At 68.8% G+C, this 230,686-nt stretch carries 209 protein-coding genes, 1 tRNA gene, 2 pseudogenes and 3 riboswitches (1 of these 215 cut by a window edge); of the genes and pseudogenes, 108 read left to right on the top strand and 104 right to left on the bottom strand.

All coding sequences use genetic code 11. From position 1 onward, the window contains the following. From scpB to TU34_RS11170, 5 genes are all read left to right on the top strand, one after another. On the top strand, positions 1–276 hold the 3' end of the coding sequence (gene scpB / locus TU34_RS11190; RefSeq protein WP_045822925.1) for an SMC-Scp complex subunit ScpB. The gene continues 390 nt to the left of window position 1, outside the view; the window shows 276 of its 666 coding nt (coding positions 391–666); the start codon falls outside the window, past its left edge; its stop codon occupies positions 274–276. Between the two features lie 2 nt (positions 277–278). Then, positions 279–1,241: a pseudouridine synthase gene (locus tag TU34_RS11185; RefSeq protein ID WP_045822924.1), complete on the top strand. Its 963-nt coding sequence runs from the start codon at positions 279–281 to the stop codon at positions 1,239–1,241. Next, on the top strand, positions 1,238–1,924 hold the full coding sequence (gene cmk / locus TU34_RS11180) for a (d)CMP kinase (protein ID WP_238981246.1): 687 nt from the start codon (positions 1,238–1,240) through the stop codon (positions 1,922–1,924). Before TU34_RS11185 ends, cmk begins: the two co-directional genes overlap by 4 nt. After that, entirely contained in the window at positions 1,921–3,348 is a 1,428-nt protein-coding gene (gene der, locus TU34_RS11175; protein WP_045822923.1) for a ribosome biogenesis GTPase Der, read from the top strand. The genes cmk and der overlap by 4 nt, the downstream gene beginning before the upstream one ends. 93 nt (positions 3,349–3,441) lie before the next feature. Beyond that, positions 3,442–3,515 (top strand) — tRNA-Pro (locus TU34_RS11170). A 77-nt stretch (positions 3,516–3,592) separates the two neighbouring features. Here TU34_RS11170 and TU34_RS11165 read toward each other — a convergent pair. Further along, positions 3,593–4,408 carry a DUF1684 domain-containing protein gene (locus TU34_RS11165; RefSeq protein WP_045822991.1) on the bottom strand — a complete coding sequence of 272 codons (816 nt, stop codon included), beginning with the start codon at positions 4,406–4,408 and terminating at the stop codon, positions 3,593–3,595. A gap of 155 nt (positions 4,409–4,563) precedes the next feature. On the opposite strand from TU34_RS11165, the gene TU34_RS11160 reads away from it, so the two are divergent. Beyond that, positions 4,564–5,889 (top strand): PQQ-dependent sugar dehydrogenase, encoded by a 1,326-nt coding sequence (locus TU34_RS11160; RefSeq protein ID WP_238981245.1) that lies wholly within the window; start codon positions 4,564–4,566, stop codon positions 5,887–5,889. Between the two features lie 41 nt (positions 5,890–5,930). Continuing rightward, a complete protein-coding gene (locus tag TU34_RS11155; protein ID WP_045822922.1) occupies positions 5,931–7,412 on the top strand; it encodes a flavin-containing monooxygenase in 1,482 nt (493 codons plus the stop codon). On the opposite strand, the gene TU34_RS11150 is transcribed toward TU34_RS11155, so the two are convergent. From TU34_RS11150 to TU34_RS11135, 4 genes are all read right to left on the bottom strand, one after another. After that, the gene (locus TU34_RS11150; protein ID WP_045822921.1) at positions 7,409–8,863 is read right to left on the bottom strand and encodes an amino acid permease; all 1,455 of its coding nucleotides are present in this window, start codon (positions 8,861–8,863) and stop codon (positions 7,409–7,411) included. The genes TU34_RS11155 and TU34_RS11150 overlap by 4 nt on opposite strands. Before the next feature lie 187 nt (positions 8,864–9,050). Beyond that, positions 9,051–9,869, bottom strand: coding sequence for an Fpg/Nei family DNA glycosylase (locus TU34_RS11145; RefSeq protein ID WP_045822920.1), 819 nt, complete (start codon positions 9,867–9,869; stop codon positions 9,051–9,053). 1 nt (position 9,870) lies between these two features. Then, positions 9,871–10,548, bottom strand: coding sequence for a DedA family protein (locus TU34_RS11140; RefSeq protein ID WP_203225445.1), 678 nt, complete (start codon positions 10,546–10,548; stop codon positions 9,871–9,873). A 106-nt stretch (positions 10,549–10,654) separates the two neighbouring features. Continuing rightward, on the bottom strand, positions 10,655–11,236 hold the full coding sequence (locus TU34_RS11135; RefSeq protein ID WP_045822919.1) for a TetR/AcrR family transcriptional regulator: 582 nt from the start codon (positions 11,234–11,236) through the stop codon (positions 10,655–10,657). Positions 11,237–11,264: 28 nt separating this feature from the next. On the opposite strand from TU34_RS11135, the gene TU34_RS11130 reads away from it, so the two are divergent. The 3 genes from TU34_RS11130 to TU34_RS11120 are packed head-to-tail and all read left to right on the top strand — an operon-like array spanning position 11,265 to position 14,988. Further along, positions 11,265–11,807 (top strand): hypothetical protein, encoded by a 543-nt coding sequence (locus tag TU34_RS11130; protein WP_150116492.1) that lies wholly within the window; start codon positions 11,265–11,267, stop codon positions 11,805–11,807. Then, positions 11,804–12,631: a shikimate 5-dehydrogenase gene (locus TU34_RS11125; protein WP_045822918.1), complete on the top strand. Its 828-nt coding sequence runs from the start codon at positions 11,804–11,806 to the stop codon at positions 12,629–12,631. Before TU34_RS11130 ends, TU34_RS11125 begins: the two co-directional genes overlap by 4 nt. Further along, positions 12,628–14,988, top strand: coding sequence for a Tex family protein (locus TU34_RS11120; protein ID WP_045822917.1), 2,361 nt, complete (start codon positions 12,628–12,630; stop codon positions 14,986–14,988). Before TU34_RS11125 ends, TU34_RS11120 begins: the two co-directional genes overlap by 4 nt. A gap of 96 nt (positions 14,989–15,084) precedes the next feature. On the opposite strand, the gene TU34_RS11115 is transcribed toward TU34_RS11120, so the two are convergent. Then, positions 15,085–15,462, bottom strand: a complete 378-nt coding sequence (locus TU34_RS11115) for a winged helix-turn-helix transcriptional regulator (protein WP_045822916.1) — start codon at positions 15,460–15,462, stop codon at positions 15,085–15,087. An 80-nt stretch (positions 15,463–15,542) separates the two neighbouring features. Here TU34_RS11115 and TU34_RS11110 point away from each other — a divergent pair, with 80 nt between their 5' ends. Then, entirely contained in the window at positions 15,543–15,953 is a 411-nt protein-coding gene (locus tag TU34_RS11110) for a RidA family protein (RefSeq protein WP_045822915.1), read from the top strand. Positions 15,954–15,972: 19 nt separating this feature from the next. On the opposite strand, the gene TU34_RS23905 is transcribed toward TU34_RS11110, so the two are convergent. The 6 genes from TU34_RS23905 to TU34_RS11090 all read right to left on the bottom strand — a co-directional run bounded on the left by TU34_RS23905 (position 15,973) and on the right by TU34_RS11090 (position 20,885). Continuing rightward, positions 15,973–16,140: a hypothetical protein gene (locus TU34_RS23905; protein WP_160298522.1), complete on the bottom strand. Its 168-nt coding sequence runs from the start codon at positions 16,138–16,140 to the stop codon at positions 15,973–15,975. Between the two features lie 150 nt (positions 16,141–16,290). Next, complete coding sequence (locus tag TU34_RS11105) at positions 16,291–17,307, bottom strand: ABC transporter substrate-binding protein (protein WP_045822914.1); 1,017 nt, start codon at positions 17,305–17,307, stop codon at positions 16,291–16,293. Beyond that, positions 17,304–17,603 (bottom strand): ATP-binding cassette domain-containing protein, encoded by a 300-nt coding sequence (locus TU34_RS24310; protein WP_238981253.1) that lies wholly within the window; start codon positions 17,601–17,603, stop codon positions 17,304–17,306. The genes TU34_RS11105 and TU34_RS24310 overlap by 4 nt, the downstream gene beginning before the upstream one ends. Positions 17,604–17,649: 46 nt before the next feature. Next, complete coding sequence (locus tag TU34_RS24305) at positions 17,650–18,108, bottom strand: ABC transporter ATP-binding protein (protein ID WP_275041749.1); 459 nt, start codon at positions 18,106–18,108, stop codon at positions 17,650–17,652. Further along, positions 18,105–19,145 carry a FecCD family ABC transporter permease gene (locus TU34_RS11095; RefSeq protein WP_045822913.1) on the bottom strand — a complete coding sequence of 347 codons (1,041 nt, stop codon included), beginning with the start codon at positions 19,143–19,145 and terminating at the stop codon, positions 18,105–18,107. Before TU34_RS11095 ends, TU34_RS24305 begins: the two co-directional genes overlap by 4 nt. Positions 19,146–19,250: 105 nt before the next feature. Further along, a riboswitch (cobalamin riboswitch) is annotated at positions 19,251–19,469 on the bottom strand. A 24-nt stretch (positions 19,470–19,493) separates the two neighbouring features. Next, a complete protein-coding gene (locus TU34_RS11090; protein WP_420835175.1) occupies positions 19,494–20,885 on the bottom strand; it encodes an ABC1 kinase family protein in 1,392 nt (463 codons plus the stop codon). Between the two features lie 159 nt (positions 20,886–21,044). Between TU34_RS11090 and TU34_RS11085 the strand changes: the two genes are divergently transcribed. The 12 genes from TU34_RS11085 (at position 21,045) to TU34_RS11030 (ending at position 36,262) form a co-directional block, all read left to right on the top strand. After that, a complete protein-coding gene (locus TU34_RS11085; protein ID WP_045822912.1) occupies positions 21,045–22,064 on the top strand; it encodes an LLM class flavin-dependent oxidoreductase in 1,020 nt (339 codons plus the stop codon). Further along, positions 22,061–22,507 (top strand): helix-turn-helix transcriptional regulator, encoded by a 447-nt coding sequence (locus tag TU34_RS11080; protein WP_045822986.1) that lies wholly within the window; start codon positions 22,061–22,063, stop codon positions 22,505–22,507. The genes TU34_RS11085 and TU34_RS11080 overlap by 4 nt, the downstream gene beginning before the upstream one ends. Positions 22,508–22,512: 5 nt before the next feature. After that, entirely contained in the window at positions 22,513–22,923 is a 411-nt protein-coding gene (locus TU34_RS11075) for a VOC family protein (RefSeq protein ID WP_045822911.1), read from the top strand. 38 nt (positions 22,924–22,961) lie between these two features. Continuing rightward, positions 22,962–25,331, top strand: coding sequence for an ATP-binding cassette domain-containing protein (locus TU34_RS11070; RefSeq protein ID WP_045822910.1), 2,370 nt, complete (start codon positions 22,962–22,964; stop codon positions 25,329–25,331). Positions 25,332–25,379: 48 nt separating this feature from the next. After that, a complete protein-coding gene (locus TU34_RS11065; RefSeq protein ID WP_045822909.1) occupies positions 25,380–27,110 on the top strand; it encodes a DUF3556 domain-containing protein in 1,731 nt (576 codons plus the stop codon). 5 nt (positions 27,111–27,115) lie between these two features. Continuing rightward, positions 27,116–27,589, top strand: a complete 474-nt coding sequence (locus TU34_RS11060) for an OsmC family protein (protein ID WP_045822908.1) — start codon at positions 27,116–27,118, stop codon at positions 27,587–27,589. A 62-nt stretch (positions 27,590–27,651) separates the two neighbouring features. Beyond that, positions 27,652–31,167: an ATP-binding cassette domain-containing protein gene (locus TU34_RS11055; RefSeq protein ID WP_045822907.1), complete on the top strand. Its 3,516-nt coding sequence runs from the start codon at positions 27,652–27,654 to the stop codon at positions 31,165–31,167. 36 nt (positions 31,168–31,203) lie between these two features. Then, positions 31,204–32,772, top strand: coding sequence for a carboxylesterase/lipase family protein (locus TU34_RS11050; RefSeq protein WP_045822985.1), 1,569 nt, complete (start codon positions 31,204–31,206; stop codon positions 32,770–32,772). Positions 32,773–32,788: 16 nt separating this feature from the next. After that, positions 32,789–33,814, top strand: a complete 1,026-nt coding sequence (locus tag TU34_RS11045) for an alcohol dehydrogenase catalytic domain-containing protein (RefSeq protein ID WP_045822984.1) — start codon at positions 32,789–32,791, stop codon at positions 33,812–33,814. After that, complete coding sequence (locus tag TU34_RS11040) at positions 33,811–34,128, top strand: Dabb family protein (RefSeq protein WP_045822906.1); 318 nt, start codon at positions 33,811–33,813, stop codon at positions 34,126–34,128. The genes TU34_RS11045 and TU34_RS11040 overlap by 4 nt, the downstream gene beginning before the upstream one ends. After that, a complete protein-coding gene (locus tag TU34_RS11035; protein WP_045822905.1) occupies positions 34,125–35,279 on the top strand; it encodes an endonuclease/exonuclease/phosphatase family protein in 1,155 nt (384 codons plus the stop codon). Before TU34_RS11040 ends, TU34_RS11035 begins: the two co-directional genes overlap by 4 nt. A gap of 11 nt (positions 35,280–35,290) precedes the next feature. Beyond that, positions 35,291–36,262 carry an aldo/keto reductase gene (locus tag TU34_RS11030; protein WP_045822904.1) on the top strand — a complete coding sequence of 324 codons (972 nt, stop codon included), beginning with the start codon at positions 35,291–35,293 and terminating at the stop codon, positions 36,260–36,262. A gap of 81 nt (positions 36,263–36,343) precedes the next feature. On the opposite strand, the gene TU34_RS11025 is transcribed toward TU34_RS11030, so the two are convergent. Further along, entirely contained in the window at positions 36,344–37,168 is an 825-nt protein-coding gene (locus TU34_RS11025; protein WP_045822903.1) for an SDR family oxidoreductase, read from the bottom strand. A 159-nt stretch (positions 37,169–37,327) separates the two neighbouring features. On the opposite strand from TU34_RS11025, the gene TU34_RS22350 reads away from it, so the two are divergent. Beyond that, positions 37,328–37,819, top strand: a complete 492-nt coding sequence (locus tag TU34_RS22350) for a phospholipase A2 (RefSeq protein ID WP_052688868.1) — start codon at positions 37,328–37,330, stop codon at positions 37,817–37,819. A gap of 10 nt (positions 37,820–37,829) precedes the next feature. Here TU34_RS22350 and TU34_RS11015 read toward each other — a convergent pair whose 3' ends face one another. Then, on the bottom strand, positions 37,830–38,261 hold the full coding sequence (locus tag TU34_RS11015; protein WP_045822902.1) for a VOC family protein: 432 nt from the start codon (positions 38,259–38,261) through the stop codon (positions 37,830–37,832). 77 nt (positions 38,262–38,338) lie between these two features. Here TU34_RS11015 and TU34_RS11010 point away from each other — a divergent pair, with 77 nt between their 5' ends. The 11 genes from TU34_RS11010 (at position 38,339) to gcvP (ending at position 50,237) form a co-directional block, all read left to right on the top strand. Further along, positions 38,339–38,968 carry a mismatch-specific DNA-glycosylase gene (locus tag TU34_RS11010; protein ID WP_082080142.1) on the top strand — a complete coding sequence of 210 codons (630 nt, stop codon included), beginning with the start codon at positions 38,339–38,341 and terminating at the stop codon, positions 38,966–38,968. Further along, a complete protein-coding gene (locus tag TU34_RS11005; RefSeq protein WP_045822901.1) occupies positions 38,965–39,519 on the top strand; it encodes a DUF1990 family protein in 555 nt (184 codons plus the stop codon). The genes TU34_RS11010 and TU34_RS11005 overlap by 4 nt, the downstream gene beginning before the upstream one ends. Before the next feature lie 49 nt (positions 39,520–39,568). Next, positions 39,569–40,474: an alpha/beta hydrolase gene (locus TU34_RS11000; protein WP_045822900.1), complete on the top strand. Its 906-nt coding sequence runs from the start codon at positions 39,569–39,571 to the stop codon at positions 40,472–40,474. A 106-nt stretch (positions 40,475–40,580) separates the two neighbouring features. After that, on the top strand, positions 40,581–43,010 hold the full coding sequence (gene secA2, locus TU34_RS10995) for an accessory Sec system translocase SecA2 (RefSeq protein ID WP_045822899.1): 2,430 nt from the start codon (positions 40,581–40,583) through the stop codon (positions 43,008–43,010). 36 nt (positions 43,011–43,046) lie between these two features. Further along, the gene (locus tag TU34_RS10990; protein ID WP_045822898.1) at positions 43,047–43,676 is read left to right on the top strand and encodes a CDP-alcohol phosphatidyltransferase family protein; all 630 of its coding nucleotides are present in this window, start codon (positions 43,047–43,049) and stop codon (positions 43,674–43,676) included. 30 nt (positions 43,677–43,706) lie between these two features. Then, a complete protein-coding gene (gene gcvH, locus TU34_RS10985; protein WP_045822897.1) occupies positions 43,707–44,111 on the top strand; it encodes a glycine cleavage system protein GcvH in 405 nt (134 codons plus the stop codon). 142 nt (positions 44,112–44,253) lie between these two features. After that, positions 44,254–44,712 (top strand): glycogen accumulation regulator GarA, encoded by a 459-nt coding sequence (gene garA / locus TU34_RS10980; RefSeq protein ID WP_338062996.1) that lies wholly within the window; start codon positions 44,254–44,256, stop codon positions 44,710–44,712. Positions 44,713–44,787: 75 nt separating this feature from the next. After that, positions 44,788–45,471 carry a transcriptional regulator FtsR gene (gene ftsR, locus TU34_RS10975; protein WP_045822895.1) on the top strand — a complete coding sequence of 228 codons (684 nt, stop codon included), beginning with the start codon at positions 44,788–44,790 and terminating at the stop codon, positions 45,469–45,471. Positions 45,472–45,622: 151 nt separating this feature from the next. Then, positions 45,623–46,123, top strand: coding sequence for a bifunctional nuclease family protein (locus tag TU34_RS10970; protein ID WP_045822894.1), 501 nt, complete (start codon positions 45,623–45,625; stop codon positions 46,121–46,123). A gap of 373 nt (positions 46,124–46,496) precedes the next feature. Continuing rightward, complete coding sequence (locus TU34_RS10965) at positions 46,497–47,093, top strand: MerR family transcriptional regulator (protein WP_045822981.1); 597 nt, start codon at positions 46,497–46,499, stop codon at positions 47,091–47,093. Between the two features lie 13 nt (positions 47,094–47,106). After that, positions 47,107–47,207: riboswitch (glycine riboswitch) on the top strand. Beyond that, a riboswitch (glycine riboswitch) is annotated at positions 47,208–47,331 on the top strand. It begins immediately after the preceding riboswitch. 47 nt (positions 47,332–47,378) lie between these two features. Continuing rightward, positions 47,379–50,237 (top strand): aminomethyl-transferring glycine dehydrogenase, encoded by a 2,859-nt coding sequence (gene gcvP / locus TU34_RS10960; protein ID WP_045822893.1) that lies wholly within the window; start codon positions 47,379–47,381, stop codon positions 50,235–50,237. 30 nt (positions 50,238–50,267) lie between these two features. Here gcvP and TU34_RS10955 read toward each other — a convergent pair whose 3' ends face one another. The 9 genes from TU34_RS10955 to TU34_RS10915 all read right to left on the bottom strand — a co-directional run bounded on the left by TU34_RS10955 (position 50,268) and on the right by TU34_RS10915 (position 61,545). After that, positions 50,268–51,440, bottom strand: coding sequence for a type 2 periplasmic-binding domain-containing protein (locus TU34_RS10955; protein WP_045822892.1), 1,173 nt, complete (start codon positions 51,438–51,440; stop codon positions 50,268–50,270). A gap of 24 nt (positions 51,441–51,464) precedes the next feature. After that, a complete protein-coding gene (locus TU34_RS10950) occupies positions 51,465–53,639 on the bottom strand; it encodes a malate synthase G (RefSeq protein WP_045822891.1) in 2,175 nt (724 codons plus the stop codon). Positions 53,640–53,712: 73 nt separating this feature from the next. Then, positions 53,713–54,588 (bottom strand): 3-methyladenine DNA glycosylase, encoded by an 876-nt coding sequence (locus tag TU34_RS10945; protein ID WP_150116490.1) that lies wholly within the window; start codon positions 54,586–54,588, stop codon positions 53,713–53,715. A gap of 2 nt (positions 54,589–54,590) precedes the next feature. Next, positions 54,591–55,667 carry a hemolysin family protein gene (locus TU34_RS10940; RefSeq protein ID WP_045822890.1) on the bottom strand — a complete coding sequence of 359 codons (1,077 nt, stop codon included), beginning with the start codon at positions 55,665–55,667 and terminating at the stop codon, positions 54,591–54,593. Continuing rightward, on the bottom strand, positions 55,664–57,046 hold the full coding sequence (locus TU34_RS10935; RefSeq protein WP_045822889.1) for a hemolysin family protein: 1,383 nt from the start codon (positions 57,044–57,046) through the stop codon (positions 55,664–55,666). Before TU34_RS10935 ends, TU34_RS10940 begins: the two co-directional genes overlap by 4 nt. A gap of 114 nt (positions 57,047–57,160) precedes the next feature. After that, positions 57,161–58,600: a GMP reductase gene (gene guaB1 / locus TU34_RS10930; protein ID WP_045822888.1), complete on the bottom strand. Its 1,440-nt coding sequence runs from the start codon at positions 58,598–58,600 to the stop codon at positions 57,161–57,163. Positions 58,601–58,604: 4 nt separating this feature from the next. Continuing rightward, entirely contained in the window at positions 58,605–60,071 is a 1,467-nt protein-coding gene (gndA, locus tag TU34_RS10925; protein WP_045822887.1) for an NADP-dependent phosphogluconate dehydrogenase, read from the bottom strand. 45 nt (positions 60,072–60,116) lie between these two features. Next, complete coding sequence (locus TU34_RS10920) at positions 60,117–61,064, bottom strand: M56 family metallopeptidase (RefSeq protein WP_045822886.1); 948 nt, start codon at positions 61,062–61,064, stop codon at positions 60,117–60,119. Positions 61,065–61,155: 91 nt separating this feature from the next. Further along, positions 61,156–61,545, bottom strand: a complete 390-nt coding sequence (locus tag TU34_RS10915) for a BlaI/MecI/CopY family transcriptional regulator (RefSeq protein WP_045822885.1) — start codon at positions 61,543–61,545, stop codon at positions 61,156–61,158. A 286-nt stretch (positions 61,546–61,831) separates the two neighbouring features. On the opposite strand from TU34_RS10915, the gene TU34_RS10910 reads away from it, so the two are divergent. From TU34_RS10910 to TU34_RS10875, 8 genes are all read left to right on the top strand, one after another. Further along, positions 61,832–62,251: a PaaI family thioesterase gene (locus TU34_RS10910; RefSeq protein ID WP_420835174.1), complete on the top strand. Its 420-nt coding sequence runs from the start codon at positions 61,832–61,834 to the stop codon at positions 62,249–62,251. Positions 62,252–62,261: 10 nt separating this feature from the next. Further along, positions 62,262–63,521 carry a DUF6986 family protein gene (locus TU34_RS10905; RefSeq protein ID WP_045822978.1) on the top strand — a complete coding sequence of 420 codons (1,260 nt, stop codon included), beginning with the start codon at positions 62,262–62,264 and terminating at the stop codon, positions 63,519–63,521. Between the two features lie 124 nt (positions 63,522–63,645). Continuing rightward, complete coding sequence (locus TU34_RS10900) at positions 63,646–63,948, top strand: urease subunit gamma (RefSeq protein WP_045822884.1); 303 nt, start codon at positions 63,646–63,648, stop codon at positions 63,946–63,948. Continuing rightward, on the top strand, positions 63,945–64,283 hold the full coding sequence (locus tag TU34_RS10895) for an urease subunit beta (protein WP_045822883.1): 339 nt from the start codon (positions 63,945–63,947) through the stop codon (positions 64,281–64,283). The genes TU34_RS10900 and TU34_RS10895 overlap by 4 nt, the downstream gene beginning before the upstream one ends. Before the next feature lies 1 nt (position 64,284). Next, the gene (locus TU34_RS10890) at positions 64,285–66,006 is read left to right on the top strand and encodes an urease subunit alpha (RefSeq protein WP_045822882.1); all 1,722 of its coding nucleotides are present in this window, start codon (positions 64,285–64,287) and stop codon (positions 66,004–66,006) included. Continuing rightward, the gene (locus TU34_RS10885) at positions 66,006–66,650 is read left to right on the top strand and encodes an urease accessory protein UreF (protein ID WP_045822881.1); all 645 of its coding nucleotides are present in this window, start codon (positions 66,006–66,008) and stop codon (positions 66,648–66,650) included. Before TU34_RS10890 ends, TU34_RS10885 begins: the two co-directional genes overlap by 1 nt. 99 nt (positions 66,651–66,749) lie before the next feature. Continuing rightward, positions 66,750–67,436, top strand: coding sequence for an urease accessory protein UreG (gene ureG / locus TU34_RS10880; protein ID WP_045822977.1), 687 nt, complete (start codon positions 66,750–66,752; stop codon positions 67,434–67,436). Further along, complete coding sequence (locus TU34_RS10875; protein ID WP_045822880.1) at positions 67,436–68,086, top strand: urease accessory protein UreD; 651 nt, start codon at positions 67,436–67,438, stop codon at positions 68,084–68,086. The genes ureG and TU34_RS10875 overlap by 1 nt, the downstream gene beginning before the upstream one ends. Here TU34_RS10875 and TU34_RS10870 read toward each other — a convergent pair. Beyond that, positions 68,083–69,621 (bottom strand): NAD(P)/FAD-dependent oxidoreductase, encoded by a 1,539-nt coding sequence (locus tag TU34_RS10870; protein WP_045822879.1) that lies wholly within the window; start codon positions 69,619–69,621, stop codon positions 68,083–68,085. The two genes, TU34_RS10875 and TU34_RS10870, sit on opposite strands and share 4 nt — an antisense overlap. Positions 69,622–69,828: 207 nt before the next feature. Further along, complete coding sequence (locus TU34_RS10865; protein WP_045822878.1) at positions 69,829–70,380, bottom strand: CGNR zinc finger domain-containing protein; 552 nt, start codon at positions 70,378–70,380, stop codon at positions 69,829–69,831. A 98-nt stretch (positions 70,381–70,478) separates the two neighbouring features. Between TU34_RS10865 and TU34_RS10860 the strand changes: the two genes are divergently transcribed. Continuing rightward, complete coding sequence (locus tag TU34_RS10860; protein WP_082080141.1) at positions 70,479–71,564, top strand: EamA family transporter; 1,086 nt, start codon at positions 70,479–70,481, stop codon at positions 71,562–71,564. Here TU34_RS10860 and TU34_RS23005 read toward each other — a convergent pair. Together TU34_RS23005 and TU34_RS10850 are read right to left on the bottom strand one after the other, a co-directional pair. Then, positions 71,462–72,055: a GNAT family N-acetyltransferase gene (locus tag TU34_RS23005; protein WP_045822877.1), complete on the bottom strand. Its 594-nt coding sequence runs from the start codon at positions 72,053–72,055 to the stop codon at positions 71,462–71,464. The genes TU34_RS10860 and TU34_RS23005 overlap by 103 nt on opposite strands. 118 nt (positions 72,056–72,173) lie before the next feature. Continuing rightward, a complete protein-coding gene (locus TU34_RS10850) occupies positions 72,174–73,517 on the bottom strand; it encodes a TIGR01777 family oxidoreductase (protein WP_045822876.1) in 1,344 nt (447 codons plus the stop codon). A 221-nt stretch (positions 73,518–73,738) separates the two neighbouring features. On the opposite strand from TU34_RS10850, the gene TU34_RS10845 reads away from it, so the two are divergent. From TU34_RS10845 to recD, 7 genes are read left to right on the top strand one after another with little or no spacing between them, the layout of a single operon-like run. After that, the gene (locus tag TU34_RS10845; RefSeq protein WP_150116489.1) at positions 73,739–75,037 is read left to right on the top strand and encodes an NAD(P)/FAD-dependent oxidoreductase; all 1,299 of its coding nucleotides are present in this window, start codon (positions 73,739–73,741) and stop codon (positions 75,035–75,037) included. 19 nt (positions 75,038–75,056) lie between these two features. Further along, a complete protein-coding gene (locus TU34_RS10840; protein WP_045822875.1) occupies positions 75,057–75,818 on the top strand; it encodes a DUF1365 domain-containing protein in 762 nt (253 codons plus the stop codon). A gap of 1 nt (position 75,819) precedes the next feature. Further along, positions 75,820–77,064 carry an SAM-dependent methyltransferase gene (locus tag TU34_RS10835; RefSeq protein ID WP_045822874.1) on the top strand — a complete coding sequence of 415 codons (1,245 nt, stop codon included), beginning with the start codon at positions 75,820–75,822 and terminating at the stop codon, positions 77,062–77,064. 57 nt (positions 77,065–77,121) lie between these two features. After that, entirely contained in the window at positions 77,122–77,580 is a 459-nt protein-coding gene (locus TU34_RS10830) for an acyl-CoA thioesterase (RefSeq protein ID WP_045822974.1), read from the top strand. Between the two features lie 30 nt (positions 77,581–77,610). Beyond that, positions 77,611–80,937, top strand: a complete 3,327-nt coding sequence (recC, locus tag TU34_RS10825) for an exodeoxyribonuclease V subunit gamma (RefSeq protein WP_045822873.1) — start codon at positions 77,611–77,613, stop codon at positions 80,935–80,937. Further along, the gene (locus TU34_RS10820; protein WP_045822872.1) at positions 80,934–84,296 is read left to right on the top strand and encodes a UvrD-helicase domain-containing protein; all 3,363 of its coding nucleotides are present in this window, start codon (positions 80,934–80,936) and stop codon (positions 84,294–84,296) included. The genes recC and TU34_RS10820 overlap by 4 nt, the downstream gene beginning before the upstream one ends. Beyond that, complete coding sequence (gene recD / locus TU34_RS10815) at positions 84,296–86,173, top strand: exodeoxyribonuclease V subunit alpha (protein WP_045822871.1); 1,878 nt, start codon at positions 84,296–84,298, stop codon at positions 86,171–86,173. Before TU34_RS10820 ends, recD begins: the two co-directional genes overlap by 1 nt. Before the next feature lie 30 nt (positions 86,174–86,203). Here the strand turns inward: recD and TU34_RS10810 are convergent. The 4 genes and pseudogenes from TU34_RS10810 to gad all read right to left on the bottom strand — a co-directional run. After that, positions 86,204–86,824: pseudogene (locus tag TU34_RS10810) on the bottom strand (hypothetical protein); the annotation flags it as partial. After that, positions 86,812–86,985, bottom strand: coding sequence for a glycosyltransferase family 2 protein (locus TU34_RS24625; protein ID WP_420835177.1), 174 nt, complete (start codon positions 86,983–86,985; stop codon positions 86,812–86,814). The gene TU34_RS24625 and the pseudogene TU34_RS10810, both read right to left, overlap by 13 nt. 58 nt (positions 86,986–87,043) lie before the next feature. Further along, a complete protein-coding gene (locus tag TU34_RS10800; protein WP_150116487.1) occupies positions 87,044–87,835 on the bottom strand; it encodes a PIG-L family deacetylase in 792 nt (263 codons plus the stop codon). A gap of 40 nt (positions 87,836–87,875) precedes the next feature. Continuing rightward, the gene (gene gad, locus TU34_RS10795; RefSeq protein WP_045822867.1) at positions 87,876–89,282 is read right to left on the bottom strand and encodes a glutamate decarboxylase; all 1,407 of its coding nucleotides are present in this window, start codon (positions 89,280–89,282) and stop codon (positions 87,876–87,878) included. 93 nt (positions 89,283–89,375) lie between these two features. On the opposite strand from gad, the gene htpG reads away from it, so the two are divergent. The 4 genes from htpG (at position 89,376) to TU34_RS10775 (ending at position 94,551) form a co-directional block, all read left to right on the top strand. Continuing rightward, positions 89,376–91,349: a molecular chaperone HtpG gene (htpG, locus tag TU34_RS10790; protein ID WP_045822866.1), complete on the top strand. Its 1,974-nt coding sequence runs from the start codon at positions 89,376–89,378 to the stop codon at positions 91,347–91,349. An 81-nt stretch (positions 91,350–91,430) separates the two neighbouring features. Next, on the top strand, positions 91,431–92,759 hold the full coding sequence (locus TU34_RS10785; protein WP_275041747.1) for an ammonium transporter: 1,329 nt from the start codon (positions 91,431–91,433) through the stop codon (positions 92,757–92,759). A 335-nt stretch (positions 92,760–93,094) separates the two neighbouring features. After that, positions 93,095–93,799 (top strand): MspA family porin, encoded by a 705-nt coding sequence (locus TU34_RS10780; protein ID WP_045822865.1) that lies wholly within the window; start codon positions 93,095–93,097, stop codon positions 93,797–93,799. Positions 93,800–93,843: 44 nt separating this feature from the next. Continuing rightward, complete coding sequence (locus TU34_RS10775; protein WP_045822864.1) at positions 93,844–94,551, top strand: MspA family porin; 708 nt, start codon at positions 93,844–93,846, stop codon at positions 94,549–94,551. Between the two features lie 86 nt (positions 94,552–94,637). On the opposite strand, the gene TU34_RS10770 is transcribed toward TU34_RS10775, so the two are convergent. Beyond that, the gene (locus tag TU34_RS10770) at positions 94,638–95,678 is read right to left on the bottom strand and encodes a YncE family protein (RefSeq protein ID WP_045822863.1); all 1,041 of its coding nucleotides are present in this window, start codon (positions 95,676–95,678) and stop codon (positions 94,638–94,640) included. 86 nt (positions 95,679–95,764) lie between these two features. On the opposite strand from TU34_RS10770, the gene TU34_RS10765 reads away from it, so the two are divergent. Beyond that, positions 95,765–96,193 (top strand): VOC family protein, encoded by a 429-nt coding sequence (locus TU34_RS10765; protein ID WP_045822862.1) that lies wholly within the window; start codon positions 95,765–95,767, stop codon positions 96,191–96,193. 29 nt (positions 96,194–96,222) lie between these two features. Here TU34_RS10765 and TU34_RS10760 read toward each other — a convergent pair whose 3' ends face one another. Next, positions 96,223–97,191: an AMP-binding protein gene (locus TU34_RS10760; RefSeq protein ID WP_160298521.1), complete on the bottom strand. Its 969-nt coding sequence runs from the start codon at positions 97,189–97,191 to the stop codon at positions 96,223–96,225. A 254-nt stretch (positions 97,192–97,445) separates the two neighbouring features. Between TU34_RS10760 and TU34_RS10755 the strand changes: the two genes are divergently transcribed. Continuing rightward, positions 97,446–98,585, top strand: a complete 1,140-nt coding sequence (locus TU34_RS10755; RefSeq protein WP_045822860.1) for an acyl-CoA dehydrogenase family protein — start codon at positions 97,446–97,448, stop codon at positions 98,583–98,585. A gap of 17 nt (positions 98,586–98,602) precedes the next feature. On the opposite strand, the gene TU34_RS10750 is transcribed toward TU34_RS10755, so the two are convergent. From TU34_RS10750 to TU34_RS10735, 4 genes are read right to left on the bottom strand one after another with little or no spacing between them, the layout of a single operon-like run. Next, positions 98,603–99,463 carry an alpha/beta fold hydrolase gene (locus TU34_RS10750; RefSeq protein WP_238981244.1) on the bottom strand — a complete coding sequence of 287 codons (861 nt, stop codon included), beginning with the start codon at positions 99,461–99,463 and terminating at the stop codon, positions 98,603–98,605. Beyond that, a complete protein-coding gene (locus tag TU34_RS10745) occupies positions 99,460–100,593 on the bottom strand; it encodes an FAD-dependent oxidoreductase (protein ID WP_045822858.1) in 1,134 nt (377 codons plus the stop codon). The genes TU34_RS10750 and TU34_RS10745 overlap by 4 nt, the downstream gene beginning before the upstream one ends. Then, the gene (locus TU34_RS10740; RefSeq protein ID WP_045822857.1) at positions 100,590–101,471 is read right to left on the bottom strand and encodes a DUF1295 domain-containing protein; all 882 of its coding nucleotides are present in this window, start codon (positions 101,469–101,471) and stop codon (positions 100,590–100,592) included. Before TU34_RS10740 ends, TU34_RS10745 begins: the two co-directional genes overlap by 4 nt. 45 nt (positions 101,472–101,516) lie before the next feature. Further along, positions 101,517–102,728, bottom strand: a complete 1,212-nt coding sequence (locus tag TU34_RS10735) for an NAD(P)/FAD-dependent oxidoreductase (RefSeq protein WP_045822856.1) — start codon at positions 102,726–102,728, stop codon at positions 101,517–101,519. Between the two features lie 71 nt (positions 102,729–102,799). Between TU34_RS10735 and TU34_RS10730 the strand changes: the two genes are divergently transcribed. After that, positions 102,800–103,627 (top strand): sulfurtransferase, encoded by an 828-nt coding sequence (locus tag TU34_RS10730; RefSeq protein ID WP_045822855.1) that lies wholly within the window; start codon positions 102,800–102,802, stop codon positions 103,625–103,627. 41 nt (positions 103,628–103,668) lie between these two features. Here the strand turns inward: TU34_RS10730 and TU34_RS10725 are convergent, their stop codons facing one another. The 3 genes from TU34_RS10725 to TU34_RS10715 all read right to left on the bottom strand — a co-directional run bounded on the left by TU34_RS10725 (position 103,669) and on the right by TU34_RS10715 (position 105,859). After that, positions 103,669–104,028 (bottom strand): UBP-type zinc finger domain-containing protein, encoded by a 360-nt coding sequence (locus TU34_RS10725; RefSeq protein ID WP_045822972.1) that lies wholly within the window; start codon positions 104,026–104,028, stop codon positions 103,669–103,671. Between the two features lie 77 nt (positions 104,029–104,105). Continuing rightward, positions 104,106–104,519, bottom strand: coding sequence for a hypothetical protein (locus tag TU34_RS10720; protein WP_052688865.1), 414 nt, complete (start codon positions 104,517–104,519; stop codon positions 104,106–104,108). A 479-nt stretch (positions 104,520–104,998) separates the two neighbouring features. After that, a complete protein-coding gene (locus TU34_RS10715; protein WP_045822854.1) occupies positions 104,999–105,859 on the bottom strand; it encodes a class I SAM-dependent methyltransferase in 861 nt (286 codons plus the stop codon). Positions 105,860–105,930: 71 nt separating this feature from the next. Between TU34_RS10715 and TU34_RS10710 the strand changes: the two genes are divergently transcribed. Beyond that, entirely contained in the window at positions 105,931–106,743 is an 813-nt protein-coding gene (locus TU34_RS10710; protein WP_150116486.1) for a class I SAM-dependent methyltransferase, read from the top strand. Then, positions 106,734–107,720, top strand: coding sequence for a phytanoyl-CoA dioxygenase family protein (locus TU34_RS10705; RefSeq protein WP_052688864.1), 987 nt, complete (start codon positions 106,734–106,736; stop codon positions 107,718–107,720). Before TU34_RS10710 ends, TU34_RS10705 begins: the two co-directional genes overlap by 10 nt. A gap of 14 nt (positions 107,721–107,734) precedes the next feature. Here the strand turns inward: TU34_RS10705 and TU34_RS10700 are convergent, their stop codons facing one another. Beyond that, positions 107,735–108,274 carry a YceI family protein gene (locus tag TU34_RS10700; RefSeq protein WP_045822852.1) on the bottom strand — a complete coding sequence of 180 codons (540 nt, stop codon included), beginning with the start codon at positions 108,272–108,274 and terminating at the stop codon, positions 107,735–107,737. 70 nt (positions 108,275–108,344) lie between these two features. Then, on the bottom strand, positions 108,345–109,178 hold the full coding sequence (locus tag TU34_RS10695) for a helix-turn-helix transcriptional regulator (protein WP_045822851.1): 834 nt from the start codon (positions 109,176–109,178) through the stop codon (positions 108,345–108,347). A 174-nt stretch (positions 109,179–109,352) separates the two neighbouring features. Between TU34_RS10695 and TU34_RS10690 the strand changes: the two genes are divergently transcribed. From TU34_RS10690 to TU34_RS10675, 4 genes are all read left to right on the top strand, one after another. After that, positions 109,353–110,303 carry an SDR family oxidoreductase gene (locus TU34_RS10690; protein ID WP_045822970.1) on the top strand — a complete coding sequence of 317 codons (951 nt, stop codon included), beginning with the start codon at positions 109,353–109,355 and terminating at the stop codon, positions 110,301–110,303. A gap of 1,048 nt (positions 110,304–111,351) precedes the next feature. Continuing rightward, positions 111,352–111,747 (top strand): hypothetical protein, encoded by a 396-nt coding sequence (locus TU34_RS23565; RefSeq protein ID WP_150116485.1) that lies wholly within the window; start codon positions 111,352–111,354, stop codon positions 111,745–111,747. A gap of 59 nt (positions 111,748–111,806) precedes the next feature. Further along, the gene (locus TU34_RS10680) at positions 111,807–112,121 is read left to right on the top strand and encodes a hypothetical protein (protein WP_045822849.1); all 315 of its coding nucleotides are present in this window, start codon (positions 111,807–111,809) and stop codon (positions 112,119–112,121) included. 417 nt (positions 112,122–112,538) lie between these two features. Beyond that, entirely contained in the window at positions 112,539–113,447 is a 909-nt protein-coding gene (locus TU34_RS10675) for a manganese catalase (protein ID WP_045822848.1), read from the top strand. 901 nt (positions 113,448–114,348) lie between these two features. Here the strand turns inward: TU34_RS10675 and TU34_RS10670 are convergent. Further along, entirely contained in the window at positions 114,349–114,960 is a 612-nt protein-coding gene (locus TU34_RS10670) for a GAF and ANTAR domain-containing protein (RefSeq protein ID WP_275041751.1), read from the bottom strand. Positions 114,961–115,219: 259 nt separating this feature from the next. On the opposite strand from TU34_RS10670, the gene TU34_RS10665 reads away from it, so the two are divergent. Both TU34_RS10665 and TU34_RS23560 read left to right on the top strand, forming a co-directional pair. Continuing rightward, positions 115,220–115,543, top strand: a complete 324-nt coding sequence (locus TU34_RS10665) for a transposase (protein WP_052688862.1) — start codon at positions 115,220–115,222, stop codon at positions 115,541–115,543. Between the two features lie 217 nt (positions 115,544–115,760). Continuing rightward, on the top strand, positions 115,761–116,177 hold the full coding sequence (locus tag TU34_RS23560; RefSeq protein WP_150116484.1) for a hypothetical protein: 417 nt from the start codon (positions 115,761–115,763) through the stop codon (positions 116,175–116,177). On the opposite strand, the gene TU34_RS10660 is transcribed toward TU34_RS23560, so the two are convergent. From TU34_RS10660 to TU34_RS24565, 3 genes and pseudogenes are all read right to left on the bottom strand, one after another. After that, a complete protein-coding gene (locus TU34_RS10660; protein WP_052688861.1) occupies positions 116,147–116,389 on the bottom strand; it encodes a hypothetical protein in 243 nt (80 codons plus the stop codon). The genes TU34_RS23560 and TU34_RS10660 overlap by 31 nt on opposite strands. Before the next feature lie 17 nt (positions 116,390–116,406). Next, positions 116,407–116,856 (bottom strand): oxygenase MpaB family protein, encoded by a 450-nt coding sequence (locus tag TU34_RS24570; protein ID WP_338062997.1) that lies wholly within the window; start codon positions 116,854–116,856, stop codon positions 116,407–116,409. A gap of 122 nt (positions 116,857–116,978) precedes the next feature. Continuing rightward, positions 116,979–117,119, bottom strand: a pseudogene (locus TU34_RS24565) (oxygenase MpaB family protein); the annotation flags it as partial. Positions 117,120–117,451: 332 nt separating this feature from the next. On the opposite strand from TU34_RS24565, the gene TU34_RS10650 reads away from it, so the two are divergent. Continuing rightward, positions 117,452–118,642 (top strand): PQQ-dependent sugar dehydrogenase, encoded by a 1,191-nt coding sequence (locus TU34_RS10650; RefSeq protein WP_052688860.1) that lies wholly within the window; start codon positions 117,452–117,454, stop codon positions 118,640–118,642. A 24-nt stretch (positions 118,643–118,666) separates the two neighbouring features. Here the strand turns inward: TU34_RS10650 and TU34_RS10645 are convergent, their stop codons facing one another. Then, positions 118,667–119,752 (bottom strand): NAD(P)H-dependent amine dehydrogenase family protein, encoded by a 1,086-nt coding sequence (locus TU34_RS10645; protein WP_045822847.1) that lies wholly within the window; start codon positions 119,750–119,752, stop codon positions 118,667–118,669. Between the two features lie 27 nt (positions 119,753–119,779). Then, the gene (locus TU34_RS10640) at positions 119,780–120,799 is read right to left on the bottom strand and encodes a Rieske 2Fe-2S domain-containing protein (RefSeq protein WP_045822965.1); all 1,020 of its coding nucleotides are present in this window, start codon (positions 120,797–120,799) and stop codon (positions 119,780–119,782) included. A gap of 103 nt (positions 120,800–120,902) precedes the next feature. Here TU34_RS10640 and TU34_RS10635 point away from each other — a divergent pair, with 103 nt between their 5' ends. From TU34_RS10635 to TU34_RS10600, 7 genes are all read left to right on the top strand, one after another. Next, positions 120,903–121,526, top strand: coding sequence for a TetR/AcrR family transcriptional regulator (locus TU34_RS10635; RefSeq protein WP_045822846.1), 624 nt, complete (start codon positions 120,903–120,905; stop codon positions 121,524–121,526). A gap of 104 nt (positions 121,527–121,630) precedes the next feature. After that, on the top strand, positions 121,631–122,887 hold the full coding sequence (locus TU34_RS10630) for an MFS transporter (protein WP_045822845.1): 1,257 nt from the start codon (positions 121,631–121,633) through the stop codon (positions 122,885–122,887). Between the two features lie 147 nt (positions 122,888–123,034). Beyond that, positions 123,035–126,937 carry an amino acid adenylation domain-containing protein gene (locus TU34_RS10625; RefSeq protein WP_045822844.1) on the top strand — a complete coding sequence of 1,301 codons (3,903 nt, stop codon included), beginning with the start codon at positions 123,035–123,037 and terminating at the stop codon, positions 126,935–126,937. Continuing rightward, on the top strand, positions 126,934–127,539 hold the full coding sequence (gene epsC, locus TU34_RS10620) for a serine O-acetyltransferase EpsC (protein ID WP_203225443.1): 606 nt from the start codon (positions 126,934–126,936) through the stop codon (positions 127,537–127,539). The genes TU34_RS10625 and epsC overlap by 4 nt, the downstream gene beginning before the upstream one ends. Continuing rightward, positions 127,536–129,806 carry a pyridoxal-phosphate dependent enzyme gene (locus TU34_RS24300; RefSeq protein WP_238981243.1) on the top strand — a complete coding sequence of 757 codons (2,271 nt, stop codon included), beginning with the start codon at positions 127,536–127,538 and terminating at the stop codon, positions 129,804–129,806. Before epsC ends, TU34_RS24300 begins: the two co-directional genes overlap by 4 nt. Positions 129,807–129,853: 47 nt before the next feature. After that, complete coding sequence (locus TU34_RS10605; protein WP_160298519.1) at positions 129,854–131,113, top strand: ATP-grasp domain-containing protein; 1,260 nt, start codon at positions 129,854–129,856, stop codon at positions 131,111–131,113. Next, the gene (locus TU34_RS10600) at positions 131,110–132,114 is read left to right on the top strand and encodes an ArsR/SmtB family transcription factor (RefSeq protein WP_045822843.1); all 1,005 of its coding nucleotides are present in this window, start codon (positions 131,110–131,112) and stop codon (positions 132,112–132,114) included. Before TU34_RS10605 ends, TU34_RS10600 begins: the two co-directional genes overlap by 4 nt. Positions 132,115–132,133: 19 nt before the next feature. Here TU34_RS10600 and TU34_RS10595 read toward each other — a convergent pair whose 3' ends face one another. The 3 genes from TU34_RS10595 to TU34_RS10585 are packed head-to-tail and all read right to left on the bottom strand — an operon-like array spanning position 132,134 to position 136,643. Beyond that, a complete protein-coding gene (locus TU34_RS10595; protein ID WP_045822842.1) occupies positions 132,134–134,515 on the bottom strand; it encodes a PEP/pyruvate-binding domain-containing protein in 2,382 nt (793 codons plus the stop codon). Next, positions 134,512–135,516 (bottom strand): TIGR03617 family F420-dependent LLM class oxidoreductase, encoded by a 1,005-nt coding sequence (locus TU34_RS10590; protein ID WP_045822841.1) that lies wholly within the window; start codon positions 135,514–135,516, stop codon positions 134,512–134,514. The genes TU34_RS10595 and TU34_RS10590 overlap by 4 nt, the downstream gene beginning before the upstream one ends. Continuing rightward, positions 135,513–136,643, bottom strand: coding sequence for an Rv3169 family protein (locus tag TU34_RS10585; RefSeq protein ID WP_045822840.1), 1,131 nt, complete (start codon positions 136,641–136,643; stop codon positions 135,513–135,515). Before TU34_RS10585 ends, TU34_RS10590 begins: the two co-directional genes overlap by 4 nt. A 51-nt stretch (positions 136,644–136,694) precedes the next feature. On the opposite strand from TU34_RS10585, the gene TU34_RS10580 reads away from it, so the two are divergent. Further along, entirely contained in the window at positions 136,695–137,315 is a 621-nt protein-coding gene (locus TU34_RS10580) for a TetR-like C-terminal domain-containing protein (protein WP_045822839.1), read from the top strand. Here the strand turns inward: TU34_RS10580 and TU34_RS10575 are convergent. From TU34_RS10575 to TU34_RS10550, 6 genes are all read right to left on the bottom strand, one after another. Beyond that, a complete protein-coding gene (locus TU34_RS10575; protein WP_045822838.1) occupies positions 137,306–137,920 on the bottom strand; it encodes a class I SAM-dependent methyltransferase in 615 nt (204 codons plus the stop codon). The genes TU34_RS10580 and TU34_RS10575 overlap by 10 nt on opposite strands. A gap of 86 nt (positions 137,921–138,006) precedes the next feature. Continuing rightward, a complete protein-coding gene (locus TU34_RS10570; RefSeq protein ID WP_045822837.1) occupies positions 138,007–138,621 on the bottom strand; it encodes a dihydrofolate reductase family protein in 615 nt (204 codons plus the stop codon). Continuing rightward, positions 138,618–139,205, bottom strand: coding sequence for a TIGR03086 family metal-binding protein (locus TU34_RS10565; protein ID WP_045822836.1), 588 nt, complete (start codon positions 139,203–139,205; stop codon positions 138,618–138,620). The genes TU34_RS10570 and TU34_RS10565 overlap by 4 nt, the downstream gene beginning before the upstream one ends. 71 nt (positions 139,206–139,276) lie before the next feature. Further along, positions 139,277–139,948, bottom strand: coding sequence for an SDR family oxidoreductase (locus TU34_RS10560; RefSeq protein WP_045822835.1), 672 nt, complete (start codon positions 139,946–139,948; stop codon positions 139,277–139,279). Next, positions 139,945–141,651 carry a dihydroxy-acid dehydratase gene (gene ilvD / locus TU34_RS10555; RefSeq protein ID WP_045822834.1) on the bottom strand — a complete coding sequence of 569 codons (1,707 nt, stop codon included), beginning with the start codon at positions 141,649–141,651 and terminating at the stop codon, positions 139,945–139,947. The genes TU34_RS10560 and ilvD overlap by 4 nt, the downstream gene beginning before the upstream one ends. A gap of 92 nt (positions 141,652–141,743) precedes the next feature. Further along, positions 141,744–142,367 (bottom strand): dihydrofolate reductase family protein, encoded by a 624-nt coding sequence (locus TU34_RS10550; protein WP_045822833.1) that lies wholly within the window; start codon positions 142,365–142,367, stop codon positions 141,744–141,746. Positions 142,368–142,529: 162 nt separating this feature from the next. Between TU34_RS10550 and TU34_RS10545 the strand changes: the two genes are divergently transcribed. The 6 genes from TU34_RS10545 to TU34_RS10520 all read left to right on the top strand — a co-directional run bounded on the left by TU34_RS10545 (position 142,530) and on the right by TU34_RS10520 (position 147,009). Further along, entirely contained in the window at positions 142,530–142,835 is a 306-nt protein-coding gene (locus TU34_RS10545; RefSeq protein ID WP_150116482.1) for a hypothetical protein, read from the top strand. A 55-nt stretch (positions 142,836–142,890) separates the two neighbouring features. Continuing rightward, a complete protein-coding gene (locus TU34_RS10540; RefSeq protein ID WP_045822960.1) occupies positions 142,891–143,634 on the top strand; it encodes a dienelactone hydrolase family protein in 744 nt (247 codons plus the stop codon). Positions 143,635–143,711: 77 nt separating this feature from the next. Next, the gene (locus TU34_RS10535; RefSeq protein ID WP_045822831.1) at positions 143,712–144,638 is read left to right on the top strand and encodes an AurF N-oxygenase family protein; all 927 of its coding nucleotides are present in this window, start codon (positions 143,712–143,714) and stop codon (positions 144,636–144,638) included. Positions 144,639–144,684: 46 nt separating this feature from the next. Then, the gene (locus TU34_RS10530) at positions 144,685–144,942 is read left to right on the top strand and encodes a DUF3072 domain-containing protein (RefSeq protein WP_045822830.1); all 258 of its coding nucleotides are present in this window, start codon (positions 144,685–144,687) and stop codon (positions 144,940–144,942) included. A 62-nt stretch (positions 144,943–145,004) separates the two neighbouring features. Further along, entirely contained in the window at positions 145,005–145,871 is an 867-nt protein-coding gene (locus TU34_RS10525) for an oxidoreductase (RefSeq protein WP_045822829.1), read from the top strand. A gap of 145 nt (positions 145,872–146,016) precedes the next feature. After that, entirely contained in the window at positions 146,017–147,009 is a 993-nt protein-coding gene (locus TU34_RS10520; protein WP_045822828.1) for a fumarylacetoacetate hydrolase family protein, read from the top strand. Between the two features lie 24 nt (positions 147,010–147,033). On the opposite strand, the gene TU34_RS22345 is transcribed toward TU34_RS10520, so the two are convergent. Next, on the bottom strand, positions 147,034–147,642 hold the full coding sequence (locus TU34_RS22345) for a luciferase domain-containing protein (RefSeq protein ID WP_052688856.1): 609 nt from the start codon (positions 147,640–147,642) through the stop codon (positions 147,034–147,036). A gap of 149 nt (positions 147,643–147,791) precedes the next feature. Here TU34_RS22345 and TU34_RS10510 point away from each other — a divergent pair, with 149 nt between their 5' ends. Further along, positions 147,792–149,105: a cytochrome P450 gene (locus TU34_RS10510; RefSeq protein WP_045822827.1), complete on the top strand. Its 1,314-nt coding sequence runs from the start codon at positions 147,792–147,794 to the stop codon at positions 149,103–149,105. A 24-nt stretch (positions 149,106–149,129) separates the two neighbouring features. Here the strand turns inward: TU34_RS10510 and car are convergent, their stop codons facing one another. The 5 genes from car to TU34_RS10485 form a co-directional block, all read right to left on the bottom strand. Beyond that, on the bottom strand, positions 149,130–152,696 hold the full coding sequence (car, locus tag TU34_RS10505) for a carboxylic acid reductase (RefSeq protein ID WP_082080135.1): 3,567 nt from the start codon (positions 152,694–152,696) through the stop codon (positions 149,130–149,132). Positions 152,697–152,815: 119 nt separating this feature from the next. Next, positions 152,816–153,349, bottom strand: a complete 534-nt coding sequence (locus TU34_RS10500) for a hypothetical protein (RefSeq protein ID WP_150116481.1) — start codon at positions 153,347–153,349, stop codon at positions 152,816–152,818. A gap of 58 nt (positions 153,350–153,407) precedes the next feature. Then, positions 153,408–154,376, bottom strand: a complete 969-nt coding sequence (locus TU34_RS10495; RefSeq protein ID WP_045822826.1) for a GGDEF domain-containing protein — start codon at positions 154,374–154,376, stop codon at positions 153,408–153,410. A gap of 138 nt (positions 154,377–154,514) precedes the next feature. Further along, the gene (locus TU34_RS10490; RefSeq protein ID WP_045822825.1) at positions 154,515–154,943 is read right to left on the bottom strand and encodes a hypothetical protein; all 429 of its coding nucleotides are present in this window, start codon (positions 154,941–154,943) and stop codon (positions 154,515–154,517) included. 15 nt (positions 154,944–154,958) lie between these two features. Then, positions 154,959–159,056 carry a bifunctional nitrate reductase/sulfite reductase flavoprotein subunit alpha gene (locus tag TU34_RS10485; RefSeq protein ID WP_045822824.1) on the bottom strand — a complete coding sequence of 1,366 codons (4,098 nt, stop codon included), beginning with the start codon at positions 159,054–159,056 and terminating at the stop codon, positions 154,959–154,961. Between the two features lie 233 nt (positions 159,057–159,289). Between TU34_RS10485 and TU34_RS10480 the strand changes: the two genes are divergently transcribed. The 5 genes from TU34_RS10480 to cynS all read left to right on the top strand — a co-directional run bounded on the left by TU34_RS10480 (position 159,290) and on the right by cynS (position 164,059). Next, positions 159,290–159,802, top strand: coding sequence for an OsmC family protein (locus TU34_RS10480; RefSeq protein ID WP_045822823.1), 513 nt, complete (start codon positions 159,290–159,292; stop codon positions 159,800–159,802). 43 nt (positions 159,803–159,845) lie between these two features. Next, complete coding sequence (locus TU34_RS10475; RefSeq protein WP_045822822.1) at positions 159,846–161,159, top strand: O-acetylhomoserine aminocarboxypropyltransferase/cysteine synthase family protein; 1,314 nt, start codon at positions 159,846–159,848, stop codon at positions 161,157–161,159. Then, on the top strand, positions 161,152–161,643 hold the full coding sequence (locus tag TU34_RS10470) for a CoA-binding protein (protein WP_045822821.1): 492 nt from the start codon (positions 161,152–161,154) through the stop codon (positions 161,641–161,643). Before TU34_RS10475 ends, TU34_RS10470 begins: the two co-directional genes overlap by 8 nt. Before the next feature lie 27 nt (positions 161,644–161,670). Beyond that, complete coding sequence (locus TU34_RS10465) at positions 161,671–163,524, top strand: glycoside hydrolase family 15 protein (RefSeq protein ID WP_045822820.1); 1,854 nt, start codon at positions 161,671–161,673, stop codon at positions 163,522–163,524. Positions 163,525–163,606: 82 nt separating this feature from the next. Further along, complete coding sequence (gene cynS, locus TU34_RS10460; RefSeq protein WP_045822819.1) at positions 163,607–164,059, top strand: cyanase; 453 nt, start codon at positions 163,607–163,609, stop codon at positions 164,057–164,059. On the opposite strand, the gene TU34_RS10455 is transcribed toward cynS, so the two are convergent. From TU34_RS10455 to TU34_RS10440, 4 genes are read right to left on the bottom strand one after another with little or no spacing between them, the layout of a single operon-like run. Beyond that, positions 164,046–165,488 carry a glucose-6-phosphate dehydrogenase gene (locus TU34_RS10455; protein ID WP_045822818.1) on the bottom strand — a complete coding sequence of 481 codons (1,443 nt, stop codon included), beginning with the start codon at positions 165,486–165,488 and terminating at the stop codon, positions 164,046–164,048. The genes cynS and TU34_RS10455 overlap by 14 nt on opposite strands. Positions 165,489–165,544: 56 nt before the next feature. Continuing rightward, the gene (locus TU34_RS10450) at positions 165,545–166,012 is read right to left on the bottom strand and encodes a nitroreductase/quinone reductase family protein (RefSeq protein WP_045822817.1); all 468 of its coding nucleotides are present in this window, start codon (positions 166,010–166,012) and stop codon (positions 165,545–165,547) included. Between the two features lie 46 nt (positions 166,013–166,058). Further along, positions 166,059–166,937, bottom strand: coding sequence for an alpha/beta fold hydrolase (locus tag TU34_RS10445; protein WP_045822816.1), 879 nt, complete (start codon positions 166,935–166,937; stop codon positions 166,059–166,061). Continuing rightward, on the bottom strand, positions 166,934–167,365 hold the full coding sequence (locus TU34_RS10440) for a type II toxin-antitoxin system Rv0910 family toxin (protein ID WP_045822815.1): 432 nt from the start codon (positions 167,363–167,365) through the stop codon (positions 166,934–166,936). Before TU34_RS10440 ends, TU34_RS10445 begins: the two co-directional genes overlap by 4 nt. Before the next feature lie 255 nt (positions 167,366–167,620). Here TU34_RS10440 and TU34_RS10435 point away from each other — a divergent pair, with 255 nt between their 5' ends. Continuing rightward, complete coding sequence (locus tag TU34_RS10435; RefSeq protein WP_082080153.1) at positions 167,621–168,484, top strand: cyclopropane mycolic acid synthase family methyltransferase; 864 nt, start codon at positions 167,621–167,623, stop codon at positions 168,482–168,484. A 34-nt stretch (positions 168,485–168,518) separates the two neighbouring features. Here the strand turns inward: TU34_RS10435 and TU34_RS10430 are convergent, their stop codons facing one another. Next, positions 168,519–169,625, bottom strand: coding sequence for a glycosyltransferase (locus TU34_RS10430; protein WP_045822813.1), 1,107 nt, complete (start codon positions 169,623–169,625; stop codon positions 168,519–168,521). 154 nt (positions 169,626–169,779) lie between these two features. Here TU34_RS10430 and TU34_RS10425 point away from each other — a divergent pair, with 154 nt between their 5' ends. Continuing rightward, a complete protein-coding gene (locus tag TU34_RS10425; protein ID WP_045822812.1) occupies positions 169,780–170,457 on the top strand; it encodes a YoaK family protein in 678 nt (225 codons plus the stop codon). 28 nt (positions 170,458–170,485) lie between these two features. Here TU34_RS10425 and TU34_RS10420 read toward each other — a convergent pair whose 3' ends face one another. The 4 genes from TU34_RS10420 to TU34_RS10405 form a co-directional block, all read right to left on the bottom strand. Then, positions 170,486–171,295 carry an adenylate/guanylate cyclase domain-containing protein gene (locus tag TU34_RS10420; RefSeq protein WP_238981241.1) on the bottom strand — a complete coding sequence of 270 codons (810 nt, stop codon included), beginning with the start codon at positions 171,293–171,295 and terminating at the stop codon, positions 170,486–170,488. Next, on the bottom strand, positions 171,292–172,404 hold the full coding sequence (locus TU34_RS10415) for a ferredoxin reductase (RefSeq protein WP_045822955.1): 1,113 nt from the start codon (positions 172,402–172,404) through the stop codon (positions 171,292–171,294). The genes TU34_RS10420 and TU34_RS10415 overlap by 4 nt, the downstream gene beginning before the upstream one ends. A 114-nt stretch (positions 172,405–172,518) precedes the next feature. Continuing rightward, entirely contained in the window at positions 172,519–173,673 is a 1,155-nt protein-coding gene (locus TU34_RS10410; RefSeq protein ID WP_045822811.1) for a DUF475 domain-containing protein, read from the bottom strand. Positions 173,674–173,704: 31 nt separating this feature from the next. Then, entirely contained in the window at positions 173,705–174,280 is a 576-nt protein-coding gene (locus TU34_RS10405) for a TerD family protein (protein WP_045822810.1), read from the bottom strand. A gap of 166 nt (positions 174,281–174,446) precedes the next feature. Here TU34_RS10405 and TU34_RS10400 point away from each other — a divergent pair, with 166 nt between their 5' ends. Genes TU34_RS10400 through TU34_RS10375 form a run of 6 tightly spaced genes read left to right on the top strand, consistent with a single transcriptional unit; the run spans position 174,447 to position 181,391 of the window. Next, positions 174,447–175,679, top strand: coding sequence for a hypothetical protein (locus tag TU34_RS10400; protein WP_052688854.1), 1,233 nt, complete (start codon positions 174,447–174,449; stop codon positions 175,677–175,679). Positions 175,680–175,714: 35 nt separating this feature from the next. Then, positions 175,715–176,941 carry an HpcH/HpaI aldolase/citrate lyase family protein gene (locus tag TU34_RS10395; protein WP_045822953.1) on the top strand — a complete coding sequence of 409 codons (1,227 nt, stop codon included), beginning with the start codon at positions 175,715–175,717 and terminating at the stop codon, positions 176,939–176,941. Beyond that, entirely contained in the window at positions 176,938–178,221 is a 1,284-nt protein-coding gene (locus TU34_RS23545) for a phosphoribosyltransferase family protein (RefSeq protein WP_045822809.1), read from the top strand. Before TU34_RS10395 ends, TU34_RS23545 begins: the two co-directional genes overlap by 4 nt. Further along, positions 178,218–179,333: a cysteine protease StiP family protein gene (locus TU34_RS10385; protein ID WP_045822808.1), complete on the top strand. Its 1,116-nt coding sequence runs from the start codon at positions 178,218–178,220 to the stop codon at positions 179,331–179,333. Before TU34_RS23545 ends, TU34_RS10385 begins: the two co-directional genes overlap by 4 nt. Continuing rightward, positions 179,330–180,190, top strand: a complete 861-nt coding sequence (locus TU34_RS10380; protein WP_045822807.1) for a hypothetical protein — start codon at positions 179,330–179,332, stop codon at positions 180,188–180,190. The genes TU34_RS10385 and TU34_RS10380 overlap by 4 nt, the downstream gene beginning before the upstream one ends. A gap of 46 nt (positions 180,191–180,236) precedes the next feature. After that, positions 180,237–181,391, top strand: coding sequence for a TerD family protein (locus TU34_RS10375; RefSeq protein WP_203225440.1), 1,155 nt, complete (start codon positions 180,237–180,239; stop codon positions 181,389–181,391). Between the two features lie 10 nt (positions 181,392–181,401). Here the strand turns inward: TU34_RS10375 and TU34_RS10370 are convergent, their stop codons facing one another. Further along, positions 181,402–181,737, bottom strand: coding sequence for a hypothetical protein (locus tag TU34_RS10370; RefSeq protein ID WP_045822806.1), 336 nt, complete (start codon positions 181,735–181,737; stop codon positions 181,402–181,404). A gap of 228 nt (positions 181,738–181,965) precedes the next feature. Here TU34_RS10370 and TU34_RS10365 point away from each other — a divergent pair, with 228 nt between their 5' ends. After that, positions 181,966–182,310 (top strand): RNA polymerase-binding protein RbpA, encoded by a 345-nt coding sequence (locus tag TU34_RS10365; RefSeq protein WP_045822805.1) that lies wholly within the window; start codon positions 181,966–181,968, stop codon positions 182,308–182,310. 28 nt (positions 182,311–182,338) lie between these two features. On the opposite strand, the gene TU34_RS10360 is transcribed toward TU34_RS10365, so the two are convergent. From TU34_RS10360 to cobN, 5 genes are all read right to left on the bottom strand, one after another. Further along, on the bottom strand, positions 182,339–183,169 hold the full coding sequence (locus tag TU34_RS10360; RefSeq protein ID WP_082080133.1) for a polyprenol monophosphomannose synthase: 831 nt from the start codon (positions 183,167–183,169) through the stop codon (positions 182,339–182,341). A gap of 14 nt (positions 183,170–183,183) precedes the next feature. After that, positions 183,184–184,827: an apolipoprotein N-acyltransferase gene (gene lnt, locus TU34_RS10355; RefSeq protein ID WP_045822950.1), complete on the bottom strand. Its 1,644-nt coding sequence runs from the start codon at positions 184,825–184,827 to the stop codon at positions 183,184–183,186. Continuing rightward, positions 184,827–186,434 carry an amidohydrolase gene (locus TU34_RS10350; protein WP_045822804.1) on the bottom strand — a complete coding sequence of 536 codons (1,608 nt, stop codon included), beginning with the start codon at positions 186,432–186,434 and terminating at the stop codon, positions 184,827–184,829. The genes lnt and TU34_RS10350 overlap by 1 nt, the downstream gene beginning before the upstream one ends. A 48-nt stretch (positions 186,435–186,482) precedes the next feature. After that, positions 186,483–186,956 (bottom strand): FxsA family protein, encoded by a 474-nt coding sequence (locus TU34_RS10345; protein ID WP_045822803.1) that lies wholly within the window; start codon positions 186,954–186,956, stop codon positions 186,483–186,485. 94 nt (positions 186,957–187,050) lie between these two features. Further along, positions 187,051–190,674 (bottom strand): cobaltochelatase subunit CobN, encoded by a 3,624-nt coding sequence (gene cobN / locus TU34_RS10340; protein WP_045822802.1) that lies wholly within the window; start codon positions 190,672–190,674, stop codon positions 187,051–187,053. A 189-nt stretch (positions 190,675–190,863) separates the two neighbouring features. Between cobN and cobG the strand changes: the two genes are divergently transcribed. From cobG to cobJ, 3 genes are read left to right on the top strand one after another with little or no spacing between them, the layout of a single operon-like run. After that, the gene (cobG, locus tag TU34_RS10335; RefSeq protein WP_045822949.1) at positions 190,864–192,048 is read left to right on the top strand and encodes a precorrin-3B synthase; all 1,185 of its coding nucleotides are present in this window, start codon (positions 190,864–190,866) and stop codon (positions 192,046–192,048) included. 8 nt (positions 192,049–192,056) lie between these two features. After that, positions 192,057–192,680, top strand: a complete 624-nt coding sequence (locus tag TU34_RS10330; RefSeq protein WP_045822948.1) for a precorrin-8X methylmutase — start codon at positions 192,057–192,059, stop codon at positions 192,678–192,680. After that, positions 192,677–194,221 carry a precorrin-3B C(17)-methyltransferase gene (gene cobJ, locus TU34_RS10325; protein WP_045822801.1) on the top strand — a complete coding sequence of 515 codons (1,545 nt, stop codon included), beginning with the start codon at positions 192,677–192,679 and terminating at the stop codon, positions 194,219–194,221. The genes TU34_RS10330 and cobJ overlap by 4 nt, the downstream gene beginning before the upstream one ends. 7 nt (positions 194,222–194,228) lie before the next feature. Here the strand turns inward: cobJ and TU34_RS10320 are convergent, their stop codons facing one another. From TU34_RS10320 to TU34_RS10305, 4 genes are read right to left on the bottom strand one after another with little or no spacing between them, the layout of a single operon-like run. After that, positions 194,229–194,993: a cobalt-precorrin-6A reductase gene (locus tag TU34_RS10320; RefSeq protein ID WP_045822800.1), complete on the bottom strand. Its 765-nt coding sequence runs from the start codon at positions 194,991–194,993 to the stop codon at positions 194,229–194,231. Beyond that, positions 194,980–195,741 carry a precorrin-4 C(11)-methyltransferase gene (cobM, locus tag TU34_RS10315; RefSeq protein WP_045822799.1) on the bottom strand — a complete coding sequence of 254 codons (762 nt, stop codon included), beginning with the start codon at positions 195,739–195,741 and terminating at the stop codon, positions 194,980–194,982. Before cobM ends, TU34_RS10320 begins: the two co-directional genes overlap by 14 nt. Further along, on the bottom strand, positions 195,738–196,961 hold the full coding sequence (locus TU34_RS10310) for a bifunctional cobalt-precorrin-7 (C(5))-methyltransferase/cobalt-precorrin-6B (C(15))-methyltransferase (RefSeq protein WP_045822798.1): 1,224 nt from the start codon (positions 196,959–196,961) through the stop codon (positions 195,738–195,740). The genes cobM and TU34_RS10310 overlap by 4 nt, the downstream gene beginning before the upstream one ends. Beyond that, a complete protein-coding gene (locus TU34_RS10305) occupies positions 196,958–197,746 on the bottom strand; it encodes a decaprenylphospho-beta-D-erythro-pentofuranosid-2-ulose 2-reductase (protein ID WP_045822797.1) in 789 nt (262 codons plus the stop codon). Before TU34_RS10305 ends, TU34_RS10310 begins: the two co-directional genes overlap by 4 nt. 31 nt (positions 197,747–197,777) lie before the next feature. Here TU34_RS10305 and TU34_RS10300 point away from each other — a divergent pair, with 31 nt between their 5' ends. Beyond that, positions 197,778–198,194, top strand: coding sequence for a pyridoxamine 5'-phosphate oxidase family protein (locus TU34_RS10300; protein WP_045822796.1), 417 nt, complete (start codon positions 197,778–197,780; stop codon positions 198,192–198,194). Next, complete coding sequence (locus TU34_RS24295; protein WP_052688853.1) at positions 198,191–198,571, top strand: ribosomal protein L7/L12; 381 nt, start codon at positions 198,191–198,193, stop codon at positions 198,569–198,571. Before TU34_RS10300 ends, TU34_RS24295 begins: the two co-directional genes overlap by 4 nt. 23 nt (positions 198,572–198,594) lie before the next feature. Here TU34_RS24295 and TU34_RS10290 read toward each other — a convergent pair whose 3' ends face one another. Continuing rightward, a complete protein-coding gene (locus TU34_RS10290; protein WP_045822946.1) occupies positions 198,595–199,710 on the bottom strand; it encodes a M24 family metallopeptidase in 1,116 nt (371 codons plus the stop codon). A 79-nt stretch (positions 199,711–199,789) separates the two neighbouring features. Between TU34_RS10290 and TU34_RS10285 the strand changes: the two genes are divergently transcribed. Then, positions 199,790–200,752, top strand: coding sequence for a 5'-3' exonuclease (locus tag TU34_RS10285; RefSeq protein ID WP_045822945.1), 963 nt, complete (start codon positions 199,790–199,792; stop codon positions 200,750–200,752). Between the two features lie 29 nt (positions 200,753–200,781). Here the strand turns inward: TU34_RS10285 and TU34_RS24490 are convergent, their stop codons facing one another. From TU34_RS24490 to TU34_RS10220, 13 genes are all read right to left on the bottom strand, one after another. Continuing rightward, positions 200,782–201,507, bottom strand: coding sequence for a DUF4333 domain-containing protein (locus TU34_RS24490; protein ID WP_082080131.1), 726 nt, complete (start codon positions 201,505–201,507; stop codon positions 200,782–200,784). Positions 201,508–201,629: 122 nt separating this feature from the next. Then, positions 201,630–204,518: a DEAD/DEAH box helicase gene (locus TU34_RS10275; RefSeq protein WP_082080148.1), complete on the bottom strand. Its 2,889-nt coding sequence runs from the start codon at positions 204,516–204,518 to the stop codon at positions 201,630–201,632. Beyond that, positions 204,505–205,455, bottom strand: a complete 951-nt coding sequence (gene tatC, locus TU34_RS10270; protein ID WP_045822795.1) for a twin-arginine translocase subunit TatC — start codon at positions 205,453–205,455, stop codon at positions 204,505–204,507. The genes TU34_RS10275 and tatC overlap by 14 nt, the downstream gene beginning before the upstream one ends. A gap of 134 nt (positions 205,456–205,589) precedes the next feature. Further along, positions 205,590–205,862 carry a Sec-independent protein translocase subunit TatA gene (gene tatA / locus TU34_RS10265; protein WP_045822794.1) on the bottom strand — a complete coding sequence of 91 codons (273 nt, stop codon included), beginning with the start codon at positions 205,860–205,862 and terminating at the stop codon, positions 205,590–205,592. Between the two features lie 81 nt (positions 205,863–205,943). Continuing rightward, entirely contained in the window at positions 205,944–206,945 is a 1,002-nt protein-coding gene (locus TU34_RS10260; protein ID WP_045822793.1) for a helix-turn-helix transcriptional regulator, read from the bottom strand. Further along, positions 206,942–207,934 carry a helix-turn-helix transcriptional regulator gene (locus TU34_RS10255; protein WP_045822792.1) on the bottom strand — a complete coding sequence of 331 codons (993 nt, stop codon included), beginning with the start codon at positions 207,932–207,934 and terminating at the stop codon, positions 206,942–206,944. Before TU34_RS10255 ends, TU34_RS10260 begins: the two co-directional genes overlap by 4 nt. Before the next feature lie 27 nt (positions 207,935–207,961). Then, positions 207,962–209,320 (bottom strand): Pup--protein ligase, encoded by a 1,359-nt coding sequence (gene pafA / locus TU34_RS10250; protein ID WP_150116479.1) that lies wholly within the window; start codon positions 209,318–209,320, stop codon positions 207,962–207,964. 82 nt (positions 209,321–209,402) lie between these two features. Further along, a complete protein-coding gene (prcA, locus tag TU34_RS10245) occupies positions 209,403–210,173 on the bottom strand; it encodes a proteasome subunit alpha (protein ID WP_045822790.1) in 771 nt (256 codons plus the stop codon). Continuing rightward, on the bottom strand, positions 210,170–211,021 hold the full coding sequence (prcB, locus tag TU34_RS10240; protein ID WP_045822789.1) for a proteasome subunit beta: 852 nt from the start codon (positions 211,019–211,021) through the stop codon (positions 210,170–210,172). Before prcB ends, prcA begins: the two co-directional genes overlap by 4 nt. Next, positions 211,018–211,212, bottom strand: a complete 195-nt coding sequence (locus TU34_RS10235) for a ubiquitin-like protein Pup (RefSeq protein WP_045822788.1) — start codon at positions 211,210–211,212, stop codon at positions 211,018–211,020. The genes prcB and TU34_RS10235 overlap by 4 nt, the downstream gene beginning before the upstream one ends. Positions 211,213–211,351: 139 nt before the next feature. After that, positions 211,352–212,851, bottom strand: a complete 1,500-nt coding sequence (gene dop / locus TU34_RS10230; RefSeq protein WP_045822787.1) for a depupylase/deamidase Dop — start codon at positions 212,849–212,851, stop codon at positions 211,352–211,354. 28 nt (positions 212,852–212,879) lie between these two features. Continuing rightward, positions 212,880–214,646, bottom strand: a complete 1,767-nt coding sequence (gene arc, locus TU34_RS10225) for a proteasome ATPase (RefSeq protein WP_045822786.1) — start codon at positions 214,644–214,646, stop codon at positions 212,880–212,882. 144 nt (positions 214,647–214,790) lie between these two features. After that, positions 214,791–215,684 carry a tRNA (adenine-N1)-methyltransferase gene (locus TU34_RS10220; RefSeq protein WP_045822785.1) on the bottom strand — a complete coding sequence of 298 codons (894 nt, stop codon included), beginning with the start codon at positions 215,682–215,684 and terminating at the stop codon, positions 214,791–214,793. Positions 215,685–215,703: 19 nt separating this feature from the next. Here TU34_RS10220 and TU34_RS10215 point away from each other — a divergent pair, with 19 nt between their 5' ends. Together TU34_RS10215 and TU34_RS10210 are read left to right on the top strand one after the other, a co-directional pair. After that, positions 215,704–216,606: a RecB family exonuclease gene (locus TU34_RS10215; protein WP_082080130.1), complete on the top strand. Its 903-nt coding sequence runs from the start codon at positions 215,704–215,706 to the stop codon at positions 216,604–216,606. Further along, a complete protein-coding gene (locus TU34_RS10210; RefSeq protein ID WP_052688852.1) occupies positions 216,603–217,436 on the top strand; it encodes a thioesterase family protein in 834 nt (277 codons plus the stop codon). The genes TU34_RS10215 and TU34_RS10210 overlap by 4 nt, the downstream gene beginning before the upstream one ends. Before the next feature lie 15 nt (positions 217,437–217,451). Here the strand turns inward: TU34_RS10210 and hisG are convergent, their stop codons facing one another. Genes hisG through metH form a run of 4 tightly spaced genes read right to left on the bottom strand, consistent with a single transcriptional unit; the run spans position 217,452 to position 222,964 of the window. Further along, complete coding sequence (gene hisG, locus TU34_RS10205) at positions 217,452–218,297, bottom strand: ATP phosphoribosyltransferase (RefSeq protein ID WP_045822784.1); 846 nt, start codon at positions 218,295–218,297, stop codon at positions 217,452–217,454. 55 nt (positions 218,298–218,352) lie between these two features. After that, positions 218,353–218,616 (bottom strand): phosphoribosyl-ATP diphosphatase, encoded by a 264-nt coding sequence (locus TU34_RS10200; protein WP_045822783.1) that lies wholly within the window; start codon positions 218,614–218,616, stop codon positions 218,353–218,355. A 6-nt stretch (positions 218,617–218,622) separates the two neighbouring features. Continuing rightward, positions 218,623–219,339 carry an HAD family hydrolase gene (locus TU34_RS10195; RefSeq protein ID WP_275041746.1) on the bottom strand — a complete coding sequence of 239 codons (717 nt, stop codon included), beginning with the start codon at positions 219,337–219,339 and terminating at the stop codon, positions 218,623–218,625. A gap of 16 nt (positions 219,340–219,355) precedes the next feature. Beyond that, entirely contained in the window at positions 219,356–222,964 is a 3,609-nt protein-coding gene (gene metH / locus TU34_RS10190; RefSeq protein WP_045822782.1) for a methionine synthase, read from the bottom strand. Positions 222,965–223,015: 51 nt separating this feature from the next. Between metH and TU34_RS10185 the strand changes: the two genes are divergently transcribed. The 4 genes from TU34_RS10185 (at position 223,016) to TU34_RS10170 (ending at position 227,255) form a co-directional block, all read left to right on the top strand. Continuing rightward, positions 223,016–223,894 carry a PAC2 family protein gene (locus TU34_RS10185; protein WP_045822781.1) on the top strand — a complete coding sequence of 293 codons (879 nt, stop codon included), beginning with the start codon at positions 223,016–223,018 and terminating at the stop codon, positions 223,892–223,894. Positions 223,895–224,014: 120 nt separating this feature from the next. Continuing rightward, complete coding sequence (locus TU34_RS10180) at positions 224,015–224,362, top strand: hypothetical protein (RefSeq protein ID WP_045822780.1); 348 nt, start codon at positions 224,015–224,017, stop codon at positions 224,360–224,362. Positions 224,363–224,367: 5 nt separating this feature from the next. Continuing rightward, positions 224,368–226,911: a nitrite reductase large subunit NirB gene (gene nirB / locus TU34_RS10175; protein WP_275041750.1), complete on the top strand. Its 2,544-nt coding sequence runs from the start codon at positions 224,368–224,370 to the stop codon at positions 226,909–226,911. Next, a complete protein-coding gene (locus TU34_RS10170; protein WP_045822779.1) occupies positions 226,908–227,255 on the top strand; it encodes a Rieske (2Fe-2S) protein in 348 nt (115 codons plus the stop codon). Before nirB ends, TU34_RS10170 begins: the two co-directional genes overlap by 4 nt. A gap of 25 nt (positions 227,256–227,280) precedes the next feature. On the opposite strand, the gene TU34_RS10165 is transcribed toward TU34_RS10170, so the two are convergent. From TU34_RS10165 to TU34_RS10150, 4 genes are all read right to left on the bottom strand, one after another. Further along, entirely contained in the window at positions 227,281–227,589 is a 309-nt protein-coding gene (locus TU34_RS10165) for a hypothetical protein (RefSeq protein WP_045822778.1), read from the bottom strand. Positions 227,590–227,635: 46 nt separating this feature from the next. Further along, entirely contained in the window at positions 227,636–228,880 is a 1,245-nt protein-coding gene (mshC, locus tag TU34_RS10160) for a cysteine--1-D-myo-inosityl 2-amino-2-deoxy-alpha-D-glucopyranoside ligase (protein WP_045822777.1), read from the bottom strand. A gap of 71 nt (positions 228,881–228,951) precedes the next feature. Beyond that, on the bottom strand, positions 228,952–229,791 hold the full coding sequence (locus tag TU34_RS10155; RefSeq protein WP_045822776.1) for an SCO1664 family protein: 840 nt from the start codon (positions 229,789–229,791) through the stop codon (positions 228,952–228,954). Beyond that, entirely contained in the window at positions 229,791–230,474 is a 684-nt protein-coding gene (locus tag TU34_RS10150) for a DUF3090 domain-containing protein (protein WP_045822775.1), read from the bottom strand. The genes TU34_RS10155 and TU34_RS10150 overlap by 1 nt, the downstream gene beginning before the upstream one ends. Positions 230,475–230,686: the final 212 nt, after the last annotated feature.

The following is a 230,686-nucleotide window of genomic DNA, read 5'->3' as shown; positions in this document are numbered from 1 at the left end:
GACGGCGTGATGCGCACGCTGCTCGCCCGCGGGTTGATCCGCGAGGCTGGCAGTGACCCCGAGACCAGCGGGACCATGTACGCCACCACCGAGTTGTTCCTGGAACGACTCGGTCTCGCGTCGCTCGCGGAGCTGCCCGATCTGGCGCCGCTGCTGCCCGATGTCGACATCATCGACGACATCGACGACGAGATCATCAACGATCCCCGATTCGCCAAGATGGACTCCCGACAGGCAGACTCGAGGATTGACCTCACCACCTCAGAACTGGATTAGACATGACACCCGCTAGCCGAGACGGCAGACCGGACCGAAGCAAGACCACCTCGAACGCCGCGCGTACCGGCAATTCCCCGGGCCGGCCGAAGAAGCCGCACCGCAAGGGAACGGCCCACGTCGCCAAGGGCGCCGCGCCGAGCGTGCGCCGCGGCCAGGAGCGCATCAACAACGCCAAGCCCGCCAAGATCCAGAACGTCACGCCCGAGGGCGACGGCGCCAACTACGTCGCCGACGGCGTGCGACTGCAGAAGGTGCTCGCACAGGCCGGCGTCGCATCGCGTCGCGGCGCCGAGGAGCTGATCGCTGCCGGCCGCGTCGACGTCGACGGCGAGATCGTCACCGAGCAGGGCATGCGGATCGACCCGACCACCGCGGTGGTCCGTGTCGACGGCGCCCGCGTGGTGATGGACGAGACCCTGCAGTACCTCGCGCTGAACAAGCCGAAGGGCTGGCAGTCGACGATGTCCGACGACCAGAACCGACCGTGCGTCGGCGACGTGGTCGCCGAACGCGTGATGGCCGGACAGCGTCTGTTCCACGTCGGTCGCCTCGACGCCGACACCGAGGGGCTCCTGCTGCTCACCAACGACGGCGAGCTCGCGCATCGACTCATGCACCCCTCCTTCGAGGTGCCGAAGACCTACCTCGCGACGGTCAAGGGCATCCCGCCCCGCGGCCTCGGACGCACCCTGAAGGCCGGTGTCGAACTCGACGACGGTCCGGTGTCGGTCGACGGCTTCGCCGTGCTGGAGATCCTCGAGGGCCAGGCCCTCGTGAAACTTGTTCTGCACGAGGGACGTAAGCGGATCGTGCGACGCATGCTCGACCACGCCGGGTTCCCCGTGCTCAACCTCGTGCGCACCGAGATCGGTGCCGTGCACCTCGGCAACCAGCGTCCGGGCAGCCTGCGGGTGCTCGGACGCGACGAGGTCGGCGCGCTGTACAAGGCGGTGGGAATGTGACCGCGACACCTGCGATCATCACGATCGACGGCCCCGCCGGCACCGGCAAATCGAGTGTGTCGCGTCGTGTCGCCGACCGACTCGGCGCCCGGTACCTCGACACCGGCGCCATGTACCGCGTGGCGACCCTGGCCGCCCTGCGTGCCGACGCCGATCTCGAGAACCCCGACGCCATCGCCGATTCCGTCGCCGACGTCGAGATGACGCTGTCGAACGACCCCGACTCGCACGCGGTCACCCTCGCCGGTGAGGACGTCTCGAACGAGATCCGCACCGACGCGGTGACGTCCGCGGTCTCCGCGGTGTCGGCGGTCGGTGCCGTCCGCGAGAAGATGGTTGCGCTGCAACGCCACATCGTCGCCGGCGAGTTCGCCGTCGTCGAGGGACGCGACATCGGCACCGTCGTGTTCCCCGACGCCGAACTGAAGATCTATCTCACCGCGAGCGCGGCCGCCCGCGCACAGCGACGTCACGACCAGAACCTCTCGCAGGGGCGCCCCAGCGACTTCGACGAGGTGCTGGCCGCGGTGGAACGTCGCGACCACCTCGATTCGACGCGCGCGCTGTCGCCGCTGCGTCCAGCCGACGACGCGATCACCGTCGACACCAGTGACATGACCATCGAGCAGGTGATCGACCACCTCGTCGAGTTGGCGACCGACCGTATCGGAGCACGCGCATGACCGACCAACAGGATTTCGATCTCCACGGTGTCGACGGTGTGTGGTCGGACGAAGCCGATTGGCAGATCGGTGAATTCGGCGATGACGGTGAGGGTGGCGACGCGGTCGCCATGCCGACCGTCGCGATCGTCGGACGACCGAACGTGGGCAAGTCGACGCTCGTCAACCGCATCCTCGGTCGGCGTGAGGCAGTGGTGGAGGACATCCCCGGCGTGACACGCGACCGGGTGTCGTACGCCGCGGTGTGGTCGGGTCGACGGTTCCTGGTGCAGGACACCGGCGGCTGGGAGCCCGACGCGAAAGGCATGGGTCAGGCGATCGCCCGTCAGGCCGAGTTCGCGATGAACACCGCTGATGCCGTGGTGCTGGTGGTCGACGCGACCGTCGGCGCCACCGCGACCGACGAGGCCGTCGCACGCGTGCTGCGCCGCTCGAAGACGCCGGTGCTGTTGGCGGCGAACAAGGTCGACGACGAGCGTGTCGAGTCCGAGGCCGCCGCGCTGTGGTCATTGGGTCTTGGCGAACCGCGCTCGGTCTCGGCCGCGCACGGTCGGGGAGCGGGCGATCTGCTCGACGCCATCCTCGAGGTTCTGCCCGAGACTCCGCGTGACTTCGGCCAGCCCGCCGGTCCGCGTCGCGTCGCGTTGGTCGGCAAGCCGAACGTGGGCAAGAGCTCGCTGCTGAACAAGTTGACCGACTCCGATCGGGCCGTGGTCGACAACGTCGCCGGCACCACCGTCGACCCCGTCGACGAGCTGGTGGAACTCGGTGGGCGACTGTGGAACTTCGTCGACACCGCCGGCTTGCGCAAGCGCGTGAACACCGCCAGCGGCCATGAGTACTACGCCTCGCTGCGTACGCGCGCGGCCATCGACGCCGCCGAGGTGGCGGTGCTGTTGATCGACGCCTCGGAGCCCATCACCGAGCAGGACCAGCGGGTGCTGACGATGATCGTGGAGGCCGGCCGGTCGCTGGTGATCGCGTTCAACAAGTGGGACCTCGTCGACGAGGACCGGCGCCTGCAGCTCGACAAGGAGATCGACCGCGACCTGGCCCGGGTGCCCTGGGCGCGTCGGGTCAACATCTCGGCCTCGACGGGTCGTTCGGTGCAGAAGCTCGTCCCGCAGCTCGACACCGCGCTGGACTCGTGGGACAAGCGCATCTCCACCGGTCAGCTCAACGGTTGGCTCAAGGACATCATCGCGGGCACCCCGCCTCCCGTTCGAGGCGGTCGCCAGCCCAAGGTCATGTTCGCGACCCAGGCCGCGACCCGTCCGCCGACGTTCGTGCTGTTCACGACCGGTTTTCTCGAGGCCGGCTACCGCCGGTTCCTCGAGCGCAAGCTGCGTGAGCAGTTCGGCTTCGACGGTTCGCCCGTGCGCATCAACGTGCGCGTGCGAGAGAAGCGCGAGCGACGCAAGTAGACGGCTGAGGCGATTGGCCCCCGCGTGGGCCGGTCGGCTAATCTGTTCAACGCTGCTCCTCACGGAGCGGCGATGCCCCTCACGGGGCAGCCACGGGCTGTGGCGCAGCTTGGTAGCGCACTTGACTGGGGGTCAAGTGGTCGCAGGTTCAAATCCTGTCAGCCCGACGCGCAAAAACACCCACCGAAGCCGGTGGGTGTTTTTGTTATACGAGCGAAGGCCCGAGGATTGTTTTGCCGTTGCGTCAACCACGCCCGTAGGGCGTTTTCTCGCCCGCCTCGACGCCGAACGGCAGGTGGTTGCCGGCCGGGGGGAGTGGGCAGGTCGCGAAATCGATGAAGGCGCAGGGCAGATTGACCGCCCGGTTGAAGTCGAGGACCACTGCACCTCCGTCGCGGATGGTCTGGTCGGACGCGTCGATCGCGAGGCTGCGGTTGGCTGCGTAGGTGGTCACTCCGGACGTCTCGTCGGTGAAGAGCACGCTCAGGCCGCCTTCCTTGCCGTTGAATGCGACCAGGCGGTGTTCATTGCCGTCGTGCTCGATGAAAAGCACTCCCGGGGAGACGTACACGTGCGCGAGTCCCTCGGCGACCGCCCCGACGGTGACGGGCTCGGGCTCGGGGTGGGGCTCGAAGCGGGCGTCGATGGCCCACGCCGGGTCGGCGGGATAGGCAGGGACACCGCGGAAGTCACGAATCGTCGGGGCGGAGTCGTCGTGGACGCGGATCAGGTACCCGTCGCCGCGGCGGGCGACCTCGATGTGGTGACCGTCGACGTCGATGACCTCACCCGGACCCGTGGGGTGCAGGTCGAACGTGCGCGGTGAGAACGTCTCGTCGTGGCCGGGAGCGAGGTGCGCAACCGGGCCCTCGTACCACCATGACCCGGGCAGACCGTTGAATCGACCGGGCTCGGTGTCGAGCCACTCCAGACGATTGATCGACAACCATCCGCCGGGCGCTCCGAGGGCCTGTTCGCGGGCGTGGTGCCACTGCTCCCAGTCGGCGGCGAAGCTGTCCACCGCGGCAGTGCCGCCGTCAGTCGTGATTGTCGTGGTCATGGCGATCTCCTCGTGTCGGTTCACCATTCCAACGCGCGCCGAGGCCGCGATGATCGCATTGCCGTCGTCACGCACGAAAGTGTTGACCTGTTCGTCGGGGAAGGGGTGGCTCACCTACGTGGTCGGCACCGGACACCCGACCTACCGTGGATGCAATGACTCCCTCCCTGCGGTGGATGCGTCCCGGACTGGTGCCGGTGGTCGCGGTGCTGTGCGCCGGACTCGTCGCCTGCTCCTCCGGTGACGGTCCGTCGGGCACCTCATCGACCTCCACGCTGCCTGCCGGACTCGGCGCCGACCAGCTCGTCTCCACCCGTTTGACCGCTGTGAACGGTGTCGACGCCGGTGCCGCGTCAGGAAATTCGCTGAACGTCCCGAAGGGGTGGACAGCGCAGGTGTGGGCTGATGTGCCCGACGCCCGGATGGCGGTGTGGACGCCTGACGGTCGGCTCATCGTGTCCACCGGCAAGGGTGGGTCGCTGTCGATCGTCACGCCGGGCAGCGGCGACCGGGGGCCCCGCGTCGCGCAGTTGGCGAGTGGTCTCAGCGATCCGCAAGGAGTGGCCATGACCCGCCAGGGCGGGCGCGACATCCTCGTCGTGGGCGAGGACTCGCGGATCACGACGTGGACATACGCGAACGGCGCCATCTCCGACCGTCGAGTGGTCATCGACAATCTGCCCACGGGCGGCCACGACAGCAAGATGGTTGCCGTCGACGGCGACCGCATCGTCTACAACGTGGGATCGACGGCGAACCGCAGCGTGGCCGACCGCACCGCCACCCCGGTGCGCGCGACCATCGCACAGATCGGGCTCGACGGAACCGGGAACACCACACTCGCCGTCGGGGTGCGCAACGGTGAGGGACTGTCCGTGGCGCCCGACGGAACGGTGTTCACCGCCATCAACGAAGACGACAACCAGCCCTACCCGTTTCGCGACGGCGACCGATTCGGCACGGCGGTGCGTTCCTATATCAACGACCATCCCAACGATCAGATCTCCCGCATCACCCCCGGCACAGACATGGGATGGCCACGGTGCGTTCCGGACTCCCGCGGCAATGCCGACCTGCGCGACCTGGGATACGTGAACGACCCGCAGTTCAACGCCGACGGACAGGCCCTGGACTGCTCGCGTATCGGCACGACGATGCTCGGGTTGCCCGCGCATAGTGCCCCGGTCGGGTTCGTGTTCACGCGGGGGTCACGACTTCCCGCCTCGCTGGCCGATGGTGCGATCGTCACCGCGCACGGCTCGTGGAACCGCCAGCCGCCACGCGAGCCGTATGTCGCCTACACGCCGTGGGACAGCGCGACGAGATCTCTCGGTCCTGCGCGACTGGTGGCCACCGGCTTCCAGAACTCGGCCGGGAAGCGCTGGGGGAGAAGCGTCGACGCGATACCCGGTCCGGACGGATCGCTGTACGTCACCGACGACACAGCCGGCCTGGTGTATCGGCTCACGCCCGGACGGTGAGATCGGGCCCACGGCGCGATGCGGCGTGGGACAGTACGTCGATGAGTGAGAGCGTCGCCGTCATCGGCGCGGGACCCGGCGGGGTGATCGTCGCCCGTTGGCTGCTCGCGCAGGGATTCGATGTCACGGTTTTCGAGGCGGGGCCGACGCTGGGTGGACAGTGGTCCGGGCGACCGGGATCCAGCGGTGTGTGGCCGGCCATGCACACCAACACCAGCCGCGTCCTCACCGCGTTCAGCGACCTCGACCCGGACAGCGACGTCGTCTTCCCGTCGAATCAGGACGTCCTCGACTACCTCCGCCGGTTCGCCGACACCTTCGACATCACACCCCGTATACGACTGCACACCCGCGTCGACCTCGTGGACCGCGAGGGAGACTCCTGGCGGGTCGAGCACGCAGGCACGGTGGAGATCTTCGACCGGGTGGTCATCGCCACCGGGCGGTTCCGAGCCCCCGCCATACCGCCGGTCCGAGGCCTGGATGCGTTCACCGGATCGGGTGGGGTGTCGTCGACTTTCCAGTACCGCGGTGCCGACGACCATCGCGGCACGCGCGTACTGGTGGCCGGATGTGCCGTCAGCGCACTGGAGATTGCCGCCGAACTCGCCCACTCCGGTGCTGCGAGGGTGGTCGTCACCCAACGTCGCCAGCGCTATGTGCTCCCGAAGTTCGCCGCCGGGGTCCCGTCGGATCACCGGATCTTCACCCGGTTCGGAGCCCTCGCCGCCGCCGCACTGCCGCCTGTCGAGATCGACCGGCAGCTGCGCGAGATCGTCGTCGAGGCGGGTGGGAGCCCCGAGCAATACGGTGCCCCTCCCGCGGACCCGTCATTGTTCGCCGCGGGTGTCACCCTGAACCAGACGTACCTGCCCCTGGTCGCCGAAGGGCGGATCGGGGTGCGCCCCTGGATCGAGTCGGTCGACGGGAGCGAGGTGACGTTCGCCGACGGAACCCACGACGAGTTCGACACAATCCTGTTCGGCACCGGTTTCGGGGTCGACATCCCGTGTCTGAGCGACGAGGTACGAGCGGTTCTCGACCTCGACGACGCGCACATCGACGCCGACCGGTACACCTTCCATCCCGACCTGCCCGGGCTGGCCCTGGTGGGGATGTGGGATCAATCCGGTGGCTATTTCGTTCCGCTGGAACTGCAGGCCCGGTGGATCGCCTACGCGTGGGGCGGTGCCATCCCGATGCCCTCCGACGCCGAGCAGCGGGACGCTGTGGCCGCCTACCGCTCCCGACGCGGACAGTCGCAGAAGACGCGGATGAATCTGGCGGCGATCATGTTCGCGCGGGCCGCCGGCGTGGAACCGTCCATCGACAAGTGGCCGGAACTCCAACGGGCCCTGCTCTTCGGCCCACTCGCGCCCAGTTGTTTCCGGCTCGAGGGACAGGATGCGTCACCGGATGCGGCACAACGGTTCACGCGAGACGCCGCAGCCTTCGGCGCAATCTCCGACCCCGAGTTCACGGAACGGGAACAGTCCTACCGGTCGATGGTCGAGTCGACCTAAAGTGCGGTGGCCGAGGGTTCATGCGTCAACACTGACCGACGAAACGCGAGCATGGACACGAGATACGCGGCGCCGATGGCGATGAGGCCGACCACGATGACGATCGGGGTGGCGGTCGACATCGGCGACACCAGGACCACCACGGCGAAGATCGTCCATGCCAGTGCGGCGACGGCGACGGGGACGTCGAACCGGCCGAGGCTGAACGCGCCCTCGGTGTGGCTCAGCCGCCGGCGTACGGCGAGGTAGAGGACCACGATCAATCCGTAGGTGATGGCGGGGAACAGCGTTCCCGCCGTGATCAGTTCGAGGAGGGCGTCGCCAGGTATCACGACCATCGTGACGATGCCGATCACCAGCGGCAGGACGGTGGCGCCGATGGGTGTCTGCGTCTGCGGGTTCACCTTCCCGAGCACGCGGTGGCCGGGGAAGCGGGCGTCGCGCGACATCGCGAACACCGTTCGGGCGCAGGAGGTCATGGTGACCATCCCGCCGCCGAAGAAGGCGATACCCACGCACACGAGGAGAATCCGCTCCATCGGTGCACCGAGCTGGGCGCGGAGGATGTCGGCAACGGGGGAGCCCGATTTGCTGACCGTGTCGACGTCGCCGATGGCTACGGTCAGGGCGATGAGGAACAGCATGCCAAGGACACCGGCCGCGACAACCGATCCCACGATCGCCCTCGGCACGGTGCGGTGCGGATCCTTCGCCTCCTCGGCCATGTTCGCCGCCGAGTCGAAGCCGACGAGGGTGGCCAGCCCCACGATCATGGTGGCCATCAGGCCACCGCCGAATGCCCAGTAGTCACCGGACCCTGCCGTCACGCCGCGCGAGGTGAGGTTGTCCACCGACCCGTCGCCGGTCAGCGCGACGGCGATCAGCAACCCGACGACCAGCACGATCACGATCGCCACCTCGACACCCACCGCCAACGAGTTGATCAGGCCCACCAGGCGCGTCGATGCGATGGCGAGCACGGCCTGCACCAGCAGGATCACGACGGTGATCACCCGCGCGGTGGTCTCGTCGGGTGCCATGCCGAACAGCGGCATGAGGCACTGGCTGGCCATCGCGTTGTCGATCGCGGTGAGTCCGGTGATGAGATAGCAGAACGTGAGCCACCCGAAGATCCAGCCGATGCGGGGGTTCGCCAGTCGCGACGCCCACTGATACGACGACCCGCTCAGCGGTATGCGCGCGGCGAACTGCGCGATCACCAACGCCACCAGCAGCTGGCCCGCCATCGCGACCGGCCACGTCCAGATGCCCACCGGCCCACCGTTGGCCAGCAGATCGTCGTAGGTGGCGAAGATGCCCACCGCCACCGAGATGAACGCGAACGACACCGCGAACACCTGGAACGAGCTGAGGGTGCGCTTCAGCTCAGGGCGGTATCCGTATGCGGCGGGGTCGTCGACAGTGTCCGACGGCAGATCTGGTGCGGTCATCGTGTGCCCTTCGCCCCGACGCGGCTGGTCTCCGACAGTGTTCCTCGCAGACGCCGGTCGCGGGCGCGTTCCACGGAACGCGACGGAACGGATTATTTTGCGCGCAGCTAACTTTCAGACGACATGAGCGCATCGCACGGTGACGACCGCGTTTCGCGGACCGCGACAGGGCGCATCGAGAGCTGACTCAGACCTGCTCTTTCGAGCACCACCACGTGGTGCGGCCGCCGACGGTGCCGCGTTTCATCGGTGCACCGCACCGGGGACACGACGAGTCGGCGTTGCGGTAGGGGATGATCTCGCCGGTGTGGACGCCGCCCTTGCGGATGGCCGCCCGTGTGCAGCGGCGCAAGACACGGCGCAGCTCATCGACCTCCTCGGTCGACAGGGTCTTCGCGCGCCTCGACGGCGAGATCGACGACTGCCACAGCACCTCGTCGGCGAGGAGGTTGCCGATGCCGGCGATGGCGTGCTGGTCCAGCAGGCGCGCCTTGAGCGGGGCGGCGCTGCGCGAGATCATGTCCCGGAATTCGTCGCGGGTTATCTCGGCGGCGTCGGGGCCGAGGGCGTCGATGTCGGGTTCGAGCCGCACCCGCCCGAGGCGCCGCTTGTCGAACAGGCGCATCTGGCCACCGTCGTCGAACGACATCGAGAAGCGCGTCCACTCCGGCTTGTCGGACTTCCGCACGCCGACCTTCGCGTTGCCGCCGCCGTAGTTCGACGACTCCTCACCCTCCGGTGCGGTGACGATGACCCGGCCACCCATCCCGAGATGGATTCCGAGCGTGGGTCCCTCGTCGCCGTCGGCGGTCTCGGTCTCACACCACATCGCCTTGCCGCGGCGCAGCGCCTTGGTGAGACGCCCGCCGACGAGAGCGTCGGCGATCTCCCCGGGTTTGTGCGGTCGGCACTCGTACTGGTCGTGGTCGTCGATCTCGGTGATGGTGCGATGCAACGCCTTCTCGACGACCTGCCGGGCGTTCTCGACTTCGGGTAGTTCAGGCACCCTACCGGTTTACAGGCTCGCGCTGCTCCGCGCTGTCCTCTCGCACATGGCGGCGGCGGCGGACGATCAACACCACGATCGCGACCGCGAGAACCGAGTAGACGACGTAGTCGAAGTACCCGAGGTAGTCCTGGAAGCGGTCGTTCTGGGTGCCCAGCGCGACACCCACTCCGAGCAGCAGGCCGTTCCACAGCGCTGAGCCGGCGATGGTCAGTGCGCTGAACACCGCGAGGTTCATCGCACCGGCACCGGCGGGCAGCGAGATGATCGATCGCACGCCGGGGATCATCCGACCCAGGAACACCGACCAGGTACCGAATCGCTGGAACCAGTGCGCGCCGCGTTCGGCGTCACGCCGGCTCACGATGCGGGTCCACACCGCGAAGGCGACGGTGCGATCGAGGCCGACCCAGCGTCCGAGCCCGTAGAGCACCAGGGCTCCGAGCCAGGCGCCGATGGTGCTCCACAGCAACAGCCCTACGAAGGACAGGTCGCCGCTGCGGCTGAGATACCCCGCGAACGGCAGCACCACCTCACTGGGGATGGGCGGGAAGATGGTCTCGACGAAGATCAACAGTCCGATGCCGATGTCGCCCATGCGCTCGAGGACGTCGGCCGCGAGTCCTGTGAGCCCGGTGAATCCGTGCTGATCGGCTGCCGCTGCCGCCAGGGTGCTCACTCGGCCCAACCTCCCCGATTCAGGCGGCTGCTGCGCCGCGATTGCCACCATTGTCCAGAAAACGGGCGAAACGGCCGCCGGACGTGGTCGAGACCACACGTACGGGTCAATCGCCGAGGGCGAGGATGCCCTCGGCCGAGGCGACGCAGATCGCGTCGTAGTCGGCGGGGATGGTGTCGCCGACCAGAGGGCGGATGAGTCCGTACGGTCCCTGGCGGGTCGCGAGCAGAGCCAACCGGACGCGGCGATCGGTGAGGCGCCCGTATCGGCGTCGCACCACGTCGCGCAGTGCAGCGTCGACCGCGTCGTTCACGGTGGCGACATCGTCTCGCATCGACTCGGGTACGAGCTCGATGAGATCGGTCCGCCGATACAGCGACATCGCCTTCGCGTCGGCCGGGTTGTCGCGACAGAAGCGGGGCACGTGACGCGCGAGCGCCGCCAACGACTCGCGCGGATCGTCGATCTTCGACGCCACGAGCAGACCTTCGTGGAATCGCCGGATCGACCGCACCCACAGCGCGCCCAACAACGCGTCGCGCGAGGCGAAGCGGTGATAGATCGACCCGGTCGGGGCGCCTGCGGCCTGGGCGACGTGGGTGATCGTGGTGTCGCGCCAATGTTCACGGCATGCCTCGGCGGCCGCGTCGAGGATCGCCTCCACGTCATACTTCTGGCTTCTTGCCACGATCGTTCACCTGCCTTACATTCAGAACATGAATACTAGAACGACAATTCTAATTGAGCGCAGCCGGGTCCCCCTGTGGGCGAGGCGACTGTCGTGGGCCGCGTTCTGGGTCACGGTCCCCTCGGCGGTGTGGCGGGTGTTGATGATCGTCGGACTGATGCCCGGTACGGCCGGGCTGCGGGAGTTCGAGCTCGCCGACGATGCGGTGGTCGGCTACGTCTATGTGTTCGGACTCAGCATCGTGCAGCTCGGTGCCGCGTTCCTGACCGTCGGTCTCGTCCAGCCCTGGGGTGAGGTGTTCCTGGGGCGGCGGGTGCCTCGAGTGCCGGTCGTCGCGGCGGGCATCCTCGGCGGCCTTGCGGTGACCTGGCTGTTCACCATCTCGATGGTGTCCCAGGTGCTGACCGGTCATCGCCCCGACGCCGGTCATGTCCACGGCGTGCCGCTGGCCGTGATGGTCGCGTGCTACCTCCCAATCGTGTTCTGGGGCCCGCTCGAACTCGCCGCGACCTACGCGTTCTGGCGCCGAGGGCGGACCGTCGATGTGCCCGGAGCACAATCGCGGGCATGACCTCGCTGAACAAGGACACGACCGTCTGCATCTCGTTGTCGGGACGGCCGTCGAACATCGGGACCCGGTTCCACAACTTCCTCTACCGGGAGCTCGATCTGGATTTCCTCTACAAGGCGTTCTCGACCGATGACATCGAGGGTGCGATCGCGGGGGTGCGCGCACTCGGTATCGGTGGCTGCTCGGTGTCGATGCCGTTCAAGGAAGCCGTCATCCCGCTCGTCGACGTGATGGAGACCTCGGCCGCATCGATCGAGTCGGTCAACACCATCGTCAACGACAACGGCACGCTGACCGCGTCGAACACCGACATGGAAGCGGTCGCCGCACTCATCGACAGCCACGGCCTCGACGCCGCCGCGCCGGTGGTCGTCCGCGGCTCGGGTGGCATGGCGAAGGCAGTCGTGGCCGCGTTCCGGTCGGCGGGCTTCGACGATCTGACGGTCGTCGCACGCAACGAGGCCGCCGGGACGGCTCTGGCCGACAAGTACGGCTACCGCTGGGCCACCGAGACGCCCGATCTCGACGGGCCGATCCTCGTCAACGTGACCCCGCTGGGCATGGACGGCGCCGACGCCGACACCCTCGCGTTCGACACCGCGCAGATCGCTGCCGCGCGGACCGCGTTCGACGTGGTGGCGTTCCCCGCCGAGACGCCGTTCATCCGCGCCGCGCGACACGCCGACGTCCCCGTGGTCACCGGCGCCGAGGTCATCGCCCTGCAGGCCGCGCGGCAGTTCGAGCGGTACACCGGCGTCGCGGTGACACCCGACCAGGTGGCTCGGGCATCGGAGTTCTCCCGACAGGTAGTGTCCGGCGGGTGAATTCGACCCCCGTTGTGCTGTCCGTGAACGCCCGTCTCGCCGCCGAACTGGCGGTGGCCGAGCACCAGGTCGCCGCCGCGGTGGGGTTGCTCGACGAGGGGTCGACGGTCCCGTTCATCGCCCGGTACCGCAAGGAGGTGACCGGCAGCCTCGACGACGCACAGCTTCGACTCCTCGAGGAGCGCCTGCGGTACCTGCGTGAACTCGACGAGCGCCGCGCCGCGGTGCTCGCGGCCATCGACGAGCAGGGCAAGCTCACCGACGACCTGCGCGCCGCGCTGAACGCCGCCGACACCAAGTCGCGGGTGGAGGACATCTACCTGCCGTACAAGACCAAGCGTCGCACCAAGGCGCAGATCGCGCGCGAGGCCGGTCTCGAACCCCTCGCCGATCGACTCCTCGCCGACCCGTCACTGAACCCCGAGGCCGTCGCGGCCGAGTACCTCGGCGACGACGTCGCCGACAGCGCCGCCGCTCTCGACGGTGCGCGGTTCATCCTCATCGAACGTGCCGCCGAGGACGCCGACCTCGTGGGTGCCACCCGCGAGAAGTTCTGGACCGACGGGGTCCTGCGTACCGCTCCGCGCACCGAGGAGGCGGCGAAAACCCCTGCCGGGCAGAAGTTCCGTGACTACTTCGACTACTCCGAGCCGCTCGAGCGGATGCCGTCGCACCGCGTTCTCGCCGCTCTGCGCGGCGACAAGGAGGAGGTGCTGTCGCTCACGTTCGACGGCGGCGACGATGACGCCTACCAGGCGATGGTGGCCCGGTCCCTCGGCGTCGACTTGTCGCACCCGGGACCGGCGACCACGTGGCTCGCGACCACGGTGCGGTGGGCCTGGCGGGTCAAGTTGATGCTGACCGCCGAGAGCGACGCCCGCATGCGGCTGCGCAAGAAGGCCGAGGACGACGCCGTCGCGGTGTTCGCCCGCAACCTCAACGACCTACTGCTGGCGGCGCCGGCCGGCGCGCGCACCACCCTCGGCCTCGATCCGGGATTCCGCACCGGCGTGAAGGTCGCCGTCGTCGACGGCACCGGCAAGGTGGTCGACACCTGCGCGATCTTCCCGCATCAACCGCACAAGCAGTGGGACACCGCCAAGGCGACGCTCGCCGCGCTCGTGACGCGCCACGGCGTGGACCTGATCGCCATCGGCAACGGCACGGCCTCCCGCGAGACCGACGCACTGGCAACCGAACTCATCGCCGAGATCGGCGAGGCCGGCGGCCCAGCACCCGCTAAGGCGATCGTCAGTGAGGCGGGCGCGTCGGTCTACTCGGCATCGGAGTACGCGAGTCGTGAACTCCCGCAGCTCGATGTCACGCTGCGCGGAGCGGTGTCCATCGCGCGACGCCTGCAGGACCCGTTGGCCGAACTGGTGAAGATCGACCCGAAGTCGATCGGTGTCGGCCAGTACCAACACGACGTGAACCCGGCCACCCTCGCCCGCAGCCTCGACGCCGTGGTGGAGGACGCCGTGAACGCCGTCGGTGTCGACCTCAACACCGCGTCGGTGCCGTTGCTGTCGCGCGTCTCCGGTGTCTCGACCACGCTCGCCGAGTCGATCGTGGCGCACCGCGATGCGACGGGGCCGTTCCCCACCCGCACGGCGTTGCTCGACGTGCCGCGACTGGGGCCCAAGGCCTTCGAGCAGTGCGCGGGATTCCTGCGCATCAGCGACGGTGACGACCCGCTCGACGCGTCGGGCGTGCACCCCGAGTCGTATCCGGTGGTACGCAGCATCCTCGACCGCTCGGGCGTGCAGTTGGCCGAACTCATCGGTGACACGAGAACACTGCGCGCACTGCGCCCCTCGGAGTTCGCCGACGACCGCTTCGGTGTCCCGACGGTCACCGACATCATCGCCGAGCTCGAGAAGCCCGGTCGGGATCCGCGACCGGCGTTCGCCACAGCCACCTTCGCCGCCGGGGTCGAGAAGGTCGCCGACCTGAAGCCGGGCATGGTGCTCGAGGGGGTGGTCACCAACGTCGCCGCATTCGGTGCCTTCGTCGACGTGGGTGTGCACCAGGACGGGCTGGTGCACGTGTCCGCGATGTCGAAGACGTTCGTCTCGGATCCGCACGAGGTGGTGAAATCCGGTCAGGTGGTGAAGGTGAAGGTCCTCGAGGTCGACACCGACCGCCAGCGCATCGGCCTCACCCTGCGACTCGACGACGAGGTCGGTGCCCCGAAGCAGTCGACGCAGCGACCCCCGCGCGACCGGGGATCGAACAAGAGTCCGCAGAAGGGGCAGGGCCGCTCCGACAAGGGCGGTCGCGGTGGCGACCGACGTGCCGCGCCCGCACCGACCGGTTCGATGGCCGACGCGTTGCGCAACGCCGGCTTCGGTCGCTGAGATCGTCCGTCTGGAGCTCTGCCTCCGGCATGGTGCCGGAACCGGCGCTCAGAACGGACGATGTCGGTCGGTGGCAGCCGTCGGGGCCTGCGCGAGTCAGTTCTGTGCGTCGAAATCTGATCGTGCACGCTCGATCTCGTCGAAGTGCTGCGCGGCCCAGGCAAGCAGAACGTCGACGGGCTCACGCAAGGTCTTGCCGAGCGGGGTGATGCGGTACTCGACGGCGACAGGTCGGGAGCTGACCACCACCCGCTCGACGATGCCGCTTCTCTCCAGCCGGCGAAGCGTGGCGGTGAGACTCTTCTGCGTCACCGTGGGTATGGCGCGTCGCAACTCGTTGAACCGGCAGGGTCGTTCGCAGAGTTCGTTCAGCACGTGCAATGACCACTTGTCGAGGACGTGATCGAGCAGTTCTCGGTGGGGTGACGAGATGGTCAGATCGTCGCTGTGGTGGCGGGCGGAGGTATCGGTCATGAAACCTGGTCTCGTTGAAGTGTCCTGGCTGTACTAGGTATCAAGAACATACCTAGTACGTCGACATCAGGAGAAGCAGCATGAGCGTTCGCCTTTTGAGTCCTACCGGTCTGATGACGCCGGTGCCGTATCACCACGTTGCGAGCGGTACCGGCAGTCGCCACATCCATGTCGCGGGCCAGATCGCACGCACGGCCGACGGGATCCCGGTGGCACCCGGCGACCTCGCTGCGCAAGTGGCGCAAGCGCTGCGCAACACTGCGATCGCACTGGCCGCGGCCGACGCCTCGTTCCGCGACGTACTCCGCCTCACGTTCTACGTCGTCGGGTGGGACCCGTCGATGATGGACGAGTTCATGGCCGGCGTGGAAGGGGTTGCGGCCGAGATCGCGCTGCCGCAGCCGATGCCGCCGTCGTCCCTGATCGGCGTCGCGATGCTGTTCGAGCCAGAGGTGCTCGTGGAGGTCGAGGCCACTGCGATCGCCGAATGATCGTCGTGGGCGTGCGGCTTCAACGATCGTCGCGATGTCGCCGGGCCTCATCGATCACGTCGTCGGCCGAGCGGCGACCCGCGTAGGCCTGCTCCACCGGCGACAGGCGGTAGCCCCACCGTTCGAGTTGGCCCAGGTAGGCGACGACCCCTGGGTCGGCCGTGTCCTCCCACGATTTCTGGGTCATGGTCCATTCCAGACCTCCTCATGGGTGCTGACGTCGTCGCCCATTGCGACCGATGCGCGGTCGATGTGCACGGTCACGGTGTCGTCCATCTCGCCTCCGGGTCGACATGGATCACACCACGCGTGCGGTCCTCACGGCGCGGCCGTCGAATCAACGTCCCCGACTCCGCAGATAGGTGGCCAGGGCGGTGATGGTCGCCGGATTGCGCGGACTCTCGACCAGAGCGGCGTAGGGGAACGACACGATGTTGTTCTCGCGGACCGCTGTGGTCCCGGCCATGAGGGGTTGGGCGCGCAGCTGGGCGGTCTTGGCCGCGACCGTGTTCGCCTGCCCCGCGCCGTAGTCGACGATGACGATCACCTGCGGATCGTCCTGTGCGGCGGCCTCCCACGACACCGACGTCCACGAGTCGTCGAGCCCGGAGAAGACGTTCGTGCCACCCGCCTCGGCGATGATCTCATCGGGCGCGGCGTTGCGGCCGGAGGTGAACGGGGCGGGATCGGCGCTGTCGAACAGCAGCACTCGGGCCCGGCGATCGGCCGTCGGTGCGGTGGCGGCGGCCTGGGCAACCTCTCGCCTGTACCCGGCGATGAGGGCCGAGGCGCGATCTTCGACGCCGAAGATCCGGCCGAGGTTGGTGAGGTCGTCGTAGAGCGCGTCGAGCGGACGGGTGATCCCGCGTCGGGTCGATCCGGGCTGTCGGCACGCCTCGGTCAACTGATACGGCGTCGCACCGATCGTCGAGATCCATGCCGGCGTCACGCCGGTCGACTCCTTGAAGCCGTAGTTCCATCCGGCGAACACGAAGTCGGGCGCCGCCTTCTGGATCACCTCGCGCGTGAACGCCGTGCCGAGCGAGGGCGTCGATGCGAACTCCGATCGCCACGGCGAGGATGCGATGTCACGCTCCTTGCCCTCGTAGGTGGTGTAGCCGACCATCCGTTCCTGCAGACCCAACGCGAACATCATCTCGGTGATGCCGGTGTCGTTGGTGAGCACCTTGTTCGGGCGCGACGGAACCGTGAGCGGTGCACCGCAATTGGTGACCGTGACCGCCGCGCCGGACGACGTCGGCGCGGCGGGGTCGGACACCGTGGCGCCACACCCGCCGACCGCGAGTGTCGCGCTGAGCGCCAGTGCGGCGCGAGCCAGGAAGCGTCGTGTCATCGGGTGGTCCCTTCGTCGAAGATGATCTGTGGAACGCGCAGGCGTGGATGGGTGACGATGTGGCACCCGATACCGAAGAAGCGGGTGATGGTGTCGGCGGTGAGGACGTCGGCCGGTGTCCCGCGCCGCACGATGCGCCCGTCGGAGACGACGACGAGTTCGGTGCAGAACTGGGCGGCGATGTTCAGGTCGTGCAGTGCGGCGATCACGGTGATGCCCCGCGCACGGGCCGCCTTGAGCACCGCGAACTGGTGACGGACGTCGAGGTGGTTGGTGGGTTCGTCGAGGACCAACACGCGGGTCTGCTGGGCGAAGGCGCGCGCGATGAGGACCCGCTGCGACTCACCGCCGGAGCTCGGCGAATCGTCGGTGCCCGAAACCGCCTATACCGGCATCGATCATGGCGCGTTCGCAGATCTCGCGATCGGCGGCGGTGGCCGACCGGAGAAGGCGGATGTGGGGTAGTCGACCGGTGGCGACCACCTCGGCGACCGTGAAATCGAGGGTGAGCGCCGAGGACTGGGTGAGTGCGGCGACCTGACGTGCGTTGTCGCGCAGCGAGGTCGCGACGATGTCGGTGCCGTGCACGGTGACCTGGCCACTCGACGGTGACAGGGCTCGGAACAGGCAGCGCAGTATCGTCGATTTCCCGCTGCCGTTGGGTCCGATGACGCCGAGGAACCCGCCGTCGGGCACCGACAGCGACAGGTCGTGGACGATCTCGGTGTCGCCCAGGCGGATCGACACGTCGCAGTAGGCGACGGCCGGCGTCGCCGTGGTGGCGTCCGGGTCGGGGGTCATGTGGTCACTCGTTCGCGGCGGCGCATCAGTGCCACGAACACCGGCACCCCGACCGCGGCGGTGATGGCGCCGATCGGCAACTCGTACGGCGGCACCAGGGTGCGGGAGACGATGTCGGCGACCACCACGAACACCGCACCGAGCACCGGGCTGAGCAGGAGCACGCGGCGGTGGTCGGCGCCGACGAGCAACCGTGTCACGTGCGGCATGATCAGGCCGACGAACCCGATGGCGCCGCAGACGGACACGATCACACCGACGATGACGGCCGACACCACGAACAGTGCCAGACGGAATCGGCCGGGATGGACGCCGACGCTGGCCGCGACATCATCGCCCATCGACAGGGCGTTGAGGTGACGTGCGCACGCGCTCGCGAGCACCACGCCGACCACCGACACCGTACCGACCAACCACACCGAGTGCCACGTGGCCGCGGCGAGACTGCCCAACAGCCAGAACATCACGCTGCGCGCGGCGTCGCCGGCGGGCGCGAGGAAGACGAGAAGCGTCGTGATGGCCGAGAACCCGTAGCCCAGTGCGGTTCCCATGAGTACCAGCCGGGTCGGTTCGAGTCCGCCCGCGCTGCGGGCCAGCACGAGCACGATGACCGTGGCGCCCAACGCGCCGAGGAACGCCGCCGAGGGCAGCGCATAGAGGCCGAGGCCGCCGAGGGCGCCGAACAACACCACGGCGGTGGCGCCCACCGACGCGCCCGAGGAGATGCCCAGGATGTACGGGTCGGCCAGGGCGTTACGGACCAGTGCCTGCACCACGACACCGACGACGCTGAGCCCGGCGCCGACGAAGATCGACGTGAGGACCCGGGGGAGTCGGGAATCGGTCACGATCCGGTAGCCCGGGACGTCCTGCGGGGCGATGGTGCCGCCGACGACATCGGCCCACAGATAGCGCACCGCCTCGGACGCGGGGATGTGCACGCTGCCGACGATCATCCCGACCACGGAGACGGCGACCAGCACGAGCAGGGACAGCGCGACCGCCGTGCCGACACCGGGGCGGCCGCGTACCTGCATCCGATCCCTTTCCGTCTGTGCGGAAAAGGGGTGCAGACAGCCACGACAGGTTCACGAGGCGCCGCACCGGCCATATCCCACGAGGCCGATGAGCGGTCGCATCGTCCGACGCGACCAACGGCGGCAGGTCTTCGGACTCTCGGGCACGGCATCTGTCTCGATGCCACCTACCGGCGACTGCTTCCCGGCCGGGGCCAGTGCATTGCTGTCGCGTCGTTCCCGATCACCGCTGCGGGGCAGTTCCGGACTCGCACCGGATTCCCTCTTGCGGTGCTCCCGGAGAAACCAGACGACCGGGAGCACACCGACGTCGGGGCAGAACTTACCCGAGCCCGTGGCCGCCCCGGGTCAGCGCCTCGGCTCGTCCTCGGTGAGCAGGGCCTTCATGTAGGTGAAGAGTTCCTTGTCGGTGAGCGCCCGCCACTGCGGGGCCAGCAGCTTCATGTACTTCTCGACGTAGAGGAGCTGCTTGCCGACCAGCACCAGCTCACGCGGTAGCCGCAGGTCGTAGGCCTTGGCCAGCGTGGCGAGCTGGGTGCCCAGCGCCGTGTACGACATCCCCGCGAGGTCTTTGCCCGCGATGGGTGCGGTGAACCGTCGCATGTCCTTCGCGCCCTCACGGGTGCTGCCCGGGTTGCGGACCGCGCCCAGGGTGAACAGGGCTCGGCCGGCGGCCTCGTAGTCGTTGCGCACCATCAGGTCACCGACCAGGCGCCGCATGATGCGACGGGTGCGAGGGGTGAAGCGTCCGACGATGCCGAAGTCGAGCAGGACCAAGCGGCCGTCGGAGTCGACGAGGACGTTGCCGGCGTGCAGGTCGCCGTGGAAGAGGCCGCCGTGGAAGGCCGACTCGAGGAAGACGAGCAGCAGATTGCGCACCAGCGCTGTGCCGTCGTGGCCCGCAGCGCGTACGGCGCGCGCGTCGTCGATGCGGATGGCGTCGACGTACTCCATCGTGAGTACCTCGCCGGTGGTGAACTCGTGGTGCACGGTCGGTACCCGCACGCGATCGGCGAACGGTGTGTCGGTGAGACCTGCGACGAACTCGTCCATCGCCTGCGCCTCGTTGCGGAAGTCGAGTTCGGCGTCGAGGCCGGTTGCGAAGTCGTCGACCACGTTGCGCGCGCTGAGCATCCGGCCGTACGGCGACAGTTCGAGCAGATCGGCGAGCCTCTCCAGGATCGCGACGTCGGCGGCGAGTCGGGTGGCGATGCCGGGCCGCTGCACCTTGACCACGACCCGTTCGCCGCTGTGCAGCGTCGCGGTGTGGACCTGCGCGATCGACGCCGACGCGATCGGCACGGCGTCGAACTGTGCGAACACCTGCGACGGCGGGGCGCCGAACGCATCGGTGAGCACCTTCTCGATCACGGCGATCGGTGCGGGGGCCACCCTGTCGAGCAGGGTCTCGAACTCCCGCGACAACGCCGGGGTGAACACACCCGGGCTCGAGGCGATCAGCTGCCCGAGCTTCACATACGTGGGTCCCAGTCGCTCGAAGACGTCGCGGACCTCTCGGGCCGCACGCTCGGGCAGTGGCTTGCGGGACCGGAAACCGACGGCCACCTCGCCGACGCCGCGCGCCAGTTGGAAGGCGGTGATGCCGACACGGCGCGCCTCGGCGATCGGCGACACATGCGGGAGGTGGACGTGTACGTGCGCTGAGCCGGCGGCCACGGGGGCCAGCTCGGTACCGGGTTCACGAGTCATGGTCTTCGCAGTATGCAGTGGTGAGGTCATGGGTGGGTCGAGGTCGGGGACACGAACAAGGCGAGAGAACTCGCCGTCGGCGATGGTGCCGAACCCGAGGGCATCAGTCAAAGCGAACCGATGCGGGCGCCCGGGGTCGTGACCGGGCACACTGGTTCCCCTGAACCGCGTGAGAACAGGGGGTCGGCCATGCCCGGCGAGGGAACCGCACTGACCAAGCTCGGATTCCTGACGATCGGGCGGTTCGCGGAGTCGTCGCCGCGCGACGGCCACATGGAGACGATCGACACGATCCGACGTGCCGAGGACCTGGGCTTCGACTCGGTGTGGCTGCGCGACCGGCACCTGCAGTACGGCATCTCCTCGCCGGTCGCGGTGATGGCCGCCGCGGCGATGGTCACCTCACGGATCGAACTCGGTACCGCCGTGATCCCGCTCGGACTCGAGAACCCGTTCCGTCTCGCCGAAGACCTCGCCACGGTCGACGTGCTGTCGAACGGACGCATCAATCCCGGTGTGTCGGTGGGCACCCCCATGCGCTACGACGACTACCGGCACGTGCTCTATCCCGACACACACGACGTCGAGGACTTCTCGAAGGAGCGCGTGCTGCGCCTGCTGCGTTGCCTCCGCGGCGATCCGGTGAGCGACTTCGAGGGCACCGTGGGCATCGAGTCGTTCTCCCGACGCGTGCAACCGCACTCGCCCGGCCTCGCCGACCGCGTCTGGTACGGCGGCGGTCTGGGTTCGGCCACCTGGGCCGGTGAGCAGCAACTCAACTACCTGACCTCGTCGGTGGTGTTCACCGAAGGCGGTCCGGCGCGGGATTTCGCGACCATCCAGGCCGAGCACATCGACGCCTACCGCGCCGCGCATCCCGATCCGTCGCGTGCGCGGGTGTCGCAGGGGCTCGTGGTGATCCCCACCGACACCGCGACCCCTGATCAGATCCGACGCTACGAGGCCTACGCGGAGAGTCGTTTCGCGCGAACGCTCGAACCGCAGGGACCCCGGGGGATGGTGTTCGCGCCCGATCTCGTCGGACGGTCCGACGACCTCGCCGCCCGCCTCTACGAGCACGCGGGCTTCCAGCGCGCCACCGAGGTCGCCTTCGCACTCCCGTTCTCGTTCGAGCCGGACGACTACGTCCAGATCATCACCGACATGGCGACGCGTCTCGGCCCGGCGCTGGGGTGGACACCGGCATGAGCGACGCGCTCTCGCCGGCGCGGACAGCCGATCTCGTCCGTCTCCGCCGCATCAGGGATCGCATCGACCGCGAGTTCGCCGCGCCGCTCGATGTGGAGGAACTCGCGCGCGGCGAACACATGTCGGCGGGACACCTCAGCCGACAGTTCCGCGCCGCGTACGGCGAATCGCCCTACAGCTATCTGATGACCCGGCGCGTCGAGCGGGCGATGGCGTTGTTGCGCCGCGACGAGATGAGCGTGACCGAGGTGTGTTTCGCGGTCGGGTGTTCCTCGCTCGGGACGTTCAGCACCCGTTTCCGCGAGTTGGTCGGGGTGTCGCCGAGCGCGTACCGACGCGACCACGGTCAGTCCGTCGCGGGAATGCCGGCGTGCGTCGCCAAACAGGTGACCAGACCGGTCAGGAATCGAGAAGCGCGGGCGGCCGGCACCGTCTTAGCCTGAGCGCCATGACGATCAGCATCCATTCGAGCTTCCTCCCGCACACCGATCACGAGGCCGCGATCGGCTTCTACCGCGACATCCTCGGCTTCGAGATCCGCAACGACGTGGGCTACAACGGCCTGCACTGGCTCACCGTCGGTCCGGCCGACCAGCCCGACACCTCGATCGTGCTGTACCCGCCCACCGCCGACCCGGGGGTCACCGAGACCGAGCAGGCGATGATCGCCGAGATGATGGCGAAGGGCACGTTCGCGCGGCTGCTGCTCGCGGCGACCGACCTCGCGGCCACGTTCGACTCGATCGTCGCGGCCGGCGGCGAGATCGTGCAGGAGCCGGCCGATCAGCCCTATGGTGTGCGCGACTGCGCGGTGCGGGACCCGTTCGGCAACCTCATCCGCATCCAGCAGTCGTCTTGACCCTGTCCGTCCCGAAGCATTCTCGAGGTAGGAGCACCATGGCCCCCGCGTCCACCGCGCACGTCGCCGACAGCCACGACCTGATCTGGGTGCAGGGGGCGCGGGAGAACAATCTGCGCGACGTCGATGTCGTGATCCCCAAGCGCCGCCTCACCGTGTTCACCGGCGTGTCCGGCTCGGGCAAGAGTTCGCTGGTGTTCGCGACCATCGCCGCGGAATCGCAGCGCATGATCAACGAGACCTACAGCGCGTTCCTGCAGGGGTTCATGCCGACCCTGGCCCGCCCCGATGTGGATCTCCTCGACGGACTGACCACCGCCATCATCGTCGACCAACAGAGGATGGGCGCCGACCCGCGGTCGACGGTCGGCACCGCGACCGACGCCAACGCCATGCTGCGGATCCTGTTCAGCCGACTCGGAAAACCGTATATCGGTTCCTCGCAGGCGTTCTCGTTCAACGTCGCGTCGGTGAGCGGCGCCGGGGCCGTGAACGTCACCCGCGGCGGGCGTGAGGTGAAGAAGCGTGCCAGCTTCACCATCACCGGCGGCATGTGTCCCCGCTGCGAGGGACGCGGCTCGGTCAACGACATCGACCTCACCGCCCTCTACGACGACGCGAAGTCGTTGCAGGACGGCGCGCTGACCATCCCCGGCTACACGATGGACGGGTGGTACGGACGGATCTTCGCCGGCTGTGGCTTCTTTCCCTTCGACAAGCCGATCGCGACCTTCACGAAGCGACAACTCGACGACCTGCTCTACAAGGAGCCGACGAAGATCAAGGTCGAGGGCATCAACCTCACCTACGAGGGGATCATCCCCAAGATCCAGAAGTCGATGCTCTCCAAGGACGTAGACGCCATGCAGCCGCACATCCGCGCCTTCGTCGAACGCGCCGTCACCTTCGCCACCTGCCCCGACTGCGACGGCACCCGCCTCAACGAGGGCGCGCGTTCGTCGACGATCGCGGGGAAGTCCATCGCCGACGCGTGCACCATGCAGATCAGCGACCTCGCGGTCTGGGTCCGCGGGATCAGCGACGCCGCCGTCGCGCCGCTGATCGAGTCACTGGGGGAGACCCTCGACTCGTTCGTCGAGATCGGACTCGGTTATCTCAGCCTCGACCGCCCGGCGGGGACGCTGTCCGGCGGTGAAGCGCAGCGCACCAAGATGATCCGGCACCTCGGGTCGTCGTTGACCGACGTGACCTACGTGTTCGACGAGCCGACCACCGGTCTGCACCCACACGACATCGCCAACATGAACGACCTCCTGATCCGCCTGCGGGACAAGGGCAACACCGTGTTGGTGGTGGAGCACAAACCCGAGACCATCGCCATCGCCGATCACATCGTCGACCTCGGTCCCGGTGCCGGATCAGGCGGCGGCACGGTGTGTTTCGAGGGCACCGTCGACGGGTTGCGCTCGAGCGACACCGTCACGGGACGGCATTTCGACGACCGTGCGTCGCTGAAGGACGCCGTGCGCGAGCACACCGAGGTGATCGAGATCCGGGGCGCCGATTCCCACAACCTGCAGTCGGTCGACGTCGACGTTCCGCTGGGCGTGCTGGTGGTGGTGACCGGTGTCGCCGGTTCGGGCAAGAGTTCGCTGATCCACGGTTCGCTGTCGGGACTCGACGACGTGGTGTCGGTCGACCAGAGCCCCATCCGCGGTTCGCGACGGTCCAATCCCGCCACGTACACCGGTCTGCTCGACCCCATCCGCAAGGCCTTCGCGAAGGCCAACGGCGTGAAACCCGCTCTGTTCAGCGCGAATTCCGAGGGTGCCTGCCCGACGTGCAACGGCAACGGGGTGATCTACAGCGACCTCGCCATGATGGCGGGCGTCGCCACCACCTGCGAACTGTGCGAGGGCCGCCGGTTCATGGCCGAGGTGCTCGAGTACCACCTCGGTGACCGCGACATCAGCGAGGTGCTCGCGATGTCGGTGACCGAGGCGACCGAGTTCTTCCGGTCCGGACCGGCCGCGACACCGGCGGCGCACAAGATCCTCGAACGCCTCTCGGACGTCGGCCTGGGCTACATCAAGCTCGGTCAACCACTGACCACCTTGTCCGGCGGGGAGCGGCAGCGACTGAAGCTCGCCACCAACATGGCGGGCAAGGGCGGGATCTACGTCCTCGACGAGCCGACCACCGGGCTGCATCTCGCCGACGTCGAACAGTTGCTCGGTCTGCTCGACCGGCTGGTCGAGTCGGGGAAGTCGGTGATCGTGATCGAGCACCATCAGGCGGTGATGGCGCACGCCGACTGGATCATCGACCTCGGGCCGGGGGCCGGCCACGACGGTGGTCGCATCGTGTTCGAGGGGACACCCGCCGATCTCGTCGCCGACCGGTCGACGCTCACCGGCGAGCATCTCGCCGCGTACGTCGGGGTCTGACCGGTCGATAGTGAACCAAGCGAGCGCTTGGTTTGTTAGCGTCGCCGGGTGGGATTCCTGACGCAGACCACCCCCGACGTCGACCTGGCCACCTGGAAGACGGGCACCCGCGCGGAGAAGATCGTGCCCATGGCGCGGCACTGGGCCGAGGTGGGGTTCGGCACGCCGGTGGCACTGCACCTGTTCTACGTGGTCAAAGTGCTCGCCTACGTGGTCGCCGCGTGGCTGCTGTCGGTCGGCACCTCCGACGTGGGAGGGCTGACCGACGTCCGCGGGTGGTACGACGAGCCGGTCGTGTTCGCCAAGGTCGTGCTGTTCACGATGCTGTTCGAGGTCGTCGGTCTCGGGTGTGGTTTCGGACCGCTGAACAATCGCTTCTACCCACCGATCGGGTCGATCCTCTACTGGCTGCGTCCGGGCACCATCCGGCTGCCTCCCTGGCCTCGCCGGATCCCGCTCACCCGGGGCGACGAGCGCCGCCCCGTCGACGTCGCGCTCTACGCGGCGCTGCTGGTGTCGTTGGTGGCGGCGTTGATCGTGACCGAGCCGCCGCGCTGGCTGATCGCGGTGATCCTGGTGGTGCTGGGAGCTGCCGCGCTGCGCGACAAGACGATCTTTCTCGCCGCGCGCGGAGAGGTCTACGCCGCGCTGACGGTCACGTTGCTGTTCGCGACGGTCGACGCCATCGTCGCGGCGAAGATCGTGTTCCTCATCATCTGGGTCGGGGCGGCGACCTCGAAACTCAACCGCCACTTCCCGTTCGTGGTGTCGACGATGATGTCGAACAACCCGATCCTGCGGCCCCGGTGCATCAAGCGAGCGTTCTTCGAGCACTTCCCCGACGATCTGCGCCCGGGTCGGCCGGCACGCACGATCGCGCACCTGAGCACGGTGATCGAGATGGCGGTCCCTCTGGTGCTGTTCTTCTCCGGCGGCGGTTGGCCGACAGCGGTGGCCGCGGTGGTGATGCTGGTGTTCCACTTCGGGATCCTCTCGGCGATCCCGATGGGGGTTCCCCTGGAGTGGAACGTCTTCATGATGTTCGGCGTCCTCGCTCTGTTCGTCGGCCACGCCGACGTCGGGCTCGGCGACCTCGGGTCCCCGTGGTGGGTGATCGCTCTCGCGGTCGTCTCGGCGGGCACTGTGGTGATCGGCAACCTGTTCCCGCGCAAGGTGTCGTTCCTGCCGGGGATGCGGTACTACGCCGGGAACTGGGACACCGGGATGTGGTGCATGACGCCGTCGGCGGCGGCGAAGATGGAGGCCAACCTGGTCGCCATCGCGGCGATGCCCGCCTCCCAACTCGAGCGGGTCTACGGCGCCGGCGACGCCATGCAGATCCCGCTGTACATGGGATATGCGTTCCGCGCCTTCAACACCCACGGCCGTGCCCTGTTCACCCTCGCGCATCGCGCCATGGCGGGATTCGACGAGAGCGACTACGTGCTCACCGACGGTGAGCGCATCTGCAGCACCGCCATCGGGTGGAACTTCGGAGACGGCCACATGCACAGCGAGCAGCTGATCGCCGCACTGCAGGCCCGCTGTGCGTTCGAGCCGGGAGAGGTACGCATCGTCCTGCTCGACGCCCAGCCCATCCACCGTCAGCGGCAGGAGTACCGGCTGGTGGATCCGGCGGTGGGCGAGTTCGAGCGCGGGTTCGTCCGCGTGGCCGACATGGCGACCGCGCAGCCGTGGGACGACACGATTCCCGTACATCCTTATTTCGATCCTGAGGATCGCAAATCTGGACAGGTCAGCGGTCCGCGACGACGGTGACAACCATGACTTCCACCATCCGCGCCAGTGTTGTGCCGTTCGTGATCGAGGCCGAGGGGACCGGCGTCGCGCAGACGCTCACCTCCCAGGGCGACAACAAGCACGTCTTCGAGACCGACGCGTACCCCGCGTTCGGCGGCAAGGACGAGGCGCCCAGCCCGCTGTTCTACGCCCTCGGCTCGCTCACCTCGTGCAACCAGGTGACCGCCGCTCTCGTCGCCAAGGACCTCGGCATCACGCTGGGCAGGTTCTCCTTCACGGTGCAGGGCGACCTCGACACCCTCGTGCTCGTCAAGGGCGAGGAGGGCAACGCCAACTTCGACAAGGTGTCGGTGCGCGCCACCGTCGAGACCGACGCCACCGACGAGCAGTTCTCGACCTTCGTCTCCGAGATCGAACGTCGTTGCCCCGTCACCCAGCTCTTCGTGCGCAGCGGGCTCGAGTTCGACAACCAGTGGACGCGTGCAGATCTGAGCTGACGGCTCTCCGGCGCCGAAAATGAGGTGCCGACCGTCGGTGGCGGTGCGTAGCGTTTCTAACGATGACCGCCACCACGACTCCCCAGCCCACCCGCGCCGCGCAGGCGCGGGTGGGTTCTGTCGTGGCCGCGGCGCGCCCGGTCTCGTGGCGTCGGTTGGCGCGCCCCGCGACCGGGGCCGCGCTCGTCGCGCTGACCGTCGCCGCGATCCTGCAGGCATCGGGCACCGTCGTGATCGGACGCGTTGCCGCCGATCCCGGGTGGACGCTCGTCATGGCCCTGGCCGGATGTCTCCTCGGATACGCCCTTCTCGACACCGCCGGCCGCACCGTGTGGGCCGGGTGCGCCGATCGGGCCGAGGGTGAGCTGCGCGGCGACCTGCTGAGCGCGGCGCTGCGCCAACCACTCGACCGGCTCTCCGAGCAGGCGGTGGGCGAGGTGCTCGACCGCGTCGACGACGACACCCACGAGGTGGGCACGCTGGTGCGCCTGCAGGTGTGGGACGCCCTGCGCACCGTGGTCGGGACGGTTCCGATGCTGATCGTCGCCGGGCTCACCTGGTGGCCGGCGTTCATCATCTTCCCGGTGATGGGTCCACTCATCCTGTTCTCGATCCGACCGTTGCTGACCGAGCTGCGCGCACGGAAGGTGTCCGAGGAGATCGCCTGGACCGATCACGCCGCGGCCATGGAGGAGGGTCTCGCCGCCGCCGACGACCTCCGCACCAGCGGCGGGCAGGCCTACCTCGTCCGGCGCTGTGCCGAACTCTCCGCCGAGATCAGCCGCAGGTTCCGGCGCGTCATCGTCGCCGAGACGCGCATCACCATGCGTGCCGGCGGGCTGCTGTACGTACTGCTCGGCGGCGTGGTGGTCGCCGGGGTCGCGCTCGTCGCCGACGGCGATCTCGACGTCGCCCGCCTCATCACGCTGTACCTCGTCAGCTCCGGACTCATCGGCCAGATCAACCAGCTCGCCCGGCACCTGCCCGAACTCCAGGCCGGGATGGGCGCGGTGGTGCGTCTGCGCCAGGTCCTCGACGCGACCCCGGAGCCGACCGGTGGCGCGACGCTGCCCGACGGTCCGGTCGACATCGCCGTGCGCGGACTGTCGTTCGCCTACTCCGACGGACCGACCGTGCTCTCGGACGTCGATCTCGTGGTGGACGCGGGACAGACCTGCGCGCTGGTGGGCCGCACGGGATCGGGCAAGTCGACACTGGCCTCGCTGGTCTCCCGAGCGGTCGACCCGCCGCGGGGAACACTGTTCGTCGGCGGCGTCGACGTCTGCGAGCTCGACCTCCACGACCTGCCGTCGTCGGTCGGTGTCGTCACCCAGCGCACCGAGATCATCGCCGGCACGCTGGCCGAGAACATCGCCCTGTTCGCCGACACCTCACGCGATCGCGTGCGCGACGCTCTGGCCGACCTCGAACTCGACGACTGGGTGGCCGGATTGCCCGCCGGGATCGACACCGTGCTCGGGCCCGGCGGGACCCGGCTGTCCGCGGGTGAGGAACAGCTCGTCGCCTTCGCGCGGCTCCTGGTCCGTGACGTACGCGTGGTGGTGCTCGACGAGGCCACCGCCCGGATGGATCCCGTCACCGAGGCGCGAGTCGTGCACGCCGCCGACCGACTGCTCGCCGAGCGGACCGGCATCCTCATCGCGCACCGACTCACCACCGTGGCCCGCGCGGACACCGTCGCCGTCCTCGACGGCGGGCGGGTCATCGAGTACGGGTCACGCGTGGCCCTGCAGTCGGGGAGCGGCCCGTTCCGACGGCTCCTCGATGCCGCCGATCTCGATCCGCGCGCCGCTGACGGCACTGCGGACCAGGGTTCGCCCGGTGTCGGCGGGGTGCGCCGCACCGGCACACCCCCGACACCCCGTCCGACCGCAGGAGGATCGAGCCTCACGCGCGGCATCCGACGGATGCTGGTGACCCACCCCCGGTGGGGCGTGGTCGGGACCGCGCTGTTCGCCTTCGCCGCGATCGTCGGCGCCGGCGGCGCGCTCACCGGCTTCGTGTGGGGCCATCTCGTCGCGGACCTCCAACGCGGTCATACCCCGATCGGTCTCACCGTCGCGATGCTCGGTGTGCTGCTGAGCGCTCCGTTCGTGCTCCCCGCCGCGCTGCGCGGATTCCTCCCGTGGTGGACCGCCGTGTCGCTGCGGATCCGCATGACGGTGCTCGAGGCGCAGACGCGGTCGCACCGCCTGCCCCGTACCCCGCCCGGCGAGGTGATGTCGCGTGTCCTCGACTCCGACCGCTTCCTGCGCTACGGCGACCGGTGGATCGATGTCATCAACGGCCTGTTCGTGGTCGTCGTGACCGCGGTCCTCGGTGGGAGCGTGCTCGCCGGCGGGATCCTGCTCGCGGTCATGCTCGCCGCCGCCGCGGCGTCGGTGGTCGGACGGCCCATCGCGGGGCGGTCGGCGGCCGCCGCCTCGGCGACGCGGGCGGGGTTCGGCCGCGCCCTCGTCTCGTCGCTCGAAGGCGTGCGCACGGTCAAACTGGCTGCGGCCACCGAGGACGTGCACGCCCACCTGACCCGCGTCGACGACGGTCGCGTCGACGCCGCGGTGCGCGAACACCGCGTCCAGTCGGTGCTCATCGGGGTCCCGGTCGTGATGGTGCAGGTCGGGGTGGTGGCCGCCTGGACGATCTACCTCCTCGGCGGATGGGGTCTGGCGACAGCACTTCTCGTCTCCGGTGCGGTCGCGGGTTTCGACTACTTCGGTCGCGTGGCCGGTGCGGTCATCACCGAGGCGCCGGGCACCCGAGCGTGGCAACGCGCCACCGCCGGATTCGCCGGCGGCGCCGACCTGATGGACATCCCCGGCGGCGTCGACCTCATCGCCGGGACCGCACCCGCGGCGCCGGCCGAGCCCCGGGACCCGCTGCGGAGCCTCGAACTGCGGGGCCTCACCGCGGTCCACGACGACGGCACCCGGGGCGTGATCCGGGTCGACCTGACGTTGACGGCGGGGGAGTTGGTCCTGCTCGTCGGTCAGGTCGGGTCGGGCAAGTCGAGCCTGCTGTCGAGCCTGTGCGGACTCGTCGCGCACACCGGGTCGATCCGCTGGAACGGCACCGAGGTGGACGACGTCGAGACGTTCCTGCGGCCGGGTCGGGTCGCCCACATCGCCCAGGTGCCGCGCGTGTTGTCGGGCACCTTCGCCGACAACATCGCCCTCGACCACGACCGTCCCCTCGCCGACGCCGTGGCCGCAGCCCGACTCGAACCCGACGTCACCGCGGCCGGCGGGATCGACGCCGTGATCGGGCATCGGGGCGTGCGACTGTCGGGAGGGCAGGTCCAACGCCTGGCGCTGGCGCGTGCGCTCGCCGTGCGTCCGGAACTGCTTCTCGCCGATGACGTGTCGAGTGCGCTCGATGCCACAACCGAGGTGGAGCTGTGGGCGGGCTTACGAGAACGCGGCATGACGATCCTCGGGGCGAGCTCGAAGCGGGCGGCATTGGCGCAGGCCGACCGCGTTGTCGTGCTCGTCGACGGCACGGCCGTCGCCACCGGCGCGTGGCGGGAACTCGAGACGCGCTGGGGGCACCTCGCCGGCTGAGTGCTCGGTGACGTCGGCGTTCGGCACACTGGACCGATGAGCGACGACACCGTGGTGATGACCGACAGCGGACCCGTCCGCGGGTCGGTCACCCACACCGAACCCACCGACACCGAGCCGACGGCGACCATCCGGTCGTGGAAGGGCGTGCGCTACGCCGCGCCGCCCGTCGGCGACCTGCGATGGCGAGCACCGCAACCGCCGACCCCCTGGACCGAACCCGCCGACGCGACGCGGTTCGGTGCGGCGGCGCCCCAGCCGACGCTGCCGTTCTTCGATCTCGGCGACGGCGTCACCCTCGACGAGGACTGCCTGTTCCTCAACATCTGGGCCGCCGACACCGACACCGACACGCCGCGGCCGGTGATGGTGTGGGTGCACGGCGGTGCCTATGTCCTCGGTGCCGCGAGCCAGCCGATGTACGACGGCACCTCGCTCGCCGCAAGCGGCGAGGTCATCGTCGTGACCGTGAACTATCGGCTGGGAGCGTTGGGGTTCCTGGATCTGACGTCCTTCGATGCCGCCGATCACCGGTTCGAGTCGAACCTGGCGCTCCGGGACGTGATCGCCGCGCTGCGCTGGGTGCGCGAGAACATCGCCGCCTTCGGTGGCGACCCGGGCCAGGTCACCCTCTTCGGAGAGTCCGCGGGCGGTGGGATGGTCACCACCCTGATGACCGTCCCCGCCGCCGAGGGCCTCTTCCACCGCGCCATCGCCCAGAGCTCACCGGCCACCTCGGTCTACGACAGCACCCGCGCCCGCGGCATCGCCGAGAAGTTCCTCGAGAACATCGAGGTGTCACCCGACGCCCTCACGGACCTGTTGTCGATCCCCGCCGACCGGATCGCGCAGGTGGGCAACGCCCTGTTCGACGCCACACCGAAGAGTTCGCCGGGCACCCTCGCCTTCGCTCCCGTCGTCGACCGCGATCTCGTCCCCGACTATCCGGTGACGGCGTTCCGGGATCACCGTGCCCATCCGGTGCCCCTGATGATCGGCACCAACAAGGACGAGGCCGCACTGTTCCGGTTGATGCGCTCGCCGCTCATCCCGATCACCCGCGACTCCATCCGCTCGATGTTCGCCCAGATCGCGCGGGAGCGACCCGATCTGCCGCTCCCCACCGAGGAGGTCGTGCTCGAGGCCTACGCCGACGTGCGTGCGAAGGGGCGCGGCGAGGCCATGGCCCGAGACATCGGGTTCCGGATGCCGACGGTGTGGCTCGCCGACGGCCACAGTCAGATCGCGCCGGTGTTCCTCTACCGGTTCGACTGGGCGACCACCATCCTCCGGTTGTTCCGCATCGGCGCCACCCACGCCACCGAACTGCCCTACGTCTTCGGCACCCTCACCAGCGGCTGGAAGGACATCACCTTCAAGCTCGGGGGGCGCGCGACCGGGGAGGCGGTGTCGCGGCGGATGCAACGCCGTTGGATCGGCTTCGCCGTCTCCGGCACGCCCGACGGTCTCGACGGCGACCCGGCGTGGCCGTCCTACGGCGACGACCGCGCCACCCTGGTCATCGACAGCACCGACGACGTGGTCGTCGATCTCGACCGGGCTATCCGCTCGGCCTGGGGCGACGAGGTGCTGAGCTTCACCTGACCGGCACACTGGGGTGGTGCGCGCAGCGATCTACCGCAGTTTCGGGGGACCGGTCTCGATCGAGGAGATCGACGACCCGCCCTGTCCGCCCCACGGGGTGATCGTCGCGGTCGGCTCGACCGGCCTGTGCCGCAGCGACTGGCACGGCTGGCAGGGCCACGATCCCGACATCCCCCTGCCGAACGTCCCCGGCCACGAACTCGCGGGGACCGTCGTCGAGGTCGGCCCCGACGTGCGGAACTGGGCCGTCGGCGCGCGCGTGACCGTTCCGTTCGTGTGCGCGTGCGGCGAGTGTGCCGCCTGTGCCCGCGGCGACCAGCAGGTGTGTGAGCGACAGACGCAACCGGGATTCACCCACCACGGATCGTTCGCCGAACGCGTCGCCCTCGACCACGCCGACGTCAACCTCGTCGCCGTTCCCGACGCCGTCGATCTCGACACCGCGGCGTCGCTGGGATGCCGCTTCGCGACGGCCTACCGCGCCGTGGTCCAGGTGGCCGACGTCCGCGCCGGAGAACGGGTCGCGGTCCACGGATGCGGGGGAGTGGGCCTGTCGGCGGTGATGATCGCCGCCGCCCGCGGTGCCCACGTGGTCGCCGTCGACCCGTCGGAACGCAGTCGTGCGCGGGCGGTCGAACTCGGTGCGGCGCAGACCTGTTCGGACGCGGACGGTGTGACCGAGATGGACGTGTCGATCGATGCGTTCGGCGCGCCGACGACCATGCGCGCCTCGCTCGGGTGCCTTCGACGGCGTGGCCGCCACGTGCAGGTCGGTCTGCTCGGTGCGGACGACACCCCGCCGGTGCCGATGGGCGCGGTGATCGCGCGAGAACTGCAGATCCTCGGCAGCCACGGCATGGCCGCCCACACCTACCCCGCGATGCTCGCCGAGATCGCCGACGGCACCCTGCGACCGCAGGATCTGGTGCGCGAGACGATCGGCCTCGACGAGGCACCGGCCCGCCTCATGGCGCTCGGGGAGCCGTCGGCGGGTGTCGGTGGCGTGACCGTGGTGCGTGTGGCCGCCATAATCGGGTCATGATCCGCAACGTGGTGGTGGGCCGACTCCGGGTGACCGACGACGACGGGCAGGCGCGGGCCGACCGACGGCAGCTCAGGGCGGGCCTCGACGGCATCGCCGCGTTGCGTCTGCCGGGCGTGTTGGCCAACCACTGTGGCCTCGACGCCGAACTACGCGCCGGTGGTTGGGATTTCGCCATCACCAACGACTGGATCGACGCCGCCGCCTACGAAGCGTACGACACCGACCCTGTGCACAACGTGTTCCGTGCGCAGATCGTCGAGGTGTGCGACCAGGTCGCCCGCGTGCAGTTCGAGATCGCCCCCGGCCTGTGACGCTCACCGCCGACGTCGCCGTCCACACGATCCGGCGTATCCCGAGATCGCCGGACCCGAGACTCCCGCGCATCGACGTCGACGACCACCGTCCGGGGCTCATCGACGTCGTCGGCACCAGCATCCGTGACCGCGGTTGGTGGGTGATCGTCGGCGTCGCCGTGGGGATCGTGATCGCGGTCCTCGCCTCCGGGGGTGTGGTGTCCGCGGCGATCGCGGGTGCCGTCGGCGGATTCGCGCTGGCGTTCGCGGTCTCGCAGTTCCTCGGACTGCGCCTCGGCCCGCATCGCACCGACACCCCGATCGTCGACGTGGTCCCCGAGACGCTGCGGGTGATGGAGTTCAACGTTCACGGCGGGATGGGTGGGCCCGGGAAGTTCTTCGCGACCCGGACCACACTCGACCACCTCGCGGCGACGATCGCCACGCACCGTCCCGACATCGTCCTCCTGCAGGAACTCGCCGACTTCGCCGCGCGGTCCAACGGGACTGACACCCTCGCCCGATTGGCCCGTCGACTGACGCCCACGGGTGCGGTGATGGCGCCCGCCGCGGAGAAGATCTACGGTCGCCGCGAAGGAACGGGGATCCTCACCTTCGGTGGGATCACCGTCGGCGACGCCCGCGGACTCAGGATCTCCGACCCGTTCGGCGACGGCACCGGCCGGCGCCTGCGGTCGGCCGCCGACATGTGGATCGGGGTGATCGGCGGATGGATCGGCCGTCGGCCGCGACCGTTCGGGGCGGTCACCGAGTACCAGCCGCGCGGGGCGTGCGATGCCATGATCCGCACCGCGGCCGGCAACGAGATCCGCCTCGTGTCGGGACATTTCAGTTCCCCCCACGACGGCGTCGACGAACCCGCCCGACAGGTCGCACCCGTCGCGGAGATCCTCGGCCGGTGGCAGGGGCCCACCATCATCGGCGCCGATTTCAACGTCCGCGACGGCTCACCTGAGTTCGCCGCCGAACACGAACGCTTCGCCGCCGCCGGGCTGACCGAGGCCACAGCCGGCGCACCCGCCAACAGCGACCGCATCTACGCGTCGGCGCATTTCGCCGCGACCGACGCCCGCAAACACGACACCCCGCCCGGGGAGTCACCGGCGAGCGACCACTCGCCGGTCACCGTCGACCTGCACCTGCGCTAGAAGGAGATCCGATGGACTACGTCAACCTGGGGACCAGCGGACTGCGTGTGTCGCGGATCAGCCTGGGCTGCATGACGTTCGGCGAACCCGGTCGGGGAACGCACGAGTGGACCCTGCCCGAGGAGCAGTCGCGCCCCATCATCGCCCACGCCCTGGAGGCGGGCATCAACTTCTTCGACACCGCCAACTCGTACTCGGCCGGGTCGAGTGAGGAGATCGTGGGACGTGCGCTGCGTGACGTCGCCGACCGCGACGACGTCGTGATCGCGACCAAGGTGTTCCACAACGGTCGGAAGGCGCCGTACGAACGTGGGCTCTCCCGCAAGGCGATCATGACCGAGATCGACGGCAGCCTCCGACGACTCGGCACCGACCACGTCGACCTCTATCAGATCCATCGGTGGGATCCGCTCACCCCGATCGAGGAGACCCTCGAGGCGCTCCACGACGTGGTGAAGGCCGGCAAGGCCCGCTACATCGGGGCGTCGTCGATGTACGCGTGGCAGTTCGCCAAGGCGCTGCACGTCTCCGAGCGCAACGGATGGACGCGCTTCATCTCGATGCAGGACCACTACAACCTGCTCCACCGCGAGGAGGAGCGGGAGATGCATCCGCTGTGCCTCGACGAGGGCGTCGGGGTGATCCCGTGGAGCCCGCTCGCCCGCGGTCGACTCACGCGCGACTGGGACAGCACCACCGAACGCAGCTCCACCGACGCCTTCGGCTCGACGCTGTACACCGACGACGACCGCACCATCGTCGACGCCGTCGCTGCGATCGCCGACCGCCGTGGGGTCCCGCGCGCGCAGGTCGCGCTTGCGTGGGTCCTGCACCAGGCGGCGGTCACCGCACCGATCATCGGTGCGCGCACCATCTCCCACCTCGACGACGCCGTCGCCGCCACCACACTGCGTCTCGACGACGACGAGATCGCGGCCCTCGAAGCGCCCTACCGGCCGCGACCCGTCGTCGGATTCGGCTAGAGCAGGTCAGCCCTGCGCTGGAAGCGCTGAATCAGCCCTGCGCTTCCAGCGCTGAATCAGCCCTGCGCTTCCAGCGCTGAATCAGCCCTGCGCTTCCAGCGCGACGTCCTGCCACTGCTCCCAGTTCGCGATCCGGCTCTCGTAGTCGGCCTTCGCGATACCCAGCGGCGCCTCGCCGAAGAACACCCGCAGCGGCGGGGTCTCGGCGTCGATCACCTTGAGCAGCGCACGCGCCGATGCCGCCGGGTCGCCCGGGGTGCCGCTGCGCTTCGCGCGCGCCTGCTGAGCCTTCTCGTGGGCGTCGGCGTAGGCGTCGAGTTCGGTCGCGTGCTTGGCCGAGGGTCCGCTCCAGTCGGTGGAGAAGCCGCCGGGCTCTATGAGCGTGACATGGATCCCGAAATCGGCGACCTCCTGGGCCAGCGACTGCGAGAAGCCCTCTAGCGCCCACTTCGACGCGTGGTAGAGGCCGACCAGTGGGAACGCGCTGATGCCGCCGATCGACGAGACCTGCAGGATGTGGCCGCTGCGCTGCTCGCGCATGTAGGGGAGCGCGGCCTGCGTGATCCACAGTGCGCCGAAGACGTTCGTCTCGAGCTGCGCGCGCGCCTCCGCCTCACTGACCTCCTCGACGAACCCGAAGAGGCCGTAGCCGGCGTTGTTGATGACGATGTCGAGACGCCCGAAGGTGTCGTGCGCCTTCGCGACGGCGGCGAAATCGGCGTCACGGTCGGTGACGTCGAGCGCGATGGGCAGGATCGCGTCCCCGTACTTGTCGACCAGATCGTCGAGCGACGAGGTGTCGCGCGCGGTGGCGGCGACCTTGTCGCCCCGATCGAGAGCCGCGATCGCCCACTCGCGTCCGAAACCTCGTGACGTGCCGGTGATGAACCAGACCTTGCCGCTCATGACTGCCGCCTCTCTCGCTGTGTGCGTACGGACCGCACGATCGACCGATGCCGACCGCGGTCTCTCGTGGCAACGTCGTTACTCCTGCGCACCATTCCCGTCGCCGATGGTTTGCGCGATCGACCACCGCCCGACACACCGATCTGCTTAGTTCAGGCAATGAACAAAACTCGTGCCGCGGTCATCGCCGCCCTCCTGATGTTCTTCGCGATCATCGGCGACGGCGCCGTCGCAAATGCCACTCCGACCGAGCAGTACCCCGTGGACCCGGCCGCGCAGTCCGCGTCGCAGGTCTACCCGGGTCCGCCGTTGAGCGCCCAGGCCCGCTCGGCGCAGCGCGCCGCTTTCGTGAGCGTGCCCAGCAACTACGTCTACAACGTGAACCTCGCACCGGTCGCGCGTCACGACTACTGCACGTCGTCACCGGACAGCTACTTCAGCGCCGACTTCCGCGGACCCTGCGCCCGTCACGACCTCTGCTACGACGCAGCCGACCGCGCGGGCACCAACTACTCGGCCTGCAACTCGGCGCTGCGGACCGACCTGATCACCAACTGCGCGTACGCATACGGCGGCAGCGGCGCGTCGTACCAGACGTGCGTCGCCACCGCCGACGTCTACTACGCCGCGGTCACGGTCGCCCACCTGTAGCGACGACCACCTAGTCGAAGGCCACGGTCCCGTCGTCGCCGACCCGCCATCCGGGGTTGTGCGCGATCTCCCAGACCAGCCCGTTCGGGTCTCGCACATGGGCGTGGAAGATGCCGCCGAACGCACCGTCGGAGGGTGGGACCAGGACCGTGGCCCCGGCCGCGACCATCTCGTCGACGACCGCGATGACCTCGTCGCGGTCGTCGACGTTGGAGGCGAGGGTGACGCCGCTGATCCCGGTGGTCGAGGTCGTGCCGCCGAGGTCGGCGTCGTACTTCCCCGCGTCGAAGAGACCGAGCAGCAGACCGGGAGCGACCTGGAAGAAGAGGATCTCGCCCGGGACGTCCATGAGGGCATCCCACCCCAGACGCGCGCAGTAGAACTCGCGTGCGGCGTCGAGATCGTGCGTCGCGACGGTGATGAAGTGCGTCTGCATTCGCATCGGTCCACGGTAGGACGATCGTCGACCTCGGCGCACGCGGTCGCCGACGGCTGCCTACCGGGGTGTACAAGTCAGGTATGGGATTCACGCGGGAACAGCTCGAGTCATATCGCGACGACGTCATCGACGACCTGATCGGACCCGACTGCCGACTGCTCATCGTGGGCATCAACCCCGGGCTGTGGACCGCGGCGACCGGAGCCCATTTCGCCCGGCCGGGCAACCGTTTCTACCCCGCGTTGCACTGTGCGGGCATCGTCCCGCGCATCATCGACGCCGCCGACGGATTCACCGACGCCGACCGCGCGACCCTCCTCGACGCCGGGATCGGCATCACGAATCTGGTGCCCCGGGCGACCGCCCGCGCCGACGATCTGACCACCGCGGAACTGAGGGCCGGCGCCCTCGTGCTCATCGAGACCATCGAACGCGTGCAGCCGGCCCTGGTCGCGTTCGCCGGGATCACCGCCTATCGCACGGCATTTCAGCGTCCGAAGGCGAACACCGGTCGTCAGCCCGACGACATCGCCGGCTGCCCGGTGTGGGTGATGCCCAACCCGAGTGGTCTCAACGCCCACGACACCGTCGACTCCCTCGCCGCCGCCTACCGTGAGGCCGCCACCGCGGCGGGTCTCACCGTGGGCGCCACCGTCGCCGCCGCGGTGCCGCCACCCCGACCACCGATCAAGAAGGTTCGTCGACGATGAGTCGATCGACCACCCGGCTACCCGACGCGACGATCGAGGCGTTGCGCCATGCCCCCTTCACCTACGCCGAGGTGGGCGCCACCGCCGACGATCCACTGCCCTCGGGGTACGCACATCAACGACGAGAGGTCGTCGTCGGCCGCGGGGCGCAACGGTTCGTCCGGTGCGCGCAGGCGGTCATGGGGTGGCAGGTCCAGCTGCGGTCGGGGATCGCGGTGGCCACCTCCGACGACCCGATCGTCGACGGTGCGATCGCGCGGATCGCGATCGGCGTGGGTCCACTGCGACTGCACGCACCCACACGGGTGGTCTACGTCGTCGACGAGGACCGCCGGACCGGTTTCGCCTACGGCACGCTCGCCGGACACCCGGAATCCGGAGAGGAGTCGTTCGTGGTCGAGCACCGCCCCGACGACTCCGTCGTCTTCGTGGTCCGCGCTTTCTCGCGGCCGGGAAGTCTCCTCACCCGTGCGGCCGGTCCGCTGGGCCCCGTCGCCCAACACCTCGTCGCCGGGCGTTACCTGCGCGCCGTCGCCGGTCTGCCCGACTGATCGACAGGCATCCTCGCGCCGCGGCCGTACCACTGCATAGGGTCTGCGCATGACCTTCACGCGAACCGATGTCGGCTTCAGCTCCGCGGGCGAGCGATGCGCGGGCTGGCTCTACCGGCCCGAGGTCGACGACAACGCGTCGGGGCCCGTACCGATCGTCGTGCTCGGGCACGGGCTGGGCGCGGTGAAGGAGATGCGCCTCGACGCCTTCGCCGAACGCTTCGTCGCCGCGGGATATGCCGCGCTGGTCTTCGACTACCGCCACTTCGGTGGGAGCGAGGGCACCCCGCGCCAACTACTGGACATCGGCAGACAGCGCGCCGACTGGCACGCCGCGATCGCCTACGCCCGCGGGCTCGACGGCATCGACCCCGATCGCGTCGCCCTGTTCGGCACGTCGTTCGGCGGCGGGCACGTGCTGGCCGTCGCCGCGCAGGACCCGCGCGTGGCCGCGGTGATCTCCCAGTGCCCCTTCACCTCCGGTCTCGCCTCGGCCCTCACACTCGGGGTCGGGCCGTCGATCCGCGTGACCGCCCTGGGGTTGCGTGACGCCGTCGCCCACCTCGCGCGCCGGTCGCGGGTGATGGTGCCCCTGGCCGGGCGCCCCGGTGAGGCCGCACTGATGAACGCCCACGACGCGCTCGGCGGCTACCTCGGCATCGTCCCCGACGGCGACGACGACTTCGCCAACGCCGTCGCCGCGACCATCGGGTTGCAGATCCCCATGCAACGGCCCGGGAAGTACGCCGCCGACATCGAGGTCCCGGTGCTGTTCGGGGTCTGCGAGTCCGACACCGTCGCACCGATGGGACCGACCCTGCGGTTCGCCGCCAAGGCCCCCAAGGGCGTGATCAAGCGCTATCCCGTCGGCCATTTCGACATCTACGTCGGCGAACCCTTCGAGATCGCCGTCGCCGACTACGTGCAGTTCCTGCGCGAGGCCCTCCCCGTCTGAGGCGGTGGCCCGCGTACCGTGGACCGCGCCGAGGGGCGTCACGCCGACTCGGCCCGGTAGCACTCGGCACCACGCGGTGTCGACACACAGGTAGGAGTTCGACGCGGTGGGAAAGCTCTCGAACAGGATGTGGCGGGCACTGGGCGCGCAGTCGTCGCGGAACCAGTCGAAGTCGGTCGCGCTGATCAAGCGGTCGACCGAGCACGATTCGTGGGCGGCCGGTCTCGACGACGCCGAGTTCGCCGCCGCCGCCGAGAAGCTCGACATCACCGACCCCGCGGGCACCGATCGCGCGAAGTTCCTCGCCCTGGCCCGTGAGGCCGGCGACCGGGCCCTCGATCTGCGTCCCTTCGACGTCCAGCTGCAGGGGGCCCTGCGTCTGCTCGAGGGCGACGTCGTCGAGATGGCCACCGGTGAGGGCAAGACCCTCGCCGGCGCGATCGCCGCGGTCGGCTACGTCCTCCAGGGTCGGCGCGTGCACGTCATCTCGGTCAACGACTACCTCGCCACCCGCGATGCGGAGTGGATGAAGCCGCTGTTCACCCTCTTCGACATCACCTCCGGTGCCGTGTCGGAGTCCTCCACCCGCGCCGAGCGCACCACCGCCTACGACGCCGACATCACCTACGGCTCGGTGAACGAGGTCGGCTTCGACGTGCTGCGCGATCAGCTCGTCACCCACGCCGACGAGCTCGTCTCGCCGCGACCCGACGTCGCGATCATCGACGAGGCCGACTCGGTGCTCGTCGACGAGGCGCTCGTCCCGCTGATCCTCGCCGGCGCGACCACCGGTGAGGTCCCCGACCGCGTCATCCACGACGTCGTCGGCAAGCTCAAGAAGAACCACTACGAGATCGACACCGAGGGACGCAACGTGTTCCTCACCGACGAGGGCGCACAGTTCGTCGAGGCCGAGCTCGGCGACATCAACCTCTACGACGAGGAACACGTCGGCACCACGCTGGTGCACGTCAACATCGCGATGCACGCCCACATCCTGGTCGAGCGCGACGTCCACTACATCGTGCGCAACGGCGAGGTCCACCTGATCAACGCCTCGCGGGGCCGCGTGGCACAGCTGCAGCGGTGGCCCGACGGCCTGCAGGCCGCGGTGGAGATGAAAGAGGGCCTGGCGCAGACGGATTCGGGTGAGGTCATCGACACGATGACCGTGCAGGCCCTCATCGGTCGCTACCCCACGGTGTGCGGCATGACCGGCACCGCGCTCGCGGCGGGCGAGCAGTTCCGCCAGTTCTACGACCTCGCCGTCTCCCAGATCCCACCGAACGCCGACAACATCCGTGTCGACGAGCCCGACCGTGTCTTCGACAGCAAGCACAACAAGTCCGAGGCCGTCGTCGCCTTCGTCAAGGAGATCCACGAGACCGGCCAGCCCGTCCTCATCGGCACCCACGACGTCGCCGAGTCCGAGGAGCTGGTCTACCTGCTGGAGCGGGCGGGCGTGACCAGCGTCGTGCTCAACGCCAAGAACGACGCGCAGGAGGCGGCGATCATCGCCGAGGCCGGCGCCCTCAACGCGGTCACCGTCTCGACGCAGATGGCCGGTCGCGGCACCGACATCAAGCTCGGAGGATCCCGCGGCGAGAAGGACGGACGGTCCACCGGCGCCCGTGACCAGATCGTCGAGCTCGGCGGCCTGTGCGTCATCGGCACCGGTCGGCACGACACCGAACGCCTCGACAACCAGCTGCGCGGTCGCGCCGGCCGTCAGGGCGACCCCGGACGGTCGGTGTTCTTCTCCAGCCTGCAGGACCCGGTGGTCACCAAGAACCTCTCGTTCAAGCGCGACCCCGAGTCCGAGGAAGAGGACGGCTCGATGGGGGAGAAGGGGATCGAGCTCATCGAGCAGGCCCAGCGTGTCGCCGAGGGCATCATGCTCGAACTGCACGCCAACACCTGGCGCTACAACAAGTTGGTCAACCAGCAGCGCGACATCGTCGTCAAACGGCGCATGGAACTGCTGACGACCGAGGTGGCCCTCGATGAGTTCACCGAGTCCGAGCCCGATCGGGTCGCGGAGCTGACCGGCTCGGCCGCCCCGGGGAGCACCGGGCGCCACGGCGCCGCATCGGACGACGCCGAGGACCCGGCCGACGACGAGGCGGGGGAGAAGGCGGCGGGAACGGTCGCCGTGCGGACCGAGCCGGTGCCGCACGATGTCCTGGTGCAGGCGGCACGGGAGATCGCCCTGTTCCACCTCGACCGCGCGTGGGCCGATCACCTCGCGTTCGTCGCCGACGTCCGCGCCAGCATCCACCTGCGCTCGATCGGACGGGAGAGCCCGCTCGACGAGTTCCACAAGCTGATCCTCGACGAGTTCTCGCGACTCCCCGGTGAGGCGGTCGAGAAGTCACGCACCACGTTCCGGGAGGCGACGATCACCGCCGACGGTGTCGATCTCGACGCCGCCGATCTCCGTCGGTCGACCACGACGTGGACCTACATGGTCCACGACAACCCGTTCGCGGGCGGCGGGGCGAAGACGCTGCAGGGCATCATCGGCATCTTCCGGTGACCGGTGTCGCCGCTGTCTCTGTGACAGTCTGAGCGCATGGATCCCGACGGGCCTCCCGCCACCACCGACGCCCCGTCGGACCGCGTCCTCACCGTCCCCAACCTGCTGAGCTTCCTGCGCCTGCTGTTGGTGCCGGTGTTCGTGTGGTTGCTGTTGTTCGTCGAGGCCGACGGATGGGCCTTCGTCGTCCTGCTGGTCTCGGGGTTCTCCGACTGGGCCGACGGCAAACTCGCGCGCCTGCTCAACCAGTCGTCGCGGCTGGGCGCGCTGCTCGATCCGGCCGCCGACCGGCTGTACATGATCGTGATCCCCATCGGCCTGGGCATCCGCGACATCGTGCCGTGGTGGATGATCGCGATCCTGCTGGCCCGCGACCTGTTGTTGCTGGCCAGCGTCCCGTTGCTGCGCAGCCGCGGGATGACCGCCCTGCCGGTCACCTACGTCGGCAAGGCGGCGACGTTCTCCCTGATGTACGGCTTCCCGTTCGTGCTCGGCGGACAGCTCGACGGACTGTTCGGCGACATCATGCACCCCATCGGCTGGGCGTTCCTGGTGTGGGGGATAGGCATGTACCTGTGGTCGTTCGTGCAGTACTGGTGGCAAACCGTGCTCGTGCTCAGACAAATGCCACGGGTGGGGAGTCAGATGCCACGGGTGGGCGGATGACCGACCGCGATCCACGCTAAGGTTCTCCGCGTGAGTGAGACAGAGGTTCCCGAAAACCTGCGCTACACCGTGGAACACGAGTGGATCGAGCAGGTCCGTCCCGGCGTCGTGCGTGTGGGCATCACCGCCTACGCCCAGGACCAGCTCGGCGATGTCGTCTTCGTGCAGCTCCCCGCCGTCGACGATGCCGTCGACTCGGGTGAGTCGTTCGCCGAGGTCGAGTCGACCAAGAGCGTGTCCGACATCTACGGCCCGCTCGCGGGCACCATCGCCGCGGTCAACGACGACCTCGACGCCACCCCCGAACTGGTCAACTCCGACCCGTACGGCGCGGGCTGGCTCGTCGAGATCGCGGTCGCCGAGGACACCGATCTGAGCGTGATCCTCGAGGATCTGCTCGACGCCGACGGGTACCGCACAGCCATCGAGGACTGACCTCGGCGCATCGTCGCCGGTGTCGATCCGAGGCACCCCGGTGCGGTTAGGATCGACCCGACGGGCGGGCCTCATCCGGCGTGACAACAGCGTTGTCCGGACCCCACCGGGTCCGGACACCAGAAGAGCTTAAGGAGAAGTGGTGAGCGACAACGAGAAGGACCTCGACGCCCCCGTCGAGACGACGTCGGTCTTCCGCGCCGATTTCATCAAGGAACTCGACGCGAACAGCGGGTCCACCACCGAGTCCGCCGAGACCGCGGTCGAGCGGCTGTCGGCCGGCACCGCGCTGCTGGTCGTCAAGCGCGGCCCCAACGCCGGGTCGCGATTCCTGCTCGACCAGACCACCACGTCGGCCGGACGCCATCCCGACAGCGACATCTTCCTCGACGACGTGACGGTCAGCCGCCGTCACGCCGAATTCCGCTTGGGCGACAACGAGTTCCAGGTGGTCGACGTCGGCAGCCTCAACGGCACCTACGTCAACCGCGAGCCGGTGGACTCCGCGGTGCTGGCCAACGGGGACGAGGTGCAGATCGGCAAGTTCCGACTCGTCTTCCTCAGCGGCCCGCACGCCGACGGGTCCCCGGCCAACGGGTAACGCGTGACCTCGCCGTCCACGGGTCCGGGCCCGGGACCGAAGAACTCAGCAGATCGATCACCGGCCGATGGCTCCATGTCCATCGGTTCGGTGCTCGATCAGCTGCGTGGCGACTTCCCGGACGTCACCATCTCCAAGATCCGGTTCCTCGAGTCCGAGGGTCTGATCACCCCGCAGCGCTCGCCGTCGGGATACCGACGCTTCAGCACCGGCGACTGCGAGCGGCTGCGTTTCGTCCTCACCGCCCAGCGTGACCGTTACCTGCCGCTGAAGGTCATCAAGGAACAGCTCGAGGCGATCGATCGTGGCGAGCGGATCGACCCGGGCACCCCGCGGTTGCTCTCCTCGGCCCGGTCGTGGGTGGCCCCCGCGGTCGATTTCGAACGCTCCGGCGGTCGCATCTCCCGCGAGACCCTGCTCGAACGCACCGGCGCCGACACCGCGTTCGTCGCCGAACTCCAACGCAGCGGTCTGCTGACACCCGGCGCCGGCGGCTTCTTCGACGAGGACGCCGTGCGCCTCGTCGAGGCCGCCTCGGCGCTCGCCGACTACGGCCTCGAGGCCCGACACCTGCGGGCGTTCAAGGTCTCGGCCGACCGTGAGGCCGGTCTGGTGGCCCAGATCGCCAACCCGATCGCCAAGGGCAAGGGCGCCGGTGCACGTGACCGCGCCGAGGAACTGATCCGCGAGGTCGCCGCCCTCTCGGTCACCCTGCACACCCAGTTGGTGAAGGCGGCCGTCCGCGACGCGCTGGACTGAACCGCCGTCGGGGTGCGGCCACCCTCGAACTGCGCACGCGCGCACGAGCATTGTCACCGTCCCGGCCTGCGCAAGGTGGGCGCGTGGACGCCGGTGAGGTGTAGCGTCGAATGCGATGTCAGGCGACATTCGATGCCGTTGGGAGAATCGCATGGGTCAGATGCAGGTGGTGGGGATCCGGGTGGAGCCGCCCCAGGGACAACCCGTGCTGCTGCTGCGCGAGGTCGACGGCGAGCGCTACCTCCCGATCTGGATCGGACAGAGCGAGGCGGCGTCGATCGCCCTCAAGCAGAAGGGTGTCGAGCCCCCGCGTCCGCTCACCCATGACCTGATCGTCAACCTGGTCGCGGCGTTCGGGCAGGAACTCGTCGAGGTCCGGATCGTGGACATGCAGGAGGGCACCTTCTACGCCGAGCTGGTCTTCACCGGCGATCTCCGGGTGTCGGCCCGGCCGTCGGACTCGGTCGCGGTCGCCATGCGCGCCGAGGTCCCGATCATCGCCGACGAGGGGGTGCTCGCCGAGGCGGGACTGTTGATCCCCGACGAGGAGTCCGCCGACGGCGACGAGGTGAAAGAGGACGAGGTCGAGAAGTTCAAGGAGTTCCTCGACACCATCTCGCCGGACGACTTCAAGGCCTCAGGCGGAGCCTGATCTGTGTGACAGGCGGAGCCTGATCTGTGTGACAGGGCGGAGCCTGATCTGTGTGACAGGGCGGAGCCTGATCTTGGCGGTGTTCGAGGTCACGGTTGGGCCTCTGCCGGATCACAGTTGACCCTCAAGCTGACGTTGAGGTTGAGCCGCCCGCGAGTCGCGTTGAAACACGCTGGCGGCGCACCTACCGTTCACCACGACGCCCGCGACGAGCGGGACGGCACCCAGGGTCGGGTAGACGGCGTAATCTGAGTGACATCGATGGTGTTCGCACCATCATTCCTCGGGTTGCCGGGGACTCCCCCGAGCATTCGAGGAGAACTCAGTGGGCGACGAGCCGACCACCCGCGATGACGCGGACACCGCCGCGGACGTGACCGACACCGGGCCGGTGGCCTCGGTCCAGCAGGCCCGACAGGGCACACTCGACGACATCGCGCCGGGACTGTTCCCGAACGACACCGTGCCCGACGAACTCGTCGGCTACCGCGTGCCGAGCGCCTGCCAGATCGCCGGCATCACCTACCGCCAGCTCGACTACTGGGCACGCACCTCGCTGGTCGTGCCGTCGATCCGCGGAGCCGCGGGCAGTGGCAGCCAACGGCTGTACTCCTTCAAGGACATCCTGGTCCTGAAGATCGTGAAGCGACTCCTCGACACCGGGATCTCGCTGCAGAACATCCGCGTCGCCGTCGACCACCTGCGCAAACGCGGTGTCGAGGACCTCGCCCGCATCACCCTGTTCTCCGACGGCACCACCGTTTACGAGTGCACCTCGGCCGAAGAGGTCGTCGACCTGCTGCAGGGCGGTCAGGGTGTGTTCGGCATCGCCGTCGCAGGCGCGATGCGCGAGCTGTCGGGCACCATCGCCGATTTCCCGGGCGAGCGCGCCGACGGTGCGATCGCCGAGACCGCCCCCGAGGACGAGCTCGCGGCTCGCCGCAAGACCCGCGCGCGCCGCACCGGCTAGACTCTTCCTACGTCGCCGCGACACGGGAGAGCGTCGTGACCCGCGAGGGTCTCGGCCGCCGAAGGAGCAACACCTCTCCGCCAATCTCTCAGGCCCCAGGACCGTGTCGTACGCCGGCGTCTCTGGAAAGTGGTGACCGAGTCACCCGCCCACGGTGAAAGGCCGCTCCGAGCGGCTGAATCTCTCAGGCGCCCGAGCCGACCCATCGCGTCGGTGACGGCAGGACAGAGGGGGAGGACCCACCTCAGTCCGGCGTGCCGCCGGACTCGGCGCAAAGGTTCTCCCGTGACCGAGCTGTTCTCCGATGTCTTCGCAGACCGCCATGTCGGACCCGATTCCGACGACCTCGCCCGCATCCTGTCGGTGCTGGAGATCTCCTCTCTCGACGACCTCGCCGATCGGGTGGTGCCCGCCTCGATCGCCGACCCGGCCGACGCCAACGGTCTGCAGACGCTGCCGCCGGCGGCCACCGAGGTCGAGGCCCTCGCCGAGCTGGCCGAACTGGCCTCGCAGAACACCGTCGCCACCTCGATGATCGGCCTGGGCTACTACGGCACCCACACCCCGGCGGTGCTGCGGCGCTCCATCATCGAGAACCCCGCCTGGTACACCGCCTACACCCCGTACCAGCCCGAGATCAGCCAGGGCCGACTTGAGGCACTCCTCAACTTCCAGACGATGGTGTCCGACCTGACCGGCATGGACGTCGCGAACGCGTCGATGCTCGACGAGTCGACCGCCGCGGCCGAGGCCATGACGCTGCTGCGCCGCGCGAACAAGAGCAAGTCGCCGCGTTTCCTCGTCGACACCGACGTGTTCCCGCAGACCGCCGCGGTGATCACCACCCGCGCCGAGCCGCTCGGCATCGAGGTGGTCCGTGCCGATCTCACCGCCGGCCTGCCCGACGGCGAGTTCTTCGGCGTGCTGCTCCAGGTGCCCGCCGCCTCGGGCGCGGTCATCGACGCCGCCCCCATCATCGCCGCCGCCCACGAGCGCGGCGCGCTGGTCGCCGTCGGTGCCGATCTGTTGGCCCTGACCCTCATCACCGCGCCCGGCGACCAGGGTGCCGACGCCTGCTTCGGCACCACGCAGCGCTTCGGCGTGCCGATGGGCTTCGGTGGACCCCACGCCGGGTACCTGTCGGTGCACACCGCCCACGCCCGCCAGCTGCCCGGCCGTCTGGTCGGGGTGTCGAAGGACGCCGACGGCAACCTCGCCTACCGGCTGTCGCTGCAGACCCGTGAGCAGCACATCCGCCGCGACAAGGCGACCAGCAACATCTGCACCGCCCAGGTCCTGCTCGCCGTCCTCGCCGCCATGTACGCGAGCTACCACGGCCCGAAGGGACTCACCGGCATCGCCGAGCGCGTGCACGCCCGCGCGACGTCGATCGCGAACTCGTTGACCGCCGGTGGCGTCGACGTCGTGACCGACACCTACTTCGACACCCTGTTGGTGACGGTGCCCGGCCGTGCCGCCGACGTCGTGGCGGCCGCCAAGAACGACGCGAACATCAACCTGCGTCTCGTCGACGCCGACCACGTCGGCGTCGCCTGCGACGAGACGACCACCGCCGAGCACGTCGCCGCGGTCGCCGCCGCCTTCGGGGTCGACCTCGCCGACGCGTCGGCTCCGGCGCCGATCAGCCCCGCACGTACCTCGGAGTTCCTGACCCACCCCGCGTTCAGCCGGTACCACACCGAGACGGCCATGCTGCGCTACCTGCGGCGACTGTCCGACAAGGACATCGCCCTCGACCGCAGCATGATCCCGCTCGGCTCGTGCACGATGAAGCTCAACGCGGCCGCGGAGATGGAGCCGATCACCTGGCCCGAGATCGCCGGCCTGCACCCGTTCGCCCCGAAGGCCGACGTCGCCGGGATGCGGACCATGATCACCCGCCTCGAGAAGTGGCTGTCGGACATCACCGGATACGACCGGATCAGCCTGCAGCCCAACGCCGGTTCGCAGGGTGAGTACGCGGGTCTGCTCGCGATCCGCAAGTACCACCTCAGCCGCGGCGACGAGACCCGCGACATCTGCCTCATCCCGTCGAGCGCGCACGGCACCAACGCCGCCTCGGCGGTGATGGCGGGCATGCGCGTCGTGGTCGTCGCGTGCCGTGCGAACGGTGACGTCGACACCGCCGACCTCAAGGAGAAGATCGCGACCCACGCCGAGACGCTGGCCGCGATCATGATCACCTACCCCTCGACCCACGGTGTCTTCGAGCACGAGGTCCGCGAGATCTGCTCGGCCGTCCACGACGCCGGCGGTCAGGTCTACGTCGACGGCGCGAACCTCAACGCTCTCGTCGGTGTCGCCCGACCGGGCCAGTTCGGCGGCGACGTCAGTCACCTGAACCTGCACAAGACGTTCTGCATCCCGCACGGCGGCGGCGGACCCGGTGTCGGACCGATCGGCGTCCGCGAGCACCTCGCGGAGTTCCTGCCCGGACACCCGCTCGACGACGACCTGCCCGGCGACATCACCATCTCGGGCGCACCGTACGGCTCGGCGTCGATCCTGCCGATCACCTACGCCTACATCCTGATGATGGGGGCCGAGGGGCTGCGACGGGCCACGCTCACCGCCATCGCGTCGGCCAACTACATCGCCAAGCGACTGGCCGACCACTACCCGGTGCTCTACACCGGGGCGAACGGCACCGTCGCGCACGAGTGCATCCTCGACCTCCGCCCGATCACCAAGGCGACCGGCGTCACCGTCGACGATGTCGCGAAACGACTCGCCGACTACGGTTTCCACGCGCCGACGATGAGCTTCCCGGTGTCGGGGACCCTGATGGTCGAGCCCACCGAGAGCGAGAACCTCGACGAGATCGACGCCTTCATCGACGCGATGGTCGCCATCAAGGCCGAGATCGACAAGGTGGGCGACGGCACCTGGGCCGTCGACGACAACCCGCTGCGGGGCGCACCGCACACCTCCGAGTGTCTGGTGGCGCAGTGGGATCACCCCTACACCCGCGAGGAGGCCGCGTTCCCGAACGGACGACCCAGCGCCGGTGCGCGCGACAAGGTGTGGCCCTCGGTGCGCCGGATCGACGGCGTCTACGGCGACCGCAACCTGGTGTGCAGCTGCCCGCCCATCGAGGCCTTCAGCGAGCCCGTCGAGGCCTGAGCGGGTCAGCCGACCCGAGTCGAGGTTCGGCTACCCGCCGAGCACGAGTTGCGCGATCGCGGCGCCGGCGGCCGGTTCGGGCGCCGGCATCGGGGTCGCGGTGACGTCGAACGACACCGCCGCGGTCCGGGTGGGAAGCGATGCGCCGCCCCGGAATCCGAGCGTGGTGATGGTCCGCAACTGGTCCGGTGTCCGCGCGAACCGGAAGAACGCAGCGACGGCCTCGGCCTGGGTGGCGCTCACCTGCGGGCCGGTCAGGTCGACGACCGGGTGATCGGCCGTGGGTGTCGTGCCCTGGGGCCGTAGCTCGACCACCGATGGTTGTGCGGTGTCCTTGGTGGCGGCGTAGAGGGCCTGTTCGGTGATCGGGACGGCGTGGACGGCCGCCCCCGCCGGGTCACCGTTGCCCGCGATCGTCGTCAAGGTCCGCTGCGCGCTGCCGTCGGTCGCGACGGGGGAGCGTCGGCGCAGATCGAGCAGTGTCGAGGTCACCTGCCGCGACTGCGCATCGGCCACGGTGAGGCCGTTCGCCGTCGCCCGACCCACCTCGGTCGCCACGGCCTGCGATGCGAGCACGGTCGCGTCGCTGCCCGGGCCCGACGCGCGGGCCATCTGCAACGAGCCCCAGCCCCGCAACCCGAACTCGGCGAGGCTGTTGTCGTTGCGCTGCAGGGTGGGCAGTTCGATCCACGACACCCGCCCCGCCGCGGCCCGCGCGAACTCCGGTGCCACCGCCAGCACCACGGGCGACGACACCAACGACTCCGGGTCGCCGTCGACGATCGCTGAACGGGCAGCCAGCAGCTGTGCACTCCACACCGACGACGCCGGCACCCACGCCGCGGGGTAGGCGCCCATCGATGCGGTGTCCCAGGTACCGGTCAGTCCCTCGAGCGTGGTCTTCGGGTCCGACGGTCGCACCGTCACCGTCACGCACGCATCGCGCACGACGGGCCGGGTCGCCGAGTAGGCCTGCGCGATCGTGGCCAGTGGTGTGGCGATGTCGGCGTCGGCGAGAACGGTGACCGTCTGCTCGCCTTCCACGCAGGTACGCGCGGCAGCGTCACCGTCGTCGGACAGGCTGGTGCCCAGCAGGTTCCAGCCCACTACGAGCGCCACCACCACGATCACCGCGAGGATCGTCAGCGACAACCCCCGGCTGACGCCGCGGCGGCGCGTCTCGTCGGTGCGGTGCTGACCCATAGGCGACGAGGATAGCCTCGCCGATCAGCCCTGCGCGGCCTTGTACTCCCGGCGACGGCGATGCAGGATCGGCTCGGTGTAGCCGCTGGGCTGCGTGGTCCCGGACAGGATCAGCTCCTTCGCCGCCTGGAAGGCGATGTTGGAGTCGAAGTCGGGGGCCAGCGGCCGGTAGGTCGCGTCGCCCTCGTTCTGTCGGTCGACGACCGGCGCCATCCGCTCCAGCGAGGCGACGACGTCGGCCTCGGAGACGATGCCGTGGCGCAGCCAGTTCGCGAGGAGCTGGCTGGAGATCCGCAGCGTCGCGCGGTCCTCCATGAGCGCGACGTCGTGGATGTCGGGGACCTTCGAGCAACCGACGCCCGCATCGATCCACCGGACCACGTAACCGAGGATCGACTGGCAGTTGTTGTCGAGCTCCTGCTGCTTCTCCTCGTCGCTCCAGTCGGTGTTCGGGGCGAGCGGGATGGTCAGGATGTCGTCGACCGAGGCCGGGTCGCGCTTGGCGATCTCGTCCTGACGCTCGAACACGTCGACCTGGTGGTAGTGCAGCGCGTGCAGCGTCGCAGCCGTCGGCGAGGGCACCCACGCGGTGTTGGCGCCGGCCTTCGGGTGACCGATCTTCTGCTCGAGCATGTCGGCCATCAGATCGGGCATCGCCCACATGCCCTTGCCGATCTGTGCGTGGTGCTGCAGACCCGCGTGCAGGCCGGTGTCGACGTTGAAGTCCTCGTACGCCTTGATCCACGCCTGCGACTTCATCTCGGCCTTGCGGACGACGGCGCCGGCCTCCATCGAGGTGTGGATCTCGTCGCCGGTGCGGTCGAGGAAGCCGGTGTTGATGAAGACGACCCGCTCGGATGCCGCGGCGATACAGGCCTTGAGGTTGACCGTGGTACGGCGTTCCTCGTCCATGATGCCGACCTTGAGGGTGTTCTCGGGCAGCCCGAGCAGCTTCTCGACACGACCGAACAGCTCGACGGTGAAGGCGACCTCGTCGGGACCGTGCATCTTCGGCTTGACGATGTAGATCGAACCGGTGCGCGAGTTCTGCAGGCCGTCGGCGCTCATGCCGTGGACGCCGATGAGCGAGGTGAAGATCGCGTCGAGGATGCCCTCGGGCGCCTCGGCGCCGTCGGCGGTGACGACCGCGTCGTTGGTCATGAGGTGGCCGACGTTGCGGACGAACAGCAGCGACCGACCCGGCAGGGTGAGCTCACCGCCACCGGGCGCGGTGTAGACGCGATCGGGGTTGAGCACACGGGTGAAGGTCTTGCCGCCCTTGCTGACCTCTTCGGCCAGATCACCCTTGTTGAGTCCCAACCAGTTCCGGTATCCGAGCACCTTGTCGTCGGCGTCGACCGCGGCGACGGAGTCCTCGAAGTCCATGATCGTGGTGATCGCCGACTCGACGAGGACATCCTTGATGCCCGCGGGGTCGGTGGAGCCGATGGGGGAGTCGGCGTCGATCTGCACCTCGAGGTGCAGTCCGTTGTGGCGCAGCAGGACACCGGTCGGGGCCGAGGCCTCGCCGGTGAACCCGACGAACGCGGCCGGATCGGCAAGAGCGGTGGTCGAGCCGTCGTCGAGGGTGACCGTGAGGACGGTGCCGTCGACGGCCAGGCCGGTCACCGACGCCCACGAACCGCCCTCGAGCGCGACCGCGCCGTCGAGGACGTTCTTGGCGTAGGCGATGACCTTGTCGCCACGGACCTTGTTGTACGAGCTGCCCTTCTCGGCGCCGTCGGTCTCGGGGATCGCGTCGGTGCCGTAGAGCGCGTCGTACAGCGAACCCCAGCGCGCGTTGGAGGCGTTGAGCGCGAAGCGTGCGTTGAGGACCGGGACGACGAGCTGCGGGCCGGCGGTGCTGGTGATCTCGGTGTCGACGCCGGCGGTGGTGATCTGGAAGTCCGCGGGCACCTCGACGAGGTAGCCGATGTCCTGCAGGAACGCCTTGTAGGCGCCGGCCTCGAAGGTGTTGTCGCGGTGCCATGCGTCGATCTGCTGCTGCAGCTCATCGCGGACGCCGAGCAGCTCGCCGTTGCGGGGCGCGAGATCGGTGATGATCTCTGCGACACCGTTCCAGAACGCGTCGGTGTCCACACCGGTGCCGGGCAGGGCCTCGGAGGTGATGAAGTCGTGCAGAACGGACGCGACCTGCACGCTGTTCCCGCCTTCTCCGACTGTGACCCGCTCGGTCATGACTGCCTCGCTTCTCCTGGTGTGGACGTGTGTTCGGCGTTCAGGTTACTCGGCGGTAAGCGGGCGTCGTCGCTCAGGTTGCGCTGATCAGGGCCGCGCAACGATCGATGAGACGGCGACGCAGCACCGCCGCCCGCCGAGCCGACGCCGCCTGCAGCCGAACGTATTCGGCACGACCACGGGCCGATTCGATCTCGATCGGCGCGAAGCCGAGCCCGGCGAGGTCGTAGGGGCTCGCGCGCATGTCGAGCGCCCGGAGGTCGAAGGCGAGTTCGAGGGCGTCGACGACGGTCTCGGAGTCGATGAGGGGCACCAGCTTGTGCGCCCATTTGTAGAGATCCATCCCGGCGTGCACGCATCCGGGTTGCTCCCGGTCTACCTGGGTCGACCGCGACAGCGGCTCGACGTTGCGCCCGGTCGCGTCGTCGGTGAAGAAGCGGAACGCGTCGAAATGGGTGCAACGCAGATCCGCCGCCTCCACGACGGCGTCGGTGTCGGTCTCGGACAGGCGCAGCGGCGCGGGGTGCCGCCGCGTGTCCGGGGCGCGGTAGACCATCGCCCACTCGTGCAGGCCGAAGCAGTTCAGACGCGGCGCGCGGGATTCGGTCGCCGACAGGAGGCGGTGCACGAACGCGACGGTGGTGAGCCGGTCGGCGAGGTGGTCGGGATCGACCGTCAGGTGCCCGTCATCGGTGACCGCGTAGTGCGGGAACTGCCGATGCGGTGGTTCGCCGCCGAGCGCCACGCCGAAACCGGGGTGCCACCGACGCAGCTGTGCCGGCTTGTGGCTGTAGTAGCGGAACAGGAACTGCCACACCGGGTGTGCCTCACCCGACGCCGTCTGCTGCGGGTGTGCCGTCAGCAGTGTGTCGACGCGGTCGCGATGCGTCGATGCGCGCTGCGCCCACTCATCCGGCGCGAGCACCCGGCCGGTGGTGGTGATGGACACGCTCACACCCGGTGGGTCTCGTCGCGCACGGTGCCGACGAACTCCTCCACGAGATCCTCGAGCGCGACGACCCCGATGGTGCGGCCGTTGCCGTCGACGACCGCGCCGAGATGGGCGCTGGTGCGGCGCAGGTGGGCGGTGGCCTCGTCGAGCGAGGTGTCGCCGGAGATCACCGGCAGGGGTCGGATCTTGTCGACACCGATCACCGAGTCCTGGCCCACCAGATCGTCGAGGATCTCGTCGAGAACGTCCTTGAGGTGCAGATAGCCGGTGTAGACGCCGTCGACACCGCGGACAGGGAACCGGGAGAACCCGGTGTCGGACACCGCCTTCTCGATCGATCCGAGGGTGGGTCCGGACCGTCCGGTGCCCGGTTCGACGGTCACCTGGACGCTGCGGAGTTCGTCGAGTCCGATCGCCACCTCCGACACCGTTCGACCGGTCGTGCGCAGGGCGCGGGTCAGTCGGTCGTGCTCCTCGGCGTCGATGAGCCCCTCCTCGCGGGACTCGCCGATCATCTCGGCGAGCTCGCCGGCCGAGACCGTCGCGTCGAGTTCGTCCTTCGGCTCCACCCGCATCGCCCGCAGCGACAGGTTCGCCGCGAGGTTGTAGAAGGCGATCAGCGGGTGGGCGACGCGGATGAAGGCGAGGTGGGCGGGCACCAGCAACATCGCCGAGCGTTCCGGCCCGGCCAGCGCGATGTTCTTCGGCACCATCTCACCGAGCAGGATGTGCAGGATCACCACGAGGATCAGCGCGATGGTGAACCCGATCGGGTGCAGGAAGGCGTCGGGGACACCGGCGAGGTCCATCGGTTTCTCGATGAGATGCGCGACGGCGGGTTCACCGACGCGGCCGAGCAGGATCGAGCAGATCGTGATGCCGAGCTGTGCGCCGGCGAGCATGAGCGACAGCTCCTGGCCCGCCCGGATGACCGTCGTCGCGCGACGCTTGCCCTGATCGGCCAGCGCCTCGAGCCGGTCGCGGCGGGCGGAGATCAGCGAGAACTCGGCGCCGACGAAGAACGCGTTGCCCGCCAGCAGTGCGACGGCGAACAGCACACCGAGGATGTCGTTCACGACGGCGCCTCCCCGGACTCGGGGATCGGGGTCAGCGACACGACGTCGATGCGTCGACCGTCCATGCGGACGACACGGGCGCGCCACCGCGGGGCGACCGGCATCGGGTCCCCGCCGGAGTCCTCGTCGTCGGCTCCGTCGCGTTCGGGCAGGTCGACCTCGTCGCCCTCGGTCGCGAGACGGCCCAGGGTCTGCATGACCAGACCGCCCAGGGTGTCGTAGTCGCCTTCGGGGGCGCGGTAGCCGGTCGCCTCGGCGAGTTCGTCGATGCGCAGCAGCCCGGCGCAGGTGTAGCCGGTGCCGTCCGGGGCGACGTCGGCCTGCTCGTCGTCGTGCTCGTCGGTGACGTCGCCGACGATCTCCTCGATGAGGTCCTCGGTCGTCACGATCCCCGCGGTGCCCCCGTACTCGTCGACGACGATGGCGACCTGCATCCCGTCGGCGCGGATGCGCCCCATGAGAGCGTCGCCGTCGAGGCTGGCGGGCACCACCGGCACCGCGCGCGCCAACACCCCGAGGGTGGTGGACTCGCGCTCGGCGAGCGGCACCGTGAACGCCTGCTTGATGTGGACGAAGCCGCGGATGTTGTCGAGATCGCCCTCGACCACGATCGGGAACCGCGAGAAGCCCGTCTCCGACGCGGCGACGATGAGGTCGCGCACGTTGGCATCCTGATCGAGCGCGTCGACGGTGACCCGAGGGGTCATCAGTTCCTCAGCGGTGCGCTCGCCGAACTGCAACGACCGGCTGACCAGCAGCGCGGTGCCCTTGTCGAGCGCGCCCTCACGGGCCGAGTTGCGGACCAGCGACCCGAGTTCCTGCGGCGACCGCGCCGAGCGCAGTTCCTCGGCGGGCTCGATGCCCAGCCGGCGCACGAGCATGTTCGCGCTGCCGTTGAGTCCGTTGATGGCCCATTTGAACGCCGTCGAGAACGCGGTCATCGGGCCCGCGGTGCCCCGGGCGGTGGGCAGCGGTCGCGCGATGGCGTAGTTCTTCGGGATCAGCTCGCCGAGGATCATCGACAGCGACGTCGCGATCACCAGGGCGAGGACGATGGAGACGATGGAACTCACCTCGTCCGACGCCCCGACCGCGTCAAGTGCTGGTGAGAACAGCTGCGCGAGAACAGGTTCGGCGATGTAACCGGTCACCAGGGTCGTGATGGTGATGCCCAGCTGGGCGCCGGAGAGCTGGAACGACAGCGTGCGGTGGGCGCGGGCGACCTGCCGCGCGCGACGGTCGTCACGACGCCGGAGGTCCGATTCGACCGCCGAGCGCTCGAGGGCGGTCAGGGAGAACTCGGCCGCCACGAACAGAGCGGTGCCCAGGGTGAGGGCGATGAAACCGAGGAGGCTCCCGACGAGGATCAGTGCCTGCACGAGCAGTTGTCCTCCATGAGCGCCGCGGGGTGAGGTCGACCGGGCGCAGTTCGATGCGATGTCTGTGGTTCATCGTATCGGGTGACCGCGCTCACAGGTCAGACGAGCGGGGGCTCACCATCCGCTCGGGAGCGGCCGCCCCTCGGCGAAGCCTGCCGCCGACTGCACGCCGAGCACCACCTTCTCGTGCAGTTCGTCGAGTGTCCGCGCACCCACATAGGTGGCGGTGCTCCGCACGCCGGAACAGATGTGGTCGATGAGGTCCTCCACGCCGGGGCGTTGCGGATCGACCAGGATCCGTGAACTCGAGATGCCCTCCTCGAACAAACCCTTGCGTGCCCGATCGAAGGCGCTGTCGGTGGCGGTGCGTGCGGCGACCGCACGTTTGGACGCCATGCCGAAGCTCTCCTTGTAAGGGCGACCGGAGGGATCGTGCTGCAGATCGCCCGGGGATTCGAAGGTGCCGGCGAACCACGAACCGATCATCACGTTCGAGGCACCGGCGGCGATCGCGAGCGCGACGTCACGCGGGTGTCGGACGCCGCCGTCGGCCCACACGTGTGCACCGCGGGCGCGCGCCACCGCGGCGCATTCGGCGACGGCCGAGAACTGGGGTCGTCCGACGCCGGTCATCATGCGGGTGGTGCACATGGCGCCGGGCCCGACACCGACCTTCACGATCGAGGCCCCCGCGTCGAGCAGATCGGTGGTGCCCCGCCCCGACACCACGTTCCCCGCGGCCAACGGGACACCGAGCGCGGCCTCGGAGATGGCCCGGACCGCGGCGATCATCTTCTCCTGGTGACCGTGCGCGGTGTCGACGACGAGGACATCGGCGCCGGCGGCGACGAGCGCCGTCGCCTTGCCCACCACGTCGCCGTTGATCCCGACCGCGGCGGCCACCCGAAGACGCCCCTGCGCGTCGGTGTTGGGCTGGTAGATGCCGGTGCGCAGCGCGCCGGTGCGGGTCAGGACCCCCATGAGTTCACCATCGGTCCCGGTGAGGATCGCGACACCGAGATGATGGTCGGTGAGTGCGTCGAACACCGCACGCGGATCGGAGTCGACCGGCATCGACACCACCGTCGTGTCGAGCACCTCCCGCAGACGCGCGAAACGATCGACACCGGCGCACGCGGATTCGGTGACGATGCCGAGCGGCCGACGGTTGTCGTCGAGCACGACCACCGCGCCGTGCGACCGCTTCGGCAGCAACGCCATCGCGTCCGACACCGAGTCCTCGGGACCGAGGGTCACCGGGGTGTCGGCGACGAGGTGGCGACTCTTCACCGCCGCGATGGACTCGGCCGCGGCCTCGGCGGGTAGATCCTGGGGGAGCACCACGACCCCGCCGCGGCGGGCGACCGTCTCGGCCATGCGCTTGCCGGCGACTGCGGTCATGTTCGCCACGACGATGGGGATCGTCGTGCCGGTGCCGTCGCGGCTGGTCAGATCCACGTCGAAGCGCGAGGCGACATCGCTGCGGCCGGGCACCACGAAGACGTCGTCGTAGGTGAGGTCGGTGGTCGGGGTCTGTCCGTCGAGAAACCTCAAGGGCTCAGGCCTCGACCTCGGTCCGGCCCTCACTCCACAGCGTGTGGAACGTGCCCTCCTTGTCGATGCGCTGGTAGGTGTGCGCGCCGAAGTAGTCGCGCAGACCCTGGGTGAGGGCGGCGGGCAGGCGGTCGGCGCGCAACGCGTCGTAGTACGACAGCGACGACGCGAACGCCGGCACGGGGATGCCCATCTGGGTCGCGGTCACGACCACGCGGCGCCAGCTGTCGACGGCCTTCTCGACCGCGTCGCGGAAATACGGCGCCAGCAGCAGGCTCGGCAGGTCGGCGTTCTCGTCGTACGCCTCGACGATGCGGTTGAGGAACTGCGCGCGGATGATGCAGCCGCCGCGCCAGATGGTGGCCATCGCGCCCGGGTGCAGGTCCCAGTCGTATTCCTTGCTGCCCGCGGCGATCTGGTCGAAGCCCTGCGCGTAGGCGACGACCTTCGACGCGTAGAGCGCCGAGCGGATGTCGTCGATGAACTGATCGGTGTCGGTCGGCGCCTCGCCGAGCGTCCCCGACTCCAGTCCGTTGGCGGCCTTGCGCTGGTCGAGTGCGCTCGACAGGGCGCGGGAGAACACCGCCTCGCCGATGCCGGTGGTCGGGACGCCGAGGTCGAGTGCGGACTTCACCGTCCAGCGTCCGGTGCCCTTCTGGCCGGCGGCGTCGACGATGACGTCGACGAGCGGCTTGCCGGTGTCGGCGTCGGTCTGGGAGAGGACCTCGGCGGTGATCTCGATGAGGTAGCTCTCGAGGTCGCTGGAGTTCCACTCGCGGAAGACGTCGGCGATCTTGTCGACCGGGAGGTCGAGGGCCTTGCGGAGCAGGTCGTAGGCCTCGCCGATGAGCTGCATGTCGGCGTACTCGATGCCGTTGTGCACCATCTTCACGAAGTGCCCCGACCCGTCGGGGCCGATGTGGGTACAGCACGGGGTGCCGTCGACGTGTGCCGAGATCGACTCGAGGAGCGGGCCGAGCGACTCGTAGGCCTCCTTGGGGCCACCGGGCATGATCGACGGGCCCTCGAGCGCGCCGACCTCGCCACCGGAGATTCCGGCGCCGACGAAATTCAGCCCGCGGTCGCTCATCTCCTTCTCGCGCCGGATGGTGTCGGTGTAGAGGGAGTTGCCGCCGTCGATGATGACGTCGCCCTCCTCCATGGCGTCGGCGAGCTCACCGATCACCGCGTCGGTGGCGTCGCCGGCCTTCACCATGATGAGCACGCGGCGCGGCTTCTCCAGCGCGGCGATGAACTCCTCGATGGTCTCGGTGCGGACGAAGTCACCCTCGGAGCCGTGCTTGTCGATGAGGGCGTCGGTCTTGGCGATGCTCCGGTTGTGCAGCGCGACCGTGTGCCCGTGACGGGCGAAGTTGCGGGCGATGTTGGAACCCATGACCGCCAGACCGGTGACACCGATCTGTGCGCGTGCAGTGCCCGAGGAGGTGTCAGCCGATGTGCTCTGTGTCATGTGACCCAGCCTATTCCGTCGCGCCGAGGAGATGCTCCGCGAGGGTCAGGCGGTGAGCAGTCGACTGAGTTCGGTGAGCCAGGGGATGGCCACCGCGAGGGTGGGCAGCACCAGGATGCCGACCGCGCACACGTACGCGGCCAGGGCGGCGGTGCGTGCGGGCTCGTCGTGGGTGAGGCGGCGGACGCGCGTGAGGGTGGTGGGGCCGCCGACGGCGAGCGCCCCGCGCGGTGCGACCGAATCGGCGCACGCCACCAGGGCCCGACCGAGCGGCGTGGGTCCGGTGGCCCGCACGGCGTGGTCGTCGGCGAGGACCTCGACCAGGAGTTGGACGGCACCGAGAGCGGACTTGCTGCGGATGAAGCGCGGGAACGCGGCGTGCACGGCGATGAACGCCTCGAGGATGAGGTCGTGGCGGGCACGCAGGTGCGCGCGCTCGTGTGTGATGACGGCCTCGAGCTCGTCGGGGTTCAGGCGGGCGATGACGCCCTCGCTGAGCACGACGCGCTGCCGCAGTCCGGGCAGGCAGTACGCGATGGGTTGCTCGACCTCGAGCATGCGGACGTCGCGGGCCAACAGTTGCCGATCGCAGCGGCTGCGGTCGACGCAGTCGAGCAGGTCGATCAGTTGGCGGTGGGCCGAGCGGCGGGCGCGGGTGCGTACGCCCACCCGTACGACGGTGTACATCAGGCGTGCACCGATGACGAGGGTGAGGACGAAGACACCGACGTAGACGAGCCACAGGGTGATGCCGAGGGAGTCGATCTCGTCGAGCGGGTTCGTCGTCGGCCGTCCATCGGGTCCGACGACCAGCAGGTTGGAGGCGATGGCGAGTCCGCAGCTGAAGGCCGAGAGCACGGCGGCCAGCGCGACCGCCTGCCACAGGGTCATGGCAGCTCGCGGGGCACGCAGCGTCCACCGTGCCCGGGAGAGCCACTCGGCGACCGGCCCGGTGAGGATCAGGGCGAAGAGCCCGAATACCAAGGCGGTCATCAGTGAGTCCTACGGGTCGCGGTGCGCGGCGGGTGACACCGCCATTCTACCCGGGAGAGCATGTCCTCCAGGCACAGATGCGACTGCCCGGTCAGCGGCTTCCGGAGTCCGGACGGGCGGCCTCGAGTTCGTCGAGAGCGCGTCGCAGGGCGTCGGCCTCGTCGGCGCCCACGCGGCCCACGAAGGAGACCAGCGCCGCGTGGCGCGATGTCGACTCGTCGGCCTCGCTCAGTGCGTCGACCATGAGGCTCGCGACGAGGTGTTCGCGCGGGTGGGTGGGGGAGTACTGGTGAGCGCGGTCGTCACGGATCTGCGTGACCAGGTTCTTCTTGGCCAGGCGCTGCAGCACCGTCATCACGGTCGTGTAGGCCAGCTCGCGGTCACGCGACAGCGCTGCGTGTACCTGCCGCACCGTCTGCGGGCGGTCGCTGGACCAGAGATTGTCCATGACCGCGCGTTCCAGATCACCCAAACCGCTCATCCTCCCGAGTTTACCGATGTATGCGGTGCGGGGCGTCACCGCAGGCCCCGCGATCGTGATACTGGCCGCGACGGCCAGTTAGTCGACCCACTTGACGATCTCGATAAGGGTAGCCTATCTTAATCACAACGTCGGACCGCGCGAGCGTCCTGAGGGCTGCAGAGACCCCCGGTCCACGCCACGGCAGGCCCCACACCCCCGGTGTGGGGCCTGCCGGTTTTCCGCTCCGTTTCCCCGCCGCGGTCGTGGCATAGGGTCACCTCATCCGACCCCCGAAGGAGTTCCCGTGGCAGACGAACTGTCGATGACCGACATGGTGACCAGCGGACTCGACGCCACCCTCGGCTTCGACTACTCGACGATCAGCGGAGACGGTTCCGTCGCGAGCTTCGAGGCCGGGGCCGTCCACCATCAGCCCTACGGGATCGTCCACGGCGGCACGTACTGTGCGCTCGTCGAATCGCTGGCCTCGGTGTCGGCGGCGAAGTGGTTGCAGGACAAAGGCCTGCCGGCCAGCGTCGTGGGGGTCAACAACTCGACCGACTTCCTCAAAGCGGTCCGCAGCGGCCGGGTGACCGGCCGGGCCGTCCCGATCCATCGCGGGCGTTCGCAGCAGCTGTGGCAGGTCGACATCACCGACGCCGACGACCGGTTGGTCGCCCAGGGTCGCGTCCGTCTGCAGAATCTCGACAACCGACCGTCCTGAGGTGACGGCGATGACCGGCCTGACCGATCGCGCCGCGCAGCGGATGGACGCGATCCTCGACCCCGTCGACGCTCGACTCGACGCCATGTACCCCGATGTGCGCGTCGACGAACAACCCGTCCACACCGTGTACGTCGGCGCCGACGTCGTGGCGAGCGACACCCTCTCACTGTGGTCGACCGAGGCGGTGTCGATCGCCGAGGCGAACCGTCCGGTGCTCGTCGCACTGTCCTCCGATGCCGCGGTCGACGCCGTGATCGCCCGGTTGCGCCGCGACCCCGTCGACGACTTGCGCATCGACCTCGAGGACGGATACGGCAACCGACCCGACGACGTCGAGGACGCCCACGCCCGCGCGGCCGGCGAGGTGCTCGCCCATTGGTCACGCACCGCCACCGGACCGCGGTTGTCCTCCGGGGTGCGGTGCAAGGGGCTCGGTGCGGCCGAACGGCGTCGCGGGCTGCGGAGCATGGAGATGGTGCTCACCGGCGCGGGCGGGGTGCCCAACCGATTCGTGTTCACCGTGCCGAAACTGCGCGCGGTCGAACAGGTCGACGCCGTGGTCGCGCTCTGTGAGGAGATCGAACGCGCGCACGGACTCGGCGAGAACACCGTCCGGTTCGAGCTACAGATCGAGAGTCCGCAGGCGGTGATCGGATTCGACGGTACCGCCACCGTGGCCGCCGCCATCCACCGTTCGGGTCCGCGACTGAGCGGATTGCATTACGGTACCTACGATTACAGCGCCGCGATGGGTGTGGTGTCGGCGCATCAGTCACTCGAACACCCCGTCGCCGACCACGCCAAGGCCGTCATGCTCGCCGCCGCTGCGCAGACCGGGGTGTGGGTGAGCGACGGATCGACACAGGTCGTGCCGACCGGTGACCCCGACCGTGTCGCCTCGGCTCTCCGACGCCACCACCGTCTGGTGCGGCGTTCCCTCGAATGCGGCATCTACCAGGGCTGGGACATGCACCCGGGACACCTGGTGACCCGATGGTTGGCGGTGCAGACGTTCTTCGCCGAGGCGATGCCGGCCGCTGCGGCCCGTCTCGGTGGTCATCTCGAGCGGGTGACCGGCGACGGCACGGCCGACCCGGGATCCGACACCGGCGTGCTCGACGAGCCGGCCACCGCCCGGGCGATGGCCACGGTGGTGGCGCGGGGATGGGCGTGCGGCGCATTCACCCACGACGACGTCGCCGCGCTCGCACCCGCGATCACCCCGGCCCGCGTGGCCGCGGTGGCCGCAGGGCGTCGACCGGTCTGAGAACACACCTCGGCCGAGCGCGGTCGTCGCCGCGCCAGGCCACCGGCCGCGTGGCACTATGAGGGCTCGGTGGCCTGCGGGATCGGATCTGCCGGACGGGAAACGACGTCGGTGAGGAGGGCACGTGCGGCTGTCACTGCACGAACAGGAGCGGCTGATGATCTCCTACGCAGCCGAATTGGCGCGTCGCCGACAGGGCCGCGGACTGCTCCTCAACCACCCGGAATCGATCGCGGTCATCACCGACCACGTCCTCGAGGGCGCGCGCGACGGCCGATCGGTCGCGGAGTTGATGGCGTCGGGCCGTGAGGTGCTCACCCGCGAACAGGTGATGGACGGCGTGCCCGAGATGCTCCACGATGTCCAGGTCGAGGCCACATTCCCGGACGGGACGAAACTTGTCACCGTCCACGACCCGATCTCATGACCGCCCATCCGGCCGGCGCGAGCCGCGTGGTCCCCGGTGAGATCCTCTGCGACGACGGCGAGATCGAGATCAACGCCGGAGCGCCTGTGACGCAGATCGTCGTCGTCAACACCGGTGATCGACCCGTCCAGGTCGGCAGCCACTTCCACTTCGCGCAGTGCAATCCGGCGTTGTCGTTCCCCCGGGAGCAGGCGCACGGTCGACGACTCGACATCCCTGCGGGAACGGCCGTGCGTTTCGAACCGGGTATCGAGATGACCGTCGACCTCATCCCCATCGGCGGGGCCCGGGTGGTCCCCGGCCTCTCCCTCGACCCGCCGGGAAGGCTGGACTGACATGGCGTCGCTGCACAGGTCCCGATACGCGGAACTGTTCGGTCCGACCGTCGGCGACCGGATCCGCCTTGCCGACACCGACCTTCTCATCGAGGTGACCGAGGACCGCTGCGGCGGACCGGGTCTGGCCGGTGACGAGGCGGTGTTCGGCGGGGGCAAGGTGATCCGCGAATCGATGGGTCAGGGCCGCGCCACCCGCGCCGAAGGCGCCCCGGACACCGTCATCACCGGTGTCGTCGTTCTCGATTACTGGGGGATCATCAAGGCGGACCTGGGAATTCGTGACGGTCGCATCGTCGCTCTGGGCAAGGCCGGCAACCCCGACACCATGGACGGTGTGCACCCCGACCTCGTGATCGGCCCGTCGACCGAGATCATCGCGGGCAACGGCAAGATCGTGACCGCGGGCGGCATCGACTGCCACGTCCACTTCATCGCGCCGCAGATCATGGACGAGGCCCTCGGCAACGGGATCACGACGCTCATCGGCGGGGGCACCGGCCCGGCCGAGGGCAGCAAGGCGACCACGGTCACGCCGGGCGCGTGGCACCTGGCGTCGATGATCGCCGCCACCGACCACTGGCCGATGAACATCGCGCTGCTGGGCAAGGGCAACACGGTCGGGGCCGACTCCATGCGCGAGCAGATCCTCGCCGGCGCATCGGGATTCAAGGTGCACGAGGACTGGGGGAGCACCCCGGCGGCGATCGACGCCTGTCTACGGATCGCCGACGAGACCGGCGTACAGGTGGCCCTGCACTCCGACACCCTCAACGAGGCGGGGTTCGTCGAGCACACGCTCGGGGCCATCGCCGGCCGGGGGATCCACGCCTACCACACCGAGGGTGCCGGTGGCGGGCACGCACCCGACATCATCACCGTCGCAAGCTATCCGAACGTCCTGCCGAGTTCGACCAATCCCACGCGCCCGCACACCGTGAACACTCTCGACGAACACCTCGACATGCTGATGGTCTGCCACCATCTCAACCCCAGCGTGCCCGAGGACCTCGCCTTCGCCGAGAGTCGGATCCGTCCCTCGACGATCGCCGCCGAGGATCTGCTGCACGACCTCGGTGCGATCTCGATGATCGGCTCCGACGCCCAGGCCATGGGACGTGTCGGTGAGGTGGTGCTGCGCACGTGGCAGACCGCGCACGTGATGAAGTCCCGGCGGGGTTCGCTCGCCGGTGACTCCCGCGCCGACAACAACCGCGCCCGACGCTACGTCGCGAAGTACACGATCTGTCCCGCGGTGGCCCACGGCCTCGACCACGAGATCGGCTCGATCGAGGTGGGCAAGCTCGCCGACCTCGTGCTGTGGGAACCGGCGTTCTTCGGCATCAGGCCGCATGTGGTGGTGAAGGGCGGCGCCATCGCCTGGGCGGCCATGGGCGACGCCAACGCCTCGATCCCGACCCCGCAGCCGGTGCTGCCGCGCCCCATGTTCGGCGCCTCGGCGCCGGTCGCGGCCGACACCTCGCTGACATTCGTGACCCAGCAGGCCCTCGACGACGGTCTCGCCGACCGGCTCGGTGTCCGACGACGACTCGCACCGGTCGGCAATGTGCGCGCGGTGGGCAAGGCCGACATGCCGCTCAACGACGCCACCCCCGACATCGTCGTCGATCCCGACACCTTCACCGTCCGCATCGACGGCGAGGTGTGGGAGGAGCAACCGGCGACCTCATTGCCGATGGCCCAGCGCTACTTCCTGTTCTGATGGCCGCGCCGATACCGTTCGCGATGATGCTGACCCTGGCCGACTCCCGGCTGCCCGTCGGCGGACACGTGCACTCCGCGGGTGTCGAACAGGCGGTCGCCGATCGCCTCGTGACCGATGTCGCGAGCCTGCGCTCCCACCTCGAACACCGTGTCCGCACCGGTGGGCTCGTCGCCGCGTCGATCGCCGCCGCCGTCGCCGAGGGGCGGATCGACGAGGCCGACGCCCAAGGGGAGACCGACGCCCGCACACCGTCGGCGGCCGCGCGGGCGGCGTCGGTGGCGCAGGGGCGCGGCATGCTGCGCCTGGCCCGCCGCCGATGGCCGCATCACGACTTCGCCCCGCACGTGGGCCGGACACACCTGCCGGTGATCTCCGGGACGGTGGGGCGGCTCTGCGGTCTCGATGCGCGACAGACGGCGTTGGTCTCGCTGTACACGGCGATGACCGGTTCGGCGACCGCAGGCCAACGCCTGCTCGCCCTCGACCCGGCCGACGTCGCGATGGTCACGATGGATCTGGCCGGGGTGTGCGAGGAGACCGCAGACCTGGCCGCGCTCGAACTCGCCGATCTGTCCGACCCGGTCTTCGACGTCCTCGCCGAACGACACGAACGGCGTGACATGCCCCTGTTCGCCTCCTGACGCCCCGGCACGGACGACCGAGCCCTTGAGATGACCTAGCCCTTGAGATGACCGAGCCCCCGACCGCACCCGCAGCACGCACACACGAGGATGGTGACCATGCCCCCGCATCTGATCGACGGTGAACCCCACACCCATCACGACCGCCCGCGCCGGGAGCGCGTCGCAGGGGAGGCCCTGCGGATCGGTATCGGTGGGCCCGTCGGATCCGGAAAGACGGCACTTGTGGCGGCACTGTGCCGGCAACTGCGAGAAGAGCTCTCGGTCGCCGTGCTGACCAACGACATCTACACGACCGAGGACGCGGACTTCCTGCGTCGCAACGCGGTTCTCCCCGACGAACGGATCACCGCGGTCCAGACCGGTGGATGCCCGCACACCGCGATCCGCGACGACATCACCGCCAACCTCGACGCGATCGACGACCTCGTGGCGGCGAACCCGCCCCTGGACCTGATCCTCGTGGAGTCGGGCGGGGACAATCTCACCGCGACGTTCTCGACCGGACTGATCGACGTGCAGATCTTCGTCATCGACGTCGCCGGCGGCGACAAGGTGCCCCGCAAAGGTGGTCCGGGCGTGACGTTCTCGGATCTGCTCGTGGTCAACAAGACCGACCTGGCGCCGCTGGTCGGTGCGGACCTCGGCGTGATGGCCGGCGACGCCGCGCGTGTCCGCGAGGGCCGCCCCACCGCGTTGATCTCCCTGACCGACGACCCGGCCGCGAGCGACGTCCTCGCGTGGGTCCGTACGCAGCTCGCCGAGGTGGCCGGCGTCACGACCTGATGCACACCGACGTGCGCATCATCGCGCGCAGCGGTCGGACCCCGCTGATCCGCGCCACGGGCGGACTCGCGGTGCGGCAGACCGGTGTCGACCGGGTGCATCTGATCTCGACCGCGGCCACCCCGCTGGGCGGCGACCACATCAGCGTCAGCGTGCAGGTGCAGGCCGGCGCACGCCTGCACCTGCACACTGTCGCGGCCACCATCGCCCTGCCCGCGCGCCACGAGACCGTCTCCGATGCGGAATGGAACCTCGACGTCGCCGACGACGCGGAACTTGTGGTGGACCCACTGCCGACGATCGTCGCCGCCGATGCCGACCACCGCACGCGGACACACGTGCACGCGGCGTCGACCGCGAGGGTGACGATCGGGGAGACCGTGCAGATCGGACGGCACACCGAGGGGGCCGGACGGTGGTCGGGCCGGTTGCACGTCGACATCGACCGCGCCGCCGCCCTGCGACACCGCGTCGAACTCGACCGGTCGCGGCGCGCACTGATCAGCAGGTTCGTCTACCCCGACCCGCGGCCGGCCGCGGTCTCCCCGACCGCGGTCGCCGCACGACTGGACCTGCGCTGCGGTGCGACGCTCACGACCGTGGTGTCGGCGTCGCTCACCGACGCGAACTCCGCCCTGGCCGCGCTCTAACCGGCGTCGGCGCGTTCCTTCTCGACGACGTCGGGATCGCCGATGTTCTTCTCGGCCTCGGCCTGCGCGTCGGTCGTGCCCTCGACGTCTGCGCCGTCACCGGCGGGTGTGGACGTCGCCGCCGGGGGAGTCGGCGCATCCGCCGCCGGGATGCCCGACGACTCGTCGACCTTGTTCTCGGACTCGAGGTGGTGCAGATGGTCCATCGCGGTGCGCGCGTACACCTGCTGCTCGGTGACGGTCAGCTGCGACCGGTTGCGCGTGGTGAACGACACCGCCCAGTCGATGATGGTGCTCAGGCGACTGCGGAACCCGACGATGTAGACCAGGTGCAGCGCGAGCCAGCCGAGCCACGCGAAGAAGCCCTCGGTCTCGAAACGCTTGGAGGTGAACGGGATCGGGACGCTCATCACGGCACTGAACCGCGACACCGTCGCCATCGACCCCTTGTCGTGGTACTTGAACGGGGTGCGGTCCTCGGGCTTCTGACCGTTCAGGCCCGCCTTGATCGCGTCGGCCGCGTACCGGCCACCCTGGATGGCGCCCTGCGCCATGCCGGGCACGTCGTCGATCGACATCATGTCGCCGACGACGAACACGTTCGGGTGACCCGGGATCGAGAGGTCGGGCTGCACCTTCACGCGACCGGCGCGGTCGAGTTCGACGCCGCTCTGTTCGGCGAGCTGCTTGCCGAGCGGGCTCGCCGCGACGCCGGCCGACCACACCTTGCACTGCGACTCGATACGGCGGGTGGTGCCGTCCTTGTCCTTGACGGTGAGGCCGTTGTAGTCGAGGTCGACGACCATTGCGTTGAGCTGGATCTCGACGCCCATGCCCTCGAGCCGCTTGGCCGCCTTCGTGCCGAGGTTCTCACCCATCGGCGGCAGCACGGCGGGCGCGGCGTCGAGCAGGATCACCCGGGCGCTCGTCGGGTCGATGTTGCGGAACGTGTCCTTGAGGGTCTTGTCCGACATCTCCGCGATCTGGCCCGCGAGTTCGACACCCGTCGGTCCGGCGCCGACCACGACGAAGGTGAGCAGCCGGGCCCGTTCCTCGGGATCCTGCGACAGCTCGGCCTGCTCGAAGGCACCGAGGATGCGTCCGCGCAGTTCGAGCGCGTCGTCGATGGTCTTCATGCCGGGGGCGAACTCGGCGAACTGATCGTTGCCGAAATACGACTGCGCGGCACCGGCGGCCACGATGAGGCTGTCGAACGGCGTCTCGGTGAGGCGGGTCAGCAGCCGCGAGGTCACGACCTTGCGCTCGAGGTCGATCGACTCGACGTCACCGAGCAGCACTCGGGCGTTGTCCTGTTTGCGCAGGATGACGCGGGTGGCGGGGGCGATCTCGCCCTCCGAGACGATGCCGGTCGCGACCTGGTAGAGCATCGGCTGGAAGAGGTGGTGGGTGGTGCGGGCGATCAGGGTGACGTCGACATCGGCCTTGCGCAGGCGCTGTGTGCCGAACAGGCCGCCGAATCCCGAGCCGATCACCACGACGCGGTGTGGGTGTCGTCCGTCCGTCGTAGCGCTCATGGGCTTCTCCTGTCAGTCGACGTGCGGTGGGGCTGCCGCAAACGATGGTCACGCGTGGGCTCGACCGAGTGGGGGAGATCCGACCGATCGGGTCGGTCTCCGCGACCGTGCTCGACGCCAACGGTAGTCAATCCGTCCGACTCGCACGCGACAAGGCTCACACGACCTCGTCGAGGGAGGTGGGTGGCCACCGATGCCACGGGTCGATCAGGAGTGCGTGATCTGCGATCGACGGGCGCGGTAGGCGGCCACGCTGGCCCGGTTCCCGCAGTTGCGCTCGGCGCAGAAGCGGCGAGAACGGTTGCGTGACATGTCGATCAGTACGCAGTCACAGTCGTCGGCGACGCAGGTGCGGAGTCGGTCGAACTCGTCGGCACGGATGAGGTCGACGAACGCCATCGCGGTCTCGGCCCCGATGCGGTCGGCGAGCGGATCGCCCGAGTCGGTGACGTGGATGTGCCAGTCGGCCGTGTCGTGACGTGTCACGAACGGCCGGGCGCCCGATTCACGCAGTATCCGGTTCACCTCCGCGGCCGCGGCGTCGCGGTCGAGGTCCCAGAACCGGGCGAGTCGGTCGCGCAGCGCGCGGACCGCCTGCAGTTCTGTGACATCGCCGTCGTGGCGGCCGGTGTAGCCGTGGGTGTCGAGGAAGTCGCCGAGGTCATCGGTCGTGGCCAGCGTGTCGGTGTCGGTGCGCCCGGAATTGACCAGTGCGGTGACCGCGACCAACGCCGGCTCGGTGTCATGGGTGAAACGCATCTTGACTCCTGACAGGTGCGTGTCGTTTCCTTGTCATGAGCATAAGCTGCCGACGCTCATGACACACCGGATGCGACGGCACCAGGAGAGGCGAACCGATGCCACGCGCAACAACCACACCGACGGCGGGGCCCGGATCGGTGACGTCCGGCGTCGCGCTGGCCGCCGTCTCCGCGATGTCGTTCGGGATGTCGGGGCCGCTGGCCTCGGCGCTGATCGACGCCGGGTGGTCCTCGACGGCGGCAACCCTCCTGCGCCTGGGGCTCGGCGCGGTGGTGCTCGTGGTACCGGCCGCGATCATGGGGCGTCGGCGTCTCGCCACCATCGCCCGTGCACCCTGGTCGGTGCTCGCCTACGGCGTGATGGGGGTGGCGATGGTGCAGTTGTGCTTCTTCAACGCCGTTCGGCATCTCGATGTCGCCGTCGCTCTGCTCATCGAGTACAGCGCGCCGGTGCTGGTGCTGATCTACCGCCGGGTGGTCGGCGGGCATCGCGCCGGTCGTCTCACGCTGCTGGGCGCTGCTGTCGCTATCGCGGGATTGGTGACCGTGGTCATCGGTGGCGCCGCGGGGTGGTCGATCGACCCGATCGGTGTCCTCTGGGCCGGTGCCGCCGCCGTCGGGCTGGCCGGGTATTTCCTGATCGCCGGTCCGAGCGCGCGCGTCGACGTCGACGGGCGCAGTCGGGGTGACGTCGACCCGGTCGCGCTCACCTGTGGCGGACTCGTGATCGGAGCCCTCCTCGTCGGCGCGGCCGGCGCCGTCGGCTTGTTGCCAATGACGGCGAGCACCGCGGATGTCACCCTCGCCGGAGGCGAACTGCCCTGGTGGACCGCAGCCGTCGCGGTCGCGGTGATCTCGACCGCGATCGCCTACGTCACGGGGATCGCGGCCGTCCGGCGGTTGGGCCCCACCCTGGCGTCGTTCGTCGCGCTGGTCGAGGTGATCACGTCGGCGACGGCGTCGTGGATCCTGCTGGGCCAGTCGATGTCACCGGCTCAGATGGCCGGAGCCGTGGTGATGCTGTGCGGCATCGTGACCGTCCGACGCGGCACAGATCGCGGCGATGCCGCAGATGCCACTCAGGCCGTGAGCTCGGACGTCGACCCACGCACCCCCCACACGAAACGCGCGCTCTCCCAGTCGGAGCGGCGCAGCTCGTATTCGACCTCGCCGCGCTCGTAACCGTCGGTTTCGGCGTCGTCGCCGAGATGCAATGCGGTCAAACGCATCCCGGACTTCTCCATCACCCGACGCGACGCCGAGTTCACGGCCATCGTGCTCGCGAAGACCCGTCCGGTGTCGGGGGCGTCGAACGCGACGCGCATGAGGGTCTGCGACCCCTCCGTCGCCAGTCCACGGCCCCATGCCGCACGCCGGAGTCGGTAGGTCAGTTCGAGTTCGGGTTGCGTGCCGTGGCGCGGGGCCCGCAACGAGAACCAGCCGACGAACTCCCCGCTCGACCGGTCGATGGCCGCCCACATCCCGCCGCCGCGGCGCGACGACATCTCGGCCACCGCTCGGGGCACCACCCAGTCCTCGATCACCGCGCGAGGGGTCGGTGCGCCTCCGGACACGTACCGCATGACCGCGGGATCACTGTCGAGTTCCACCAGTGACGACACGTCGTTCGTGCCGACGGGCCGCAGGATCAACTGGGGCGTCTCGACGATCAACGCGCACCTCGTTCTCCGCGGCCCGGATGGTCACCCGATCGGTGGGGACCACCGGCCGCCGGCCGGGCGAGTGCCCATGCCCGGCACCCGAAGTGCGCTCATGATACGGCCTGCAGGCTCACTTTCCGCACTGATGCGCCAACGCGTCGGCGAGTCGCGGCATCCGGAACTCGTGGCCCCATCGCTCCAGCTCGGTGGGCACCACGCGCTGGTCGGCCAACGCCAGTGAGTCCGCACCCGTCTCGGTGAGCAGCAGTTTCGGGGCGAACTCCGGTACGCGGAAGAACGTGGGGCGGTGCAGGACCGAGCCCATCGTGGAGGTGAACTCCGCATTGCGCACGGGCTCGGGCGACACCGCGTTGACCGGTCCGCTGACCCGCTCGTCGAGCGCGGCACGATAGAACACATCGCAGACGTCCTCGAGGCCGATCCACGACAACCACTGGCGCCCGTTGCCGATCGGCCCACCGAGTCCGGCCGAGAAGAGCGGTCGCAGCAGCTTGAGCATGCCGCCCGCCGCCGACTGCACCACGCCCGTGCGGATGTTGCTGACCCGCAGGCCGGCGTCGCGCGCCGGGTCGCACGCGGCCTCCCAGTCGCGCACGATGTCGGCGACCACGCCGTCGCCGGGTGCGCTCGACTCGGTGAGACGCTCGTCGCCACGGCTGTCGCCGTAGATCCCGATCGCCGAACCGGCGACGAACACCGACGGACCGGAGCCGCGGGCATGTGCCGCCGCGGCCACCGAGGCCAGTGCGCGCGTGGGCCCGACGCGACTGTCGCGGACCGACGCCACGTGGGAGTCGGTGAACCGACCGGCGATCGATGCACCCGCGAGGTGGATGACCACGTCGACACCGTCGAGGAGATCGGCCGCGGGATGCGCGGTGTCCCAGCGCCGTTCGTCGGGGCCCTCCGGGTCACGACGAACCAGGGAGATCACCCGGTGCCCGCCGGTGGTCGCCAGTGCGGCCAGGGCGGTGCCGATCGTCCCCGACACGCCCGTCATCGCGATGGTTATCGGTGTCGGCTGCAGTGCGCGCGCCCACTTCTGGGTGACGATGTCGTCGGCGAGCTGGCGGTGGCGGAAGTCGAACATCGATGACAGGACGAAGCCGGGGACGCGGGTGTCGACCGTGTCGGTGATGCGGGTGCGGTCGTCGCCGACGGCGTCGAAGCGGTGGGTGTGGGTCCACGGCGTGACGAACTTCAGCGGCACCGAGGTGAGGGTGTCGACGAACTGATGCGGCGGGTGATACCCCGACGGCACGTGTGTCGCCTTCCACGGCAGTCCACCCGGCAGGGCGAGGACGGCCTGCCCGTCGGAGATGGAGGTCGCCTCCGACCGCAGCGACATCGGGGCGAACGGCGGCGACAGCCGGTGGAAGGCGCCGGGGCGGGTGTGCCAGGCGAAGACCTCGTCGATGGTGTCGTCGACGACCGACGACCGCGTGATGCTCATGACTCGAGAGTAGGCACATCGCGCGCCGACCATGCCGCCGCGACCGCGTGCGCCGACCGGTGACGTCCGATTGCGCTGTGAGCCGAACGGGGTGCTCCCATCCGGCACGCGGGAGACAACGAATCATGGTGGAGACGCCGATGAGGCGATAATGATCGCGCGCCCGGCGACGACACCGGCCGCGCCCGATTCGAACCCAGGATCAGAGGTGGGAGATGGTGATGGACGCCGCACGCCCGTCGATGCCGTCCGTCGCGGTGATCGGCTCCGGTGTCTCCGGACTCACCGCGGCCCACATCCTCGGTCGCAGTCACGCGGTGACGCTGTACGAGGCCGACGATCGGTTGGGTGGGCATGCTCACACCCATTCCGTCGCCGACGGCGACCGGACGCACCGGATCGACACCGGTTTCATCGTCCACAACACCGAGACCTACCCGCTGTTGCGGCGCATGTTCACCGAACTCGGCGTGGCCACCCAGCCCACCGAGATGAGCATGAGCATCAGTGACCCGGCGGGCCGCTTCCAGTACGCCGGCGGTCGGGGGATGGGCGGCATCCTGGCGCAGCCGTGGCGGCTGGCCGATCCGCGTTTCCTCGGGATGCTCGTCCAGATCAAACAGTTCCACCGTGCGGCCGCCGCATTCCTCGACACCGCTGACGACGAGGACCTCACCACCTACGGCGAGTTCCTCTCGGGTCATCGCTTCGGTGGGTTCTTCCGTCGGCACTATGCGATCCCGCTCGTCTCGTGTGTGTGGTCGTCGGGTGCGCAGACCTCTCTGGACTACCCGGCGCGTTACCTGTTCGCGTTCCTGCGCAACCACGGCATGCTGTCGGTCACGGGGTCACCGCAGTGGTACACCGTGACCGGTGGCTCGCACGAGTACGTCGATCGGATCGCCGCGACACTCCACGACATCCGCCTGGGCACCCCGGTCGCGGAGATCACGCGCAGCGACACCGGTGTCACCGTCGTCGACGGACATGGCGGGCGTGAGCGGTTCGACAAGGTCGTCGTCGCCACGCACCCCGAGCAGGCCCTGTCGATGCTGGCCGATCCGTCCGAGGCCGAGAAGACGCTGCTGTCGGCCTTTCACTACTCACCGAACGAGGCCGTCCTGCACACGGATTCGTCGTTGCTGCCCCGTTCGCCGCGGGCGCGTGCCTCGTGGAACTACCTCACACCCGACGCGTCGAAGGGACCGGCCGACGACGCCGATGGTGACGCTCTGCCGGTGGTGACCTACTGGATGAACCGGTTGCAGGACATCGACAGCGACACCGACTTCCTGGTGACGCTCAACGCCCGCCATCTCATCGACCCCGCGTCGATCATCGAGGTCATGGACTACGCCCATCCGGTGTACACACGCGCCGCCGTGGCCGCCCAGTCGATGCTGCCGACCCTGACCACCGCGACCACCGCCTTCGCCGGCGCCTACCACGGGTGGGGATTCCACGAGGACGGCTGCCGATCGGGCGTGGCCGCCGCGGAGGGCCTCGGCGCGACATGGTGACCACGGACCCGGTGCGCGCATGACCACCGTCCTCGACCTCCCCTCGTTGCCCGCGATCGTCGCCGGGGACGTGGCGCACCGCCGCCGTGGTGCGACGGCGCATCGGTTCCGCCACCGCGTCTATCAGTGGCTGATCGACCTCGACGCGCCGCCGCGACTGCCGCGTCCGCTCCGTCCCTTCGCCCGGTTCTCCGCACGCGACCACCTCGGTGCGCTCGACACCGACGACACCCGTGCGATCAAACGCAACGTCGAGACGTTCCTGCGCGCCAACGGGATCGAGACGGGACCCGGCTCACGGATCCTCATGCTCGCCAACGCGCGGGTGCTGGGCTACGTGTTCGACCCGCTGTCGGTGTACTGGTGCCTCGACGCCTCCGGCACCGTCACCTGTGTCGTCGCCGAGGTGCACAACACCTACGGCGAACGGACCGCCTATCTGCTCCATCCCGACCGTGACGGGCACGCCGAGGCCGACAAGCACTTCTACGTCTCCCCGTTCAACGACGTCTCGGGCCGTTACCGGATGACGTTCCGCCTCGCCGCCGACCGGATCGGGGTCACGATCATCCTCGACCGCGCCGGTATGGAACCGTTCACCGCGACGTTCACCGGCGTCCCGCGACCGGCGACCCCTCGTCGGGTCGCCCGCTCGATACTGACCATGCCCCTGATGCCCCAACGGGTCTCACTGCTCATCGCCGTCCACGGGATCTGGCTGTGGGCACGACGTCTCCGCGTCGTCCCGCGCCCCCCGCACACACCACCCCAGGAGGTCTGACATGACTGGAGTCGCAGATCCGTTCGCCGTCCGCCGTCCCGTTCTGAGCGGGACGTGGTTCAAGACGCCGATCACGAAACGTCTGGTCGACTACGCGTTCAGCAAGGCGCCCGTCGCCGTGCGCTTCCCCGACGGCACCGTGCGGGGGCACGGGGGCGAGGGTGCCCCCGAACTCGAGATCGTCCGTCCCAAGGTGTTCTACGACCGACTGAGCCACAACCCCAAGATCGGGCTGGGCGAGGCGTACATGGCGGGGGACTGGCGCGCGGCCCCCGGCAGCGATCTCGGCGCCGCCCTCACCCCGTTCGCCGAACGACTCACCACCCTCATCCCCGAGCGGCTCTGGAAGATGCGGGCCGTGGTCGACAAGCGGATCCCGGAGAGCCAGCGCAACTCGATCGAGGGATCGAAACGCAACATCGGATCGCACTACGACCTGAGCAACGAGATGTTCGCCGCGTTCCTCGACCCGACCATGTCCTACAGCTCGGCCATGTTCGATCCCGCCACCGATTTCGCCGGCCAGGATCTCGAGACCGCGCAGTACCGCAAGATCGACTCGATCCTCGACATGGCCCATGTCGGCTCGGGGACTCGCGTCCTGGAGATCGGCAGCGGCTGGGGAGCGCTGGCGATCCGGGCGGCGCAGCGCGGCGCCCACGTCACGACGGTGACCCTCTCGGCGGAACAGCGCGAGCTCGCCCTGGGGCGCATCGCCGAGGCCGGCCTGGGCGACCGGATCGACATCCGCCTGCAGGACTACCGCGACGTGCGCGGTGAGTTCGACGCCATCGTGAGCGTGGAGATGATCGAGGCCGTCGGCGAGGAGTACTGGCCGACGTACTTCGGGGCCCTCGACTCCCTGCTGGCCCCGGGCGGCACCGTCGCCATCCAGGCGATCCTCATGTCGCATGCGCGGATGCTCGCGACGCGTCGCTCGTGGGGCTGGATCCAGAAGTACATCTTCCCCGGCGGGCTCATCCCGTCGCTGCAGGCCATCGACGATTCGCTCGCCGACCACACCACGCTGGTCCGTTCGGACCGCGTGGAACTTGGCCAGCACTACGCCGAGACACTCCGGCGTTGGCGTCATCGCTTCAACGAGACCTGGACGACAGTGTCGCACAGGGGATTCGACGAGACCTTCCGCAGGATGTGGGAGTACTACCTCGCCTACTGCGAGGCCGGTTTCGCATCCGGGTACCTCGAGGTCAGCCAGCTGCAGTTCACCCGTCGACCCGCCTGAGGGCGCGCGCCGCCCGCCGCGGGTACGCCGTGGGTACCGGTCGATAGCATGACCGGCATGTCTGATCACGTGGTGACGGTCTCGCTGCAGCTGCGGTGGGGCGACATGGATGTGAACAACCACATCAACAACGTCGCCATCGCGCGCCTGTTCGAGGAGTCCCGTGTGCGGGCCGGCATGGCGCTCCTCATCGCCTCCGGTGCGCCGCCCTCCGAGGACGGTGCGCTGATCGACGGTGGACTCGTCGTGGTCCGGCAGGAGATCGAGTACCTCGCGTCGATCCCGTACAGCGGCGACGACATCACCTCGCGTGTCTGGCTCAGCCGCGTCGGCACGTCCTCGTTCGACTTCGGATGCGTGTTGACCGACCCCGCGGGCGCCGCGTTCGCGCAGGCCGAGACCACCCTGGTCTGCGTCGATCCGGCCGGACGACCGGTCGGCCTCGGCGAACGCGTCGCCGCGGCGATGCGCGACCGTGTCGAGGCGCCGGTGCCCCTGCGCAGCCGGCGATCGTGACCGCGTGACGCCGGCGAGTCGGATCCGCCGATGTTGACGGCGCACCGGGCCGAGCGCACCGATGTGTTGGCGTCGGCGCTGGCCGACATCCTCGCCGAGCCGCTCGCCGATCCGTTCACACCGGAGATCGTGGCGGTGCCCGCCAAGGGTGTGGAACGGTGGCTGGCGCAGACCCTCTCGGCACGTCTGGGTACCTCCGCGGGCCCCCTCTCACGGGCGGACACGACCGGCGTCGCCGACGGGATCGCGGCGAACATCGATTTCGCGTCGCCCGCCGAACTCACCGAGCGGATCCTGGCCGCGGTGCGGGGGCACCGTCGTCGCGACGACCCGTGGTCGGCGGCCCGGGTGCAGTGGATGATGGTCGACGTCCTCGACGCCTGCTCCTCCGACCCCGCCTGCGCGGTACTGGCCCGTCATCTCGGCGTGGCGGGGGCCCGTCCGGATCCGCACCGCGTGGGACGTCGGTGGTCGACGGCCACCGATCTCGCCCGACTCTTCGCCTCGTACGCGGCGGCGCGGCCCGACATGATCGCGGACTGGGCCGCCGGTGACGACACCGACGGTCACGGACAGGCCCTACCCGACGACATGCGATGGCAGGTCGTCGTGTGGCGCGCGTTGCGCGACCGCATCGGGTCGCCGAGCCCGGCCGAACTGCTGCCGGCACTGTGTGAGCGGATCGCGGCCGCCCCCGACGCCCTCGAGCTCCCGCCGCGGTTGTCGCTGTTCGGTCCGACCCGCCTGACCACCGAACAGATCCGGGTCCTGCGCGCGGTCGCCGCACACCGGGACGTCCACCTGTTCCTCCCACACCCCAGTGATCGCCTCTGGTCGTCACCCCCGGAATCGGCCGAGGTGGTCCGCCGCCGCGATCTGCCCCGCGCCGGGGTGTCGAATCCGTTGCTGGCCGGGCTGTCCCGCGAGATCCGCGAGACGCGGTTGCGCCTGGCACCCCACCTGGACCGCGATCTGCATCACCCCGATCCCGACGGTCCCGCACGCGCGGGTGCGCCCGCACCCGGGACCACGGTGCTCGCTCGGTTGCAACGCGCCATCCGCGACGACATCGCCCCGGCCGACATCGTGGTCGGGCCGACCGACGACTCGGTGTCGGTGCACGCCTGCCACGGCCCGGCGCGGCAGGTCGAGGTGATGCGGGACGTCCTTGCCCGGATCTTTTGTGAGACACCCGATCTCGAGCCACGTGACGTGATCGTCATGTGTCCCGACATCGAGGCCTATGCGCCGCTGATCCGCGCCTCCTTCGGCCGCGACGGCAGCGGTCATCCCGCCCACGGCCTCCGGGTGCGGCTCGCGGACCGGAGCATGGCCGCCACCAACACCGTCCTCGACGCGGTGGTCGCCGTCGTGGCGTTCGCCGGCGGACGCGCCACCTCCGGAGAGATCCTCGACCTCGCGGCGCGTGAACCGGTCCGCACGCGATTCGGCTTCGACGACGACGACCTCGAGACGATCGCGGAGTGGATGTCCGAGGCAGGCGTGCGGTGGGGAATCGACGACGCCCAGCGCGCAGCCTTCGGTCTGCGCGGGTACGAACAGAACACGATGTCGGCGGGCCTGGACCGGATCGCTCTCGGCGTGGTGGCCGACGAGTCGTCGATCGGGTGGATTCATCGGGCACTGCCGTTGAGCGGTATCGACAGTGCCGACATCGATCTCGTGGGCCGCTTCGCGGAGTTCGTCGACCGACTCGACCGTTGTCTCACCGCCATGTCGGGTGGTCACACCGTCGAGGAGTGGGGGACCGCACTGCTCGCGGTGATCGACGACCTCACCGACGTCCGCCGGGCGGACACCTGGCAGCGCGCGCAGGCCGTCGACGTCGTCGGAGCCGCCCTCGAACACGGCGATCCCGCCACCGTGCTCCGCCGCACCGACGTGGTCGCGCTCCTCGACGACGTCGTCGCCGCACGGCCCACCCGCGCGAACTTCCGCACCGGTGAGCTCACCGTCTGCACGATGGTCCCGATGCGGGCGGTGCCGCACCGCGTCGTCGTCCTCATCGGACTCGACGACGACACCTACCCGCGGGCCACCCGTGACGACGGTGACGACATCACCCGCCGCGATCCCTGTGTGGGCGAACGTGATCCACGTAGCGAGGATCGGCAGCTGCTGCTGGACACCATCATGTCCGCCCGTGATCGTCTGGTCATCTGCTACAGCGGTGCCGACCCGGTCTCGGGGCTGCGCCGTCCCCCGTCGGTGCCGGTGAGCGAGATCGTCGACGCCGTCGCCGCGATCGTCGGCACCGACGATCCGACCTCGGTGGTGCACCGTCACCCGCTACACGCCTTCGACCCGGCGAATTTCGCCGAGATCGACCCGTTCTCGTTCGACGTCGCGGCACTCGCCGGTGCACGGGCCCTCACACGGACACCGAACCATCGCATCGCGTTCGACCGCCGTCCGCTCACCCCCGTCCCGACCGACGACATCGACATCGCCGACCTCGTCGCGTTCTTCGACCACCCGGTGCGCGGGTTCTGTCGCCAACGTCTGGGTTTCGTGGTCCCCGACACCGACGACGTCCCGGCCGACCAGCTCGACGCGGCCCTCGATCCCCTGGACCGCTGGGGTATCGGTGACCGCCTCCTGCGCCGCCGTCTGTCCGGCGAGTCCATCGAGGCGCTCCGCGCCACCGAGCTGCGACGTGGGACGCTGCCGCCGTTCGAGCTCGGTCAGGTCGCGTTGGCCGGCGTGCTCGACGACGTCGAGCCACTCGCCGCGGCCGCGCAACCGATGCTCGATCGGCCCGTCGAGACCGTCGACGTCGACGTCCCCCTCGCCGACGGTCGCCGACTCGTCGGCAGCATCGGTGGCGTTCACTCCGCCCCGAGCGGGGCGACGGTGTTCCGTGCGCACTACTCCCGCCTCGGGTCCAAACATCGGCTCCAGAACTGGATCTCGCTGCTCGCCGTCGCCGCCACGCGGGGCGGCGCGGCCGAGGCGGTCGCCATCGGGCGCGCCGGGCGCGGGTCACGACTCGCACGATCGACGCTGGAGGCGCCGCCGGACCCGGTGGCACCGTTGCAGGCGCTGGTCACCCTGCGCGACACGGGGTTGACGCAACCGCTACCGCTGCCCGCGAGTGCGGCGGCGGTGTACGCCGACCGCCGGTACGCCGGCAGCGACCACGCGGACGGGATCGAGGCCGCCCGCAAGGACTTCGGCGACAAGTACGGCGACGTGCATGACCGCCATCTGGGTCTGGTGTTCGCCGGCGGATTCGACGAGATCCTCGCCGCGGCCGAGCCCGTCGGCTTCGCGATGGCCGCGGCCACGATATGGCGACCGCTGCTCACCGCCGAGAGAATCGACACCCCGCGATGACACCCCGCGCCCGCACCATCGTCGCGGCCACGTACGACGTCACCGCCCCACCGCCCTCGGGCACCACTGTGCTCGAGGCGAGTGCCGGCACCGGCAAGACCCACGCCATCGTGGCGTTGGCCGCGCGGTACATCGCCGACGGTGTCGACATCGACCGCCTGCTGCTGGTCACCTTCTCGCGGATGGCCACAGCCGAACTGCGCGAGCGCACCCGAACCCGGTTGACCACCCTGGCCGCGGGGCTCGCCGACCCGGATGCGTCCGGCGACGACGCGCTCGTACAGGTGTTGGCCGCCGCGGAACCCGAGGTCGTCGCCCTGCGACGTCGGCGCGTGGTGGCCGCGCTGTCGGATTTCGACGCCTCCACGGTGAGCACCACCCACACCTTCTGTTCGCGCATGCTCGACGCCCTGGGCATCGCCGGGGAACGCGACCACGGCATCACGCTGGTCGAGGAGGTCGACGAACTCGTCACCGAGGTCGCCCGGGACGTCTACATCAAGAGGTTCAGCGGGGGCCACGCCCCGTTCTCCTTCACCGATGCCGACGAGATCGCCCGTGCCGGGGTCCGCCACCAGCAGGCGACCTTGGCGCCCCGCGACGCCGCGGAGAACTCCGCGGCCGCGGCACGGGTCGACTTCGTGGCCACGGTGCGCCGCGAGGTCGCTCGACGCAAGCGGATCATGCGGATCCGTGACTACGACGAACTGCAGTCACTGCTGCGCGACGTCGTCGCCGACCCCGAACACGGCGCGGCCGCACGAGCCCGCGTCCGCCAGTTCTTCGATGTCGTGCTCGTCGACGAGTTCCAGGACACCGACCCGGTGCAGTGGGACATCCTTCGCCTGTGTTTCCACGGCTCCGCCGACCTCGTGCTCGTGGGCGACCCGAAGCAGTCGATCTACGCGTTCCGTGGGGCCGAGGTCCTCAGCTATCTCGATGCCGCGGTCGTCGCCGACAATCATCAGGTCCTCGGGACCAACTGGCGCAGTGACGCGGGACTCGTCACCGCCCTCGATCATCTCTACGGCGAGGCGGCGCTGGGCCATCCCGACATCGTCGTGCGGCCGGTGGACGCCTGGCACACCACCTCGCGCCTGTCGGGTCGCACACCACTGCGCCTGCGGTATCTGTCGCGTACCGGCCTCGGACCCCTGGGCGACAACGGATTCCCCACCGTCGCGGCCGTGCGCGGCGCGGTGATCGACGCCGTCGCCGCCGACATCGCCCGGTTGCTCGGCGACCCGCCGCACCTCGACGACGCCGACGGCGGGCGTCCGCTGCGACCGTCGGACATCGTCATCCTGCTGCGCACCCGTGCCACGATCGCACCGATGCAACGGGCGCTCCGCGACGTGGGTGTCGCCTCGGTGGTCGGTGCCGGATCAAGTGTCTTCGCCACCGACTCGGCGCGCGACTGGTTCCACGTCCTCCGCGCCCTCGAACAACCCACCCGTTCCGATCGCGCGGCGCTCGCCGCGATCACACCGCTGATCGGGCGCAGCCCTGTCGACCTCGACACCCCGGACGGCGATGTCGCCGCCGATGTCGGTGACCTGTTGGTCGACCTCGCGCAGACCCTGTCACGTGCGGGGTTCGCGGCGATGTTCGATCAGCTCGCCGAGCGCACCGATCTCGCGGGTCGCATCCTCTCCGCCGTCGACGGCGAGCGGTTCATGACCGACCTCGTGCACCTCGCCTCGCTGTGCAACCGGGTGATGGTGGGGGAGTCGCGCGGTGTCACCGGGCTGCTGCACTGGTTCGCCGATCGCCTCGACGACCCCACGATCGGCGACCAGACCGAGCAGAGCCGCCGTCTCGACCGCGACGCCCAGGCGGTGTCGATCATGACCGTCCACGGCAGCAAGGGGCTCGAGTTCCCGGTGGTGTACGTGCCTTTCGGTTGGGACTCGGCGCGCAACCCGTCGCCGTCGACGGTGCATCTCCACGACGCCGACGGTCGACGGATCCTCGACGTGGGTGGCAAGAACGACCCCGGCTTCGACACGAACGTGCGCGCGGCACAGACCGAGGACGCCGGTGAGGAACTGCGCCTGTTCTACGTGTCGGTGACACGCGCCCGATCGCAGGTCGTGCTGTGGTGGGCACCGGCCACCACAGCACGTCGATCGCCGCTGCACCGACTGTTGTTCGCGCGCAACGCCTCCGCGGCGACGACGAACGCACCTGACCCCGCCGTCTCCGCGAACGTCCCCGCCGATGCGACCGCCGCGAAGGCACTGCAGGAGTGGGGACGACCGATGGGCGAGCTGATCTCGGTCGAACACGTCGACGGGACGTCACCGGCGCCCGTGCTCGCCCCCGATGACCCGCAGGGCCGCCTCGATCTGCGGGCGGCGACCTTCGACGCGGTGATCGACGACGACTGGCGCCGCACCTCCTATTCGGCGCTGGTCGCAGACCACCATCTCGAGGTCATCCCAGCCGGTGCCCCCACTCCCGACGACGGCGTCGGTCCGGGCGCGGCGGAGCCGGAGGCCGCGGGAACGGTCGACGAGCCGGAGGAGGTCACCGCCACCTCGGGCGGCGGGGGCGCGCCGTCGCTCATGAACACCTTGCCCGCGGGCGCGGCGTTCGGCACCGTGGTGCACGCCGTCCTGGAGGAGATCGACACCGACGCAGACGATCTCACCGCCGAGATCGCCGACCGATGCCGTCGGGCAGCTGCGGTGTCCGGGCTCGACATGAACGCCGACGTACTCGCCACCGCGATCACCGGAGTGCTCACCACGCCCCTGGGAATCCAGCACCCCACCGACACTCCGACCGCCGACGATCTCGCCGGCCTCGGGATGCCGAACCGATTGTCGGAACTGGACTTCGAGTTCCCCCTCGCCGCCACCGGCGGACCCACCGTCGCGGCGATCGCCGACCTCCTCGAGAGGCATCTGCCCCCCGGTGACCCGCTGCGGGCCTACCCCGACCACCTCCGGGACATCGGCGGCTCCACCCTCCGCGGCTTCCTCACCGGCAGCATCGATCTCGTGGCCCGCATCGGCGCCGGATCGGGGCACGAGCGGTACGTCATCGCCGATTACAAGACCAACCGACTCGGTGTCGGCGACCTCGGGGTCGAGGACTACCGGCCCGAGGCGATGGCACAGGAGATGATCCGCTCGCACTACCCGCTGCAGGCCCTGCTGTACTCGGTGGCACTGCACCGCTACCTGCGGTGGCGGCTCGCCGACTACGACCCGCACCGGCACCTCGGTCCGGTCTGCTACCTGTTCGTACGCGCCATGATCGGCCCCGACACCCCACCGGGGTGCGGGGTGTTCACCTGGGAGCTGCCGCCGGTCGTGGTGACCGAACTGTCCAACGTGTTGGCGGGTCGGTGATGGGGACCGACGCGCGTATCGCCGCCCGCGCGCAGGGGCTGCTGGCCACCTTCAACACCGCCGGCGTGCTCGGGGTCGCCGACGTCCACGTCGCCTCCCGGCTGGCCGCGACCACCGGCGTCGAGATCGATCCCGACGTGCTGCTGGCGACCGCGCTCACCGTGCGTGCGGTGCGAGCCGGCTCGGTGTGCATCGACCTGGCCCGCCTGCGAGACATCCCGCCCGACTCCGAGACCCCCGGCGGCCGTGACCCCGTCGGCGCTGAGACGGCCGATCTGGACGCGCTGCCCTGGCCCGACCCGACCACACTCGTCGAGAAGGTGCGCAGGAGTCCGCTGAACGGCTCCACCACGGCGTCGCCTCTGCAACCCCTGCGGTGCGCGACCACCGACGACGGCGTGGATCTGCTCTACCTCGACCGCTACTTCCGGCAGGAGCAGCGGGTGCGCGACGTGCTGGCCGCCCGCGCGCAGGTCGCGCCGACGGTCGATCTCGCCACCGTGACCGCACATCTCGACGAGCTGTTCCCCGCGACGTCCGGGGGAGACACCGGAATCGACCGACAGCGGTTGGCCGCGGCGGTCGCCGCGACCCGACCGACGACGGTCCTCGCGGGTGGCCCCGGCACCGGCAAGACCCACACCGCCGCGCGGATCATCGCGCTGTTGTCGACGCTCCACGGCCCCGGCATCCGGATCGGGCTCTGTGCACCGACCGGGCGGGCGGCCGCATCGCTGCAGGAGGCCGTCGTCGCGCAGTCGGCCGATCTCGATCTCCCCGAGGTGACGGCGGTGACCCTGCATCGGCTCCTCGGCTCCACGCGGCGCGGCAGCGGCCGCTTCCGGCACGACGCAGGCAACCGTCTCCCACACGACGTCGTGATCGTCGACGAGGCGTCGATGGTCTCGCTGACGATGATGTTCCACCTCCTCGACGCCCTGCGGCCGCAGACCCGACTGATCCTCATCGGCGACCCCGATCAGCTCGCCTCGGTCGACGCCGGGGCGGTGCTCGCCGACCTGGTGCACCGGAGACACGACACTCCTCTGGACGGACCGTTGGCCGGCATCGTCGACGCCGTCGCGACCGGCGACGAGCCGGACACCGCCGATCGCGCAGCGATCGCCGACGGGGTCATCTCGCTACGCCGGCGTCGACGTTTCGGCGCCGACATCGGGCGACTCGCCGACGCCGTCCGCGACGGCGATGCCGACACCGCACTCGACCTGCTAGCCGCGGGATCGGCGTCGGTGACCCTGGTGTCGCCCGGCGACCTCGATCCGGTCCGGTCCGACGTGATCGCGTGGGTCTCGGCGATGTCCACCGCCGCGATCGACGGCGACGCCGACGCCGCTCTCGCCGCACTCGCGAGCCACCGGGTTCTCTGCGCGCACCGGGAGGGACCGGCCGGGGTGGCGGTGTGGGCGCGCCTGGTGACCGCGTGGTCGGCGACGGCGGGTTCGGCCGGGCCCGACCGCCTCTGGTACCCCGGACGTCCGGTGCTGCTCACCGAGACCGACCACCGTGCGCAGCTCTACAACGGCGACACCGGCGTGGTCGTCAGCGAGGCGGATCGCCTGATGGTGGCGTTCGGTCGGGGCAGCCTCACGCGGCTGGTCCACCCGCAACGCCTGCGCGGGGTGATGTCGGCCCACGCGATGACGATCCATCGCAGCCAGGGCAGCCAGTATCGGTCGGTGTCGGTGGTGGTGCCGCCCGCGGAATCGGCGCTGCTCACCCGCGAGCTGCTCTACACCGCGATCACGAGGGCCACCGACCGCGTCGTCCTCATCGGCACCCCGGACGGCCTGCGCGCCGGGATCGAACGGAAGGTGCTGCGCGCCAGCGGCCTCCGGTCCTCGCTCGCAGAAACCTGATGCCGCGCGGAAGGATGCCGTGGGACGAGATCACACGACGGTCTGAGCGGAATCGTCGCCGGTGTCGTCGTCAGGCTGAGGTACCGGTGCGACGTGGGCGTCACGGTGATCCTCGTACGCCGTGGCGAGATCCCGCAGCCCGACCGTCTTGTACTTCTCGATCTCTCGGTCGAGGTGTCCGTACTGCGCTGCGTAGTACGGCCCCGTTGCGTGAAAGCAGAGGTGGTCGCGGATGACGCCATGCTTCTTACGAAGGTAGGTGGCGAACATGTTCGACAGCATGCCGTCCTCACCGCTCGCCATCGACAATCTGCGCCGCTTGATCAGTGGCGCGAGCAAAGTGTAGTGACGCCTTCGAAAACACGCGCACCATCCGCCGGCCGGTCCGCGTTCCACGGTCAGCTCGTCTCTGATGTCCAGGGAATACGCATCCGCCGGTGGTTTCGCACCGTTGGTGTACTCGTTCTGCACGACGTTCAGGCAGAGGAAGCCGTAGTCGTCGAAGGCTGTCATGTACCGGTCGAAGACGGCGTCGAGATCTGTCGGGAAGTCGAGGACGTCGTCGTCGACCACCACGATGTACTTTCCGCTCGCCGCAGTGAAGAGCCGGTGGTAAGCCTGCAGTCCCTCGTTCTCCTTCAACGTGATGACCCGGAGATTCTGTGCCCGGTGTACCGGGCCAGGACCTCCTTGGTGGCCTCATCGGACCCGTTGTCGAGGACCAGGACCTCGCACCGGTGTCGGTCTGCGATGTTCGACAACAGGCTCGTCAGGCTCGCATCCAAGAACCTCGGACGATTCCAGGTCAACATGATGAAGCTGAACTGCATGCGCGCAGAGTACCCACAACGAGCCCTCACGGCGCCGTGCTCATCGCGGGTTCGACAGGTGTCCCGTATCTGTCACGAGGTCACTTCCACCGGGCACGAGATCTCGTCGCAAGAACCACTCGGTCCCCAACAACGCGGTGCGTTGCTCCACATCGAGGGTGACGAGCACCTTCAACGCCGTGCTGCGCTCGACCTCCGAGGCATGGGCGTTGATCGCCTCCCACTTGCGGTCGAGCCACGGCGTCACGTCGATGCGGGTGTCGATGAGGTGGTCGGGGGTTCCGGGTGCGGCCGCGTCGTCGGTGGCCGGGGCGGCGCCGTTCACGCGCAGCCCGATGGCCTTCATCAGGGCGGTCGGAACGGTCGAGAAATACAGTGACGACACCTGCCACGCCGCCCCGAGTTCGGGGTGGACCGGACCGCAGGCGGCGGCCTCGACCGCCGCGACCGCGAGTCGGTGGGCATGGATGTGATCGGGGTGCCCGTAGATGCCGAACGCGTCGTAGGTGACGACGACCTGGGGGCGGCGACGGCGGATCTCGGCGACGATCTGGGTGACCGCTTCGTCGAACGAGCAGTCACACAACCGCGGTCGCCCGGGCGCGGAATCGGGGAACTTGTCGTCGGCCCAGCCGAGCATCACCGGTTCGGCCGCTCCGAGGGCGCCCAGGGCCGTCACCAGTTCGGCGTGCCGGTGTGTACCGGGCGACCAGGTGCAGGTGATGACCGAGGTCGGTGCCCCTGCGGCGACGGATCGGGCGATGACGCCGCCGGTCCACAGCGACTCGTCGTCGGGATGGGCGTGGACGAACATGACACTGGGATACGGCACGGGCCTCCAACCACTGTCGACGTTGTGTGGCCCAGCGTAGTCAGTGCGCGAAATGCTGCCGTCGGGGCAGCTCGCCGGTGGCCCGCACCTGGGTGAGGCCGGCGACGGCGGTGCGGAGGTTGTCGGCGAGGTGACGGGCCATGTCGGCCGAGAACCCCTCGCGGACAACGATGCGCAGCACGGCGACGTCGGCGGCGTCGTCGGGCATCGTGTAGGCGGGCACCTGCCAGCCGAACGCGGCGAGGGCGCGGGACACGTCGAACACGGTGAAGTCGTGGTCGCCGGTCATCTCGAACGCGACCACCGGTATCGCGCTGCCGTCGGTCACCACCGAGAACTCGTCCATCGAGTCGATCTCGTGGGCGAGCCACTGTGCCGTCTCCGACAGACACGCCATGATCGACCGGTACCCGGCGAATCCGAGGCGCAGGAAGTTGTAGTACTGGCCGATGACCTGGTTGCCCGGGCGCGAGAAGTTGAGGGTGAACGTGGGCATGTCACCACCGAGGTAGTTCACGTGGAAGACGAGGTCGTCGGGCAGATCCTCCGGCGTGCGCCACACCGCGAACCCGATCCCGGGGTAGGTGAGCCCGTACTTGTGGCCGCTGGCGTTGATGGATTTGACGCGGGGGAGACGGAAGTCCCATTCGAGGTCGGGGTCGAGGAACGGCACGACGAATCCGCCGCTGGCCGCGTCGACGTGCACCGGCACGTCGGGGCCGCCCCCGTCGGCCAACGCGTCGAGTGCGGCGACGATCTCGGCCACCGGCTCGAGCTCACCGGTGAAGGTGGTGCCGAGGATCGCGACGACGCCGATCGTGTTCTCGTCGACGGCCTCGGTCACCTGCTCGGGCGTGATCACGTACCGGCCGCGTTCCACCGGCAGGTACTTCGCCTCGACGTCGAAGTAGCGGCAGAACTTCTCCCACACCACCTGCACGTTCGATCCCAGGACCAGGTTGGGGGTCCCGCTGCCGGTGCCCCGGGCGCGCCAGCGCCACTTCAGTGCCAGTCCGGCGAGCATCACCGCCTCACTCGAACCGATGGTGCTGACACCGACGGCACTCGACGGGTCGGCGGGGTCGAGATCGGGCGCGTTGAACAGGTCGGCGACCATCGACACGCATCGCGACTCGATCGCCGATGTCGCCGGGTACTCGTCCTTGTCGATCATGTTCTTGTCGAAGGTCTCGGCCATCAGCCGTTCGGCCTGCGGATCCATCCACGTCGTGACGAACGTGGCGAGGTTCATCCGCGACGCCCCGTCGAACATCATCTCGTCGTGGATGAACCGGTAGGCGGCGTCGGGATCCATCGACTCCTCGGGCATCCGGAGTGCCGGTACCCGTTGCATCGACAGGCGTCCGGTGTAGGCGGGGGCCAGGTGGGTGTCGACGGGTGTTCCCGCGGCGGGGTGGCGGTGTGACGGTTCGTTGGTGTCGGCCATGAGACCGGCTTACACCACGCGCGCAGGGCATCCGGGTCGTTCCAGGTCGATTCGAACCAATCGCCGAAATCGCGCCTCGCTAGAATCACCGCCATGAGCACACCTGTCGAAGAACGTGAATTCCAGGCCGAGACGCGCCAGCTGCTCGACCTGATGGTCCACTCCGTCTACTCCAACAAGGACAGCTTCCTGCGCGAGTTGGTGTCGAATGCCTCCGACGCCCTCGACAAGCTTCGTCTGCAGGCGTTCCAGGACAAGGACCTCGAGGTCGACACCTCGGATCTGCACATCACCATCGAGCGCGACACCGAGGCGCGCACACTCACCATCCGCGACAACGGCATCGGCATGTCGCGCGACGACGTCGTCGGACTCATCGGCACCCTCGCGCGGTCGGGAACGGCCGAGCTGCGCAAGAAGCTCGCCGATGCGCAGGACTCCGCGGCCTCGGCCGACCTCATCGGCCAGTTCGGCATCGGCTTCTACTCGACGTTCATGGTCGCCGACACCGTCACGCTGCTGACCCGCAAGGCGGGCGAGTCCGAGGGCACGCGGTGGCGCTCGACGGGTGAGGGCACCTACACGATCGAGACCGTCCCCGACGCCCCCCAGGGCACGTCGGTCATCCTCGAACTCAAGCCCACCGACACCGACGACCACCTCTACGACTACACGTCGGAATCGAAGATCCGGGAACTGGTGAAGCGGTATTCCGACTTCATCGCCTGGCCGATCCGGATGGACGTCGAACGCACCGAGAAGGTCGAACCCGAGGGGTCCGACGACACCGACGACACCGCCGAGCCGACCGAGCGGACCGTCGTCACCACAGAGACGCTCAACTCGATGAAGGCGCTGTGGGCGCGGTCGAAGGACGAGGTGACCGACGAGGAGTACACCGAGTTCTACCGTCACGTCAGCCACGGCTGGGACGAGCCGCTCGAGACCATCTCGCTCAAGGCCGAGGGCACGTTCGAATACCAGGCGCTGCTGTTCATCCCGTCCCAGGCGCCGTTCGATCTGTTCATGCGCGAACGTGCGGGAGGCATCCACCTGTACGTGAAGCGGGTGTTCATCATGGACGACTGCGAAGAGCTCATGCCGGAGTACCTCCGCTTCGTCAAGGGTGTCGTCGACGCGGCCGACCTGTCGCTGAACGTCTCCCGCGAGATCCTGCAGCAGGACCGGCAGATCCGGGCGATCCGTCGCCGACTCACCAAGAAGGTGCTGTCGACCATCTCCGACATCAAGTCCTCGCGGCCGGACGACTACGACACCCTGTGGGCCGAGTTCGGTCGCGCGCTCAAGGAGGGCCTGCTCTCCGATCAGGACAATCGCGATGCGCTGCTGAAGATCTCGTCGTTCGCCTCGACCAACGATCCCGAGAAGCTCACCGGGCTCGAGGATTATGTGTCGCGGATGAAGCCCGGCCAGTCCGAGATCTACTACATCACCGGCGAGACCCGCCAGGCGATGGAGAACTCGCCGCACATGGAGGCGTTCCGCGCCAAGGGCATCGAGGTGCTCCTCCTCGGCGATCCGGTCGACGAGATGTGGGTCGGATCCATCCCCGAGTTCGACGGTAAGCCGCTCCGGTCGATCGCCAAGGGCGAGGTCGATCTCGACGACGACGCGGGGAAGTCCGAGGACGAGAAGAAGGAAGCCGAGGCGGAGAAAGCCGAACGCGACAAGGCGTTCGCCGATCTGACGGCCTGGCTGACCACGACGCTCGACGAGAACGTCAAGGAGACGCGGTTGTCGACCCGGCTCACCGATTCGCCCGCATGTCTGGTCGGTGACACGTTCAGCTTCTCGCCGCAGATGGAGAAGCTCTACCGTGCCTCCGGCCAGATCCTGCCGCCCAGCAAACGCATCCTCGAGCTCAACCCCGACCACCCACTGGTCGTGGCGCTGCAGCAGGCGCGGGCGGAGAAGAGTGACGACCAGTCCCTCGTCGACACCGCACACCTGCTGTACGGGATGGCCGTCATCGCCGAGGGCAGCGAACTGACCGACCCGGCGAAGTTCGCGAAACTGCTCGCCGATCGGTTGGCGCAGACGGTGTGAACGGCGGGTGACGGCGCGCTGCTAACTTTGCTCTCGCCCCGAATCGAGTGGTCGAGGGTCGAGTAGCCGAAGGAGCTCCACGTGTCGTACCCGATCGTCGGTACCCCGGACGCGGCCAACACCGCGTGGGTCATGGTCAGTGCGGCCCTCGTGCTGGTGATGACCCCCGCGCTGGCGTTCTTCTACGGCGGCATGGTGCGCGCCAAGAGCGTGCTGAACATGATGATGATGTGCATGTCGGCCGTCGGGGTCGTCTGGGTGCTGTGGCTCCTCTTCGGGTACTCGATGGCCTTCGGCGACGACATCGGCGGCGTCATCGGTGACCCCACCCAGTTCGCCGGGTTGGACGGGCTCTTCGGCGGCAACTACTCCGCCGGCGACCCGGCCGGGGCGTCGATCCCGTTGGTGGGAACGATCCCCGCGCTGGTGTTCGTCATGTTCCAGGCCGGCTTCGCGATGGTGACCGTGGCGCTGATCGCCGGCGCGGTGGCCGACCGCATGAAGTTCGTGGCCTGGTTGGCCTTCGCCGCGCTCTGGGCCACGTTGGTCTACTTCCCGGTGGCGCACTGGGTGTTCGCGATCGACGGCCTGGCCGCGGAATCGGGTGGATGGATCGCCAATCGACTGGGCGCCATCGACTTCGCGGGCGGCACTGCGGTGGAGGTGAACTCGGGTGCGTCGGCACTGGTGCTGGCGCTCATCGTCGGTAAGCGTCGGGGGTGGCCGCGCGACCCCATGCGGCCGCACAACCTGCCCGCGGTCATGCTCGGCGCCGGACTGCTGTGGTTGGGCTGGTTCGGTTTCAACGCCGGTTCGGCCCTCGCCGCCGACGGGACCGCCGCCATGGCCCTGGTGAACACCCTCGGCGCCGGTGCGGTGTCACTGCTGAGCTGGCTGGTGGTCGAGCGCATCCGGCACGGGAAGCCGACCTCCTTCGGCGCCGCCTCGGGTGTCGTCGCCGGACTGGTCGCGATCACCCCGTCGTGCGCGTCGGTGACGCCGATCGGTGCCATCGCGATCGGTATCGTCGCCGGAGCCGTCAGCTCCCTGGCGATCGAACTCAAATACCGCCTCGGATACGACGATTCGCTCGACGTCGTCGGTGTCCACCTCGTGGCGGGCATCGTGGGCACCGTGATGATCGGCCTCGTCGCCAGCAGTGCCGCACCGGCCGGCGTCGACGGCCTCTTCTACGGCGGCGGTCTCGACCAGTTGTGGCGACAGATCGTGGCGGTGCTCGCGGTCGGCGCGTACGCCATGGTCGTCACCGCCCTCATCGCGCTGGCCCTGAAGAAGACCATCGGTGTGCGGGCCGAACCGCAGGACGAACTCGACGGCATCGACGATGCCGAACACGCTGAGACCGCCTACGACCTGGCGGCGTCGCGCGGCGGTCGTCTCGACATCTAGACGCGCGTTCTGGCGTGGACTCCACCTTCGTGAGTCGGTGGCTGTGACGGCGTCCAGCCAACGGCGGATGAACGGCGGCAGACCGTTCTGTGTCCGAAATCATTAGCAACACTTGGGATTACGATTTGACCGTTTCTGTGACCAGATCTGGTGGGCATTCACGTCCGCGGCGCTGTCATGTCATCGAAACCCGGGAGTGTGTTCACCGGATGTTCGCCTGACTCGATCAGGCTTCACCCCGATCGACGTCGCTGCGTAGGTGTCGTCAATCCAGTCATGTCAGACGCAGATGTCCCGAGCGCGCTCGGGGTCCTGATCGCCCGAAAGAGGAACAGATGAGCAAGAACTCCACCGCGTTGCGGCGAGCTGCATCGCTGGGGACCATGGCCGTGGTCGGTGCCACCGCTGTCGGCCTGGTGTCGCAGGGCGCTGCCAACGCCGACACCTTCGTCAAGCTCCCCAACGGTGCGCAGCGGGGCGACGACCTGCTGATCACCCGCAGCAACGAGTCGGTCCAGGTCTCGCCATCACTGGCGGCGAACAGTTTCGGACGCAACGCCTGGGTCTCCGCCGACATCACCCTCTACGCGCCGAAGCTCAAGGCCAAGAAGGCCGGCCCCAACCGTGGCCCCGCAGGTGAGGCGACCGCTGGCTTTGCCGGCACCAATGGTGTCGAGACCAACGGAGCTGCTGCAACTTTGTCGGCCGGATACATTGTCGGATGCCAGGTCAACTTCCAAGGCCTGACGCTCGGTGGCGGGTTCTCTTTGGGCAACTTCGGTGCTTCCAACGGAAACTCATCTGCCGGCCTCTCCGGTAGCGTTTCCGTTCCACTGACACCCGGTGGCGTGAATTTTGTCGTCCTGAACTACAAGAACGTCGAGAAGGCGGGGACCTATTACCTGTCCTACGACCGCGCCCAGCTGCAAATCCAGGGCTGCGCAGGCTACGCCCAGGCTCGCTCCTTCGCGGTGGTCGAGACCACCGGGGACGACCATCAGAAGGTGACCCTGTACGGCAAGCCTTTCTCCATCGGCTGATTTCACTGACCTCCATGACACGCATTCAGACACAAAGGGATTCGATGAACACCTCCAGCAAGTCCTCCCGGCGGGCGGTCGGCGTCGCCGGCACCAGCGCCGTCATCGCGGTTGCGGCCGCGCTGCTCTCGCAGGGCAGCGCGAACGCGGATGTCTTCCTCAAGCTGCCGTCGCAGACCGACGTCCAGACGCTGCCCGACGGTACCAAGATCTCGATCACGCGTACGAATGAGCGAGCGGTCATCGCGCCGTCGCTCGGTGGTACGCCGCTGCATCGCGCCGCGCAGGTGTCGGCGAAGTACACCGTCACCTCCAGCAAGAAGGCGAAAATCCGCATTGGCGCGGGATACATCGTCGGATGCCAGGTGAGCGTCGCAGGGTTCGGTGGAGGCGTGAACGCTGCGCCCAGTGTTGCGCAGCCGAATGTAGCTCCCGGCGCCAACCCGTCGCCACTCGGAACATTCCCGAGCGTGGGTGGTGGTCTCAATGGAACCCTCTCGCTTGCTCCGGGTCAGGCGGTGTCTTACTTCATCAACAATGTGGAGAAGGCTGACGACTTCGGGGCCCAGCAGCAGACGACCAACGTCGACTACGAGACCACCAAGGCCTCGAACAGCTACACCAACGAGCAGCTGCAGCTCAGTGGCTGCGCCGGCTACGCGCAGGCGCGTTCGTTCGCGGTGATCCGCGTCCGCACATCGAACGTCGACAAGCAGGTCACGACCTACGGCAAGCCGTTCAGCATCGGCTGATCTGCGTCATCCACGTCTTACAACGACACCCCCGTCACCGACTTCCGGTGGCGGGGGTGTCGTTGTCTGTTCGGAACTGGTGCGTGTCAGCGGGGAAGCAGGTCTGCCGGGATGAGTTGCAGTGAACTGGCCGCACCCGGTGCGCTGCCGGTGACCGCCACGATCCCGGTGACCGGGTCCATCGCCACCGAGTTCGGTTGCTGCACGGTCGGGACGTCCCCGCGGATACGGGGTCTCGCCGGATCCGACATGTCGACGAGACGGAGGGTGTTCGTGGACCCCAGCGTCACGAGCAGTGTCTTGGTGCGGTCGTCGTAGCTGAGCCCGTACGGCTTGCCCGGTGCGTCGATACGCGCCACGTCGACCACCTGAGGCGTGATCCGTTCGACGAGGACGGCCCCGCCGTCGGTGTCGGCGAACGCGACGAGTCCGCCGCCGAGAGCGTGCGCATGTGTCAGCCGGGTGCCGATCTTCTTCTGGGCGACCTCGGTCATCGTGGTCCCGTCGTAGACGAAGACGCCGTTGCCCTGGACGTCGGCCATGGCGGCGTAGCGCCCGACAGCCGCGACACCACCGGGTTGCGGGGGACCGGCGGGGAGCGACTTCACCACCTTCCCGTCCCGCAGGAACAGCGCGCCGCCCCCGTGCTCGTTCGTGCCGACCAGTGTTCCGTCGGAGGTGCGGACCGCATCGTGCGGCAGGTCGCCCACGCCGGTGGCGATCGGGCCGAAGGTGCCGTCGAAGGACATCTCGGTCACGGTGTTGCTCGTCTCCAGCGGCACGATGACCGGCCCGTTGGGCCCGGCGAGTTCGAGATGCCGTGGTGCGCCCCGGGTCTCGACGGTGCGGATCACGCGCCCCGCCCGGACGTCGACGAGTGTGAGTCCGTCGGGCCTGCGCACGCCCACCGCCGCGATCCCCGCGGTGCCGATGACGACGCCCTCGGGCTCGTTGCCCACCTCGATGGTCGTGCCGATCGGCGGGGTCGTCGGCGCGGGGGCCACCGCGGGTTCTGCGGCCACCGGCGTGCTCGACGGAGCGGCCCGATCGGTGGGGGTGTCCGACCCGCACGCGGCGATCAGGACGACGGATACGGCTGCGGTGGCGGCTAGTACGACTGACCTCATCGCTTCAGTGTGCACGCGTACTGTCGTGTGAGGCACGTGCACACATGGCAATGCGGCGATGTCGCCGCAGGAGAAGGGGAATCAGAATGCCGATCGCCGCAACCGACTACCACCACGTCCGGCTGACCGTCCGAGACATCGCCGTCTCGCGAAAGTTCTACGACGACGTGTTCGGTTTCGACGTCGCCTTCGAGGTAGCCGACGGTGCCGATGAGCAGACCCGAGAGCAACTGGCGTTCCTGTACGGCGGTGTGATCTATCAGTTCGGCGGCGGCCTTCTCGGCCTGCGCCCCGTCGCTCCCGGCGACGACTCGTTCACCGAGGACCGAACAGGTCTCGACCACGTGAGCTTCACGGTCGCGTCGCTCGCGGACCTCAACGACGCGAGTGCCCATCTCGACTCGCTGGGCATCGAGCACGAGCCGATCAAGGACCTCGGCGACGCCGGTATCGCGATCCTCGAGTTCCGCGACCCCGACAACATCGCGCTCGAGGTCTCCGCGCCGAACTCCTGAGCCGGCCGATCGCTCGTCGATCTATCCGCTCAGCAGGCCACGCCGATGAGTGGTGGACCGTGACCGGCCTCCACGTCGGTGGGTAGTCCGCGGGTGACGTCGACCAGCTCGGTGCCCCGCTCCCGCCAGGCCCGGACGAGTCCGTCGTCGGGGTGATCGACACAGAGGATCCGACGCGGACCGAACCACCCCCGTGATGACCATCGAGCGCAGGTGGTCATCGCGCGTAGGGTGTTCGCCCGGAGGGCCGTGACCGCGGCTCGGCTGTCGACGAGGTCGTCGAGCACGCCGGGCACCGTCCGCGAGTCGGTGATCAGCAGGTGGGCCCCGCGCGAGAGTGCGGCGGCCGCAAGCCATCCCGACCACGGGTGGGTGTGCGCATGAGTGGCCACGGCGACGGTGTCCTCGTCGTCGATCTCCAGCAGTGATGCCAATTCGGCGATGTTCCCCGCGACCGTTGCGTGGTCGAAGGCGACCGGCGCAGCCCCGGTCGGATGTGCCGGCATGAGCACTCCCGGATCGCCGGGTAGCGGGCGGCGCGGTGGTGTGTCGCGGGTGCCCGTCGCCAGGAACGCCTCGTAGTCGAGTGGCTCGCACAGGGCATCCGGGATCCGTCCTGAGGTCAACACGATCTGTCGGCGGCTCAGTGGGCCGATGTGATCGTGGTGCAGGGGATCGACGACCACCATGATCATCGAGGTGTCCTCGGCCACCGACGCGGTCATGGCCGGGGGCATGGCGGGGTCGAGCGGGACGTGGTCGGCGCCGAGCGCCAACGACGCGTAGAACGTCTCGACGGCGTGCGGTGTCGTAGGGCCCAGATACGCGACGCGGTCGCCGGTTCGGACGCCCACCTGGGCGAAAGCGGTGCTCAAGGCGGCGACGCGCTCGACCAGTTCGGTGTAGGTCGTGGTGGTCCCCGACGCGCTGATGGCGACCGAGCGCGGCCGCCCCCGCGGCCCCACCGGCACCCATGGAACATCATTCGACGTGATCACGTCCGTCTCCCTCCCCCGATGGATGACGTATTCACCGCACTCGAGGGTGGCAGACGTTGAGGCGGATTGCGAGGGCGTGACCCACAGCCTGTCGACCGTCGCCTGACGGCCCGCGATCGAGGTGGCGGCCGCGTCGCTCCTGCTCATGGTGCACGTCGGCGAGCTCCCATCACGGCGCGTTGTCAACGCGTGGACGTCCGTGATGTGATCGGGTCAACCGAAACGTAGGCGCACTTATGGGCCGAGGAGGCGCTGTGACCGTCGATCGTCTGTTGCCGTCGGATGAGGCACGTGAGCTGATCGGGCTGACGCGTGACATCGCCGGCCGCGTGCTCGACCCCATCGTCGACGAGCACGAGCGCCAGGAGAAGTACCCCGACGGCGTGTTCGCCACGCTCGGCGAGGCGGGTCTGCTCAGCCTGCCCTATCCCGAGGAATGGGGTGGGGGTGGTCAGCCGTACGAGGTCTACCTGCAGGTACTCGAGGAACTCGCCATCTCCTGGGCGGCGGTCGCGGTCGCCACCAGCGTGCACGGACTGGCCTCGTTCCCGCTCAGCGTCTACGGCACCGAGGAGCAGAAACAGCGGTGGCTGTCGGAGATGCTCAGCGGACGCACGATCGGCGCCTACAGCCTGTCGGAGGCGCAGGCGGGGTCGGATGCGGCGGCGCTGGCGTGCAAGGCGACCGCACGCGGCGACGACTACGTGATCAACGGGGCCAAGGCGTGGATCACCCACGGCGGGGTCGCCGACTTCTACAACCTGTTCGCGCGCACCGGCGAGGGATCCAAAGGCGTGACGTGCTTCCTCGTCGCGAAGGACACGCCCGGATTGTCCTTCGGTAAGCCCGAGGAGAAACTCGGGCTGCACGCGATCCCCACCACCGCCGCCTTCTACGACAACGCCACCGTCGAGGGCTCGCGACGGATCGGGGAGGAGGGGCAGGGGCTGCCGATCGCGTTCAGTGCGCTCGACTCCGGCCGCCTCGGTATCGCCGCGATCGCGGTGGGCATCGCGCAGGCCGCGCTCGACGACGCCGTCGACTACGCGCAGGAGCGCAGCGCGTTCGGTCGCAAGATCATCGACCATCAGGGCCTCGGTTTCCTGCTCGCCGACATGGCCGCCGCCGTGGATTCCGCGCGGGCGACCTACCTCGATGCCGCGCGCCGCCGCGACGCGGGTCTGCCGTACTCGCGCAATGCATCGGTCGCCAAACTCGTCGCGACCGACGCGGCGATGAAGGTGACCACCGACGCGGTGCAGGTGTTCGGCGGGTACGGCTACACACGGGACTACCGGGTGGAGCGCTACATGCGTGACGCGAAGATCACCCAGATCTTCGAGGGCACCAACCAGATCCAACGTCTGGTGATCAGTCGGTCCCTCGCCCGCTGAGCCACCTCGGGCGACCGTCAGGTCGGCGGGGTGTGCGGTCCCGCGGCGTGTCGGATGATCGCCTGTGCGAGTTCCTCGGGCCTCTCGTCGGGGATCCAGTGACTGACCCCGGTGAAGGCGAGGAAGTCGAAACCGCCGGCGGCGTTGCGCGACGTCGCCTCCACCGTGGTCCGGCGGATCGCGATGTCGCCGTCGCTCCACACCTGGAGGACCGGCACGGTGGTGGTGGCCGGGGCGGCCTCGCGGGACAGGATGAAACCGCGGTACCAGTTGATGCCTCCGTGGCGCACTCCCGGCGCGGCCGCGGCGCGGGCGTCGCGGTCGGCGAGTTCGGGTGTCTGACCGGACCGGATCAGGAACCGCGCCATCATGTTCCGCCGGGCGAGCAACAGTTCGGGAAGCACAGGGAGCTGGAAGACGAGCATGTACCACGAGCTCAGGATCTGTCGGCTGTGTGACAGCGCCCGGGCGAAGGTGGCGGGATGCGGCACCGACACCGCCGTGAGCGTGTGCAGCAGATCGGGTTGCCGACAGGCGACGGTCCAGGCGAGCGCTGCGCCCCAGTCGTGACCGACGAGGTGCACCGGCGCGCCGACGTCGGCGATGATCGCCTCCACGTCGGCGGACAGGATGTGCGGTCGGTAGGACAGTCGCGAGCGCGGTGTCGCACCGACTGCGGCGCCCCGCAGGGACGGCACGACGGTGCGGTAGCCGGCGGTGTGCAGGAACGGCACCACTGCATCCCAACTGCGTGCGTTCTGCGGCCACCCGTGGAGCAACACGATCGGTGCGCCGTCGGCGGGTCCGCTGTACTCGACCGGCAGGACGACGTCCCCGGTCGCGACATCGCGGACCGTCACGCCCGGTGGCGGGGTCACGACGGCTGCCCCGACGACCGAGGGGTGTCTCGGACGCCTCCGTAGATGCCACGACGCACCACGAGCGGTTGCAGCACCCGATCGGTGGACCAGCGCGGGATGCGGGTGGCCCGCCCGTTCGGCGCGAAGACCTGCAGGCCGTCGGGCTGGACGCCGAGCACCGAACCCCACCGCCGTCGCCGCGGGTGGTAGCTGTGCGGGCGGCGACCGTTCAGCACGCTCATCACGTTGCGCGCAACGAGTTTGTCGGCCCGGTTGCGGGCCGATCCGCGCAACGGATCGCTCGCCGCCACGTCACCGACGGCGAAGACAGCGGGATGTTCGGGGAGTTGTAGGTACCGGTTGACGCGGACGAAACCGTCGACGTCGAGGACCTCGGACGGCAGCCATCCGGAGTTCGGTCGTACCCGACCGATGGCCCAGATGATCGCGTCGGCCGTCGAGGTGGCCTGTTCGGTCTGCCAGCGCACCGCACCGGAGGTGATCCGGTCGCAGTGGAAGTCGTGTGGGACCACCGCCCGATGCCCGGGGTGGAGGGTGACCCCCGCGTCGAGCAGACGTCGACGCACCGTCTTCCAGGTGCGCGGATGGTGCTGGGGGAGCGCACGATCACCGGGGAAGTAGAGGTCGACACGTTTCTCGGGCCACCGCAGGGCGATGTTCGCCGCGGTGCTCACGGCCGCGGCGCCGCCGCCGACGACCATCACGCGCGCCGATCGGGCGACGCGGTCGTGGTGCAACGCGATGTCGGCGGCGACCTCGTCGGTGGACTGCAGCGCGGGCGACCGCCAGAACCCGTTGGTGACGCCTGTCGAGATCACCAGTGCATCAAAGGCTTCGGTGACGGATTCCCCGTCCTCGATCCAGGTGACGGTCTTCGCGTCGAGGTCGGTTGCGGTGAGCGACGCGTGCACGGTGCGCACGGTGTCCAGTCCCCGGTACTGCCCGAAGTCGAGCCAGTAGTTGCGCGACCACTCCTCCGGTCGACCCAGTCGCGAACCCAGGTCCTGCCCGCTGACCAGGCCGGGTTTCGACGAGACGCCGACGACGTCGGCGTGCTTGGCGAGGTGGATCGCGGTCAGGAGCCCGCTGTCGCCCAGACCGGCGACGATCACCTTCGGGGCGTTCACGCATGCACCTTCCGCGGCGGACGCGGGACGAATCGCGACACCCGTTCGACGACATCGGAATACGAGGCACGGCTCTCGAGGCTGCGAGCCTCCATCATCGGGATGCTCGCGCCCAGGAACATCGCGAGCATCGCGATCGCGCCGACGAACAACCACCACGCATCGCCGGGTGACACCGCGACGCCGAACAGGGCCAGCGCGAACCAGAAACTGAACTCGCCGAAGTAGTTCGGGTGCCGCGACCACGCCCACAGGCCACGGTCCATCGTCTGTCCGGGCTGCTTCGTCGCCATGAATCGCCGCAACTGCTCGTCGGCGACGTATTCGAGCGCGACGGCACCGAGACCGACCACGGTCGCGACGAGCGCGAGCCAGCCGACGGCGTCGCCGGGACGGGTCACCGCCACGTAGACCGGCAGCATCCCCAGGAACACCTGACCCGTGGGGATCAGATGGATCGCGACGAGATCCACGACGAACTCCCAGCGTCCGGCTCCCTCGCGGAGATTCCCGTAGCGCCAGTCCTCGTGGTGCAGACCGGGGAAGCCGCGCGCCCAGTTCACGGTGAGGCGCACCGCCCACACCATCACGACGACGGTCACCAGCCACGCGACCAGGCTGTCGGCCCCAACGTCTCCGCGCGCCCACCAGAAGATCGTCAACAGCGGCGGGATCACGCTCCAGAACGCGTCGTAGAAGCTCGAGTTCCCGTAAAACCGGCTGAACGCGAAGATGACCAGGGTCGCGAGGACGTCGGCGACGAGTGCGTCGAGCCAGAGGTGATCGGTACGCGGCCCGAACACGACCCACAGCAGTGCGACGACGACGGCGAGTGTGTACGCGACGCCGACTCTGAGGAACGATCCTGTTCTGCTCACGGTCTCCGATGGTGCCAGTTCGACCCCGACGATCCGGCGTGTTCGCTACAGGATCCCCTGGAGTATCCCGTACCAGTAGACGAGCGGTAACCCGTAGCGGTCGAACGCCCAGGCGGACCGTCTCGGGGCGAGCGGGTCGAGGAACGACGGCAGCGATGACGTGATCTCGCCGGTGCGGTCGAACTCGGCGGCGATGAGCCGATGCAGGTCGGTCGGGATGGGGGCGACGGTGTACCCGTCGTAGTGCGACAACGGCACGCCGGAGCGGGCCGCGATCATGTTGCCGACAAGGATCTTCGACTGCTGACGCAGTGCGCCACCGGACGGGTCGGTGTCGACGGCGGCACCGTCGCCGAGGCCCCATACCGTCGGATGACTCCGGTGACGGAACGTCGTGGGATCGATGTCCACGACGCCGGTGGCGTGGTCGCCGGCGAGCCCCGATTCCGAGACCAGCGGTACCCCGCGGAACGGCGGCACGAGGTGGAGCATGTCGTAGTGCAGGGTGGTCGTCGCTCCGTCGGATCCGGTGGCGGTGAGGGATCGGTGCTCGGGATCGAGAGCGGTGACGGCGGTGCGACGCACGACGTTCACGCCGAGGTCGGCGAGGTGGCGTTCGAGGCGGGCGTCGAGACGAGGCACCCCCACCAGTCCCTCGCGGTCGACGACGAGGGTGATGTCGACGTCGTCCAGGATCCCTGCGCGACGCCACACACCGGCGGCGAGGAACAACGGTTTGATGGTGGTGCCCGTGCAGCTGACGGGTGGACGCGGGACGGTGAACACGGCATGGCCGCCCGGGCGCACCGCGCGGACGGCGTCGCAGGTCTGTTCGGCGGCGTCGACGTAGTTGCTGCCGACCGCCGGGGTCGACAGCGCCTCGGGGACACCGGGCAGGGCGGCGTCGTCGGGGACCAGCCCGGTCGCCACGACGAGATCGCGATAGGTGAACAGCCGACCCGAGGCGCATCGGACGGTGTGGGCATCGGCGTCGATGGCGTCGACGGTGTCGTCGATCCAGGTGGCGTCGGCGGGGGTGACCGATCGTTGGGTGCGTTCGGCGGAGGCCAATGTGGCTTGGCCGGAACCGACGTACGACAGCAGCGGTCGGTAGGTGTGCACGCGCTGCGGTTCGATCACCGCGACGTCGGCGATGCCCCGGCGGCACAGTCGGGCCGCGGTGCCGATACCCGCGTTGCCCCCTCCGATCACGATGACGTCGAAGGAACGGTCGGGCGTGACGCCATGTGCATGCATTACTTTCCGTTGTACGCCGCGAAGCCCCGGCCCCTAGTGGGCCACCGCTTCTCTCGAGATCGGACGACCTCATGACCGACGTGCTCATCTCGGCCCGGGACCTCGCCACACGCCTTCTCGACAAGGACCCGCCGGTGGTTCTCGACGTGCGCTGGCAGTTGGGGGACCCCCACGGCGCGCAGCACTACCGCGACGCCCACATACCCGGCGCGATCTTCGTGGACCTCGAGACCGAACTCGCCGCACCGCCGACGACCGAGGGCGGTCGCCACCCGTTGCCCGCTCCCGACGCGTTCGAGACGTCGGTGCGTTCCTGGGGTGTCGGGGCGGACTCGTGGGTGGTCGTCTACGACGACACCGGGGGGCTGGCGGCGGCACGTGCGTGGTGGCTGCTGCGCTGGGCGGGTCACACCCGGGTGCTCATACTCGACGGAGGTCTGGGCGCCTGGCGTGACGCGGGTGGTGCGGTGTCGGCAGGTGAGGAGAAGGCTGCTGTACCAGGGGATTTCATCGTCACCCCTGGCAGTATGCCGATCGTGCACATCGACGACGTCGGTCGCGACGGGGTGCTCCTCGACGCGCGTGCGCCCGAACGTTTCCGGGGTGAGACCGAACCGATCGACCCGCGCGCCGGGCACATACCCGGTGCGGTCAGCGCACCCACCGCGGAGAACCTCGACGCGTCGGGTCGATTCCTGGATCCGTCGGCCCTGCGTGACCGGTTCGCACGAGTCGGTGTCGAACCGGGCGCCGACGTGACCGTCTACTGCGGATCGGGAGTCACGGCCGCGCACGAGATCGCCGCGCTCGCGGTCGCCGGTGTCGATGCGGCGCGGTATCCGGGATCGTGGTCGCAGTGGTCCGCCGACCCTGAGCGCCCTGCGGCGCTCGGCGAATGAGTCCGACCGGTGTCGGGGCTGACCCCTCGGCGATCGCGATGTCAGCCCCGGTGGTCGGTCAGGATCTTTTGCCAGTTCGACGGCACGCGGGCGCGCGGTCCCGGTGCGGTCTGGCTTTCCGGATGATGATCGGGCGGTGCGAGCACGGGACCCTCGAACATCGCGCCTGTCCCGTAGTCGTAGAACCAGGCCTCACCCGGCTCGAAACTCCGCACGATCGAGTGGCCCGAGGTGGTCGCGTGCTCGGTGGCGTGAGCCTCCAGCGAATCGTCGCAGCATCCGATGTGGCCGCACTGGGCGCACCTGCGCAGGTGGAACCACCAGCCGTTCTGTGCCTCGCAGTCGACGCAGCCCGTGCCGCTCGGTGCGCTGTGCGGGTCGATTCCGGCGATGTCGCTCATCGTGCCTCCCAGATCGTGCGGGCGATTCCCGACCATCGCACACACCGGGCCGAGGCGCACAGGTCTTGCCGGTGCGGTCAGACCTGGGCGAGCCGACCCACCGGGAAGATGTAGTCGAGGCGCGGGATGAGCCCGGTCTGCGACGGGGTGGGGCCGTAGACGACGAAGACGACCGGTCCACCACCCGTGGGCAACACTGCGGCACGGTCGGGGTAGCTCAACGGGTCGGGGGAGGGCACCGATTTGGGCAGTCCGGTGACACCCGATGCGCCGGTCCGCAGGTTCACCCATGCGGCGGTGAGCTGCGAGCGCTCGATGATGAACCGCTGGATGACGGTGATCGTCTTGCGGTTGTGGTCGATGCGCGCGTTGACCTGTTGACCCGGGTTGCCGTTACCCGGGTTGGCGAGAGTGAATTGCTCCACCCCGGCGGCGACGGGGGTCGCGCCGGCGGCCGCGGCGGCGGCGATGGTTCGACTGATGCGGATCATGTTGTCTCCTCAAGCTTTCAGAACGGCGACACTGTCGTGCTGAGTCACCGGCGATGATTCGGCGTCGGGGGAGGTGGTCTGACATGGGTTCTCCTTCGCCGATGTCTCGGGTGCGCCTTCGCGAGATGCCACCGGTGGCGACACACTCACATCCTGGTATCGCTGCGTACCGAGAGGTTGTTACAGCGTCTCACGAAGAAACGATCATGAAGAGCCGGATTCGGCCGGTGTCCTGCTATCGATCCAGCCTGGTACGTCGTCGACGGTCAGTCCACCAGGCTCCGACGAAAGCGATCGCCATCAGTGTCGACAGCCCGCCCGATGTGGTGTCGCCCTGTGTGAATCCGAGAATGGCTGTCAGGGCAGAAATTGCGGCTGCAATCAGCCAGAGGCGCAAGGACGTCATGAGCGAACGATGTCATCTTCTGGTGAACAACTGAGCCCGACCACCATCGGGCGGCCGAGAGGGCGTTTCCCCGTCAGTGCCGGGTGGCGACGAAGACATCGACCGGATGGGGCACGTGCGGTTCTCCGTCCGCGCTGGGCACCGAGACGGCGTCGAGGTACGCACGCACCGGCCTGCGCAGCTCGGGGGTCAGTCGGGCCTGCACGGCGAAGTCGAGGACGTCGTCGCCGGCCGGGGCGAGATCGACCAGCGCGTCGAGCGTGGAGACCTCGTCGAGGACGATGCCGGTGGCGCGGAAGGCCTCGGAGACATCGGAACTGAACCATTGGCGATGATCGTCCAGCGGTGGGGCCAAAACGTCGACAAGTGCGTTGAGCGCGGCACGCGGGGCATTGAGCACCCAGAGTTGTCCGCCCGGTCGCACCAGCGCGAGGGCTTTACGCAGGGTCTGCTCGAGGTCGGCGACGTAGTAGATCGAGTGCACGAACACCACGGCGTCGAAGGCTTCGTCGACCACTGCGTCGGCGAACGACGTGACGTGCACCTCGGCGCTGAGTTCGCGGAAGCCCAGGGCGGCCATCTCCGCGGTGAACAACCCCGCGCTCCCGGACCACGGCTCGATGCCGACGTAGCGCACCGGTCGGCCGGGCACAGCGCGCACCACTCCCTCGGCGAGCCGGACGTCCAGCGTGCCGTCCCCACACCCGACCGAGAGCACCGACAGGGGCCCGTCACCGAGGCCGGCCAGCCGTCCGGCGAGATGGTCGGCGATGAGACCGCGCTGGTCGGAGCGGCGCTCGAACGCGGCATGGTCGCGTGCGTAGGAGTCGGGTTGCAGAGCCGGCAGGGCCGCAGCACCCCGACGTGCGTCGCGCAGGTCGTCGAGAAGCGCGGCAGCGACCTCGGTCGACGGAGTCGGTACTAGGCTCGTCACCAGATCGAGTCAACCACGTTGTCTCGATCAGGGGGCCGAATGTGGCTGCCGATGACGGGACGAGAATTGTCGTGAGCAACAGGGACACAGCCGAACGCAGCCTCGAGCACTGGAGCGAAGCCGGACGGACGGGCATGGAGGCGTTCTACGCCCTCGCCACGGAGGACTACAGACAACTGGCGCTGGCCGCGGACTGGACCGGTCTGCTCGGGGAGCGTGCGCACGACGGCTGGTCGCTGCTCGACGTGGCCTGCGGCAGCGGCAAGTTCCCGACGGCCCTGCGGAAGTACACGGATCTGTCGTCGCTGCCCGAGATGTCCTACGACCTCCTCGACCCATCGGAGTTCTCGGTCGCCGAGGCCCGCAGCGTTCTCGGGCCGCCGTTCGCCGCCCGCCACGACCTGGTGATGACCCTGCAGGATCTCCCCGACGAGTACTCCGGCTACGACGTCGTGTGGGCCACCCATGCGCTCTACGCACTGCCGCCGGCGGAATTGGACGCCGCCGCGGAGCGGTTCGTCGCAGCCCTCGCGCCCGGCGGTCTCGGTCTGATCGCGCAGGCCACCGCCGCATCGCACTACCTCGCCTTCTACGACGCGTTCCGGGCCGGAGTGCGCGAGGCGACGCCGTACACGACGGCCGAGCAGGTACGCGACGCTCTCGTACGCGCCGGCGCCGAAGTGCGCGACCAGCGCGTCACCTACACCACCGGAACATCGGATCGTGCAGTGGCGCAGGGCTTCTTGCAGCGCTGTGCGTTCGACGACACGGTGTCCCTGGAGGAGATGGAAGCGGCGCCCGTGCTGGGCGACTACCTGGCCTCCTGTCGCGACGCGTCCGGTTCCTACACCTTCTCCCACGAGGCGGCCCTGCTGTGGCTCTGAACAAGTCGACCGTGAACCAGCGTCTTCCCGAGCAGAACCGGGACGGCGGCATCGAGCAGGACTGGGCGGGGAACGATCAGGACTGGTGGGACTGGTACGTCACCCTTGCCGCGAACGAGAACGTACCGACCGAACTGGTCGACGGCCCCGGTCTGCCGGACGTCGAGGCGGCGACCGACGAGCAGGTCCAGCACGAGTTGTCCGAGCCCTATGACCTCGACCCGGCCGCGATCGCGTCGTTTGCGCGCGAGGCCTTCGTGCGTCTTCCCGCCGTGCTGTCGCCCGCGGTGGTCCGACGACTCGCCGAGCGCCTCGAGGAGCTGTTGCGTGACGAGCACGGCGACGACGTCGCCGGTCGGTTCACCGCACTGGAGCAGATGTGGCTGCACGACGACCTGATGCGCGCCGTCGCGTTGTCGCCTCGGATCGGCGGTCTGGCGGCGGCCCTCCTCGATGAGCCGGGCGTGCGGCTCTACCACGACAATGCGTTGTCGAAGGAGCCCGGATGCGGCCGGACACCGTGGCATCACGACGCGGAGCACTTCCCGCTGCAGACCACCCAGGCGGTCACCGCCTGGATGCCGATGTCGGCCATCCCCGGTCGCATGGGACCGCTGTCGTTCGCTCGTGGCCGCGAGGTGCTGGGGGAGGTGTCCGACCTCGAGTTCGACAAGGTCGGCACGTCCTACGACGAGGCCGTCAGTCGGCGCTTCGTCGAGCGTGACGTCTCGGTGGAGTCCGGCCCGTTCGCCGTCGGCGACGTGTCGTTCCACTCCGCGCTGTGCTTCCACACCGCCGGGCCCAACCTGACCACGCAGCCGAGGCGGGCATTGGCCACCACCTACTTCGCCGACGGTGCGCGGGTGGTCGATTCGCCGACCCTCATCAGTGGGACCTGGCGAGAGTTCCTGCCGGGTGTCGAGCCCGGCGGTCTCGCGGCCTCCGACCTGAACCCGGTGGTCGGCCACCGGAACTGAGCGGGTTCACGCTCTCACGACGTCTTCGAGCGTGTCGCCGAGAAAGCGATCGACACCTCGTCGACCACCTTCATCGCGCCCAACATCTGCGAGTAGGGTTTGATGCCGAAGTCGGACTGTCGCACCTGGGATTCCGCGGACAGTCGCCACGCGCGTTCCTCGTCCTTCACCCGGAGATGTACGCGGTGATCCCGACTCTCGCCGTGGATCTCGAGCGTTCCGTCGAGGCGGAAGCCGTCGTCGGTGGCGGTGATGTCGTCTGCGCGAAAAGCGATGTGGGGGAATCGTTTCGCATCGAAGGGCTTCAGCGCGTTGAGTCGTGCGACCATTTTCTCGGGCCCCAGTAGCGGGGTGAGGCCGCCCTGGCCGTCGACGACGTCGATCGAGTCGACGGCGGCCGTGAGTTCCAGCGACGCCGGTTCCTTGCCGGCCCAGTCGACGACCGCGCGCCAGCGTGTCACCACGATGGTGAGCCGATGGCCCATCTTGGCGGCCTTGCCGGCCACCCCGGTCTGGATCTCCAGAACGGCGTTGTCCGACGGGGCGAAAGCCACTGCGCGTCACTCATCACCTCACGTTACGGCGGTCGGTGAACGGTGCCGGTCCAGCGACCGTCACCGGCGATCACCGCGCCTGGGCGGATGCGGCCAGCATCTGCAACATCTCGTGTGACCGTGAACCCGGGGTCGCGGTGTAGATGAGAAGAAAATGTGACTGCACGGGGTCGACCAGTGTTTGGCACGACAATTCGAGCGGACCCAGTTCGGGGTGAACGAGGTGCTTCACCTCGCGGGGCCGGATGCCCACCTCATGCGCGGCCCACACCCGGCGGAACTCTGCGCTCTCGGCGAGGAGTGCATCGGCGAGAGCGGCGCCCCGAGACGGGCGTCCGCGCAGCGTCACGTTCTCTCGCAAACCCGAGGCGAACATTCGGGAGAGGAATTCGTGTTCACTGTCGGCATAGCGGGCACGCGTGGCCGGATCAGTGAACCAGCGGTAGCCGAGACTCCTTGCGGAACCGGTGAATTCGGTGGAGACACCGGTGAGAGCGACGCCGAGTGGACTCTGACGCAGCGTCTCTCCGAGCTCGGTGACGATCTCGGCGGGTGTGTCGTCCAGTCTGTCGAGGACGCGGAGTAGTGCCGGGGCTATGTGATCGCCAGATGCGACGTGGACCGGCGGTCGGTGACCGGCCAGACGGAACAGATGGTCGCGTTCGACCAGTGACAGCCGGAGGCCCTGGGCGATAGCCGCGATCATCTGTTCCGACGGGGACGGTCCGGTACCGCGCTCGAGTCGAGCGTAGTAGTCCGTCGACATGTGGCAGAGGGTCGCCACCTCCTCGCGTCGGAGACCTTCGGTACGCCGACGAAGTCCACGCGGGAGGCCCACGTCTTCCGGCTGCAGTGAGTCCCGACGCCGCCGCAGGAACTCGGCGAGGTCGCTGCGGTTGATCACGGACCGACTCCTCTGGTGTGCATTCCTCTGTTGTAGTGCCCCCGGGGGTGTACGAGCCACGGTCTGACGATCCACCCCCAGAGCCCGTGCCCGGTGAGGTGGATCGACAAGTCCTGGATGCGCGCCGACAGCGCGGCCACGGTGGTGGGGACGGAACGCATCGAAGGAGACGACATGGCGCGAGAGATCGACATCAACATCCCCGAGCAGGACGGGCGACGAGCCGTCGTGACAGGGGGCAGCGACGGTATCGGACTGCGCATCGCCATCCGGCTGGCACGTGCGGGAGCCGAGGTGGTCCTCCCCGTCCGCAACAGGGCGAAGGGTGACGCCGCCCTCGACACGATCCGCGCCGCTGCACCGGACGCCAGCGTATACCTGCGGGATCTGGACGTCTCGTCGCTCGAGTCCGTCGCCACTTTCGCGGCCGAGCTGCGGCAGCAAGGCCGGCCGGTCCATCTACTCGTCAACAACGCCGGCCTCATGACACCGCCTGATCGCCAACTTACCGTCGATGGCGCCGAGGTGCAGTTCGGCACGAACCACCTCGGACACTTCGCTCTCGTGGCCGGCCTTCTGCCGCTGTTGACGGAGGGACGGGCGAGGGTGGTGTCGCAGATCAGCGTCGCCGCGAACCGCGGGTCGATCAACTGGGACGATCTCGCCTGGGAGGGGGGCTACGACGGGATGGGCGCCTACAGCCAGTCGAAGATCGCGTTGGGACTGTTCGCGGTCGAACTCGGCCGGCGTAGCGAGCGATACGGGTGGTCGGTGACCAGTGTCCTCGCGCATCCGGGCGTCGCACCCACGAGCCTGCTGGCGGCGCGGCCGGAAGTCGGACGCGCTGACGACACACGCTCCGTGAGACTCATCCGTTGGCTGTCGGCCCGAGGCCTTGTCGTCGGTAACGCCGAGACCGCAGCATTGCCGGCGCTGCTCGCAGCCACGGTGCCCGATGCGGCGAATGGCACCCTGTACGGGCCCCAGGGGCTCGGCCATCTCGGTGGTGCACCCGCGACGCAGCGGTTGTACTCACGCTTGCGCTCACCCGACGACGCCCGCCGCGTGTGGGACGTCTCGGAACATCTCACCGGTGTCGCGTTCCCGTCGACGACAGTGGGCTGACCGGATCGGATGGCATTTGTCGCCGTCGGCGACGTCACGACTCCCGGTGAGAACTGGTCGCATCAACCCCCGCATATGAGCACCGCCAACACCCTTGATGGCGCACTCAGGCTTGCTCGCGTCTGCCAGCGCAGCTGGTCCGGATCGAGAAACGGTTCTGTTGGGTGCGCGATTTGTAAATCAGCCGACGCCGATGGTGCTCTCTATATATTCTCGCCGAAGAAGAAGAGTATTTCGGAATGGTCGATGATGAGTGCAAGCATCAGCCGCAGAATCGGTTGCCCCGCAATAAGTACGGTGCTCCGCCATCTGTTGTTGATAAATCGACCGCGGTTTCTCGAAAACGGCGAGGTGATTTCTCGTGACTCACAGAATCGGGACGGATGCGGCGGCGCGAGCTGCGGCGTGGGTTCCCGTCGACGCGCGCTGGCTGGGGATGGATCGTCGCTCTCTCGTACTGAAGTACCCCAGGTTTAGTTCCGATCCTTATAGGAGGATGGAGCTATGCCACGTCAGTATCCGCCGGAGTTCCGGCAGCAATCTGTGCGCATGTTGGAGACGGCGTGACCGGGGAGTCGAACCGATAATGCGCAATGTCCCAGCGGCACACTGCAATTCGTCACTGTGACGCTTTGGCAGGTTGTCGACGGACGAGGGGTGGCCCGGCGCGGACCATCAACATCCCGTCACCTAAGAATGAAATCGTTCATTAAGTGATTGAAATCTACGTCGAGCTGCAGTGAGGGTCAATAGATGACACGGGGTGCCGTTGAATAGAACGAGAGGTCCAAGTGTGCCAACTGCGCCGACGTTGCCATCACGCCAAGGCGCGACTCCTTGCATGTAGTGCAATTCACATTGGTTGGGTGCCGATAATTTATATTATGTCAGGTAGCGGGTCGAAACCAACGATGCCCGGCGGCGAAACATATTGTCGACCCCTTGCAACACACCCGCCGCAGCCACCACCATGAAATGGACAAGCCCGCACACGTGCAGCCTCTCGCAGCCGCGGGCAAGCACCCGAGCACACCCTGCGGAGGATGCCATGACCGATCCGATGGCCAACCCACTGCACGCCTGCGATGTCGCCGACCGTGTCGAGCAGCTGACTGAGGCGGACTTAGACTGTGACGGCACGGCCGCATGTCCGCCTGTCGCGAGCGAATGGTCGCCGCGAACCGCTGGTCGTTCAGTCCAGCGGCCCGATGACACCGAGCACCAGGAGGCTGCGCCTGAGAAGTTGCTCGCATACGCCGTGTCCAGTCTCGACGAACCAGTAAGTGTTGCCGACATCGACGAGGCCTTCGGCATCACCGCCGACCACCTGTTTACGACAGTCCTCGAACACCTCGAAGGCCACCCACACGTGACACTGAACGATGAGACGGTTACGCAGGTGAAAGACCGTGCGCAGAAGTATCTCTGGGTGCATCGGTGTTAACGCCGGGTGCCACTGAGGAGCGACCCACGATCGAAAGCCACACCCAGGTGGTGAGTTTTATGAACAACCAGTTCGATGAAGCCCCGTCAGAGCCCGACTGGCTCGAACCGCATATCGAACTACCCAGCCACGCAACCATGGGTATCGCCATGGCGGACGTCATCGAACGGATCACCCGCACATCGATCGAGCACCCGAACTGTGGTCGACTCGCCTTCGACGCCAGCGGACTTCTCGTCGATTGGCAAGACATCAGCTCTGACACGTGGGCTATGGGCACCGCCCCTTCGCATCGCGTCCACGAGTTCGCCGGAGGCGCTAACCGGGCCATCGTCGAACACGCCCTCCGCTCACATCCGACAACCCGACGGTGAGCGAAGAAGCGACACCGATGAGGACGGGACCGGACCAGTGTCGGGCTGCGCGGGTTCGCGGAGCGAGGAGGCCACCGCCTGCTGGTGGCCGCGCTCGAACGTGGGCTCCTTCTTTGTCTCAAATCGATTGTTTCCGAATGATGTTCGGTCAGACCTTCGCATCCTGCCGATCGCGCGTTACTGTGGGCATGGGTGGTGAGTCGATTCCACCGCCGCGGTAAAGCACCCTCGCCGTGATCACCCTCATTCCTGGTCGGACCTCGCTTCTATGCGCGGTCATCGGTGCTCAACTCCGACGCACCCACTCGATTCGTCGGGTCGACGTCCAGGAGTTCTCAAACACCCAGCCGGGCAAGCGCACCCGCCCCGTGGCGGGGTTTTGCGCGGACCTTCCATCTTCAGTGAGAGCAGGCACCCATGTTTCGTCACACCGATCACATGCAGTTCGACATCGCACCCGAGAACCCTGACCCCATCTACGCCCGCAAGCTCCAGGAGCTCATCGGCGGCACGTTCGGCGAGATGACCGTGACCATGCAGTACCTCTTTCAGGGCTGGAACTGCCGCATGAAGGGCAAGTACAAAGACCTGATCATGGACGTGGCCACCGAGGAGATCGGTCACGTCGAGATGATCGCGACGATGGTCGCGCGATTGCTCGAGGGCGCTCCGGCCACCGAGTCGACCAAGAACGCACTGGGTGACCCGGTTGTCGCGGCAGTCATGGGCGGAATGGACCCCCAACAGGCCATCGTGTCCGGTGGCGGCGCGATGCTTGCGAACAGCAACGGCGTCCCCTGGAGCGGCAGCAACATCGTCGCGAGCGGAAACCTGTTGGCAGACTTTCGATCCAACGTCTCGCTGGAGTCGCAGGGCCGCCTGCAGACTGCCCGCTTGTTCCACATGACCGACGACCCGGGCGTGAAGGCGATGTTGCGATTCAACCTCGCGCGCGACACCTACCACCAGAACCTCTGGCTCGCGGCAATCGAAGAACTCAAGGCCGACGGCATCGAGGACACCATCGTCCCCAACGACCTGTTCGACGAAGAGTTCGCCGAGCACGCCACCAGCCTGTGGCACCTGTCCGACGGCGCCGACGCCGACAAAGGTCGATGGGCGCACGGGACCGCACCCGACGGCATCCATCAGAACGGCTTCCTCGCCAACCCCGAACCACTCGGCAACATCCAAGCCGGCCCGCCGCCAGATCCCAAGCTCTACGCGACCTACGACGGCGCGATGGGCGAACCCACATCGGCCGCATTCGGTACCGAGAAAGGCGTCGTCGGCAAAATCAAGGATGCCGTGGACCCCTCCAGCTGACCGGTATCGCTTCCGCGACTGAGCATTGACTCTCGGCGGTGACGCGGGTACGCCGTCGCCGCCGTGAGATTGCGTCCCCTATCTGTTTGAGCCGGTGTGTAAACGGGTACTGACGATGCAACTCAGCAGAGTGCCGCGGCACCCGCTTGGGCCAGGCCCGCCCGGTTGAACCCCACCAGCCGGACGGGCCGCCCGTCGGCGACCCTGCGTGTAGACGGCTGGTCTACCGGCATCCGGTTGAGCCGCACGCGGTAAGCCTGCGCACTAGGCGCTCAGCACCCAAGCCGCCTCACGCCACCCGGCGGGCTCAGATCCGCCAACTGCACTGCCGACCGTGCCCAGAACCGTCGTCACACGGTCCCCACAACCGTCATCGCCACCGAGTCGCCGCTTGCGGCAAAGTCGCGTCAGCATCTGGGAGCTGCACATGGACACACCGCTGCCTCGCGGGCCACGCTCAGAACAACCGAATTGGACGGGCCCCAAACCGCTGCCGGGCCATGGCCCGTTCCAGCACCCCTACAGCTTTCAGCAGCCGACGGGACTTGAGCAACCGCCTGGCTACCCGCCGCCCTACGCCTACTCCCAGCCCTCCATTCACGGGCGCGACGACACCGCGTCGCATCGGCCGCGCCGGCTGCAGCACGTCATCGACAGGATTGTGCGGCGGTGGAGAGCCGCCACCCGACAGCGACTGTAGGCCACCAGAGAACGTTCGAGGGGCCGGCACAGGTCAGCGTGAGCCTGTCAATGCGAGACCACCGCCAACACTAATCCGGGTAGCGACGGTGGCGGGGCCTGCCGAGTCCGTGTGCTCGACACACAGCAGGCACCTGCCTGGGTTATCGGGGTGTGCGGGTAGGAGCGTTACCTCGGGGCCGGGAATGTGGCGCGGAGCATGTCAGCGTTCGGGGCGTTGAGCGCTGGCGATAACCCGGTGGGCGAGGACCGCGAGTTTGGTGTTGGTGTCCTGAGAGATCCTGCGCAGCATCTCGAACGCGGCGGTCGCGTCGATGTTGTACTCCTGCATCAGCATTCCTTTGGCCTGTCCGATGATGTCTCGGGAGGCCAGAGCTTGGTCGAACTGGGTCTGTCGGGCGTCGGCGTGCAGCGCTGATGCGGCCTGGGTGGCGAAGGTGCTGCCCAGGGCGATCGCGGTAGCGTCAAAGGCGTGGGGATGGTCGGCGTGAATGTTGAGCGCGCCCATCGACGATTCTTCGCGGTAGAGCTGAAACGACACCGATGACCGGACCGGGGTTTGCGCAATCACATCGTCGGTGAACAACGGCCAGCGGGTTTCGGTGCTGTAGTCGTCGATGACGACGCGCTGTTGTTCCCACGCTGACATCAGGCACGGCCCGACGTCGTGTTTTGCCTGCAGTTCGTCGATACGGGCTGCGATGGGGTCGGTCACTGCGATCGACACCACCTCGCCGTTCTCGACGAGGGTGATAGTCGCGAACTGGGCGGTCTCGATGGCGTCGACGAGCCCGGTGGTCAATGCGGTGAGCATCGTGTCGATGACGTCGTCACCGACGTCGAGGTGTGCATACTCGGTGACCTGCGCTGCGATCGCGGTGTAGAGGTCGTTGTCGTGGCTGGTCATGCCGCTACTCCTGGGTGTCCTCTCCGTTCAACGGTAAAACCATTCTGCCGAACACCTCAGCGCCGGGACAATGACCGGGGGCCTTCAGTCGCCGCGAGAAGGTCCCCAACTAGATACGGCTAGACATCGACAGCAGTATAGCCGCGTCTAGCTGTAGTCTCGAGGTATGGAGTCGTCGGTGTACACCCCAGGTGCAGGTCACCTACCGCCGGTGTTGGCCGGTCGCGATGACCTGCTCCACGCGATGACGGTACGACTCAACGACGTCGCCAGTGTCGGGCTCGTCGCCTGGCTCCGGCTCCTCGCCCTGCACCAGCTACCCCAACTCCGCTCGTGCGCCCCCAAAGCCCTGCGATACCGGCTACTACACACCCCAGCCCACCTCGTCCACACCGCGAGAAAACGCCTCATGCGCCTCCCCGACACCTGGCCCTGGACCGCCGACATCATCTCCGCGTGGACCGACGTCACCACGCTCACACCACCCTGACCAGCACAAACAACCCGACCGCCACCGACCCAAGGACCCGAAGACCCGCCCACCGACACAGCCAGCCGGCAACCTCCGCATGCCCACATCACCAAACCAGCAGCCACACAACAGAATCAGTAATCAGCGAAACGCTGGTGAAAGACTGAGGTTTGCACCCACCGACCACGAAGCGCTCGGCGCGGCCGCACTCGACTACGCCCGCCGGTGGTCCACCGTGACCGCAATCGTCAAAGACGACGTCCTTCCCCCTAGCCGAACTCTGCGCCGCAGCTCCTACCCGGGCCGGGGATACTTTGAGGGCTACAACACGCAGACATCATCTAGCGATAGCGTGCTGCGCCTCTTTCACCCCACGGGGCTGGAAGTGCTCACTGCACTGGCCCAAGACCATGGCCAAACGATCAGGCCGAGCACACCAGGACGCGCGGCGGCGCAACTGCTCACGATGATCGGTGGAATGAGCGGGTTGACCCGGTTGGCATGCCCGACCATCACCGATCTGTTGACTGAACTCACCCGCGGGCGAAACAGAACGGTCATAACGAAGCAGCTCCGCGCCTTCCTCAAGATCGACAACGACAGCGACACAACCGAAGAGCGCTACGAGATCCTCGAACATCGCATCAACTGATAGGGGTGGTGCAGCGCGGTGAACAGGAACCAGTAGCGCTCGACGTCGGTGCTCAGGACGTGCGCATGGCGTTCGGAGATGACAAGACGTTCGACCCGGTCGGCGTTCCCGCTGGCAACGTAGATCTCGTACACGAGGTCGCCGCCCACGCGCAGCACGGTGGGGCCATAGGGCGCTCTGGGTTCGAGGACCACCACGTCTGGGTCGGGCATCGGCAGATCGTCTCAGCCTAGGACGGGGATTCAATCGTTTCCGGGGCTTCCCCACGGGTGGGGCCGGGTCCCAGGGCCCAACGGATGGCCGATGTCATCGCGATGCCACTCCCCCGCACCGCTGTCGCCTCGGTGACAGGCAGGTACGGCAGGCGCAGCGGGAACCGGGTCCACCACGGCATCATCGACACCGCCACCGACGACAGCACCCCGTAGGCGGGACGTACGGGCAGCGGGATGGGTGGGTTCAGGAGGATGAACCGCGCAGTCCGGCGAGCGGCGGCCGTGCCCCGGAGCTCCGACCGGTAGGCCGCCAGCACGTCGTCGAACTCAGCAGTCGTCTCGGGGACGTCGACCGCGCCGAGACCCCGTGCCACGAAAGCGGTCTGACGCACGTACTCGTCGCGACCACTCGCATCGAGCGGTTCAGCGCCATAGCGATCGTGCGCGCGGAGGAAGCTGTCGATCTCGGCGACGTGGACCCACCGGATGAGGTGCGGGTCCTACGCGGCGTACGGGCGGCCATCCGGCGCTGTCCCTGTGATGCGTTGTGTACCGCGCGGACGATCCGGATCGCGCGGTCGGCGTCGTCGATGGTGCCGAAGGTGGTCTCGGCGAGAAAGGTGCTGGTGCGCTGGAGTCTCCCCCACGGGTCACCGCGGTATCCCGAGTGCTGATCGACCGCAGCCATCGCGAGCGGGTGCAGCGACTGCAGCAGCAGGGCCCGCATCCCACCGATGAACATCGACGCGTCGCTGTGCACGCGATAGATGGCCGAGTCGGGACCGTAACGGCGCGGCCCGATCGACAGATGTATCCGGTCGCGTCGAGCCGGACCTTCCTCGCCGGCGACGCGTTCGAAGATCATCTCGCCCACGCGCTGCTGGACCGAACTGAACGGGTTCATCTCCCCACTGTGCGCTTCGCGCGATTGTTCCTGGTCAGATCGGTGGGACCTGGTGAAAGCGGCAAAGAGAACCAACACCGGTGAGGTGCCGGAACAGCACAGATGCCCGATTCAGACCCCTGCAATAAAGTAAAGAACAACGTTACGATTCTGAAGTGACCCGGCAACGTTTGGCCCTCCGCACCCTGTCTGTCGCGCTCGCAACGGTGGGTGGGCTCTGTGCGACCCTGCTCGCTGCGCCATTGGCGCAAGCGGCTCCCCCGCTGTCGGTGACCACGGTGGCGAGCGGTCTCGACAAACCGTGGGACGTCGAGGTCGCTCCCGACGGAACGCTGATCTCCGGCGAGCGGAGCGGTCGGTTCGTCGCCGTGCGCCCCGGAGGGGCGGCGCAGACCGTCCGCGCAGATCAGTCGCAGTTGTTCGTCACCAACGAGGCCGGGCTCATGGGACTGGCGCTCGACCGTGGTTTCGCGGCCAACCGCACGCTGTACTCCTGCCAGGCGGAGAAGACCTCGGGATCGGGGATCGGCACCGGCTCGGCCGGCAATCTGCCCCTTCCCTTCCCGAACACCGGACAGGTCATCAACGTGGTCGCGTGGCGCGTCGCCGACGACTGGTCGTCGTTGGCCCGAACACGCACGGTGCTGTCGAACATCCCGGTCAACTCCGGCGGTCGTCACGCGGGCTGCGGACTGACCGCGGCGCCCGACGGCACACTGTGGGTGGGCACCGGTGACAACGCGGTGCCGTCGTACCCCCAGAGCCCAACGGTGTTGGGCGGCAAAGTTCTCCACATCACGACCGGCGGTGCTCCCGCGGGCGGAACCCTCCCGGGGACGCCGATCTACTCACTCGGCCACCGCAACGTCCAGGGGGTGGCGATACAACCCGGAACCGGGCGGGTCTACTCGATCGAGCAGGGCACGTCCCGCGATGACGAACTGAATCTCCTGCAGCCGGGTGGCAACTACGGGTATCGACCCGACCGCGCTCCGTTCATCTACGACGAGTCTGTGCCCATGACCGACCCGCAGCGGGTGCCGGGTGCCATCGGCGCGGTCTGGAGTTCCGGTGCACCGACCCTCGCGACGCCGGCGATGGAGTTCCTCCCCGCCGAGGGATGGGGCGACCTCGGTGGCGCAGTGGTGATCTCGACCCAGCAGGGAAAGCGGCTGGTGTTCGTCACGCTCTCGGAGAACGGTCGCGAGACGGTTCGCACCACCGACGGCCTCCGCGGCACCTATGGACGCCTGCGGGGCCTGAAGGTCGACCGCGACGGATCACTGTTGGTGACCACCGACAACGGTGGCGGCGGCGACCGCATCCTGCGCGTCCGGGCCGGCTGATCCGCCGTACCGATCGGCGACGCGTCAGACAGTGAACCGACCGGCGAAGGCGCGTAGAGGCAGATCGGCGCTGGTGACTATGCCCGGTGGGGCGGCGACGACGGAACGGATCGCGTTGAGAGCGGGCAGACCCGTGACGGTCATGCCGATCGCCGCGAAGTCGCTGGGATCATCAAGACGTACGCCGGGTTTCGGGAAGATCATGTGTTTGCTGTAAATGTTCGGGTCGCCCTTGATGTGGGTGATGTAGCAGCCCTGGATGTCCCACGCGGGATCGGTGTGTGGTGTCATCTGCCATTCCAGATGTGTCTCGACGCGGGGCACTCCGGCGACCATGCCCTGGTATTTGATGTAGTTCGCCCCCAGTGATCCCTTCGGCATCTGGTACCAGCCGAGGTCGACATCCTTGGTGCAGGCGCCGAGCTCGTAAGAGAACGCCACCTCGTCGAGTTCGAGGTCGAACGCGTCGGCCATCAACCGCACGCTGTCCTCGAAGACGGCGGTGTACTTGTAGAGCGAATCCGGGATGGTCGGATCGTCGACTGGGCGGCCGTATCCGACCTCTTTCCATGTCTCGACGGAGTGATGACACGACACGTCGACCGATTCGGTGACGGTGATGTTCTCGATCTCGGCGACGTCGGCGGTGTGCACGATCCCGAGGATCTGCGCGAGGCCGGGGTTCATCCCGGTGCCGTAGAAGGTGGAACCGCCCTTGCGGCAGGCGTCGTCGATGACCTCGGTGATGGGTCGGCCCGAGCGGTGTCGGTGGTGGGCGTTGCGATGGTGGCCGGTGATGAAGTCGGCGGTGGTGACGATGTCGATGCCCGCTTCGAGGACCTGCACGTAGAGGTCCTCGTCGGGGAAGACGCCGTGAAAGGTGACGACATCGGGCGCTGCGGCGATCATCTCGTCCACCGATCCGGTGGCGATCACCCCTATGGCGTCGCCACCGGCGAGCTCACCGACGTCGCTGCCGACCTTCTCCGGTGAGTAGCAGTGCACGCCGATGAGTTCGAGATCGCGGTGGGCGCCGATGCGCTTGATCATCTCCGAACCGACGTTGCCGGTGGCGACCTGGAAGACGCGGATGGGTGCGGTGAGGGGCATGGAAGTCCTTTCGGGCGACGTGAGTGGTCAGCGGGTGAGGTGGGCGCGGGCCGCCGCGGTCGCGTCGAAGTCGTCGGGGTAGAACTGCGTCGCCCATCGGCGGATCGCGGTGAAGCCCTCGAACTCTTTCGGCGACAGCGCAGGTGGGTCGGAATAGCGTTGGTGTGCCCAGATGTGGAGGTCGTTCTCGAACTGCTCGATGACCCCGGCGGCGTTGCGCAACGCACGGTTGGTCGGAGTCGGACTGTCGTCGCCGGGTTTTCGGCCGATCCAGACGGTGAAGCGGATGTCGGAGGTGGTCTCGTCGACGGGTGTCACCGACGTGAGCGTGCGGTTGTCGATCATCCCCCAGCTCTTGGTGGCCGCGACCCCGATACCGCTGTTGATCGCCTGCACACCGCTGTTGATCTCCTCGGCGGGGACGTCGTCGAAGGCGATGGTGAAGTCGACGTAGGAGACGGGTGCGTCGAAGTCGTGACGTGTGAACTCCGGGACCAACGGGGTGTCGTGAACATAGGTGAAGTGCGCGAAATCGACGCCGTTCTCCTGCACGTACTGCGGGTGGATCTCGAGTCCCGGCCGGAACAGGTGGGTGTGACCGAACGCCGGGTAGTAGTCGGCGGCACTCTTGTCGTCGTCGAAGCCGGTGAGCACCTCGGCCACGTCGAAATACGGTTCGCGACGATTCTCGTCGAACCAGATGAAGACGGACTCGCTGTGCTCGGCCACCGGGTAGGTACGGATCCTGCGTCCGCGGTTCGGGTGCTTCTCGTAGGGGACACAGACGTTGCGTCCCTGCTGATTCCATTCCCAGCCGTGGAACGGACAGCGGAGGATCTCGCCGTCGACCGTCCCGCCGAACCCCAGATGAGCGCCGAGATGCTCGCAGTAGGCGTCCATGACGGTGACCCGCCCCGCGCTCGAACGCCAGGCGATCATCTCGGTGCCGAAGTAGGTCATACGGTGCACAGCGCCGACGGCGATCTCCGCCGACCACGCGACCTGGAACCATCCGGTCGGCTTCATCGGGAGGGGAGTTCTCGCCATCATGGCCCTTCCGCCGGTTACTGCTGTCCCTCGAACATAAAGCCCTCTGTGAAAAAAGGAAAGAGCCCTCTGTGAAAACGGCGTCACGTACTACGATCGACGCATGGTCGAGAGCGGTGTCGCGAACAGGCGCACCAACAGACGGGGTCAGGCCACGCGGGAGTCGATGCTCGATGCCGCACTGACGGCATTGGCCTCCGGCGATCCGGGAGCGGTGTCCGGGAAGAGGATCGCCGGCGATGTGGGCGTCACCTGGGGCGCGGTCAAGTATCAGTTCGGCGATGTCGACGGCCTGTGGGCCGCGGTCCTGCGCCACACCGCCGAGCGTCGAGGCGACCTGCCGGCCGGGTCGGTCCCCACGGCGACACTGCACGAACGGGTGGCGACCATCATCGACAACATGTGGGACGGACTCGACAGCGCCGATTCCCGCGCCATCGAGACGTTACGGGCCGCAATGCCTCGTGACCGGGACGAGTTCGAGCGGCTCTTCCCCCGCACCGCAGCCGAATTCGCCTCCTGGGGCGACGCATGGCTCGCGACGTGCACGCGTGCCTTCGCCGGCCTCGGCGTGGATCCCGAACGGGTCGCCGAGGTCGCGGCCTTCATTCCCGGCGCGATGCGCGGTATCACCTCCGAACGTCACCTCGGCTCCTACAACGATCTCGACCTGGCACGGCGCGGACTCGCCAACGCCATCGCGCACTACCTGCGGGCGGAGGGCTGACCCCGGGTCGGCGTCGCGACGCATCGAGAGGTCCGATACCACGATGGATTCGATGACCGTCGAAACGATTGTTCCCTGAGCGGGCCTCGACACATCATCTCGCCATGGATTCGAGCAGCGACAACCGACGGTCAGTCCGTCTGCTCACCGCCGGAGTCGCGGTGAACTCGTTGGGAAGCGGGTTGTATTTTCCGCTGTCACTGGTGCTGCTCCACCATCTGACAGGTCTGGGATTCACCACGGTCGGCATCGTGCTTACGGTCGCGACCGGTGTCGCGTTGGCGACGATGCCGATCATCGGCACCTTGGTCGATCGACGAGGGGCACGAGACATCCTGGCCGCAGCACTGCTCCTGCAGATGGTGGGGTTCGGGGTGTACACGATCGTTCGCGACCCGGTGTCCTTCGGGCTCACCGCGGTGCTGGTGGCGATGGGTAATCAGACGGCCAAGACCACCCAACCCGTCGTCATCGCCGGACTGGCCACCGGGCGCAGTCGATCCAAGCTCCTCGCTCTGATGCGATCGATGTCGAATGCGGCCCTGGGTCTCGGCGCGCTGGTGTTGACGATGGTTCCGGCCGACGCCTCCGACTCGTGGTTCGTGGGCATCGCCCTGGTCAACGCCGCCACCTTCGGTATCGCGTCGCTCGTCATCCTCCGACTCCCCCATGGCGAACCGCCCGTCGCCCGTGCGACCGTCGCCTACGGCAGAGTTCTCCGCGACAGAACCTTCATGCGCTACACGGCGGCGAATGCGCTGAGTTCACTCAACTACGCGGCGTTGAGCAATCTGCTCCCGCTCCTCGTCGTGGTGGCCCTTCACCTGTCGCCGCAACTCTCCGGAGCCCTGTACGCGGTCAACACCGCGATCACGGCCACCGCGGGTGTGCCCGTCGTCATGGCCCTCCAGAGGGTCGGCCTCAGCGATCGCGTCAGCGCGGTGCTCGGGTTGGCTGCGATGGCGATCGGGATGGTGGGTTTCGGAGCCGCGTCATCGACCCACGGGTCGACGCTCGTGATGGCGATGATCGTGGCCATGGTGATCTACTCCCTCGGCGAGGTCGCCCACAGTCCCACCTCCACGGCGATGGCGCTCGACGCCGCGCCCGAGCAGGAGCGGGGTCAGTACCAGTCGGCCTATCAGATGTCCTGGAACGTCGGCGCGATGCTCGCGCCGGTGGTGTTCACCGCACTCATCGCGCTGGGCCCGCTAGGCGCCACGGTGGTTCCTGCTGCGGCGTCTGTGTGCGCGGCACTCCTGCTCTGCCGAAAGGTGCCTGTATCCGACTCCGCCAGAGCGAGTTCCGTTCGTTTGGACGTAAATGATGCCAAATCGGCTGCTACGCAGTCGCATAGCTGATCGCCAGGTATCGCGTGTTCACCTGTTGTGCATCGTCTGATCGTCGCCACGGCACGACTCGGACCACCTCGCTTCTATAAGTTTCCCGTACAAACAATGTGGCTTTCTCCAACGGCCGCGCCGCACAGAGACGTACGGAGAGCATCGATGACATCCGACTGGTCCTTCTCGCGACTTTGCGAGACCTTTGTCGACACCATCTCCTCCCGACCCGAGGACATCGCGGTCTTCGACGGGGACGCAGAGATCAGCGGACGCGAGCTCGGACTGCACGTCTCGGCCATCATGGATGCACTGCAGGCGAATTCAGGTTCCGCAGTCGGGATCTACGGACATCCGTCGGCGCCACTCGTCGCGTCGGCGTGGGCGGCGCTCTGTGCCGGGATCCCCTACGTCCCCCTGGCTCCGAGCTACCCCGAGGCGCGTATCCGTTTCATGATCGCGGACGCCGGAATCGATCTGGTCCTCACCACCGAGGCTCTTGCCGACGAGGTCAGGGCGATGGCTGCCGACCTCGGCGCCCGGGTGGTCTGCATGCCGACGATGGGTCACGGGGACCTTCCGTCCGGCGACCGGTACCGGCGGCCCGCCGTCGTCGCGCGGCCGGAATCACTCGCCTACATTCTGTACACCTCGGGATCGACCGGCACACCGAAGGGGGTGGAGGTCTCGCACTCCGCGTTGGCGCACCAGATGTTCTGGGCCGCCGACGCGCTCGAGGTCGACACGGGTGCGCGCGTGGTGCACAAGACACCGATCAGTTTCGACGCCGCGCAGTGGGAGCTCCTCGCGAACGCGACGGGTGCGGCGGTCGTCGCGGCAGAACGCGACGCCTACCGCGACCCGCCGTCCCTGATCGCCACCATCCGTCACCGCGCGGTGACCCACCTGCAGACCGTGCCGACTCTGCTCCAGGCCCTCTGTGAGGACGAGGGTTTCGCCGAGTGCACCTCATTGCGTCGCATCATGAGCGGCGGAGAGGCCCTCGCGCATCGACTCGCGGTGACCGCGACCGCGATCCTCCCCTCGGCCGACCTCGTGAACCTGTACGGGCCGACCGAGACGACGATCAACGCGTCGATCCACCGATTCGATCGCGGTGAGCCCAAGCGGGTCGGCGGTGTGGTGCCGATCGGTTCTCCCGTCGACGGGATGGGCTTTCATCTACTCGACGACTCCGGAGAACTGCTCGAAAAGAGCGATGGTCAGCGGGGCGAGCTCGCGATCTCGGGCCCGCAGCTCGCACGAGGGTACCGGAACAGGTTTGAGGAGAACGCGACTCGCTTCGTCACCCGCATCGTGAACGACACGTCGATCCGGATGTACCGGAGTGGTGATCGCGTCGAGATCCGCGACGGCCTCTACCAGTTCTGCGGCCGTATGGACTCCCAGGTCAAGATCCGCGGCCATCGCATCGAACTCGACGAGATACGAAGTGTCCTGGAGAACCACCCCTGGGTCCGACATGCCGGCGTGGTGGTGTCCGGGGGCGACGACGGTGTCGTCTCGTCCGACCGCGCCCGGCTCGCGGCTCATGTGGAGCTCAACCCCCACGAGGCCGCCTTGATGGATCAGGGTGTGTTCGGCGAACACCACACGACGAAGAGCACACGGATCCAGGTGCGCGCCCAGGTGGCCGGTCTCGGTGTCCGGAGCGACCACGACGCACCGGGGGTCGACCTTCCCATCGGCCCCGAGGCAGACCTCCGTCTGCATCAACTCGCGTTCGCTCGCAAGAGCTACCGTGTCTACCGGACGCGCATGGCCGACCACCAAGCGGTCTGGGAGCTGGGTCGCCTGGTGGCCGAGCCCGAGGAGTGGTCCCGTGAACTCGACAACCCCTGGAGCGTAGAGGCTCTCGCGGTGTTCCTTCGCTCTCTGGTCCAGTATCACAGCGAGGCGCGACTGCTCCCGAAATACAGTTTCGCCTCACCCGGCGCCCTGTACGGAGTGGCCGTCTACGTCGCGGTGCGCGGAGTGTCCGGACTGACCGACGGCGTGTACTACCTGAACCCGTCGACGGCGACGGTGCACGCGGTGGGAGGAGAGGTATCGGACCTCGACGGCCCTGGCGCGCGGATCACCCTGGTCGGGCAGCGCTCGGTGATCGCCTCGGTGTACTCGACCAACGTCGACGAGGTCCTCCGCTTCGAAGCCGGTCACATCCTCGGTGTCGTGGACACGGTGGCGCCGGCCGCGGGGCTCCGGGTCGGAACACCCACCGCGGCAACCGACATCGACGCCACCGTCCTCGGCGCGGACGGCGACCGGTTCGTGATCGGTTGTTGGCCGCTCCTGCAGACGTCTGCGGTGGACCCCGACCGTCTGGAGACGGTGACGCCCTATGCCGAGATCTTCGACAAGAACGGGTCGAGCAAAGGGTTCCACGAGCTTCGACCGGGTTCCGCCGGAGGTCCGATCGCCCACAGGAAACTGGTGGGGGCAGCGGTGATCCGACGCAAAGATGTGATCGCCATCAACCAGCGGGTTCATGACCAGGCATCGTTCGCGCTCGTCCTGGTCTCGGACGGGCAGCCTTCGTCCTACGTGGCGCTCGGTCGCGCGCTGCAGCGTGCGCAGATGAACGCCTTCGGTGTCGGCCTCATGTCCTCGGGGTACAGCTCGTCGAGCGGGGCAGATCTCCCGGTGGCGAGACGAGTTCGCTCGATGACGGGCCTGCCGGCCGAGTCGGTGTACGTCGCACTCGGTGGTCCGGTGACGGCAGAACAGATCGCGCACACAGGGATGGACGAGGACGTGGTCCACACCCAGGGTCCGGCTGAGATCCTCGCGACCGACATCGCGACGATGCTGCCCCGTCACATGGTTCCCGACGTGATCCGCATCGTCGACGCCGTGCCGCGCACCCCCAACGGGAAGGTCGACGTCCGCGCCCTGCGCCGAGACGAAGAGGCGTGGAGCGCAGCTGCCCACCAGGAGATCCCCTTCGTGGCACCGGAGTCGGCGAGCGAGCGGATCCTCGGCCAGATCTGGTGCCACGTCCTCGGATCTGCCGAACCCATCTCGACGACCGCGTCGTTCTTCGCCGTCGGAGGGACGTCACTCCACGCGGTGCGGTTGATCCGTGAGATCCGCTCGAGGCTCGGTGTGGCGCTGCCCGTGCAGTCGATCTTCGAGCACGATTCGATCGCACGGCAGGCGCAGGCGTTGCGGTTGCGATGCGTGGAGACCATCGCGCGGGCCGCTCCGCTCGCGGGCGTGGGCTCTCGCCCCGTCTTCCTCTGGCCCGGACTCGGCGGCTACCCGATGAACCTCCGCGGCCTCGCGCAGGGGATCAGTGGAGTCAACCGTCGGTGCTACGGCGTCCAGGCCTACGGGCTGAACCAGGGCGAGACGATCGACCCCGACATCTCGGCGATGGCCCGCCGCGATGTCGAGCATCTCCGGGAGATCCAGCCGTCGGGTCCGTACACGATCATCGGGTACTCGTTCGGTGCCAGGGTGGCGTTCGAGACCGCGTGGCAGCTCGAGGCGGCGGGCGAGACAGTGGATCAGCTCATCCTGATAGCCCCGGGCTCGCCACGTCTCGAACGCGAGACCGCTCCCCCGGCGGCCACCGCGCCCTACGACGACACGCGTTTCACCCGGGTTCTCTGCTCGGTGTTCCTCGCCACCGCCGACGGGCCGACCGTCGACGCGGTGGTGGCATCGGCCGTGGACCGCCGGTCCTTCCTCGACGCCATCGCCGCGCACATCGAGGTCGATGCCGAGCTGGCCGATCGCGTCGTCCGCCTCGTCGAGCGGACCCACGCGTTCGAGTACACCTTCGCCGAACTGAGCACGCGGCGAGTGCGGGCCGCCACCACGGTGATCCGCGCCCACGGTGACGACTACTCGTTCCTCGACTCCGAGGCAGCAGACCTGGCCGCGCACACCATCGCGCTCGGGCGCGACCACTATCAGATCCTGCGTCCGCCGCACGTCGACGAGACCTGCGCCGCCGTGCTCGCCGTGCTCGACGGCACACCTGCCAGGTCCGCGGTCGAAGGTCGCGACGACGCGGCCGAACTGGTGAGGACCCGATCGTGAACGTCGGTGCGGTGGTCGCCGCCGCTCTGGCCGATCTCGACGTCATCGTCGAGCGCGATCCCTCGGTCGACAGCCGTGTCGACGCACTCCTTCACCCGGCGCTCCCGGCGCTGTGGACCCACCGCATCGCCCACGGGTTCTATGTGGGCCGGCGCCGCCGCATCGCCAAGGCGCTGTCGAACTGCGCACGACTGGTCAGCGGCGGTGTGGAGATCCACCCGGGCGCCACCCTGGGGCGACGGGTGTTCATCGATCACGGCGCCGCGGTCGTCATCGGCGAGACCGCGGAGATCGGGGACGACGTGACCCTGTTCCATCAGGTGACGCTCGGCGCCGTCGGTTGGTGGCGTGACGACACGCGCCCGCCTGACGCCCGGCGTCATCCGGTCGTGGGATCCGGTGCTGTGATCGGCGCCGGCGCCACCGTTCTCGGTCCGGTGGTCATCGGCGACAACGCCCTCGTCGGTGCGACATCGCTCGTGCTGACCGACGTCCCCGCCGGCTGCCGCACCACGCCGCCTGTCGCCACGATCTCGGCCGCAGGGCCGCGTCCGCGGACGACCGACACCCTTCAACTCGTGGCCAGCACCGGTTGCTGGTGACACGTACACCACACGCACAGAACGGCATCGACATGACACACATCGGCGTACTCGAGAGCAACCTGTCGGGTTCGGGGTTCGAGGGGCTGGAGATCATGAAGCGGCTCGGGGCTCGGGTCACGTTCTTCACCCGCGATCTCGCGCGCTACCTCGAAGTCCCCGGCGGCCCGGACTATTTCGACCGCTTCGTCGACCAGATAGTCCACTGCGAGACCAACGTCCTGGACGAACTGATGCCCCACGTCCTGGAAGCGCAGAGCGACGAACCGTTCGATGCCTTCCTCACACTCGCCGAGTACGACGTGGTGGTGGCGGCGCAGGTCGCAGTGCATCTCGACCTGCCGACCGTCGGTGTCGACGGTGTCTTCACGGCCCGCAACAAGGCCCGGATGCGCCGACGATGCTCCGAGCACGGTGTGGCCTCACCGGCCTATCGCGCCGTGAGGACACCCGCCGAGGCGGTGCACGCCGTCAGCGAGATCGGTCTCCCCTGCGTCGTCAAACCCGCCGACGAGACCAGCAGTGCCGACGTCCGTCTGGTCCGATCCGCGCGTGAGGCGTCCGAACACGTGGCACTCATCCTGTCGCGCAGAGAGAACACACGAGGTCAGAGTCGTCACGACGAGATCATGGTGGAGGAGTACCTGCGGGGACCCGAGGTCAGTGTGGAGGTGCTCTCCGACGGGGACAGGCACGTCGTGCTCGGCGTCACCGACAAGTCGCTGGCCGGTGCGGGCTACTTCGTCGAGATGGCGCACTCCTTCCCGTCGATCCTTCCCGCCGCGACGGTCGAGGCATGCGGAGATCTCGCCAGGCAGGCGTTGCGCGCGGTCGGCTTCGACAAGGGGATGTCGCACGTCGAGATCAAGGTGACCGACAGTGGGCCCGTCCTCGTCGAGATCAACCCCCGGCCCGCCGGCGGCAAGATCACCTACCTGGTCGACCGCGCTCTCGGCATCAGCTCCCTCGAACTCGCGATCCGCCAATATCTGGGCGAACCCCTCCCCCGCACCGTGTTCGGAACGGGGACCAGCCAGGGTGCGGCCATCAGATACCTCAGTGCCCCTCCCGGGGTCATCACCTCGATCACCGGCGCGGAGGCCGCGCGGGCGATGGCAGGGGTCGACGAGGTGGTGCTCAAGGTCACGCCCGGTGCGACGGTGCGGCCGTTGCGGCGCAACGGTGATCGCCTCGGCCATGTGCTCGCCGGCGCGTCGACCGCGGGACTGGCCGCTCGGGAGGCCGAGGCCGCAGCCCGCGAGATCGACATCCGCACAGCTGCCGAACGTGCACCCGTCGTGGTCGACGACCTCACCGCGTTGGTCGGTCGGACACCGATGCTGCGGCTGCGACTCGACGAGGTGCTCGGCCGGCCGTGCGGCCGGGCGGAGGTGTTGGTCAAGCTCGAGATGTTCAACCCGTGGTCGAGCAGCAAAGATCGCACGGCGCTCGCGATGTTGGAGGCCGCAGAGGCCCGCGGACAACTGACCCCGGGGGCCGGCACGGTCATCGAGGCCACCTCGGGCAACACCGGGATCTCGTTGGCCGCCATGGCCGCCGCGCGAGGCTACCGGTGCATCATCGTCCTCCCGGACAATGCGACCACCGAGCGGATCGCCGTGCTGCGCACCCTCGGGGCCGAGGTCGTCACCACCGCGAACACCGACGGCTATCAGGGCTGTGTGGACGAGGCCGCCCGTATTCACCGGATCACCCCGGGCTCATGGAACTGCCTCCAGCACGAGAACCCGGACAACCCTGCGGCCCACGAGCAGACCACGGGCCCCGAGATCTGGCAGGCCACCCAGGGCCGAGTCGATGTCCTCGTCTGCGCCGTGGGTACGGGCGGAACACTCAGCGGCACCGCGCGATTCCTGCGAAAGCACAATCCCGACGTGCGGGTCGTGGCCGTCGAACCGGCGGGCTCTCCGCTGCTGTCGGGAGGCCGACCCGGCCGACACCGGATCCCGGGCCTCAACGGCGGTTTCATCGCGCCGACCACCGATCGAGGCCTCATCGACGAGGTGGTCGCGGTGACCGACGACGATGCATCGGCGGCAACCGCGGCTCTGGCACGCCGAGCAGGCCTTCTGGTGGGAATCTCCGCCGGGGCAGTGGCCCACGCCGTCGGGGTGATCGCCACCGACCCGCGCGTCGACGATGCACGCATCGTGGCCATCCTGCCCGATTCCGGTGAGCGGTACCTCAGCATGATCGGCGCGCAGGAGAAGACCGGTGTCGCAGTGGGTTCCGGAGCGATCACATGACACCGGACGGGTCGGGACCTTCGACACGCCCTCGGCTCCTCATGGTGATGCCCTATCGCCAGCTGGTCCGCAAGGCCCGCGCCGCAGGCTTCTGGGTGTGCTCGGTCTGGGACCCCACGTTCGAGTCGGCGGACTATCTGGCCGATGTGCGGGCGGCGTCGGATGCGTTTCACACCGCTGATTTCGGCGACGAGCTCGCGATGCGATCAGAACTGGTGAGGTGTGCGCGCCTCCACGGCGTCGATCTTCTCTACGGCGTGGGGCGCGACGTCACCCACATGCCGACGCATACCGCTGCGGCGGAACTGGATCTGGCGGTGAACAGTCCGGAGTCGGTACACGTCCTCACCGACAAGGCCGCGATGCGCGCGTTGCTGGCTCGACACAGCCTGTCGCCGGTGAGGACCCGGACGGTCGGAGACGTCGCGGACGTCTCCGACGCGGTCGGCGAGATCGGCGCCCCGGCCGTGGTCAAACCGGTCGCCGGATCCGGCAGTCGAGGCGTGTTCCTCTGGGAGGGAGCGCAGTCGGGTCGTCACTGGCGGCTCCTCGCCCACGCGCAGTCGCTGCGAGGTCCTTTCCTCGTCGAGGAATTCCTCCGAGGCCCCGAGTTCAGTGTGGAGACACTCAGCGTCGCCGGCGTTCATCACGTGATCGGCGTGACGGCCAAGACGCTCGGTCCACGACCGCATTTCGTCGAGATGGCACATCACCATCCCGCCGACGTCACGGCGGTGCAACGCTCCGCCCTGGAGCAGGTGACGACAGCTCTCCTGGACGCCGCCGGATACCGCACCGGTCCGGCGCACACCGAGGTGATCCTCACCGAGGCCGGCCCGCGGATCGTGGAATCGCAGGCTCGACTCGGTGGGGATCGGATCCCCAGGTTGATCGAGCTGGCCACCGGCTACGACATCGAGGCCGGAGTCTTCGACGCGTTGCTGGGGAACGCCCCGGTGGTCGGGCCGCCGACCGCGACGGCGACCATCCGGTACCTCGACATCCCTGTCGGTTGTGTCACCTCGGTCGAGGGCGTCGATGTTGCCACGGCGCAAGCCGGAGTCGACGACGTCGTGGTGTCGGTTACCGCGGGTGATCGGATCGAGGCGACGAGGGACTCCCGGTCCCGTCACGGTCACGTCATCACCGTGGGCGAGACGCGAGCGATGTGCGACGCCCGGGCTGATCGAGCGGCCGCGACCCTGTCGATTCTCGTCGACCCACCGCTCGTGACCGCGGGACCACCCGCGCGGGAGCGCGCGAGCCGGCCGGCCCACGCCATGGACGGCGATATCGTATCGGCATGACCCCGGGCGCAGGTTCGTCACGAGTGGTGTTCACCCTGGGTCCCACCGGCGCGGCAGCCATCCGATTCGGCGCGAGTGCCAGCTTCGAATTGTTGCGAGCCGTCCGGGTACTGCAGCAGCCCGCGCGGTTTCCCCTCCAGGGCGGTTGGCTCAGGCAGGTACGGTCGGCGATCCCGACCGAACCGCTCGGGGTCATCGGGACGCTCGTCCAACCAGGCCACTACGCACCGGATTTCCTCACGCCGCTGCCCGACGGTCCGCCCGGAGCCGACGAGATCAGGGCCGTGTCGCACGCCGATCTCGACGAGATGCGGCGCGACCTGCTCAAATGCCACAGCCGTGCGACCGGCGCCCGGAGAACCGCGCTCGCGGTATGGCTCGGTGATCTCCACGAGGCACGGCAGGTGATCGCGCGCGCGTGGGCGGAACTGTGGACGGCGATCCTCGCGCCGCACTGGCCGGCGGTCGAGCGCGCGCTCCTGGCCGACATCACCGCGCGCGCCGAGCAACTGGCCCGGGTCGGGGTGGCGGCCACCGTGGAGTCGCTCCACGAACGGGTGACCTGGTCCGACGATGCGATCGTCGTCGCCCACGACACCTGGGACGAGGCAGTCGACTGTTCGACGACCGGTCTGTTGCTCGTACCCTCGGTGTTCTCCTGGCCGGGGTGTTCGGTCATCACCGAGCAACCCCGACTGCCGACCCTCTACTACCCCGCGCGCGGTGTCGCGCATGCCTGGCCCACCGCGTTCGAGGCGCAGTCAGATGCGCTGAAGGGACTTCTCGGTACCGGTAGAGCGGCGGTACTGCTCGCGCTCGATCGCCCCCTGAGCACGCGTGAGGTCGCCGCCTCGTGCGCATTGGCCGACGGTACGGCGTCGCATCACACGCGACTCCTGCGTGAGGCAGGGCTCATCTGGTCCGACCGGGTCGGGAAGACCGTACGGCACCGCCGCACCGCGCTCGGCGACGCGGTCGTCGCCGGTTCGATCGGCGACTGACCCGACAGGCGACCGCGGCTCACGCGGCGGTGCCATCGGACAGTCGGGTGACGACGCCGCGATCGCCGTCGACCCGAACCCGGTCTCCGGTCCGCAGGGTCCGGGTGGCGACGAGGGTGTTCACGACACAGGGCAGTCCGTACTCGCGCGCGACCACGGCGCCGTGGGACACCGAGCTGCCGATGTCGGTCACCAACGCGGCGATGACGGTGAAGTACGGGGTCCATCCCACGTCGGTGACCGGCGCCACGAGGATCTCGCCGACCCGGATCTCGCGCGCCTCGGCGATCGATCTGGCCACGCGCACAACACCGTCGACGCATCCGCGGCCCGCGGGTCGGCCGACGATCTCGGAGTCGTCGACACCGTTCGGCGGTCGTACCACCAGTGGTGTCGGACGCCCCACCGAGACGTCGTCGAACTCCAACGCCTCCTGACACGGCAGTGCCGACCTGCGCCGCAGCCCGGCCTGCACCAGGTCGGTGATGTCGCCGGGACCGACGACCCGGCGTAGTTCGTCGCGATCGAAGAAGTACACGAGGTCGGCGTCGGGAAGTCGTCCGGTGTCGGCGAGCACCTGCCCCAGATGCCGGTAACCGAGTTTGAGCGAATGCGCCATGGCCGCCAGCTTCGACTTCGTCTCCTCGCGTCCCCGTGCGCCTCCTCGCGCCAGCCGCGCGAGCAACCGGACGGGCGGCGGGTCGTCCGTCTGATCCGAACGCGGGGCGGCACGACGGGCCACGGGATCCGACGCCGCCCGCACCATCACCTGCAGCATCGTTCCCAGGCCCTGCGGGTCCTCGCCCCACGACGGTTCGCGCATACACAGCTCGCGATACCCGCGGTGGCCGTGCCGGTGGAGAAAACCTCGAAGGGCCACTCCGGCAACGCCGGTCGACGTACGGAGCCTCGTGACCGCGGCCCCGGGCTCGGACACGGTGAAGTCCCCGGCCGACGGGTCGGCGGCGATGGCCCGGGCCACCTCGTCGAGCTCGGCCAGCATCACCGCGCTCTCGACATCAGTTGCCCCCGCCATCAACCGGCTCGCGGCGGCCCGGCCCTCGTCCTCGTGACCGCCACCCGCCACCGCCCGGCGGATCATGACGCTCTCGAGCACGTTCGCCGCGACCGCGGCACGTGACGACGAACGGACGTGGGTGACCATGACCTCACAGAACAGATCCACCCCGTCGTCCAACTGCCGCAACACCTCTCGAGGATCGTCGGCGTCGGGGACGTCGAAACCGGCGATCTGATCACCGAGACGCCGGATTGCCGGCCCGGCCGACAGTGCGAAACCGGTGAGCAGAACGGTGTTGACCAGCCGACGCACGAACGGTTGGGGCGGTTTCGGCACGAGCTCCTCGACGACCCGGCCACACACCGACATCGAGAACTGCTCCAGTGAGTTGCCCAGGATTCCCGCGCTGAGCGCCGTGCCCTCGGTGAGATTGAGGAACATGTGCCCCTGGAAATATCCGACCTGCCGCCAGGGCGACTCGTATCGCGGTTGGGCTCGCGCGACCACCTGGGTCATCTGCATCGCGTAATCGATCGCGAAACCGGACACCGCCGCGGTCAGCGGACAGTAGGCGCCCGGCATCATCTCGCCGATGTTGCAGCGGGTGTAGACGTGGTCGGCACCGGCCAGCGGTGAATCCATCGCGTCGAGTGCGCCGGGCAGGGTGGTGATGGGGCGGGCCTGCAGCCACCACAGCTGCCCGTCCCGATCGATCGCCCACTCCAGATCCATCGGCCGCCCCCAGTGGTCGACGGCCCGGATCGCGCCCTCGCGGATCGCCCGGAGTTCGTCGACCGAGATCGCGGGATCTGCCCCGACCTCGCGGATGACGCAGTCGCCGTGTGCATCCAGCACGAAGTGATCCGGCGATGCGGTGCCGTCGACGAGCGTGTCCCCCAGACCGGCGACCGCATCGATCACCATCAGATCGCGCCGACCGGTCGCCGGATCCGCGGAGAACACCACGCCGGCGGCGCGGGCGTCGACCATCTGCTGGACCACGAGATGCATCGCGGCGACGTCGCGGCCCGCGTAGGCCGTCACGCGGTGCGAGCCGGTCGAGGCGGTGCACGTCTGCACGGCCCGCACCAGGTCGTCGGCGGTGCCCACCCCCAGCACGGTGTCGTACTGGCCGGCGAAGGACAGCTCCGCGCCGTCCTCCCCCGATGCCGACGAGCGCACCGCCAACGGCGTCGCCCCCAGATCCCGCATCCGCGCGAACCATCGCTCGGCGACCTCGTCGGTGACCCCGTCGGCGGGATCGGCGACGACGAAGCCCGCCGGGACCGGGAACCCGAGACGCCGCAGCCGCGCCAGTCCGGCAGCCTTCCCACCGAACCGTTCGTCGACGACATCGTCGAACTCGACGGTCGTGGTCACGTCGACAACGTGAGGGAGTCGACGACCTCGGCGAGTGCCGCGGCGTCGATCGGGCCGGGTTGATAGAGACAGATCCGCTCCGACACCCCGTCGACACGGTCGCGGATGTGCGCTGCGACCTCGGCCGGGGTCCCGCATGCGGCGATGGTGTGGAGCATCTCGTCGTCGATCAGCCCGGCCATCTCACGCCACCGCCCCTGCTTCGACATGGCGTTGAGTTCCGGCTGGAGGTCACCCCACCCGTGCGCGTCGAGCACCGGTCGGTAGGCCGGGGTGGATCCGTAGAACGCCAACAACATCCGCGTCGAGGCGTGGTCTCCCCCGCCGTCCCGATCGGATTCGACGGAGACGATGATCTCGGGCACCACCTCGAAGTCGTCGCCGGTGCGGCCGGCCGCAGCGAGCCCCGCCTGCACGGCAGGCATGGTCGACCCGTGCAGGAAGCGCTTGGACCCGAACGGCATCACCAACAGCCCGTCGGCCACCTCGGCGGTGGCTGCGGTCAGGCGCGGGCCGAGCGCGCCGAGATAGATCGGCGGCGGGCCGAACGGGTTCGGGCCCGGGACGAACGTCGGTGTCATGAGCGTGTGCCGGTAGTACTCGCCGCGGAAGTCCAGTTGCTCACCGCTGTGCCACGACGCGAAGATGGCCCGCAGGGCGCCCACCATCTCCTTCATGCGGTCGACGGGATGATCGAACTGCACCCCGTAGCGCTTCTCGATCTGCGCCCTGATCTGCGTGCCGAGCCCGAGGATGAACCGTCCCTCGCTCAGGAGCTGGAGATCGTTGGCCTGATGGGCCAGCTGGATCGGATTGCGCGGGAACGCGATCGCGACATTGGACAGCAGGTCGAGGCCCGGAATCGACGACGCCAGGACCAGCGGCGTGAAGACGTCGAACGGACCCTCGAACGTGAACACACCCGATGCCCCGGCCTCCCGCAACACCTCGGAACGCTCGACCGCGTCGGTGGGGCCGAACAGTGCGGTCATGACCTTCATGGCCGGGGCGCCCCTTCCGCCACGTCGGTCCAGTCGCGGAATCCCGACGGGTGATGGGGACCGATGACCCCGTGCTCGAACAGTCCTGCGCCGCGGTGCACGGTTCCGTCGGCATCGGTGGTCACGGCGGCGCAGACGTGGTCGATGAGGCTGAACGCCGCTCGTGCCATCACCTCGGGATCGGTGAGATCGAAATGGACACGCTCGCTGAACTTCTCGCCCTTCCATGTTCCGTGCGCCCACGTCGGGTCGCCGCCGTAGCCGGCGCCGAAGGCGATCGGGGCGAACAACTTCGACTCGAGAGCGAGAGTGCTGCGGTCGCCGGCCCGGTTCAGGAACTCGATGCGGGCGCCGTGCGGGATACGCGTCCCGGGGGTGTAGTCGATCTCGACGCGTACGCCGTCGAGCTGTTCGACCCGCCCGTCGGACCATCGACGCGTGCAGTCGTAGAGACTCCTCTGTCCGTCGGCGCCCTCTTGCAGGATCAGGAACAGCTGGTGGTCGTCGAAGGTCAGCGGCAGATACAGCCACCAGATGCCCTGCAGAGCGTCGTCGGGTCGGCCCTGGGGTTCGGATTCGCCGATGGGCCGGATGCCCCACGATCGATCACGACTCGCGACGCTGGTGTCGTGATCGACCTCGAGCCGTTCCCCGTCGACATCGATCCACCCGGCCCAGGTGCCGACCTGCGCGAAACGGCAGGCGTCCAGGGTGACCCGCCGCCGACTGAGCATCGAGTGCGGTCGTTCCAGGGCAGCGGGGAACGCTCCGCGCCACGTGAGGTCGGCGGACATCCCCTCGGTGGGCGCGAGGGTCAGGTGGACCTCCTGCAGCGGCTCGACGACGTCGATGCGGTAGCCGTTGACGGTCGGGTGCAGCCGATCGTCGTCGATGGCGTCGCCGAGATGGACCGCGGTCTGCGTGTCGCCGTGACGGACCACGAGGTACGCGTCCTTCACACCCAGTCGCGGGTAGTAGCCGATCCCCGTCAGCGCCATGAACCGTCCCCCGCGGTCGAGCACGTTGAAGTACGACCGGTCGTAGAACTGCCGGTCCGACGGTTCGGGCCAGGTGACGGGAGCCGGTGTCTGGTGGATCGGATACTCGTCGAGCGGACTGAGAAGCACCGGGAACTCCCTCAAATACGATGTGTGCCGTATCGGAATTACTCTGGCGTCATGGCACCAGAAAGCCGTGGCGAAAACAAGGGGTCGGCTCCGTCGACGGCGGGTCGCCCGCGGGATTCGCGGATCGACGCGGCGATCATCGCGGCGACGCGGGAACTGATCGTCGAGACCGGCTACCCCGCTCTGTCGCTGTCGGCGATCGCGGCGCGCGCGGGTACGACGACGGCGGCGATCTACCGTCGCTGGTCGGGCAAGACCCAGCTCGTCCACGAGGCGGTGTTGTCGGCCGATTCCGTGCCCGCCGCCGACGGCTCCGACGACATCCACGGCGAGATCCGGGCGGTCGTCGAGACCGTGCGCGCCATGTTCGACAAGCCCTATGTGCGGGTGGCGTTGCCGGGCCTGATCGCCGACACCGTGGCCGACCGCGACGTGCACGCCATGATGATCAGTCGGCTCGCGGGCAACCTGACGGCGTTCGAGTCCCGATTCGGCCGGGGGCGTCGGCCCGACGACCGCCTACCCATGCTCGCCGAGGTGGTGGCCGGCACGGTCATCGTCCGTCTGCTCATCAGGCAGGACGCCATACTGGACGACGCCTGGGTCGAGGAGATGACCCGCATGATCACCGATCCCTGGACCCAGACCCGTCCTGATACGGATCAGGCGTAGCGGCCGGTCGCCCACGCACGCGCCGCGTCGGTGGTGACGGCGTCGACCATCTCGCCGTCCTGATAGAGACCGGTCTCCACGACGACCGATGTCTCGATCGCCTCGCGCCACGCCTGCACCGGTCCCTCGCCGAACGGCTTGTGCGGGAGCAGGTCGTCGATCATGACCACCGAGCTCGCGTGGGCCAGCCGCGCCATGTTGGCGATGTCGGCGGAGGCGACCTCGTAGGTGTGGCCGCCGTCGATGAACAGGACGTCGAAGGTCTCCCCCGTGTGCTCCTCGGCGAACGCCGGGACGGTCTGCGTGGAATCGCCGGTGATGAGTGTGTGACGGCCGGGGAACTCGTCGTCGATGCACTGTTTGGCCGTGGACACGTATTCGTGGTCGCCGAGGTCGAACGAGGTGACCTCCACCTGCGGATCGGCGCGCAGGAAGGCGTGGCTGGAGAAGCCGGCGTTGAAACCGATCTCGACGATCCGGCGAACATCGTCGCGGCGTGCCAGGGACTCGAGGAACTCCATCTCGGTGTCGCTGACCGACCCCTCGACGAACCACCCGTTGCTCCGCGCGTCGTCGACGTTGGCGAGAAGACGCTCAAAACCCATGTGTCACCGCTTCGTTGCCGAGAGGGCCGTCGTGTCGGCCCCGTTGAACCCATCCTATGCGTCGGCGTCGGACGGCTTCGGCGCGTTCAGCGCACGACGCGGTACCGCAGGTGTGCCACCCCCGGGGCCTCGAGCACCCGGACCAGTTCGAGTTCGGGCCGCCCCGGCGCGAACCCGTCGAACAACCGCTCGCCGGAGCCCAGGATCTCGGGACTGAGCTGGATGTCGATCTCGTCGACGATCCCGGCCGAGATGGCCTGCCGCGCACACGACGCGCCGCCGGCGATGGAGATCGAGCGGCCCGCCGCGACCGCGGTGGCCTGGGCATAGGCCGACTCGATCCCGTCGGTCACGAAGAAGAAGGTCGTGCCGCCCTCGAGCTCGATCGGCTCGCGGGCGTGGTGGGTGAGGACGAAGACCGGGCAGTGATACGGCGGCTCGTCACCCCACCAGCCGGTCCAGTCCGACGCGCCCCATTCACCGCGCACCGGTCCGAACATGTTGCGGCCCATGATGGTCGCGCCCATGTCGTCGAGCATCTCCGACATCACCTGTCGGTTCACGGGGTGATCGAGACCGGGTCCGATGTGCCAGGCGTGGACGCGTTGCCCGCCGATGCCGAGCGGGTGGTCGGCACTCTGCTGCGGACCGGCGACGAAACCGTCCGCCGACATCGACATCGACAGGTGGGTGCGGCTCATCGGGGCCCCGTTTGTTCGTCGGTCGTGTTCGTGCGGGGATCACGCCCGGCCAGCGCGAGGACACGGTGCAGCCGGTCGGCGTCGTCAGCGATCGGCGTCACCGGTCCGAACGGCCCGGTCCCGGTCTCGGGATCCGGTGGGAACATGGTGAAGAAGCGCTCGACCTCGTCGAGGGTCGCGTCCTGGACGTGTACGCGCTGATCGGTGGCACGAGCCAGATCCCATGCGTGCACGGTCAGTTCCTCGACGGCGACGACGGCGTTGTCCCGTGCCGGCATCTCGACACCGCCCGCGCTCACACGTCCCTCCCACGCGCCGGGTTCGGCCCAGGCCGCCGCGAGATCCTCGAGCTGCTCCGGTATGGCGGTGCGCCAGTCCCCCACCAGACCGTCCGGTGGCCTCATCGGGGCCTTGCGGGCATTGTCGGTGAAGACGCTGCTGAACTGGTGGATGTGTGCCAACAGGTCGCGCACGGTCCAGTCGTCGCACGGGGTGGGTCGATCGAGATCGTCGTCGGCGACCCCGCCGACGAGACGGCGCATCTCCTGCGTCGCAGGCCCAGATCGAACATCGCATACCTCCATCGGTCGGTGTCGATGATGTAGACCCCGGACGCACCGAGAACTCATCGGTCTCGTCGGATCGGTGGCTGTGGTCAGCCCGCGGCGTCCGCGGGGTCACCGAATCGCACGTCGGTGACCCATTCGGTGTCGGATCGACGGTGCATCTGCTCGTACGTCTCGGCGATGAGATCGGGGTCGTACCGCGTGTTCGGAGCCACCGGACCGCACACGGTCACCGTGGCGCACCGAACGCCGTGGTCGAGGTGGCCGGAGTCGAGGAGTTCGGCGAGCGTCCGCAGCCCGGCCTTGCCGAGTGACAGGCTCGTCAGTTCGGGGAGTGGGTGTGGCATACCCGCCGTGAGCAGGAAGCGACCTCCCCGCTGCGCGCGCATGCGGGGCAACAGTGTCGCGGCGGTGACCACCGCTCCGGCGACGTTGACCGCGTAGGTGTCGAGCAAGGTCCGTACGTCGAGGTCGCCGACCGTGTCGGTGCGGATGACCCCGGCGTTGTAGACGACGAGTTCGGGTACCCCCAGCCGATCGACGAGACCCGCGACGGCGCTCCTCAGGGCGCTGTCGTCCGCGACATCGGCCCGTGCGCCGGCCGCGGTGTCCGGGAGATCGCCGAGGAGCGCGTCGATCGTCGACGGCGATCGTGCGATCACCCCCACAGGGTGGCCGGCCGCGGCGAAACGTCGCGCCACCGACCGCCCGATGCCGGGGCCGGCCCCGACGACGAGGACCGACCCCTTGCTGCTGCTCAGGTCAGCACCGCACCCTCGGACGCGGAGCCCACGAGCTTGGTGTACTTCGCCAGCACGCCGCGGGTGTAGCGCGGGGGCAGCGGCGCCCAGTCCTGACGACGCGCCTCGAGTTCCGTCTCGTCGACGAGCAGATCGAGTGTGCCCCTACCGACGTCGAGCCGGATCCTGTCACCGTCGGCCACGAAGGCGATGGGGCCGGCGTCGACCGCCTCGGGCGCCACATGGCCGACGCACAGCCCGGTGGTGCCGCCCGAGAACCGACCGTCGGTGAGCAGCAGGACGTCCTTGCCCAGACCGGCGCCCTTGATCGCGCCGGTGATGGCCAGCATCTCGCGCATCCCGGGGCCGCCCTTGGGGCCCTCGTAGCGGATGACGACCACGTCGCCCGCCGCGATCGTGCCGTCCTCGAGGGCGTCCATCGCCGCGCGCTCACGCTCGAAAACCCTTGCGGTGCCCTCGAAGACGTCGGAGTCGAACCCCGCCGACTTCACCACCGCCCCGCCCGGCGCCAGCGATCCCTTGAGGATCGTGATCCCGCCGGTCGGGTGGATCGGATCGGACATGGCGCGCAGCACCTTGCCGTCGGGGTCGGGTGGGGTGATGTGAGCCAGGTTCTCCGACATGGTCTTTCCGGTGACGGTGAGGCAGTCGCCGTTCACCAGCCCCGCGTCGAGGAGGGCCTTCATCACGACCGGGACGCCGCCGATGGCGTCGACGTCGGTCATCACGTGCTTGCCGAACGGTTTGACGTCGGCCAGGTGCGGGACCCGGGAACCGATGCGGGTGAAGTCGTCGAGGGTCAGCTCGACCTCCGCCTCGCGGGCGATGGCGAGGAGATGCAGCACCGCGTTCGTGGAGCCGCCGAACGCCATCACCACCGCGATCGCGTTCTCGAACGCCTCCTTGGTGAGGATGTCGCGGGCGGTGATGCCGCGCCGGAGCAACTCCACCACGGCCTCGCCGCTGGCGTGGGCGAACTGATCGCGACGACGGTCCGGAGCCGGCGGAGACGCGCTGCCGGGCAACGACATACCGAGCGCCTCGGCTGCGCTCGCCATGGTGTTGGCGGTGTACATGCCGCCGCATGCCCCCTCCCCGGGGCAGATGGCGCGCTCGATGGTGTCGACGTCCTCCCGCGACATGAGTCCTCGCGAACAGGCGCCCACGGCCTCGAATGCGTCGATGATGGTCACCTGGTGCTCGCTGCCGTCGGAGAGCTTCGCGAAGCCGGGCAGCGTGGATCCGGCGTAGAGGAACACGCTGGCCAGGTCGAGGCGTGCCGCGGCCATCAGCATCCCGGGTAGCGACTTGTCGCACCCCGCGAGGAGGACCGATCCGTCGAGGCGTTCGGCACTGACCACGGTTTCGACGCTGTCCGCGATCACCTCACGGGACACCAGGGAGAAATGCATGCCCTCGTGGCCCATCGAGATCCCGTCGGAGACCGAGATGGTGCCGAACTCGAGCGGGAACCCACCGGCTGCGGACACACCCTCCTTCACCGCCTTCGCCAGACGCTGCAGCGACAGGTTGCACGGGGTGATCTCGTTCCACGAGGAGGCGACGCCGATCTGCGACTTGCCCCAGTCCTCGTCGCCCATCCCGACCGCGCGCAGCATGCCGCGGGCCGCGGTCTTCTCGAGGCCGTCGGTGACGTCGCGGCTGCGGGGCTTGATGTCCGGGGATTCGTTCTCGGGCGACATGGCACTCCTGATCTGTGCGTGGGCGCGGTGGACGGGGCTGTCCGGCGCCGCTGCCGCGAACTGAGCGGCTCGTCGAGAAGTATGCCCCCGCGCTATGTCGGATCGCCGTCGAGTCGGGTCATGTCGCCGGTCTCGGGGGCGCCGTCGACCCGTGCGTACCGCAGGTACACGATGCCGCCCGGGCTCACCTCCGGTGATCCGACCAGGCGGACCCGTCCTGGTGTCACCGCGTCGGTGAACACCTTCTTGCCCGCCCCCAGGACCACCGGGTGGAGCCACAGGTCGATCCGATCGAACAGTCCCTCGGAGAGAAGCGTCTGCAGGAGATCCAGACTGCCGACGACCGTCACGTGGTCGTGTCGCTCGCGGATCGCGCGCACCTCGGCGGCGAGATCGGGACCGAGGTGGGTCGATCCCTCCCAGGACAGGTCGGGTGTACTGCGCGAGGCGACGTACTTGGGGATGCGGTTGAACAGGCGGGCGAAGTCGCCGGTCTGGTCCGGCCAGTACGCGGCGAAGATGTCGAAGGTACGCCGACCGAGCAGCAGCGCGTCGGTGCCCTCGTAGGCGGCCTGCACCTGCGCACCGCTGATCTCGTCGACCAGTGGCGCCTGCCATCCGCCGTAGGCGAAGCCGTCGGGATCCTCGTCGGGACCACCGGGGGCCTGGCCCACGAGATCGAGGGTGGCGAAGGTTGCGATGTGGATGACTCCCATGACTGAACTCCTGTTCGGTGTGGCGGTGGACGCAGGGGCAGACTCGCCTCGCCGCGGATTCTCATCGGCTGTCGTGACCATTTCGTGACCGGGGCATCGTTCGCGCACCGAAGTCACCGTGGTGCTTTCGCCGTCGGCCATCGGCGTCCTACCGTCGGAGACGTGAGCGAAAACGTTGTGAAACCCGCCCTCCCGATCGGCACCCACAAGTCGATCGCCGACCTCGTCGCCGAGGGTCGTTCCCTGGCCGAAGTCGCTGCCATACTGGACATGTCGGTCATCGATGTCCTGCGCTGGTACTCCGAGATGGCGGCCGTGCTCCACGTACGGGAGCTGCCGGCACTGGCAAAACGCCTGCGCGACATGGAGTATGGGAAACCGACCGTGAGCCCGTGGCGCCGGGACATGTTCACCGGTGCGGCCGTTGTGCCGCAGGCGCCCGACGCGCCGGCACCGCTCGCCGGCTGATTCGGGTCGTCCCGCCGTCGGTGCAGACGGCGGCTCCGCACGTACGGTGGAGGTCATGGATCTCATCACCGTCGACACGCATGACGGAACCGCCCAAGCCCATGTCGCCACTCCCCCGGCAGGAAACGGCCCGGGGGTCCTGCTCTTCATGGACGCCATCGGACTGCGCCCGCAGATCGTCACCATGGCCGAGCGCATCGCGTCCTGGGGATATGTGGTGTTGTCGCCCAACGTCTTCTACCGCGACGGCGATGTCGCGACGCTGATGCCGACCGTGGACCTCCGCGAGCCCGGTGCCCGTGAGGAGTTCTTCGCCGGTGTCGGTCCGCGGATGGCTGCTCTCACCACTGAGCGGGCCGTCAGCGACATCGTGGCCTACCACTCCGCGCTCCTCGGTCTCGACGCCGTCGTCGGTGACCGCGTCGGGACGGTGGGGTACTGCATGGGTGCTCGTCTCGTGACGCGTTACGCCGGACAGTTCCCGGACAACGTCGTGGCCGCGGCCGGGTTCCACGGAGGTGGGCTCGTGACCGACGACGACGACAGTCCGCATCTGTCACTGGCCACGGCTCGCGCGCGGTTCGTCTACGGGCACGCGGACAACGACCGGTCGATGGGCCCCGACGCCGTGGCGGCGCTCGGGTCGGCGCTCGACGACGCGGGATTGACGGCCACCAACGAGATCTACCCCGACGCCCCGCACGGGTACTCGATGGCCGACACCTCGATGTATCAGGAGGCAGGGGCCGAACGCAGCTTCACGGAGCTCCGTGCCCTCTACGCCGACACGCTGGGGTGATGCGGTAGGTGTTCCCCCGCGTCACACATAGCGCTACTCTGACATCAGACAATGGCACTGTGTGTGATGGGAACGCGATGACGACGATGGACGATCGACCGGTCGCACCGGCGACGAGCACTCTCGACGTGGGCATGGAGGCGATCACGCGGCGTCTCGCGGACTCGTCGGTGCTGGCGTCGCGGAACGCGATGACCGAGATCGACTGGAAAGCCCCCCTCGACCCGACCAAACACGGATGTTCGCCCGAGTGGTCGACGCTCTACGGCACCGACTACTGGGATGAATTGACCGAGGAGCAGCGGGTCACGCTCACCCGCCACGAGTTCGCCTCGACCATGACGATCGGCATCTGGTTCGAGATGGCCCTGCAGAAGATGGTGATCCGCGACCAGCGTTCCTCGCCCGTGCAGTCCGAGGAGTTCCGGTTCGCGATGACCGAGGTCGCCGATGAGTGTCGGCACTCGCTCATGTTCGCCCTGGCGGCGCAGAAGATGGTCGGCACGTCCTACCGTCCCGGCCCGCGGGTGGCCACGCTCGGACGGTTCTTCATGAACACGGCCGGCGGCGAGCTCGCCTACGGCGGGATCCTGGTCGCCGAGGAGATCCTCGACGTCATGCAGCGGGGTTCGCTGGGTGACCCGCGGGTGCTGCCCATGATCCAGACGATCAACGAGATTCACGTGCTCGAGGAGTCGCGGCACATGCGTTTCGCGCGCGAACAGGTCCGCGAGGCGATGGCCGGCGCCGGACGACTACGCCGTGAGACGAGCGCGGTCTTGATCGCGTTGGGCGCCGAGCTGATCATCTGCAGTCTCGTGCGCCCGCAGGCGTTCACCGACGCGGGTCTCGACCGTCGCCGTGCGGTGGCGGCGATGCTCGGCAACGACCACCATCACCGGATGGTGCGCAGCGGTTCGGTGCACCTCATGCAGTTCCTCGACGAGGTCGGTCTGCTGACGCCGCGCGCGGCGAGGATCTACGCACGCAACCACATGCTGTGACGCGAGATGGTGGGCACCGATGGCCGCGGACGCGTACTGTCGAGTCATGACTGATTCGAACACAGGTTCGACACCTGACACTGCGTCCACCACCGGTTCCGATGTCATCGGAGCCGACGCCGGCAACACCACCGAGAAGGATCCCGAGGACTGGGTGACCGGCGACGAGCCGATGACCGGAGCCCAGCGGAGCTACCTCGACACCCTCGCGCGCGACGCAGGGGAGACCCTCTCGGCAGATCTCACGAAGGCGCAGGCCTCCGAGGAGATCGAGCGGCTCCGAGCCGCGACCGACCGCACCTGACCCGAGTCCGCACTCTGGCGGGGTGCGGACCCCGCGGTCGCCATCGTCCGTAGCATCGAGGGATGAACGACGCGATCGCGACCGCGGGGGTCTTCGCCCTCTCCGACGACATCACCGTGACCCGGATGGGTTACGGCGCCATGCAATTGGCCGGCCCGCACGTGTTCGGCCCGCCGGCCGACCGCGATGCCGCGGTGGCCGTGCTGCGTGCAGTGGTCGACGCCGGGATCACCCACGTTGACACCAGCGACTTCTACGGACCGCACGTCACGAACCAGATCATCCGCGAGGCCCTGCACCCCTACCCGGATGATCTGCACATCGTCACGAAGGTGGGTGCTCGTCGCGACGCGGAGGGCAACTGGCCGTCGGCGTTGTCGCGTGACGACCTGCGATCCGCCGTGCACGACAACCTGACGAACCTGGGCCTCGACGCCCTCGACGTGGTCAACCTGCGGGTCGGTGGGTTCGGTGAGGCCATTCCGGGTTCGCTGGCCGAGCCGTTCACGCACCTCGTCGAGATGCAGCGGGAGGGGCTGATCAGACACCTGGGCGTCAGCAACGTGAACGCCGAGCAGGTGGCCGAGGCGCGATCGATCGCCCCGATCGTCTGCGTGCAGAACAACTACAACGTGGCTCACCGCGTCGACGACGCGCTCGTCGACGAGCTGGCCGCGGACGGGATCGGTTTCGTGCCGTACTTCCCGCTCGGCGGGTTCTCGCCGTTGCAGTCCGACCGACTCGACGCCGTCGCCGCGCGCCTGCAGGCGTCCGCGATGAGCGTGGCCCTTGCGTGGCTGCTCGCGCGCTCCCCCAACATCCTTCTGATCCCCGGCACCTCCTCGCGTGACCACCTGCGGGAGAACATCGCCGCCGCGGCCCTCGAACTCCCCGCCGACGCGATGGCCGAACTCGACGCCATCGGCTGAGACACCCGTCGTCCATCCGACCGAGCGCCCCGTCCTCTGTGGAGATCTCCTGTCGCCGTGCAGAAGGACGGGTCCGCAACAGCTGTTGACGTAGGGTCTGAGCCCAACCGGTCCCGACGACGGGACCACAGTCGGAGGGTGGACGATGCGGGTTCGTACGGTCGGATCGGGCGAGACGTCGGCGGTCGCCGCGTGGCACGAGACGTCGCAGCAGTGGATCGACCTCGACGCCGCGGCGCAGGCGCTCGACCCCGGCGCGCGGGGCGAAGCGACACGCGGCGTGCTCGCGTTCCTCGCCTCCCGCGAACGCGGTCGCGACACCGCGGCATCCCTGATGGACCGTGCGGTCGCCGAGAACGTCGCCGTGGTGACGCCGACGCCCACCCGACCGCTGCAGCCGGCGTCGCTGCGCTGCTTCATGGGATGGGAACAGCACTGGAGCCAGGCCGCCCACCAACTCGTGCGCCGCAACATCCCCGCCGCGATGCCGTTCATCCGCGGTGTCGAGATGGTGACGCGCAAGGACTTCCCCGCCCTGCGCCCCGGGGCGTCGTTCGCCGATCACCCGATGTACTACACCGGCAACCACCTGACGATCCTCGGCGACGGCGATGTCGTCCCATGGCCGTCGTACTCCGATCTACTCGATTTCGAGCTCGAGTTCGGGATGATCGTGGACCGGCCCCTGCGCGATGCGACCCCCGCCCTGGGTGCCGACGCGATCGGTGGCTTCGTCGTGTTCAACGATCTCAGTGCACGTGACACCCAGTGGGACGAACAACGCAACGGCTCGTTCGGGCCGGTCGTGAAGACGAAGACGTTCGCCAGTTCGATGGGGTCGGTCGTCGTGACCGCCGACGAGGTGCTGGATCGACTCGACGATCTGTCGGCGTCGGTGGTGGTCGACGGCGAGACGTGGTCGTCCACCGGCACCGCGGGACTGCGGTGGGGACCGGGTGACACCGTCGCCTACGCGAGTCGCGGCGAAGACGTGTTCCCCGGCGAGATGATGACCTCGGGCACACTGCCGTCGGGCTGCGGGTTGGAACTCGATCGGTGGATCGCGCCGGGCAACACCGTCACCCTCTCCATCGACGTCATCGGCTCGGTCACCAACACCATCGGTGCGAAGGCCTGATCCGCAGGCCTGGCGCCGCCGCGATCATCGGGCGGTGTGCATCACCCGATCGATGATCTGCTCCACGACTGCCTGTTCGTCATCGGTGCGCGGGGCGTAGAGGAACAGATAGCTGTCGGGCAGACCGATCCTGCCCGCGAGTGGGTGTCGTTCGCCCCAGCCGCGGTCGATGATCTCGTGTACATCGGCGGGTGCCGCGACCACGTGCATCGATCCCTGCCCGTGTACATGGGCGATCTCGCCGTGCGCGTGTCGGGCCCACGCGGTGCCGGGCTCGGTACAGAACAGGGCGTCTCCGCGCTTCTCGAACCGGCTGCGATCGAGGTGGAAGCCGTTGCCCTCGGCGGCGTCTCGCAGCCGCGACCCCAGATCGGCCACACGCGTCGCATCCGCGTCGGCGCCGGTCTCCCGGTGAGGGATGGGGTACGGCGCGATGGAGGGCCGCGGCCCGTCGCGATCCGGCAGGTGCAGACGGTGGACGTCATCGCCGGCCGGGTCGTCTCCGCTGACGTCGAGTGGATCGCGGCCCCACGGTCGCAGCGCGCTGGTGATGACCCAGCCGATCTGGTTCGCGGGCAGACCGCCGGGCCCCAAGGCTTTCCATCCCCGGTAGTCCTGGGCCAGTCGGTTCATCGGTGGTCTCCTGTCTGTGCAGGTGGGGGTTTCTCGATGGCGGGCCGTCACGCCCGCGCGCTTGTGCACACTTGTGCACAAAGAGCATCATGGCAGTGAGTCGCGTCACGTGCGTAGAAGGTGGGATGAGGATGAGTCGGGGCAACGCAGTGCGGATGAGGTTGAGATGGTTTGCGATGCACGGATTCCTGCGCTTCGTCGCCGGTCGTGCCGCTGCCGCAGGTGATCTGCAGGCGAGGCTGATCGCCGATCCTTCGGCGCGCAAGGATCCGACGGGTCTGTACGGCGAGATCCGTGAGGCCGCTCCCGTGGTGCGTTCCCGATTGGCCAGCGTGACCGTCGACCACGGGATCGTCCACGACACGCTGCGGTCCGACGACTTCCGCACCATCGTTCTCGGGTCCCGGCTCCCCGGTCCGCTGAAATGGATCGAGGAGCGGACGCGGTCGGGGGCGCTGCACCCCCTCCGTCCGCCGTCGTTGCTGGCCACCGAGCCGCCCGAGCACACCACCTATCGCAAGCTGGTGTCGTCGGTGTTCACGGCGCGGGCGGTCGCGGCATTGCGCGACAACGTGCAGGAGACGGCCGACCGTCTGCTCGACGGGCTGATGGACCAGAGCGGACCGATCGACATCGTGGAGCGCTACTGCGCGGAGCTGCCGGTCGCGGTCATCAGCGACATCCTCGGCGTCCCCGAGTCCGAACGCGGCCGCGTGCTCGAATTCGGCGAACTCGCCGCCCCGAGCCTCGACATGGGCCTCACCTGGGCGCAGTTCACCCGGGTGGAGACCGGGCTCATCGGGTTCGACCAGTGGCTCTCCGACCACCTCGCGACACTGCGCCGCAACCCCGGCGACGACCTCATGAGCCAGCTGATCCGGGCGACCGACGACGGGGTGTCGCTCACCGACGACGAGTTGCGGGCCACGGCCGGTCTGGTGCTGGCCGCGGGATTCGAGACCACCGTCAACATCCTGGGCAGCGGGATCGACCTGCTCATCAAGCACCCAGAGCAGCTGGCGATCCTGCAGGAGAACCCCACGCTGTGGGCCAACGCGGCCGACGAGATGCTGCGCCTGCAGGCCCCGGTCCAGATCACCGCGCGTGTCGCCCGTCGTGACGTCGAGGTCGGCGGGGAGACACTGTCGAAGGGTGACCTGATGGTGCTGGTACTCGCCGGCGCCAACCGTGACCCGAACGTGTTCACCGATCCCGAGCGTTTCGACGTGACGCGGGAGAACGCCAACAAGCACCTGTCGTTCTCCGGCGGGCGGCACTTCTGCCTGGGCTCCGCTCTGGCCAGGGCCGAGACCGAGGTCGGGCTGAAATCGCTGTTCGACCGGTTCCCGCAGATCACCTCGGCCGGTCAGGGCACCAAACGAGACACCCGCGTGCTCAACGGGTTCGCGCGCCTGCCGGTGCTGCTCGCCCAGCCCAGCCGCGAGGACGCCCACAGCCGGTAGCCGTGGGCGCCCTCCCGGTCGAGATCAGCGGGCGGCGTCGATGAGCCCCAGCGACCGCAGATCGGCGACGTACTTGGCGATGAGTTCCGCACTGAGGTGCGGGATCTCGCCGTTGTCACCGATACGCGCCTCGGCCACCGCGGCGGCGAAGCGCCGCGACGGGATGGCCGACCCCGCGATCGCCGTGTCGGGTTCGGCGAACGCGTGCAGCAGAGGCAGCAGCGACGCCCGCCGCTGCGCCTCGGGCAGCGCCCGGATCGAGGTCTCGAATCGGGCGATCCACGAGGCGTAGTCGTCGACGCGGGTCACCGCGACACCGCTGTCTTCCAGCCAGTCGACGACGGTGTCGAGAGAGATGCCGTCGTCGTGCGGGTTCACGACGTTGTAGGTCTCGTACCCCTTGTGCACCGAGGAACCGAGATCGGTGATCGCGGTCGCGGTGAAGTCCGCGGGCAGACCGTCATAGTGTGCCCGCGGCCGATCCGTCGAACCGTCCTCGGAACGGTAGAACGAACCGGGCGCCACGCCGGTCGCGATCACGCTCAGAACCAACCGCGTGAACATGTCCGGGACGTTGAGCTGGCCACCGAATGTGCTGTGCGCCAGGATCATGTCCGAGCGGAACACCGCGACCGGCAACTCGCAGAGGTCGTGCGCCTCGCGGAGCAGGACCTCGCCGGCCCACTTGCTGTTGCCGTATCCGTTCGCGTAGGTCTCGTCGACCGCACGCCGCGCACTGGCCGAACGGATGTCGAGGTCCTCGTCGAGGATCGACGGTCCGCCGTCGGCGGCGACACCGACGGTCGACAGGTACGTGATCGGCTTCACGCGGCTCGTCAGTGCCAGCGCGATCAGCTCGGCGGTCCCCACCACGTTCGGTCCGAACAACTGGTCGTACGGCAGAACGTGGTTGACCAGAGCGGCCGGGTGGACGATGAGATCGACCGCATCGGCCAGACGCTGCCACGTCGAGGCGTCGAGACCGAGGTCGGTGTCGGCGATGTCGCCGGCGAGCACCTCCAGTCGGCGACCCGCCAGTTCCCGGAAACGTGCGAGCAGTTCGGGATCGCCGCTGTCGAAAGCGGATTCGAGGCGGGCGCGGGCGTCCTCGGCGTCGCGGCCGCGAATGATGCACACCAACCGGCCGTCGGAGGCGTCGAGACGTTCCAGCCATTCCAGGCAGAGGAAGCGGCCGAGGTAGCCGTTGGCCCCGGTCAGCAACACGGTGCCCGGCTTCTCCGGTGCCCGGGGCAGTGACGGTGCAGCCGAGAGGGTCTCGGCGTCGACGAACTTGTCGAGTGTCAGCTGTTCGGCGAACACCTCGGTGGCACCCTTGCCGTGTACCGAGGTGAAGGTGGGTCGCACAGCGCCCGCGCGTGCGCGCTCGATGTGCTCGGCGATGGCGCTCAGATCGGTGGCCGCGCTCATCAGCACACCGACCGGGATCTCGACATCGAAGATGTCGCTCAACAGGTTCGAGAACGTCAGCGCCGACAGCGAGTCGCCACCGAGGTCGGAGAACCGGACGCTCCCCTCGACCTGACCCGAGCCTCCCACCGTGGCCATCGCCGCACGGGTGACCGTCTCGAGCACCGGGCGGTCACCACCGTGGCGGCGCAGGTCACGCAGCTCGTCGTTCTGCCCGTCGGCGAGCTGGGTGTACAGCGCCTCGAGACGGTCGCGGTAGTGCTCCGTCAGCGCCGGTCGCAGCAGCTTTCCGACACCGGAGAGCAGCCCGGCCTCGCGGGTGAACGGCGAACGCTCGACGATGATGTCGCGCGGGATCTCGTACGAGTTCAGTCCGGCGCCGCGGGCGCTCTCGCCGATGGCGTCGAGCAGTCGGGTACGCAACGCCGCGTCGGAGTCGATCTCGGCCGACACCTCGTCGGTGGGCACCACGACGGCGAGTAGGAACGCGCGGGAGCTGTTGCCGTAGACGAAGATCTGAGCGACGCCGTCAGCGGTGACGAAGATGGACTCCAGTCGCGACACCGCGACGAACTCGCCCTGGGAGAGTTTGAGGACGTTCTTACGGCGATCGAGGTAGACGAGATGACCCGGCTCGGTCTCGGCCATGATGTCGCCGGTCAGATAGAAGCCGTCGTCGTCGAAGACCTCGGCGGTGACCGCGTCACGCTTGTAGTAGCCGGGGAACATCGAGTCCGATTTCAAGACCAGTTCGCCACGCGGATACGGGGTGTCGCTGGTGTGATACCCCAGCTCGGGGACGTCGATCAGCTTGTACTCGGTCACCGGAGGTTGGTTGACGACGCCGTTGATGAGCACCGGACCGGCCTCGGTGGAGCCGTAACCGTCGACCAGGGGTACGTCGGCGCAGGTGGTGATGAACTCGGCCATCTCCGGCGCCAGTGGCGCGGTGCCGCACATCGCCGACAGGACGCGTCCGCCGAGCAGCTCCTCCCGCAACTCGACCTTCACCGTGTCCTCGACGGCACCGACATCGGTGGCGTCGGCGTCGAGTCGATGGTCGACCTCGCTGCGGAAGCGCTGGAAGATCATGTCGCACACGCGCGGGACGAGCATCAGCGCCGTCGGGCGGACCAGCGCGAGATCCTCGAGCAGGGTCGACAGATCGCTGGCCGCGACGAAGTACGCGGTACCGCCGCTGCCGAGGGTCTTGGCGAGGACGGCTCGGCCGGCGACGTGGCTCATCGGCATGTAGTTGACCGAGATCTCCGGGATCTCGCCGGTGTCGAACCAGAACGTGGTCCACAGTCGGGCGACGTTGCGTGTCGGGTACATGGCGCCCTTGGGCGTCCCCGTGCTGCCCGAGGTGTAGATGAGGGTCGCGAGCGCGTCGGCCCAGGTGTCCTGTGCGCCGGATTCGGGCGTTCCGAAGGCGGGGACGGCGGGAGCAGTGCGACCGCGGTCGACGATGTCGGCCAGGGTCTCGAACGCGGTGTCCGTGCCGGACAGGCGCTCTCGGGCCTGCGCGATCAGGTCGCGGTGGTCGTCGTCGTCGGTGAAGTTGTCGAACACGACCAGCCGTGAGGGTGCGAAACCGGTGGTGATGAGCTCGACGGCGTCGGCAAGGTGATCGATCGACACCGCGAACACGGTGGTCTCGGTCTCGGTGATGATCGGGGCGAGGGCCGCGGGGGTGGCGCTGGTCTGCAGCGGGACGCTCACCGCGCCGAGGTGCGCGCAGGCGAGGTCGATCACGGCATAGTCGACGCTGGTGAAGCCCAGGGTCGCGACGAACTGCCCGGGCCGGACGAACTCCGCCCATCCGGCGGCGACGGCCGCGATGCGGTCGCCGAGCTCGCCGTAGGTGACGGTGTCGAAGCGCGGTACGAGCGTGCGGGTGGTGCGGCCGGTCGACGCGTCGGTGGTCGTCTCGGTGGCACGCGTGCCCAGTGCAGGTCGGTCGGCGTACGCCTGCAGGACCGTGGAGATGACGACGGCGAGCGGCGTGTCGGTGTCGTGGGAGCCGGAGAGGTCCGGGTTCGGGAGGGCCGCGGCGACCTGGGGGTCGTTCTCGGTCAGTCGCCGGAGTCGCTCGGCGACGTGGGCGTCGAGTTCGTCGCGGCTCGGGGTGTCGGCGGTGTCGTCCTGGGTGGGTGTGCTCATCTCGTGCCCTCCTGTCGCACTCCCGCATCAGCGGGTGGCTCGGCCGTACGTCGAGCCTTAGTACCGCTAACGAAGGGCGGAGGTGCCGATATTTCCCACGGAGATGTGGCGAATGTCTCTCAGGCGGATTCGTCGTCGGAATAGGGCGATTCGCCCGTATCCAGCGGCAATGACGGGTCGCCGAGGTACGCGATCGTCTCGTCGACACGGCCGGCGATGACCCCTGGGGGTTGGTACACGAGCCGTCCGGGCAGTCGTTCCAGCGCCGAGATGGCGTCGTCGAACGGCGTCAGGGCGTCATCGTCCCCGGGTGCCGAGTCGGTCACGACGGAGACGAGTCGTCCGTCGAGCGCGAGGACTGCGTCGTCGAGGCGCTCGAGCGCGGCTCGCGAGACGGGATCGGCGCCCAGGGTGTGGTTCTCGTGGACCAGCGCGATGGCGTACCGGAGGCGGCGATGCAGCAGCGGAGCGGGATCGTCGGATGCTGCCCATTCGCGTGGCGCGGTGCCCGCACGGCCGGGGAGAACGTCGGTGGAGCGGGCGAAGCGGCGCACGCGCACCATGGAGTCGATCACGAACCACGTGACACCGGCGAGCACGGCCACCGCGAACACGATGGTGACGACGACGATGAGGAGCGACACACCTGTCATTGTTCCTCTCCTCCTGCGGTGGACGACACCGCGCCCCGCCGCGCGGGCCGCAGATGGATCAGGACGCCGAGGCGATGTCGCCGCGACGACGCGACTTCTCGAGATACATGGCGGAGTCGGCCCGCCTCCACGCACCATCGAGGCCGTCGGCGGGTTCATAACGCCCGACACCGACCGACGCCGGTATCGCGTTGGTGGACAACGTCTCCCGGATCGCCGCCACCACCTGGCCGACGACGCGCTGCGGTGATCCACCGATGAGGATGCCGTATTCGTCGCCGCCGGTCCGCGCGAAGACCGCGGGAACGTCCACCGCGGATGTCAGCAACGCCGCGACCCGCCGCAGGTGGTCGTCACCGGCGTGATGACCGTGGGTGTCGTTGGTGCGTTTGAGGTCGTCGAGGTCGATCACCACGACCGCTCCGGGATCGCCGAAGCGACGGAATCGCGCTTCCTCGACCGCCAGCATGTTCTCCCACCCACGTCGGTTGAGCAGTCCGGTCAGGGCGTCGGTGTCGGCGTGACGGTGGGCGGCCTCGAGCGCGCGCTCGGCCGCAGTCGCCTGCAGGTCGGCCTCGAGGATCCGGGACAGCAGCGACGCGAGCAGGGTGATGAGTTCGGTGTGGGTGTCGGTGTCGAGCGGCAGACTGTCTCGCCCGAATCCGCAGACCGAACCGAACAGCGTGCCATCGGATTTCGCGAGCGGGAAACCGACATAGCTCGTCGCCGGCGACCCGGTGCGGTCGATCACCGCGGCGTACTCGGGCACCGCGCGCATGTCGTGGGCGATCAACGGGCCGCCGTCGGGGGTCAGGTTCTGGCACATCGCACTCGACCAGGCCACCGCCGAACCCGCACTCACGCCGAGATCGGTGTCGTCGACGGTCAGATAGATCTGGCGCTCACCGTCGAAACGGGTGACCGTCCAGGTGCCGATCGGGAACACCCGACGCAGATGGACGAGGACATCCTGCGATGCCTCGTCGAAGCGCGGTCGCGACCGGTGTAGCGGGGGTGCCGGGTGCATCCGCGCGCTCCTCAGTCCGATGAGCCCTCCCCCATGGAGAACTCGATGTCAACGACCTGTCATCGTTCGATGTCACAATATCGTTACGGTCGCGCCGGGTCGCGTCGGCGATGCCTTGTGATGATGTCCCACCGCTCGTCAGCGCCCGAGCAGGCGCGGGAGCCGGTGCTGGATGCGCTTGGCCGTCACGAGTCGACTCGTGAAGGCCACTGCGAGTGAGGCCAGGAGCATCCCGGAACTGATGATCCACGCATCGGCGAACGAGGTGCTGCGGCCCACGGCATTGCCGCTGAAGCCCAACGTGACCCCGCTGAGGACCGCGGAACCGAAGGCCGGATACGACGCCTTCGTCTCCAACTTGATCTTCCAGTCCACGGCATCGCGCCGGAGGTCGGCGATCGAGCGCTCCGAGGGGGTCGCACCGCGTGACTCCCGTCGCGCCGCTTCGATCGCGAGTTCGAGATCCGGGTCGTGCGGGGCGTTCCAGGCGCGGGTCAGCGACCAGATCCAGCCGAGGACGATCACGACATCGCAGATGGCGAAGGCCACCGTGCTGATGTTCGTCACACCGCCGATGGTAGGTCAGTAGACGTCGCGTACGTATCGCTTGTCGGCGGCGAGCGCTTTCACGTGGGCCTCGGCGCTGTGCGGGGCGAGACGCCCATACTGGGCCACCACGCCCTTGAGCGCGGCGTCGACGTCGCGGGCCATGCGCGTCGCGTCACCGCACACGTAGATCGACGCGCCCCGATGCAGCCAGTCCCACATCTCGGAGCCGTGCTCGCGCATCCGGTCCTGTACGTAGACCTTGTCGGCCTGATCACGCGAGAACGCGACGTCGAGCCGTGTGAGCACGCCCTCGTCGAGCATCGTCGTCAGTTCGTCGCGGTAGTAGAAGTCGGTGGCCTCGTGCTGCTCGCCGAAGAACAGCCAGTTGGGTCCGGTGTGACCCAACGCGCGACGCTCCTGCAGGAACGCGCGGAAGGGTGCCACGCCTGTGCCCGGCCCGATCATGATCATCGGGGTCTCGGGATCGGCCGGTGGACGGAAATGCGTCGACTTCTGGACGAAGATGCCGATCTCGTCGTCGTCGGCGTGATCGGCGAGATAGGTCGAGCACACGCCTCGTCGGGGTGTCCCGTGCACGTTGTGTCGCACGGCCGACACCGTCAGCTGTACCTCGTCGGGGTGGTCGAGTGGGCTCGACGAGATCGAGTAGAGCCGGGGCTGCATCGGTTTGAGCACGGCCAGCCAGTCACGGATGCCGGCGCGAACAGGGTGGGCGGCGAGCAGGTCGACCGATTGTCTCCCCCACGTCCAGTCGTTCAGCCGGTCACGGTTCTCGGGCAGCATCATCGCCTCGAGATCCACGTCGTTGGTGCGGCGCACCACGAAGCGCAGCAGATCGGGGGTGATGCGCGCTATCTCGAGATCGTCGCGTAGGGCGTCGCGCAGGGGCCGTGGTGGACGGCCGTCGAGGTCGACCGTGGCGTCGCCGTCGAGGCCCGTGAGTGTCAGCCACTCGTCGACCAGGTGCGTGCTGTTGCGGGGCCACACCCCGAGTGCGTCGCCGGTCTCGTAGCTCAGTGTGTCCGCGGGTAGGTGAAAACCGAAGTGGCGGACGTCTTTCGCCGATCCGGCACCGGACAGCGGTGTGTTGCGGATCAGACGTGTGCGCAGCGGCGACTTCCTGCTGTATCCCGCGGGCGCGGTCGGTGCGGTGGTCGGCACCAACGGGGCGCCGGTCGGTGCGGCGGGGGCCAGCCGTTCGGTGACCCTCTGTAGCCATCCGGCTGCGGTGTCGGCGAACTCGGGCTCGCAATCGGCACGCTCGGCGATGCGGTCGGCGCCCAGCTCGGCCAGCCGTGAATCGAGTTTGCGGCCGTGGCCGCAGAAGTCGTCGTAGTTGGAGTCGCCGAAGGCGAGCACCGAGTACCGCACGCCGCGCAGATCGGGCGCGTCCGGAGCGGTCACCTGGTCCCAGAACGCGACGCCGTTGTCAGGGGCGTCGCCGTCGCCGGTGGTGCTGGTGATCATCAGGGCCGCGTCGTGATGCGCGAGATCGGCCACCGAGAAGTCGTCCATGGAGCGCAGGGTGACCCCGACACCGGTGTCGGCCAGGTGGGCCGCGGCGGTGGCCGCGAACTCCTCCGCGGTCCCCGTCTGCGATGCGCACAGCACCACCGCCGTGGTCGTCGGCGTCGATCCGGTGTCGGCAGCGATGCTCTCCGACGGGACGGTGCGCGACCAGATGCCGGCGAGCACGCCGTCGACGTAGGCGCGGGCGGCCGGCGACAACGGCGCGTGGGCGGGAACGGTCGGCACCGAGCCGACCGGTGCGTCATCCATCGGCGCGGCCTGCAGACCCGCGACGAGGCCCGCGACCCATGTCCGTTCGGATGCGGTCAGTTCGACGACGTCGGACGCCGAGACACCCAGGGCCCGGCCGAGCGACCCCATCTCGTCGGTGCTCGCCGAAGACGGGGCCTCGCCGGGAGCGGGCACGACCGACGATTCCACGGCGGGTCCCACCCGTACGAGCCGCACCGCGCAGAACTTGAACTCGGGTTGCTGCGACGCCGGGTCGATGGCGTCGTTGGTGACGGCATTGACGGCCAGGTTCTCGCCGAACACGTCGCTCCAGTGAAACGGTGCGAAGCAGCCACCGGGCCGGATCCGGTCGCTGATCGTCGCGGGGAGGACGGCCGTGCCGCGGCGTGAGGCGATCTCGACCCGGTCGCCGCTCGAGATGCCCAGAGACGCAGCGTCATCGGGGTGCATCTCGACGAACGGCCCCGGGTTCAGTTTGTTCAGCTTGGCGACCCGGCCGGTCTTGGTCATGGTGTGCCACTGGTGCGGTAGCCGGCCGGTGTTGAGGACGAACGGGTGGTCGTCGTCGGGCATCTCGGCGGGATCGATGGCCGGGCGGGCGAGGAACTGCGCGCGACCGTTCGGGGTCGCGAAGGCCAATCGGGGCGCCGTGCCGTCGGGTCGGGTCAGCAGCTTCTGGCTGACACCGTCGTTGAGGTAACGGATGGGATGGCGTGACCGCGTCGACGTCGGCGGGCAGGGCCATTGGACCGGTGACTCGCGCAGGCGGTCGTAGGTCACGCCCCGCAGGTCGTATCCGGTGCTCGGGTTCGCGAAACCGACGATCTCCTCGAAGACCTCCTCGGCGGTCGCGAAGTCGAAGGCCTCACCGAACCCGAGCTCGCGCGCCATGAGCGCGATGAGCTGCCAGTCGGGTAGACAGTCGTCGGGTGCCGGCACACCGGGTCGGAACAGCGTGAGAGTGCGTTCGGAGTTGACCATCACCCCCTCGGATTCGGTCCACGACGTCGCCGGCAGCACGACGTCGGCGTAGGTGTTGGTCTCGGTGTCGACGAACGTGTCCTGGGTGATCACCAGCTCGGCGCGTTCGAGCGCCGCGATGACCGTCGATCGGTTCGCCACGCTGGCAACGGGATTGGTGCAGATGATCCAGCAGGCCTTGATCTCGCCCTGCGCCATGCGGGAGAACATGTCGATGGTGCCCGCGCCCGCCTCGGTGCGCAGCGACCCGGCCGGCAGACGCCACGCGTCCTCGACGAACGAGCGGTCGGCGTCGACGAGGACACTGCGCTGGCCGGGCAGCCCCGGCCCCATGTAGCCCATCTCGCGGCCACCCATCGCGTTCGGCTGACCGGTGAGCGAGAACGGGCCGCTGCCGGTGCGGCAGATCGCCCCGGTCGCCAGGTGCAGATTGCACAACGCGTTGGTGTTCCATGTCCCGTGTGTCGACTGGTTGAGGCCCATGGTCCAGCAGCTCATCCAGTCGTCGGCCTCGGCGATCCACCGTGCGGCGGTCCGCAGGTCGGACTCGTCCACGCCGCATCGCTCGCTGACCACGGCCGGGGTGTAGTCGGCCAGGAACTCGACCATGACATCCCAGCCGTCGGTGAACTCGGCGATGAAGTCGTGATCGACCGCATCGGCCTCGACGAGCAGGTGGAGCAGACCGTTCATCAGCCACAGATCGGTGCCGGGGGCGATCTGCAGGAACAGATCGGCCTTGTCGGCGGTGGCGGTCCGGCGCGGATCCACCACGATCAGGCGCGCACCGGACTTGATGCGGTCGAGCATCCGCAGATGCAGGATCGGATGGCAGTCGGCCATGTTGGCGCCGGTGACGAAGAACAGATCGGCGTGGTCGAAGTCGTCGTAGGAGCCGGGCGGCCCGTCGGCACCGAGCGACTGCTTGTACCCGGTGCCGGCGCTGGCCATGCACAGTCGGGAGTTCGACTCGATGTGCGACGTCCGGAGGTAGCCCTTCGCGAGCTTCGTCGCGAGGTACTGCGCCTCCAACGACATCTGTCCGGACACGTAGATCGCGACCGCGTCCGGGCCGTGCTCGTCGACGATGGCGCGGAGTCGACGCGCGGCGAGACCGATGGCGTCGGATGTCGCGGTCGGGTCAGCGGCGCCCCCGCGTTCGGCGCGGACGAGAGCGGTGTGCAGACGACCGGGCGCGGCGAGCATGTCGGCCGTGGTGGCGCCTTTGGTGCACAGACGTCCGGCGTTGCTGGGGTGTGCGGTGTCCCCCGAGGTCTTGGTGACGACGTCGCCGCCGTCGGGACCACGGCCGATCTGCAGGACCATGCCGCACCCCACGCCGCAGTACGCGCACAGGGATCTGACCATGGCCCCATGGTGGCGGCGCGGGCTCTCGCGTCGATTACCTCGCTGTGTGTCGGAGGTGACGATCTCCTCACCGCGCCCCGCTCGTTCGGGTGAGCGCAGGACATCCGTATCGGATCACCTCGATCGGAACCCATCGGTGCAGATCAGAGGCATCGACGAATGTCGTCGGCCGGTTCGGTGACCGGTCCTCGGCCTAGCGTGAACAGACCATCCACCGCGCGAGAGGACCGGTCATGACCACTTCCACCACACACATCGGCGGCGTGATCGCCGCGACCGCGGACGCGATCGCATCAGACCCGACGAACGCGCATGCGCTGTTCCGCGGTGCTGCGGTCGCTCACGACGCGGTCGCGAGCACGATCCGTCTGGGCCAGTACAGCGTCGAGGTCGACGAACCGCCGGCGCTCGGCGGCGAGAACACCGCGCCGAACCCGGTCGAGTACTACCTCGCCTCGCTGCTGTCCTGCCAGGTGGTGACCTACCGGTTCTGGGCGGAGAAGCTGGGGATCTCCGTCGACGACATCTCGGCGACGGCCGAGGGCGACCTCGATGTCAACGGGTTCTTCGGGTTCGACGACGACGTCCGTGCGGGGTTCGGGGAAGTGCGGCTGGAGATCACCGTGACCGGCCCCGAGTCGCAGGAACGCTACGACGAACTGCAGGCCGCGGTGGATGCGCACTGCCCCGTCCTCGACCTCACCCGCAACGCCACACCGGTGCACACCACCCTGCGCGTCGGTTGAGTCGCCGCAGCCGGCTCGACACCACGGTGGTAGAACTCGCAGGGTGAGCGACCACGAATTCGGCTTGCGTACCCGGGCGATCCACGCGGGGGCCCGCGTCGACCCGCACACCGGTGCCCGAGCCATCCCGATCTACCAGACCGCCAGCTACGTCTTCGCCGACGCCGACGACGCCGGAGACCTCTTCGCCCTGCAGAAGTACGGCAACATCTACAGCCGGATCGGCAACCCCACGGTCGCCGCGTTCGAGGAGCGGATGGCCAGCCTCGAGGGTGGGATCGGGGCGGTCGCGACCGCCAGCGGCCTGTCGGCGGAGTTCGCCGTCTTCGCGACGCTGGCCGGTGCCGGCGACCACATCGTCGCCGCGGCCGGACTCTACGGCGGAACGGTCACCCAGCTCGACGTGACGTTGCGTCGCTTCGGGATCGAGACGACCTTCGTCGGCGGTACCGATCCGGCCGATTACGCCGCGGCCATCACCGATCGCACCAAATTGGTCTACGCCGAGGTGATCGGCAACCCGTCGGGCGAGATCGCCGACCTCGAGGGGTTGGCGGCCGTGGCCCATGACCACGGACTCCCCCTCGTCGTCGACTCCACCATGGCGACCCCGTGGCTGTGCCGACCGATCGAACACGGTGCCGACGTGGTGGTCCATTCGGCCACGAAGTTCCTCGGCGGGCACGGCACCACCCTGGGTGGGGTGATCGTCGAATCGGGCCGATTCGACTGGGGCTCGGGCCGGTTCCCGGCCATGACCGAGCCCGTCGCCTCCTACGGTGGGCTCACCTGGTGGGGCAACTTCGGCGAGTACGGGTTCCTCACCAAGGTCCGCAGCGAGCAGGTCCGCGACCTCGGTGCCAGCCTCGCCCCGACCTCGGCGTTCCAACTGATCCAGGGCATCGAGACCCTGCCGCAGCGGATGGACGCGCACATGTCCAACGCGCGGGCGGTCGCGCAGTGGCTCGACGCCGACCCCCGCGTCACCTATGTCCGGTGGGCGGGGCTGCCCGACCACCCCCACGCCGAGCGTGCGGCGAAGTACCTCCCGGCCGGGCCGGGCGCGGTGTTCGCGTTCGGTATCGCCGGCGGTCGCGACGCCGGTCGTGCCTTCGTCGAGAACGTCCGTCTGGCCAGTCACGTCGCGAACATCGGCGACGTGCGGACCCTCGTGATCCACCCCGGCAGCACCACGCACCGGCAGTTGACCGCCGAGCAGCTCGAGGCCGCGGGCGTTCCCGACGACCTCATCCGTATCAGTGTCGGCATCGAGGACATCGAGGACATCCTCTGGGATCTCGATCAGGCGCTGGCCGCGGCGACGGCCACCGGGGAGGAGGCGAACTCCGATGTCTGACACCAGGACCTGGGTGGGCCCCACGGCCGCACAACGCCGGACCATCCTCACCGAGACGCGGACGATCGCCATCGTCGGTGCCTCGAAGAACCCCGCACGCGCCAGCTACTTCGTGAACAAGTACCTGTCGTCGACCTCGGACTACACCATCTGGTTGGTCAACCCCACGATCGACGACATCGAGGGCACCACCGTGTACCCGACGCTCGCCGATCTCCCCGGTACCCCCGACCTCGTGGACGTGTTCCGCAAACACGACGATCTGCCCCAGGTGGCCGAGGAGGCCATCGCCGTGGGTGCGCGCACCCTCTGGTTGCAGTTGGGTCTGTGGCACGAGGACGTCGCGCACCGGGCGGAGGAGGCGGGGCTGCGCGTGGTGATGGACCGCTGTATCAAGATCGAGCACGCGCGCTTCCACGGCGGGCTGCACCTCGCAGGTTTCGACACCGGCGTGATCGACTCGCGTCGTCGGTCGGGTCTGTGACCGGCTGATCTGCGCCGTACTGCCACTATGGGGAGTGTGACCCGCAACGACGCCACCAGGCCCACGACCGACGACTCGGTCGACGGCTACCTCCCCATCGCCGATCACGGTGTCATCGGTGATCTGCGCACCGCCGCACTGGTCGGCATCGACGGTCGTATCGACTGGTTCTGCTGCCCGCGCTTCGACTCGCCGAGTGTGTTCGGTTCGCTCCTCGACTCGTCGAAGGGCGGATCGTGGGACATGTCGATGGTCGACGGACTCGTGTCGACGAAGCAGTTCTATCTCCCCGACTCCAACGTCCTCGTGACGCGGTTCATGAGCGAGGACGGCGTCGCCGAGGTGCAGGACCTGATGCCGCTGGCCAAGCCCCGGGACCCCGATCACCGGACCCGTATCGTGCGCCGCATCGAATGCGTCCGGGGGCGCGTCACCATGTCGATGCGCCTCGATCCCGCCTTCGACTACGGACGCGCCGAGCACACGGCCTGCGCCGTCGACGACACCCACGTCACGCTCACCGGTGGCGACCTGACGTTGTACCTCGCGGCCGACGTGCCGCTCGAGGTCGACGCCGGCGTCGTGACCTCGCGAGTTCAGCTCGGTGTCGGCGAGGCCGCCACCTTCAGTCTCGGTGCCGACGAGATCCCGGACGAAGAACGCGATTCCGAGGCCTCGGAGCACATCATCCACGGGACGGTGCGGTTCTGGCAGTCGTGGTTGGCCCAGTCGAACTACACCGGTCGCTGGCGCGAGATGGTGCATCGCTCGGCCCTGGCGCTCAAACTCATGACCCATGAGCCGACGGGTGCCATCGTCGCCTCGGTCACCACCGCGCTGCCCGAGGAGATCGGCGGCGAACGCAACTGGGACTACCGATACGTCTGGATCCGCGACGCGGCGTTCTCGCTGTACGGCCTGCTGCGGCTCGGTTTCAACGACGAGGCGGCCGCGTTCATGGGGTGGCTCACGCGGCGGTTCAGCGACGGAGGCGACGCCAACGGCCGGCCCCTGCGTCTGATGTACACCATCGACGGCGAGTCCCCGCCCGACGAGAAGCCGCTCGAGCACTGGGAGGGCTACCGCGGGTCGACCCCGGTGAACGTCGGCAACGGTGCCACCAACCAGATGCAGCTCGACATCTACGGCGAGCTGATCGACTCGGTCTACCTGTTCAACAAGTACGGGCCCGGTATCTCGTGGAGCTCGTGGAACCAGTTGTGCGGGGTCATGTCCTGGCTCGTCGACAACTGGGACCAGTCCGACGAGAGCATCTGGGAGGTGCGATCGGAGTCGCAGAACTTCGTCTACTCGCGACTCATGTGCTGGGTCGCGTTCGAGCGCATGATCCGTATGAGTCGTCAGCGCGGACTTCCCGGTGACGTCGCGACGTGGATGAAGACCCGCGACGAGATCTTCGATCAGATCATGACCAAGGGGTGGAACGAGTCCCGCCAATCGTTCACGCAGACCTTCGAATCCGACCGGCTCGACGCCTCGCTGCTTCTGATTCCGGCGGTGAAGCTGCTCTCCCCCACCGATCCGCGGTTCCTGGCGACCCTGGAGGCCATCGAGGGCCAGCTGGTGAGCGATTCGCTGGTCTTCCGGTACGACGCAAGCGATCACGACGACGGTCTCAGCGGGACCGAGGGCACCTTCTCGCTGTGTTCGTTCTGGTACGTCGAGGCGTTGACGCGGGTCGGACGTCCGGCCGACGCCCGCCTGGCGATGGAGAAGATGTTCACCCACGCCAACCATCTCGGTCTCTACGCCGAACAGGTCGGTCTCACCGGTGAACAGCTCGGCAACTTCCCCCAGGCGTTCACCCACCTCGCCCTGATCAGCGCCGCCTACAACCTCGATCGCGAACTCGGCGCCTGAGCCTCACCGCGAACGGGGTGTGAGTCCAGGGTCGGCAACGGTTGTCGTGCGGTGGCGGGTGAACGCGAGAAGACTGGTCGGCATGCATCGCACCGAACTGACCGAACTCATCGTCGCGCGCCGCATCGAGGCGGGGGTGACGTGGCAGGACCTGGCCGACGCCGTCGACCGACCCGTCGTGTGGACGACGGCGGCGTTGTTGGGCCAACACCCCATCCCCCGCCCGGAGGCTGAGGTCCTCGTCGAGAAGCTGGGTCTGCCCACCGACGTGGTCGCGCTGCTGGGCGCCGTACCGGTCCGGGGAACCGATCGTGATGTCGCGGTGAGCGATCCGACGATCTATCGCCTGTACGAGGCGTTGGCGGTCTACGGGCCCGCGCTGAAGGAACTGATCCACGAGAAATTCGGCGACGGCATCATGAGCGCCATCAACTTCAGCCTCGACATCGACAAGGTCCCGCACGATTCCGGCGACCGCGTGGTGATCACCTTCGACGGGAAGTTCCTGCCGTACGACTGGGTCAGCGGCCGCTGACGAACCAGCCCACCGGATCGGCCAGGGCGTCGGCGGCGTGCGGGCCCATCGAACCGGGCGCGTAGGACTGGATCGCCGGCGGGTTGTCGAGCAACGGCGCCGCGACCTCCCACACGTGGGCCAGTCCGTCGGGACGGGTGAAGAGCGAGCGATCGCCGTCGAGAACGTCGAAGAGAAGACGTGAATACGGTGACAGGCCACCACCGTTGGTCTCGATGGAGCTCAAGGGCAATTCCATGTGCGCCACCGAGAGCTCCTCACCGGGGCCGGGTGTCTTCACCGTCAGCGTGATGTCGATCTCGCCGTCACCGGACAGATCGAAGGTCAGCGCCGCACCGTCGGCGGGCAGGTGGGTGACCGGGCCGTCCTCGGGTCGACGGAACACCAGCGTCACGCGCTGCGCGGAGACGCCCAGCATCTTCCCGGTCCGCAACACGAACGGGACGTCACGCCACCGGTCGGTGTCGACCCACATCCGTGCGGCGACGTAGGTGTCGGTGTCGGAGTCGTCGGCGATGCCCTCGGTGTCGCGGTAGCCGTCGTACTGACCGAGCACCACCTCGTCGGTGTCGATGGGGCGGAACGCCGCGATCACCGACTCCCTTGCGGTCTGCAGGTCGTCGGCGCGCAGGCTCAACGGCGGCTCCATGGCCACCTCGGCCGCCACCTGGAACAGGTGGGTGACGAGCATGTCCAACACCGCACCGGTGGCGTCGTAGAACTCGGCGCGGTCGTCGATGTCGAGCGTCTCGGGGATGTCGATCTGCACCTGCTCCACGTGTTCCCGGTTCCACAGGCCGGCGAACATGCCGTTGGCGAACCGGATGATGTGCAGGTTCTGGGTGCTCTCCTTGCCGAGGAAGTGGTCGATCCGATAGACCTGCTTCTCGTCGAACACCTCGTGCACCGCGACGTCGAGTTCCTCGAACGACTTCTGCGAGGTGCCGAACGGCTTCTCGTAGACCACCCGTGCGCCCTCGTCGAGTCCGTGCGCGCCGAGCGCCTTCGTGTAATCGGTGAACGTGGCCGGCGGCAGGGCGATGTAGTGCACGAGTTGGACGTCGTCGCCGCTGAAGTCGCCCGCCCCGTCGTCGCCGCCGTTGCGGATCTCGTCGATGACGTCGGGGAGCTGTCCGGGGTCGTCGACCGTGAATCCCCCACCGGCGAAACGGAGATTCTTCGCGAACGCGTCCCAGTGGTCGTCGGTCCCGTCGCCGAACTCGGTCAGCGCGTCGGCGACGTGCTGTCGGAACTCGTCGTCGGTGCGCTCGCCGCGACCGTTGCCGATGAGCTTCCACCGCGTCGGCAGCAGCTCGCGTTGGGCGAGTTCGTAGAAGGCGGGCAGCACCATCCGTTTGGCGAGATCGCCGGTGGCACCGAACAAGACGAAGACCGTGGGGGTGTCGGCCCCTGAGGTGGAGTCGGGCATGGCTCCACTATGCCCCACGCGCGGCGGTGGGTGCCGAGCAGCGCTCGACCGGCTGCTCAGCGTCGGGTGAGGACGAAGACCGGGATGGTCCGGTCGGTGCGTTGTTCGTAGAGACGGAAATTGGGCCACACGTCGAGGAGTTCGGCCCACAGCGCGGGTCGGTCGTCACAGGCCTCACGCCACGACACCTCGATCGGGGTGCCGTCGACGACGATCTCGGCGGAGTCGGCGGCGCGCAGGTTGTACACCCATGTCGGGGTCGTGGGGTTGCCGAAATACGAGCCGGCGATCAGCCATTCGCCGTTGCTGCGCGGTGCGCACAGCAACGGGGTGGATCGCAGGACGCCGCTCTTGCGGCCCGGGACCCGCAGCATGAGGTTGGGGAGTCCCGCGATGTCGAGCAGGCTTAACCGCCCGCTCGTGACACGTTGCAGGCGACTGTCGGTCTTCTCGATCAGCGGCAGTGCTTTCGGCATCCAGGGGATGGCACCGATGCGGACGGCGAGCGGAGTGAGCAGACCCATGCCGTCGACGGTAGTCGGCCCGCGGCAGCGGATCCGACTGTCCCGGCTAACCCGATCGGTGGCCCGGCGCGACCGGGCGCCGCGTACGGGCGGGCTGTCGTTGGAACTCCAGGAGCAGACGCGCCACCGCATCGGGGTCCTCGACCTGTGGGAAGTGGCCGACACCGGGGAGGATCTCGAGCCGGCTCGCCGGCATCGCCTCGTGTGCCGCGTGCGCGTGTGCCACGGGGATCACCGCGTCGTCGTCGCCCCAGATGAGCAGGGTGGGCATCCCCTCGTTGAGGTGCAGTTTGCCCATGGCGCTGACCGCCTGCCCGCGATGGTCGACCACCGCGCGCAGGGTGCGCAGGAACGCCGCGCGGGTCTCCCGGTCACCCAGGGACCGGTGCGCGCGCCACATCTCGTTCGCACGGGGGGCGCGCAGCCCGCGCTCGCCCAACCACGACGCCACCTTGTTGCCCGCGGTGATCACCGGCGGCGCGGCGATGACGGGCATCAGCAGCTCCGCACCGGGGGCGGCGAGCAGCCGTAGCGTCCAGCTGACGTCGGGCCCGAGGCCGCCGCTGCTGATCAGCGCGAGACGGTGGCAGTACTCGGGGTGTTGGTAGCTGAACTGCATCGCGACGCCGCCGCCGAGCGACTGACCGACGACGGTTGCGCTCTCGATTCCCAGTTCGTCGAGCAGGTCACGCAGCCAGGCCGCGAACGATCCCAGTGAGTAGTCGCCGCGCGGTTTGCCCGACGCCCCGTGACCGGGCAGATCGGGGGCGAGGACGCGATGGTGGCGCGCGAGCTCCGGGATCACGTCGCGCCAGGTGGCCGAGCTCCCGGCCATCCCGTGGATCAACAGGATGACCTCGCCGCGACCGACGTCCCGGTAGGCGGCGGGCTCACCGTTGATGGTGGTGATCGACGGGGCGCTCATGAGCTCAGCGCCGCGAGGTTGTCGACCGACCGACGGACGTCGGACTCGATGACGCGGGCGACCAGGGAGCCGACCGGACCGCTGAGCAGGCCGCCGCTCAGGGTCGCGGTCAGGTCGAATCGCGAACCGGAGTCGACCTCGGCGACGGTCATCGACAGGTCGATCTTCACCCCGCCCCGACCGGTGCCCCGCAAGCCGATGCGTTCGGGCTCGTCGTAGGTCGTGACCGTCCAGCTGATCACGTTGCGGAAGCCTTTCACCTTGATGAGCGACTTCACCGAGGTGCCCTTCTCGATCCGGCTGGGCACCTCCGATCGCCACCCGCCGAAGATCGTCAGCCATTCGTCGAAACGACCCAGGTCCGATGCGAGCGCCCAGGCATCGGCCGGGGACAGGTCCGAATCGACCGTCACGGTCACACTTGCCACAGTGGGAGTCCTTCGCATCGGGGTGCGGCGACGTGTACCGCCGCCTTCCGGCCGACGCTACCGGTGAACGCGGTCCGCGGTCGCCCCACCGCCCCGCCTGCCGCGGCGTGGGTGTGATCTGGCGCACCGGTAAGGTGACCGGCGACGATGCTCTGCGGACCACCTCGGCCCGGCCCACGGCCGAGGTGTCCGTACGAGCCACGATCCTCCGCACCGGTGGATCAGGGGGAACACCACGGAAGGAAGATGGCACCCATGACCGAGCTGGACCCGTTCTACGAGGATGTGCAGGCGCACTACGACCTCTCCAACGACTTCTTCGACCTGTTCCTCGACCCGTCGCGGATGTACAGCTGCGCGTACTTCAAAGAGGACGACTACACCCTCGAGCAGGCGCAGTACGCGAAGATCGACCTCTCCCTCGGCAAGCTCGGGCTGGAGCCGGGGATGACGTTGCTCGACGTCGGCTGCGGCTGGGGCACCACCATCAAGCGCGCGATGGAGACCTACGACGTCAACGTCATCGGACTCACGCTGAGCAAGAACCAGTACGAGCTCGTGAACGCCTCCTTGGCCGAGGCCACGCCCGAGGGACGGACCGCCGAGGTGCGTCTGCAGGGCTGGGAGGAGTTCGACCAGCCCGTCGACCGCATCGTGAGCATCGGTGCCTTCGAGCACTTCCGCGCCGAGCGCTACCCCCAGTTCTTCGAGAAGACCTACAACCTGCTGCCCGCCGACGGCCGCATGCTGCTGCACACGATCGTCGCGTTCAACCGGCACGTGATCCGCGAGAAGGGGCTGCCGATCACCCGCGAGGTGCTGCAGTTCGCCCGCTTCATCGCCAACGAGATCTTCCCGGGTGGGCAGCTGCCCGAACCCCACGACGTCGAGCGCGAGTCGACCGCAGCGGGATTCACCGTCGAGAAGATCCAGCCGTTGCAGCAGCACTACGCCCGCACGCTCGACATCTGGGCGGCCGCGCTGGAGAAGCGTCGCGACGACGCGATCCGCATCGCCTCGGAGGACGTGTACAACACCTACATCCACTACCTGACCGGGTGCGCCGACTACTTCCGCAACGGCTACATCGACGTCATGCAGTTCACGCTGGCCAAGTAGTCCTCCACCACCGATCCGCCCCCTCGACCCCCGGTCACGACCGGGGGTCGAGCACGTCGAGCATGCCCTGCACCGCCGACGGCCAGCCGTAGTCCTCGGCACGCAGTCGCGCGCTGATCCGTCCACCCGACGACAGCGCGAACACCGACCGCACACCGTCGGCGAACTCGCCGGTGGTGTTGCCCGCGATCGCACCACAGCGGTCGGTCACCATCTCCGCTACGGCCGAGGTGCGTGAGGCGACGACCGGTGTCCCCGCGGCGAGCGATTCCAACGCGGACAGACAGAAGGTCTCGTGTGGTCCCGGGGCGAGGGCGACGTCGGCGGCGGCGAGCAGTTCGGCGACCCGCGTCCGACTGTCGAGGAACCCGGTGAACTCGACGGGCAGCCCCGCGGCACGCCGGGTCAACGAGGCCCGGCGCGGGCCGTCGCCCGCGATGACCAGGCGCGCGTCGACTCCGTCGGCGATCAACCCCGCGCAGGTGTCGATGCTGCGTTCGACGTGCTTCTCCACCGACAGACGTCCACAGTGCACGAGGAGGTGCGAGGAACCGCCCCGCCAGGCCTCGACGGTGGTGGTGTTGCGCCGACGCGGGTGGAACAGGTCGAGATCGACGCCGAGGGGCACGCGGTGGACGTTGGTCGCGCCGATCCGGTCGAATTCGGCGCGGGCGAACGCGGTGGTGCAGACCACCGCGTCGTACCCCGCCGCCGTGCGTGCGTTGGCGATGTCGGCCGCGGCGCGGGCCCACCGCGCCGGCATCACCTGCCCCAGGAGGCGGTCGAGGCGCTCGTGGCTGATCATCACCGATGCGATGCCGCGGCGGCGCGCCCAGGGGCCGAGCCCACGCAGCGTCAGCCGATCGGAGACCTCCAGGGCGTCCGGTGCGAGACCGACGAGGAGGTCGGTCACCCGTCGTGGATCGGCGACGCGGTATCCGCCGGTGCCGGGGATCCCGATGGCGGGCACCGTGATGCGTGCGACACCCGAGTCGAGGACCTCCTCCGACGCCGTTCGGCCCGGGACGATCACCGTGACACTGTGGCCGTGATCGGTGTAACCGCGGCCCAGTTGGTCGACCGCGGTTCGGAGCCCACCGGAGCGCGGACCGTAGAAGTTCGCGACCTGCACGATGCGCATGACCGCAGTGTCCCGTCGACGCGACGCCGTCGTGTTACGCCGAGATGACCGGCGGCACAACATGTGCACAATTCCCATCGCCGGTTTCGTGACGTCGCACAAACCGACTCGGTGGTCACAGGAAGGTCTCAGAGAACGCCGCTAACCTCGCAACATGGACACGATCGCCGACAAGGAATCGCGACTCTCATGGGTGCTCGCCGGCCTCGCCGGACTGGTGGGCGCAGCGGCATTCACCCAGACCGGAGGGTATTTCGTCACCTTCATGACCGGCAACGCCGAGCGGGGTGCGCTCGGATTTCTCCAGGGCCGCCCCTGGATGGCGACCGCAGCTCTGTTGCTGACGTTGTCGTTCGTGTCGGGTGTCGTCGTTGCCTCGTTGTGCCGCAGGCACTTCTGGGTCAACCACCCGCACGGTGCCACGGTTCTCACCACCGGTGCGCTCGCGATCGCGACGGTCGTCGACCTGTTCATGGCGGGATGGGATGCGCCACAACTGAATTTCGTTCCCATCATCTTCGTCGCCTTCGGCATCGGTGCCCTCAACACCTCGTTCTGCAAGAACGGTGAGGTGTCGATCCCGTTGAGCTACGTCACCGGGACGTTGGTGAAGATGGGACAGGGGATCGAACGCCACATCAGCGGTGGACCGATCACCGCATGGCTCGGATACTTCCTGCTCTACGCCGCGTTCTTCGTCGGCGCCGTCGCGGGCGGCATCGTCAGCCTGATCATCACCAACCCGCAGATGCTCCTCGTCGCCACGGTGATCAGTGCCGCGACGACGATCTACACCTATTCGAGCGCCGACCGGAGCGGCGTCCTCGGCTGAGGATGCCGGCGATCAGTCGGGCGACGATCTACTCGTACCTCGGCACGACCGCGTAGACGATCAGGTCGCGGGGCGCGCCCTTGGCGCGAAAACGCCTGCGGCGCATGATGTATTTGTCCGCGCGTGTCGCATCCAGGGTGGAACTGGTGGCGAGCACCTCTCCCCCGGCCGCCGCGTCGGCCACGCGGGCGGCGATGTTGACGTCGACGCCGAGGTAGTCATCGCCCTCCCTGCGGGGCTTGCCGGTGTGCAGCCCGGCGCGCAGAGCCGGACGATAGCCGTCGACGGTGATCGCGCTGACGGCGACGCACGCCTCGTGAGCCGCCTCGATCGCGTCGGCGCCGTCGACGAACACCGCCATCGTGCCGTCGCCGAGGGACTTGACCACACGTCCGTTGCGTCGGGTGACCACCTCGTCGGTGGCCGCGTTGACCTGCCGCAGCAGTGTGAGGACCCTGTCGTCGCCGGCGGCCAGCGCCCAGGTGGAGAAACCGACGAGGTCGGTGAAGAGGATGGTGACGAACTCGCTGGGTGTCTCGGTGGGCGCGCGCCGGGCGCCGATCGCCTGCCACAGCTGCACCGCGGTGAGACCGAGCTCCTTCAGAGCGCTGGGTTCCTCGGCACCGGCCTCGCCGATGAGCCGCGCGATGCGGTCGCTACGACGCGTCGGGTTGCTCGAGACCTCGAGGATCGGGAGGTCGCCGGGCGCGACCTGGCGCGCGGTGCGTGCGGCGCGCACCACCGAGTCGGTGCGGTTGACCCGTGATGCCCACCGACGCGCCGACTGCAGGGCGTCGACGACCGACCGCCCGGGGCTGCGCTTGTCTCGTGGGGTCACAGGTCGATGGTGCACTCGCCCGAGACGGTGCTGATGCAGGTCTGGATACGGTCGCCCTCGCGACTCTCGGTCCCGTTGCGCAGATCCCGGGTGTAGCCCCCGGTCAGCTGCACCACACAGCTCTGGCAGATGCCCATCCGGCACCCGAACGGCATCTGCACACCCTGGCTCTCGCCCGCTTCGAGGAGCGTTGTCGCGCCGTCGATCTCCAGTGATCGGTCCGACCGGGTGAACGTGACCGTGCCGCCTTCGCCGCCCTTGTCGGTGCGGGCGATGGCGAAACGCTCGACGTGCAGCTTGTCACCGAGTCCGGCGGCGCCCCACGTGCGTTCGACGTCGTCGAGCATCGCGATCGGCCCGCACGCCCAGGTCGATCGCGTCTGCCAGTCGGCGACGCGGTCGCCGAGCCGTCCGAGGTCGACCTTGCCCATGGTGCGTGTCAGCTGCAGGTCGAGCGTGTAGCCGACACCGGCGGCGGCGAGCTCCTCGAGTTCGGCGAGAAAGATGACGTCCTCGCGGGTCGGCGCCGAGTGCACGTGGACGATGTCGGGGGTCTCGCCGCGGGACCGCAGTCCGCGCAGCATGGAGATGACCGGGGTGATCCCGCTGCCTGCGGTGATGAAGAGGATCGACGGCGGGGCCGGATGCGGCAGCGTGAAGTCCCCCTTGGGGGCGGCGAGCCGGATGACCGTCCCCGGCGCGACGCCGTCCACGAGATGCGTCGAGAGGAAGCCGTCGGGGTTGGCCTTCACCGTGATGGTGATGCGCTTCTTGCGGGTCGCCCCGATAGAGGTCAGAGAGTACGACCGCCAATGCCAGCGGCCCTCGATCTGGAGGCCGATGCCGACGTATTGGCCGGGTTGATAGTTGTGGGAGAAACCCCACCCGGTCTCGATCTCGACGGTCGCGGTGTCGGTGGTCTCCCGGGTCACGGCCACGATCCGACCGCGCAGCTCCCGCGCCGACCACAGCGGGTTGAGCAGATGCAGGTAGTCGTCGGGCAACAGCGGGGTGGTCGCCCGGGCGACGAGTCCGCGGATCACGTTCACCTGGGGCGCCGTCGCGGAGACATCGGCGGCGGGCCGCCGACTCCACTTCAACAGATCCATGTCCATCCCTGCCCGTCTGCTCGGCCGCTCACGAATCGGTCCCCGACGCCGAGGCCCGAGAGCACAGTACCCGCCCGTCGACGAGGTCCTGCCGACGATGCGACAGGGGGCGAATCATTCGGTGACGGTGGCCATCTCGCCCGCCGGGGTACCCGCGGCCGGCGGGGTCGTGTCGTCGCCCGCCTCGCGTCGGTTGGCGATCACGCTGCTGATGAAGGCCGCACCGATGAACGCGACGCCGACGAGGCCGGTGATGATCTCGTTGATGTGGTACTCGATCGAGATGAACAGGATCACCGACAGGGCGCCGATCGCCCAGTGGGCGCCGTGTTCGAGATACCGGTACTCGGCGAGGGTCCCCTGTCGCACCAGGAACACGGTGATCGAGCGCACGAACATCGCGCCGATGAAGCCGAGACCGAGGGCGATGATGATCGGGTCGGCGGTGATCGCGAACGCGCCGATGACGCCGTCGAAGGAGAACGACGCGTCGAGCACCTCGAGGTAGAGGAACAGGAAGAACGCGGCCTTGCCGGTCGCCTTCACCAGGGTCGACGGCCCACCGGCGGCCCGCGACGCGACATCGCGTTCGTGGTCTTCCTCGAGTTGCTCGGTGTGGAACAGCGAGCCGAGACCGTCGACGGCGATGTAGGTGATCATGCCCAGCACGCCGGCGATCATGATCGTCGCGCGGTGCTGGTCGTCGGCGAGGAACTCCGCGACCAGCGTCAGGCTGCCACCGGCGATGATCACCGAGAGCGCGTCGAGCTTGCCGATCGCCGCCAACGGCTTCTCGAACCACGACAACCACTTGGTGTCGCGTTCGGCGAGGATGAAGTTCAGGAACAGCATGAACAGGAACATCCCGCCGAACGCGGCGATCTGCGGATGGGCGTCGGTGAGGATCTTCTCGTAGCTCGGGCTGCCGTCGGCGAAGTTCTCGGCGCCATCCGCGGGCGGGTTCATCGCCAGATCGAACGCCCGGACCGGATCCAGTCCCGCCGTGACCCAGACGATCACGAGCGGGAACAGGAGCCGCATGCCGAAGACGGCGATGATGATGCCGACCGTGAGGAACATCTTCTGCCAGAACTCGCTCATCTTCTCGAGCACGGTCGCGTTGATGACCGCGTTGTCGAAGGAGAGCGAGACCTCGAGCACACCGAGGATGGCGCACAGTGCCACCGCTTCCCAGCTGCCGTAGATGAACGCCACCACCAGAGAGGCGATGGTCACCAGGATCGAGATCCCGAAGGTGCGAACAACCACGAGGGGAAGCCTTTCGAAGGGGGCTAGCGTGTCAGACGTTCACACCGTAGTCGCGTGCGATCCCGGCGAGTCCCGAGGCATACCCCTGGCCGACCGCACGGAACTTCCATTCCGATCCCGAGCGGTAGAGCTCACCGAAGACCATGGCCGTCTCGGTGGAGGCGTCTTCGGAGAGGTCGTAGCGCGCGAGCTCCTTGCTGTTGGACTGGTCGACCACGCGGATGAACGCGTTGCGGACCTGACCGAACGACTGCGACCGCGAGTCTGCGTCGTAGATCGAGACGGGGAAGACGATGGAGTCGACCTCCGGCGGCACCGCCGAGAGGTTGACCTTGATGACCTCGTCATCGCCCTCGCCCTCACCGGTGAGGTTGTCGCCGAGGTGCTCGATGGAGCCGTCGGGGGAGGTCAGGTTGTTGAAGAAGACGAAGTGCTTGTCCGACAACACCTTCTTGTCGGTGCCGGCGGCGATCGCACTGGCGTCGAGGTCGAAATCGGTACCGGTGGTGGTGCGGATGTCCCAGCCCAGACCCACCGACACCGCCGTGAGGTTCGGTGCCTCCTTGGTGAGAGAAACGTTGCCGCCCTTGCTCAAGCTGACGCCCATGTCAGTCCCTTTCTTCAGTGGTCATTCTGTGGGTAACCGTACGTGAGATCCGACAAACCGTGCGAGGGATCCACCGGGGCAACGGACGGCATGCGCGTGGCGTTCCCGAGCGCCGCCCGCGTACGGCGGGACGTGTCGAAACGGACGGGCCAGTACGATCGCGCTCGTGGTCAGTGGCTGGTTTCGACGCGCTCCGCGTGCGGGCGGCACCCCCACGCCGCGATCGACCGCGCCCGCGCCCCTCGACGGACCCCGCGAGGCGATGGTCCGCGACTTCCTCGCACTCGACCAGCGGCTGTCCATCATCGCCGAGGGTGTCGACGCCGCCGCCGACCTCGCGACCGATCGCTCCCTGACCCGGGAGTTCGAGCCGGTCCGCGCGTCGGTCTACGCCTCCATCGACTGGTATCTGCGGCTGAGCGGGCAGTCGACCGAGCTCCCGGCCGCCGGGACGGGCCTGGTGTCGGAGACCGAGTACCGGCAGTGCTCCGAGGCGCTGCGCACCGCCATCGCCGACCTCGATCGCTTCTACACCGCGCACTCCACCGCCATCGAGAACGCCCGGGCCGTACGTGCCGCCGTCCCCGATCAGGCGGGGGCGACCGCGCGGGCGTCGGACGCCGCGGTCGACGCGGTCGGGGCGCTCGACCCGCATCTGCGGGACTACTCGTCGATCCGGGCCGCCGTGGCCGAGCACGCCCGCGCTCGCGACGCCTTCGACCGTGCGCGCACAGCCGGCGAGTCATCGGTGATCCACAACGCCACCGCCGATCTCGCCTCGGCGGTCGCCGACCTGCGTGCGGCGGTGGTGGAGGCGCCCGGTCGCGCCGAGGAGGTCCGCAGGGCCCTGGCCTCGGTGCGGACCCGCCGGTCGGCGGTCGCCACCCGCGCCCAGCGACTCCCCCAGGCGTATTCGGCTCTGCTCCGGGAGTTCTCTACGGCCTGCTCGGAGGATCTGGTCGGCGACGACCGCCGCGGGGACGAGGCACTCCGATCGGCCGACCACTTCATCGACGCCGCGACCGAGCTGCTCGCCGGTGACCCCGATGCCGCCGCCGAGCGCGTCGCGTCGGCCCGCGGTCGCCTCGCCGACGCCGAGGGGTTCGTCGACGGCGTCACCGACCGCCTCGCGCTGCTGCGCGACGTGCGGGCCGACCCGCGTCGCCTCGAGGCCGACGTCCGTTTCGCCATCCGTGACGCTCAACTCCTGGCGGTCGACCGCCGCCTGGTCCCGCGCTGGGGGTCGGTGCTCGATGCCGCCGCGGCGCGTGTCGAACGTGCCACCGCGGCGCTGGTCGGCACGCACCCCGACTACTGGGGTTACGTGCAGGAGCTGACCTCGGTGTCAGGGTTCGTCGCCGAGACGGTCGCGAAGATGAAGGGCGAGGGGCGCCGGTGAACGCGGCCGGTCACCGCACCGTCACCCACTTCCCGATGCTGTCGTCGTCGGAATCCGAGCGCCTGTTCCACCGACGTCCTCGTGCGGTCGCGATCGACGGCGACGTCGATCTCGTGTCCACCGCGCTGGGGGCGACGCTGTACATCCCCGCCGTGCGCGACAATCTCGCCGACCTCATCGTGCGCGCCGGTGCCGCCGGCTCGGTGTCGGTGGTGATCGATCTCGAGGACGCCGTCCCCGACGAGGACGTGCAGTCGGGCGTCGCCGCGATCGTGTCGACGCTCGACGCGTTGTCGGCGCGGCCGTCGGTGCCGATGGTCTTCGTGCGCGTGCGTCACCCCGGACAGATCGACGAGGTCCTCGACGCGATCGCCGCCGACACCGACACGCTCGCCGGGTTCGTCCTGCCGAAGTTCTCCGCCGACACCGGTCGGTCGTTCCTCGACCCGATCGTGGCGGCCAACACCACCCGCCCCCACCGGCTGCGGGCGATGCCGATCATCGAGACCCCACGGGTCCTGCACCTCGAGACCCGATCCGAGGAGCTGCACGCCATCGCCGAGCTGCTCGACGCGTACCGATCGGTGATCCTCGCGGTGCGGATCGGCGCGACCGACCTCAGCGGCGCGTTCGGCATCCGTCGCGATCCCGACCTCACCATTTACGACGTCCACCCGGTCGCGTCGGTCATCGCGTCGATCGTCAACGTGCTCGGGCGTCGCGACGGCACGGGGTTCATCATCACCGGTCCGGTGTGGGAGTACTACAACGCACACGAACGCATGTTCCGACCGCTGTTGCGCAACACTCCGTTTCGGGAGATCGACGCGGTACGGTTCCGCAACCGCCTGGTCAGCCGGGATCTCGACGGGCTGCTGCGGGAGCTCGTGCTCGACCGCGCCAACGGCCTCCAGGGCAAGACCGTCATCCACCCCACCCACGTCAACGTCGTCCACTCGGTCTGCGCGGTGTCGCACGAGGAGTTCGTCGACGCCCTCGCCGTTCTCAACATCTCCGAGCGAGACCTCGCCGACGTCGGTGCCGGCGGGGCCACACAGTCGGTCACCGACGCCGTCGACGCCGTGGGCACGCCGGCCGCCGACGTCGGTGGTGTGCTGCCGTCGGAGTACCGCAACAAGATGAACGAGCGTCGACCGCACCGCAACTGGGCGATCCGGACGTTGACCCGGGCGACGGTGTTCGGGGTGACCCGCCCCGAGGTCGGGGTCATCGAACTGCTGACGGCCGTGGTGGACCGGTGAGCGATCGGTGGTGGGTCGAGGCTCACCTGGGGCTCCGCGCACACCACGTGGAGTCCTCGGGCGGCCACACCGTCGACGAGCTGATCGTGCCGGGTCTTCGCCGCAACCCGCGCCGGGCGCACCTGTGGGTGTCGACGGTGCTGGGCAAGCACATCCCGGTCGCACCCTCGGCGATCCTGCGTGCGGCCGACGACCTCGCCGATCTCGCGACCGCCGAGCTGTCCCGGAGGGGCCTCGACACCGACATGACGGTGTTCGGGTTCGCCGAGACCGCAACAGGTCTCGGTCACTGCGTGGCGCACCGGATGGCGGCGGCGGTCTACCTGCACTCCACCCGGCGGACACATCCGCAGACACCGGTGTTCGCGACGTTCACCGAGGGCCACTCCCACGCGACCGACCACAGGATCTCCCCCACCGACGCGGACCTGATCGCAGGGCCCGGTCCGCTCGTGCTCGTCGACGACGAGATATCCACCGGCGACACCGCTCTCGACGCGATCGCGTCGCTGCAGGCGGTGGTCCCCCGCGAGGTCTACGTGGTGGCGTCGCTGGTCGACATGCGTTCCGACGACGACCGGGCTCGGTGCGCCGCCGCCGCCCGCGACCTCGGTGTCGACGTCGCGTTCGTCAGCCTGGCTCGTGGGCGGGCCGAGATCCCCGCCGATCTGGTCGACCGCGTCCTCGCCCTTCCCGCACCCGATGCGTCGCCGCGTGCGGCGGGCGCACCGTCGGGTCCGGTCGACACCGTCGTGATCCCCTGGTCGGCGTCGGTGCCCGACGGTGGCAGGCACGGCTTCCTCGTGGGCGACGAGCCCGCGTTCGCCGACCACGTCCGACTGGCTGCCGACGCCCTCGCCGAACGCCTCGACGCCGAAGCACCGGTGGTGGTGATCGGGCACGAGGAACTGATGTACCTCCCGCTGCGCATCGCCGCCGACCTGGAGCAGCGTGGCTGGGATGCGCGCTCGCAGACGACGACACGGTCGCCGGCCCATGTGTTCGACCACCCCGGCTATCCCCTGCGTCACGGGATGGAGTTCCTCGCCCCGGAGGCGCGATGGTCGGGCGAGGCGACGCGACGACACCTCTACAACGCCGCCGCCGGCGAGCCCGGGACCCAACGGGTGCTGGTGGTCGACACCCCCGCCGACACCGCGGAGCTGATGTCCCCCGACGGAGTGGTCGCGGCTCTCACGGGGGCGGGGCGTGCGCTGCTCGTCGCCGTCGTCGGCGCCACCGATTTCGTCGCACTCGCGCGAGCCCGGAGCGATTCGTGACGACACCGGATCCGCTGTACGGACCGACCTTCGGCAGTTACGCCGCCGACGACGTGGCCTGGTTGCTCACCGACCTCTCCGACCGCGAACTCGAGGCCGACATCACCCAGCGCGAGAGGGCGATCCAGGCCGGCACCGCGCACTACGCCGAATCACTGCCCGTCGAGTTCCAACCGGATGCCGCCTACCGCGAACTGTTCGCGACCGTGCTGGCCGACACCGCCGACACCCTCGCGACCGCCGTCGCGGTCGTCACCGAACTCGTCCTGGCCGAACGCGGTCACGACATCGTGTTCGCGTCGCTGGCACGGGCCGGAACCCCGATCGGGATCCTGATGCGCCGCTGGGCCCGACACCGACACGGTCTCGACCTCCCGCACTACGCCGTGTCGATCGTCCGCGACCGCGGGATCGATCCCGTCGCCCTGGAACACATCGCGGCTCATCACGATCCGGCGTCGGTGGTCTTCGTCGACGGATGGACGGGCAAGGGCGCGATCGCGAAAGAGCTCGCCGCGGCGCTCGAGGTCGTCGCCGCCGGCGGTGGACCGCGTTTCGACCCCGACCTCGCGGTGCTCGCCGACCCCGGCCACTGCGTGCGGACCTTCGGCACGCGTGAGGACTTCCTCATCGCCTCGGCGTGCCTGAACTCGACAGTGTCCGGCCTGGTCTCGCGCACCGTGCTCAACGCCGACCTGATCGGTCCGCGGGACTACCACGGTGCGAAGTTCTACGCCGACCTCGCCGACTCGGATGTGTCGAACCTGTTGCTGGACACGGTGTCCGGACGCTATGACGCCGTCGCCGCGGGGGTGGACGACGCCGTCGCGTCGGTGCAGGGCTCGGATCGGACACCGACGTGGACCGGGTGGCGGTCGGTGGCCGAGATCGCGCAGCGGTACGGCATCAGTTCGGTCAACTTCGTCAAACCCGGTGTCGGAGAGACGACCCGGGTACTGCTGCGGCGTGTGCCCTGGCGGGTTCTCGTCCGCGACCCCGACGCGCCCGAACTGCGCCACATCTTCGCCCTGGCGCAGAGCCGGGACGTTCCGATCGAGGTCGTCGACGACCTCGCCTACGCCTGCATGGGCCTCATCAAGGAGATGCGATGACCACCGTCGGCGCGACGGATCTGATCGCGACCGACCTCGATCGCACCCTGATCTACTCGGCGGCCGCGGCAGGGGTGGCGGCCCCCGAGGATCCGCTCGCGATGGCGGAGTTCCGGTGCGTCGAGCTCTATCGCGATGCACCGCAATCGTTCATGTCGCCGGTGGCGGTCGAGCTGCTCGCCGAGCTCGACACCCTCGCCGTCGTGGTCCCGACGACGACGCGCAGTGTCGAGCAGTTCCGTCGCGTCGACCTCCCCCTCGATCGCGGCCGGCGACCGCGATACGCGGTGGCGGCCAACGGCGGCGAGATCCTGCTCGACGGTGTCGCCGACCCGGCGTGGCGCACCGAGGTCGAGAGACTGAGCGCCGCGTGTGCGCCGGTCGACGAGGTGTACGACCATCTCGCCGCCGACTCCGACCCGACGTGGCTGACGAACCTGCGCATCGCCGACGGACTGTTCTGTTACGCCGTGGTCGATCTCCCGTCCATGCCCGGTGACGTGGTGTCGCGGTGGCGGGTGTGGGCGGAGCAGCGCGGATGGAACGTGTCACGTCAGGGACGCAAGATCTACGTCGTCCCCGACCCCCTCACCAAGGCATCGGCCATCGAGGCCATCGGCGAGCGATACCTGCCCGACCGGCCACGACGCGTGTTCGCCACCGGGGACGGGGTGCTGGACATCTCGATGCTCGTCGCCGCCGACCGGTCGATCCGGCCACGCCACGGCGAGCTACAGGAACTCTCGTGGCACCACCCGTCGTTGTCCGTTACGAGCAGTTCCGGGATCGCCGCCTCGGCGGAGATCCTCGAGACGCTGCTCGTCTGGACCCGCACCGACCCGACGCCACCCCGATGACGTCGGACGCGCCGCACAACGACCTCGACGAACAGGACCGCTACTGATGGCAACGACGCTGACCAAGGGACAGAACGGGCCGCTCGGGTCCACCGACGTCGAGATCGCGATCGACCTCGCGACCGCGGGTGATCTGTCCGCGTTGCTCGTCACCGATGCGGGCAAGGTCCGCACCGACGCCGACTTCGTCTTCTTCAACCAGCCGTCGGGTCCCGGGGTCACCCTGGTCAGTGGGTCGGGTGTCGGCACGCTGCGGCTCGACCTGTCGGCCGTACCCGCCGACATCAGCCAGATCCGCGCGGTGATCACCCTCGAGAACGGCACGTTCGGTGCCGTCGCGGCGCCGGTCGCCCACGTCCGCGCCGGCGGTGCCGACGCGTTCGAGTACCGGATCGACGGCCTGTCGTCGGAGTCGATCGTGATCGCGCTCGAGGTGTATCGCCGCGGCGCGGACTGGAAGGTCCGCGCCGTCGGTCAGGGGTACGCCGGGGGCTTCGCGGCTCTGGTCACCGACCACGGGGTGTCGGTCGACGACGCCCCGACCCCGCCTGCTGCGACACCGCCCGCCGGAGCCCAGCCGTGGCCGACGGCCTCCACCGGCGAGGTCAGCCTCAGCAAGGACCGACCGGTCAGCCTCACCAAGGGCCAGCGTGTGTCGCTGCAGAAGGACGGCGGGGTCGCCCTCACCCGCATCACCATGGGCCTGGGGTGGGATCCGATCCTCACCAAGAAGGGTCTGTTCGGGGGTGGACGGTCGTCGAACATCGACCTCGACGCCTCGGCCATGTTGTTCGCCGGCACTCAGCTCGCCGACCTCGCCTACTACGGGCAGCTGGTCAGCAAGGACGGCTCGGTGAAACACCATGGCGACAACCTCACCGGCGAGGGTGACGGCGACGACGAGGTGATCGACGTGGACCTCACCCGGATCCCGCAGCAGATCACGCAGATCCTGTTCATCGTGACGTCCTACCAGGGGCAGACCTTCGAGCAGGTCGACAACGCGTTCTGTCGTCTGGTGGACCAGTCCAACCGCGCCGAGCTCGCGCGCTACACCCTCGCCGGTGGGATGCCGTTCACCGGCATCGTGATGGCGAAGGTCTTCCGTGGCGACGGCGGCTGGAAGCTGCAGGCCGTCGGCGAGGGCATGGCGGCACGACACCCCGGCGAGGCGGCCAAGCAGATCCAGCGTTTCCTCTGACGGGTCGCGGTCACCGCAGGCGTTCGGCGTCGCCGGCCTGCTCCACCAGCCGGCGGCACAGGTCGTCGAGTTCGGCGTGCGACGCACGTTCGGCGACCGCGGTGGCGACGTCCTCGGCCGCGCACCGCAGCTCGAACAGCCGGTCGACCAGTTCGGTGGCCTCGGTGCTCGACAGGATCACCGCATCGGTGGGAACCGCACTGCCGCCGACCGCGGCGCGTTGTTCGTAGGCGCGCTGACGGCATGCACGTTTGCAGTACTTGCGGCGCCGGCCGGTCTCGGAATCGACGACCGGGCGGCCGCACCACGCGCAGGCGTAGGGGCGCCGCCGACGCTCGGAATCCATCAGCGCAGCGTACCGGTGGTGACCAGACGGGCTGTGCACCGTCGGCGGGCGATCCGACGGTGTCGCGGCATGTGACCGCTATGGGAATGGCGGGTATCATTGCGGTGTTCTGGCTCGCAGGCGACCGGTGCCGATCCGCGGCAGCCCGGTCGGCCCGACGTCCCGGCGGCTGCGCGCACCGATCGCCGCATCCCCGGTCGACGAGTCCACAGCAGAGAGGACGACACCATGGCAGATCGAGTACTCCGAGGTAGCCGACTGGGCGCGGTCAGCTACGAGACCGACCGCGACCACGACCTGGCACCTCGCCGCATCGTGCAATACCGCACCGACAACGGCGAACTGTTCGACGTCCCGTTCGCCGACGACGCCGAGATCCCCTCGAAGTGGCCGTGCAAGAACGGCATGGAGGGCACCATCCTCGAGGGCGCCGAGCCCGACGAGAAGAAGGTCAAGCCGCCGCGCACCCACTGGGACATGCTGCTCGAGCGTCGCAGCGAGGCCGAGCTGGAGGAGCTGTTGACCGAGCGGATGGACCTGCTCAAGCAGCGTCGCCGCGGCGTCACCACCTAGACCCCGGGAGGTCGCATCCGCCGGTCGGTCACGACCGGCGGATGCCTGCCTTCTCGAGTCGGTGCTTCATGCCCCACTCGAACACCTTGAAGAACGCCTCACCGATCACGTCACCGCTCATCTTCGATTCGCCGATCTGGCGCTCGGTGAACGTGATCGGCACCTCGCTGACGGTGAAACCCGCCTGAATCGTGCGCCAGGCGAGGTCGATCTGGAAGCAGTAGCCGTGGGAATCGACCGACGCGATGTCGATCTTCTCCAACACCGCGCGGCGGTAGGCGCGATACCCCGCGGTGATGTCACGTACGCGCACGCCGAGCGCCAGCCGCGAGTAGGTGTTCGCGCCCTGCGACAGCAGCTTGCGCCGCTTCGGCCAGTTCACCAGTGATCCCCCGGCGACGTACCGGGACCCGATGACGAGGTCGGAACCGGCATTGATCCCGTCGAGCAGCCGGTGCAGCTGCTCCGGCGCGTGGCTGCCGTCGGCGTCCATCTCCACCAGCACGGCGTAGTCGCGCTCGAGACCCCATCCGAACCCGGCGATGTAGGCGCCACCGAGGCCGCTCTTCTCCGCGCGGTGCATGACGTGGATCCGGTTGTCGGCGTCCGCCGACGCCAGCTCGTCGGCCAGTGCACCGGTGCCGTCGGGGCTGCCGTCGTCGACGACGAGGACGTGCGCCGCCGACAGGGACGCGTGCAGACGGCCGATGATGAGCGGCAGGTTCTCCCGCTCGTTGTAGGTCGGGATGATCACGAGCGTGCCGGCGCCGTCGGGGCCGACCGGGCGGGACGGATCAGGGACGCCCGACGGATCAGGGGCGCCGGACGGGCCGTGGCCCTGCGGGGTCCGCGAATCCATGGGTCTCCTTCGACTCAGGTCTGCTCGCCGCTCGACCCCGTCGATACCGCGGTGGTCAGCGGCTCGTCGCGCGAGGTCTCGGCGCGCACATGTTCGCCCAACTTAATACGCCGGACCAGCGCGACCAAAAACCCGATGACCGTCAACGCGACGAGCACGGCTTGCGGGATCGCCCCGGCGCGCGTCGCCGGGGTGCGGTTCACGTGCAGCGGGATCGTCGAGACCAGTGTGCCGGGGGCGAAGAACTCGGTGCGGGAGGTCACATGCCCGTCGGGCGCCACGATCGCGCTGATGCCGCTCGTCGCCGCGACCGCCACCGCGCGCCCGTGCTCGACGGCCCGGATCTGCGACATCGCGAGCTGCTGGTAGGTCATCTGGGTGCGGCCGAACGTGGCGTTGTTGGTCGGCACGTAGAGGAACTGGGCCCCGGCGTCGACCGCTGACCGCGCCGAGCGGTCGAAGGCGACCTCCCAACAGGTCGACACGCCGACCCGCACCGAACCGTCGGCCCCCGTGACCGGGACGGTCAGCGCCGTGCTGCCGGTGCCGGCGCGGAAGTTGCCGGCCTTGTCGGCGTAGGAGGAGAAGTGGCGGAAGAACGACCGCCACGGCAGGTACTCGCCGAACGGCTGCACGATGTGCTTGTCGTAGCGACCGATCGGACCGTTCGCCCCGTCCCACACCAGGACGGTGTTGGTGGGCCGTCCGTCGGCGTTGTCGATCAGGGTGCCCACGAGAATCGGCGCGCCCACCGCGCGCGAGGCCGCGGTGATCTCCTCGGCGGCGTCGGAGTTGTCGAGCGGATCGATGTCGGAGGCGTTCTCCGGCCACAGCACGACGTCGGGTCGGGGCTGGGTGCCGGCGCGGATCGCGTCGGCCAGCCGCAACGTCTCGGCGACGTGGTTGTCGAGGACCGCGCGGCGCTGGGAGTTGAAGTCGAGACCCAACCGCGGCACGTTGCCCTGGATGGCGGCCACGGTGAGCGTCGACCCGGGGCGGTCGGCGGGTGTGTTCGCGGCGTGCACCGACGGCCACATCGCGGCGGCGGCGATCGGACCCACCGCGACCGCGGCGACCGCGCCGGACAACCGCATCCGCATGGCCTGCGGGCGGGTGATCGCGAGGATGACCACGGCGGCGACACCCGCGCCGGTGAGCGCGACGACGAACGACAGGCCGGGTACCCCGCCCAGGGCCGCGACCGAGGTCAGTGGGCTGTCGACCTGTCCGAAGGCCGTTGCGCCCCAGGGGAAACCCCCGAAGGGGAACGACGATCGTGCCCACTCGACGGTCACCCAGCACAGGGCGAACCACACCGGTGCGACGCCCAGACGCATCGTGAGCGTGGCGATCGCACCGAACAGCGCGAGGTAGAGCGCGAGGACGATCGACAACGCGACCCATGGCAGCGGGCCGACGTAGACCCCGATCCACGGCAGCAGCGGTAGCCAGAAGGCGGCGCCCCACACGAAGCCGCACCAGGTGCCCATCCGGACGCCGGGCCGGTCCACGGCGAGCGCCGCGTACAGCAGGCCGAGCGAGACGACACCGAAGAACCAGAGGTTGCGCGGCGGGAACGACGCCCACATCGCGACACCACCGGCGGCGGCGGTCCCCGTCCGGATCAGCCAAGTCCGGATCACCGGTGCTCGGGTCATCAGTTGGGCCTGCGGTAGATGACCTCGCCCGCGCGCACCGTGCGCAGGCACACCGGCAGATCGACGCCGGGGGTGACATCGGGCAGGGCGGGGACGCGTGACCGGGGATCGGTCGACCAGCGGGCGACGCTGTCCGAGGACCCGGCGGTCACCATCTCCCCCACCTCCCACACGGCGTAGTCGGCGGGTGCGCCCGGCACGAGGGTGCCGCGGTCGCGATCGGTCTCGCCGGCCGCGCGCCACCCGCCCCGGGTGCAGGCCGCGAACGCGGCGCGCGGCGACACCGCGTTGCGGGGGTTGTGGTGGTGGACGGCGGCGCGGATCTGCTCCCAGGGGTGGATCGCGGTGACCGGGGCGTCGGAGCTGAAGGCGAGGGTGACCCCGGCGCGTGCCAGCGCGGCGAAATCGTTCAGGGTGGTGCCGCGCGGCAGCCCCAGCCGCTGTTCGTAGAGGTCACCCGGTCCGCCCCACAGGGCGTCGAAGATCGGTTGCATGCTGGCGGTGACGCCCGCCCGCGCGAGCACCTCGGCGGCGGCGGCGTCGACCATCTCGGCGTGCTCGATGCGGTGACCGCACCGCGCGACCGCCGCCGCCCCCATCTCGTCGATGAGTGTGGTGAACGCGCTGACCACGCACGCCGTGGCCCCGTCGCCGATGAGGTGGAAGCCGGCCTGGACGCCGGCCTCAGTGCAGGCCCGCAGGTGTGCCAGGACGGTGTCGTGGTCGAGATAGTCGACGCCGTGGTTGTCGGCGTCGTCGGAGTAGGCGTGACACAGCCACGCCGTGTGCGATCCGATGGCACCGTCGATGAACAGGTCACCGGCGAGTCCGTCGGCTCCGGTGGCCTGCATCAGCGCACGGGCATCGTCGGCGGTCGCCACGGCCTGACCCCAGAGCCGCCGTACGCCGACCGGGTGGTCGAGGTCGGCGATCGCGGCGAAGTCGTTGAGCCCGCTGATGTCGGGGCCGCCGTTCTCGTGGACCATCACCACGCCGTGCGCCACGGCCTCGTCGAGTGCGCGCAACTGGGCGCGACGACGCTGGGTGGGCGTCAGGAGCTCGCGCGCGGCGCCGCGGACCAGGTGGTGTGCCTCGGCGGTGAGCGGCTGTTGAGGGTCGTACCCGTGGGCCTCGTCGACGCCGGCCGCGATCAACCGCAGCGCCGAGGAGGCCACCGCGGAGTGTTCGTCGATGCGCGCGAGGTAGACGGGGCGGTCACCGACGATGGCGTCCACCTCATCGGTGGTGGGGCTGGCGTGATCGGTCCACTGCGAGTCGTCCCACCCGAGACCCCAGATGAGGTCACCGCCGGGGGTGTCGGTGGCATGCGTGCGCAACAGTTCGAGGCACTCCGCCCGGCTCGTCGCCTCCGAGAGGTCCAGTCCGGCCAGCGACAGGCCCGTCGAGGTGAGGTGGACGTGGGAGTCCACGAACGCCGGGGCGACGAAAGCGCCCGCGAGATCGTCGATCTCGGCGTCGGGGTGCAGGGCACGACCGACGCGGTCGGACCCGATCCAGGAGATGACGCCGTCGGTGACGGCCATCGCGGTCGCGTCCGGGGAGACCGGCGAATAGATGTGTCCGCCGACGAACAGTTGAGTTCCCACGAGGGTCCAGTGTGCCCTGTGCGCGCGCGGGTACCGGCGTCAGGCCACTCAGCCGATCGAACGCCATCCCGGGGTGGCTCCGGGCGACGCGGGATGTGTCGGGTCGACGACCTCGCCCTCGACGACGATCCCGCGGCCGCCGGCGGCGCCGTAGCGGTTCATCGCCGTCACGACGCGACGGGCGCCGAGTGCGGCGACGAGCGGGCGTGCCAGTGCCCGGACGGGTCCGAGCAGCAGCGCGATACCGAGCACCGTGCTGACGATGCCCGGCAGGAACAGCAGGAACACCGAGCCGGCGAGCAATGCGGTGTCGGTGAGCGGTCGCACCGAATCGGTGGAACCGTCTGCCGCGGCACGGAGTTCGGCGAAGACGCGCGCACCCTGGCGACGCAGCAGCGCGAAGCCGATGATCACTGCGGCGAACGTCGCCAGCAGCGTCCACCAGAACCCGATCGCGTACACCAGACCGACGAACGCGCCGATCTCGACGAGCAGGTAGGTGGCGAACACGGCGAGCTTCATGGCGATCAGTCCTCGGTTGTGGTGATGGAGTACCGGGTCAACGAACGAGGGACCGATTTTTCTCCCGGACGGCACGCCGGGCTGTGTCGGCCGCCTACTCGTCGCCCTCGATGTCACCTTCGGTCTCGAGGAACACCTGCTGCAGCTGGGCGAGCAGTTCCGGCGGGGGCTGCGACCACAGCTCCCGCCCGGCGGCCTCGAGGAGCCGCTCGGCGATCCCGTGCAGCGCCCACGGGTTCGACTCGGCCATGAACTTGCGGTTCGTCTCGTCGAGGACGTACGTCTCGGTGAGCTTCTCGTACATCCAGTCCTGCACCACGCCGGTGGTCGCGTCGTAGCCGAAGAGATAGTCGACGGTCGCGGCCATCTCGAACGCGCCCTTGTATCCGTGGCGTCGCATGGCGTCGAGCCACCGCGGGTTGATGACGCGGGCCCGGAACACCCGAGCGGTCTCCTCGGCCAGCGTGCGGGTGCGCACCGATTCCGGTCGTGTGCTGTCGCCGATGTAGGCCTCGGGCGATTTACCGGTCAGCGACCGCACCGTGGCGACCATGCCGCCGTGGTACTGGAAGTAGTCGTCGGAGTCGGCGATGTCGTGCTCGCGGGTGTCGGTGTTCTTCGCCGCGACGGCGATCCGCCGGTACGCGGTGCGCATGTCGTCGGCGGCCGGGACACCGTCGAGGCCGCGCCCGTAGGCGAAGCCGCCCCACGTCGTGTAGACCTCGGCCAGGTCGGTGTCGCTGCGCCAGTTCTTGCTGTCGACGAGCTGCAACAGACCGGCGCCGTAGGACCCGGGCTTCGACCCGAAGATGCGGGTCGTGGCCCGGCGTTCGTCGCCGTGGTCGGCGAGGTCGGCCTGGGCGTGGGCCCGGACGAAGTTCGACTCGTGGGGCTCGTCGAGATCGGCGACCAGGCGTACGGCGTCGTCGAGCATCGCCAGCACGTGCGGGAAGGCATCGCGGAAGAAGCCGCTGATCCGCACGGTGACGTCGATGCGGGGCCGCTTGAGTTCGGCGAGTCCGATGGGTTCGAGGCGCACCACGCGCCGAGACCCCTCGTCCCACACCGGCAGCACCCCGAGCAGGGCGAACACCTCGGCGATGTCGTCCCCGGAGGTCCGCATCGCGCTGGTCCCCCAGATCGACAGACCCACCGACTGCGGGTACTCGCCGTGATCGGTGAGGTACCGGTCGACGAGGGACTCGGCCATCAGCTGGCCGGTCTCCCACGCCAGGCGCGACGGGATCGCCTTGGGGTCGACGGAGTAGAAGTTGCGACCGGTCGGCAGGACGTTGATGAGTCCGCGCAGAGGCGAGCCGCTGGGGCCGGACGGGATGAAACCGCCGTTCAGGGCGTGCAGGATCCGGTCGACCTCGCCGTCGGTCTGCCGCAGACGCGGAACCACCTCGGTGGCCGCGAACTCGAGGATGCGTCCGACGGTCTCGCGTTGCGTCGCGTCCTCGACCGAGGCGACGACGGATCCGACGGCGTCGACCGCCCAGTCGGCGTCGGCCATCGCGACGATGAGGTCGCGTGCACGGACCTCGATCTCGTCGACCCGCCCGCGGACCTCGTCGCCGTCCTCCGACAACCCCAGGGCCTCGCGCAGGCCGGGGACGCTGCGTTCGCCGCCCCACATCTGCCGGGCGCGCAGCATCGCGAGCACCATGTCGATCTCGGACTCACCGCGCGGCGCCTCACCGAGGATGTGCAGGCCGTCCCGGATCTGGACGTCCTTGATCTCGCACAGCCAGCCGTCGACGTGCAGCAGCATGTCGTCGAACACCTCCTCGGCCGGACGCTCCTCCAGGCCGAGATCGGTGTGCATCTGCGCCGCGGTCATCAGCGTCCAGATCTGCTGACGGATGGCCGGCAGCTTCACCGGGTCGAGGGTGGTGATGTTGGAGTGCTCGTCGAGGAGCTGCTCGAGGCGGGTGATGTCGCCGTAGCTCTCGGCGCGCGCCATCGGCGGGATGAGGTGATCGACGAGTGTCGCGTGCGCCCGACGCTTGGCCTGCGTCCCCTCCCCGGGGTCGTTGACCAGGAACGGGTAGATCAGCGGCAGATCGCCGAGCGCGGCGTCGGTGCCACACGACGCCGACATGGCGAGGGTCTTGCCGGGTAGCCATTCGAGGTTGCCGTGCTTGCCGATGTGCACGATCGCGTCGGCGCCGAAGCCGCCGCGATCGGCCGGTGCGGCCACCCACCGGTAGGCGGCGAGGTAGTGGTGGCTCGGCGGCAGATCGGGGTCGTGGTAGATCGCGATCGGGTTCTCGCCGAACCCGCGCGGCGGCTGCACCATGAGCAGGATGTTCGCGAACTGCAGTGCGGCGATGACGATCTCGCCGTCGGGGTCGGACGACCGGTCGACGTAGAGCTCGCCGGGCGGCGGACCCCAGTGGTCGACGACCCGGGCCCGGAAATCGTCGGGCAACGTCGCGAACCACTCCCGGTACAGCGACGCCGAGATGCGGATGGGATTGCGTTCGAGCTGTTCGGCCGACAGCCAATCGGGGTCCTGTCCCCCGGCCTCGATGAGTGCGTGGATCAGCGCGTCGCCGTCCCCCGCGGCCAGGCCGGGGACCGCGTCGTCGCCGTACTCGGGGCCCATGTCGTATCCGGCCGCACGCATCGCGCGCAGTACCCCGATGGTGCTCGCGGGGGTGTCGAGGCCGACGGCGTTGCCGATGCGGGCGTGCTTGGTCGGGTATGCCGACAGCATCAGGGCGACGCGCTTGTCGGCGGGAGCGATGTGGCGCAGACGCGCGTAGCGGGTCGCGATGCCGGCGACGCGTGCGCACCGCTCCGCGTCGGGCACATAGGTGCTCAGTCCCTCGGCGTCGATCTCCTTGAACGAGAACGGCACGGTGATGATCCGACCGTCGAACTCGGGCACCGCGACCTGTGTGGCGACATCGAGCGGGGTCATGCCGTCGTCGCCGTCGGCCCAGGTCGCGCGGCTGCTGGTGAGGCACAGACCCTGCAGGATCGGCACGTCGAGGGCGGCGAGCTCGGCGACGTCCCAGGCCTCGTCGTCGCCTCCGGCGGTGACGCCCGCTGGTCGGGTCCCGCCCGCGGCGAGCACGGTGACGACCATGGCGTCGGCGGCGCGCAGCGTGTCGAGCAGCTCCGGAGGTGCGGCGCGCAGGGACGCGCAGAAGATCGGGAGGGGGCGTGCGCCGTGGGCGACGAGCGCGTCGCACAGAGCGTGGATGTATCCGGTGTTCCCCGACAGGTGCTGCGCCCGGTAGAAGAGCACCGCGACCGTCGGACCCGCGACGTCGGTGTGGTCGCGTTCCAGGATCCCCCAGGTCGGGGTGGACTGCGGCGGCTCGAATCCGTGTCCGGTCAGAAGCACGGTGTCGGACAGGAACCAGCTCAGTTGCAGGAGGTTCTCGGGTCCGCCCTCGGCGAAGTACTGGTGTGCCTGCGAGGCGACGTTGGCAGGGACGGTCGACAGCTCCATCAGGGCGGCGTCGGGGGCCATCTCGCCACCCAGCATCACCAGGGGCACGCCGGACGAGAGGACCGTGGCCACCCCCGACTCCCACATCTGCCGCCCGCCCAGGATGCGCACGATGACGAGATCGGCGGCGTCGAGCATGGCGGGCAGGTCGTCGGTGACGCTGATGCGGTTGCAGTTCGCCCAGGTGTAGTCGCCGCCGGACGATCGCGCGCTGGACAGGTCGGTGTCCGAGGTGGACAGCAGCAGGATCACGGGTCGTGCCTCCCTTGGGGGTTTCGCGCCCCGGTGGTGGTGTGGAGATATCCGGTGAGCGGATCGGGTCTGACTTCCCGCGTCGCCGCAGGTCACAGTGGCGCGACCGCACCGGGTTCCCACCGGTTTCCGCACCGCTCTGCCGACGACGATACGGGTCTGTGCACCGGCGGTCGTACCGTGGACGCCGTGACCACGCCGCCCGATCCCACCGCGCGGACCCGCGCCGACGACGCCTGCCCGGGTGCGCTGTCGCTGCATCAGGCCGCCGACGGACCGCTGGCGCGGGTTCGATTGCCCGGCGGCGTGCTGACCCCGGCTCAACTCGCGGCGCTCGCCTCCGCGGCCGACGAGCTGGCGAGCGGCGACCTCGAACTCACCAGTCGCGGGAACGTGCAGCTCAGAGCGGTGCGAGACCCCGACGCGCTCGCGCGACGCCTCGCCGACGCCGGGCTGCTGCCGTCGGAGACCCACGAACGGGTGCGCAACATCCTCGCCTCGCCGCTGGCCGGTCGGGTCGGGTCGGGACCCGACGTCGCGGGCATCGTCACCGACCTCGACCTCGGTCTGCGCGCCGACCCGGACCTCGCGGACCTGCCCGGCCGCGTCCTGTTCGCCGTCGACGACGGCACCGGCGACGTCACCGGACTCGGACCCGACATCGGTGTGCACGCCCTCGGCGGCGACGAGGCGCTCGACGGGGAGTTCGCGCTCGTCCTCGCCGGTGCCGACACCGGGGTCCGCGTGGCCGCCGACGCCACGGTCGCGACGATGCTCGCCGCGGCACGCGCCTTCGGTCGCGAACGCGATCGGCAGTGGCGGCTCGCGGAACTGCGGGACGGTGTGGCCGCGGTACTGGACCACACGGGTCTGGCCGCCACCACCGATCCGGTCGAGCTCGGGTCCGAGGGCTCGGCGCCGGTCGGCTGGTTCGAGCAGGCCGACGGCGGGGTCGCGCTGGGTGCGGTGCTGGCCCAAGGGATCCTTCCCGCGCGGACGGCCACCGTCATCGCGGCCGTCGAGAAGCCTGTCATCGTGACCCCGTGGAGATCGATCGTGCTGGTCGATCTCACCGAGGACGAGGCCGAGGCGGTGGTGCGGGTGTTGGCGCCCATGGGTCTGATCTTCGACGCGAACTCGCCGTGGGCGCAGGTCACTTCCTGCGTGGGATCACCCGGGTGCGCGAACTCGCACGCCGACGTCCGTGCCGATCTCGAGTTCGCCGTCGGCGCCGGTACGGCGGGCCGTGACGGGCGTGAGCACTGGGTCGGATGCGACCGCGCCTGCGGCAGTCCCCACTCCGAACACCTGCGGGTCACCGCGACGGGCGAGGGATACGACGGTGAGAGGGTCGACGGCCCGCAGCTATCGTGAGTCCCGACATGTACTCCTACATCCACGACGGCGCCGAGATCTACCGGCAGTCGTTCGCGACCATCCGTGCCGAATCCGACCTGTCGGCGTTCGACGACGACACCGAGACCGTCGTCGTCCGGATGATCCATGCCTGCGGGCAGACCGACCTCACCACCGACGTCGTCGCCACCCCGGGTGTCGTGACGGCGGCGCGGACGGCGCTGCGCAACGGCGCTCCCATCCTCTGCGACGCGACGATGGTCGCCTCGGGGGTCACCCGCCGGCGCCTGCCGGTCGACAACGACGTCGTGTGTCTGCTCGGCGACCCACGGACGCCGCCCCTCGCCGAGCAGTTGCACACCACCCGTACCGCGGCCGCGGTCCACCTGTGGGAACCGATGCTCGAGGGCGCGGTGGTCGGGATCGGCAACGCCCCCACCGCGTTGTTCGCCCTGCTCGAGCAGATCGACGCGGGCGGTCCCCGTCCGGCTGCGATCGTCGGTGCCCCGGTGGGGTTCATCGGTGCCGCGGAATCGTGTGCGGCGCTGGCCGAGCGGACCGATCTGGAGTTCATCACCGTCCTCGGGCGTCGTGGCGGCTCGGCGATCACCGCCGCCGCGCTCAACGCGTTGGCGAGCCCGGTCGAGTGAGCCCCGATCGCATCGATGCCGGATCCGGCGCCGGGAAACTGTGGGGTGTGGGCCTCGGGCCCGGTGACAGCGAACTGGTGACGGTCAAGGCGGCACGGATCATCGCCGACGCCGACGTGGTGGCGTATCACTCTGCACGCCACGGTCGTTCGATCGCACTGGGCGTCGCCACCCCGTACCTGCGTGAGGGTCAGGTCCACGAGAAGCTGGTGTACCCGGTCACGACCGGCACCACCGATCATCCCGGCGGGTACCGCGGGGCACTCGAGGAGTTCTACGCCGAGTCCGCGGAGAGGCTCGCCGTCCACCTACGCGCTGGGCGCACGGTCGCCCTTCTCGCCGAAGGTGATCCGCTGTTCTACAGCAGCTACATGCACATGCACAAACGCCTCGTCGACGAGTTCGACGCCGAGATCGTCCCCGGCGTCACCTCGGTGAGCGCGAGTACCGCCGCGGTCGGGATCCCGTGGGTCGAGGCCGACGAGACCACCACCGTGCTCCCCGGGACCATGGGCCGCGACGAACTGGTGCGTCGACTCCGCGACAGCGATGCGGTGGCGATCATGAAGCTCGGTCGCACCTTCCCCACCGTCCTCGAGGCGCTGGAGACCGCCGGTCTCGCCGACCGCGCCTGGTACGTCGAACGGGCGTCGACCTCCACCCAGCGCGTGGTGCCCGTCCGCGACGTGGACCCCACCTCGGTCCCGTACTTCTCGATGATCGTGGTCCCCGGTGTGATCAACGGCGTGGTCAACCACGTCGGCTCGTCGTCGGCAGCCACCGCTGATCCCGTCGGCGGCGAGGTGGTGGTCGTCGGGCTGGGTCCCGGCGCGCAGCGGTGGACCACGCCCGAGGTGCTCGACGAACTCGCCCGCGCCACCGACATCGTCGGCTACAAGACCTATCTCGCCCGGATCTCGCCGCGTCCCGGACAGCGCATGCACGCCAGCGACAACCGCGTGGAATCCGAACGTGCCTGCATGGCCCTCGATCTCGCCGCGGCGGGTGCCCGCGTGGTCGTGGTGTCATCGGGCGATCCGGGTGTGTTCGCGATGGCCTCGGCGGTGGTGGAGATGTCGGCGGAGTCCCCGTGGACCGGTGTGACCGTCCGCGTGGTACCCGGTGTGACCGCGGCCAACGCGGTGGCGGCCGCTGTCGGTGCGCCCCTGGGACACGACTACGCGGTCATCTCCCTGTCCGATCGCCTCAAGCCCTGGGACACCATCGAGCGTCGTATCCGCGCCGCGGTGTCCGCCGATCTCGTCATCGCGATCTACAACCCCGGTTCGGCGAGCCGCACCTGGCAGGTCGAGGCGCTGCGCTCGATCCTTCTCGCCGAGGTCGGCGCCGAGCGCCCGGTGATCGCCGGTCGCGACGTCGGCGGCCCGGAGCAGGCGGTGTCGATGACCACGGTCGGTGAACTCGACCCCGCGAGCGTCGACATGCGGACGTTGCTCATCGTCGGGTCGTCGACCACCCAGGTCGTCGACCGACCCGCCGGCGCCGCGGTGTTCACCTCACGCCGCTACGGCGACGCCTGATCGGTCGTCACCCCGCGGCGATCGCCCCGCGGACCGCGCGGAGTGCGTCGTCCACCGACGTCACGACCTGTCCGTGGTCGGGCGGCGCGGGCCGTTGCACAATCACCACCTCCACTCCGAGTTCGGCCGCCGCACGCAGCTTCGCGCTCGTGAGGTCACCGCCGCTGTTCTTGGTGACCAGGGTGTCGATGTGGTTGTCGCGCAGGATCTCTCGCTCGTCGGCGAGGCGGTAGGGTCCGCGACTGCGCAGCACCCGGTGGCGCCGCGGGAGGGACCCGGTGGGCGGGTCAACCACGCGGATGAGGAACCACGAGTCGTCGATGCCGGCGAAGGCGCCCACGTCCTGACGGCCGGTGGTGAGGAAGACACGCCGGGCGCGCGTGCCCACGTGGGCCGCCGCCGCGCCGATGTCGGAGACGGTGGTCCAGTGGTCATCGGGTCCCGGTCTCCAGGGTGGGCGCCGCAGCGAGATCATCTGCGCGCCGGTCGCTCTCGCGGCGTCGGCGGCGTTGCGGGAGATCTGTTGGGCGAAGGGATGGGTCGCGTCGACCACCGTCGTGCAGCGGTGGTCGGCCAACCAGGCCGCGAGACCGTCGGATCCTCCGAACCCACCGATGCGGACCTCGCCCGCGGGGAGGGCCGGATCGGAGACCCGACCGGCCAACGAGGACACGCATGCGATCCCGTCGGCGACCAATGCCGCGGCGAGTGCCCGGGCCTCGCCGGTACCGCCGAGGATCAGGACCGGGGCCGGCGGCTCAGTGGCCGTCACCGGCCACCTTCGTCATCCGTGCCTGCGAATAGAGGTAGCTGTCGGGAAAGCCCGACGCGGCGAGGACGCGGCCGACGAACACCACCGCGGTGCGCACGATCCCGGCCTCGGTGGTGCGCGCGGAGAGATCGGCCAGCGTGCAGCGGACGATCTGTTCGTCGTCACGGCTCGCGAACGCCACGACGGCGCAGGGGCAGTCGGCGCCGTAGTGCTCGACGAGGTCGGCCTGTACCTGCTCGATGCGATGGGCGGCGAGGTGCAGGGCGAGCGTGACCCGTGTGGCGGCGAGTTCGGCCACGGTCTCGCCGTCGGGCATGTCGGTCGACAGGGTGGAGACGCGGGTGATGAGCAGTGACTGCCCGACTCCGGGGACAGTGAGCTCCCGTCCGAGTGACGCGGCGGCGGCCGCGAAGGCCGGGACCCCGGGCACGATCACGTGGTCGATACCGATCGCGTCGAGCGCTCGGATCTGTTCGGCCACAGCGGAATACAGTGACGGGTCGCCGGAGTGCAGGCGGGCGACGTCGTGACCGGCCCGATGTGCGGCGGCGATGTGCTCGACGATGTCGGCCAACGGCATCCGTGCGGAATCGATGAGCACCACCCCGGGTGGGCAGTGCTCGAGCATCTCGGCGGGAACGAGCGAACCGGCGTACAGGCATGTCGCGCAGCGGGAGAGCACGTTCGCCCCACGCAGGGTGATGAGATCGGCGGCGCCGGGGCCGGCGCCGATGAAGTACACGGTCACGGTCGCTCCTCGGTGGTGTGCGTGTTCTTGACGACCGACCACTGCGTGACGGGCAGGATGGGACGCCACGTCGTCATGCCCCCGAGTGGCGCAGCGTGGTCGATGTGGATGCGCCGCAGGTCGCCGCCGAGGCTGCGCTGCCGGTCCATCACCAGCGTCTCGGACTCGAGCGTGACCGCGTTGGCGACGAGGCGTGCGCCGGGGGCCATCGCGTCCCAGCAGGTCTCGACCATTCCCGCGACGGTCAGACCACCGCCGACGAACACGGCGTCGGGTCGGGGGGCGTCGTGCAGGGCCGCCGGCGCCTCGCCCTCGATGCGCAGGCGCGTGGTGACGCCGTGTCGTGCGGCGTTGTGTGCGATGCGAGCCCGTCGGTCGGGGTCGGCTTCGAACACCACGGCGCGGCTCGTGGGCTCGGTGAGCAACCATTCGATGGACACCGATCCCGCGCCGCCACCGATGTCCCACAGCGTCTCCCGCGGAGCGGGCCGGAGCAGCGCGAGGGTGAGTGACCGGACGGCCGTCTTCGTCAGTTGCCCGTCGGAGTCGAAGTCGGTGTCGGGGCGACCGGGTGCGGTGCTGATCCTCGGGCCGCGACAGGCGACGGCCACCACGTTGAGATCGTGACCCGGTGGTCGCCGCCACTGCGCGGCGTCGGCGGACTCGATCACCTCCTCGTCACCGCCGAGGCATTCCAGTACCGTGATCGTTGATTCGCCGAAGCCGTTGTCGCACAACGTCGTGGCGATGGCCGCGGGTGTGTCGGCGCCGCGGCTCAACACCAGCAGTCGCACGTCGTCGCTCACGTGGGCCAGGATCGTCTCGACCGGATCGGTGACGAGACTGATGACCGGTGTGCGCGCGAGGTCCCATCCCATGCGCGCGGCCGCCAACGACGCACTCGACACCGCGGGGATGACACGGACCCGCTCGGCGCCGAGGAGTCCGACGATCGTGGCGCCGACGCCGTGGAACATGGGGTCGCCGCTGGCGAGTACGTGCAGCGGACGCGCCGGCGGGTCGGCGAGCAACGCGCGGAGGTCGGCGAGCATGGGCGTCGACCACACGTGGGTGCGCGCCGGCAGGTCCGGCAGCAGCTCGAGTTGCCGTGAAGAACCGGCGATCAGGGTCGCGCCGGTCAGTTCGTCGTGTGCGATCGGTGAGAGTCCGCGCCACCCGTCGGCGCCGATGCCCACCACCACGACGTCGGGCGCGCTCATCGCGGCATGCGACGCCAGATCGGCTGCGGAAGGAGTTTCATGACGAAGAACGCCGGACGGATGGCCCACGGGATCCACACCGTCGCGCGACCCCGCCGCAGCGCGCGCACGACGGCGTCGGCGACCTGGTCCGGTGTGCTCGACATCGGCGCGGGTTCCACACCCGAGGCCATCAGGTCCTTGGTCATCGCCCCGACGACGAAGCCGGGTCGGGCGAGGAGAAGGTGCACCCCGGTGTCGTGCAGGGCGTCGGACAGACCCGACGCGAAGCCGTCGAGGCCGGCCTTGGTGGAGCCGTACACGTAGTTCGCGCGTCGTACCCGGACGCCGGCGACCGAGGAGAAGACGATGATCGCGCCCGCATTGCGTGCGCGCATCGTCGCGGCGAGCGGGGTCAGCACGCTGATCTGCGCGAGGTAGTCGGTGTGGGCGATCTGCAGGGCGTGGGCGACCTCGGTCTCGGCGCGGGCCTGATCGCCGAGGATGCCGAACGCGACGATGGCGACACCGATCGGACCGTGTCGTGCGATCACCGACTCGATGATCCCGGTGTGCGACGCGGTGTCGTCGGCGTCGAAGGCGACGGTGTGCACCTCGCGGGCTCCAGCCGCCAGAACGGCGGCGGTCTCGGTCTCGAGGTCGTCGGGTCGCCGCGCCGCCAGCACCACCACGGCGTCGGCGGCGATACGTGTCGCGACGGCGAGGCCGATCTCACTGCGCCCGCCGAACAGCAGCACGACACCGTCGGTGTCGGGTCGTCGACGTCGCTGGGCCACGTCGGACATTGTGTCACCGCCTTCTCGATAGGCTGACCATGTGCCCCGTACCGCAGCCGATCTCTCCCCCGCCGCCCTGGAGTTCCTCACCGATCGCCATCTGGCCAGTCTCACCACGCTGCGTGCCGACAACACCCCGCATTCGGTCGCCGTGGGGGTGACCTACGAGCCCGAACGCAGCCTGGCGCGGGTCATCACCTTCGAGGGCAGCCAGAAGGTCCGCAACGTCGACCGGGGTGGGTACGCCGCGGTCACGCACGTCGACGGGCCGCGGTGGCTCACCTTGGAGGGTCCCGCCCGCATCAGTCGCGACGCCGATGACATCGCCGAGGCGGTCCGTCGCTATGCGTTGCGCTACCGCCAGCCGAAGGTCAACCCGCGTCGCGTCGTCATCGAGATCGAGGTGACCCGCGTGCTCGGATCGCAGTCACTGTTCGCCGAGGACCCCACCGCGTGACACGACGCCGCGAACTCCTCCACACCGGTGCGGGCGTCGTCTTCGGTGTCGCGTTCGTCTACCTCGCCGCCTGCTATGTGTTCGATGCGATCGACAGTCCATCGATCTACCGAGTGTTCCTCGCGATCGTCTCCGTAGTGCTGGCGGCGAGTATCGGTGTCAACGGATATCGACGGATGACCGGTCGCAGCCGACCCGCGCTCGCCTATCCGCGTGTCAATCCCGCCTCGGTGCCGTTCGACGACGTCGTCGCGGTCACGACGGGGACCGACGACCGGATCGACGCGATCCGGCAGCTCCGCGAGGCGCACCCCGGGTTGGGTCTGAAGGACGCGAAGGACCTGGTCGACGAGGTGCTGGCGCGCCCCGATCTGTGAGCAGCCGAGCCCGGTGACCCGCGTCAGACGCGGGTCAACCCGTGCGGCCGGGTGTTCATGGGCTCGCACCCGTCGGCGGTGACCACCACGATGTCCTCGATACGTGCGCCCCATTCGCCGGTGAAGTAGATGCCCGGTTCCACGCTGAACGCCATGCCCTGCAGCAGGGGTTCGTCGCTTCCGGAGACGATGTAGGGCTCCTCGTGCACCGACAACCCGATGCCGTGACCCGTGCGATGGATGAAGTTCTCGCCGTAGCCGGCGGCGGCGATGATGTCGCGGGCGGCGGCATCGATCTGGTGCGCGGTGACGCCGGGTGCGACGGCATCGACCGCGGCCTGCTGCGCGCGTTCGAGGATCGCGATGCGTTCGGCGACCGATGCGTCGGGTTCACCGACGCAGTAGGTGCGGGTGGAGTCCGAGTTGTACCCGGGCGCCACCGGTCCGCCGATGTCGACCACGACCACGTCACCGTCGGCGATCACCCGGTCGGACACCTCGTGGTGGGGATCGGCGCCGTTGGGTCCCGACCCGACGATGACGAACGCCGCCTCGGTGTGTCCCTCCTCGAGGATCGCGGCGGTGATGTCGGCGGCGACATCGCGTTCGGTCCGTCCGGCGACCAACCACTGCGGCACCCGTGCGTGTACCCGATCGATGGCGGCACCTGCGCGTCGTAACGCGTCGATCTCCGCGTCGTCCTTGACCATCCGCAACGTGCGCAGGATCGGCGTCGCCAACCGGGGGAACGACCGCAGGCGATCGGCGATGGGGATCAGGTGCAACGCGGGCACCGAGTCGGAGACCGCCACCGTGGCGTCATCGGCCACCCCCTGCAGGGCCAGTGCGTAGGCGTCCTGGCCGTCGACCCAGTCGCGGGTCTCGATCCCCAACTCCCCCACCGCCGAGGCGCGGAGCGCGGCGAGTTCGAGGCGTGGGACCACCACCCAGCTCTCCCCGACAGTCGGGATCACCAACGCGGTCAGTCGTTCGAAGGTGCTCGCGCGCGAACCCGTCAGGTACTCGAGATCCGGTCCGGGGCCCACGATCACGGCGTCGACGCCGGCGCGCTCGGCGTGTGCCGCGACACCGGCCAACCGCTCGGCGTAGACCTCTGCGGGGAAACGTTGATCGGTCATGAGTTCACCGTAGGTCACCGCACGACGCCTCGCGGATCGGTGCCCCGTGGGCCCGGGCTGATCTGGCACAGTGTCGTGCATGGCTGCCCCGGTGATGCTGCTCGACGGTGCGAGTCTGTGGTTCCGCGCGTTCCACGGGCTCCCCGAGAAACTGACCGCACCCGACGGGCGGCCGGTCAACGCCGTCCGTGGATTCCTCGACATGATCGCGGTGCTCGCCACGCGTGAATCCCCACGCCGACTCGTCGTGTGCCTCGACTACGACTGGCGCCCCCAGTTCCGGGTCGACCTCATCCCCTCCTACAAGGCGCACCGCGTCGCCGAGACGGTGGCCGCCGCCGACGGCGAGGAGTTCGTCGAGGAGGTCCCCGACACCCTCACACCCCAGGTCGACATGATCATGTCGGTCCTCGCCGCGGCCGGGATCGCGTCGTCGGGGGCGCCGGGGTGCGAGGCCGACGACGTGATCGGGACCCTGGCCGACACGGAGACCGACGACCCCGTCGTGGTCGTCAGCGGCGACCGCGACCTGCTGCAGGTCGTCGTCGACGACCCGGTCGAGGTGCGTGTGCTGTACGTGGGTCGTGGCGTGAACCGCGCGGAGAAGTTCGGTCCCGGCGAGGTGGCCGACGTCTACTCGGTACCGCCGCGGCGTCCCGGCACGGCGTACGCCGAACTGGCGATCCTGCGCGGCGACCCGTCCGACGGGTTGCCAGGGGTGGCCGGTGTCGGTGAGAAGACGGCCGCGAAGTTGTTGGCGCAGTTCGAGACCCTCGACGGCATCGAGGAGGCGGCACGAGCCGGAGACAAGGCGATCTCGCCCCGGATCCGCGCCTCCATCGTCGACGCCTCCGACTATCTCGCCGCTGCCCGCACGGTCGTGTTCGTGCGGACCGACGCTCCGGTCGACGGGGACACCGAGGGCCTGGTCCCGTCGGCGCCGGCCGATCCCGATGCGCTCGCGGCCCTCGTGGCCGAACTGGGCATCGGGTCGTCGGTCAACCGCATGGCCGAGGCCTTCGGGTGGGACGACCGCTTCTGACGTCGTGACCGGGATCGGTCCCGCCGTTCTCAGTTGGCGCTGGGGCGGCCGACCTCGTAGGTGCCGTCGTCGTCGAGGAAGGTCACCGTCACCTTCTGCTGCGCTCCGGCGACGGTCGCGGTGCAGGTGAAGGTGGCGCCCTTCTTCACGTCGGTACCCGACGGGCAGCTGACCGAGGACACGTCGGTCGCGCTGTAGTCCTTCTCGAGGATCGATTTCACACCCGACTCGGCCGCGGACTGTGAGAGCTGCTTGGTGAGTGCGAATCCCGGGGCGACGAACGCCGTGATGGCCAGCACCACGACGACGACGGCCACGATCCCACCGGCGACGGCGATCTGCACCGGTCGGCGCTTACGCGGCTCCCGGCCCATCGACGCGAACTGATCGGAACCCTGTCCGCCCGGAACGGTCTGCTGCGGTGCGCCGTACGGCTGCTGGCCGTACTGGGGTGTCCACGGAGCCGAGGGGTTCGGCTGCCCGCCTTGATTCGGGTCCGGGTACCCCTGCTGCCCGTAGCCCTGTGTCCCGTACCCCTGTCCACCGGACGCGGGCGCGCCCCAGGGGCTACCGGGTGGTGGACCGTACGGATTCTGTGGGTACTGATCGGGGTACGGGCTGCCGTCGGGTGCGTTCTGGCCGTAGGGGTTCGGATTCGGCTGGTAGGGCTGGCCGTAGGCGGGAGGTCCCCAGGGCTGTGCGCCGGGCGCGTCGTCGCCCGGCCGCTGTCCACCGGAGTTCTGGGGGTCGCTCATCGGTGCCCTCCGCAAGTCGATACGTGTGCGCGACGATGTCCACCGCCGGTGCTCCGGTCCGAAGATACCGCAGACCCCGGTCGCCGCCGGGGACCCGAGCACCCACGCCGGGCGGGGTGCGATCAGCCGAGTTCGACCGCGACGACGCCGCGTTTGATGCACCCCACGGCCGACTTCGCCGACCGGGCCAGACGTCCCTCGGCGCCGGCGCTCATGCGGATCTGCTCGAGAAGATCGATGACCTGCCGTGACCACCGGACGAAGTCACCGGCCGGCAGCGGCCGCCCGCGTTCACCCGCGACGGCCAACGCCTCACCGAGCGACCGGCCTGCGGCCCAGGTGTACATCGCGGTCGCGAATCCCGCGTCGGGTTCGCGGGTCACGCCGACACCGTGGCGGTTCTCCAGGGCCGACAGCGTGCGCCACTGCTTGTGGGTCGCCGACAGGGTCTCGCGCAGGGTCGGGTTCCCGGTGACGAGGTCGGGTCCGGAGTAGGTGTCGCGCCGCGATTCGTAGACCACCGATGACACGACCGCGGCGAGCTCCGGCGGTGTCAACGCATCCCACACGCCGGCACGGATGCACTCGCAGATCAGCAGGTCGCTCTCGCTGTAGACGCGGCTCAGTGTCGACCCGGACTCGGTGACCACCATGCGCGGCGCGCCCTCGGCGTCGACGTCGGCCAGGAGGTAGCCGAGCTCGGTGAGCACGGCCACGATGCGATCGAAGGTGACGCTCAGCGTCGAGGTCCGCGTGTCCACCGACGACGTCAGGTTCGTGATCTCGCGCAGCGACCGATTGCGACGCTCGGCGAGACGGAACAGCTCGTCGTGGCTCGACAGCTCGTGCGCCGGATGCGCGCGGAGCCGAGCACGCAGATCGGCCAGTTCGCCGTCGTCGGCGGCCGGGGAACGCTTGGTGTTGCGGCCCTTCGGCACCGACAGGCCGGTGTTGCGCAGCGACGAGGCCAGATCACGCCGGCCACGGCCCGTCCGATGGTCGACCTGCCGTGGCAACCGCATGTTACCGACGACCTCGGGTGGGTTCAGGAAGTCCGAGACCCCGACCCGGCCGGCCCACCCGTCCTCGCACAGGACGAGTGGTTTGGGGTCGCGGCGGTCGTTGGCGGGCTCGATGACCACGGCCAGGCCGCGGTGACGACCCCCGTGGAGGCCGATCACGTGACCGCGCTTGAGGCCGAAGAGCTCGTCGACGGTGTTGGCCTGCAGGGTCATCCGCTTGTGGAACTTCAGATCGCGTTCGCGGGTGCGGATGTCCTCGCGCAGCGTCATGTATCCGAGGAAACCGTCGTAGGCCGACGCGTCACCGACCGGCTCGTCGGGTGCGAGACGGCCGGGGTCGATGCCGAGACCGCTTGCGCGGCCGACGAGTTCGGTGTCGATCTTGCGCAGGATACCGCGCGCCTTGTCGATCTGTCGGTGCTGGCCGACCACCGAGCGGTCGGTCTGGAACTGCGCGAACGACCGCTCGAGGAGGTTCTTCGCGCCGGCCAGGCCGAGGCGACCGATGAGGTTGATCGCCATGTTGTACTCGGGCGCGAAGGAGCTGCGCAGCGGGAAGGTCCGCGCTCCGGCCAGGCCGGCGACCCGCGTCGGGTCGAGACCGGGCATCCACACGACCACCGCGTGACCCTCGACGTCGATGCCGCGGCGACCGGCGCGACCGGTCAACTGTGTGAACTCGCCGGGGGTCAGATCGACGTGCGACTCGCCGTTGAACTTGACGAGTCGCTCGAGCACGACCGACCGGGCCGGCATGTTGATCCCCAGCGCGAGGGTCTCGGTCGCGAACACCGCGCGGACCAGTCCGCGGACGAACAGTTCCTCGACCGCGTGCCGGAACGCCGGCAGCATCCCCGCATGATGGGCGGCGAGGCCGCGCCCCAGACCGCTCTCCCAGCTGTCGACGCGCAGGATCTCGCGGTCCGACGGCGAGAACTCGCCGGTGTAGCGGGCGACGACCTGGGCGACCTGCTCGGCCTGGTCGGGCTCGAGGAGGTTCAGTCCGGACCGCACGCACTGTTCGAGCGCGGCCTCGCATCCCGCACGGGAGAAGATGAACCCGATGGCCGGGAGCAGCCCGTCGCGGTCGAGGCGCGCGATCAGGTCGGGTCGGGAGATGGTGCCGGTCGGACGCCCGCGCTGGGGCCGTCCACGCGCACCCCGACCGCTGTGCGCGCGCTGGTGGTCCTCCACCATCTCGCGCTGCTTGATGTAGCGCGTCAGCTCACCGTTGACCTGCGGGCGTTCGCCGGGACGGATGCGCTGGTCGAACAGGTCGAAGATGCGGTTGCCGACCATCATGTGCTGCCACAGCGGGATCGGTCGGTGGTCGTCGACGACGACGGTGGTGTCGCCGCGCACCGTCTTGATCCAGTCCCCGAACTCCTCGGCGTTGCTCACCGTCGCCGACAGGCTGACCAGCTTCACGTCGGGATCGAGGTGCAGGATCACCTCCTCCCACACCGCGCCGCGGAAGCGGTCGGCGAGGAAGTGGACCTCGTCCATCACGACATGCGACAGACCGTCGAGCGCGGGCGAGTTCGCGTAGATCATGTTCCGGACGACCTCGGTCGTCATCACCACGATCGGGGCGTAGGGGTTGATCGAGCTGTCGCCGGTCAGCAGTCCGATGGAGTCGGCGCCGTGCACCGCGACGAGATCGGAGTACTTCTGGTTGCTCAGTGCCTTGATCGGGGTGGTGTAGAAGCATTTCGTGCCGGCCTGCAGCGCCAGGTGGACGGCGAATTCGCCGACGATGGTCTTGCCCGCACCGGTCGGCGCGCACACCAACACCCCGTGGCCGTCCTCGAGAGCCGCACACGACTCCCGCTGGAACGGGTCGAGGGAGAATGACAGCCGGTCGGTGAACTCACGCAGCCGAGGACGATCGACCACCTCGGTGACGGCGCCCTCGGTGATCGGGGCACCGGCGTCGGGGCCCCAGGGGGTGTCGTCGTCCCAGGGTCCGGCGGCCTCAGAGGATGTCATCGAACTCACCCGCACGCACCGGCGCCGGGGTGTGGGTGACCGTCGACGCACCGACCTTCTCCGGGCGGTGGTCCAGCGGCGAGGCCTCGTCGTCGTCGAGGTCTCCCCAGTCCTCGCCGAGACGGCGGGCCTTGCGGCGGTCGTGGATGCGGGCGAACTGCACGGCGAACTCGAAGAGCACGGTGAGCGCGAGTGCGAGCGCCAGCATCGTGAAGGGATCCGAACCGGGGGTCACCACGGCGGCGAAGACGAACAGACCGAAGGTGAGACCGCGCCGCCATGCCTTGAGGCGCTCGTAGGTCAGGATCCCGATGAGGTTCAGCGCGACCACCAGCAGCGGGAGTTCGAAGCTCACGCCGAAGATGACGAGAAGATGCAGGATGAAGTTGAAGTACTGGTCGCCGGCGAGGGCGGTGACCTGGACGTTGTCGCCGACGGTGAGCAGGAAGTGGAACGCCTTGGCGACCACCAGGTAGGCGAGGATGGCGCCGGTGACGAACAGGGTCGCGGCGACCGCGACGAATCCCATGCCGTAGCGGCGCTCGTTCTGGTGCAGGCCCGGGGTGATGAACTGCCAGATCTGGAAGAACCAGATGGGGCACGCCAGCACCACACCGGCGGTGAGACCCACCTTGAGTCGCAGCATGAACTGGTCGAACGGACCGGTCGCGAGCAGCCGGCATTCGTTGCCGGGCGTCAGCGTCGCGCGCGCACTCTCGGGCAGCGCGCAATACGGGCCACGCAGGAGCTCGCCGAGCGACTCGACGTGCAGGAAACCGTACGAGTACCAGACGAATCCGATGATGGTGGTCAGGCCGATGGCCAGGACCGAGATCAGGAGCCGACGACGCAGTTCGTAGAGATGCTCGACGAGCGACATGGTGCCGTCGGGGTTGACCTTCACACGTCGACGGCGTGGATCAAGGGGAATGCGCACGGTGCGGGTCTCGGTTCCTCACGTGACGGTCGGTGGCGGCCGCGACGGGGACGTCGCGGCCGGCGGTACACCGGTTCGCCGGGTGTCCCCGGCGCGGTCGGACGACGCTGGTGGTCAGCCGACCGTCGTCTCGATCAGGCGCTGCGACGCTGGTTGTCGGTCTCGTGCGTGGCGTCGGTGGGCGACGGCGGCGGGATCTGGCGCGGGGCGACCTCGGCGTCGGACTCACGCGAGGTGGTCTCGGCGGAGGAGTCCTTGCCGTCGTTCTGCATCTCCTTCACCTCGCTCTTGAAGATGCGCATCGACCGGCCCAGGCCGCGAGCGGCGTCCGGGAGCTTCTTCGATCCGAACAGGATCAGGAACACGATCACCACGATGATGATGTGCCACGGCTGGATGGCGCCCATGTCAAGACCTCCGGGGTTGGTTGCTGCCGATGCTACCGGACACGACCCGTGCGACCGCGGGACGACAGCCGAGCCGACGCGTCACCCGGTGGGCCCGTCGTAGGCGGCCAGCGCGTCGGCGGCGCGCCGGGTCACCTCGCCGGCGGCACCCGGCGCGTTCATCAGGCGGATGCGGCCCCCGAACCCCAGCACGAACCGGGTGAGCCAGTCCTCCGAGCCGTAGGCCATCCGCGCCCGGATCGGCGTGTCGGTCGCGGTCTCGGCCACGTCGTCGAGCGGCTCGATGAGGTAGTAGTCCATGACCCACGCGACCGACGGATCGATGGTCATGAGCGCCGTGGGGAGCTGCGGGTCGGCGTTGAACAGCGCGAGGGTGGCCTCGGGATCGGGTTCGTCGGGCACGGCCGCGGGTTCGTCGAGCACACGCGCCTCGTCGATGCGGTCGAGGCGGAACAGACGGATGCCCGCACTCTGTCGGCACCACCCCTCGAGGTAGCTGTTGCCGTCGACGGCCACGATCCGCACCGGGTCGACGATGCGTTCGGACACCGCGTCGCGCGATGCCGAGTAGTACCGGATCCACACCGCATGCGATCCGCGGACCGCGCCGCGGACCGCGGCCATCGGAGCGGAGACGTCGGTGGTCTCGGCGGCGTCGGACGGCTCCCCCGCTCCTGTCCGCACATCGGGATCTCCGGCGTCACGCGCGCTGCCGACGGCCCGCTCGACCTTGGCGATCGCCCGCCGCGCGGCGCCGGGGTCGAGCACGCCGCGCATGTCGATGAGTGCGCGCAGGGCGACCAGCAGCACCGATGCCTCGGTCGGGGTGAGGCGCAGGGGCCGGTCGATCCCGGCCGAGAACGTGACCTGGATGCTCTCCTCGCTGAAGTCGAGGTCGATGAGGTCGCCCGGGGTGTAGCCGGGCAGACCGCACATCCACAGCTGGTTCAGGTCGGCCATCACCTCTTTCGGTGTGACCCCGAGGTCGGCCGCGGCCTCGTCGGCGCTGGTGCCCGGATGCGCCAGGAAGTACGGGACCATCGCCAGCAGGCGGCTCAGGCGCGACGGCGCGGGGGCGGTCATGCCGTCACCTCGGCGGCGAGCGTGCGCAGGTCGGCGATCACGCGATCCCGCAGATCGGCCGGTTCGAGCACCACCGCGTCCGCACCGGCGCCGAGGACCTGACGCGCCAGCGAGTCGACGGTCCAGCCCTCGATCCGCAGTGCCGATCCGCTGCGTCCCCCGAGCTCACGCGGCTCCGACGACACCGCAGACCGCCGCATCCCCTCCGCGCGGCCATCGGCCACCCAGACGGTGGCCGAGCGGGTGTGGGCGCCGTCGCCGAAACCCACGGCCGCGGCCACGACCTCGCGGAGGTCGACGCCCTCGGGACGGTGCGCGACCTGGTCGGTCTCGACCACCGGTTCGGAGATGCGTGACAGTCGGAACGTACGGGTCTCGCCGCGCTCGAGGTCGTGGCCCACCACGTACCACCGACCCCGGTGGGTCACGACGCCCCACGGTTCGAGGTGTCGGGTGGCCACCGGTCGGGTGCGGGTCGGTCGGTGTTCGAAGGTGACGCCGCGGCCGTGGTCGATCGCGGCGAGCAGGGCGGCGAGCACCGCCTCGGACCCCATCGATCGGGGTGCGGCACTGTGCACGCCGACGTCGAGGGCCGAATCGGCGCCCAGTTCGACACCACCGGCGCGCAGTTTGAGCAGCGCGCCGCGGGCCGCGGCGGCCATCGTCGGGGTGTCCCACAGCGCGGCGGCCATGGTGACCGCGGCGGCCTCGTCGCGGTCGAGCGCGATGGCCGGCAGTTCGTAGGCGTCGCGGTTGATGCGGTATCCGTCGGTGTCGCTGAACGCCGAGTCGCGACCGGTCTCCAACGGGATGCCGAGGTCGCGCAGTTCGGTCTTGTCGCGCTCGAACATGCGGTTGAACGCCTCGTCGGTCTTCGACTCGCCGTAGCCGGTGACGCTGCTGCGGATCTGCTCAGCTGTCACGAACCGGGGGCTCGCCAACAGGCAGATCACCAGGTTCATCAGACGTTCGACTTTGGTGGTGGCCATCGCCGCCAAGCCTAAGACACCGCCGACCTACATCGACGCAATGAGGCGATCGACTCGCTCGTCGACGTTGCGGAACGGGTCCTTGCACAGCACCGTGCGCTGGGCCTGGTCGTTGAGCTTGAGGTGCACCCAGTCGACGGTGAAATCGCGACCCGCCTTCTGCGCCGCCGAGATGAAGTCGCCACGCAGTTTCGCGCGGGTGGTCTGCGGGGGCTCGTCGACCGCGGCGGCGATCGCCTCGTCGGTGGTGACCCGCTTGACAAGTCCCTTGCGCGAGAGCAGGTCGAAGACACCGCGGCCCCGCTTGATGTCATGGAAGGCGAGGTCGAGCTGAGCGATCTTCGGGTCCGACATGTCCATGTCGTAGCGATCGATGTAGCGCTGGAAGAGCTTGCGCTTGATCACCCAGTCGATCTCGGTGTCGACCGAGGAGAAGTCCTGGCTCTCGACCGCGTCGAGGGTGCGGCCCCACAGGTCGACGACGAGGTCCATCTCGGGATCGGGCTTGCGGTTGCGTAGGTGCTCGACCGCCCGCGCGTGGTACTCGCGCTGGATGTCCAGCGCGCTGGCCTGACGTCCGCCGGCGAGCCGTACCGGACGGCGCCCGGTGGTGTCGTGGCTGACCTCGCGGATCGCGCGGATCGGGTTGTCCAGGGCGAAGTCGCGGAACGCCACGCCGGCCTCGATCATCTCGAGCACCAGTGCCGCGGTACCGACCTTGAGCATGGTGGTGGTCTCGGCCATGTTCGAGTCGCCCACGATGACGTGGAGTCGGCGGTACTTCTCGGCGTCGGCGTGCGGTTCGTCGCGGGTGTTGATGATCGGCCGCGACCGCGTGGTCGCCGAGGAGACACCCTCCCAGATGTGCTCGGCCCGCTGCGACAGACAGTAGGTGGCCGCCTTCGGGGTCTGCAGCACCTTCCCGGCGCCGCAGATCAGCTGACGGGTCACGAGGAAGGGCAACAGCACGTCGGAGATGCGGGAGAACTCCCCCGCACGCACCACCAGGTAGTTCTCGTGGCATCCGTAGGAGTTGCCCGCCGAGTCGGTGTTGTTCTTGAACAGGTAGATGTCGCCGCCGATGCCCTCGTCGGCGAGACGCCGCTCGGCGTCGATCAGCAGCTCCTCGAGCACCAGTTCGCCGGCGCGATCGTGGTTGATGAGCTGCACGAGGCTGTCGCACTCGGCGGTCGCGTACTCGGGGTGCGAACCCACATCGAGGTAGAGACGCGCGCCGTTCTGCAGGAACACGTTCGACGATCGGCCCCACGACACCACCCGCCGGAACAGATACCGCGCGACCTCGTCCGGGCTCAGGCGTCGATGACCATGAAAAGTGCAGGTCACACCGAATTCGGTCTCGATGCCCATGATTCGTCGTTCCACTCGCTCAACCCTACCGGTGCAGGGGTGAGCGGGGCGGTTCCCGCCGAGGAGGGCCCGTCGTGTGGCGAGACGTCGGGACGTCCTACTCCGGGGTCGACTCGCCGTCGGCAGGATCGGATGTCGACGCCGGCGTCGGCAACATGGCCGCCACCGCGTCGGCCGACAGACGTCGGAACGCGCGGCGCGGTCGGTTGCGGTCGAGGGTCGCGACCTCGAGATCCCCCGCGGTCAGCACCCGCGGTTCGGGAGTCGGGGCCGAGGACCCGTTCGCCGGTGCGGCCGGGGAACCCAGGGCCGCCACTGCCGTCGTCAGGGCCGTGGCGAGGTCGGAGTCGGCGACGTAGCCGTCCTTCATGGCCGTGGAGATGGCCTCGTTCGCGCCACCCATCACCAGGAAACGGGTCTCGTCGTTGATCGAGCCGTCGTAGGTGATGCGGTACAGCTGAGCGGGTTTCGTGCTCCCGAACGGGCCGATCTCGGCGACGCACAGTTCGACCTCGAACGGCTTGGCCTGCTCGGTGAACACCGAACCGAGGGTGTTGGCGTAGGCGTTGGCGAGCGACAGCCCACTCACATCGGCGCGATCGTAGCTGTAGCCCCGCATGTCGGCGTGCTGGATCCCGGCCTTGCGCAGGCTCTCGAACTCGTTGTACTTGCCGACCGCGGCGAACCCGATGCGGTCGTAGATCTCGGAGACCTTGCGGAGTGCGTTCGACGGGTTCTCGGCCACGAACAACACGCCGTCGGCGTAGGTGAGGACGATGACGCTGCGGCCGCGGGCGATTCCTTTGCGGGCCAACTCCGAGCGGTCGCGCATGATCTGCTCGGCACTGGCGTAGTACGGGAACGTCATACCGTGCCTCCCCACGGAGCGGCCTCGTTGGCTGCGGTCCGTTGCGCGATGACCGCGCGAGCGGCCTCCTCGATGCGGTCGGCGGCGATCTCCTGTGCGCCGTCGCGACCGATCACGACCGCCGTCGGGACGATGCGGCGCACCAGATCCGGTCCGCCGGTGGCGGAGTCGTCGTCGGCGGCGTCGAACAGCGACTCGACGGCGATCGACAGGGCCGAGTCGGTGTCGAGATCGGGACGGTAGAGCTTCTTCAACGCCGACTTCGCGAACACCGAACCCGAACCGATGGCCTGGAAGCCACCGAACTCCTCGTGCCGGTCACCGGCGACGTCGAAGGAGAAGATGCGCCCCCGACGGTTCTCATCGGCCCCATTGTTGTCGTCACCGTCGGCGTCGTAGCCGACGAGCATCGGGATCGCGGCCAGACCCTGCATGGCCGCACCGAGATTCGACCGCACCATGGCGGCGAGACGGTTGACCTTGCCGTCGAGTGTGAGCGGGATGCCCTCGATCTTCTCGTAGTGCTCGAGCTCCACCGCGAACAACCGGACCATCTCCACGGCGATGCCCGCCGTTCCGGCGATGCCCGCCGCGGAGTACTCGTCGGTGACGAAGACCTTGCGGATGTCGCGGCTGGCGATCATGTTGCCCGCGGTCGCGCGGCGATCACCGGCGATCAGCACCCCGCCGGGGAAGTTGACCGCGACGATGGTGGTGCCGTGCGGGATCAGGTCAGCACCGTTCGAGGCGGTGAATCGACTGTCGGGCAACAATTCCGGCGCATTACGCCGGAGATGATCGGAGAACGAGGAGAGATCTCGACCGAGCGAGGTGACCGGATCGCTCACTGGCCGCCCTTCTGCACATAGGCGCGCACGAAGTCCTCGGCGTTCTCCTCGAGCACGTCGTCGATCTCGTCGAGGAGGTCATCGGTGTCGTCGGCGAGCTTCTCGCGACGTTCCTGGCCGGCACTCGTGTCGGGACCGGTACCGGAGTCATCGTCCCCGCCACCGCTACGCCTCGTCTGTTCCTGCGCCATTGCTGCCTCCTTGAGCCTGCGACTTCACCCGGCGTCACGTCGGGAAGGTCCGTAGGAACACCCTACCGGGGCCGATGTCGGAAAGGGTCGCCCGCGTGGCCGACCCACCGGTACCTCGAGGGAGAACCTGCGGGCGGACTCAGTTGGTCAGCTGGTCGACCAGTTCGGCCGCGGAGTCGACGGAATCGAGGAGCGCGCCCACATGGGCTTTGCTGCCCCGCAGGGGCTCGAGGGTCGGGATGCGCACCAGCGAGTCGCCACCCAGGTCGAAGATCACCGAATCCCAGCTCGCGGCCGCGATGTCGGCACCGAATCGGCGCAGGCACTCGCCGCGGAAGTACGCGCGCGTGTTCTCCGGCGGCGACGACACGGCGTCCATGACTTGCGCCTCGGTGACCAGTCGCTTCATCGACCCGCGCGCGACGAGCCGGTTGTAGAGCCCCTTGTCGAGGCGGACGTCGGAGTACTGCAGGTCGACGAGCTGCAACCGCGGGGCCGACCACGCAAGCCCCTCGCGGTTGCGGAACCCCTCCAGCAGACGCAGCTTGGCCGGCCAGTCGAGGATGTCCGAACACTCCATCGGATCGCGTTCGAGGCGGTCCAGGACGTCGATCCACGTGTCGAGGACGTGCTGCGCGCGAGGGTCGTCACCGCCGCGCGTGCGGAAGAACTCGGCGCAGCGCTCGTGGTATATCCGCTGCACCGCAAGGGCGGTCATCTCGCGGCCGTCGGCCAGCGCGACGGTCTGCGTGAGGGTCGGGTCGTGGCTGATCTTGTGCACCGCGGTGACGGGTCGGGCGAGTTCGAGGTCGCGGAGGTCCACCCCGCCCTCGATGATGTCGAGGACCAGCGAGGCGGTGCCGACCTTGAGATAGGTGGCGGTCTCGGCGAGGTTCGCGTCGCCGATGATCACGTGCAGCCGCCGGTAGCGGTCGGGGTCCGCGTGCGGCTCGTCGCGGGTGTTGATGATGCCGCGCTTGAGGGTGGTCTCGAGGCCGACCTCGACCTCGATGTAGTCGGCGCGCTGCGACAGCTGGAAACCGGGGTCGTCGCCGGACTGGCCGATGCCCACCCGGCCCGAGCCGGTGAACACCTGGCGTGTGGCGAAGAACGGTGTGAGCCCGGTGATCACCGAGGTGAACGGGGTGTCGCGGGCCATCAGGTAGTTCTCGTGGGTGCCGTACGAGGCGCCCTTGCCGTCGATGTTGTTCTTGTACAGCTGCAGCTTCGGCGCACCGGGGACGCTCGCGACGTGGCGCGCCGCGGCCTCCATCACCCGTTCGCCGGCCTTGTCCCAGATCACCGCGTCCATCGGATCGGTGACCTCGGGCGCGGAGTACTCGGGGTGGGCGTGGTCGACGTAGAGCCGGGCACCGTTGGTGAGGATCATGTTCGCCGCACCGACCTCGTCGGCGTCGATGATCGGTGCGGGGCCCGAACCCCGACCGAGATCGAAACCGCGTGCGTCACGCAGCGGCGACTCGACCTCGTAGTCCCACCGCGTCCGCTTCGCCCGGGGCACGCCTGCCGCCGCGGCATACGCGAGAACCGCCTGCGTCGAGGTCATGATCGGATTGGCGCCCGCCTCGTTGGGTGCGGAGATGCCGTATTCGACCTCGGTGCCGATGATTCGTTGCATGCCCCGAGCCTAGAGGCTGCGACGAGACCTACAGGTACTGGCCGGTGTTCGTCTCGGTGTCGATCGCGCGGCTGGCGCCGGCGCTCTTGCCGGTGACCAACGTGCGGATGTAGACGATCCGCTCACCCTTCTTGCCCGAGATGCGGGCCCAGTCATCGGGATTGGTGGTGTTCGGCAGGTCCTCGTTCTCGGCGAACTCGTCGAGGATCGAGTCGAACAGGTGCTGCACGCGCAGTCCCGGTGTGCCCGTCTCGAGCTGCGACTTGATCGCGTACTTCTTCGACCGGTCGACGACGTTCTGGATCATCGCGCCGGAGTTGAAGTCCTTGAAGTACATGACCTCTTTGTCGCCGTTGGCGTAGGTCACCTCGAGGAAGCGGTTGTCGTCGTTCTCGGCGTACATCTTCTCCACCACGCGCTCGATCATCGCGGCGATGCACGCGGCGCGGTCGCCACCGAACTCCTCGATGTCGTCGGAGTGGATCGGCAGGGTGTCGACGAGGTACTTCGAGAAGATGTCGATCGCCGACTCGGCATCGGGTCGCTCGATCTTGATCTTCACGTCGAGACGACCGGGACGCAGGATCGCGGGGTCGATCATGTCCTCGCGGTTCGACGCACCGATCACGATGACGTTCTCGAGACCCTCGACGCCGTCGATCTCGCTCAACAGCTGCGGCACGACGGTGGTCTCGACGTCGGAGGAGATACCGGATCCGCGGGTGCGGAAGATCGAGTCCATCTCGTCGAAGAACACGATCACCGGGGTGCCCTCGGAGGCCTTCTCGCGGGCCCGCTGGAAGATCAGCCGGATGTGCCGCTCGGTCTCGCCGACGAACTTGTTGAGGAGCTCGGGGCCCTTGATGTTGAGGAAGTACGACTTGGCCTCGCGGGCGTCGTCGCCGCGGGCCAGGGCGATCTTCTTGGCCAGCGAGTTGGCGACGGCCTTGGCGATGAGCGTCTTGCCGCAGCCGGGAGGGCCGTAGAGCAGGACGCCCTTCGGCGGGCGCAGCGAGTAGTCACGGAACAGGTCCTTGTGCAGGAACGGCAGCTCCACGGCGTCGCGGATCTGCTCGATCTGGCGGCCGAGACCACCGATGTCCTCGTAGCCGACATCGGGCACCTCCTCGAGCACGAGGTCCTCGACCTCGGCCTTCGGGACGCGCTCGAACGCGAAACCGGCCTTGGTGTCGACGAGCAGCGAGTCGCCCGGGCGGAGCTTGCGGCGGTGGCCGTCCTCGCCGTCGACCTCGCCCATGAGGGGCTCGGCCAACCAGACGACGCGTTCCTCGTCGGCGTGACCCACGACCAGGGCGCGGTCGCCGGTCCCGAGGACCTCGCGCAGGGTGCTGATCTCGCCGACGGAGTCGAACGCGAGCGCCTCGACGATGGTGAGGGCCTCGTTCAGGCGTAGCGTCTGACCGCGTTTGAGCGTGTCGACCTCGATGTTCGGCGAGATCGTGAGGCGCATCTTGCGGCCCGAGGTGAACACGTCCACCGTCGAGTCCTCGTAGGTGTCGAGCAACACGCCGTAGCCGCTCGGCGGCTGGCCGAGACGGTCGACCTCCTCGCGCAGCGCGAGCAGCTGCTGACGTGCGTCCTTGAGGGTGTCGAGCAGCTTCGCGTTGCGTGCGGTCAGCGTCTCGATGCGCGTCTGCGGGTCGGTGTCGGTCGAGTCCGGCGGGACATGCAGACCGCGGTTCCCGGTATCGGGCATGGGGGCGTTGCCTGAGCCTGTCGAGCGCGCGGTCGATTTCTGCGCGCCTGCGGGGTCGTGGCGATCGGATTCGGTCATTGCTGACTCCTCTCCCCGGCGGAACACCATCGGTTTCACCGTTACCCCACGCTACCGGCGTGCGGGGCGACATGCCCCGCATGCCACGACGTTCGACGTTGACGTCTCGTTAACTGGGATGACGCCCACCGCTCGCCCGGTCGTTCAGCGGTCGTTCGACCCCTTGTTGGAGCGCCGCTGGGGTCGGAGGGTGACCGTGCCCGGGGCGAGACGTCGGGCGGTCACCAGAAACGCGGTGTGACCTTGCATCTTGTGTGACGGGCGGACGGCCAGGCCGACCACGTTCCACTCGCGCAGCATGGTCTCCCACGACCGCGGTTCGGTCCAACACTGCTGCTCACGCAGGGCTTCGACCACCCGCGAGAGCTGTGTGACGGTCGCCACATAAACCACGAGCACGCCGCCGGGCCGCAGGACCGACGACACGGCGTCGAGGGTCTCCCAGGGCGCGAGCATGTCGAGGATCACGCGGTCGACCGATGCGGCGGCGTTCGCCGTGGCCGCGAAGTCGACGATGTCGGCGACGGTGAGTTCCCAGTTCGCCGGACGCTCGCCGAAGAACGTCTCGACGTTGCGGACCGCGTGTTCGGCGTGGTCCTCGCGGACCTCGTAGGACAGCACCCGTCCCTGCGGGCCGACCGCGCGGAGCAGTGAGCAGGTCAGGGCGCCGGACCCGGCGCCGGCCTCGAGCACGACACTGCCGGGATAGATGTCGCCCTCGGTGACGATCTGGGCGGCGTCCTTGGGGTAGATCACCTGGGCGCCGCGCGGCATCGACAACACGTAGTCGGTGAGCAGCGGGCGCAGGGCCAGGTACTGGGCGCCGCGGGTCGAGGAGACGATCGTGCCCTCGTCGGTGCCGATGAGGTCGTCGTGGGCGATCGCCCCGTGGTGGGTGTGGAAACTGCCCCCCGCCTCGAGGTGGACGGTGAACTTGCGGCCCTTGGTGTCGGTCAGTTGGACGCGGTCGCCGACGGTGAACGCCGAGGCGGCCGCGATCGGGTCGCCGGTTGCGTCCTGCGCGGCTGTGTCGTACATCAGGCATACCCTGCCAGGTGTGAGCACGGCGCCAGACCTCAACCCCACAGCGACACACCCCGCACCGCTGGTCGATCCCGCCCCCGAGGGGCCGCGCAGACCGGCCCTGTCGCCCTCGCGCGCGGCGGATTTCAAGCAGTGCCCCCTGCTGTACCGATATCGCGCGATCGACCGGTTCCCCGAGGCGTCGACGACCGCGCAGGTCCGCGGCACGGTCGTGCACTCGGCACTGGAGAACCTCTTCGACCTCCCCGCTCCGCTGCGCACCGCCGACACCGCCGACGTGCTCGTCGAGGCTGCATGGGATGTGTTGTGTGAGAAGGACCCCGACTTGCGGTCGCTGGTCGCCGAGGCCGATGTCCCGGCGTTCCTCGCCGAGGCACACCGGCTCATCGCCACGTATTACACGATGGAGGACCCGACGGCGTTCGACGCGCAGGCGTGCGAGATGCGCATCGAGATCGACATCGCCGACGACGTCGCCCTGCGCGGGTTCGTCGATCGCATCGATGTCGCCCCGACAGGCGAGGTGCGCGTCGTCGACTACAAGACCGGCCGCTCCCCCGGCGAGATGTTCGAGGCCCGCGCACTGTTCCAGATGAAGTTCTACGCCCTGGCCATCATGCGGCTGCGGGGCGTCGTCCCCGCACGTCTGCAGCTGATGTACCTCGCCGACGGCCAGGAGCTGCGCTACACCCCCGACGCCGAGGAACTCGAACGGTTCGCCGGCACGCTCACCGCGATCTGGCGGGCGATCCTCGACGCCGGGGCCACCGGCGACTTCCGGCCGAAGAGATCGCGGATGTGCACGTGGTGCGATCACAAGGCCCGCTGCCCCGAGTTCGGCGGCGAGATACCGCCGTACCCCGGATGGCCCGGCACGCCCGCCGAGGACACGGCCGCCGACCACCTCGCCTCGTGACCGCCCCCGGGACGGCCCCGCGCGGCTACTACGTGCCGCTCGGCGCCGACGACGGTTGGGAACACCTCATGCCGACCGCCGAGTCGGTCAGTGTGTGGACCGACACCATCCAGCACGGCGGCCCACCGTCGGCGCTGATGGTCCGCGCGATCGAGAACCTCGACATGCCCGCGCACCTGGCGATGTCACGGGTCACCGTCGACATCCTCGGTGCGATCGGACTGTCGGAGAACCGCGTTCGCGCGCAGGTCATCCGCCCGGGCCGACAGATCGCGCAGGTGCAGGCCGAACTGGACGTGCAGACCGCCTCCGGTGACTTCCGTACCGCCGCTCGCGCCACCGCCTGGTTCATCGCCACCTCCGACACCGCCGCGGTCGCGGCGCCTGCCGACTCCCCGTCGGTGCCCGCCGCCGGAGACGACACGATCGGCGAGCTGCCGCCGTGGCTCGACGCCGGTTGGGGTGCATCGGGTTTCATCTCGACCGTCGAGTTCCGCGCCTCCACCGACCCGGATCGACCTCGGCTGGCGTGGCTGCGGCCCGCCGTCGACATCGTCGCCGGGGAGACCGCCACACCATTGGTGCGCACCTGCTGCATGGTCGACGTCGCGAACGGTCTGGGCTCCACGCTCTCGCCCACGGAATGGACGTGGATGAACACCGACACCACCATCCACCTGCGCCGTGCACCGACCGGCGACTGGACCGGGATCGACGCCGCGATGGTCGGCGGAGCGCACGGGTTCGGCTACACCGCGGCCGACCTGTTCGACGCCGAGGGTTCGCTGGGACGGTCGAGTCAGACGATCCTCATCACCCGCGCGGGCTGAGCCACCCGCACCCGGTCAGAAGCGGCAGGAGCGGATGTCGCTGGCCAGGATGGCCTTGGCGCCCATGGCCGACAGGTCGTCCATCACCGACTGGTGTCCCGCCCTCGGGACCATCGCGCGCACGGCGACCCAGTTCTCGTCGGCCATCGGTGCCACGGTGGGTGATTCCAGTCCCGGGGTGATCGCGACGGCGGCGTCGAGCAGATCCTTGCGGCAGTCGTAATCCATCATCACGTACTGCTGCCCGACCACGACGCCCTCGATGCGCTTGATGAGCTGCTCGGCCGCGCGGGACGGCGCTACGTCGGCGCCGTGGATGAGCACGGCCTCCGACTGGCACATCACGTCGCCGAACGCCCGCAGATTGTGTTGCCGCAGTGTGCGTCCCGATCCGACGACGTCGGCGATGGCGTCGGCCAGGCCGAGTTGGATGGAGATCTCGACGGCTCCGTCGAGTCGGATGATCTCGGCGGTGATACCGCGCCGGTCGAGATCGGCGCGGACGATGTTGGCGAACGAGGTCGCGATCCGGCGTCCCGACAGGTCGGCCTCGGTCATCTCGGTGTCGACGGGGCCGGCGTAACGGAAGGTCGACGCCCCGAAACCCAGCGACAGGCTCTCGGTGACCGGCGCCTGCGAATCCCAGGCGAGGTCACGGCCGGTGATGCCGAGATCGAGCTCGCCCGACCCGACGTAGATGGCGATGTCCTTGGGACGCAGGAAGAAGAACTCGACGTCGTTGGCGGAGTCGAGGACGGTCAGGTCCTTGGCGTCGGTGCGTCGGCGGTAACCCGCCTCGGCGAGCATGGCCGCGGCCGATTCCGACAGCGCACCCTTGTTCGGCACGGCAACGCGCAGCATGTGATCTGTTTCCTTCGTGAGGGACGTGACGGTCGGTCTGTGGTGAACGAGGTGTCTACAGGTACCGGTACACGTCGGCCGGTGTGAGACCACGTTTGATCATCATCACCTGCAGCCAGTAGAGCAACTGGGATATCTCCTCGCCGAGCGACTCGTCCGACTCGTGCTCGGCGGCCAACCACACCTCGCCGGCCTCCTCGATGATCTTCTTCCCGAGGGTGTGCACGCCGGCGTCGAGCGCGGCCACGGTCCCGCTGCCCTCCGGTCGGGTCGCAGCACGCTCGGTGAGCTCGGCAAAGAGGTCGTCGAAGGTCTTCACGGGAGATCAGTCTCCCATGGCCCCATGGGCGGCCCGACCGCGACGCCAGGCGTCGGACACCCCGGCCATGTCGAGTCCCACGAGACTCTCGCGGAACGTGCGTCCCGGTGCCTGCGGGACCTCGGCGTCGGACGGCACGACCAGCGTCGGACAGCCCGCCGCCCCGGCGGCGGCCGCGCCGGTCGGTGAGTCCTCGATGGCCAGACAGTCCGCCGGCGACACACCGGCCGCCCGCGCCGCGGCGAGGTAGATGTCGGGTGCCGGTTTGCCCTCGGCCACCTCGTCGCCGCACAGGGTGTGGGCGAACCGGTGTTTGCCGATGGTCGGCAGCGCCCGCTCGGTGAGATCCCGTTCGGTGTTGGTCACGAGCACCATCGGGATCCCCGCGGCCGCGATGGTCCGCAGCGCGGCGTCGGCCCCCGGCCGCCACGGGATACCGTCGGCGAACAGCTCCGCGACCCGACCCCGCAACCAATGCGCCTGGTCGTCGAGGTCACGCTGCGCCTCCGGCACACCGGCAGCGTCGAAGAGCTTCGTCATCGCGCCGACCATCGAGTTGCCCAGCGTCGACTGACGCAGCTCCACCGTCATCACCGCGCCGAGCCGTACCGCGAGCTCGGCCATCGCCACGTCCCACAGCTTCTCGGAGTCGAGCAGGGTCCCGTCCATGTCCCAGAGCACCGCGTGCGGGAGCGCGCCGCGCGAGGGATCGGTCGAGGCCACGCCTGACGAACCCACCTCAGACGTTGAAATACTTGGCCTCGGGGTGGTGCAGGACGAACGCGTCGGTGGACTGCTCGGGATGCAGCTGCAGTTCCTCGCTCAGCTCGACCCCGATGCGGCCCGGCTCGAGCAGCTCGATCATCTTCGCGCGGTCCTCGAGATCGGGGCACGCGCCGTAGCCGAACGAGTAACGCGCGCCGCGGTATTCGAGATCGAAGAACCCCTGCGGTGACGTCGGGTCGTCGCCGGCGACCGAACCGCCGTCGAAGGTGAGCTCCGACCGCACCCGCTGATGCCAGTACTCGGCGAGCGCCTCGGTGAGCTGCACGCCGATGCCGTGCACCTCGAGGTAGTCGCGGTAGGAGTCCTTCGCGAACAGGTCGTTCGCGAAATCGGCGATCGGCTGGCCCATCGTCACGAGCTGGAACGGCAGCACGTCGATCTGACCGAGCTCGGTGGCCCGTTCCTTCGACGCGATGAAGTCGGCGATGCAGAGGAACCGACTGCGCTGCTGACGCGGGAACTCGAAGCTGAACCGGACGTCGGCGTCGGGCCGCGGCTCGGTCAGCACATGAACGGTGTCGCCCTCGCTGACCGCCGGGAAGTAGCCGTAGACCACTGCGGCGTGCTGCAGGATGTTGCCCGTCGACAGACGGTCGATCCACTCGCGGAAGCGCGGACGTCCCTCGGTCTCGACGAGTTCCTCGTAGCTGGGACCGTCGCCGCTGCGCGTGCCCCGCAGACCCCACTGCCCGAGGAACAGCGCACGTTCGTCGAGCAGCCCGCCGTAGTCCGCGATGGGGATGCCCTTGACGATGCGCGATCCCCAAAACGGCGGAGTCGGGATCTCGTTGTCGGCGGCGACGTCCGAGCGTGCCGGCACCTCGACGGGCGCCTGCTCGGCCTTGCGCTTGGCCGCGATACGGGCCGACTTCTCGTGCCGCGCCTTGCGTTCGGCGGTCTTCGCCTCGGCCGCGGCCTTCGCCTCGGGATCCTGCGTCGAACCGCCGCCACGCTTGGAAGACATGATGTCGTCCATCAGACGCAGACCCTCGAAGGCGTCCCGTGCGTAGTGCACGTCGCCCTCGTAGGTCTCCGACAGATCGTTCTCGACGTAGCCACGCGTCAGCGCGGCGCCACCGAGCAGCACCGGGTAGTTCTCGGCGAGCCCGCGGGAGTTGATCTCCTCGAGGTTCTCCTTCATCACGACCGTCGACTTCACCAGCAGACCGGACATGCCGATCACGTCGGCGCGCTTGTCCTCGGCAACCTCGATGATCGTCGCGATCGGCTGCTTGATGCCGATGTTGACCACCTCGTAGCCGTTGTTGGACAGGATGATGTCGACGAGGTTCTTGCCGATGTCGTGGACGTCGCCCTTGACCGTGGCCAGCACGATGCGGCCCTTGCCGTCCTCGCCGGTCGCCTCCATGTGCGGCTCGAGGTGGGCGACCGACATCTTCATGACCTCGGCCGACTGCAGCACGAACGGCAGCTGCATCTGGCCCGAGCCGAACAGCTCGCCGACGGTCTTCATGCCCGACAGCAGCGTCTCGTTGATGATCTTGAGCGGCGGGACCTCTTTCATCGCGTCGTCGAGGTCGGATTCGAGGCCGTTGCGCTCGCCGTCGACGATGCGTCGCTCGAGTCGCTCGAACAGCGGGAGCTTGGCCATCTCCTCGGCGCGGCTCTCGCGCGCCGACGCCGCCGACACGCCCTCGAACAGACCCATCAGCGTCTGCAACGGGTCGTAGTCGGCGTTGCCCTCGCTGCGGACGCCGTCGGTCCCGCGACGGTCGTAGACGAGGTCGAGTGCGACCTCGCGCTGCTCGTCGGGGATCCGTGCCATCGGCAGGATCTTCGAGGCGTGCACGATCGCGGTGTCGAGACCCACCTGAGCGCACTCGTGCAGGAACACCGAGTTGAGCACCTGGCGCGCGGCGGGGTTGAGGCCGAACGAGATGTTCGAGATACCCAGGGTGAAGTGCACCGACGGGTGCGCCTCGTGGATCCGCCGGATGGCCTCGATGGTCTCGATGCCGTCCTTGCGGGTCTCCTCCTGACCGGTCGAGACCGGGAAGGTCAGGGCATCGATGATGATGTCCTCCTCGCCCAGCCCCCAGTTCTCGGTGATGTCGGTGATGAGGCGTTCGGCGACGCTGACCTTCCAGTCGGCGGTACGCGCCTGGCCCTCCTCGTCGATGGTCAGGGCGACCACCGCGGCGCCGTGCTCGACCGCGAGCTGCATGATCTTGGTGAAACGCGAGTCGGGTCCGTCACCGTCCTCGTAGTTCACCGAGTTGACCGCGCATCGACCGCCGAGCGCCTCGAGTCCCGCCTGCAGGACCGCGGGCTCGGTCGAGTCGAGCATGATCGGCAGGGTCGACGAGGTGGCGAGGCGAGTGGCCAGCGCGGTCATGTCCTCGGCGCCGTTGCGGCCGACGTAGTCGACGTTCAGGTCGAGCATGTGCGCGCCGTCGCGGGTCTGGTCCTTCGCGATGTCGAGGCACTTCTGGTAATCGCCGGAGAGCATGGCCTCGCGGAAGGCCTTGGAGCCGTTGGAGTTGGTCCGCTCCCCGACCATCATGAAGCTGTTCTCCTGCTCGAACGGCACCGAGGCGTAGAGCGAGGACACCTCCGACTCGTGCTCGACCGACCGGGTGCCCTTCGTGGTGCCGCGCACGGCCTGGGCCAGCTGGGAGATGTGTTCGGGGGTGGTGCCGCAGCATCCGCCGACGAACGACAGGCCGTAGTCGGAGACGAAGCCGCTGACCGCCTCGGCCAGCTCGTCGGGCAGCAGCGGGTACTCGGCGCCCTTCGGGCCGAGCTGCGGCAGACCGGCGTTGGGCATGACCGACACCGGGATGCGCGCGTGCTTGGACAGGTACCGCAGGTGCTCGCTCATCTCGGCCGGTCCGGTCGCGCAGTTGAGACCGATGAGGTCGACGCCGAGCGGTTCGATGGCCGCCAGCGCCGCGCCGATCTCCGACCCGAGCAGCATCGTGCCGGTGGTCTCCACGGTGACGTGGGAGATGATCGGGATCCGCCGACCGAGCTGCTCCATCGCGCGCTTGGCGGCCAGCACCGCCGCCTTCACCTGCAGCAGGTCCTGCGAGGTCTCGATGAGGATCGCGTCGGCGCCACCCTCGAGCATGCCGAGGGCGCACTCCTGGTACGCGTCGCGGATCACCGCGAAGGTCGTGTGGCCCAGCGACGGCAGCTTGGTACCGGGGCCCACCGAGCCGAGGACGAAACGCGGGGTGCCGTCGTCGGACGGTCCCATCTCGTCGGCCACACCCTTGGCGATCGCGACGCCCTTGCGGGCGAGCTCACGGATGCGGTCGGCGATGTCGTAGTCGCCGAGGTTCGAGAGGTTGCAGCCGAAGGTGTTGGTCTCGACCGCGTCGGCGCCGGCCTCGAAGTAGGCGCGGTGGATACCGGCCAGGACCTCGGGACGGGTGTCGTTGAGGATCTCGTTGCAGCCCTCGAGATTGTTGAAGTCGTCGAGGGTGAGATCGGCGGCCTGGAGCATCGTGCCCATGGCGCCGTCGCCCACGAGGACCCGTTTGGCCATCGCGTCGAGGAACGTCGAGTCGTACGAATCGGTTCCGGTGGTGGCAGACATGGTACTCAGCGTAGTTCGCTCCCTATCGGTGTTCGGTCGTAGGCTGGTTCGGTGCACGCTGAGAAGACCGGCCATCTCCCCGCATTGCGGTCACCGATCCTCGTCGCAGCGTTCGAGGGCTGGAACGATGCCGGTGACGCCGCAAGCGGCGCGGTCGAACATCTGGCCCTGATCTGGGATGCGCAACCCCTCGCCGAGATCGATTCCGACGACTACTACGACTTCCAGGTCAACCGTCCCATCGTAAAGCAGGTCGACGGTGTCACGCGACGAATCGAGTGGCCGGCCACGTCGATCTCGTGGTGCAGCCCGCCCGGATCCGACCGTGACGTCGTCCTGCTCCGCGGCATCGAACCGAACATGCGGTGGCGTGGATTCTGTGCGGAGATCCTCGACATCGCGCGGTCGCTCGACGTGCAGACCATGGTCATCCTCGGTGCACTCCTCGCCGACGCACCCCACACCCGGCCCGTGCCGGTGACCGGCACGGCCTACAGCACCGATTCCGCGCTGGCCTACAACCTGCAGGAGAGCCGGTACGAGGGCCCGACGGGCATCACCGGTGTCCTCCAGGACGCGTGTGTCCACGCCGGCATCCCCGCGGTGTCGTTCTGGGCCGCGGTCCCGCACTACGTGTCGACGCCGCCGAATCCCAAGGCGACGGTGGCGCTGTTGGGCCAGGTCGAGGAGGTCCTCGATCTCGAGGTGCCGCTCGGCGATCTGCCCGCCCAGGCCGAGGAATGGGAGCAGGCGGTCACCGAGATGACCGAGGACGACGAGGAGATCGCCGACTACGTCCGTGGTCTCGAGGAGCGCGGCGACGCCGAGGCCGGCACCGACGACGCGCTGTCGAAGATCGACGGCGACGCGCTCGCCGCGGAGTTCGAGAAGTACCTCCGCCGCCGCGGGCCCGGTTCGTTCGGCGCCTGACCTCGGGTCATGTCCGGCGGTCGCCTCTCACCGGCGGGGTGCGGGCCGGGTGAAGTCCTGACCACCGAGATGTAACACCGCGGCAAAGGCCCATTGATCCCGGCCACGAACACTGACGCCATGTCGTCGACTCCCATGTTCTGGCAGGGTGTGTTCGGTTTCACCGGCACCGGACTGCACTCCCCCGCCCCGCTGGACACCTCGCTCTCCTATGTGGTCCCACCCGGTATGACGGCTCAGCCCTTGTACTTTCGCGGCGGCAACAGCTCCGACGAACTCGTCTACGTGACGCTGACCCGCGACGGCGAGTCGATGCGGGTGTTCCCGATGGGCGCGAAGGCCTCGGTCAACGTGCCGCTGCGCGTGGTCTCCGACGTCGACCCCGACTCGGTGCTGGCCCTGACCTTCGCCGCGCCGCAGGGATGCACCGGATCGATCGTCGTCGATCTCGGCTGGGTGCTCGTGTGACCGCGGTGACAGGGGGCTCGGTGACGGGGGCCTCGACCGGGCGCCGTCGGCTGGTGGTGGTCGGCAACGGGATGGCCGGCGCACGGACGGTGGAGGAGGTCCTCAGCCGCGGCGGGGGCGAGCAGTTCGCGATCACCATGATCGGCGACGAGCCCTACGGGAACTACAACCGCATCATGCTCTCCCACGTGCTCGCCGGTGAGAGTTCCATCGACGACGACGACCTGATGCTCAACCCCATGGCCTGGTACCGGGAGAACGGTGTCGAACTGTTCGCCGGCGACCGTGCGGTCTCGATCGACCGTTTCGGCAAGGTGGTGACGTGTGAGAGCGGCCGGCAGATCGCCTTCGATCTGCTGATCATCGCCACCGGCAGCACCACCTTCTTCCCCAACATGGACGGTCTGCGGGAACCCGACGGTCGGCTCGCCCGAGGGGTGTTCGGGTTCCGCACCATCGCCGACACCAACGGGATGCTGCAGATGGCCGAGACCGGCGGAGCCGGCGAGGGTGCCGAGCGGCTGCGCGCGGTCGTGATCGGCGGCGGTCTCCTCGGCCTGGAGGCCGCATACGGACTGCGGACACAGGGCGTCGAGGTCGACGTCGTGCACTCTCCCGGTCACCTGATGAACCAGCAGCTCGACGAACGTGGCGGACGGGTGCTGCGCACCAAGATCGAGGCACTCGGTGTCGGGGTGCACACCTCCCGACGCACGACCTCGGTCATCCGCGACGACGCGGGAACCGTGACCGGTGTCGCGTTCGCCGACGGTTCGAGCCTGCCCGCCGACATGGTGGTGGTCACCGCCGGGATCCGGCCGAACGTCGAGCTGGCGCGCCGCACCGGTCTGGTGATCGAACGAGGGATCGTCGTCGACGACCAGATGCGCTGCGAGGACGAGGGTTTCCTCTACGCGGTCGGCGAGTGCGCACAGCATCGCGGGGAGGTCTACGGGCTGGTCGCCCCGCTCTGGGAGCAGGCCGTGGTGCTCGCCGACGTGCTCACCGGTGCCGATCCGACGGCCGCGTACCACGGTTCGCGGTCGACCACGAAGCTCAAGGTCGCCGGTGTCGATGTCGCGGCCATGGGCGTGAAGGGCCCCGAACGCGACGACGACGAGTTCGTCCAGTTCTACGAACCCCGCAGCGGCACCTACAAATCGGTGGTCGTGCGCGACAACAAGCTCATCGGCGCCATGCTGCTCGGCGACATCAGCAAGGCGAACTTCCTCACGCAGGCCTTCGACGAGAAGGTCGCACTGCCGACCGAACGCATCAGCATGCTCTTCGACATGGGCACCCCGTCGGCCGCGGTCGGCGCGGCCGAACTCTCCGACGACACCGCCGTGTGCAACTGCAACGGCGTGACCAAGGGTGCCATCGTGGAGTGCGTGCGCGGTGGTGCGCGCAGCGTCGGCGAGGTGGTCGCCGCCACCCGGGCCGGCAAGGGATGCGGGTCCTGCAAGGGGCTCGTCGCCGACATCGTCTCCTTCGCCGCGGACGGTGACCTCGCCGAGGACGTCTCGGCGAACTGGTACGTGCCGTGCATCCCGATGACCAAACCCGAACTGCTGGGAGCGATCCGGGCGAGCAACATCCGCTCGGTGTCGGAGGTGTTCGAGAAGCTCGCACCGCAGGGCGAGGACGCGGCCGCGAAGATGCCGCTGGCGTCGTTGCTGCGGATGGTGTGGGGCCCCGACTGGACCGACGAACGCGGCGCGCTCTACATCAACGACCGCGTGCACGCGAACATCCAACGCGACGGCACGTTCTCGGTGGTGCCGCAGATCAAAGGCGGGGTCACCACGCCGGATCAGTTGCGGCGCATCGCAGATGTCGCCGACAAGTACGCGATACCGATGGTGAAGATCACCGGAGGTCAGCGCATCGACCTGCTCGGGGTGAAGAAGGAAGACCTCCCGAAGGTGTGGGGCGACCTCGACATGCCCTCGGGTTTCGCCTACGGCAAGAGCTTCCGCACGGTGAAGACCTGTGTGGGCACCGACTACTGCCGGTTCGGTCTCGGTGACTCGACGGCACTCGGCATCGCGATCGAACAGCGGTTCCAGGGTCTCGAGACGCCCGCGAAGTTGAAACTCGCCGTCACCGGCTGCCCGCGCAACTGTGCCGAGGCGTTGTGCAAGGACGTCGGCGCAGTGGCCGTCGGCGCGGCGGGCGCGGCGTCGGATCGGTGGGAGATCTACGTGGGCGGCGCGGCGGGTGCACACATCCGCAAGGGCGACCTGCTCGCGACGGTCGACTCGTCCGACGAGGTCGTCCGGTTGTGCGGCATCTTCATCCAGCACTATCGGGAGCAGGCGAAGTGGCTCGAGCGGACCTACGCCTGGGTCCCGCGGGTGGGTATCGAGGAACTGCGGGCGGTGCTCGTCGACGACCGCGACGGCATCGTCGCCGGCCTGCAGGAGCGCATCGAGGACAGCGTCGCCGGCTACCGCGACCCGTGGCAGGACCGGACCGAACCCCGATCGCCGGCACAGTTCACCTCGGCGCTGCCTCTGCTGCCGCTCCCCCGGGTTCCCGTCCGATGACCGCCGACGTCAGCGACGGGGTCGAGACCCCGCGCGGGGCAACGTATGTGACCGTCGGGTCGATCTCGGATCTCACCCACGGCGAGGGACGGGCCTACGCGGTCGGCGGTGTGCAGATCGCGGTGTTCCGTGTCGGCGCCGACGAGGTGCGGGCCACGGGAGCGGTGTGTCCGCATCGCGGTGGGCCCATCGCCGACGGCCAGGTCGACGGCGCGAAGGTGGTGTGCCCGCTGCACCAGTTCGCCTACGCCTTCACCGACGGCGCCTGTTCGGACCCGATGATCGGATCGCTGCCGGTGTACCCGGCGCGGGTGGTCGACGGTGTCGTCGAGGTCGCGCTCTGACCCGGTCGGCGTCGCCGCGCCGCTGTCAGCTGATGCGTTCGATCGACACGACCGGCGTGGTGATGCGCCAGGTGCGCACGTCGGGATCGTCGGCCGCCCGCACCCAGAACTGGGCCGATTCGCCTATGCGGCAGGACTTCACGCCCAGTAGCGGGATGTCCTCGGAGTCGCGTCGCAGCGCACTGACCGCCCACGATTCGTCGGTCGACCCGCCGACACCGGGAGCGCGCAGCAGCGTCATCTCGGAGAAATCGAGCAGATAGGTCGAGGTCCGGGTGACGACGGTCCACACGCCGGAGGTGGTGTCGGGGTCGATCTCTTCCAGATGGGCCACCTGCAGGACTCTACCCAGCGTGCCCAGCCGGTGACGGGGTACCGCGTCAGCGACGCAGCTCGACGCCCAGCAGGGTGTCGAGTAGGTGCTCGACCTCGGTGCCGGCGGTGGTCGACGATCCGAGACCGCGCACCGCGTCGGCCGCCCATGCATCGAGCGCGGCAAGGGCTTTGGGGGTGTCGAGGTCGTCGGCGAGATGCTGACGCACCCGGGCGATGGTGTCGGTCGGATCGGGTCCGGTGGGTCGCGACACCGCATCGCGCCACGAGGACAGTCGGGTGTGCGCCGTCGCGAGCGCGTCGTCGGACCACATGCGGTCGGTCCGGTAGTGATCGGCCAGCAGCCCGACGCGGATCGCGTTCGGGTCGACATCGGCCGCACGGAGTTTCGAGACGAACACCAGGTTGCCGCGGCTCTTCGACATCTTCTCGCCGTCGAGCCCCACCATCCCGGTGTGCACGTAGTGCCGTGCGAACCGACGCTCACCGGTCAGCGCCTCGGCGTGCGCCGCGGAGAACTCGTGGTGCGGGAAGATCAGGTCGCTGCCGCCGCCCTGCACGTCGATCGGCGACCCCAGTCGGTTCAGGGCGATGGCGGCGCATTCGATGTGCCATCCGGGTCGTCCCGGACCGTGCGGTGAGGGCCAGGACGGCTCTCCGTCGCGCGCGGCGCGCCAGATAAGGGCGTCGAGCGGATCACGCTTGCCCGGTCGCTGCGGGTCGCCGCCCCGTTCGGCGAAGAACGCGGCCATCGTGTCCTGGTCGTAGTTCGACTCGTAGCCGAACTGCGGTGTCGCGTCGCTTCGGAAGTAGATGTCGGGGTACTGCTCGTCGTCGACGATGTAGGCCGCACCCGATGCCAGCAACTTGTCGACGACCTCGATGACCTCGTCGATCGACTCCACCGCGCCGATGTAGTGCCGGGGCGGCAGCACCCGCAACGCGGTCATGTCGTCCCGGAAGAGCTGCGTCTCGCGGGCACCGAGGTCGCGCCAGTCCTCACCGTCGCGATCGGCCCGCTCGAACAGGGGGTCGTCGACGTCGGTCACGTTCTGTACGTAGTGCACCTCGTGGCCGAGATCGCGCCAGATCCGGTTGACCAGATCGAACGTGAGATAGGTGGCGGCGTGGCCGAGGTGCGTCGCGTCGTACGGGGTGATGCCGCAGACGTACATCGTCGCCTCGGCTCCGGGTGTGACCGGCCGTACCTGCTGATCGGAGGTGTCGTAGAGCCGGAGCTGCGGACCCTGCCCGGGAAGCGGACGTACCTCGATGTCTGACCACGACTGCATATCTCCACCCTATGGGCGCACCGTCATCGACCGTCGGGGCACCCACCGACGGGGCCCCCGTCGTCGACAGACTAGAACGCGGGCCAGGGAATCGGTCGGGACCGGTCGGCGCTGGGCATGACCGGGTTCTCGACGAGCTCGCGGGCGCGCAGGGCCAGCGCGGCCACCTCGGTGGGTGTGACGAGCGTCGGCAGGTCGCGCGCCAACGCCGAGTCCGCGGTGGTGAGCTCGACGAGCAGCGTCTCGATGTCGGCGACGAGATGCGCGGGCACCGGTTCGTCGGCCCATCCCCACAGCACCGTGCGCAGCTTGTCCTCCGAGTGCAGGCAGATGCCATGGTCGACGCCGTAGACCTGCCCGTCGAGCCCCTCGAGGACGTGCCCGCCCTTGCGGTCGGCGTTGTTGATGACGACATCGAGGACGGCCATCCGCTGCAGTCGCGGGTCGTCGGCGTGCACGAGTGTGACCTCCTCGCCGCGCGCGTCGTAGGCGTCGATCACACGGCGGAAGTTCTCGGGCACCATCGCGGTCGGGCACAGGTCGACGAGATCGAGGTGTTCGGGGACGGTGTCGGCGGGTTCGGGGGTGTCGATCCAGCGTTGCACCATCCCGGGGCCGAACTGGCCGTCGCGGAACACCGTGGTCGGGATCACCGACCAGCCGAGTGCATCGGAGATCCGGAACGACGCGATCTCCCGGCCGGCGAGGGTGCCGTCGGGGAAATCCCACAGTGGTTGCTCACCACGGACCGGTTTGTAGACGCAGCGCAGGCTGTGCTCGCCGAGGCTCGCCTCGCACACCAGGGTGGCGTTGCTCGCGCCCCGGATCTGTCCGATCAACTCCATCTCGCCCGTGCGCAGGATCTCCGCGATGTCGGGTGAGGACTCCGATTCCGCCGCGGTGGGCGGCATCAGCGTGACGGCCCGTCGGTCGTGTCGTCCCCTTGCCCGTCGTCATCGTCGTCGTCCTCCAACGCCGCGCGCAGGTCCGGGTCGTCGAACACGTCGGGGTCGACGAAGTCGAGCGACTTGTCGAAGGTGATCTCGCGCTTGTATCCGTTGGTGCGGACGCACATGTGCCCCGACGGGTCGAGCGGGAGTCCGCACAGCGGGCACGGCTCACGACCGGCCGAGATGACACGGGTCGAACGGGCCGCGAACTCGCGCGCGGCCGCCGTGCTGAGGAACACGCGTACCGCGTCGGGTCCCTCGTCGGTGTCGTCGAGCACGACACTCTCGTCGAACTCCCCCTCGGTGATGGCGAGGAGTTCCACGACGACGGCCTCGGACTCGGCGTCCCAGCCCAGGCCCATCGTGCCGACGCGGAACTCGGCGTCGACCGGCATGATCAACGGACTCAGGTCCTCGATGTGGTCGGACTCCGGCGGCAACGGGGTACCGAAACGACGGTTGATCTCCTCGAGCAGCGCACCGATGCGGTCGGCGAGGATCTGCACCTGCTGCTTCTCCAACATGACGCTCACCACTCGCGCCTCGTGGGTGGCCTGCAGATAGAACGTCCGGTCGCCGGGTGCGCCGACGGTCCCGGCGACGAAACGATCCGGGCTACGGAAGACGTGGATTGCCCTGGGCATGGCACCTCCTGTCGCTGTCGTGGGTCGTGGGACGGGCTCGCATGGTCGGTCAGCCCGCGGAGGTCGTGTGCGTGCTCACCGATGGTGCGCCGTGGTTGTCGTGGGATCCGGTCGAACCGCCGATCACGGCGTCGTCGGAGGCGGGTGCGGCGCCCGAGGCGGTGTCGGCGGGCGGCGGCCCCCCCCCGTCTCTTTTACACAATTCCCAGCCG

Source organism: Williamsia herbipolensis (assembly GCF_000964005.1).
GTDB classification, from domain to species: domain Bacteria; phylum Actinomycetota; class Actinomycetes; order Mycobacteriales; family Mycobacteriaceae; genus Williamsia_A; species Williamsia_A herbipolensis.
Note: the sequence above shows the minus strand (reverse complement) of the source record. Positions and strands in the feature narration are given on the sequence as shown.

Excerpts from the sequence above, each read along its gene's own strand:
- TU34_RS11185 (WP_045822924.1), top strand. The coding sequence starts at position 279 with ATGACACCCGCTAGCCGAGACGGCAGACCGGACCGAAGCAAGACCACC.
- der (WP_045822923.1), top strand. The coding sequence starts at position 1,921 with ATGACCGACCAACAGGATTTCGATCTCCACGGTGTCGACGGTGTGTGG.
- TU34_RS11165 (WP_045822991.1), bottom strand. The coding sequence starts at position 4,408 with ATGACCACGACAATCACGACTGACGGCGGCACTGCCGCGGTGGACAGC.
- TU34_RS11160 (WP_238981245.1), top strand. The coding sequence starts at position 4,564 with ATGACTCCCTCCCTGCGGTGGATGCGTCCCGGACTGGTGCCGGTGGTC.
- TU34_RS11155 (WP_045822922.1), top strand. The coding sequence starts at position 5,931 with ATGAGTGAGAGCGTCGCCGTCATCGGCGCGGGACCCGGCGGGGTGATC.
- TU34_RS11150 (WP_045822921.1), bottom strand. The coding sequence starts at position 8,863 with ATGACCGCACCAGATCTGCCGTCGGACACTGTCGACGACCCCGCCGCA.
- TU34_RS11130 (WP_150116492.1), top strand. The coding sequence starts at position 11,265 with ATGAATACTAGAACGACAATTCTAATTGAGCGCAGCCGGGTCCCCCTG.
- TU34_RS11125 (WP_045822918.1), top strand. The coding sequence starts at position 11,804 with ATGACCTCGCTGAACAAGGACACGACCGTCTGCATCTCGTTGTCGGGA.
- TU34_RS11115 (WP_045822916.1), bottom strand. The coding sequence starts at position 15,462 with ATGACCGATACCTCCGCCCGCCACCACAGCGACGATCTGACCATCTCG.
- TU34_RS11110 (WP_045822915.1), top strand. The coding sequence starts at position 15,543 with ATGAGCGTTCGCCTTTTGAGTCCTACCGGTCTGATGACGCCGGTGCCG.
- TU34_RS23905 (WP_160298522.1), bottom strand. The coding sequence starts at position 16,140 with ATGACCCAGAAATCGTGGGAGGACACGGCCGACCCAGGGGTCGTCGCC.
- TU34_RS11105 (WP_045822914.1), bottom strand. The coding sequence starts at position 17,307 with ATGACACGACGCTTCCTGGCTCGCGCCGCACTGGCGCTCAGCGCGACA.
- TU34_RS24305 (WP_275041749.1), bottom strand. The coding sequence starts at position 18,108 with ATGACCCCCGACCCGGACGCCACCACGGCGACGCCGGCCGTCGCCTAC.
- TU34_RS11095 (WP_045822913.1), bottom strand. The coding sequence starts at position 19,145 with ATGCAGGTACGCGGCCGCCCCGGTGTCGGCACGGCGGTCGCGCTGTCC.
- TU34_RS11090 (WP_420835175.1), bottom strand. The coding sequence starts at position 20,885 with ATGACCTCACCACTGCATACTGCGAAGACCATGACTCGTGAACCCGGT.
- TU34_RS11085 (WP_045822912.1), top strand. The coding sequence starts at position 21,045 with ATGCCCGGCGAGGGAACCGCACTGACCAAGCTCGGATTCCTGACGATC.
- TU34_RS11080 (WP_045822986.1), top strand. The coding sequence starts at position 22,061 with ATGAGCGACGCGCTCTCGCCGGCGCGGACAGCCGATCTCGTCCGTCTC.
- TU34_RS11075 (WP_045822911.1), top strand. The coding sequence starts at position 22,513 with ATGACGATCAGCATCCATTCGAGCTTCCTCCCGCACACCGATCACGAG.
- TU34_RS11070 (WP_045822910.1), top strand. The coding sequence starts at position 22,962 with ATGGCCCCCGCGTCCACCGCGCACGTCGCCGACAGCCACGACCTGATC.
- TU34_RS11060 (WP_045822908.1), top strand. The coding sequence starts at position 27,116 with ATGACTTCCACCATCCGCGCCAGTGTTGTGCCGTTCGTGATCGAGGCC.
- TU34_RS11055 (WP_045822907.1), top strand. The coding sequence starts at position 27,652 with ATGACCGCCACCACGACTCCCCAGCCCACCCGCGCCGCGCAGGCGCGG.
- TU34_RS11050 (WP_045822985.1), top strand. The coding sequence starts at position 31,204 with ATGAGCGACGACACCGTGGTGATGACCGACAGCGGACCCGTCCGCGGG.
- TU34_RS11040 (WP_045822906.1), top strand. The coding sequence starts at position 33,811 with ATGATCCGCAACGTGGTGGTGGGCCGACTCCGGGTGACCGACGACGAC.
- TU34_RS11030 (WP_045822904.1), top strand. The coding sequence starts at position 35,291 with ATGGACTACGTCAACCTGGGGACCAGCGGACTGCGTGTGTCGCGGATC.
- TU34_RS11025 (WP_045822903.1), bottom strand. The coding sequence starts at position 37,168 with ATGAGCGGCAAGGTCTGGTTCATCACCGGCACGTCACGAGGTTTCGGA.
- TU34_RS22350 (WP_052688868.1), top strand. The coding sequence starts at position 37,328 with ATGAACAAAACTCGTGCCGCGGTCATCGCCGCCCTCCTGATGTTCTTC.
- TU34_RS11015 (WP_045822902.1), bottom strand. The coding sequence starts at position 38,261 with ATGCGAATGCAGACGCACTTCATCACCGTCGCGACGCACGATCTCGAC.
- TU34_RS11010 (WP_082080142.1), top strand. The coding sequence starts at position 38,339 with ATGGGATTCACGCGGGAACAGCTCGAGTCATATCGCGACGACGTCATC.
- TU34_RS11005 (WP_045822901.1), top strand. The coding sequence starts at position 38,965 with ATGAGTCGATCGACCACCCGGCTACCCGACGCGACGATCGAGGCGTTG.
- TU34_RS11000 (WP_045822900.1), top strand. The coding sequence starts at position 39,569 with ATGACCTTCACGCGAACCGATGTCGGCTTCAGCTCCGCGGGCGAGCGA.
- TU34_RS10990 (WP_045822898.1), top strand. The coding sequence starts at position 43,047 with ATGGATCCCGACGGGCCTCCCGCCACCACCGACGCCCCGTCGGACCGC.
- ftsR (WP_045822895.1), top strand. The coding sequence starts at position 44,788 with ATGTCCATCGGTTCGGTGCTCGATCAGCTGCGTGGCGACTTCCCGGAC.
- TU34_RS10970 (WP_045822894.1), top strand. The coding sequence starts at position 45,623 with ATGGGTCAGATGCAGGTGGTGGGGATCCGGGTGGAGCCGCCCCAGGGA.
- TU34_RS10955 (WP_045822892.1), bottom strand. The coding sequence starts at position 51,440 with ATGGGTCAGCACCGCACCGACGAGACGCGCCGCCGCGGCGTCAGCCGG.
- TU34_RS10950 (WP_045822891.1), bottom strand. The coding sequence starts at position 53,639 with ATGACCGAGCGGGTCACAGTCGGAGAAGGCGGGAACAGCGTGCAGGTC.
- gndA (WP_045822887.1), bottom strand. The coding sequence starts at position 60,071 with ATGACACAGAGCACATCGGCTGACACCTCCTCGGGCACTGCACGCGCA.
- TU34_RS10920 (WP_045822886.1), bottom strand. The coding sequence starts at position 61,064 with ATGACCGCCTTGGTATTCGGGCTCTTCGCCCTGATCCTCACCGGGCCG.
- TU34_RS10915 (WP_045822885.1), bottom strand. The coding sequence starts at position 61,545 with ATGAGCGGTTTGGGTGATCTGGAACGCGCGGTCATGGACAATCTCTGG.
- TU34_RS10905 (WP_045822978.1), top strand. The coding sequence starts at position 62,262 with ATGACCGGCCTGACCGATCGCGCCGCGCAGCGGATGGACGCGATCCTC.
- TU34_RS10895 (WP_045822883.1), top strand. The coding sequence starts at position 63,945 with ATGACCGCCCATCCGGCCGGCGCGAGCCGCGTGGTCCCCGGTGAGATC.
- TU34_RS10890 (WP_045822882.1), top strand. The coding sequence starts at position 64,285 with ATGGCGTCGCTGCACAGGTCCCGATACGCGGAACTGTTCGGTCCGACC.
- TU34_RS10885 (WP_045822881.1), top strand. The coding sequence starts at position 66,006 with ATGGCCGCGCCGATACCGTTCGCGATGATGCTGACCCTGGCCGACTCC.
- ureG (WP_045822977.1), top strand. The coding sequence starts at position 66,750 with ATGCCCCCGCATCTGATCGACGGTGAACCCCACACCCATCACGACCGC.
- TU34_RS10875 (WP_045822880.1), top strand. The coding sequence starts at position 67,436 with ATGCACACCGACGTGCGCATCATCGCGCGCAGCGGTCGGACCCCGCTG.
- TU34_RS10870 (WP_045822879.1), bottom strand. The coding sequence starts at position 69,621 with ATGAGCGCTACGACGGACGGACGACACCCACACCGCGTCGTGGTGATC.
- TU34_RS10865 (WP_045822878.1), bottom strand. The coding sequence starts at position 70,380 with ATGCGTTTCACCCATGACACCGAGCCGGCGTTGGTCGCGGTCACCGCA.
- TU34_RS10860 (WP_082080141.1), top strand. The coding sequence starts at position 70,479 with ATGCCACGCGCAACAACCACACCGACGGCGGGGCCCGGATCGGTGACG.
- TU34_RS10850 (WP_045822876.1), bottom strand. The coding sequence starts at position 73,517 with ATGAGCATCACGCGGTCGTCGGTCGTCGACGACACCATCGACGAGGTC.
- TU34_RS10845 (WP_150116489.1), top strand. The coding sequence starts at position 73,739 with ATGGACGCCGCACGCCCGTCGATGCCGTCCGTCGCGGTGATCGGCTCC.
- TU34_RS10840 (WP_045822875.1), top strand. The coding sequence starts at position 75,057 with ATGACCACCGTCCTCGACCTCCCCTCGTTGCCCGCGATCGTCGCCGGG.
- TU34_RS10835 (WP_045822874.1), top strand. The coding sequence starts at position 75,820 with ATGACTGGAGTCGCAGATCCGTTCGCCGTCCGCCGTCCCGTTCTGAGC.
- TU34_RS10830 (WP_045822974.1), top strand. The coding sequence starts at position 77,122 with ATGTCTGATCACGTGGTGACGGTCTCGCTGCAGCTGCGGTGGGGCGAC.
- recC (WP_045822873.1), top strand. The coding sequence starts at position 77,611 with ATGTTGACGGCGCACCGGGCCGAGCGCACCGATGTGTTGGCGTCGGCG.
- TU34_RS10820 (WP_045822872.1), top strand. The coding sequence starts at position 80,934 with ATGACACCCCGCGCCCGCACCATCGTCGCGGCCACGTACGACGTCACC.
- recD (WP_045822871.1), top strand. The coding sequence starts at position 84,296 with ATGGGGACCGACGCGCGTATCGCCGCCCGCGCGCAGGGGCTGCTGGCC.
- TU34_RS24625 (WP_420835177.1), bottom strand. The coding sequence starts at position 86,985 with ATGTTGACCTGGAATCGTCCGAGGTTCTTGGATGCGAGCCTGACGAGC.
- gad (WP_045822867.1), bottom strand. The coding sequence starts at position 89,282 with ATGGCCGACACCAACGAACCGTCACACCGCCACCCCGCCGCGGGAACA.
- htpG (WP_045822866.1), top strand. The coding sequence starts at position 89,376 with ATGAGCACACCTGTCGAAGAACGTGAATTCCAGGCCGAGACGCGCCAG.
- TU34_RS10780 (WP_045822865.1), top strand. The coding sequence starts at position 93,095 with ATGAGCAAGAACTCCACCGCGTTGCGGCGAGCTGCATCGCTGGGGACC.
- TU34_RS10775 (WP_045822864.1), top strand. The coding sequence starts at position 93,844 with ATGAACACCTCCAGCAAGTCCTCCCGGCGGGCGGTCGGCGTCGCCGGC.
- TU34_RS10770 (WP_045822863.1), bottom strand. The coding sequence starts at position 95,678 with ATGAGGTCAGTCGTACTAGCCGCCACCGCAGCCGTATCCGTCGTCCTG.
- TU34_RS10765 (WP_045822862.1), top strand. The coding sequence starts at position 95,765 with ATGCCGATCGCCGCAACCGACTACCACCACGTCCGGCTGACCGTCCGA.
- TU34_RS10735 (WP_045822856.1), bottom strand. The coding sequence starts at position 102,728 with ATGCATGCACATGGCGTCACGCCCGACCGTTCCTTCGACGTCATCGTG.
- TU34_RS10730 (WP_045822855.1), top strand. The coding sequence starts at position 102,800 with ATGACCGACGTGCTCATCTCGGCCCGGGACCTCGCCACACGCCTTCTC.
- TU34_RS10725 (WP_045822972.1), bottom strand. The coding sequence starts at position 104,028 with ATGAGCGACATCGCCGGAATCGACCCGCACAGCGCACCGAGCGGCACG.
- TU34_RS10720 (WP_052688865.1), bottom strand. The coding sequence starts at position 104,519 with ATGATCCGCATCAGTCGAACCATCGCCGCCGCCGCGGCCGCCGGCGCG.
- TU34_RS10690 (WP_045822970.1), top strand. The coding sequence starts at position 109,353 with ATGGCGCGAGAGATCGACATCAACATCCCCGAGCAGGACGGGCGACGA.
- TU34_RS23565 (WP_150116485.1), top strand. The coding sequence starts at position 111,352 with ATGACCGATCCGATGGCCAACCCACTGCACGCCTGCGATGTCGCCGAC.
- TU34_RS10680 (WP_045822849.1), top strand. The coding sequence starts at position 111,807 with ATGAACAACCAGTTCGATGAAGCCCCGTCAGAGCCCGACTGGCTCGAA.
- TU34_RS10675 (WP_045822848.1), top strand. The coding sequence starts at position 112,539 with ATGTTTCGTCACACCGATCACATGCAGTTCGACATCGCACCCGAGAAC.
- TU34_RS10670 (WP_275041751.1), bottom strand. The coding sequence starts at position 114,960 with ATGCTCACCGCATTGACCACCGGGCTCGTCGACGCCATCGAGACCGCC.
- TU34_RS10665 (WP_052688862.1), top strand. The coding sequence starts at position 115,220 with ATGGAGTCGTCGGTGTACACCCCAGGTGCAGGTCACCTACCGCCGGTG.
- TU34_RS10660 (WP_052688861.1), bottom strand. The coding sequence starts at position 116,389 with ATGCCCGACCCAGACGTGGTGGTCCTCGAACCCAGAGCGCCCTATGGC.
- TU34_RS10645 (WP_045822847.1), bottom strand. The coding sequence starts at position 119,752 with ATGCCCCTCACCGCACCCATCCGCGTCTTCCAGGTCGCCACCGGCAAC.
- TU34_RS10640 (WP_045822965.1), bottom strand. The coding sequence starts at position 120,799 with ATGGCGAGAACTCCCCTCCCGATGAAGCCGACCGGATGGTTCCAGGTC.
- TU34_RS10635 (WP_045822846.1), top strand. The coding sequence starts at position 120,903 with ATGGTCGAGAGCGGTGTCGCGAACAGGCGCACCAACAGACGGGGTCAG.
- TU34_RS10630 (WP_045822845.1), top strand. The coding sequence starts at position 121,631 with ATGGATTCGAGCAGCGACAACCGACGGTCAGTCCGTCTGCTCACCGCC.
- TU34_RS10625 (WP_045822844.1), top strand. The coding sequence starts at position 123,035 with ATGACATCCGACTGGTCCTTCTCGCGACTTTGCGAGACCTTTGTCGAC.
- TU34_RS10605 (WP_160298519.1), top strand. The coding sequence starts at position 129,854 with ATGCCCTATCGCCAGCTGGTCCGCAAGGCCCGCGCCGCAGGCTTCTGG.
- TU34_RS10600 (WP_045822843.1), top strand. The coding sequence starts at position 131,110 with ATGACCCCGGGCGCAGGTTCGTCACGAGTGGTGTTCACCCTGGGTCCC.
- TU34_RS10590 (WP_045822841.1), bottom strand. The coding sequence starts at position 135,516 with ATGAAGGTCATGACCGCACTGTTCGGCCCCACCGACGCGGTCGAGCGT.
- TU34_RS10580 (WP_045822839.1), top strand. The coding sequence starts at position 136,695 with ATGGCACCAGAAAGCCGTGGCGAAAACAAGGGGTCGGCTCCGTCGACG.
- TU34_RS10575 (WP_045822838.1), bottom strand. The coding sequence starts at position 137,920 with ATGGGTTTTGAGCGTCTTCTCGCCAACGTCGACGACGCGCGGAGCAAC.
- TU34_RS10570 (WP_045822837.1), bottom strand. The coding sequence starts at position 138,621 with ATGAGCCGCACCCACCTGTCGATGTCGATGTCGGCGGACGGTTTCGTC.
- TU34_RS10565 (WP_045822836.1), bottom strand. The coding sequence starts at position 139,205 with ATGGAGGTATGCGATGTTCGATCTGGGCCTGCGACGCAGGAGATGCGC.
- ilvD (WP_045822834.1), bottom strand. The coding sequence starts at position 141,651 with ATGTCGCCCGAGAACGAATCCCCGGACATCAAGCCCCGCAGCCGCGAC.
- TU34_RS10550 (WP_045822833.1), bottom strand. The coding sequence starts at position 142,367 with ATGGGAGTCATCCACATCGCAACCTTCGCCACCCTCGATCTCGTGGGC.
- TU34_RS10540 (WP_045822960.1), top strand. The coding sequence starts at position 142,891 with ATGGATCTCATCACCGTCGACACGCATGACGGAACCGCCCAAGCCCAT.
- TU34_RS10535 (WP_045822831.1), top strand. The coding sequence starts at position 143,712 with ATGACGACGATGGACGATCGACCGGTCGCACCGGCGACGAGCACTCTC.
- TU34_RS10530 (WP_045822830.1), top strand. The coding sequence starts at position 144,685 with ATGACTGATTCGAACACAGGTTCGACACCTGACACTGCGTCCACCACC.
- TU34_RS10525 (WP_045822829.1), top strand. The coding sequence starts at position 145,005 with ATGAACGACGCGATCGCGACCGCGGGGGTCTTCGCCCTCTCCGACGAC.
- TU34_RS10520 (WP_045822828.1), top strand. The coding sequence starts at position 146,017 with ATGCGGGTTCGTACGGTCGGATCGGGCGAGACGTCGGCGGTCGCCGCG.
- TU34_RS22345 (WP_052688856.1), bottom strand. The coding sequence starts at position 147,642 with ATGAACCGACTGGCCCAGGACTACCGGGGATGGAAAGCCTTGGGGCCC.
- car (WP_082080135.1), bottom strand. The coding sequence starts at position 152,696 with ATGAGCACACCCACCCAGGACGACACCGCCGACACCCCGAGCCGCGAC.
- TU34_RS10500 (WP_150116481.1), bottom strand. The coding sequence starts at position 153,349 with ATGACAGGTGTGTCGCTCCTCATCGTCGTCGTCACCATCGTGTTCGCG.
- TU34_RS10495 (WP_045822826.1), bottom strand. The coding sequence starts at position 154,376 with ATGCACCCGGCACCCCCGCTACACCGGTCGCGACCGCGCTTCGACGAG.
- TU34_RS10485 (WP_045822824.1), bottom strand. The coding sequence starts at position 159,056 with ATGGTCAGATCCCTGTGCGCGTACTGCGGCGTGGGGTGCGGCATGGTC.
- TU34_RS10480 (WP_045822823.1), top strand. The coding sequence starts at position 159,290 with ATGACCACTTCCACCACACACATCGGCGGCGTGATCGCCGCGACCGCG.
- TU34_RS10470 (WP_045822821.1), top strand. The coding sequence starts at position 161,152 with ATGTCTGACACCAGGACCTGGGTGGGCCCCACGGCCGCACAACGCCGG.
- TU34_RS10465 (WP_045822820.1), top strand. The coding sequence starts at position 161,671 with ATGGGGAGTGTGACCCGCAACGACGCCACCAGGCCCACGACCGACGAC.
- cynS (WP_045822819.1), top strand. The coding sequence starts at position 163,607 with ATGCATCGCACCGAACTGACCGAACTCATCGTCGCGCGCCGCATCGAG.
- TU34_RS10455 (WP_045822818.1), bottom strand. The coding sequence starts at position 165,488 with ATGCCCGACTCCACCTCAGGGGCCGACACCCCCACGGTCTTCGTCTTG.
- TU34_RS10450 (WP_045822817.1), bottom strand. The coding sequence starts at position 166,012 with ATGGGTCTGCTCACTCCGCTCGCCGTCCGCATCGGTGCCATCCCCTGG.
- TU34_RS10445 (WP_045822816.1), bottom strand. The coding sequence starts at position 166,937 with ATGAGCGCCCCGTCGATCACCACCATCAACGGTGAGCCCGCCGCCTAC.
- TU34_RS10435 (WP_082080153.1), top strand. The coding sequence starts at position 167,621 with ATGACCGAGCTGGACCCGTTCTACGAGGATGTGCAGGCGCACTACGAC.
- TU34_RS10430 (WP_045822813.1), bottom strand. The coding sequence starts at position 169,625 with ATGCGCATCGTGCAGGTCGCGAACTTCTACGGTCCGCGCTCCGGTGGG.
- TU34_RS10425 (WP_045822812.1), top strand. The coding sequence starts at position 169,780 with ATGGACACGATCGCCGACAAGGAATCGCGACTCTCATGGGTGCTCGCC.
- TU34_RS10415 (WP_045822955.1), bottom strand. The coding sequence starts at position 172,404 with ATGGATCTGTTGAAGTGGAGTCGGCGGCCCGCCGCCGATGTCTCCGCG.
- TU34_RS10405 (WP_045822810.1), bottom strand. The coding sequence starts at position 174,280 with ATGGGCGTCAGCTTGAGCAAGGGCGGCAACGTTTCTCTCACCAAGGAG.
- TU34_RS10395 (WP_045822953.1), top strand. The coding sequence starts at position 175,715 with ATGCTGTCGTCGTCGGAATCCGAGCGCCTGTTCCACCGACGTCCTCGT.
- TU34_RS10380 (WP_045822807.1), top strand. The coding sequence starts at position 179,330 with ATGACCACCGTCGGCGCGACGGATCTGATCGCGACCGACCTCGATCGC.
- TU34_RS10375 (WP_203225440.1), top strand. The coding sequence starts at position 180,237 with ATGGCAACGACGCTGACCAAGGGACAGAACGGGCCGCTCGGGTCCACC.
- TU34_RS10370 (WP_045822806.1), bottom strand. The coding sequence starts at position 181,737 with ATGGATTCCGAGCGTCGGCGGCGCCCCTACGCCTGCGCGTGGTGCGGC.
- TU34_RS10365 (WP_045822805.1), top strand. The coding sequence starts at position 181,966 with ATGGCAGATCGAGTACTCCGAGGTAGCCGACTGGGCGCGGTCAGCTAC.
- TU34_RS10360 (WP_082080133.1), bottom strand. The coding sequence starts at position 183,169 with ATGGATTCGCGGACCCCGCAGGGCCACGGCCCGTCCGGCGCCCCTGAT.
- lnt (WP_045822950.1), bottom strand. The coding sequence starts at position 184,827 with ATGACCCGAGCACCGGTGATCCGGACTTGGCTGATCCGGACGGGGACC.
- TU34_RS10345 (WP_045822803.1), bottom strand. The coding sequence starts at position 186,956 with ATGAAGCTCGCCGTGTTCGCCACCTACCTGCTCGTCGAGATCGGCGCG.
- TU34_RS10330 (WP_045822948.1), top strand. The coding sequence starts at position 192,057 with ATGTACTCCTACATCCACGACGGCGCCGAGATCTACCGGCAGTCGTTC.
- TU34_RS10310 (WP_045822798.1), bottom strand. The coding sequence starts at position 196,961 with ATGAGCGCGCCCGACGTCGTGGTGGTGGGCATCGGCGCCGACGGGTGG.
- TU34_RS10305 (WP_045822797.1), bottom strand. The coding sequence starts at position 197,746 with ATGTCCGACGTGGCCCAGCGACGTCGACGACCCGACACCGACGGTGTC.
- TU34_RS10290 (WP_045822946.1), bottom strand. The coding sequence starts at position 199,710 with ATGACCGATCAACGTTTCCCCGCAGAGGTCTACGCCGAGCGGTTGGCC.
- TU34_RS10285 (WP_045822945.1), top strand. The coding sequence starts at position 199,790 with ATGGCTGCCCCGGTGATGCTGCTCGACGGTGCGAGTCTGTGGTTCCGC.
- TU34_RS24490 (WP_082080131.1), bottom strand. The coding sequence starts at position 201,507 with ATGAGCGACCCCCAGAACTCCGGTGGACAGCGGCCGGGCGACGACGCG.
- TU34_RS10275 (WP_082080148.1), bottom strand. The coding sequence starts at position 204,518 with ATGACATCCTCTGAGGCCGCCGGACCCTGGGACGACGACACCCCCTGG.
- tatA (WP_045822794.1), bottom strand. The coding sequence starts at position 205,862 with ATGGGCGCCATCCAGCCGTGGCACATCATCATCGTGGTGATCGTGTTC.
- TU34_RS10260 (WP_045822793.1), bottom strand. The coding sequence starts at position 206,945 with ATGACCGCCCCCGCGCCGTCGCGCCTGAGCCGCCTGCTGGCGATGGTC.
- TU34_RS10255 (WP_045822792.1), bottom strand. The coding sequence starts at position 207,934 with ATGGCCACCACCAAAGTCGAACGTCTGATGAACCTGGTGATCTGCCTG.
- prcA (WP_045822790.1), bottom strand. The coding sequence starts at position 210,173 with ATGACGTTCCCGTACTACGCCAGTGCCGAGCAGATCATGCGCGACCGC.
- TU34_RS10235 (WP_045822788.1), bottom strand. The coding sequence starts at position 211,212 with ATGGCGCAGGAACAGACGAGGCGTAGCGGTGGCGGGGACGATGACTCC.
- dop (WP_045822787.1), bottom strand. The coding sequence starts at position 212,851 with ATGCAACGAATCATCGGCACCGAGGTCGAATACGGCATCTCCGCACCC.
- arc (WP_045822786.1), bottom strand. The coding sequence starts at position 214,646 with ATGACCGAATCCGATCGCCACGACCCCGCAGGCGCGCAGAAATCGACC.
- TU34_RS10220 (WP_045822785.1), bottom strand. The coding sequence starts at position 215,684 with ATGTACGACACAGCCGCGCAGGACGCAACCGGCGACCCGATCGCGGCC.
- hisG (WP_045822784.1), bottom strand. The coding sequence starts at position 218,297 with ATGCTGCGCGTTGCCGTGCCGAACAAGGGTGCGCTGTCGGAATCGGCC.
- metH (WP_045822782.1), bottom strand. The coding sequence starts at position 222,964 with ATGTCTGCCACCACCGGAACCGATTCGTACGACTCGACGTTCCTCGAC.
- TU34_RS10180 (WP_045822780.1), top strand. The coding sequence starts at position 224,015 with ATGTCGTCGACTCCCATGTTCTGGCAGGGTGTGTTCGGTTTCACCGGC.
- TU34_RS10170 (WP_045822779.1), top strand. The coding sequence starts at position 226,908 with ATGACCGCCGACGTCAGCGACGGGGTCGAGACCCCGCGCGGGGCAACG.
- mshC (WP_045822777.1), bottom strand. The coding sequence starts at position 228,880 with ATGCAGTCGTGGTCAGACATCGAGGTACGTCCGCTTCCCGGGCAGGGT.
- TU34_RS10155 (WP_045822776.1), bottom strand. The coding sequence starts at position 229,791 with ATGCCGCCCACCGCGGCGGAATCGGAGTCCTCACCCGACATCGCGGAG.
- TU34_RS10150 (WP_045822775.1), bottom strand. The coding sequence starts at position 230,474 with ATGCCCAGGGCAATCCACGTCTTCCGTAGCCCGGATCGTTTCGTCGCC.